The organism is Azospirillum humicireducens (assembly GCF_001639105.2).
GTDB lineage: Bacteria > Pseudomonadota > Alphaproteobacteria > Azospirillales > Azospirillaceae > Azospirillum > Azospirillum humicireducens.
The window spans coordinates 2,947,745-3,140,000 of the sequence record NZ_CP015285.1 but is presented as its reverse complement, the minus strand read 5'-3'; the positions used below and the strand labels follow the sequence as shown (position 1 = coordinate 3,140,000).

The 192,256-nt window shown below is 67.4% G+C and carries 146 protein-coding genes, 6 tRNA genes and 1 pseudogene (2 of these 153 cut by a window edge); 82 read left to right on the top strand and 71 right to left on the bottom strand.

Features of this window, described 5'->3' with window-relative positions; all coding sequences use genetic code 11:
• On the bottom strand, positions 1-871 hold the 5' portion of the coding sequence (locus A6A40_RS14545) for an LLM class flavin-dependent oxidoreductase (protein WP_063636009.1). The gene continues 128 nt to the left of window position 1, outside the view; only the first 871 of its 999 coding nucleotides appear in the window; the start codon lies at positions 869-871; the stop codon falls past the left edge of the window.
• A gap of 413 nt (positions 872-1,284) precedes the next feature.
• On the opposite strand from A6A40_RS14545, the gene A6A40_RS32280 reads away from it, so the two are divergent.
• The 3 genes from A6A40_RS32280 (at position 1,285) to A6A40_RS14530 (ending at position 8,677) form a co-directional block, all read left to right on the top strand.
• On the top strand, positions 1,285-4,029 hold the full coding sequence (locus tag A6A40_RS32280) for a GAF domain-containing hybrid sensor histidine kinase/response regulator (RefSeq protein ID WP_063636008.1): 2,745 nt from the start codon (positions 1,285-1,287) through the stop codon (positions 4,027-4,029).
• Positions 4,030-4,299: 270 nt separating this feature from the next.
• Positions 4,300-7,023 (top strand): HAD-IC family P-type ATPase, encoded by a 2,724-nt coding sequence (locus tag A6A40_RS14535; protein ID WP_063636007.1) that lies wholly within the window; start codon positions 4,300-4,302, stop codon positions 7,021-7,023.
• A 148-nt stretch (positions 7,024-7,171) separates the two neighbouring features.
• A complete protein-coding gene (locus A6A40_RS14530) occupies positions 7,172-8,677 on the top strand; it encodes an L-lactate permease (RefSeq protein WP_063636006.1) in 1,506 nt (501 codons plus the stop codon).
• Positions 8,678-8,702: 25 nt separating this feature from the next.
• On the opposite strand, the gene A6A40_RS14525 is transcribed toward A6A40_RS14530, so the two are convergent.
• Positions 8,703-9,281 (bottom strand): BLUF domain-containing protein, encoded by a 579-nt coding sequence (locus A6A40_RS14525; RefSeq protein ID WP_146191563.1) that lies wholly within the window; start codon positions 9,279-9,281, stop codon positions 8,703-8,705.
• Between the two features lie 184 nt (positions 9,282-9,465).
• Complete coding sequence (locus A6A40_RS14520) at positions 9,466-11,271, bottom strand: carbon starvation CstA family protein (RefSeq protein WP_063636004.1); 1,806 nt, start codon at positions 11,269-11,271, stop codon at positions 9,466-9,468.
• A 250-nt stretch (positions 11,272-11,521) separates the two neighbouring features.
• On the opposite strand from A6A40_RS14520, the gene A6A40_RS14515 reads away from it, so the two are divergent.
• Positions 11,522-11,722 carry a YbdD/YjiX family protein gene (locus tag A6A40_RS14515; RefSeq protein WP_063636003.1) on the top strand — a complete coding sequence of 67 codons (201 nt, stop codon included), beginning with the start codon at positions 11,522-11,524 and terminating at the stop codon, positions 11,720-11,722.
• Here the strand turns inward: A6A40_RS14515 and A6A40_RS14510 are convergent.
• The 6 genes from A6A40_RS14510 to A6A40_RS14485 form a co-directional block, all read right to left on the bottom strand.
• Positions 11,670-12,617, bottom strand: coding sequence for a YihY/virulence factor BrkB family protein (locus tag A6A40_RS14510; RefSeq protein ID WP_063636002.1), 948 nt, complete (start codon positions 12,615-12,617; stop codon positions 11,670-11,672). The genes A6A40_RS14515 and A6A40_RS14510 overlap by 53 nt on opposite strands.
• 252 nt (positions 12,618-12,869) lie before the next feature.
• Positions 12,870-14,720 (bottom strand): right-handed parallel beta-helix repeat-containing protein, encoded by a 1,851-nt coding sequence (locus A6A40_RS14505; RefSeq protein ID WP_063636001.1) that lies wholly within the window; start codon positions 14,718-14,720, stop codon positions 12,870-12,872.
• A gap of 425 nt (positions 14,721-15,145) precedes the next feature.
• A complete protein-coding gene (gene btsR / locus A6A40_RS14500; RefSeq protein ID WP_108546677.1) occupies positions 15,146-15,865 on the bottom strand; it encodes a two-component system response regulator BtsR in 720 nt (239 codons plus the stop codon).
• 25 nt (positions 15,866-15,890) lie between these two features.
• Entirely contained in the window at positions 15,891-17,594 is a 1,704-nt protein-coding gene (locus A6A40_RS14495; RefSeq protein ID WP_063636313.1) for a sensor histidine kinase, read from the bottom strand.
• A 116-nt stretch (positions 17,595-17,710) separates the two neighbouring features.
• Positions 17,711-18,523, bottom strand: coding sequence for a polysaccharide deacetylase family protein (locus tag A6A40_RS14490; protein ID WP_063636000.1), 813 nt, complete (start codon positions 18,521-18,523; stop codon positions 17,711-17,713).
• Positions 18,524-18,659: 136 nt separating this feature from the next.
• Positions 18,660-20,183 carry a malonate--CoA ligase gene (locus A6A40_RS14485; RefSeq protein WP_063635999.1) on the bottom strand — a complete coding sequence of 508 codons (1,524 nt, stop codon included), beginning with the start codon at positions 20,181-20,183 and terminating at the stop codon, positions 18,660-18,662.
• Between the two features lie 363 nt (positions 20,184-20,546).
• Here A6A40_RS14485 and A6A40_RS14480 point away from each other — a divergent pair, with 363 nt between their 5' ends.
• Both A6A40_RS14480 and A6A40_RS14475 read left to right on the top strand, forming a co-directional pair.
• Complete coding sequence (locus A6A40_RS14480; protein WP_063635998.1) at positions 20,547-23,546, top strand: LodA/GoxA family CTQ-dependent oxidase; 3,000 nt, start codon at positions 20,547-20,549, stop codon at positions 23,544-23,546.
• Positions 23,543-24,658: an NAD(P)/FAD-dependent oxidoreductase gene (locus A6A40_RS14475; protein ID WP_063635997.1), complete on the top strand. Its 1,116-nt coding sequence runs from the start codon at positions 23,543-23,545 to the stop codon at positions 24,656-24,658. Before A6A40_RS14480 ends, A6A40_RS14475 begins: the two co-directional genes overlap by 4 nt.
• A gap of 4 nt (positions 24,659-24,662) precedes the next feature.
• On the opposite strand, the gene A6A40_RS14470 is transcribed toward A6A40_RS14475, so the two are convergent.
• Entirely contained in the window at positions 24,663-25,601 is a 939-nt protein-coding gene (locus A6A40_RS14470; protein WP_063635996.1) for a ParB/RepB/Spo0J family partition protein, read from the bottom strand.
• Entirely contained in the window at positions 25,591-26,604 is a 1,014-nt protein-coding gene (locus A6A40_RS14465; RefSeq protein ID WP_236783686.1) for an AAA family ATPase, read from the bottom strand. Before A6A40_RS14465 ends, A6A40_RS14470 begins: the two co-directional genes overlap by 11 nt.
• Positions 26,605-27,777: 1,173 nt before the next feature.
• On the opposite strand from A6A40_RS14465, the gene A6A40_RS14455 reads away from it, so the two are divergent.
• A complete protein-coding gene (locus A6A40_RS14455) occupies positions 27,778-28,707 on the top strand; it encodes a replication protein RepA (RefSeq protein ID WP_063635994.1) in 930 nt (309 codons plus the stop codon).
• Between the two features lie 346 nt (positions 28,708-29,053).
• Here A6A40_RS14455 and A6A40_RS14450 read toward each other — a convergent pair whose 3' ends face one another.
• Complete coding sequence (locus tag A6A40_RS14450) at positions 29,054-30,244, bottom strand: HPP family protein (RefSeq protein ID WP_063635993.1); 1,191 nt, start codon at positions 30,242-30,244, stop codon at positions 29,054-29,056.
• A 150-nt stretch (positions 30,245-30,394) separates the two neighbouring features.
• Between A6A40_RS14450 and soxR the strand changes: the two genes are divergently transcribed.
• Positions 30,395-30,850 (top strand): redox-sensitive transcriptional activator SoxR, encoded by a 456-nt coding sequence (soxR, locus tag A6A40_RS14445; RefSeq protein WP_063635992.1) that lies wholly within the window; start codon positions 30,395-30,397, stop codon positions 30,848-30,850.
• 36 nt (positions 30,851-30,886) lie between these two features.
• Here the strand turns inward: soxR and A6A40_RS14440 are convergent, their stop codons facing one another.
• Both A6A40_RS14440 and A6A40_RS14435 read right to left on the bottom strand, forming a co-directional pair.
• Positions 30,887-31,624 carry a 2-keto-4-pentenoate hydratase gene (locus tag A6A40_RS14440; RefSeq protein WP_063635991.1) on the bottom strand — a complete coding sequence of 246 codons (738 nt, stop codon included), beginning with the start codon at positions 31,622-31,624 and terminating at the stop codon, positions 30,887-30,889.
• A 218-nt stretch (positions 31,625-31,842) separates the two neighbouring features.
• Positions 31,843-32,781: a 2-hydroxyacid dehydrogenase gene (locus A6A40_RS14435; RefSeq protein ID WP_063635990.1), complete on the bottom strand. Its 939-nt coding sequence runs from the start codon at positions 32,779-32,781 to the stop codon at positions 31,843-31,845.
• Positions 32,782-32,815: 34 nt separating this feature from the next.
• Between A6A40_RS14435 and A6A40_RS32300 the strand changes: the two genes are divergently transcribed.
• Complete coding sequence (locus A6A40_RS32300; protein ID WP_158279290.1) at positions 32,816-33,121, top strand: hypothetical protein; 306 nt, start codon at positions 32,816-32,818, stop codon at positions 33,119-33,121.
• Positions 33,122-33,134: 13 nt separating this feature from the next.
• Here A6A40_RS32300 and A6A40_RS14420 read toward each other — a convergent pair whose 3' ends face one another.
• The 3 genes from A6A40_RS14420 to A6A40_RS14410 form a co-directional block, all read right to left on the bottom strand.
• A complete protein-coding gene (locus A6A40_RS14420) occupies positions 33,135-33,821 on the bottom strand; it encodes a TetR/AcrR family transcriptional regulator (RefSeq protein ID WP_063635988.1) in 687 nt (228 codons plus the stop codon).
• A 151-nt stretch (positions 33,822-33,972) separates the two neighbouring features.
• Complete coding sequence (locus A6A40_RS14415; protein WP_063635987.1) at positions 33,973-34,806, bottom strand: universal stress protein; 834 nt, start codon at positions 34,804-34,806, stop codon at positions 33,973-33,975.
• 96 nt (positions 34,807-34,902) lie between these two features.
• On the bottom strand, positions 34,903-35,601 hold the full coding sequence (locus A6A40_RS14410) for a TetR/AcrR family transcriptional regulator (protein WP_063635986.1): 699 nt from the start codon (positions 35,599-35,601) through the stop codon (positions 34,903-34,905).
• Positions 35,602-35,761: 160 nt separating this feature from the next.
• Here A6A40_RS14410 and A6A40_RS14405 point away from each other — a divergent pair, with 160 nt between their 5' ends.
• A complete protein-coding gene (locus A6A40_RS14405; protein WP_063635985.1) occupies positions 35,762-36,958 on the top strand; it encodes an efflux RND transporter periplasmic adaptor subunit in 1,197 nt (398 codons plus the stop codon).
• Between the two features lie 30 nt (positions 36,959-36,988).
• Complete coding sequence (locus A6A40_RS14400; protein ID WP_063635984.1) at positions 36,989-40,132, top strand: efflux RND transporter permease subunit; 3,144 nt, start codon at positions 36,989-36,991, stop codon at positions 40,130-40,132.
• Positions 40,133-40,400: 268 nt separating this feature from the next.
• Here the strand turns inward: A6A40_RS14400 and A6A40_RS14395 are convergent, their stop codons facing one another.
• A complete protein-coding gene (locus tag A6A40_RS14395) occupies positions 40,401-42,068 on the bottom strand; it encodes a sensor domain-containing diguanylate cyclase (RefSeq protein WP_063635983.1) in 1,668 nt (555 codons plus the stop codon).
• Between the two features lie 379 nt (positions 42,069-42,447).
• Complete coding sequence (locus A6A40_RS14390; RefSeq protein ID WP_236783685.1) at positions 42,448-43,968, bottom strand: ribonuclease J; 1,521 nt, start codon at positions 43,966-43,968, stop codon at positions 42,448-42,450.
• A 484-nt stretch (positions 43,969-44,452) separates the two neighbouring features.
• Between A6A40_RS14390 and A6A40_RS14385 the strand changes: the two genes are divergently transcribed.
• Together A6A40_RS14385 and A6A40_RS14380 are read left to right on the top strand one after the other, a co-directional pair.
• Entirely contained in the window at positions 44,453-46,171 is a 1,719-nt protein-coding gene (locus tag A6A40_RS14385; RefSeq protein WP_082860839.1) for a GTPase domain-containing protein, read from the top strand.
• Positions 46,172-46,244: 73 nt separating this feature from the next.
• The gene (locus A6A40_RS14380) at positions 46,245-47,909 is read left to right on the top strand and encodes a LeoA/HP0731 family dynamin-like GTPase (protein WP_063635980.1); all 1,665 of its coding nucleotides are present in this window, start codon (positions 46,245-46,247) and stop codon (positions 47,907-47,909) included.
• Positions 47,910-48,038: 129 nt separating this feature from the next.
• On the opposite strand, the gene A6A40_RS14375 is transcribed toward A6A40_RS14380, so the two are convergent.
• From A6A40_RS14375 to A6A40_RS14350, 6 genes are all read right to left on the bottom strand, one after another.
• Positions 48,039-49,865: an IlvD/Edd family dehydratase gene (locus A6A40_RS14375; RefSeq protein ID WP_063635979.1), complete on the bottom strand. Its 1,827-nt coding sequence runs from the start codon at positions 49,863-49,865 to the stop codon at positions 48,039-48,041.
• 75 nt (positions 49,866-49,940) lie between these two features.
• Entirely contained in the window at positions 49,941-50,891 is a 951-nt protein-coding gene (locus A6A40_RS14370) for a Gfo/Idh/MocA family protein (protein WP_063635978.1), read from the bottom strand.
• Positions 50,892-50,939: 48 nt separating this feature from the next.
• Positions 50,940-52,139 carry a multiple monosaccharide ABC transporter permease gene (gene mmsB, locus A6A40_RS14365; protein ID WP_063635977.1) on the bottom strand — a complete coding sequence of 400 codons (1,200 nt, stop codon included), beginning with the start codon at positions 52,137-52,139 and terminating at the stop codon, positions 50,940-50,942.
• Complete coding sequence (gene mmsA, locus A6A40_RS14360; protein ID WP_063635976.1) at positions 52,136-53,710, bottom strand: multiple monosaccharide ABC transporter ATP-binding protein; 1,575 nt, start codon at positions 53,708-53,710, stop codon at positions 52,136-52,138. Before mmsA ends, mmsB begins: the two co-directional genes overlap by 4 nt.
• 84 nt (positions 53,711-53,794) lie before the next feature.
• The gene (gene chvE, locus A6A40_RS14355) at positions 53,795-54,898 is read right to left on the bottom strand and encodes a multiple monosaccharide ABC transporter substrate-binding protein (RefSeq protein WP_063635975.1); all 1,104 of its coding nucleotides are present in this window, start codon (positions 54,896-54,898) and stop codon (positions 53,795-53,797) included.
• A gap of 118 nt (positions 54,899-55,016) precedes the next feature.
• Entirely contained in the window at positions 55,017-56,030 is a 1,014-nt protein-coding gene (locus A6A40_RS14350; RefSeq protein ID WP_063635974.1) for a LysR family transcriptional regulator, read from the bottom strand.
• Between the two features lie 199 nt (positions 56,031-56,229).
• Between A6A40_RS14350 and A6A40_RS14345 the strand changes: the two genes are divergently transcribed.
• From A6A40_RS14345 to mcrC, 19 genes and pseudogenes are all read left to right on the top strand, one after another.
• Positions 56,230-57,111 carry an SMP-30/gluconolactonase/LRE family protein gene (locus A6A40_RS14345; protein ID WP_063635973.1) on the top strand — a complete coding sequence of 294 codons (882 nt, stop codon included), beginning with the start codon at positions 56,230-56,232 and terminating at the stop codon, positions 57,109-57,111.
• Positions 57,112-57,128: 17 nt separating this feature from the next.
• Positions 57,129-58,073 carry a dihydrodipicolinate synthase family protein gene (locus tag A6A40_RS14340; RefSeq protein ID WP_236783684.1) on the top strand — a complete coding sequence of 315 codons (945 nt, stop codon included), beginning with the start codon at positions 57,129-57,131 and terminating at the stop codon, positions 58,071-58,073.
• 157 nt (positions 58,074-58,230) lie between these two features.
• Positions 58,231-59,811: an aldehyde dehydrogenase (NADP(+)) gene (locus A6A40_RS14335; protein WP_063635971.1), complete on the top strand. Its 1,581-nt coding sequence runs from the start codon at positions 58,231-58,233 to the stop codon at positions 59,809-59,811.
• A gap of 185 nt (positions 59,812-59,996) precedes the next feature.
• On the top strand, positions 59,997-61,151 hold the full coding sequence (locus tag A6A40_RS14330) for a porin (RefSeq protein ID WP_063635970.1): 1,155 nt from the start codon (positions 59,997-59,999) through the stop codon (positions 61,149-61,151).
• A gap of 381 nt (positions 61,152-61,532) precedes the next feature.
• The gene (ytfQ, locus tag A6A40_RS14325) at positions 61,533-62,501 is read left to right on the top strand and encodes a galactofuranose ABC transporter, galactofuranose-binding protein YtfQ (RefSeq protein WP_063635969.1); all 969 of its coding nucleotides are present in this window, start codon (positions 61,533-61,535) and stop codon (positions 62,499-62,501) included.
• 79 nt (positions 62,502-62,580) lie between these two features.
• Positions 62,581-64,140, top strand: coding sequence for a galactofuranose ABC transporter, ATP-binding protein YtfR (ytfR, locus tag A6A40_RS14320; protein ID WP_063635968.1), 1,560 nt, complete (start codon positions 62,581-62,583; stop codon positions 64,138-64,140).
• Complete coding sequence (locus A6A40_RS14315; protein ID WP_063635967.1) at positions 64,137-65,180, top strand: ABC transporter permease; 1,044 nt, start codon at positions 64,137-64,139, stop codon at positions 65,178-65,180. The genes ytfR and A6A40_RS14315 overlap by 4 nt, the downstream gene beginning before the upstream one ends.
• Positions 65,177-66,163, top strand: coding sequence for a galactofuranose ABC transporter, permease protein YjfF (gene yjfF / locus A6A40_RS14310; RefSeq protein WP_063635966.1), 987 nt, complete (start codon positions 65,177-65,179; stop codon positions 66,161-66,163). Before A6A40_RS14315 ends, yjfF begins: the two co-directional genes overlap by 4 nt.
• Positions 66,163-67,194 carry an aldose epimerase family protein gene (locus tag A6A40_RS14305; protein WP_063635965.1) on the top strand — a complete coding sequence of 344 codons (1,032 nt, stop codon included), beginning with the start codon at positions 66,163-66,165 and terminating at the stop codon, positions 67,192-67,194. The genes yjfF and A6A40_RS14305 overlap by 1 nt, the downstream gene beginning before the upstream one ends.
• Before the next feature lie 108 nt (positions 67,195-67,302).
• Positions 67,303-68,961 (top strand): phospholipase D-like domain-containing protein, encoded by a 1,659-nt coding sequence (locus tag A6A40_RS14300; RefSeq protein ID WP_063636312.1) that lies wholly within the window; start codon positions 67,303-67,305, stop codon positions 68,959-68,961.
• Between the two features lie 74 nt (positions 68,962-69,035).
• Positions 69,036-69,122, top strand: a tRNA-Leu gene (locus tag A6A40_RS14295).
• 38 nt (positions 69,123-69,160) lie between these two features.
• Positions 69,161-69,236 (top strand) — tRNA-Ala (locus tag A6A40_RS14290).
• A gap of 73 nt (positions 69,237-69,309) precedes the next feature.
• Positions 69,310-69,386: transfer RNA gene (locus A6A40_RS14285), tRNA-Asp, on the top strand.
• Between the two features lie 4 nt (positions 69,387-69,390).
• A tRNA-Gly gene (locus A6A40_RS14280) sits at positions 69,391-69,465 on the top strand.
• A 30-nt stretch (positions 69,466-69,495) separates the two neighbouring features.
• Positions 69,496-69,570: transfer RNA gene (locus tag A6A40_RS14275), tRNA-Val, on the top strand.
• 134 nt (positions 69,571-69,704) lie between these two features.
• Positions 69,705-74,003, top strand: coding sequence for an Eco57I restriction-modification methylase domain-containing protein (locus A6A40_RS14270; protein ID WP_063635964.1), 4,299 nt, complete (start codon positions 69,705-69,707; stop codon positions 74,001-74,003).
• Between the two features lie 20 nt (positions 74,004-74,023).
• A pseudogene (locus A6A40_RS32405) lies at positions 74,024-74,269 on the top strand (hypothetical protein); the annotation flags it as partial.
• Between the two features lie 696 nt (positions 74,270-74,965).
• Positions 74,966-75,922, top strand: coding sequence for an McrB family protein (locus tag A6A40_RS31310; RefSeq protein ID WP_236783683.1), 957 nt, complete (start codon positions 74,966-74,968; stop codon positions 75,920-75,922).
• Entirely contained in the window at positions 75,919-77,067 is a 1,149-nt protein-coding gene (gene mcrC / locus A6A40_RS14260; RefSeq protein WP_082860836.1) for a 5-methylcytosine-specific restriction endonuclease system specificity protein McrC, read from the top strand. Before A6A40_RS31310 ends, mcrC begins: the two co-directional genes overlap by 4 nt.
• A gap of 18 nt (positions 77,068-77,085) precedes the next feature.
• Here the strand turns inward: mcrC and A6A40_RS14255 are convergent, their stop codons facing one another.
• The 4 genes from A6A40_RS14255 to A6A40_RS14240 form a co-directional block, all read right to left on the bottom strand.
• On the bottom strand, positions 77,086-77,922 hold the full coding sequence (locus A6A40_RS14255; protein ID WP_063636310.1) for an aldo/keto reductase: 837 nt from the start codon (positions 77,920-77,922) through the stop codon (positions 77,086-77,088).
• A 101-nt stretch (positions 77,923-78,023) separates the two neighbouring features.
• Positions 78,024-79,688: an ABC transporter ATP-binding protein gene (locus A6A40_RS14250; protein WP_063635962.1), complete on the bottom strand. Its 1,665-nt coding sequence runs from the start codon at positions 79,686-79,688 to the stop codon at positions 78,024-78,026.
• A 13-nt stretch (positions 79,689-79,701) separates the two neighbouring features.
• Positions 79,702-80,781: an ABC transporter permease gene (locus tag A6A40_RS14245; protein ID WP_063635961.1), complete on the bottom strand. Its 1,080-nt coding sequence runs from the start codon at positions 80,779-80,781 to the stop codon at positions 79,702-79,704.
• Positions 80,782-80,940: 159 nt separating this feature from the next.
• Positions 80,941-82,332 (bottom strand): CmpA/NrtA family ABC transporter substrate-binding protein, encoded by a 1,392-nt coding sequence (locus tag A6A40_RS14240; RefSeq protein WP_063635960.1) that lies wholly within the window; start codon positions 82,330-82,332, stop codon positions 80,941-80,943.
• A gap of 796 nt (positions 82,333-83,128) precedes the next feature.
• Between A6A40_RS14240 and nirB the strand changes: the two genes are divergently transcribed.
• The 4 genes from nirB to cobA all read left to right on the top strand — a co-directional run bounded on the left by nirB (position 83,129) and on the right by cobA (position 89,670).
• Complete coding sequence (nirB, locus tag A6A40_RS14235) at positions 83,129-85,636, top strand: nitrite reductase large subunit NirB (protein ID WP_063636309.1); 2,508 nt, start codon at positions 83,129-83,131, stop codon at positions 85,634-85,636.
• 6 nt (positions 85,637-85,642) lie between these two features.
• Complete coding sequence (nirD, locus tag A6A40_RS14230) at positions 85,643-86,035, top strand: nitrite reductase small subunit NirD (RefSeq protein ID WP_063635959.1); 393 nt, start codon at positions 85,643-85,645, stop codon at positions 86,033-86,035.
• A 34-nt stretch (positions 86,036-86,069) separates the two neighbouring features.
• The gene (locus A6A40_RS14225) at positions 86,070-88,709 is read left to right on the top strand and encodes a molybdopterin-dependent oxidoreductase (protein WP_418208603.1); all 2,640 of its coding nucleotides are present in this window, start codon (positions 86,070-86,072) and stop codon (positions 88,707-88,709) included.
• A 166-nt stretch (positions 88,710-88,875) separates the two neighbouring features.
• On the top strand, positions 88,876-89,670 hold the full coding sequence (cobA, locus tag A6A40_RS14215) for a uroporphyrinogen-III C-methyltransferase (protein ID WP_063635957.1): 795 nt from the start codon (positions 88,876-88,878) through the stop codon (positions 89,668-89,670).
• On the opposite strand, the gene A6A40_RS14210 is transcribed toward cobA, so the two are convergent.
• Positions 89,599-90,354, bottom strand: a complete 756-nt coding sequence (locus tag A6A40_RS14210) for a C40 family peptidase (protein WP_063635956.1) — start codon at positions 90,352-90,354, stop codon at positions 89,599-89,601. The genes cobA and A6A40_RS14210 overlap by 72 nt on opposite strands.
• 223 nt (positions 90,355-90,577) lie before the next feature.
• Between A6A40_RS14210 and A6A40_RS14205 the strand changes: the two genes are divergently transcribed.
• On the top strand, positions 90,578-91,657 hold the full coding sequence (locus A6A40_RS14205; RefSeq protein ID WP_082860835.1) for a saccharopine dehydrogenase family protein: 1,080 nt from the start codon (positions 90,578-90,580) through the stop codon (positions 91,655-91,657).
• A gap of 163 nt (positions 91,658-91,820) precedes the next feature.
• On the opposite strand, the gene A6A40_RS14200 is transcribed toward A6A40_RS14205, so the two are convergent.
• The 7 genes from A6A40_RS14200 to cyoA form a co-directional block, all read right to left on the bottom strand.
• Positions 91,821-92,387 carry a response regulator transcription factor gene (locus A6A40_RS14200; protein ID WP_063635955.1) on the bottom strand — a complete coding sequence of 189 codons (567 nt, stop codon included), beginning with the start codon at positions 92,385-92,387 and terminating at the stop codon, positions 91,821-91,823.
• Positions 92,374-93,651: an ATP-binding protein gene (locus A6A40_RS14195; RefSeq protein ID WP_236783682.1), complete on the bottom strand. Its 1,278-nt coding sequence runs from the start codon at positions 93,649-93,651 to the stop codon at positions 92,374-92,376. Before A6A40_RS14195 ends, A6A40_RS14200 begins: the two co-directional genes overlap by 14 nt.
• Positions 93,652-93,758: 107 nt before the next feature.
• Complete coding sequence (locus A6A40_RS14190; RefSeq protein WP_063635953.1) at positions 93,759-94,529, bottom strand: SURF1 family protein; 771 nt, start codon at positions 94,527-94,529, stop codon at positions 93,759-93,761.
• Entirely contained in the window at positions 94,526-94,939 is a 414-nt protein-coding gene (cyoD, locus tag A6A40_RS14185; protein WP_063635952.1) for a cytochrome o ubiquinol oxidase subunit IV, read from the bottom strand. Before cyoD ends, A6A40_RS14190 begins: the two co-directional genes overlap by 4 nt.
• Positions 94,936-95,595, bottom strand: coding sequence for a cytochrome o ubiquinol oxidase subunit III (cyoC, locus tag A6A40_RS14180; RefSeq protein WP_418208602.1), 660 nt, complete (start codon positions 95,593-95,595; stop codon positions 94,936-94,938). Before cyoC ends, cyoD begins: the two co-directional genes overlap by 4 nt.
• Positions 95,596-95,598: 3 nt before the next feature.
• Positions 95,599-97,596 (bottom strand): cytochrome o ubiquinol oxidase subunit I, encoded by a 1,998-nt coding sequence (gene cyoB / locus A6A40_RS14175; RefSeq protein WP_063635951.1) that lies wholly within the window; start codon positions 97,594-97,596, stop codon positions 95,599-95,601.
• 14 nt (positions 97,597-97,610) lie between these two features.
• The gene (gene cyoA / locus A6A40_RS14170; RefSeq protein WP_063635950.1) at positions 97,611-98,720 is read right to left on the bottom strand and encodes a ubiquinol oxidase subunit II; all 1,110 of its coding nucleotides are present in this window, start codon (positions 98,718-98,720) and stop codon (positions 97,611-97,613) included.
• Between the two features lie 181 nt (positions 98,721-98,901).
• Here cyoA and A6A40_RS14165 point away from each other — a divergent pair, with 181 nt between their 5' ends.
• A complete protein-coding gene (locus A6A40_RS14165) occupies positions 98,902-100,212 on the top strand; it encodes an MFS transporter (RefSeq protein ID WP_063635949.1) in 1,311 nt (436 codons plus the stop codon).
• A 99-nt stretch (positions 100,213-100,311) separates the two neighbouring features.
• Here A6A40_RS14165 and A6A40_RS14160 read toward each other — a convergent pair whose 3' ends face one another.
• Positions 100,312-100,986 (bottom strand): phage tail protein, encoded by a 675-nt coding sequence (locus tag A6A40_RS14160; RefSeq protein WP_158279288.1) that lies wholly within the window; start codon positions 100,984-100,986, stop codon positions 100,312-100,314.
• A gap of 139 nt (positions 100,987-101,125) precedes the next feature.
• Positions 101,126-102,592 carry a glycosyltransferase family 87 protein gene (locus A6A40_RS14155; RefSeq protein ID WP_063635948.1) on the bottom strand — a complete coding sequence of 489 codons (1,467 nt, stop codon included), beginning with the start codon at positions 102,590-102,592 and terminating at the stop codon, positions 101,126-101,128.
• A gap of 404 nt (positions 102,593-102,996) precedes the next feature.
• Between A6A40_RS14155 and A6A40_RS14150 the strand changes: the two genes are divergently transcribed.
• Positions 102,997-103,614: a metal-dependent hydrolase gene (locus A6A40_RS14150; RefSeq protein ID WP_063635947.1), complete on the top strand. Its 618-nt coding sequence runs from the start codon at positions 102,997-102,999 to the stop codon at positions 103,612-103,614.
• A 372-nt stretch (positions 103,615-103,986) separates the two neighbouring features.
• Complete coding sequence (gene putA / locus A6A40_RS14145; RefSeq protein ID WP_108546693.1) at positions 103,987-107,700, top strand: trifunctional transcriptional regulator/proline dehydrogenase/L-glutamate gamma-semialdehyde dehydrogenase; 3,714 nt, start codon at positions 103,987-103,989, stop codon at positions 107,698-107,700.
• A gap of 137 nt (positions 107,701-107,837) precedes the next feature.
• Here the strand turns inward: putA and A6A40_RS14140 are convergent, their stop codons facing one another.
• On the bottom strand, positions 107,838-109,808 hold the full coding sequence (locus tag A6A40_RS14140) for a PhoX family protein (RefSeq protein WP_063635945.1): 1,971 nt from the start codon (positions 109,806-109,808) through the stop codon (positions 107,838-107,840).
• Positions 109,809-110,194: 386 nt separating this feature from the next.
• On the opposite strand from A6A40_RS14140, the gene A6A40_RS14135 reads away from it, so the two are divergent.
• The gene (locus A6A40_RS14135) at positions 110,195-111,346 is read left to right on the top strand and encodes an MFS transporter (RefSeq protein ID WP_063635944.1); all 1,152 of its coding nucleotides are present in this window, start codon (positions 110,195-110,197) and stop codon (positions 111,344-111,346) included.
• Here A6A40_RS14135 and A6A40_RS14130 read toward each other — a convergent pair whose 3' ends face one another.
• Positions 111,347-112,630, bottom strand: a complete 1,284-nt coding sequence (locus A6A40_RS14130; protein ID WP_063635943.1) for a family 4 glycosyl hydrolase — start codon at positions 112,628-112,630, stop codon at positions 111,347-111,349.
• A gap of 209 nt (positions 112,631-112,839) precedes the next feature.
• Between A6A40_RS14130 and A6A40_RS14125 the strand changes: the two genes are divergently transcribed.
• From A6A40_RS14125 to A6A40_RS14115, 3 genes are all read left to right on the top strand, one after another.
• Entirely contained in the window at positions 112,840-114,204 is a 1,365-nt protein-coding gene (locus A6A40_RS14125; protein WP_063635942.1) for a GH1 family beta-glucosidase, read from the top strand.
• A gap of 92 nt (positions 114,205-114,296) precedes the next feature.
• On the top strand, positions 114,297-116,129 hold the full coding sequence (locus tag A6A40_RS14120) for an ABC transporter ATP-binding protein/permease (protein WP_063635941.1): 1,833 nt from the start codon (positions 114,297-114,299) through the stop codon (positions 116,127-116,129).
• A gap of 111 nt (positions 116,130-116,240) precedes the next feature.
• A complete protein-coding gene (locus tag A6A40_RS14115; protein ID WP_063635940.1) occupies positions 116,241-116,954 on the top strand; it encodes a Crp/Fnr family transcriptional regulator in 714 nt (237 codons plus the stop codon).
• Between the two features lie 31 nt (positions 116,955-116,985).
• Here the strand turns inward: A6A40_RS14115 and A6A40_RS14110 are convergent, their stop codons facing one another.
• On the bottom strand, positions 116,986-119,676 hold the full coding sequence (locus A6A40_RS14110; protein ID WP_236783681.1) for a methyl-accepting chemotaxis protein: 2,691 nt from the start codon (positions 119,674-119,676) through the stop codon (positions 116,986-116,988).
• 578 nt (positions 119,677-120,254) lie between these two features.
• On the opposite strand from A6A40_RS14110, the gene A6A40_RS14105 reads away from it, so the two are divergent.
• From A6A40_RS14105 to A6A40_RS14080, 6 genes are read left to right on the top strand one after another with little or no spacing between them, the layout of a single operon-like run.
• Positions 120,255-120,602, top strand: coding sequence for an acyl carrier protein (locus A6A40_RS14105; RefSeq protein WP_199275878.1), 348 nt, complete (start codon positions 120,255-120,257; stop codon positions 120,600-120,602).
• Positions 120,599-121,792, top strand: a complete 1,194-nt coding sequence (locus tag A6A40_RS14100; RefSeq protein WP_063635938.1) for an acyl-CoA dehydrogenase family protein — start codon at positions 120,599-120,601, stop codon at positions 121,790-121,792. Before A6A40_RS14105 ends, A6A40_RS14100 begins: the two co-directional genes overlap by 4 nt.
• Positions 121,789-122,715: an amino acid--[acyl-carrier-protein] ligase gene (locus A6A40_RS14095; protein ID WP_063635937.1), complete on the top strand. Its 927-nt coding sequence runs from the start codon at positions 121,789-121,791 to the stop codon at positions 122,713-122,715. The genes A6A40_RS14100 and A6A40_RS14095 overlap by 4 nt, the downstream gene beginning before the upstream one ends.
• Positions 122,715-123,671, top strand: a complete 957-nt coding sequence (locus A6A40_RS14090; RefSeq protein WP_236783680.1) for a DUF1839 family protein — start codon at positions 122,715-122,717, stop codon at positions 123,669-123,671. Before A6A40_RS14095 ends, A6A40_RS14090 begins: the two co-directional genes overlap by 1 nt.
• Positions 123,672-123,677: 6 nt before the next feature.
• Positions 123,678-126,143, top strand: a complete 2,466-nt coding sequence (locus tag A6A40_RS32400; RefSeq protein WP_063635936.1) for a glycoside hydrolase family 2 protein — start codon at positions 123,678-123,680, stop codon at positions 126,141-126,143.
• Positions 126,140-127,915: an alpha/beta fold hydrolase gene (locus A6A40_RS14080; protein WP_063635935.1), complete on the top strand. Its 1,776-nt coding sequence runs from the start codon at positions 126,140-126,142 to the stop codon at positions 127,913-127,915. The genes A6A40_RS32400 and A6A40_RS14080 overlap by 4 nt, the downstream gene beginning before the upstream one ends.
• 12 nt (positions 127,916-127,927) lie before the next feature.
• Here A6A40_RS14080 and A6A40_RS14075 read toward each other — a convergent pair whose 3' ends face one another.
• Together A6A40_RS14075 and A6A40_RS14070 are read right to left on the bottom strand one after the other, a co-directional pair.
• A complete protein-coding gene (locus A6A40_RS14075) occupies positions 127,928-129,166 on the bottom strand; it encodes an ArgE/DapE family deacylase (RefSeq protein WP_063635934.1) in 1,239 nt (412 codons plus the stop codon).
• Between the two features lie 13 nt (positions 129,167-129,179).
• Positions 129,180-130,442, bottom strand: coding sequence for an allantoate amidohydrolase (locus A6A40_RS14070; protein WP_063635933.1), 1,263 nt, complete (start codon positions 130,440-130,442; stop codon positions 129,180-129,182).
• A gap of 316 nt (positions 130,443-130,758) precedes the next feature.
• On the opposite strand from A6A40_RS14070, the gene A6A40_RS14065 reads away from it, so the two are divergent.
• Positions 130,759-131,058 (top strand): hypothetical protein, encoded by a 300-nt coding sequence (locus A6A40_RS14065; protein WP_063635932.1) that lies wholly within the window; start codon positions 130,759-130,761, stop codon positions 131,056-131,058.
• Between the two features lie 46 nt (positions 131,059-131,104).
• Here the strand turns inward: A6A40_RS14065 and A6A40_RS14060 are convergent, their stop codons facing one another.
• Entirely contained in the window at positions 131,105-131,314 is a 210-nt protein-coding gene (locus A6A40_RS14060; protein ID WP_063635931.1) for a hypothetical protein, read from the bottom strand.
• Positions 131,315-131,757: 443 nt separating this feature from the next.
• Here A6A40_RS14060 and A6A40_RS14055 point away from each other — a divergent pair, with 443 nt between their 5' ends.
• Positions 131,758-132,381, top strand: coding sequence for a glutathione S-transferase family protein (locus A6A40_RS14055; RefSeq protein WP_063635930.1), 624 nt, complete (start codon positions 131,758-131,760; stop codon positions 132,379-132,381).
• A gap of 95 nt (positions 132,382-132,476) precedes the next feature.
• On the opposite strand, the gene A6A40_RS14050 is transcribed toward A6A40_RS14055, so the two are convergent.
• From A6A40_RS14050 to A6A40_RS14030, 5 genes are all read right to left on the bottom strand, one after another.
• Positions 132,477-133,355: a 3-hydroxybutyryl-CoA dehydrogenase gene (locus A6A40_RS14050; RefSeq protein ID WP_063635929.1), complete on the bottom strand. Its 879-nt coding sequence runs from the start codon at positions 133,353-133,355 to the stop codon at positions 132,477-132,479.
• An 84-nt stretch (positions 133,356-133,439) separates the two neighbouring features.
• Positions 133,440-134,381 (bottom strand): FAD-binding protein, encoded by a 942-nt coding sequence (locus tag A6A40_RS14045; protein ID WP_063635928.1) that lies wholly within the window; start codon positions 134,379-134,381, stop codon positions 133,440-133,442.
• A gap of 16 nt (positions 134,382-134,397) precedes the next feature.
• Positions 134,398-135,147 (bottom strand): electron transfer flavoprotein subunit beta/FixA family protein, encoded by a 750-nt coding sequence (locus tag A6A40_RS14040; protein WP_063635927.1) that lies wholly within the window; start codon positions 135,145-135,147, stop codon positions 134,398-134,400.
• Between the two features lie 152 nt (positions 135,148-135,299).
• Complete coding sequence (locus tag A6A40_RS14035) at positions 135,300-135,869, bottom strand: cob(I)yrinic acid a,c-diamide adenosyltransferase (protein WP_063635926.1); 570 nt, start codon at positions 135,867-135,869, stop codon at positions 135,300-135,302.
• 8 nt (positions 135,870-135,877) lie between these two features.
• Positions 135,878-136,072: a twin transmembrane helix small protein gene (locus A6A40_RS14030; RefSeq protein ID WP_063635925.1), complete on the bottom strand. Its 195-nt coding sequence runs from the start codon at positions 136,070-136,072 to the stop codon at positions 135,878-135,880.
• Positions 136,073-136,266: 194 nt separating this feature from the next.
• Here A6A40_RS14030 and A6A40_RS14025 point away from each other — a divergent pair, with 194 nt between their 5' ends.
• Both A6A40_RS14025 and A6A40_RS14020 read left to right on the top strand, forming a co-directional pair.
• Positions 136,267-137,724 (top strand): GH1 family beta-glucosidase, encoded by a 1,458-nt coding sequence (locus A6A40_RS14025; protein WP_063635924.1) that lies wholly within the window; start codon positions 136,267-136,269, stop codon positions 137,722-137,724.
• 22 nt (positions 137,725-137,746) lie between these two features.
• A complete protein-coding gene (locus A6A40_RS14020) occupies positions 137,747-138,166 on the top strand; it encodes a hypothetical protein (RefSeq protein ID WP_063635923.1) in 420 nt (139 codons plus the stop codon).
• A gap of 19 nt (positions 138,167-138,185) precedes the next feature.
• Here A6A40_RS14020 and A6A40_RS14015 read toward each other — a convergent pair whose 3' ends face one another.
• Complete coding sequence (locus tag A6A40_RS14015) at positions 138,186-138,482, bottom strand: hypothetical protein (protein WP_063635922.1); 297 nt, start codon at positions 138,480-138,482, stop codon at positions 138,186-138,188.
• A gap of 247 nt (positions 138,483-138,729) precedes the next feature.
• Here A6A40_RS14015 and A6A40_RS14010 point away from each other — a divergent pair, with 247 nt between their 5' ends.
• Complete coding sequence (locus A6A40_RS14010; RefSeq protein ID WP_063635921.1) at positions 138,730-139,674, top strand: peptidoglycan-binding domain-containing protein; 945 nt, start codon at positions 138,730-138,732, stop codon at positions 139,672-139,674.
• A 13-nt stretch (positions 139,675-139,687) separates the two neighbouring features.
• On the opposite strand, the gene A6A40_RS14005 is transcribed toward A6A40_RS14010, so the two are convergent.
• From A6A40_RS14005 to A6A40_RS13980, 6 genes are all read right to left on the bottom strand, one after another.
• The gene (locus A6A40_RS14005) at positions 139,688-139,918 is read right to left on the bottom strand and encodes a DUF1178 family protein (RefSeq protein ID WP_063635920.1); all 231 of its coding nucleotides are present in this window, start codon (positions 139,916-139,918) and stop codon (positions 139,688-139,690) included.
• 92 nt (positions 139,919-140,010) lie between these two features.
• Complete coding sequence (locus A6A40_RS14000; RefSeq protein WP_063635919.1) at positions 140,011-140,784, bottom strand: ABC transporter ATP-binding protein; 774 nt, start codon at positions 140,782-140,784, stop codon at positions 140,011-140,013.
• Between the two features lie 10 nt (positions 140,785-140,794).
• Positions 140,795-141,571 carry an MlaE family ABC transporter permease gene (locus tag A6A40_RS13995; protein WP_063635918.1) on the bottom strand — a complete coding sequence of 259 codons (777 nt, stop codon included), beginning with the start codon at positions 141,569-141,571 and terminating at the stop codon, positions 140,795-140,797.
• Between the two features lie 330 nt (positions 141,572-141,901).
• Positions 141,902-143,023 (bottom strand): alanine racemase, encoded by a 1,122-nt coding sequence (gene alr / locus A6A40_RS13990; protein ID WP_082860833.1) that lies wholly within the window; start codon positions 143,021-143,023, stop codon positions 141,902-141,904.
• Between the two features lie 5 nt (positions 143,024-143,028).
• On the bottom strand, positions 143,029-144,534 hold the full coding sequence (locus A6A40_RS13985) for a replicative DNA helicase (RefSeq protein ID WP_063635916.1): 1,506 nt from the start codon (positions 144,532-144,534) through the stop codon (positions 143,029-143,031).
• A 132-nt stretch (positions 144,535-144,666) separates the two neighbouring features.
• A complete protein-coding gene (locus A6A40_RS13980) occupies positions 144,667-145,251 on the bottom strand; it encodes an LOG family protein (protein WP_063635915.1) in 585 nt (194 codons plus the stop codon).
• A 144-nt stretch (positions 145,252-145,395) separates the two neighbouring features.
• Between A6A40_RS13980 and A6A40_RS13975 the strand changes: the two genes are divergently transcribed.
• The 3 genes from A6A40_RS13975 (at position 145,396) to A6A40_RS13965 (ending at position 148,070) form a co-directional block, all read left to right on the top strand.
• The gene (locus tag A6A40_RS13975; RefSeq protein ID WP_063635914.1) at positions 145,396-145,881 is read left to right on the top strand and encodes a c-type cytochrome; all 486 of its coding nucleotides are present in this window, start codon (positions 145,396-145,398) and stop codon (positions 145,879-145,881) included.
• 3 nt (positions 145,882-145,884) lie between these two features.
• Complete coding sequence (locus A6A40_RS13970; protein ID WP_063635913.1) at positions 145,885-146,802, top strand: c-type cytochrome; 918 nt, start codon at positions 145,885-145,887, stop codon at positions 146,800-146,802.
• A 194-nt stretch (positions 146,803-146,996) separates the two neighbouring features.
• Complete coding sequence (locus A6A40_RS13965; RefSeq protein WP_063635912.1) at positions 146,997-148,070, top strand: LysM peptidoglycan-binding domain-containing protein; 1,074 nt, start codon at positions 146,997-146,999, stop codon at positions 148,068-148,070.
• Positions 148,071-148,102: 32 nt separating this feature from the next.
• Here A6A40_RS13965 and A6A40_RS13960 read toward each other — a convergent pair whose 3' ends face one another.
• Entirely contained in the window at positions 148,103-148,507 is a 405-nt protein-coding gene (locus A6A40_RS13960; protein WP_063635911.1) for a hypothetical protein, read from the bottom strand.
• A gap of 56 nt (positions 148,508-148,563) precedes the next feature.
• Positions 148,564-149,565, bottom strand: coding sequence for a magnesium/cobalt transporter CorA (gene corA, locus A6A40_RS13955; protein WP_063635910.1), 1,002 nt, complete (start codon positions 149,563-149,565; stop codon positions 148,564-148,566).
• 169 nt (positions 149,566-149,734) lie between these two features.
• Here corA and A6A40_RS13950 point away from each other — a divergent pair, with 169 nt between their 5' ends.
• From A6A40_RS13950 to A6A40_RS13930, 5 genes are all read left to right on the top strand, one after another.
• Positions 149,735-150,262 (top strand): hypothetical protein, encoded by a 528-nt coding sequence (locus tag A6A40_RS13950; protein ID WP_063635909.1) that lies wholly within the window; start codon positions 149,735-149,737, stop codon positions 150,260-150,262.
• A gap of 111 nt (positions 150,263-150,373) precedes the next feature.
• A complete protein-coding gene (gene prs, locus A6A40_RS13945) occupies positions 150,374-151,285 on the top strand; it encodes a ribose-phosphate diphosphokinase (protein WP_063635908.1) in 912 nt (303 codons plus the stop codon).
• A gap of 220 nt (positions 151,286-151,505) precedes the next feature.
• A complete protein-coding gene (locus A6A40_RS13940; RefSeq protein WP_236783679.1) occupies positions 151,506-153,251 on the top strand; it encodes a methyl-accepting chemotaxis protein in 1,746 nt (581 codons plus the stop codon).
• Positions 153,252-153,383: 132 nt separating this feature from the next.
• Positions 153,384-153,890: a hypothetical protein gene (locus tag A6A40_RS13935; protein WP_063635906.1), complete on the top strand. Its 507-nt coding sequence runs from the start codon at positions 153,384-153,386 to the stop codon at positions 153,888-153,890.
• A 161-nt stretch (positions 153,891-154,051) separates the two neighbouring features.
• On the top strand, positions 154,052-156,694 hold the full coding sequence (locus tag A6A40_RS13930) for a bifunctional diguanylate cyclase/phosphodiesterase (RefSeq protein ID WP_236783678.1): 2,643 nt from the start codon (positions 154,052-154,054) through the stop codon (positions 156,692-156,694).
• Between the two features lie 15 nt (positions 156,695-156,709).
• Here A6A40_RS13930 and A6A40_RS13925 read toward each other — a convergent pair whose 3' ends face one another.
• Positions 156,710-157,900 carry a pentapeptide repeat-containing protein gene (locus tag A6A40_RS13925; RefSeq protein ID WP_082860832.1) on the bottom strand — a complete coding sequence of 397 codons (1,191 nt, stop codon included), beginning with the start codon at positions 157,898-157,900 and terminating at the stop codon, positions 156,710-156,712.
• A 104-nt stretch (positions 157,901-158,004) separates the two neighbouring features.
• On the opposite strand from A6A40_RS13925, the gene A6A40_RS13920 reads away from it, so the two are divergent.
• A tRNA-OTHER gene (locus tag A6A40_RS13920) sits at positions 158,005-158,093 on the top strand.
• A 19-nt stretch (positions 158,094-158,112) separates the two neighbouring features.
• On the opposite strand, the gene A6A40_RS13915 is transcribed toward A6A40_RS13920, so the two are convergent.
• Positions 158,113-159,396: an acetylornithine deacetylase/succinyl-diaminopimelate desuccinylase family protein gene (locus A6A40_RS13915; protein WP_063635904.1), complete on the bottom strand. Its 1,284-nt coding sequence runs from the start codon at positions 159,394-159,396 to the stop codon at positions 158,113-158,115.
• Positions 159,397-159,546: 150 nt separating this feature from the next.
• On the opposite strand from A6A40_RS13915, the gene A6A40_RS13910 reads away from it, so the two are divergent.
• From A6A40_RS13910 to A6A40_RS13900, 3 genes are all read left to right on the top strand, one after another.
• Positions 159,547-160,386, top strand: coding sequence for a 2-keto-4-pentenoate hydratase (locus A6A40_RS13910; protein WP_063635903.1), 840 nt, complete (start codon positions 159,547-159,549; stop codon positions 160,384-160,386).
• A 145-nt stretch (positions 160,387-160,531) separates the two neighbouring features.
• On the top strand, positions 160,532-161,509 hold the full coding sequence (locus A6A40_RS13905; RefSeq protein ID WP_236783677.1) for a DMT family transporter: 978 nt from the start codon (positions 160,532-160,534) through the stop codon (positions 161,507-161,509).
• A gap of 449 nt (positions 161,510-161,958) precedes the next feature.
• A complete protein-coding gene (locus A6A40_RS13900) occupies positions 161,959-164,631 on the top strand; it encodes a Calx-beta domain-containing protein (protein WP_108546674.1) in 2,673 nt (890 codons plus the stop codon).
• Between the two features lie 186 nt (positions 164,632-164,817).
• Here the strand turns inward: A6A40_RS13900 and A6A40_RS13895 are convergent, their stop codons facing one another.
• Complete coding sequence (locus A6A40_RS13895; RefSeq protein WP_063635901.1) at positions 164,818-165,333, bottom strand: adenine phosphoribosyltransferase; 516 nt, start codon at positions 165,331-165,333, stop codon at positions 164,818-164,820.
• Positions 165,334-165,589: 256 nt separating this feature from the next.
• On the opposite strand from A6A40_RS13895, the gene A6A40_RS13890 reads away from it, so the two are divergent.
• From A6A40_RS13890 to A6A40_RS13845, 10 genes are all read left to right on the top strand, one after another.
• On the top strand, positions 165,590-166,744 hold the full coding sequence (locus A6A40_RS13890) for an ABC transporter permease (protein ID WP_236783676.1): 1,155 nt from the start codon (positions 165,590-165,592) through the stop codon (positions 166,742-166,744).
• Positions 166,744-167,541: an ABC transporter ATP-binding protein gene (locus A6A40_RS13885; RefSeq protein WP_063635899.1), complete on the top strand. Its 798-nt coding sequence runs from the start codon at positions 166,744-166,746 to the stop codon at positions 167,539-167,541. Before A6A40_RS13890 ends, A6A40_RS13885 begins: the two co-directional genes overlap by 1 nt.
• 9 nt (positions 167,542-167,550) lie before the next feature.
• A complete protein-coding gene (locus A6A40_RS13880; protein ID WP_063635898.1) occupies positions 167,551-168,510 on the top strand; it encodes an MlaD family protein in 960 nt (319 codons plus the stop codon).
• Between the two features lie 14 nt (positions 168,511-168,524).
• Complete coding sequence (locus A6A40_RS13875) at positions 168,525-169,175, top strand: ABC-type transport auxiliary lipoprotein family protein (RefSeq protein ID WP_236783675.1); 651 nt, start codon at positions 168,525-168,527, stop codon at positions 169,173-169,175.
• Between the two features lie 112 nt (positions 169,176-169,287).
• A complete protein-coding gene (locus A6A40_RS13870) occupies positions 169,288-170,052 on the top strand; it encodes a DUF6969 family protein (protein WP_063635896.1) in 765 nt (254 codons plus the stop codon).
• Between the two features lie 184 nt (positions 170,053-170,236).
• Positions 170,237-171,382, top strand: coding sequence for a SpbR family protein (spbR, locus tag A6A40_RS13865; RefSeq protein ID WP_108546673.1), 1,146 nt, complete (start codon positions 170,237-170,239; stop codon positions 171,380-171,382).
• On the top strand, positions 171,379-172,707 hold the full coding sequence (locus A6A40_RS13860) for a PAS domain-containing sensor histidine kinase (RefSeq protein ID WP_063635894.1): 1,329 nt from the start codon (positions 171,379-171,381) through the stop codon (positions 172,705-172,707). The genes spbR and A6A40_RS13860 overlap by 4 nt, the downstream gene beginning before the upstream one ends.
• A complete protein-coding gene (locus A6A40_RS13855; RefSeq protein WP_082860830.1) occupies positions 172,694-173,971 on the top strand; it encodes a GNAT family N-acetyltransferase in 1,278 nt (425 codons plus the stop codon). Before A6A40_RS13860 ends, A6A40_RS13855 begins: the two co-directional genes overlap by 14 nt.
• Positions 173,972-173,994: 23 nt before the next feature.
• Positions 173,995-175,704 (top strand): adenine deaminase, encoded by a 1,710-nt coding sequence (gene ade, locus A6A40_RS13850; protein WP_063635892.1) that lies wholly within the window; start codon positions 173,995-173,997, stop codon positions 175,702-175,704.
• Between the two features lie 235 nt (positions 175,705-175,939).
• Positions 175,940-177,598 carry a CocE/NonD family hydrolase gene (locus A6A40_RS13845; RefSeq protein WP_063635891.1) on the top strand — a complete coding sequence of 553 codons (1,659 nt, stop codon included), beginning with the start codon at positions 175,940-175,942 and terminating at the stop codon, positions 177,596-177,598.
• Between the two features lie 20 nt (positions 177,599-177,618).
• Here A6A40_RS13845 and A6A40_RS13840 read toward each other — a convergent pair whose 3' ends face one another.
• Positions 177,619-178,377, bottom strand: a complete 759-nt coding sequence (locus A6A40_RS13840; protein ID WP_063635890.1) for a Fic family protein — start codon at positions 178,375-178,377, stop codon at positions 177,619-177,621.
• A gap of 218 nt (positions 178,378-178,595) precedes the next feature.
• Between A6A40_RS13840 and A6A40_RS13835 the strand changes: the two genes are divergently transcribed.
• Entirely contained in the window at positions 178,596-179,012 is a 417-nt protein-coding gene (locus A6A40_RS13835) for a bacteriohemerythrin (protein WP_063635889.1), read from the top strand.
• 74 nt (positions 179,013-179,086) lie between these two features.
• Here the strand turns inward: A6A40_RS13835 and A6A40_RS13830 are convergent, their stop codons facing one another.
• The 4 genes from A6A40_RS13830 to A6A40_RS13815 form a co-directional block, all read right to left on the bottom strand.
• Positions 179,087-180,787, bottom strand: a complete 1,701-nt coding sequence (locus A6A40_RS13830; RefSeq protein ID WP_063635888.1) for a tetratricopeptide repeat protein — start codon at positions 180,785-180,787, stop codon at positions 179,087-179,089.
• Positions 180,788-180,879: 92 nt separating this feature from the next.
• Entirely contained in the window at positions 180,880-181,896 is a 1,017-nt protein-coding gene (locus A6A40_RS13825; RefSeq protein WP_063635887.1) for a phosphotransferase, read from the bottom strand.
• 11 nt (positions 181,897-181,907) lie between these two features.
• Complete coding sequence (gene moaB / locus A6A40_RS13820; RefSeq protein WP_044553526.1) at positions 181,908-182,444, bottom strand: molybdenum cofactor biosynthesis protein B; 537 nt, start codon at positions 182,442-182,444, stop codon at positions 181,908-181,910.
• Positions 182,445-182,498: 54 nt separating this feature from the next.
• A complete protein-coding gene (locus A6A40_RS13815; protein WP_236783674.1) occupies positions 182,499-184,547 on the bottom strand; it encodes a lytic transglycosylase domain-containing protein in 2,049 nt (682 codons plus the stop codon).
• A 27-nt stretch (positions 184,548-184,574) separates the two neighbouring features.
• Between A6A40_RS13815 and A6A40_RS30900 the strand changes: the two genes are divergently transcribed.
• Positions 184,575-184,973 carry a hypothetical protein gene (locus A6A40_RS30900; protein WP_162363814.1) on the top strand — a complete coding sequence of 133 codons (399 nt, stop codon included), beginning with the start codon at positions 184,575-184,577 and terminating at the stop codon, positions 184,971-184,973.
• Here the strand turns inward: A6A40_RS30900 and A6A40_RS13810 are convergent.
• On the bottom strand, positions 184,968-185,849 hold the full coding sequence (locus A6A40_RS13810; protein ID WP_063635885.1) for a uracil-DNA glycosylase: 882 nt from the start codon (positions 185,847-185,849) through the stop codon (positions 184,968-184,970). The genes A6A40_RS30900 and A6A40_RS13810 overlap by 6 nt on opposite strands.
• Before the next feature lie 151 nt (positions 185,850-186,000).
• On the opposite strand from A6A40_RS13810, the gene A6A40_RS13805 reads away from it, so the two are divergent.
• Positions 186,001-187,650, top strand: a complete 1,650-nt coding sequence (locus tag A6A40_RS13805) for an electron transfer flavoprotein-ubiquinone oxidoreductase (RefSeq protein WP_063635884.1) — start codon at positions 186,001-186,003, stop codon at positions 187,648-187,650.
• 213 nt (positions 187,651-187,863) lie between these two features.
• Positions 187,864-188,646, top strand: a complete 783-nt coding sequence (locus A6A40_RS13800; RefSeq protein WP_063635883.1) for an MJ0042-type zinc finger domain-containing protein — start codon at positions 187,864-187,866, stop codon at positions 188,644-188,646.
• A 9-nt stretch (positions 188,647-188,655) separates the two neighbouring features.
• Here A6A40_RS13800 and A6A40_RS13795 read toward each other — a convergent pair whose 3' ends face one another.
• Entirely contained in the window at positions 188,656-190,197 is a 1,542-nt protein-coding gene (locus A6A40_RS13795; RefSeq protein WP_063635882.1) for a sigma 54-interacting transcriptional regulator, read from the bottom strand.
• 260 nt (positions 190,198-190,457) lie between these two features.
• Between A6A40_RS13795 and A6A40_RS13790 the strand changes: the two genes are divergently transcribed.
• Positions 190,458-191,759, top strand: a complete 1,302-nt coding sequence (locus A6A40_RS13790) for a D-amino acid dehydrogenase (protein WP_063635881.1) — start codon at positions 190,458-190,460, stop codon at positions 191,757-191,759.
• Here the strand turns inward: A6A40_RS13790 and A6A40_RS13785 are convergent.
• Positions 191,702-191,959: a hypothetical protein gene (locus A6A40_RS13785; RefSeq protein ID WP_063635880.1), complete on the bottom strand. Its 258-nt coding sequence runs from the start codon at positions 191,957-191,959 to the stop codon at positions 191,702-191,704. The two genes, A6A40_RS13790 and A6A40_RS13785, sit on opposite strands and share 58 nt — an antisense overlap.
• Positions 191,956-192,256: the end of a LutC/YkgG family protein gene (locus A6A40_RS13780; RefSeq protein ID WP_063635879.1), read on the bottom strand. 365 nt of this gene lie beyond the right edge of the window; only the last 301 of its 666 coding nucleotides appear in the window; its start codon lies off the right edge, out of view — the gene reads right to left on this strand; the stop codon is at positions 191,956-191,958. Before A6A40_RS13780 ends, A6A40_RS13785 begins: the two co-directional genes overlap by 4 nt.

Sequence of the window (192,256 nt, the reverse complement as noted above, 5' to 3'; positions counted from 1 at the left end):
CCGCCACCTGATCGGGCGTGCCGACCGCCGCCATGGTGCCGAGCGCGCGTTCCACCATCATCTTCTCGGCCGGGCCGCTCCACCACGCCTCGATGTCGTCCACCGGCGGCGGCAGCTTGCCCGGCGTGCCGCGGCGCAGGCTGGCGAACTGCTGCTGGGCGGAGGAATAGATGCGCCGCGCCTCGGCCTCGGTATCCGCGGCGAACAGATTGACGGCGACCATGGCATAGGGCTTGTCCAGCATCGCCGACGGTTCGAAACGGGCGCGGTAGATCGCCAGCGCCTCCATCAGCATGTCGGGCGCGAAATGGGAGGCGAAGGCGAAGGGCAGGCCCAGCATCGCCGCCAGCTGCGCGCTGAACAGGCTGGAGCCCAGCAGCCACAGCGGCACCTTCAGCCCGGCCCCCGGAACGGCGCGGATGCGCTGGTTCGGCTCCGGCTCCTCGAAATACATCTGCAGTTCGACGACATCCTGCGGGAAACGGTCGCCGCTGTCGCTCATGTCGCGGCGCAGAGCCCGCGCCGTCATCATGTCGGTTCCCGGCGCCCGGCCGAGCCCGAGGTCGATACGGCCGGGATAGAGCGATTCCAGCGTGCCGAACTGCTCCGCGACCACCAGTGGCGCATGGTTGGGCAGCATCACCCCACCCGAGCCGACGCGGATGGTCGAGGTGCCGGCGGCGACATGGGCGATCACCACGGCGGTGGCGGCACTGGCGATGCCCGGCATGTTGTGGTGCTCGGCCAGCCAATAGCGCTTGTAGCCCCACTTCTCCGCATGGCGCGCGAGGTCCAGCGTGTTGCGGAAGCTGTCGGCGGCGGTCGCCCCCCACACGATCGGGCTGAGGTCGAGGACGGAAAAGGGGATCATGGCGCTATCCATAAACTGGAGCCGTAATGAGGGACCGCCTGGCGGCCAATGGTTAACAACCAAGGTATGGTGGTCTCGGGACGAGTTCCACGCCGCCGCCCGCGCGGCTGCCTTGCATCGGCCGCCACCTCGTGTTCCCACATGACCGGAACCGCACAAGAAACCGATGGCGGCTGTAATGGTCCTGACAACATCTGCAGGAGCTTGATGTCACGCCGGCATGACGAATCAAGAAACCTACTCCCAAATGGCTAGAGAAGCCGGATTGCCACTCCTCGGACGATTCAATATTCTCGCGCCATGATTCGGAGAAAATCCCATATTTTTTGTCGGAGCATTCGGCATCGGCGCCCGGAACCGGCGCAGGCCGATGTGAACGGCTTGTGGATGACCGCCTCCGGGGTATCCGGCACATGATGGCCGGCCGGGTCTGGGAGGATGCGGCCCGGCTTCGCCGCGCCGGCAAGCACGATAAGGACGGCACCGGCATCGGGACGCCGGACAGGCCGGGATGCATGCCGGACATCTTCACCGGCGGCGGCGAGATGGGCGCGCGGATGCGGGCAATGGACTGGTCCGCCACGTCCCTGGGCCCGGCGGAGGGCTGGCCGCAATCGCTGCGCACCATCGTCAACCTGATGCTGACCTCCAGCTTCCCGATGTTCGTCGTCTGGGGGCCGGAGTTGAGCTTTCTCCACAACGACAGCTACCGCCCGTTCCTGGGCGGCAAGCCGGAGGCGCTGGGCCGTCCCTTCGCCGAGGTGTGGGCCGACATCTGGGAGGATCTGGCCCCCCTGGTCGTGCGGGCGTTGGCCGGCGAGGCGACCTACCACGAGGACCGGCTGCTGGTGATGCAGCGGCACGGCTACCGGGAAGAGACCTATTTCACCTTCTCCTACAGCCCGGTCCGCGACGAGACCGACCGCGTCGCCGGCATGTTCTGCGCCTGCACCGAGAACACCGCGCGGGTGCTCGCCGAACGGCGTCTGACCTTCCAGCTCGATCTGGCGGAGCGGCTGCGCGGGCTGAACGATCCGGTCGGCGTCACCGCTGCTGCAGCGGAGGCGATCGGCCGCCATCTGGGGGTGGCGCGGGCCGGCTATGGCCGCATCGATCCCACCGGCGCGACGGTGTCGGTGGAACGGGACTGGAGCGACAGCGGCATGGCCAGCCTGTCGGGGGACCGGCCGCTCGACAGCTTCGGCTCCGCCGTGATGGCCGAACTGCGGGCCGGATACACGCTGCGCGTCGACGACGTGACGACCGACCTGCGCACCTCCGGCAGCGCCCACGCGGAGGCCTTCGCCGGCATCGGGGTGCGGTCGCTTCTGGTGGTGCCCCTGCTGAAGGCCGGACAGCTGACCGCCATCCTCTTCCTGCACGAAACCAAGCCGCGCCATTGGACCGAGGCCGATGCCGCTCTGGCCGAGGACGTGGCGGAACGAACCTGGGCGGCGGTGGAGCGCGCGTCGGCCGAAACGGCGCTGCGCGCCGCCAACCAGGCCCTGATGCGCGAACGCGCCGCGGTTGAAGCGGCAAACGCCCGGCTGGCGGCGGAAGGGGAGCGGCTGCGCACCCTGTTCCGGCAGGCGCCCGGCTTCATGTGCGTGCTGCGCGGGCCGACACATATCTTCGAATTGGCGAACGACACCTACCTTCAGCTCGTCGGCAAGCGCGATGTGCTGGACCGCCCGGCGCGCGAGGTTTTGCCGGAGGTGGAGGGGCAGGGCTTCTTCGAACTGCTCGACCGCGTCTACAGCTCCGGCGAGCCCTTCGTCGGCCGGAACATGCCGATCCGCTTCCTGCGCCGTCCGGACGGGCCGCTGGAGGAACGTTATCTCACCTTCGTCTACCAGCCGATCAAGGACGAGGCGGGACAGGTCACCGGCCTCTTCGTGGAGGGCAGCGACGTCACCGAGGCCAAGCGGGCGGAGGAGGAGCTGCAGCAGCTCAACGTCACGCTGGAAGCCCGCGTCGCCGAGGAGGTGGCCGAGCGCGAGCGCGTGCAGGTGGCGCTGCTGCAGACCCAGAAGACGGAGGCGCTCGGCCAGATGACCGGCGGCGTCGCCCACGACTTCAACAACCTGCTCCAGGCCCTGTCCGGCTGCCTGCACATGATCGAGAAGCGGGCCGAGGGAACGCGCATCCAGCCGCTGGTCGATGCCGGCCGGCAGGCGGTGGACCGTGGCGCCAAGCTGGTGCAGCAGCTGATGGCCTTCGCCCGCCGGCAGGCCCTGCGGCCGGAAACCGTCGATCTGCGCGACCGCGTGCTCGGCATGTCGGAACTGCTGAACCGGGCGCTGCGCGCCGACATCCGGCTGGAGATCGACTTCACCGCCGGGTTGTGGCCGGTGGAGGTCGATGCGACGCAGCTGGAACTGGCCCTGCTGAACCTCGTGGTCAATGCGCGCGATGCGATGCCGGAGGGCGGGGTGCTGGCCATCCGTGCGGACAATGCGACGCTGGAGCCGCGAGACCCGCAGGCGCCCGACGGGCTGTCCGGCGACTTCGTGCGGCTGACGGTCGGCGACACCGGGACCGGCATGCCGGCCGAGGTGCGGGCGCGCGCCTTCGACCCCTTCTTCACCACCAAGGAGATCGGCAAGGGCAGCGGGCTCGGCCTGTCGCAGGTCTACGGCTTCGCCCGCCATTCCGGCGGCACCGCCTGGATCGACAGCGAGGAGGGGCGCGGCACCACCATCGGCCTGCTGATCCGCCGTTCCGGCACCGCCCCCCAGGCGGAGGCCGGGCCGGCAGCCCGGCCGGCCGGCGCCCCCCGCACCGGCGGCCATGTGCTGGTGGTGGAGGATGACCCGATCGTCGCCCTGACCGTCGCCACGGCACTGGAGGATGCCGGCTTCACCATCACCCGCGCCGCCACCGCGGACGAAGCCCTGCCGCTGCTGGCGGCCGGCCAGTTCGACCTGCTGTTCAGCGACGTGGTGATGCCCGGCAGCATGAGCGGCGTCGATCTGGCACGCACCGCGCAGCGCCTCTACCCCAGCCTTCCAGTGGTGCTGGCGACCGGCTACAGCGAGGAGGTGGTCCGCGCCACCGGCGTGATGGTCCTGCCCAAGCCCTACCGCATCGAACATCTGGTCGGCGTGCTGGATTCGATGCTGGCCGAAGCGGTCCGCCCGCGCCCCGGCTTCGGTTAAGACACCGGACCGTTCGGTGATTGAGCCAGATTAAGGACGCCTCCCCGGTCCGATGCTCTACTGTCGGGGTCAACATGCAGGGCAATCGCAATCGACAACCATGACGCCATGCAGGTGAAACCCGTCATTCCCGCGAAGGCGGAAATCCAGCAATTCCAGCTGTTTCCACAAGAGTTTCCTGGTTCCCCGCCTTCGCGGGGATGACGAGAGCACCCTCATAGGCCTTGGTTTCCAGATGTGATCGCCTCGGGTCAACCAGGGAGGCAGTTCATGGCACCGCTGGCCGAATCGGGCTCCACTGCGCAAACGCCTGCCGACATTCCATGGCATGCGCTCGACACCGCCGCAGCCGCCGGCCGGCTCGACAGCCCGGACGAGGGGCTGAGCGGCACGGAGGCCGCGGCACGGCTGGAACGCTTCGGCCCCAACCGCCTGACCCCGCCGAAACGGCGGCCGCCCTGGATGCGCTTCCTGGCGCAGTTCCACAATCTGCTGATCTATGTCCTTCTGGCGTCGGGTGCCGTGGCGCTGCTGATGCGGCACTGGACGGACGCAGGCGTGATCTTCGGTGTCGTGCTGGTCAACGCGCTGATCGGCTACATCCAGGAGGGCAAGGCCGAACAGGCGCTGGAGGCGATCCGCAACATGCTGTCGCCCCAGGCGGTGGCGATGCGCGACGGCCATGCCGTGACCCTGGCGGCGGAGGAGCTGGTGCCGGGCGACCGGGTGTTCCTGGCCTCGGGCGACCGGGTGCCGGCCGATTTGCGGCTGGAGCGCACGAAGGGGCTGCTGGTGCAGGAGGCGGCGCTCACGGGCGAGTCCGTCCCCGCCGCCAAGGCTTCCCTCCCCGTTGCCGCCGATGCGGCTCTGGGCGACCGCCTGGGCATGGCCTATGCCGGCACGATGGTGGTCCAGGGCCAGGGCACCGGCATCGTGGTGGCCACCGGCGACGGCACGGAAATCGGACGGATAGGCCATCTGCTGGCGTCGGTCGCGTCGGTGGAAACCCCGCTGCTGCTTCAGATGGCGCGGTTCGGCCGCTGGCTGACCGGCGGAATCCTGCTGCTGGCGGCGATCACCTTCGCCTTCGGCCGGCTGGTGCATGGCGAGCCGTGGCAGGACATGGTGCTGGCGGCGGTCGGGCTGGCGGTGGCGGCGATCCCGGAAGGGCTGCCGGCGGTGATGACCATCACGCTGGCGGTGGGCGTGACCCGCATGGCCAGGCGCAACGCCATCATCCGCCATCTGCCGGCGGTGGAGACTCTCGGCTCCGTCGGCACCATCTGCACCGACAAGACCGGCACCCTGACCCGCAACGAATTGCTGGTGCAGTGGGTCGTGACTGCCGACGGCACCTATCGCGTCGGCGGCAGCGGCTATGCGCCGGAGGGGGAGTTCAGCCGCGACGGCCGCCTCGCCGACCCGGCGCGCGAGCCGGTGCTGCTGGATCTGGCCCGCGCCGCCCTGCTGTGCAACGACGCCGACCTGCACCGCGATCCCGGCGGTGGCCCCGGCGGAGACTGGCTGCTCGCCGGCGACCCGACCGACGGCGCGCTGCTGGCGCTGGCGATGAAGACGGGGCTGGAGCCGGCCGACGAGCTGGGCCGATGCCCCCGCCGCGACGCCATTCCCTTCGAATCCGAACGCCAGTTCATGGCGACCCTGCATCACGACCATGCCGGCCACGGCATCCTGGTGGTGAAGGGCGCGCCGGAACGCGTGCTGGCGCTGTGCGAACGCGAGCGGCGGGCCGGCGGCAGCGGGCCGCTGGACCGGGAGCGCTGGTCCGCCCTGACCGCCGATCTTGCCGGCCAGGGGCAGCGGGTTCTGGCGCTGGCGATGCGCCGCACCTCCATCGACCTGTCGGAACTGATCGTCGACGATCTGGCGGACGAGGGGCTGGAACTGCTGGGGCTGTGCGGCCTGATCGACCCGCCGCGGGCGGAGGCCCTGGCAGCCGTCGCCGCCTGCCGTCAGGCCGGAATCGCGGTGAAGATGATCACCGGCGACCATGCCGCCACCGCCGCCGCCATCGGCCGGACCTTCGGCCTGCCGGACGGAGTCACCAGCGGGCCGGAGCTGGACCGCATGGACGAGGCCGGCTTCGCCGCCGCCGCCCGCGCCAACAGCGTCTTCGCCCGTACCACGCCGGAGCACAAGCTGCGCCTGATCGCGGCGCTCCAGGCGGACGGCGGGACAATCGCCATGACCGGCGACGGCGTCAACGACGCCCCGGCGCTGAAGCGCGCCGATGTCGGCGTCGCCATGGGCCGCAACGGCACCGAGGCGGCGAAGGAAGCGGCGGCGATGGTGCTGGCCGACGACAACTTCGCCTCCATCGTCCACGCGGTGGAAGAGGGGCGCACCGTCTACGACAATCTGCGCAAGACCATCCTGTTCATGCTGCCGACCAACGGCGCCCAGGCGGTGGTGATCCTGGTGGCGGTCCTGTCCGGCACCATCCTGCCGATCACGCCGGTGCAGATCCTGTGGGTCAACATGGTGACGGCGGTGACGCTGGGGCTGGCGCTGGCCTTCGAAGCGCCGGAACCCGGCGTCATGGCCCGCCCTCCCCGCCCGCGCGACGAGCCGATCCTGTCCGGCCCGCTGATCCGCCGGATGCTGGTGGCGCTGGTCCTGCTGGTGGCCGCCAGCTTCGGTTTCTTCCATGTCCAGCGGATGCAGGGCGGCGGGATCGAGGTGGCGCGCACCATGGCCGTCAACGCCCTGGTGGTGGGAGAGATCTTCTTCCTGCTGAACGCCCGCGGCCTGCACAGCCACGCCGGCCTGCTGGCCGGCATCGCCGGCAGCCGGCCGGTCTGGCTGTCCATCGCGCTGATGACCGTCCTGCAGCTGGTCTTCACCTACGCCCCGCCGCTGCAATCCCTGTTCGGCACCGCCCCCATCGGCGCCGCCGCCTGGGCGGCCATGATCGCCGCCGGGGGACTGCTGTTCCTGCTGGTGGAGTTGGAGAAGCGCCTTTCGAAGGGCTAAGACGCTCCGGTTGCCCATAGCTCTGTGCATAGCTTCCCCCCTGCCGCCGAGGCCCGGCAAGGTTGCAGCCGGGGAGATATACTAGTATCCCAAGGAGACGGCCGCCGACAGTGCCGGCCCTCCCCTTCCGGACACCCCCTGCCCGATCATGACCCTGGCCTTCCACATGATGCCGCTCGTCGGCACGATCCTGCTCCTTGTCTCCCGCCGCGTCAGCCTGCTGACGGCCGGGCTGGCCGGCATGACGCTGGCGTTCGTGACGATGATCGCCGCGCAGGCTCCGCTCGCCGGGATGCCGGACATGGCCATGCTGAACATGGCGGTGCTGACCAAGGCAGCCGTGAAGGCGGGCGAAGGGGCGTGGCTGGCGTGGCATGCCATGTCGATCATCGCCGCCGGCCTGCTGTTCCACCGCGCCTATGAGGCGCGCGGCATCCAATCCGCCGCGGTCGCGCAGGAGAACCGCCGGCGCGCCGTCTTCGTCGCCTGTTTCCTGGTCGGCCCCTTCGCGGAGTCGGTGACCGGGTTCGGCGTCGGACTGGTCGTTGCCCTTGCCATGTTGCGCCATATGGGGCTGCCGCCGGTCCAGGCCGCTGCCCTCGGCCTGTTCAGCCAGGTGCTGGCGGCCTGGGGCGCGATGGGGGTCGGCACGCGGGTCGGGGCCGAGTTGATCGGCGTGACCTTCACCGAGCTCGGGACGGCCAGCGCCCTGCTGATGGCGGTGGTGCTGCCCTGCCTGCTGCCGGTGTTCTGGGGACTGATCCACGGCTGCGGCCTGCGCTCCACCCCGCGCGAGCGGGTGGGCGACGTCGGCCTCCTGCTGTGTCTGGCCGGGCTGATCTGGCTGACCAACCGCTTCGTCGCCCCGGAACTGGGCGGCGGGCTGGCGACGGGCGTGCTGCTGGTGCTGGTGGAGGGGCCGCGCCTGCTGCGTAGCGATGGTGGCGGGCCGCGAATGGCGATGGCGGGGCTGATGGAGCGGCTGTGGCCCTATGTGCTGCTGATCGCGGCGCTGATGGCGACGCGGCTGCTGCCGCCACTCTCGGACTGGACGGCGACCTTGCTGGTGCTCGACCCGTTCGGCGGGCTGGCCCCGCTGGCCCTGCTGCGCCATCCCGCCACTTGGCTGGTGGTGATCGCCGCCATCCTGCTGGCCGGGCTGCCGGCCGCCAAGGCGGGCGAGGTGATCCGCGGCGCCCTTCGTGCGGCGCTGGTGCCGATGGCGGCAACGCTGGTCTTCGTCGAATTCGCCGCCTTCATGGCTGCATCCGGCGGCGCGGCGATGTTCGGACAGGCATGGCGCGAGATCGCCGGACGCTTCGCCGTGCTGGCGACCCCGCTGTTCGGCGGTGCCGCCGGCATGCTGACCGGTTCCAACACCGCGTCCAACGCCCTGATGATGCATATCCAGCTGAGCCTCGCCGCCGAGAGCGGCCTGCCGCCGATGCTGACCGCGGCGATCCAGACCGTTTCGGGGAGCATCTGCACCATGCTGACCCCCGGCCGCATCGTGCTTGCCGCCGGCCTCGTCGGACTGCAGCAGGCGGAAGGCGCCATCTACCGCCGCGCCTTGCCGATCGGGCTGGCCACCATCCTGTCCCTGCTGGCTGTGGTCGTCCTGATGGCCGGGGCAAAAAGCTGGGGCCTGATATAGCGTCCGGCTGCGCAGTGCCGCCGCCCTACCGCCCGATCATGTCGTCGATCCGCGGGATGCGGCCCAGGCCGCCGCCGCCAGCCGCAGGTGCGATGGCGGTCATCGAACAGGCGTGCCGATAGGCCACCGCGAGCACACCCATGGCAAAGGCCGGGTCCATGGACGGGACCAGCATCTCGTCGCAGGCGTATTCCGACCCGAACACCGTCTTGCAGAGGCTGTCATCGTCCAGGAACATGACGTTCATCGCCCAGGCGCCGAACCGTCGCCGGGGGATGCCCTGTTCGGAATAGACGATCCTGATGTTGCCGTGGCGCGTGTCCCGATGGACGCGCTGGAGCGCTTTGGTGACATCGGACCGCTGTCCTTCGATCGACTGAAGGAACACGCCACCGCATTCCACCATGAAGCCTGTGACACCGGCCTTCCTGTTGCTCCGTGCCGCCTCAAGGCATGACTGCTGGATATCGAGATAGGAGAGCAGAATCGTCAACTGGCTTCGGAAGACAACCTGCAACATGCTCGCGTCTCCACCAGAGATGTCTAAACCATTCGGACACTGATGCGATCTCTCCAAAATTAAGGCAAACACCAGCAACGTCACCGCACAAAATGGCCCACTGACTTTCCGTGCATGGCCTGACAACGGAAGACGGAAACCTCCCTACCCTTTCGATCAACGGGTCGGCCAGGCGGAGCACAAACGAAACGGGCCATGTGGGATGTCCCACATGGCCCGTTTCGTTTGTCAGGCTCCGGTCCGGACGGACCGCGTCAGGAAGGTCTCCTCACTCTGCCGGGGTGGCGACCATCGGAACCTCCAGGGCGCGGGCCTGGAACAGCTCCTTCCACTTCTTCAGGGCAGCGATCAGGATCACGAAACCCAGCGTCAGCATGATGATGGAGATGCCGGCGTTGAAGGGGTTGTAGCCCTTGGCGGCCTTGTTCAAGTAGACGTTGGCGATCATCCAATAGCCGGCGACGTTCACGGTGACGAACAGATAGGCCAGCGGAACCAGGCAGGTCAGCATGTAGACCCGCTTCTGCGCCAGCCGCAGGATGATGGTGGCGCCGATGATCAGGCCGACCGAGGCCATCAGCTGGTTCGACACGCCGAACAGGGCCCAGACCGAGTTGATGTCGCCCGAGGTCAGCAGATAGCCCCAGGCCACACAGGCGATGACGCTGGCGATGATCGAACCGGGAACCCAGTCCAGCCGCTTCATCGGGGCATAGACGTCGCCCAGCAGGTCCTGGATCAGGTAACGGGCGACGCGGGTGCCGCTGTCCACGGCGGTCAGGATGAACACCGCCTCGAACATCACCACGAACTGGAAGAAGTAGGAGGCGAGGCTGTTGAACCACGGAACGCGGGTGAAGATCTCGGTCATGCCGACCGCCAGCGTCACCGCACCGCCGGTGCGGCCGTAGAGGTCGAGGCCGATTTCCTGGCTCAGCCGCGGCAGATCGACCACGCTCATGCCCAGGGCCTTGAAAGCCGCCGGCGAGGAGTTGATGGCGAAGTAATCGGCCGGATGCAGCGAGGTGGCGGCGATCAGCGCCATGACGCCGACCAGGCATTCCGCCAGCATGCCGCCGAAGGCCACCGGACGGATGTCGCTCCACTTGTCGATCAGCTTGGGCGTGGTGCCCGACCCGATGAAGGCATGGAAACCGGAGATGGCGCCGCAGGCGATGGTGATGGAGATGAAGGGCCAGACCGGGCCGTTCAGCACCGGGCCGCCGCCATGGATGAAGTCGGTCAGGGCGGGGAAGCGGATCTCCGGGTTGATGAAGACGACGCCGACGACCAGCGCGCCGAACACGCCGACCTTCATGAAGCTGGACAGGTAGCCGCGCGGGGTCAGCAGCAGCCACACCGGCAGGGCGGTGGCGAAGAAGGCGTAGATGGGCAGGATGATGGCGACGGTCTCGGCATGCAGCGTCAACCACTCGCCCAGCAGCGTGCCCTGGATGTAGGGGCCGGCGAAGACCGAGGCGGCGATGGCGGCGATGCCGACCTGGGTGGCGCCCTTGGACGAGCCGGTGACCTTCTCGTAGAGGCCGAGCGCGATGGCGATCGGGATCGTCATGAACACCGCGAAGGCGCCCCAGGCGTTGCGTTCCAGCGCATGGACGACGACCATCGACAGGCCGGCCATGGTGATGGTGATGATGAACAGCATCGCCAGACCGGTGCACCAGCCGGCCACCGGGCCGAGTTCGGCCTTGGCGACCTCGGACAGCGATTGTCCCTTGTGCTTCATCGAGGCGAACAGCACGACCGTGTCATGCACCGCACCGCCGATGACGCAGCCGATCAGCAGCCACAGGAAGCTCGGCAGATAGCCGAACTGGGCGGCCAGCACCGGGCCGACCAGCGGGCCGGCGGCGGCGATGGCGGCGAAATGCTGGCCGGCGTTCACCCACTTCTTGGTGGGCACATAGTTCTTACCGTCGGCCAGGATGTGGGACGGGGTGACTTCCGAATCGTCGGCACGAAGAACCTTGCGCACGAAGAACACGCCGTAGAAGCGGTAGCAGAGCGTAAGGATGCAGAGTGTCGCGATCACAAAGGTTAGGGCGTGATCCATGACGGCTCTCCTGAAAAGGACGTGCCATCGGTCTACGCCGCCAATCCAAGCCCGTGGGGTGGAATGCCGCGAGCGGCAGTCAGGACGTGCCGAGCGGCAGCGGACAGGGGCCGAGCGGCGCCGCTCAAATCGCCATAGCGCCGCTCGGTGCGACGATGCCGCCGTTCGCCGGGAATCGGCCCCTTGCGCCGGGCGACGGCGCTAGTGTGGGACATCCCACACTGCCGGACAGCATCCCGGAGGCCAATCCATGTCCAGCTCGACCGCCCCCTGCCCCACGCCGCTGCGCAAGGCGCTGACAAACCTGCGCCGGCTGTTCAACGACGACTCCTATGAGCGTTACCGCGAGGCCCAGGCCCGGTTCGCTCCCGACGAGCCGCCGCTCGACCGCCGGAGCTTCAAGGCACGGCAGATCCTGATGACGCTGGGGCGGGGCTGCTGCGGCCGATAGGAGGGCGGCCATCAGGAAGATCGTGCGACCGGCTGCCCTTGCGCTCCGAATAGGCGCGGGTCAGCTCCGCCCCGAACAGGAAGATGACGGCGGAATAATAGACCCACAGCAGGATCAGCACGAAGGACCCGGCAGCGCCATAGACCGTCACCACGCCGCTGGTGGCAATGTAGAAGCCGATCAGGAGCTTGCCCACCGCGAACAGGAAGGCATTGACCGCAGCCCCCAGCCACACGTCGGTCCAGCGGATGCGGGTGTCCGGCAGGATCCGGTAGATCAGCGCGAACAGCCCGGTCAGCACCGTCCAGGACACCGCCATGTCGAACAGCCACAGCAGCGACGGCATCGCCGGCAGATAGCCGGCGGCCCACCCGGCAGCCCACCCGGCAGCCCAAGTGCCGACCGCCGCCAGGGCGGCGCTGACCACCAGCGAGACGATCAGCAGGAAGCCGATCGCCCCGATCAGCGCCAGGGCCTTCAATCTCACCCGCACCAGCCATGTGATGGTCGATTCCTGTGGCGCCGCCACCTTCCAGATGCGGTTCAGCGCGGTCTGCAGTTCGACGAAGACGGTGGTGGCGCCGACGACGATGGTTCCGATGCCGATGATACTCGCCAGGATGCCGGTGTCCCGCGCGCCGGCCCGTGCGATCAGATCCTGCAGGGTCTGGCCGGCCTCCCGCCCGACCAGCGCCGACAACTGCTCGACCAGCGCGCCCCGTGCCGCCTCGTCGCCGAAGACCAGCCCGGCCAGCGCGATCACCAGGATCGCCAGCGGCGCCAGCGAGAAGATGGTGTAGAAGGCGATGGATGCAGCCATGCTCATCGCGTCGTCGTCGATCCAGCCATAGGCCGCGTCGAGAACGATCGCCCACCACCGCCGCAGATGCCCCATCGCCGCCCCCCGATTTCCGCGTCACCGGTCAGGTAACACCAGCGGCTCTTGATCCTGACCTGTCAGGATCAAGAGCTTCGGCGGCATGGGCCGCCGCCGCGCCAGTCGGCGCGGATACCAGCGGTCATCATCAATGACCGCTGGTATAACACCGGCGGCGGCATTTCGGTCACGCGCGGCCCGAACGGCAACGGGCCGCCCGTCGCCGGGCGGCCCGCTTTCACGTCCTTGGGTTGGAGCGGGCGGGACCGATCAGCCCAGCAGCCCGATGTCGCCGTAGGGGATATGGTCGAAGCCCATCCCATGAACCGGTGAGTTCGCCGACAGGCTGAAGTCGTCCGCCCCCGGATTGACGAAGCCGGGATTCAGCGTGACGGAGCCCTTGTCGTATCCCGCGGCCTTCCACTCCGCCAGATCGCCCTTGCCGCCGCCGGCCATCACCTGCGGCCAGACATCGAACAGATCCTTGGACGCATCCAGGTTGCTGTAGAAGTTGTCGTGGATGTTGCCGACCCCGGCTGGGCCATAGATGTGGACGGCCATGCCCTCGCTGACATCGACGACATTGCCGGAGATGTCGTTGCCGCTCATCGCCTTGCCCTTCCAGCCGCTCCAGGCGACATCCTGCTGCAGGCCGATCTGGGCGCCGCTGTTGCCGGCGATCACATTCTCGGTGACCGTGTTGTTCCAGCCGCCATGCAGGAACACGCCGCCGATGTTGTCATGGACGACGTTGCCCTTCACCGTGGCGCCGCTGGTCCAGTCGTCGAGATAGATGCCCCAGCTCGCCACGCTGCCAGACGGGTTGGTGGCCGTGGTGCCCGACACGTCGTTGTTGACGACGCTGTGGCCGGTCAAATCCTGCTGGCGGTTGATCAGGTAGATGCCGCCACCGTCGTTCGAATCCAGGTTGGCGTCGATCACCTTGTTGAAGGCGATGGTCGCGCGGTAGGTCGCGTCGCTGCCGTCCGTCTGGACCGAGCCAACGGCGATGGCCTTCTCCGGAGAATTTTCGATCTGGTTGTGGGTGATCTTGACGTCGGAGCTGCCGTTGACCCAGATGCCGGCGTCGCCGCGGTCGGCGGCGTTGGGGTGGCGGATCAGGTTGTCGGACACCAGCGTGGCGTTGGAGCCGGCCTTGACGAAGACGGCCTCGGCACCGGTGCGGTCGAACTGGTTGCCGATGACCTTGCTGTTGGCGCTGTTCTGCACCGTGATGCCATAGCCGCCGCCGGTGACGCTGTTGTTGGCGAAGGTCAGGCCGGCGGCATTGTCGGCGAAGACATAATGACCATTGGCGACGCCGCCGGTGAAGGTCAGCCCTTCGATGGTCACATCCTTGGCGCCGCCGAGGCCGAAGGACACGGACGCCTGCGCGCTGCCGTGGATCACCGCCTTCTCGTTGCCGTAGCCGGTGAAGGTGACGCCCGAATCCTGGCCGTCCAGCCAGATCGGATTGTTCGGGTAATAGTCGCCGCCGCGCACATAGGTGGTGTCGATGGTGGGATCGGCACGCATGGCGGATTGCGCCTTCTGCAGCGAGGCGAAGGGGCCGTCGGTGCCGTCGGCATTGGGGGCGGCGAGCTTGCCGGACCAGCTGTCGTTGCCGTTCTTGGCGACATAGAAGCCGGGGCCGCTCGGCTTCGGCACGCCCGGAGTGGGTTCGCTGGGCGTGGGCTCGACAGGGGTCGGTTCGGCGGGCGCCGCCACCTTGTCACCGGCGAAATAGCTCTTGCCGGCCTCCACCGCCAGCGTGCCGTTCCACCACATCTGCTTCTGGCCGGCCACCACATCACGGCCATCCAGCGCGCCCTTGTCGTAGGTGACGATGTCGTCGGTCGGCAGGACCGATTTGCCGTTGATCGAGATCTCGTTGACGATCAGGTTGCGGTCCTTGCCGTTCACATATCCGTCATTGTCATACCGAACCTGCACCGTGTGGGCCTGGTCCTGTGCGACGTCCGTCTTGAAGACGAAGTCCTTGGCCGTGCTGCCCGTGGTGCCCTCACCGATCTTCTTGCCGTCGACGAGCAGGGTGAAGTGCGCCCGTTCGGTGCCTTCGGCGGTCACGATGATGGTCGAGTTCCCGGAGGTCGTGGCCATTGATCCGTATCCTTAGCGGTTGCGATGCGGCGCCACGATGGTCGGACCGCTGGGGCAATGGTGAGCCATTTTCCCAGCATTGGACGAATAGGTGGTAATTTCTGTTACAATCGTGAGATCAATCTCCAATACGCACAAAAGTTCATTGAACGGAATAGGCGAGACGCCCGTCAAATCCCTTGGATTCATCCCTTGCGATGCTTCCGGCTTCCCAGTGGTGTTCTTCCGGATACCCGCCGGACAACTGGGCCAGCGCCTTGTCTCAACAGGTCAGCAAAAGCAAAAAGGCCCCTGCCGCTCGGGAAGGAGCCTTTTCCGTTCGCAGTATGGCGGACCGATGGCGCGTCAGGTCGGAGTGACCCCGCTGCGGATCTCCACCCGGTTGGCAAGGCGGCCGCCGGTCTTCCGAGACCGGACGATACGGCTCACCCCATTCCCAGCCGTTCCTTCAGCGGCCCCAGGAAGCGCCGGCTGACCGGCACGGTGTGGCCGCCGGTGGTCAGGATCTCCGCCAGACCGCCGTCGACGAAATGGATCTCGCGGATGCGTTCCGGGTTGACCAGGAACTGGCGGTGGCAGCGGAACAGCTGGCTCTTTTCTTGGATGGTATGGAGCGTCAGTTCGGTGAAGCGCTCCTGCCCGTCCTCCCCCACCACATAGACGCCGGCCGGACGGGAGACGACATACTCGACGTCGGCCAGTTTCATCAGGGTGATGCGGTTGACCCCGGTGCAGGGGATATGGCGCAGTTCGGCCGCTCCCGGCAGGACGCCGACCTCCTGCGGGGCATGCTGGCGGCGCAGCCGCTGCAGGGTCTTGGCCAGCCGCGCCGGGTCGGCCGGCTTCAGCAGATAGTCGAAGGCATGCTCCTCGAAGGCCTTGACCGCATACTCGTCATGAGCGGTCAGGAAGACGATGCGCGGCATGCGGTCAGGGTCGAGCATGCTCAGCATCTCCAGCCCGCTGACCCGCGGCATCTGGATGTCGAGGAACACGACGTCGGGCGACTGCCGGTTGATGGCACCGATCGCCTCGATGGCGTTGGCGCATTCGCCGACGACGCGGATGTCGGCGGCCTCCTCCAGCATCCGGCGCAGTTCCTCCCGCGCCAGCGGCTCGTCGTCGACGATCAGGATGTTCATCATGGGCGGGCCATCGGGCGGTGGGCCATCATGCGGGCACGGTCTCTTCGATGGGCAAGGGCAGGCGCAGGGTGACGCGGGTGAAGACATCGGGGTCGCAGGCGATGGAGACGCCATACGCCTCACCGTAGCGGTTGCGGATGCGGCGGTCGACGATGGTCATGCCCAACCCGTCGCCGCCCGGCTTGGCCTCGTAAAGCCCGGCATTGTCCTCCACCGACAGCAGCAGGTCGCCGCCCTCCCGCTTCGCCGCGATGCGGACATGGCCGTCGCCCAGCAGCTGCGCGGTGCCATGCTTGATCGCGTTCTCCACCAGGGGCTGGAGCGAGAAGGCCGGCATCGCCGCATGGCGCAGATCGTCCGGCACCTCGATCTCCACCGCCAGCCGCCCGGTGAAGCGCGCCAGCTCGATCTGCAGGTAGGCGCTGACATGCTCGATCTCGTCGGCCAGCGTCGCCGTCTCGCTGGGGCGCTTCAGGTTCTTGCGGAAGAAGGTGGACAGGTTCTGCACCAGCTGGCGCGCCCGCTCCGGGTCGTTGCGGATGACGGCGGAGATGGTGTTCAACGCGTTGAACAGGAAATGCGGGTTCACCTGCGCGTGCAGCAGCTTGATCTCCGACTGCGCCAGCAGGGCCTTCTGCTGCTCGTAGCGGCCGGCCAGGATCTGGTTGGACAGCAGCCGGGCGATGCCCTCGCCAAGCGTCCGGTTGATGGTGGAGAAGATCTTGGTCTTCGGCTCGTACAGCTTGATGGTGCCGATCACCCCGCCATCCTCGCCGACCAGCGGGATGACCAGCGCCGCCCCCAGCCGGCAGGTCGGACTGATCGAGCAGCGATAGGCGACCTCGTTGCCGTCGGCGTAGATGACCTGATTGTTGGCGATGGCCTGATGGGTCTGGCGCGAGCTGATCGGCGTGCCCGGCAGATGGTGGTCGTCGCCGATGCCGATGAAGGCCAGCAGCTTCTCGCGGTCGGTGATGGCGACGGCGCCGACGCCGGTCTCCTCATAGATGATGCGGGCGACGCGGGTGCTGTTCTCGCTGTTGAAGCCGCCGCGCAGCACGCCGTCGCAGCGCGCGGCGATCTTCAGCGCCTTGGCGGAAAAGGCGCTGGACTGCTTCTCGTCCAGGACGCGGCGCTCCAGCAGGATGCGCATGAACAGCGCCGCCCCCAGCGTGTTGGCGACGATCATCGGGGCTGCCACCACCTCGACCAGATGCACCGCCGCCTCGAACGGCCGCGCCACCGCCAGGATGATCAGCATCTGCACCACCTCCGCCACGAAGGTGACGGCACCGACGCGCAGCGGGTTGAACAGCGGCTCGATCCGGCCCTGGCGCACCATGTGGCGATGGACCAGCCCACCGATCAGCCCCTCCGCCATGGTGGAGATGGCGCAGGCCAGCGCCGACATGCCGCCCAGCGAATAGCGGTGCATGCCGCCGGTCAGCCCGACGGCCAGCCCCACCGACGGCCCGCCGAAGATGCCGCCCAGCACCGCGCCGATGGCGCGGGTGTTGGCGATGCTGTCGTCGATGTGCAGGCCGAAATAAGTGCCCATGATGCAGAAGATCGAGAAGATCACGTAGCAGGCCAGCTTGTGCGGCCAGCGCACCGTCACATGGGTCAGCGGCAGGAACAGCGGCGTCCGGCTCAGCAGATAAGCGATCACCAGATAGACGCACATCTGCTGAAGCAGGGAGAGGATCAGGGTGAAGGGTTCGACAGGCATGGCGGCATTCCCGGCAGCCGCCGCGGACATCGGGCGCTGCTCCGCCGCCATCCTACATCAGCATGCCGTCGCCGCCGATGGGACATCCTTGCATCCCCGGCGATGGGCGGCGGCGATCACCGCCGACGCGGAGCCGGATGCAGCAGCGCCAGCGACGGAGTGACCGCCTGCCGCATCGCCGCCTCCCATTCGGTCATGGTGACGAAGCGGTATCCCCGCCGCTCCCCCTCCTCCAGGATTGCCGGCAGCGCGGCAACGGAAGCGGCCTTGGTGCTGTGCATCAGCAGGATGGCGCCAGGAGTCAGCCGCTCGACGATGCGGCGCCGGATGATGTCGGGACCGGTGTCCTTCCAGTCCTGGCTGTCGGCGGTCCACAGCACCGTCGCCATGCCATGGCTGCGCGCCAATGCCGCCAGCGCGTCGTCGACATCGCCGTAGGGCGGCCGGAACCATGCGGCCTTCACGCCGACCGAGGCCAGCGCCGCTTCCGCCTGCGCAAGGTTCCATTCGCGCTGGGCCGGCTTCAGGTCGGTGGTCATCGGATGGGTCTGGGTATGGCTGCCGACCTCGTTGCCCGACGCCGCGACCAGCCGGGCGATGTCGCGATGGGCCGGGATCTTGGCGCCGATATAGAAGAAGGTCGCCCTGGCCCCATGCGCCCGCAGGATGTCGAGGATGCGCGGGTCGTTGTCGTCCGGCCCGTCATCGATGGTCAGCGCCACCAGCTTGGTCCCCGGCAGCGTCAGATCCACCTGGCCGAGATCGAGGTCGGACCCCGGAATCAGATGCTCCGTCACGAAGGGTGCCGCTCCATGGGTGGCGGCATAGCTGCGCGGCCCGGCCATGGCGGAGGCGGCCAAGGTGGAGACGGCCAAGGCCGACACCAGCCCAAGCAGCAGGACGGCGCGGCGGAGAAGGGGGATCATCATCGCAAGGCACGCAGGGGCAGGTCGGGGGCCCTCTACTCCTTCCTAAAGGGGCAGGGCGGGCAGATGCGCGAGCTTTGCTCCCGGCGGCGATGCTGGACAAGCGATTTGTTGGGGGCCGGTGCGGTCCCCCCCGCCCTCATCCTCCGAACAGCCCCCTGTACGTTTCGCGCAGCAGGTTTTTCTGCACCTTGCCCATGGCGTTGCGCGGCAGCTCCTCCACGAAGTCCACCGCCTTCGGCACCTTGAAGTTGGCGAGCTGCTCCTTGCAGGCACGGATCACCGCCGCCTCGTCGACAGCGTCCGAACCCGGCCGGCGCAGAACCACCGCCACCACCGCCTCGCCGAAGTCGGGATGGGGGACGCCGATCACCGCGGACTCCACCACGCCGTCGATGGCGTCGATCGCCGTCTCCACCTCCTTGGGGTAGACGTTGAAACCGCCGGAGATCACCAGATCCTTGGCGCGGCCGATGATGTGGACATAACCGCGCCCGTCGATCCGGCCGACATCGCCGGTGATGAACCAGCCGCCGGGGCGGAACTCCTGGGCCGTCTTCTCGGGCATGCGCCAGTAACCGGAAAAGACGTTCGGCCCCTTCACCTCCAGCACGCCGATGCCGCCATCCGCGACCGGTTCCCCCGTCTTCTCGTCCACCACCCGCACCGACACCTCGGGCAGGGGGAAGCCGACCGTGCCGGGGATGCGCTCGCCATCCAGCGGGTTGGAGGTGAGCATCCCGGTCTCGGTCATCCCATAGCGCTCCAGGATGGCGTGGCCGGTGCGCGCGCGGAACTCCCGGTGGGTGTCGGCCAGCAGCGGGGCGGAGCCGCTGATGAACAGCCGCATATGGGCCGCCGCCTCCGGCGTCAGGCGCGGGTCGGCCAGCAGGCGGGTGTAGAAGGTCGGCACCCCCATCATCACAGTGGCGCGCGGCAGCAGTCGGAAGACCGCATCGGCGTCGAATTTGGGCAGGAACAGCATGCCGGTGCCGTTCAGCAGCACGCAGTTGGTGGCGACGAACAGCCCGTGGGTATGAAAGATCGGCAGGGCATGCAGCAGCAGGTCGTCCGGCCGGAATCCCCAGATGCGGTGCAGGGTGGCGGCGTTGGAGGACAGGTTGCGGTGGCTCATCATCGCCCCCTTCGACCGCCCGGTGGTGCCGGAGGTGTAGAGGATCGCCGCCAGATCGTCCGCCGCGCACGGCACGGTCGCGAACTCCGCATCCAACCCCGCCGCCCGCTCCGGCAGGGTTCCATCCCCGTCGATGCCGAGCGTCAGCAGGGTCCCCACCCCGGCCGCCGCCGCGGTGTCGGCCAGTGCCGCCGCGCTGGCCGGCGTGCAAACGAAGATCCTCGGCTGCGCGTCGCCCAGGAAATAGCCGACCTCGGCCTTGGTATAGGCGGTGTTCAACGGCAGATAGGCCGCCCCGGCGCGCAGGCAGGCGAGATAGAGGAAGACCGCCTCCGCCGACTTATCGACCTGCACCGCGACACGGTCGCCCTTGGCGACACCCAGTCCCGCCAGCAGCCGGGCATAGCGTCCGCTGATCTCCTTCAGGTCGCGATAGCTGTAGCGCCGTCCCGACTCCAGCTCGATGAACGGGGCGTCGGCATCGGCGGGAAAACGTGCGGCAACGATGTCGAAGAAATTGTCGGTCATTCTCGGTCGGCCCCTGCGGAACGGTTCGCCCATCATACACCGGCGCGGGGCAGGCGGAATCCCCTCTCCTCCGAAGAGGGAGCCACGCGTCTGCGACGCATGACTGTGGGACGTCCCACATCGGCGTCTTCGGATCTGTCGGACGAATATCGGCAATCCCACTCAACCGCAACGGATGTCACTCCCAGCACCTCCTCCTTAACGCAAAAATGTTTGCATTGCAGATTATTTCCGGTGGAAACGCCTGGAGTGCTCGCGTAAGCACGACTCACATCACGCGAAATTCTATTCGTCAAAACCACTTTTCATCCAGGCATCCACCCTTCCCGGCACCCCCGCCGGACGATTCAGGAGACGGAGCGTATGACGGCCAAAGATCCCTCCCCGATTCCCCCCTGCTTCGACTGCGCGACCAACGCCACCCAGCGGCTGGACGAGATGTTCATCGCCATGGGCCAGATGAAGCGCATCGCGCTGGGCCAGACGCCGGCGGAACGCGCGGTGTTCCGCAAGCTGCACGGCGCCGCCCATGGCCGGCTGGTGATGGACCCGAACCGGCCGGACTCCCTGCGCGTCGGCGTCTTCGCCAGGGACGAGCTGCCGGCCTGGATGCGCTTTTCCAGCGACACCGGCCCGACCTCGCCGGATCTGGGATCGACGCTCGGCATCGGGCTGAAGGTCTGGGGCGTCGATGGCGTCAATGCGCTGGGTGAGACGGGCGACGTCGCCGACTTCATCATGCAGAACTTTCCCGTCTTCTTCGTCGATAACGCCGAGGAGATGTGCGAGTTCACCTATGCCGGCACGGTCCTGAAGGACTATCCCGGCTATCTCAAGAAGCACCCGAAGACCGACGGCATCCTGAACGCCATGTCGGCACAGGTGGACGGCAGCGTTCTGACCACCCAATATTGGGCGATCCTGCCCTTCGCCTTCGGCCCGGATCGCTACGCCAGATACTCGCTGGTGCCGGAAGCGCCGCCGCCGGGGCATCCGGCGGTCAACGTGCCGACCGACGACAAGAACTATCTCGCCACCGACCTCGCCAACCGGCTGCTGGAGAACGAATACCGCTTCACCTTCATGGTTCAGGTGGTTCCCAAGAGCGCCGGCTATCCGCTGGACAAGGCGACGGAGGAATGGCCGACCGACCAATACCCCTACCAGCCGGTGGCGACGCTGATCCTGCCGAAGCAGGATGTCTGCGCCCGCGGCCAGGGCGACTATGGGCAGGAGCTGGCCTTCAACATCTGGCGCACGCCGGTGGAGCTGGCGCCGCAGGGCAGCATCGCCGCGGTGCGCAAGGTCGTCTACAACCACGGCGCCGACGTCCGCCATCAGGCCAACGGCCAGCCGCTGCAACAGCCGACGGTGCCGCGCACCCAGGCGCCGCCGCTGCCGAAGGACGACTGCATCGTCAAGGCGGTGATCTACCCGCCCATCGGCATCGCCCGCATCGGCAACGCGCCGGAGGGCTATGTCGTCGGTCCCGAGGTGCCGAATCCGAAGCCGCTGATGGCCGGCGACGACCCGGCGCAGAACCCCTATCGTGACGCCAAGGGCCGGCTTCTGCCGCAGGCCGCGCGCTTCCGCATCTATGGCGTCAACGCCATGGGCCGGATCGTCCGCGAGCTGACCGCCGCCGACAGCGGCGCCGACATCACCTGGAAAGTCCATCTCGCCAACCAGAAATCGGCCTGGTACAGCTTCCAGCTGGCGCTCGACATTCCCGAAGCGGCCTCCGCCGATCCGACGACCCTGCGCAACCCGACCGTGACCGACCGCAAGGCGCTGGTTCTCGACGCCGGGGAGGAGACGATCCGCGCCGGCCACGGCAAGCAGAGCCGCAAGCTGGTCGCCGGCAAGTTCATGCACCAGGGCGAGCCGGTCTATCTCGGCCGCATGTGGTGCGAGGAGGGCGACCATCGCCTGCTGGTCACCGGCGGCCGCGGCTTCTCCTCGTCCTACAACGGCACCAAGGCGATCACCTTCGGCAACAACGAGGGCTGGCACGACGACACCTCGGACGGGCCGGTCGATGCGGTCGTCAAGCTGAACGGCATGGAGCTGCCGGTCACCCCCGCCTGGATCGTCGTGGCGCCGCCGAACTACGGGCCGCAGCGCAAGTCCGTCCGCACCATGTGGGACCTGATGCGCGACGTGGCGATCCAGGCCGGCACGCTGCCGAAGCCCACCCGCCCCTCCTTCACCCACGACATCTATCCGGTGTTCGAGCGGATGACCGGGCTGCAATGGGTCAATGCCGGGTTCGCCGCCGGGTTCGGCTGGAACTCCGCCAACGACTTCACCAAGCCGGACTGGATCGCGCGGCTGAACGACCGCAGCCTCGCCAACCAGGAAACCCGGCGGGTGCTGAAGAACTCCTTCCGCCATGACGATGTCGACAGCTGGTCGCCGATGCCCTGGCCCTGGGTCTATGGCGACGCGATGAACATTCCGCCGGCCCAGACGCCGCGCCAATACACCTCGCTGACCCAGACCCAGCTGGAGTTCCTCGACCAGTGGGTCGCCGGCGATTTCGACGACGACTGGGGCAAGGTCCCGGTCTACACCGAGTTCGATCAGGTGCCGCTGGACCAGCAGGGCGAGGTGCTGACCCGCGCCGCGCTGGACTTCTGCCTGGCCGACGCCTTCCATCCCGGCTGCGAGATGACCTGGCCGGTCCGCGCCTCCACCATGTATATGGAGCCCTTCCGCTTCGCCCATGCGCCCAAGGGCTGGGTGGAGCCGGGCATGGGCGCCATCCTGTCCAGCGACACCGTGACGATTCCCAACGGCCCGCTCTATGGCCAGCTTCCCGGCGGCATCACCCGCTGGATGGCGGTGCCGTGGCAGACCGACACCGGCAGCTGCCGCTCCGGCTACGATCCCGGCTACGACCCCAACGTCCCGACCTTCTGGCCGGCCCGCGTGCCGAACGAGGTGCTGACCCGCGAGAACTACGAGATCGTGATGGACGCGGCCCAGCCGGCCCAGGTGCGTCTGGCCGCCTTCGCCAACCGCGCCGCCTGGGTGGCGCCGCTGGGCACCACCAGCTACACCGACCAGATCAACAACATGATCCATCACTTCGACCATCTCGGCGTGGTGGAGGTCAATCCCGGCCCGACCGATCCCGAAGGCGCCAAGCTGTTCCCGCCGCTGATCGAGGTGGAGGACCAGCACATCCCCATCCCCGACGTGGACGACACGGTGGACACCAAGGCGGTCCGCACCGCCCACCGCACCCTGTCCAGCAAGGCGCCGGCCCCGTCGGGCGGCGGCGGCGGGCTGCGGACGACCCAGCCGGTCGACCTCAGCCGGATCGACAAGGTCCGCCGCTTCCCGCGCGGGCTGCGGTGATCCGGACAGGCGCGATCGAGGCGGATGCGGTTGTGGTGGGGGCAGGCCCCGCCGGGGCCGCCTTCGCCCTCAACCTCGCGCCGCTGCGCCGGGTGCTGGTGCTGGACCGGCGGGACGGCCTTGCCGTCCGCATCGGCGAATCGCTGGCCCCGGCCGCCCGCCGCCTGCTGACCGACATGGGGTTGTGGGAGGCTTTCCTGGCGGAAGGCCATTCCCCCTGCCATGGCGGCCGGTCGGTCTGGGGCGGTCCGCTGCCGGTCGAGGCCGACAATCTCCGCGACCTCGACGGGCCGGGCTGGCACCTCGACCGTGGCCGCTTCGACGGATGGCTGCGCCGGGTGGCGGTGTCGCGCGGTGCGGCGCTGCTGGTCCCGGCCCAGCCCTTGTCGGTGGACAGGGCAGGGGAGGGCTGGCTGCTGGAGGTGGAAACCGCCGGCCGCCGCCTTCCCGTGCGTGCCCGCCTGCTGGTCGATGCCGGCGGGCGCGGCTCGCCGCTGGCGAAGCGGCTCGGCGCCCGGCGGACGGTGTCGGACCGGCTGGTCTGCGGCTGGGTCCATGGGATGGACGCCCCCGGCCGCCAGTCCGGCCTGACCTGGATCGAGGCGGAACCGGACGGCTGGTGGTACAGCGCCCCGCTGCCCGCGGGCCGCCGGGTCGTCGCCTTCCACACCGACGCCGACCTGCCCGCCGCTGCCGATGCCCGCGACACCGCATCGCTGCTGCGCCGGCTGCCCGGCTGTCCCGTGCTTTCGAATTCGCTGCGCGCCTGCGGCTTCACGCCGGACGGGCAGGGGGAGGGGAGAGGCGGCTTCTGCGCCGCCCACAGCAGCACGCTGTCACCCGCCTCCGGCGAGGGCTGGCTGGCGGTCGGCGACGCCGCCCTGGGCTTCGACCCGCTGTCGTCGCAGGGCATCTTCAACGCGCTCTACACCGGCCTCGCCGCGGCGGAGGCCGCCGACCGACATCTGTCCGGCGACCCCAGCGCGCTGCCCGGTTACGCCGCCGGCCTCGCTCCGATCCGCGACGCCTACCGCGCCCATCTGCACGGCTGGTACGGGCTGGAGCGCCGCTGGCGGGACCGCCCGTTCTGGAGCCGCCGACTGGCGGCTTGAGCGGTCAGGCCCCGTCTTCCGTCCCTTGGAGGATCGCATCGATCTCCGCGCGCAGCCGCATCAGCCGGTCGCGGTTGTCCGGATCGAGGTAGCGGCGCTGCTCTCGCACCACGGCGACATCGCGCATGATCCGCTTCACGCTGGCCTGCAGCGAGCGCATCGCCTCCTTCGGTCCGGGCTCCGGCGCCGCGGCGGTCTCGGCAGCCTCTCCCGCAACAGCCCCCTGGGCATGCTCGCGCTTGGCCTGCCGCACCGCCTTGACGCTCGCCCCTTCCTTGGCGCGCTCCCACAGCTCGGCGCGGAGCTCCGCCGGAGCGGCGGCGATCTCGATCATGACGGAGCGCGAGACATGGGCGAACGCCGTCGCATACTCCTCCCGCATCTCCGCCGGCAGGCTCATGATCGCCAGCAGCTTGGTCACGTCGGTGCGGTCGCGCCCGACCACGGCGGCCAGCTCGTCATGGGTGTAGCCGTGCTTGTCGATGAGCCGGGCCAGCGCCGCCGCATACTCCACCGCATTCAAATCGACACGCTGGACATTGTCGATCAGCCCGATCTCGTCCGGATCGCCGGAGGTCAGGATGGCGAAGACCGTCTTGCGCCCAAGCATCTCGTGTGCGCGAACGCGGCGCTCGCCACCGATCAGCAGATAGTCGCCCTGGGGCAGCGGGCGGACCAGGATCGGGTTCTGCAGCCCGTGCCGCTCGATGGAGGATGCCAGGCTGCGCAGTTCCGCCTCGTCGAAATGGCGGCGCGGTTGGTCGGGGTTGCGGTGAACACGGTCAAGGTCCAGTTCCACCACATGCGGGAAGCCGGCCGAGGTGCCGAACAGCCGGTCGCTGCCCACCGTCAGCCCACCCGGCATGGCGCCCGCCGCGACGCCGCCCGGCTCGCCGGCACCGCCCAGAAGCTCGCGGGTCTTGCGTTCGAACTTACGCGACATGGCCGGTCTCCCGGTTCTGGGCATAGGCGCGGATCTGGCGCGCCACCTCGCGGAAGGTCTCGGCCCCCGGCGCCTTGGGATCGCCGGCCAGCGTGATCATGCCGGCCGCCGCCGCCTTGCCATAGACGGTGGCGCGCGGGATGGGTTCGAAGACCGGCACCTGATCGGCGTAGGATTCCATCAGCTCCTGCAGCGTGGCGCGGTCCTGGGTCAGCCGGTCGTTGTACATGGTCGGGATGATGCCGGCGATGCGCAGGGTCGGGTTCACCCGGCGGCGGATGCGGCCAATGGTGTCGACCAGCCGTTTGACGCCCAGCAGGGCGAGCGCCTCCGTCTGCACCGGCACCACCACCAGTTCCGCCGCCGACAGCGCGTTGGCAGTGACCAGCCCCAGGTTGGGCGCGCAGTCCATCACCACGAAATCATAGGCATGCCGCACCTCGTCCAGCTTTTCCCGCAGGATCAGCCCGCCGGTGGAATCCGCCGCCAGCTCCACGTCGGCGTCGGCCAGCGACAGTCCGGCGGGCGCCAGATCAAGCCCGCGCTCCGCCGTCGGCATGATGACGGAGGTCAGCGGCTCTTCCGACCTCAGCACGTAGTAGAGGGTCTTGCGCTGCTGCTCCAGCGCGACGATGGCGGCGTTGCCGATGCCGACATGGACGGTGGCGTTGCTCTGCGAATCGCAGTCGATCAGCAGGACCCGCGCGCCCCCTTCGGTCAGGGCATAGGCGAGGTTGACGGCGGTCGCGGTCTTGCCGACGCCGCCCTTCTGGTTGGCGACCGCCAGATATGTGGCGGCGCGGGGGCGCTCGTCCGCCTTGTGGCGGGTCAGGAAATCGACCAGCTGCTGCGGGATCCGTTCCGCCCCGCTTTCCCAGCGGCTGATCCGCGCCTTGGTATAGCTGCGGCCAAGCTGCGCATTCAGCCATTCGGCGAACTGCGTCTGGTTCTCGCCGCGACGCTCGCGCAGCTGGCGCATCTCGTCGCCCGCAATCGACAGCATTCCCGTCATTCCCCCTCAACTGCGGCCCCGATATGGACGGCCATCCGGGCGGCCGGAGTCTGAGCAAGTTGCCGGAACTTTGTCAATGGAGGGCGCAGCGAGTTGCCACAACAATTGCCCCGGCATGGCCGCCACCGCCGGTCATACGGTAAAGACGCGGCGGATTTCGGCAAAGCGTTCCCCCGCGCACAGGTCGATGCGTGCCAATGCCATCTCCATCTTGATGGACGCGGTCTCCACCCCCGATCCGCCCCTCGGAAGTGGTCATCGCATCCTGCGCCATGTTCCCCGCCAAGCCGGCCCGGTTGGCAATCGACTCCGCTGCCGCCGAACGGCTCTGCGGAACAGGCCCGCCTGAACCTTGGTGACGCCCAATGGCGTCAGGCCGGGCGGCAAGTGTCTGGACTTTGAACTTTGGTGACGCTGCCATCCGAGCCGACTCGGCATGACTCCTGAACTTTGGTGACGCCGCCGGCGTGCGGCTTTGAACTTTGGTGACGCTGAGGGTCCGGAATCGACTCGACCGGGCGTTTGAACTTTGGTGACGCATCGGCGGGAAAGGGGGCGAAGAACGGCCGCGAAACCCGGAAAGCCTATCCCCGCTCCTCTGTCCGTCATTCCCGCGAAGGCGGGAACCCAGCCGACTCGGTCGGTTTCCATACCGCGCTCCCTGGCTCCCCACCTCTGCGGGGATGACGGGTAAGCCATTGAATTCAAACATTGTATCAATGATGGGCGAACAGCCGACCATCCGATGGCCGCCAACCAGGGCCCCGCAAGGCCGCCTCCCTTACCCGCTGGATTCCTTGAACTTTGGTGACGCCTGCCGCGATCCTGCCCGACCGGTTCACCCCGACTCGCCTGTGCAGGCGTCACCAAGGTTCAAACACACACGCTCCCGCACACCACGATTCGTCCACAGGCACTCCGGTTTTCCCCATGAACTCTGGTGACGCTTTCCTTGAACTGTGGTGACGCGACTCGGACTTATCCCCTGAACCTTGGTGACGAATCTAATAGCTGGTTCCAAATAGCTTCCAATTAGCCTGCGTCACCAAGGTTCAAATTGCCTTCGGCACGATCCGGGGTGTTGTATCTGGCAGGTTCGGTCATCCGGCGGTCACAGGACGGTCATAGGGGCCAGGAGCGGGTGACCAGGAGCGGGAGAGCGGCATGGGCAGCATTCATCGTTTGATCGAGACACATGGGCGCGACGGCGCACTGGCCCTCGTTTCGGACGAGGAACGGCCGCTGATCGACATCGCCGCCGCAGTCCAGGCTGCGGAGAACGGGAAGCTCGGCATCACCTATGCCGGATTCTGCCAGACGGCGCTGCCCCACCGCCAGCTTCCCGACGATCAGCATTGGGAACGGCCGGGCCACAAGGTCAAACTGGTGATCCAGCCAGGCGTGATCGAGGACCGCAACGGTGTCACCCGCCGAATCGGCGTGCCCTATGGCAGCCGGGCACGGATGATCCTGCTCTATCTCCAGACCCGCGCGATCCAGACCGGCAATCCGGAGGTGGAGCTTGGCGGCTCGATGCATGATTGGCTGAAGCGGATGGACATTCCGATCTGCGGCAAGGCCTATCGCGACGTCGAGGATCAGGCGGCACGCCTGTCCGCCTGCCATCTCACCTTCTTCACCGACGCCGACGGCGGCCGGCGGCAGAGCAAGGAATCGATCGTCGCCGACGCCATCCAGTTGCGCCGGCCAGACGACCGCCAGGGAACCCTCTTCACCGAGACGGTGCGCCTCAGCGACAGCTTCTTCAAGGCGCTGCGCGAACATCCGGTTCCGGTGGCGGAAGAAGCGCTGAAGGCGATCAGCGGCAAGTCGATGGCGCTCGACGTCTATATCTGGCTGGCTTACCGCCTGCATTCGCTGGAAAAGCCGACGCCGATCACCTGGGCGGCGCTGCACGGCCAGTTCGGCGCCGGCTACGCCCTGGTCCGCCAGTTCAAGACCAAGTTCATCCCGAATCTGAAATACGCCATGGCCGCCTATCCCGACGCCCGCGTCGAGGAGTCGGGCGAAGGTCTGATCCTCTACCCCTCGCGCCCGCCGATCAACGAGCGGGTGATGGCGCGCATCGCCTGATTGCAGGGCTGAACTTTGGTGACGGTGTGCATCCTCGGTCTTGAACTCTGGTGACGCAATACTGACCGCGATGCCCGTCACCAGAGTTCAGAGCCCCAACAGTCAGGCATCCGCGGATTTAATACCCACGCTTAACCATTTCTCGGGTTTGTGATAGGAAAAATAGCCTGTCAGAGAATCCGGGAGACCGCGTGTGTCCAGCGATGTTCCATCGCCGTCCCCCCTGTCGCCGTACGATTCTCCTCGCGATGAGTTGAACCACGAAACAGGTCCGAATTCCTGTTTCACCCTGTTTCAAACGTTCCATGCCCTCTCCGTCTTGGAGGCGGCGAAGGGAGAACGGGTGCTACGCCCGGCCACCGGAGACATCCCGCACATGGCCGCGCGGCAACGCTCCGTTCAGCCCATCCACCCCGGTCTGAACAGCACGGGCAAGAGCGGTACGGGCCAACACCACCAGCAGGTCGGTCTGGGTGACCATTCCAAGGACGCAGCGGTTCTGGTCAACGATCACCACGTCATGGGTACGCCCGTCCGACAGGCGGCCAAGCAGGCGGAAGACCGGTGTATCCGGCAGTTCGACCGTTGCCGGAGCCATCACGCTGTCGACGCGGGCGCCGCTGCGGCCGGTATGGCCGTGCGACAGCTGCTCGTGTCCGACGATGCCGACGACGGCGTTCCGGACATCCACCACCGGCAGGGTGCGGAATCCATGCTCCAGCAGCCGGGCGCGTGCCACCTGCGTGTGGGTGTCCGGCGTGACCGAGACGACGTCGCGGGACATGATGTCCCGGCAACTGATGTCGGCATGCAGCCGTTCCAGCGCATGCAGCTCGGCATTGACCAGCAGGGCGCTCAGGTCCTCGCGGCTGACGTCCAGCGTCTCGGCCAGCCGGCGCAGCGCCACGTCCATGTCGCTCTGGGTCAGGCCGGGGCGCAGCTGCGGTGGCGGATCGCCGGTGCGGTGGGTGTTCACCGCCTTGTGGGGATAGCGGTGGCCGGACAGCCGGTGGAACATCAGCCCGGCGGTCAGCAGCAGGATGGAGTTCACCGCGACGGGGAAGAAGGCGAACTTGATGCCCATCTCCGTCACCGCCGGTCCGCCCAGCACCGCGGTCAGGGCGGCGGCTCCGCCCGGCGGGTGGAGGCAGCGGGTCAGCGACATGGTGGCGATGGCCAGCGCCACCGCGGCGGCCCCGGCCAGCATCGGGTCGGGAATGATGGCGGCGACCAGCACCCCGACGACGGCCGACAGCGTGTTGCCGCCGACGATCGACCAGGGCTGCGCCAGCGGGCTGGCCGGCACGGCGAACAGCAACACCGCCGACGCCCCCATCGGCGCCACCAGCACCGGCGCGCTGGACATGTAGGCCAGCATGTTGCGGCAGAGCAGCCCTGTCGCGGCGATGCCCAGCAGCGCGCCGCAGCAGGCGATCATGCGGTCGCGCAGCGTGGCGCCGGGCAGGATCGGCCGGAACACAAGCTCCCCCAATCCCGCCAGCCGCTTGCGCAGGGCAGCGAACTTTCCCCTTGTCATTCGGTCCCCATCCCCCTGATTACGCACTCGGCAATCTGCCTGTTTCATTGGCAAAGTGGGGGCAGGCTAAAACCTCAACAGAACTTGAGGTCAAGCGGAAAGCACGCCAGACTGGCGGGACAGAGGGTTGCGGAAACCGGGAGGGGCCGAATGTTGTCGCCGGAAGAGTATGACAAGGATCTGACGGTGGGCGAGGTCGCACGCCGGTCCGGCGTGGCGGTCTCGACCATCCATTTCTACGAGGCGCAGGGGCTGATACGCAGCTGGCGCAATGCCGGCAACCAGCGCCGCTTCTCCCGCGACGTGCTGCGTCGGGTGGCGGTGATCAAGGTGGCGCAACGGCTGGGCATCTCGCTTGCCTCCATCGCCGACGCGCTGAACGCGCTTCCGGACGACCGCACCCCCACCACCGCCGACTGGCAACGGATGTCGGAGCGCTGGCGGCAGGAGCTGGACGAGCGCATCGTCAAGCTGACCAAGCTGCGCGACAATCTGGATGGCTGTATCGGCTGCGGCTGCCTGTCGATCCGCGACTGTCCCCTGCGCAACCCGTGGGACGAGCTGGGGGATGGCGGCGCCGGGCCGCGCCTGCTGGATCCCGCATGAGGGGAACCGACAGGCGCGGCGGCACCTCCTGTGCCGTCAGTCGACCTTCAGCGTCAGCGTGCCCATGGTGCCGTAGCGGGCGACCGACCGGCTGCCCGGCTGGACGAAGACGGTGCCGGTGCAGGAGCCGGTGGTCACCACCTCGCCGGCATGCAGGCCGCCGAAGCTGCGGGTGCCGACATTGGCCATCCACACCAGCAGCCGCACCGGGTCGCCGGCGCTGTTGCCGCCGACCGTTTCCACCTTCGTCTCTCCGTCGACCTCCAGCGTCACCGACTCCTTCAGCGGGTCGAGGGCGCGCCAGTCGGCGATGGCCGGGCCGACGATCAGCGCACCATGGTTGAACTGGTCCGCCATGTGGCTGAGCCGGTCCTGGCTGCCGAAGCCGGTGAAGCGGGTGTCGACGATCTCCCAGGCCGGATGGACCGAATCAACGGCATCCAGAACCTCCTCCCGCGTATAGGGCTGCTCGCGCGCCGGCAGATCACGGGCGAAGCGGTAGGCGATCTCCGCCTCCACCCCGATGACCTGGAACAGGTTGGCCGGCAGATGGTCGGCGCCCTCGAAGACGGTGGCGGCGTTGATCGGCGCGCGGAAGGGCTCTGCTTCCGGGGTGGCGGCGCCGACCTTCCAGGCGGTGACGGGGCCCAGGCGGCGGGCGACGGCGTCCTGGATCGCATAGGCCTCCGCCTCGTCGGCGGGGCGGCGGTCCAGCCCGGTCAGCCATTTGCGGGTCTCGCGCGCCGCGATCAGGGCCTCGACGGTATCGGTCATGATGACAGGTCTCTATGGTGGAGGGGAAAGGGAATGGGCGCCGCAGGAATTGCGGACGACCAGCCGGCTCGGCAGGATGATCCGCTCGGGCCAGCGATGCGGCGCAGGCGGGCAGCCTCCAGCCCCAGCGCCACCTCATCGTTGTAGCACAGGGCCGCCGTCGGAGCTTGCGGCCGATTGGGCAGATCGTGCGGCGGCTTGGTCACGACGGCGGGATCTCATACCACGGCGGTCGGCAGCGGCCGGCCGGCGAAGAAGGCGTCCAGATTGTCCAACACCAGTTGGCCCATCGCCGTACGTGTCTCCACCGTGGCGCTGGCCTGATGCGGCTGCAGGACGACGGTGTCGAGGCCGTGGAATCCCTCCGGCACGTTGGGCTCATCGGCGAAGACGTCCAGTCCGGCCCCGCCCAGCCGGCCTTCGGTCAATGCGGCCAGCAGCTCCGGCTCGTCCACGACGCTGCCGCGGGCGACGTTGACCAGGATGCCGTCGGGGCCCAGCGCGTCCAGCACGGCGCGTCCGACCATGTTGCGGGCGTCCGGCCCGGCCGACGCCGCCACCACCAGCATGTCGCTCTCCCGTGCCAGATCGACAGGCGAGGCGACGAAGCGGTAGGGCACGCCGTCGCGCGGCTTGCGGTTGGTATAGGCGATGGTCATGCCGAAGGCTTCCGCGCGCTTTGCGATGGCCTCGCCGATGCGGCCCAGCCCCAGAATGCCCAGCCGCTTGCCGCTGACCTTGCGGGCGAGCGGCAGCTTGCCCGTCGGCCATCGTCCGGCGCGGACGAAGCGGTCTCCCACCGTCATGCGGCGCGAAGCGGCGATCAGCAGCCCGATGGCGAGATCCGCCACGTCGTCGGTCAGCACGTCGGGCGTGTTGGTGACGCGCACGCCGCGGCCGCGACAATGCTCCAGGTCGACCGCATCGGTGCCGACGCCGTTGATGGCGACGATCCCCAGCTTGGGCAGGGCATCGACCACCGTGTTCTTCACGCCGGTTCCGCCGCCGGTGACGACGGCACGCACCCGGTCGGCCAGTTCGGCGATCAGTCGGCCGCGGTCGGGTGCCGCCGACAGGCGGTGGACGGTATAGGCCGCGTCCAGCGCCTGTTCGATGGCGGGCATCATGGGTTCGACGAGGAGGATTTCTGGCTTCATCACGACTGTCCTTGGTGGAACGAGAGGTCCTGGAGTGAGCCAAAATCTGGCCGAGGAAGCTCCGTGTCCGCTCCGATTTCGGGGCGGTGAGGACCTCCTCCGGCGTGTTTTGCTCGACGATTTCGTCGAGGTCCATGAAGATCACGCGGTTGGCGACCGACTTGGCGAATTCGATCTCGGTCTGGGGCTATGGCTGGGGTCGGTGGTGATGATGTTCGGTTGCGTGGTGGCCCTGGTCTATGGCGTCGATGCCGATGGCAAGGGGCTTGAGGAGATCGCTGCACCACTGAACAAGGCCGACCGCAACCGCGCGGTAGGGGAGGCGGCGGAGACGATCTGACCGCAGCCGTGTCTCATCCGGGATTGGTGGTTCCCGATGCATGGGCGCCGCTCAGGAACAGCCGCACCGCCTGCCGGACATAGCGGTCGAGGTTGGGGATGGTCGGCGCGCTCTGTGGCAGGATCAGGCGGCGCATCAGCAGGTTGCCGGTGACCATGCCGAGGAAGGCCTGGGCGGCTACGGCCGGATCCTCGATCTTCAGGGTGCCGCTGTCCGACAGGCGTTGCAGATACTCGGCAAGGCGGCGGATGGCGTTTTCCGGGCCGATGCGGAAGAAGGCCTCGGCGATGTCCGGCACGCGGTCGCCTTCGGAGATCAGGATGCGGACGGTGCCGGTCGTCTCCTCGTTCAGCAGGGCCTTGACCAGATGCAGGGCGAAGGCGGTCAGCCCGGCCTCCGGCGTGACGCGGTCGTCCGCCTGGGCCGGGGCGAGGCCGGCGAGGATCATGGCGTTGTCCTCCTCCATGATCGCGCGGAACAAGCCTTCCTTGTCGCCGAAATGCTCGTACAGCGTGGCGCGGGAACCGCCGGCCACCGCGATGATGTCGCTGAGCGTCGTCTTCTCGAATCCTTTTTCGATGAACAGCCGCCGCGCGGCGGTCAGGATCGCCTGCCGGCGCGCCAGTCCGCGCGGTCCGCAGGTGGCAGGTCCGGCAATGGTTCCGGCGGCGGCATCGGCCTTGTGACTGCTGTTCGTCATGATGCGCTTCCCTCCGCCGCGGCGGTTCCCGCGTCCGGTTCGATTGTTCGTTCCACGCCGATGCGCGTGCGCCACTGTAGAATGTCTGCACCGGGAGGGGAGCCAGGCGCGACCTGCAGTAAAGACACAGGGCAAGCCCCCTCCGGCAATGTCATCGCGACAGCAGGATCGGCGTGTTCGCCTTGGCCAGAACGGTCCGGGTCGTCCCGCCGAAGACGAACTCGCTGATCCGCGGCCGGCCATAGGCGCCGATCACCAGCAGATCGGCATCGACCTCGCGCGCATGGTCCAGCAGCACGGTGCCGGCATCGGTGCCGGAACGCTGCTCAAGCACCACCTCGACCCCGTTGCGGGCCAGGTGGCGGGACATGTCGGCCCCCGGATCGCCGCCGAGCAAGCCGTTCGGCCGTGCTTCTGGCACCACGACCAGATGAACCACCTCCGCCGCGATCAGGAAGGGCATGGAGAGCGCGATGGCCGTCGCCGCCTCTCGGCTGCCGTTCCAGCCGACAACGATGCGCCGGCCGATACGGTGCGACGGCCAGCCAGCCGGCAGAAGCAGGGTGGGCCGGCCGGAGGCGAAGATCACATCCTCCGACAGGCTGAGCAGCCGTGCCGGCCGGGCCGGCCGCAGCGGCGGCCCGACGATGGCGAGGCTGGCATGGCGCGCATGGAGCATCAACGTCTCGCCATCCTCATGATTGGACAGGCGCCATTCGCCGCTGACGCCGGTGTCGGCGACGATGCGTTCGAACAGCGTCCGCGATTCCGTCGCCGCGTGGCGGGTGGCGGTCTGATGCCGGCGCAGCATCGCTTCCAGTCCACCGCCGCGGGCGAAGCTGCTGCCGGGCGTCAGTTCCAACCGGTTGGCGACGAAGGTGGCGATCAGGTGGGCCTGCCAGCTTCGCGCCAGGGCGGCGGCATAGGCGAGCCGTCCGGCCCGCTCCTCATCAGCCTCGATGAAAACGACGATGTCCTTTGGCATTCCCGAGGGTATTCTGGGGGACGTTCCGGGGGGCATTTCGCGAGCCTCTTGCTTGGCGGTTCGTTGGGAAGCGTGATCGATCGGGTTGCGGTTCCGTCAGGAGGCGTCCCGGGGCGGGGCGGTGCCGCGCAGGAACAGGCTGACGCTGGCTCGCACATAGGCCTCCACCGCCGGCATATCGACCGGCCGGTCGGGCAGGATCAACCGCTCCATCAGGAGGTTGCCGGTCACCATGCCGCAGAAGGACTGTGCCGCCACATCGGCGTCGGCAACGCGGATCCGTCCAGCCGCGGCCAGTTCGCGCAGACAGCCGGCCATCCGGTCGCGGATGCGTTCCGGACCGACGCGGACGAAGGTTTCGGCGAGGTCGGGAATGCGGGCGCCTTCGGAAATCAGGGTGCGCAGGATCGCCGTCGTCTGCTGTTCCGTCAGCGCATGCATGATATGCAGGGCAATGCGGACCAGCCGCTCCTCCGGATCGACACTCTGCTCCGAAACGCTGCCGGTGGGGCCATCGAAGGCGAGGGTGTCCGGTGCCATGCCGTCCAGCACCCGGGCGCAATATTCATCCATCATGGCGCGAAACAGGCCGTCCTTGTCGCCGAAATGGGCATAGAGAGTCGTGCGCGATCCGCCGGCGACCCGCAATATGTCGCTGAGCGACGTTCCGGCATAACCCTTCTCGACGAACAGCGCCGCCGCGGCATCCAGCAGCGCCCGGCAGCGCGCGTGTCCCCGCGCGCCCGTTCCGGCACCGTAGTCCACCCCCTTTTCATCCAGCCCCGTATCGGGCATTGCGGAACCCCCTTGCGCGCTGCAGCGTTCTGAATGTATCGTCTGGTACAGTGTACTGTATGAGACAGTACTAAGCAACGGGGATGTGCCGGTCCATCCGCAGCCCGGCCTTAGCAGGGAGACGGGACCGCAGACACGCGGCGCCGAGACGAGGAAAGAGATGTTCAGATCCAACTCATTCATGACGTTGGCCGCGGCTGCTGCGATGGTCGCGGTGCTCGCCGGTTGCAACCAGCAGAAGCAGGCGGCCGGCCAGCCCCAGGCCGGCGGTCCGCCGGAGGTGTCGGTCATCACCATCGGGCCGCAGCGCCTGACCGTGGCGACCGAGCTGCCAGGCCGCACTGCCGCCTATCGGGTGGCTGAAATCCGCCCGCAGGTCAGCGGCATCGTGCTGAAGCGCCTGTTCCGCGAGGGCAGCGACGTCAAGGCCGGCGACCAGCTCTACCAGATCGACCCCGCCACCTACGAAGCGTCGCTGGCGAGCGCCCAGGCCGACGTGCAGAAGGCCGAGGCGAACCTCCAGGCTGCACGCAACAAGGCGGCGCGCTATAGCGATCTGGTCAAGAACAGCGTGGTCAGCAAGCAGGACTTCGACGATGTCCAGGCATCGCTGAAGCAGAACGAGGCGCAGGTCGCCTCCGCCAAGGCCGCCTACAACCTTGCCAGCATCAATCTGAATTACACCAAGGTCTTCGCCCCGATCTCCGGCCGCATCGGCAAGTCGGCGGTGACGGAAGGCGCCCTGGTCACCTCCAACCAGGCGACGGCGCTGGCGACCATTCAGCAGTTCGATCCGATCTATGTCGACGTGACGCAGACCGCCTCGCAGCTGATGAAGCTGCGCGACGATATGGCGAGCGGTCGCATCCGCCCGGCGGAGCCCGGCAAGATTCCGGTGACGCTGTTCCTGAACAGCAACGGCGACGACACCCCCTATCCGGCGAAGGGTGAACTCCAGTTCTCCGATGTGACGGTGGATGCGGGCACCAGTTCCGTCCAGCTGCGCGCGGTCTTCCCCAACCAGAACAGGGAGCTGCTGCCCGGCCTTTTCGTCCGCGCCCGCGTCGAGCAGGGCGTCGCCGAGAACGCCATCACGGTCCCGCAGGCGGCTGTGACCCGCGGACCGGACGGCACCGCCCGCGTCTGGGTGGTGGGTGCCGACAACAAGGTGGCCCAGCGCACCATCAAGACCGAACGGGCGGTCGGCAATGTCTGGCTGGTGTCGGACGGTCTGGCGGCGGGCGACCGGGTGGTCGTCGAAGGCTTGCAGAAGGTCAAGCCGGGTGCCGAGGTGAAGCCGGTGCCGGCCCAGAACGCCCTCGCCGCGCTGCCTGAAAAGGCTGCTTCGGCCCGCTGATCCAGGACACCGTCCGCAGGAACCGCTCCCATGTCCAAATTCTTCATCGACCGGCCGGTCTTCGCCTGGGTCATCGCCATCGTCATCATGATGGCCGGCGCCCTGGCGATCCTGCAACTGCCCGTCGAACAATATCCGAAGATCGCACCGCCGACGGTGTCGATCACCGCCAGCTATCCCGGCGCTTCGGCCAAGACGCTGGAGGACACGGTCACCCAGGTCATCGAACAGAAGATGACCGGGCTCGACCATTTCCGCTACATGTCCTCCAACAGCGACTCCTCCGGCAACGTCACCATCACGCTGACCTTCGAGCCGGAGGCCAATCCCGACATCGCCCAGGTCCAGGTGCAGAATAAGCTGCAGCTGGCGACTCCCCTGCTGCCGCAGGAAGTCCAGCAGCGCGGCATTCAGGTGTCGAAGGCCGGCAACGACTTCCTGCTGGTGGTCGGTTTCGTGTCGAGTGACGGGCGCCTCAGCCAGGGCGACATCTCCGACTACGTCACCTCCAATCTGCAGGACACGCTGAGCCGCGTCGAAGGTGTCGGCGACATCACCGTCTTCGGTCCGCAGCATGCCATGCGCATCTGGCTCGATCCCGACGCGCTGAACAACTTCGCGCTGACGACCACCGACGTCTCCAACGCGGTCAAGACCCAGAACGCCCAGGTATCCGCCGGCCAGCTCGGCGGCGCGCCGGCGGTGCCGGGCCAGCAGATCAACGCCACCATCAGCGCCCAGTCGCGCCTGCAGACGCCCGAGCAGTTCGGCGCCATTCTTCTGCGCGTCAACCCCGACGGATCCCAGGTGCGGCTGCGCGACGTGGCGCGGATCGAGATCGGGTCCGAAACCTACGAGATCAACGCCGCCTATAACGGCAAGCCGGCGGCGGGCATCGGCATCAAGCTGGCGACCGGCGCCAACGCGCTCGACACTGCCGCCGCGGTCAAGGCGCGGGTGGCGGAACTGCAGCCCTTCTTCCCGGAGGGCATCGAGGTCATCTATCCTTTCGACACGACCCCCTTCGTTCAGCTGTCGATCGAAGAGGTGATCAAGACGCTGTTCGAGGCCATCGTCCTCGTCTTCGTCGTGATGTATCTGTTCCTGCAGAATTTCCGCGCGACGCTGATCCCGACCATCGCCGTGCCGGTGGTGCTGCTCGGTACTTTCGGCGTGCTGTCGCTCTTCGGCTTCTCGATCAACGTGCTGACGATGTTCGGCATGGTGCTGGCCATCGGCCTGCTGGTGGACGACGCCATCGTCGTCGTCGAGAACGTCGAGCGCGTGATGAGCGAGGAGGGGCTGCCCCCGCGCGAGGCGACGCGCAAGTCGATGGACCAGATCACCGGCGCACTGGTCGGCATCGCGCTGGTGCTGTCGGCGGTGTTCGTGCCGATGGCCTTCTTCGGCGGGTCGGCCGGCGCCATCTACCGCCAGTTCTCGCTGACCATCGTATCGGCGATGGCGCTGTCGGTGCTGGTCGCCCTGGTGCTGACGCCGGCGCTCTGCGCCACCATCCTGAAGCCCGTCGCAGTCGGTCATGGGCATGCGAAGAGGGGTTTCTTCGGCCTGTTCAACCGTGGCTTCGACGCCAGCAGCCGGGTCTATGTCCGCGGCGTGCGCGGTGCGGTGAACCGGCTGGGCCGCTATTTCGTCGCCTATCTGCTGATCCTCGGCGGGCTGGGCTACCTGTTCCTGCAGATGCCGTCCTCCTTCCTGCCGACGGAGGACCGCGGCCAGCTGTTCGTGCTGTGGTCGGCCCCGCCGAACGCCAGCGCGGAGCGCACGGCAGAGACAGCCAAGGCTGTCACCACCTATCTCCTGGAACAGGAGAAGGACAGCGTCGAGGGCCTGTTCTCCATCGTCGGCTTCAACTTCTCAGGCCGCGGCCAGAATGCGGGCATGGCCTTCGTCCGGCTGAAGGACTGGAGCGAGCGTCCCCTGCCGTCGCAGAAGCCGCAGGCCATCGCGGGCCGGGCGATGGGGGCGCTGTCGCGGCTGAAGGATGCGGTGGTCTTCGCCTTCCTGCCGCCGTCGGTCCCCGGCCTCGGCAACGCCACCGGTTTCGATCTGCAGCTGGTCGACCGCGGCGGATTGGGTCATGACCGGCTGATGCAGGCGCGCAACCAGCTGCTGGGCATGGCGGCGCAGAACCCGAAGCTGGTCGGCGTCCGCCCCAATGGCCTGGAGGACACGCCGCAGTTCAAGCTGGATGTCGACCGCGAGAAGGCGAGCGCGCTCGGCCTGTCGCTCAGCGACATCAACACGACGCTGTCGGCGGCCTGGGGCTCGTCCTACGTCAACGACTTCATCGACCAGGGCCGGGTGAAGAAGGTCTATCTGCAGGCCGACGCGCCCTACCGCATGCAGCCGAGCGACATCGACCGCTGGTACGTGCGCAATTCCAGCAACCAGATGGTCCCCTTCTCCGCCTTCACGACGGCGCAGTGGATCTACGGTTCGCCGAAGCTGGAGCGCTACAATGGCTCGGCGTCGATCAACATCCAGGGGGCTCCCGCGCCGGGCATCAGCTCGGGCGAGGCGATGGCCGAGATGGAGGCGATGATGCAGAAGCTGCCTCCGGGCATCGGCTACGAGTGGACCGGCCTGTCCTACGAGGAGCGGCTGAGCGGCTCGCAGGCGCCGGCGCTCTATGCCCTGTCGATGATCTTCGTCTTCCTCTGCCTGGCGGCACTCTATGAGAGCTGGTCGGTGCCGGTGTCGGTCATCCTGGTGGTGCCGCTGGGCGTCATCGGCGCGGTCGTCGCGGCAACGCTGCGCAGCCTGCCGAGCGACGTCTACTTCCAGGTCGGCCTGCTGACAACCATCGGACTGTCGGCGAAGAACGCCATCCTGATCGTGGAGTTCGCCAAGTCGCTCTACGACCAGGGCATGGAGCTGAAGGACGCGGCGGTCGAGGCCTGCCGTCAGCGTCTGCGGCCGATCATCATGACGTCGCTGGCCTTCATCCTCGGCGTTCTGCCGCTGGCGATCAGCACCGGCGCCGGGTCGGAAAGCCAGAACGCCATCGGTGTCGGCGTGATGGGCGGCATGATCTCCGCCACCGTGCTGGCGATCCTGTTCGTGCCGGTCTTCTTCGTCGCGGTCTACCGTCTGTTCGTCCGCCGCCGTCCCAACCAGGGGGCGGTGCCGCACCCGGCGGCAGGGGACTGAGCGGGCAGGCTCCCGCCCTAGAAACGCAAAAACGCCGGATCCCTGTGGGTCCGGCGTTTTTCATGCGGCAGGGTGGAACATCATGGAACAGGTCCGCCCCTTCCGTTCAATTTGCCCACCGCAATCGGATCGTGGGACGTCCCACGATGGAAAGGATCTGTTTGCGGGCGCTTATTGGAGAGTTAAATCGCAAAGGCCGTGATCGGTCATGTCGCCGCCGGGAGATGAACCAGGGCTGCCGCTTCGGCGTCCGGCGAATGTCAGCCTATCATGCCTGCTCGACGCGGTTCCGGCCGGCATCCTTGGCCCGGTACAGCGCGGCATCGACACGCTGGAGCAGGCCGTAGGTGTCTTCGCCAGCCAGGCACTGTCCGGCGCCGATGCTGACGGTGATGGAGCTTCCGCACTCCATCTGCTGCGACGCGACGGCGTGCCGGAGATTTTCGAGAACCTGCCGGGCGGTTGCCAGTTCGGTTTCCGGCAGCAGCAGGGCGAACTCCTCGCCGCCCCAGCGGGCGAGCGCATCGGAGCGGCGCAGCCGGGCGGAAAGGGTGCCGGCGACCAGACGGAGGGCATCGTCGCCCGCCTGATGCCCGTGCGTGTCGTTGAAACGCTTGAAGTGGTCGATGTCGATCAGCGCGAGGACATAGGGTCGGCCGTAGCGTTCCGCCCTGGCTTCGGCTTCGGCAAGCGCCTGCTGGAAGCGGCGGCGGTTCCAGGCCCCTGTCAGTGGATCGTGCATCGCCGCCCGCTGCAGTTCGGCCTCCAGGATCTTACGCTCGGTGATGTCCAGCAGAACGCCGTTGAAGACCATGGTGCCGTCGGCGCGACGCCGCGGCTGGGCGCGTCCCAGCAGCCAGCGCCGGGACTCGGCGGGACCGATCTCCAATTCTCCTTCCCAGACCTTGCCGTCCCGTCCTGCCCGCCGCAGGCTGCGGCGGATCCTGGCCCAGCCCTTCAGGCTCATCAGCGGGATCAGGATGCTTGGGGCGGTGAGTTCGGAGTCGGGAGCCAAGCCCAACAGCTCCGTGGCGGCGGAGCTGAAATAGCAGGCGCGCAGGGCGCCTCCCTGATGAAGCTCGGCCTGGAAGATCGCGCCCGGCAGGGCGTTGGCCAGATCGCTGGCTTGGGCCTCGCGCTCGCGTTCCACCGTCAGGTCGGAGAAGCTCATCACCACGCCGACGATGCCGCTGTGGTTGCGGATCGGGCTGGCGGTCAGGCGGACCGGGAATGCTGTGCCGTCGCCGCGGAGGAATGTGGCATCGATGTCCCGCGCCGGCTCCCCGGTTTCGGCCACCTGGAAGATGGGGTGGAGAACCGCCGCCGCTCCCTCCGTCCCGGCTGTGCGGCTGTCCGGGGGCAGGGCGGTGGAGGTCGGGTCGGTTGGGGCCGGACCGGTGTGGGACAGGAAACACCCGATATGCCCGCGGGTCATCTCGCTTTCATGGCGGAAGCCGAAGGCGCGGACGGCAACCGGATTGACGAAGGTGAAGTTTCCGGCGCGGTCGATGCCACAGACACCGACCTGCACATTTTCCAGCAGCAGGCGGTTGAATTGCTCGGCCTCGATCACGGCGGTCAGGTCGTGGACGATGCACAGCAGCAGCTTCCGTCCGGCCAGCACAATGGGGCCGGCATAGACCTGTACGTCGCGCACGGATCCGTCGGCGAGCCGATGGTGAAAGCGCTGCGGGTAATGGCCACCCTCCCAGGATGCGATCTCCCGCATCGCCGGCAGGATCGACCGCCCGAGCGCATTGATGTCCCAGACATGGAGGCTGCGCAGCGTCTCGCGGCTGTGGCCGTAGAAGGCCGCAGCCTTGGGGTTGGCATCGACGATGGCCCCATCCCTGTCGGGGTCGATCAGCAGGATGGGGGCTGCATTGTTCGCGAACAGTGTGTCGAGAATACCGCTGTCCACCAAGTCCGGTGCCATGGTCCGGACAGGATCGCCGGGCTTTTGGCCGTGAGCATCGCGATCACCATGCGGCGCCATCCCAGGCCCTTTCGCTGTCGTGTGGCCGGAGTCTATCCAGATACCGACCGCAACATTCTCAGGTACTCAGATTTGTAGAAAGAGAAATCTAAAGAATGTGTTGTCACCGGCTGCCGGCCCGAAGAATCAGGCCTCTGCCGCATTGCGGATGAGCCGGCGCTTCGTTCGAGAAGGGCTGGTCCGGGAATCGCCCGCCTTGACCGCACCATCCCTTTCCCTTCCCCTTCCTTGAAGGATCAGGAGGAAGGCCGGCAGGACAGCGAAAGAGGACGCAGGCATCGGTCCGCGCCTCTTTCACGTCCTTTCCTGAAATCGATCCTCAGGCCGCGACGCGCTCTTCCTTGGCGTCCACCGTTACTGGCGGCACCCAGGGAATGAGATCCCGGCCGGTATTGGCGAGCCGCCTGGGCTCGATGCGGCCGATCACGCGGGTGCCTTCCTTGGCGATGCGCAGGATGTCGCCATCCTCCGGAACCAGGGCACGCTCGACGCCGCAGGCGCGGGCGAGGCGGGCGTGGGCTTCCATATGTTCGATGGTGCCGTGGACCGGAACCGCAAAGCGCGGGCGGACCAGCCCGTACATGCGGGCGAGGTCGTCGCGCTTGGGGTGGCCGGAGACATGGACCGGCGCATCGGCCGGGGTGACGATCTCGACGCCCATGCCGCGCAGATGCTCGTGGATTTCGGCCAGAGCCTCCTCGTTGCCGGGGATGGTGCGGGCGGAGAAGATGACGGTGTCGCCCTCTTCCAGCCACAGGTCGCGGTGCTCGTTGCGGGCCAGACGGCTGAGTGCGGCCCGCTCCTCGCCCTGGCTGCCGGTGCACAGGAACACGAGGTTGTCGCGCGGGGTCCAGGACGCCTCGCGGACATCCATGAAGTCCGGCACATGGTCGAGATAGCCGCAGGCCTGCGCCGCCTTTTCCATGCGCAGCATGGAGCGGCCGACCAGCACCACCTTGCGCCCGACCGCCGCCGCCGCTTCCGCCACCGCGGTCATGCGGGCGACGTTGGAGGCGAAGCCAGTCACCGCGATGGCGCCCGAGCGGTTGGCGAACGCGCCGATCAGGCCGGCGCGGGCGTCGGCCTCCGACCCGGTCGAGCCGGGCACGTCGGCGTTGGTGCTGTCGCACATCATGGCGAGCAGCCCCTCGTCGCCCAAGCGCTTCAGCGCGGCGACATCGGTGGTCCGGCCGATCAGCGGATCGGGATCGAACTTCCAGTCGCCGGTGTGCAGCACCGTGCCGGCCGCCGTGCGGATCGCCAGCGACATCGGTTCGGGGATCGAATGGGTGACGGCGATGGTCTCGATCCGGAAGGGACCGATGGTCAGCGTGTCGCCGATCTCGAAGGTCTGCACCTTGGCGGCGCGGTGGGCGCCCTTTTCCTTCAGCCGGTCGCGGATGATGTGCGAGGCGAAGGGGCTGGCATAGATCGGGCAGCGCAGGCGCGGCCACAGATGGTGGATCGCGCCGATATGGTCCTCGTGCGCGTGGGTCACCACCAGGCCGACGACGTCCTGCATCCTCTCTTCGATGAAGGCCGGATCGGCCATCAGGCTGTCGATCCCCGGCATCTCGTCGCCGACGAAGGCGACGCCGGCATCGACGATCAGCCATTTGCCGGCATGACCATAGAGCGCCATGTTCATGCCGATGCGGGAACAGCCGCCCAGCGGAAGGAACAGGATCTCGTCCTTGCCCGGAACTGGGCCGGTGGGGCCGCCGCCATGGACCGGAATGGTCGCCGGGCGGGAGCCGTCGAAGTCATCTCGCGGACGCGGGTTGCGGTTGCGTGCGCGGTTGTTCGGCGCCATCCGGCGCCGCTTTGAATCAAACGTCATGCCTCTGTCGTACGTCTCACTTAGGCCGGCATTCGACGCTGCCGGACAGGCGTGCATCGCTCGTCGATGCGGATCTCGGGGGCGGGAGGAAACCCTGCCGGAGGCGCCTGTACGGCGGCCGTCGGACGGCTGGGATCGAATGTTTGGTATGCGCTTATGTGGGCAAAGGGAGACGCACGTCAAGGGCGCGCGTAAAAAGTCACACGAAATGGTGGGGCATTGCTGGGATGCGTGGAGGCATTGAGGAAACAACCTCCTGTTTATCATTTCCGCGGCTTTGGCGGGACATCGGCGAACAGGGTTGCTTTGAAAGGCAATTTCAAGGCGCCATGGAGGCTTTGGCATCAGTCGCCTGGGCGGCCAAGCAATCCCGAATTAAATGTAGGGAATAGGGAAACGCCATCTTCAATCGCAAAGACCCTTGAAGGCGGATTAAAAAAAATATAATCTTTCCAAAAATTCATTTTTACCGAGTGGTGAATAGGTGTTTTGGCTCAATATTAAAAATAATAAGCGCGATAATCAACTATTGGAGGATCCTTCATATTCAGCCGCTGTAATCATCGGAGAGGCCAAAGGTCCGCTCAAGCGTGAAATTGCGGAGATATGGAGGCATCTGGACTGGAGCCATCCCAGCGTTGCATTTTATGGCGAAACCAACGCTGGCAAATCGACTTTGATTGAAGCGCTGCGGCTCTTGTTTCGCTCTCATGGAGATAGGCCAGGCGAATCCATCGGGGACGGTCGGCCTGACTATACGCGCGATACCGCCAGTCACCCATGTTCCTGTGACGATGCCCGCTTCAACCTGCTTGATGTGCCGGGGATCGAGGGCAACGAGGCAAAAGTTGCGGCTGAAATCGAAAGCGCTCTTCACCGGGCCCATATCGTTTTCTACGTGACGGCGGATGCCCGGCCGCCACAGAGCAGCGGTGGCGACAAAGGGCGAACGGGAACATTGGAAAAAATCAAGCGGCATCTTAAGCCGCAGGCCAAGGTCTGGGCAGTTTATAACAAGAAAATTACCAATCCCCGTCAGATTAGCAATCCGATTGTGAGCGAGGATGAGACGCAAAGCCTTGCGATTGGGGAAAATTCGCTCGACGGGAAAATGCGTGAGGTTTTGGGTAACCACTACCAAGGTCATGTTGTTTTGAGTGCTTTGCCCGGTTTTCTCGCGCTTGCCGATGAACTGCCATACGACAGCCGCTTCGCGCCTCAGCGGGAGAAGTTTCTCAACAGGGTGAACGCAGAGGAGATGTTGGCATTCAGCGGGATTGCGGAATTCGGAGCATTGCTGAAGCGGGAAGTCCCAACCCAGGATCAGATTGCGCAGGCCAATATCAGGAAACTCCATCCTCCAATTGCGAAGGCTATTAATCATCTTGAGCAAGAGGCAGAGACGCAATTCGGCAGACCTGCCGACGAGCTGAGAAAGCAGCTCAAGAAATTGGGCCCTGAGCTTGGATTGATCGCCGACGATGCGTCGAAAGCCGTGAGCCGCCTGATCGATGAAGTGACGAACATTTGCATCAAGAATATGCGCAAGAAGATGTTGGAGGAAATTGACAAAGGTTTGAGCGATGATAGTGCGCTGAAGAAAAAAATTGAAGAGATATTAGCAGAAGAACAAGTCGGTTTAGCCAAGACAATCAACAGCAAAGTGCGTGCCGCCGCAGAAAATGCATATAAGTCGTGCAAGGAAGCGCTTCGGCTTGTTGAGAAATATCTCAAAGATGTTAACGCATTTAACAGTAAGATTTTTTCCCTGTCTTTCTCGCATGCCGTAGAGGTCAATACCAGCAGCGGCATAGACTGGATCGGGCTGACAACAGCGGCGGCGGCGGCAACCCTGCTGACCGGCGGAGTGGCTGCCATCATTGCGGGATTTGGTATATTGCTGGGTGCGATCCGCAGCATCTGGAATTTTTTCGACAGTGATTATCATAAGAGCCAACAGAAACAGGAATTGAACAAGAACCTCGATGAGATAAAACCGAAACTGCGTGAGAATGTGAAACAGGCTTTGCAGAAGGTCGAAACCGATCTCCGGACGCACATTCTTGGCGTAATCGACCCTTTGCAGTCTGTGGAAAGGAATTTCGAGGCAGCAGCCAATTCCGTAAGAGCCGCTGCCGGCGATTTGAAGTCTCTTGCCCAAAATCCCTCTAGGATTTGCCAATATGCCGAATCCGCTTCCTGATTAGGCTAAAAAATCACAAGTTCCTGCGGTCTTCAATTAGCCCAACCCATATCATATGTCAGGGTTCCCGAGAATGGCTTCCAACCATATGCCCGATGTGAAGGATATTCTTACTTTTCTCGATGCCGGCGAGAAGCTCGGCGTCGCGCTTCCACCGCATCTGAGAGAGAAGCTCGACGCGCTCAGCGGCGCGGGTGCTGGAAAGCTGAAGGTTGCGCTGGTTGGCGGTTTCTCGGAAGGCAAGACGTCGCTTGCCGCCGCTTGGCTGGGCATGGTGCCCGGCGACATGAAGATCAGCCAGAGCGAATCGTCGAATGCCGTTACGGTCTATGATGCGAACGACGAGGTGGAACTGATCGACACGCCGGGCCTGTTCGGCTTCAAGGAAAAAAATATCGGCGATGGCGTGGCGGAAAAATACAAGGAGTTGAGCAGGAAATATGTGAGCGAGGCCAATCTCGTTCTGTACGTCCTTAACCCGTCCAATCCTCTGAAGGAAAGCCATCGCGACGAGTTGAACTGGCTTTTCCGTGAACTCGGACTGCTTTCGCGAACCGTTTTCGTTATTGGCCGCTTCGATATGGTTGCCGATGTCGAGGACGATGCCGACTATGTACGCAATCTGGAAATCAAGAAATTGAACATCAAATCCCGCTTGCGGGATCTGATTGAATTGACCCCTGAAGAGGAGGGCAGCCTGTCTATCGTCGGCGTCGCGGCCAACCCATTCGATGAAGGCGTGGAAAGCTGGCTCAACCGTCCCGACGAATATGCGCGGCTCTCGCATATCGAGGATCTGCGCCTTGCCACGGCGGAGAAGGTCGACGCCATAGGTGGAGCGGAGGAGGCGAAACGCCAGACCTGCGCCGCGATCCTGCGGGACGTGACCGATCGAATGCTGCTTCCGGCGCGGCGGGCGGCGGAAGAGGCCGAGCAGGAGGCCGCCATCGCCGACGGAAGGGCGAAGGAGGAGGAACCGCGACTTGCCCGTTATCGGCGGGAGGCCGGTGAGGCGCAGATGGCACTCCGTCGAGAGGTGGTCGACCTGTTCGGCGATCTCATCGTCGAGGCGAACAACACCGGGATGGACGAATTTGCGGATTTCTTCAACCGCAAGATAGGGCCGGATGGCGTCGTGGTGACCGCGGAAATCAAAAACGCTTTTACGCGGGAGTTGGGACCGATCAGTCAGCAGATCGTCAGCATGAGCGCAAACTTCGTCTCCAGCGACCAGGGCGAAGCGGCATTGATGAACACGCTCGGCAAGGTGGCCGACAAGGTCAAGGGCAACGTCAAGATCGACAACACGATGATCCTGAAGGCCCGTGATTGGGTAATGCCCTCGCTCAAATTCAAACCCTATGGTGCGATCAAGGCGGCGCGTTTCGCTAACAATGCCTTGGCGGGAATTGGCGTCGCGTTGGAAATCTGGTCGATGTTGCGGGACTGGCAGAAGAAAGCGAAGTTCGAAGAGGATCGCCAAGCTATCGTAAAGGATTTGCAGGATCAGCGTACCGCCATTCTCGAGCATATCGACGCGCCCGATTTCATGGTCACCTATTTTCCTCAACTTCAGGCGATGGAAGCCCTGTTCAAGCAATTGCGCGAGGCATTCGACGGGGCAGTTGCGCGTAATAGAGCCATGCATGAGTGGGCGGAGAAGGCTGAGACTCTGCGACTCCGATTTGGCGGTGGACCATCGCGTCAGGCAGATGCGGGGGTCGTCATCGATCTGTAATCGCCTTCTCGACCCTCTGCCGCGGACATGAGGAACGGCGTCGGTTCCGGCTTTGGCTCTGTGTTTGAAAAGGGGTGCCGCCCTCCGGCACTGCAGTAGGGCGGCACTTCGCCCGAAAGCTCCCAGCCGTCAGTGATTGTCGCGCGGGATCCCCATCGTCTGGGCGACGCGCTGGTACTTGACCGCCGGCTTCAGCACCATGCCCTCATCCAGCTGGTCGACGATGCCGCGCTGGATCTCCTGCCAGGGGGTCTGCGACGGCGGGGCGGGGTAGCCGCCGGCCGCCTCCAGCGCGGCCTTGCGGTCGGCAAGCTCCGCTTCGGAGAGCAGGATGTCGGCGCTGCCGCGGCGCAGGTCGATGCGCACGCGGTCGCCGCTGCGCAGAAGGCCGAGGTTGCCGCCGGCCGCCGCCTCCGGCGAGGCGTTGAGGATGGAGGGGGAGCCCGAGGTGCCGGACTGCCGCCCGTCGCCGATGCAGGGCAGGGAATGGATGCCTCGGCGGATCAGGTCGGCGGGGGGACGCATGTTCACCACCTCCGCAGCACCCGGATAGCCGATGGGGCCGGCGCCGCGGATGACCAGGATGGTGTAGGCGTCGATGCCCAGCGACGGGTCGTCGATGCGGTGGTGGTAGTCCTCCGGCCCATCGAAGACGACGACCTTGCCCTCGAACGCCTCCGGATCGTTGGGGTTGGACAGGTAGCGTTCGCGGAACTCGTCGGAAATCACGCTGGTCTTCATGATGGCGGCGTTGAACAGGGTGCCGCGCAGCACGACGAAGCCGGCGTTGATCTTCAGCGGGTCGTCGATGGGATGGATGACGCGGGTATCGAGGATCTCGGTGTCGCGGCAGTTCTCGCCGATGGTGCGGCCGTTGACGTTGGGCGCGTCCTCGCGGATCAGGCCCTGGCGCATCAGCTGCGACACCACGGCCGGCACGCCGCCGGCGCGGTGGAAATCCTCGCCCAGATACTCGCCGGCCGGCTGCAGGTTGACCAGAAGCGGGACGCCCAGGCCGTGGGTCTGCCAGTCGTCGACGGTCAGCGGCACGCCGATGTGCTTGGCGATGGCGTTGATGTGGATCGGCGCGTTGGTCGAACCGCCGATGGCGGAGTTGACGACGATGGCATTCAGGAAGGCGTCGCGGGTCAGGATGTCGGACGGCTTGATGTCCTGGCGCACCATCTCGACGATGCGCTTGCCGGTCTCGTAGGCAGCCTGCTGGCGCTCGCGGTAGGGGGCCGGGATCGCGGCGGAACCGGGCAGCTGCATGCCCAGCACCTCCGCCAGCGAATTCATGGTCGATGCGGTGCCCATGGTGTTGCAGTATCCGGTCGAGGGCGCCGAGGAGGCCACCAGCTCGATGAAGCCCTGATAGTCGATCTCGCCGGCCGCCATCATCTGGCGGGCCTTCCACACGATGGTGCCCGAGCCGGTGCGCTCGCCGCGGAACCAGCCGTTCAGCATCGGGCCGACCGAGAGCGCGATGGCCGGGATGTTGACGGTCGCCGCCGCCATGAGGCAGGCCGGCGTGGTCTTGTCGCAGCCGATGGTCAGCACCACGCCGTCGAGCGGATAGCCGTGCAGAACCTCGACGAGGCCGAGATAGGCGAGATTGCGGTCGATGGAGGCGGTCGGCCGCTTGCCGGTCTCCTGGATCGGGTGGACGGGGAACTCGATGGCGATGCCGCCGGCGGTGCGGATGCCCTCGCGCAGCCGTTCGGCCAGCACCAGATGATGGCGGTTGCAGGGGCTTAGGTCGGATCCGGTCTGGGCAATGCCGATGATGGGCGCGCCGGACTGCAGCTCCTCCCGCGTCAGGCCGAAATTCAGGTAGCGCTCCAGATACAGCGCGGTCATGTCGGGGTTTGCAGGATTGTCGAACCACGCGCGCGAGCGCAGCCGCCGCTCTGAACCGTCGGCGCTGGGGGGGAAGGGGGGCTTCGTCTCGGTCATATCGACACCGGTTTCAGGTTGGGGCGCGGGCCGGATCGGCGGCGCCGGAGTTGGGGGTGTGTCGCTGCGGCGGCGTTACCAGTCGAAGGAGTCGGTGCGGTGCCAGCGGCCGACCATGCAGGCGTCGGCGACCAGCGACAGCGGGCGGCCATCCACGTCGCTCGCCCCGTCCGTCACCAGCCGGTGGAAGTGGCGGTAGATGCGCTGGTACTCGGTGTCGGGCTCGGCCAGCACCGGCACGCCGTCCACCAGCAGGCGGGTGCCGCCATGGGTGAGGTCGAGGCGCCCGGCCGCCGTCTCGATGACGATGGACCAGGTCTGCTCGCCCTGCTGGAGGAAATCGAAGTCGGCGGTGATGCGGCCGATGCGGGAGCCGGGGGCGGCCCCCATCTCCAGCGTCGCGGCGATGGGGGTGTCGCGGTTGGCCGGCACATGCAGGTCGGCGGCGCGGACGAAGACCGGGGCCGGCAGGATGTCGGTCAGGATCGACAGGGCGTTGATGCCGGGATCGAAGACGCCGAAGCCTCCCGCCGCGAAGATCCAGTCCTGGCCCGGATGCCAGCGCCGCACATCCTCCTTCCAGGTGATGGCGACGCTGCGGATGGTCGCGTCGGCCAAGCGGCGCCTGGTCTCCTCCACCGCCGGGTTGAACTGCGAATGCCAGGCGGTGAACAGCGTGCAGCGGGCGGACTCCGCCTCCGCCGCCAGATCGTGAAGCTCCGACAGGGTGGCGGCGGGCGGCTTCTCGATCAGCACATGGCAGCCGGCGCGCAACGCCTCCACCGTCAGGCCGTGGCGGACGGCGGGCGGGGTGCAGAGCGCCACGGCATCCAGGCCGGGCAGGGCCGCCAGCATCTCCGCCTGGGAGCGGAAGCTCGGCACGCCGCCCATTATACCATCTGCAGTGGCGCAGTCCGGGCTGACCACGGCGGCCAGTTCGAACAGGCCGGTGGCGGCGATTGCCGGGATGTGCTGGTCGCGGGCGATCTTTCCCAGACCGACGAGGCCGAGGGTGGGGAGCGTCATGGCTGTATGTCCGGTCGGGGACAGGGCGGCGGCGGTGCTGGACCGCCGTCAGGCCTTGCCCTTGTTGTAGACGTCGAAGCAGACGGCGGCGAGCAGCACCAGACCCTTGATCACCTGCTGCCAGTCGATGCCGATGCCGAGGATCGACATGCCGTTGTTCATCACGCCCATGATGAAGGCGCCGATCACCGCACCCGTCACCCGCCCGACGCCGCCGGAGGCGGAGGCGCCGCCGATGAAGCAGGCCGCGATCACGTCCAGTTCGAACGAGACGCCGGCCTTCGGCGTCGCGGTGTTGAGGCGGGCGGCGAAGATCAGGCCGGCCAGCGCCGCCAGCACGCCCATGTTGACGAAGGTGTAGAAGGACAGGCGGCGGGTGTCGATGCCCGACAGCTTGGCGGCCTTCTCGTTGCCGCCCAGCGCATAGATGCGCCGGCCGATGGTGGTGTCGCGGGTGACGAAGGCGTAGAGGCCGATCAGCAGCGCCATGATGATCAGGACGTTCGGCAGCCCTTTGTAGGAGGCGAGCAGCATGCCGATATAGGCGACCACCGCGAACAGACCGGCGCTCTTCAGCAGGAACAGCGGCAGCGGCTCCTGTTCGATGGCGAAGCGGTGGCGGCGGATGCGGGCGGCGACGCTGAGGCCGATGATGACCGCCGGCGTCACCAGGCACAGCAGGAAGGTGGTGGTGTGGAAGCCGGCCGTGCCGAAGACGTCCGGGATGAAGCCGGAGCTGAGGCGCTGAAACTCCACCGGGAAGGGGCCGACCGACTGGCCGGCCAGCAGCGCGAGGCTGAGGCCGCGGAACACCAGCATGCCCGCCAGCGTCACGATGAAGGACGGGATGCGGAAATAGGCGACCCAGTACCCCTGCGCCGCGCCGATGGCCGCACCGGCCAGCAGGCAGAGGATGGCGGTCGGGATGAAATGCAGGTGGAACTGCACCATCAGGATGGCCGCGAGCGCGCCGATGAAGCCGACGATGGAGCCCACCGACAGATCGATGTGCCCGGCGACGATCACCAGCAGCATGCCCAGCGCCATGATGACGATGTAGCTGTTCTGCAGGACGAGGTTGGTCAGGTTCAACGGCTGCAGCAGCGTGCCGTTGGTCATGTATTGGAAGAAGGCCACGATCGCCAGCAGCGAGATCAGCATGCCGTAATCGCGCATGTGGCTCTTCAGGAACTTGGCCATGGAGGCCTGGCGCGGCGCGGCGGCGGGCAGATTCAATTCGGCGCTCATTGCAGGGACTCCCGGGCAACCATGGTCTGAGTGACCGCCGGAGGCTTCGCGGTCGACGACATGATGGCGTGCATGATCTTTTCCTGGCTGGCCTCGGCCGCCGGCATCTCGGCGACCAGAGCGCCCTCGTTCATCACGTAGATGCGGTCGGCGACGCCCAGCAGCTCCGGCAGTTCCGAGGAGATCAGGATGACGCCGCGGCCTTCGGCCACCAGCTGGTTGACGATGGTGTAGATTTCATATTTGGCGCCGACATCGATGCCGCGGGTCGGCTCGTCCAGGATCAGCACCTGCGGGTCGGCGAACAGCCATTTGCTCAGCACGACCTTCTGCTGGTTGCCGCCGGAGAGATTGACCGTCTGCTGGAACACGTCGGAACAGCGGATGCGCAGGCGGCGGCGGAAGTCGTTGGCGACCTCGATCTCGCGCTCGTGGTGGATGACGCCGCGCTTGGCGACCCCGTCCAGGTTGGCCAGCGTCACGTTGTGGCGGATGTCGTTGTCCAGCACGAGGCCGTAATGCTTGCGGTCCTCCGTTGCATAGGCGAGGCCGGCGTCCATCGCCTTTCGGATGGTGGACAGATCGACCTCGCGCCCGCCGAGGAACGCCCGGCCGCGGATGTTGCGGCCATAGGACCGGCCGAACAGGCTCATGGCGAATTCGGTGCGGCCGGCGCCCATCAGGCCGGCGATGCCCACCACCTCGCCGCGGCGGACATGCAGGTCGACGTCCTTGACGACGCGGCGGCCGGCATGGATCGGGTGGTCGGCGCTCCAGCCCTTCACCTGGAAGAGGATGTCGCCGGGGTTGCTGGCGCGGCGCGGATAGCGGTCGGCAAGGTCGCGGCCGACCATGCCCTTGATGATGCGGTCCTGGCTGATCGGGCCGTCATGGCAATCCAGCGTCTCCACCGTGGTGCCGTCGCGCAGGATGGTGACGCGGTCGGCGACCTTGGCGATCTCGTTCAGCTTGTGCGAGATCAGGATGGAGGAGATGCCCTGGTCCTTGAAGCGCAGCAGCAGCTCCAGCAGCGCGTCGCTGTCGCTTTCGTTCAGGCTGGCGGTCGGTTCGTCCAGGATCAGCAGCTTGACCTGCTTGGACAGGGCCTTGGCGATCTCCACCAGCTGCTGCTTGCCGACGCCGATGTCGGTGATCAGGGTTTCCGGCGAATCCGTCAGCCCGACCATGCGCAGCAGGTCGCGCGCCCGCGCGGTGGCGGCGACCCAATCGATCCGGCCCCGTTTCGCCTGCTCGTTGCCGAGAAACAGGTTCTCGGTGATCGACAGCAGCGGAACCAGCGCCAGTTCCTGGTGGATGATGATGATGCCCAGCTTCTCGCTGTCGACGATGCCGCGGAAGGCGGCGGGTTGGCCGCAGAAGCGGATCTCGCCGTCATAGGTCCCATGCGGATAGACGCCGCTCAGCACCTTCATCAGCGTCGATTTGCCGGCGCCGTTCTCGCCGATCAGCGCGTGGATTTCCCCCTCGCGGACCGAGAGGTTGACGTTGTCGAGCGCCTTGACGCCCGGAAACGTCTTGGTGATGCCGCGCATCTCAAGAATGCTGTCCATGGATGACCCCCGATCGCCCGCCTGCATGGTCCGGCGGTGCGCTGGAGCGGAGTGCCGGAGGGCATCCGCGCCAGCGCCGCTCACTCACTTGATCTGCGATTCCTTGTAGTAGCCGCCGTCGACCAGGACCTGTTTCCAGTTCGTGGAGTCGACGCTGACCGGCTTCAGCAGATAGGAGGGGACGATCTTCTTGCCGTTGTCGTAGGTCTTGGTGTCGTTGACCTGCGGGGTGCGGCCGGCCAGCAGGTCGTCGACCATGCCCACCGTGACCTTCGCCAGTTCGCGGGTGTCCTTGAAGACGGTCGAGCGCTGCTCGCCCGCCAGGATCGACTTGACCGACTGCACCTCGGCGTCCTGGCCGGTGACGACCGGCATCGGCTGCGCCGCCGAGCCGTAGCCGACGCCCTTCAGCGACGAGATGATGCCGATGCTGAGACCGTCATAGGGCGACAGCACCGCGTCCACCCGCTTGTTGCCGTAGTAGGCGCTCAGCAGATTGTCCATGCGGGCCTGGGCGACGGCGCCGTCCCAGCGCAGGGTCGACACCTTGTCCATGCCGACCTGGCCGCTGCCGACCTTCAGCTTGCCGCTGTCGATGTAGGGCTGCAGCACCGACATGGCGCCATTGTAGAAGAAATAGGCGTTGTTGTCGTCGGGGGAGCCGCCGAACAGCTCGATGTTGAAGGGACCCTTGCCCTCCTTCAGGCCGAGAGCCTTCTCGATGTAGGCGGCCTGGAGCACGCCGACCTGGAAGTTGTCGAAGGTGGCGTAGTAATCGACGTTGGCGGATCCGCGGATCAGCCGGTCGTAGGCGATGACCTTCACGCCACGCTCCGTGGCCTTCTGCAGCACGTCGGTCAGCGTCGTCCCGTCGATGGCGGCGATCACCAGAACCTTGTCGTTCTTGGTGACCATGTTCTCGATCTGGGCCAGCTGGTTGGGGATGTCGTCCTCTGCATATTGCAGGTCGGTCTTGTATCCCTTTTCCTGGAAATACTTGACCATGTTATTGCCGTCGTCGATCCAGCGCGCCGACGACTTGGTCGGCATGGCGATGCCGATGGTCGGCTTGTCCTGCGCCATCGCCGGGGCGGCTGCGGAGCCGGCGGCGATCAGCAGGCCGACGGTGAGGCCGGCGAGTTTGCCGGCGAGGGTTGAACCGAAGGAAGAGCGCTTGGAAGACGACATGGACCGGAATCCTCCCCGTTTCTACGGCACGCGTTTCGCTGCCCCCGCGTTCGGTGTCGCGGACGGCATGGGACGCGATGGTTTGTGTCCCTAGCAATCCTCCGTTTTGCCATAACTGTCAAATATGATTATTCGGCAAACCGATATTCATTTCGATATCAGCAGCCGGTCCCGCGGCCTGACGCATCTTGCGTTCGGACGCCGCACGCACGGCCGACAGAACGGTGCGGGCTCCCGGCGACAGCGGGCGGTCCTTCAGCCAGAAGATGCCGTAGGGCTCCACGCTGAAGCGCTTGTGGAAGGGCATGATCGTGTAGCAGCCGCCGGGCGTGAACACCTGGGCGAGCGCGCGGGCGAAGACGGTGATCGACTCGGTTTCAGCCACCATCGCCATCGAGATCACCGGCGACGCGCTTTCGATCACCTTGTGCGGCAACCGGGCGCCCTCGGCGCGGAACAGCGCCTCAACCCGGTCGCGCAGCAGCGTGCCCACCGGTTGCAGGATCCAGGTGGCGTCCGACAGGTCGGCGGCGGCCAACGGGCGGCCGAGCTGCAGCAAAGGGTTGCCCGCACGGCAGATGAAGCACAGCTCCTCGCTGCTGATCTCCTGGTACTCGAAGGCGGTGGGGTCGAAATGGCCGGGCAGGCGGCCGATGGCGAAATCCATCACCCCCTGGTGCACCCGTTCGGCCAGCACGTCGCTGGTTTCCACCGCAACGGCGATCTTCAGGCCGGGATGCTCGCGGGTTAGGCTGTTGATGACCGGCACCACCAGTTCCACCGCCGGGGCCATCACCGTGCCGACGGACACGCGGCCGCTATGCCCGGCGAGCAGCGCATTCAGCTCCTCTCCCGTTTCCTGCAACTCGCTGAGGATCATCCGGGCGTGGCGGATCATGAGGCTGCCGTACCAGTTCGGCTCGATCCCGCGGCCATGGCGGTCGAACAGCTCGATCCCCAGCGTTTCCTCCAGGTCGCCCAGCAGCTTGGAGGCCGCCGGCTGCGACATGTTCAGGCTGGCGGCGGCGCGGTGCAGGTTGCGGTGTTCGTCGAGCGCCGCGAACAGCTGGAGATGGCGCAGTTTCAGCCGGGCCTTCTGGAACCAGTTGGGGGGGAAGCGTTGCGGGGTCACGGGTGGTTGCCTCCGGTCGGGCGCCGTCACCGGGCTATGGGATGCCGGGATACGACATTTGGTATCGCAAACGCCCATCTTCGTATTGGACGATTATCAAAAGGCCTCTTATCGTTCGGGTCGTCAACAAATTTTGAAATGGCTGCCGGCGCAAATCCTGAGATGGGCGCTCTTGTGTACGAGGGGGGAGTGAAGCGGCATGGCGCAGGAAGCGCGTTGCGTCTGGCAGGCCGGGGCGCTGCTGGGGGAGGGGCCGTTGTGGTCCCCGCGGCAGGATGCCGTCTTCTTCGTCGACATTCGTGGTTCCCGCATCCTGCGCCATGGTTTGTCCGATGGGGCACGGGCGGAGTGGGAGCTTGACGACGCCGCCTGCTGGCTGGTGGAAAGCGCCGACGGCAACGGCCTCATAGCCGGCCTGCGCTCCCGCCGCGTGGTCCGCCTGCTGCTGGAGCCGGGCCGGGCGGTGATCGACGGGGAGCTGGCGCGGATCGAGCCCGACCGACCGGGCAACCGGCTGAACGACGGCAAGGCCGACGCCTACGGCCGGCTGTGGGTCGGCAGCATGGACGATGCGGAGGAGGCGCCGGCCGGCAGCTTCTACCGCATCGACCCCGACGGCATCGTCACGATGGTTGACGGGGGCTACACGGTCGCCAACGGGCCGGCGCTGTCGCCGGACGGGCGGACGATCTATCACACCGACAGCGCGGCGCGGACCGTCCATGCCTTCGACATCGGCGCCGACGGCAGCTTGTCCGGCAAGCGCGTCCACATCCGCTTCAGCGAGGCCGACGGCTATCCCGACGGCATGACCTGCGATGTCGAGGGGGGCCTGTGGGTCGCCCATTGGGATGGCGGCCGCGTCAGCCGTTTCCGCCCCGACGGCAGGCTGGACCATGCCATCGCTCTGCCGGTCTCCCGCGTCACCTCCTGCGTCTTCGCCGGTCTGGCCCTCGACCGGCTGTTCGTCACCACCGCGGCGCACGGCCGGCCCGAGGAGCCGCTGGCCGGGGCGCTGTTCGAGTGCGACCCCGGCGTCCGCGGCCTGCCGCCAGGACAGTTCGGCCGGCTGCCGCGCTGAGCCCCGATCCGATTTCGATGAAGGACCCCATTGCCATGCCGACCAGCGCCCGCCCGTATCGCGGAGTCTTCCCCGTCGTCCCCACCATCTTCACCGAAACGGGGGAGCTGGACCTCGACGGCCAGAAGCGCTGCGTCGACTTCATGATCGACGCCGGCTCCACCGGCCTGTGCATTCTCGCCAACTTCTCCGAGCAGTTCGTGCTGACCGACGACGAGCGCTCGGTGCTGATGGAGACGATGCTGGCCCATGTCGCCGGCCGGGTGCCGGTGATCGTCACCACCACGCATTTCAGCACCCGCGCCTGCGCCGACCGCAGCCGCCGCGCCCAGGAACTGGGGGCCGCGATGGTGATGGTGATGCCGCCCTACCACGGCGCCACCATCCGAGTGCCGGAGGCGGGCATCGTCGAATTCTTCCAGCGGGTGTCGGACGCCATCGATATCCCGATCATGATCCAGGACGCACCCGTGAGCGGCACCCCGCTGCCGGCCCCGTTGCTGGCGCGGATGGCGCGGGAGATCGCGCAGGTGTCCTACTTCAAGATCGAGGTGCCGCAGGCGGCGGCGAAGCTGCGCACGCTGATCGACCTGGGCGGCGACGCCATCGAAGGACCGTGGGACGGCGAGGAGGCGATCACGCTGCTGGCCGACCTCGACGCCGGGGCGACGGGGGCGATGACCGGCGGCGCCTATCCCGACGGCATCCGGCAGATCGTCGATCCCTATCTGGCCGGCGACCGCGAGGCGGCGGTGGCGGCCTATGGGCGCTGGCTGCCGCTGATCAACCATGAGAACCGCCAGTGCGGCATCGCCACCGCGAAGATCCTGATGAAGGAGGGCGGAATCATCGCGTCCGACGCGATGCGTCATCCGACGGCCAACCCGCATCCGATGAGCCGCGACGGGTTGCTGGACGCGGCACGGCGGCTCGATCCGCTGGTGCTGCGCTGGGGGCGGTGAGTTCTTGCAGCGGATGCCCCCTCCCCATCCCTCCCCCTCTTCGAGGGAGAGGGGGCAGGATGCTTGCGGGGGGGGGGAGCAAAGGACGGCGGCAGTCCCCTCTCCCGCGAAGCGGGGCTAGGGAGGGGGCAAAAACGCCCCCACAAAGGAGACCCACATGACCATCACCGGCGAGATGCTGATCGGCGCCAGCGCCCACCGCGGCGGCCAGGGCGGGTTCCGCGCCGTCGACCCCGCCACCGGCGAGGCGCTGGACCCCGTCTTCAGCGGCGGCGGCGCGGCGGAAGTCGAGCGCGCCTGCGCCCTGGCCTGGGCCGCCTTCGACGCCTTCCGCGAGACCGGCCTGGAGCAGCGCGCCGCCTTCCTGGAAACCGTTGCCCAGAACATCCTCGACATCGGCGACGGGCTGATCGTCCGCGCCATGGCCGAGACCGGCCTGCCGCGCGCCCGGCTGGAGGGTGAGCGCGGCCGCACCGTCGGCCAGCTCCGCCTGTTCGCCCAGGTCGTGCGCGAGGGCAGCTGGCTTGAGGCCCGCATCGACCCGGCCATGCCGGCGCGCACGCCGCTGCCGCGCGCCGACATCCGCCAGCGCCACATCCCGCTGGGGCCGGTCGCGGTGTTCGGCGCCTCGAACTTCCCGCTGGCCTTCTCGGTCGCCGGCGGCGACACCGCGTCCGCCTTCGCCGCCGGCTGTCCGGTGGTGGTGAAGGGCCATGGCGCCCATCCCGGCACCTCGGAGCTGGTCGGCCGCGCCATCCGGGCGGCGGTCGCGTCCTGCGGCCTGCCGGAGGGGGTCTTCTCCCTGCTGTTCGGCACCGGCAACGAGATCGGCACGGCGCTGGTCGCCGATCCGCGCATCAAGGCGGTGGGCTTCACCGGCTCCCGCCGCGGCGGGCTGGCGCTGATGGAGGTGGCGTCCAGGCGGCCGGAGCCGATCCCGGTCTATGCCGAGATGAGCAGCATCAACCCGGTCTTCCTGATGCCGACGGCGCTGGCCTCGCGCGCCGAGGCATTGGGCAAGGGTTTCGTCGCCTCGCTGACCATGGGGGCGGGACAGTTTTGCACCAATCCCGGTATCCTGCTGGGCATCGAGGGGCCGGACCTCGACCGCTTCGTCGCGGCGGCGGTCGAGGCTCTCGGCGCCAGCTCGGCGTCCACTATGCTGACGCCGGGCATCCATGCCGCCTTCGATGCCGGCGTCGCCAGGCTGGCCGGCAGCGGCGCGGTGACCACGCTGGCGCGCGGCATGGCCTGCAGCGGGCCGAACCAGGCGCAGGCGGCCTTCTTCACCACCACGGCGGACGCCTTCCTCGCCGACACCGAACTTCAGGAGGAGGTGTTCGGCGCCGCCTCCCTGCTGATCCGTTGCGGCGATGTCGCGGCGATGAAGGCGGTGGCCGAGACGCTGGAAGGACAGCTGACTGCGACGGTGCAGATGGATGCGGAGGACAAGGCCGCGGTGGCGGCGCTGATCCCGACGCTGGAGCGCAAGGCCGGCCGCATCCTGGCGAACGGCTGGCCGACGGGGGTGGAGGTGTGCCACGCGATGGTGCATGGCGGCCCCTTCCCGGCGACCTCGGACGCCCGCAGCACCTCGGTCGGAACGCTGGCGATCCGCCGTTTCCTGCGCCCGGTCTGCTATCAGGACATTCCCGCCGAGCTGCTGCCGGAGGCGGTGCGCGACGGCAATCCGCTGGGGCTGTGGCGGCGCATCGACGGGACTCTCGGACAGGATTGACCTGACCGCCACCACCAACCCGCAAAGGCTGCGTCGGAGGGAGCGCTGACGCAGGACAAGCTGTCGGGTCCGGCCGCGCGCCGGATTCGGCGGCCGGGCACGGCGTGCGCCCGCGCATTGCCGAAAAAACCGCTCCCGACACTGGCTATCGAAGCAAAAACAAACCGGAACAAGAGGAAACGCTGATGGTGAGATCCGCACTGCTGCTTGGCGCAGCCACCCTTTCGCTCGTCTCCGTCCTGGGGGTAACCCCGGCCTTCGCCCAGTCCAAGTTCGACGTGATCCTTGGCGGCGATGCCTATTTCGAGGCCGGCTATGTCGACCAGGACCGCGACGCCGGCCTGCGCTCGACCGAGTTCCGCAACCGCCTGCGTCTGCTGGTGACGCCGAAGGCCAAGGCCGACAACGGTCTGGAATATGGCGCCCGCCTGCGCCTGCTGGCCGAGAACGGCACCGGCAATGCCCGAACCACCAGCTATGACCGTGCCTTCCTGTTCGTCAACGGCAGCTTCGGCACCGTCCATATGGGTGTCGAGAACGGCCCCTCCGACGACAGCGGCATCATCGCCCCGTCCGACTGGGGAACCGGCGGCGTCGACGGCTCCTTCCCCTCCTGGCTCGGCAACAGTGCCGCCAATGCGCCGGTCACCATCGGCAACATCCGCGCCCTGATCTCCGGCAACAGCGCCACCCGCGCCACCTACTGGACGCCGGAGATCGCCGGCTTCAAGCTCGGCGCCTCCTACCAGCCGTCGTCGGACAGCAGCGGCACCGACGTCAACCGCTCCAAGGTGGCGCTCGCCTCGGCCAACCGCACCGGCGCCTATCGCGACGTCTACGAGGTCGGCGGCACCTACACCAACAGCTTCGGCGGTGTCGCCGTCAATGCCAGCCTGTTCTACCTGGGCGGCAAGGCCAAGGAGTCCAGCGCGACGGCGGTGCGCTTCGACGATTTGTCCTCCACCCATGCCGGCCTGACGGTGGCCTATGGCGGGCTGAAGGTCGGCGGCAGCTATGCCTGGTCGGGCGACAGCGGCTATGCCAGGTCCGGCACCGCCGGCATCGTCAGCCGCGAGAAGCAGGACGTGTGGACGGCCGGCGCGCAATACACCTTCGGACCCACCACGCTCGGCGTCGGTTATCTGAACGCCAAGGACGCCGGCGACCTGACGGTGCGCGGCCGCAGCAAGTTCGAGCTGATCACCGTCGGCGCCAAATATGTCGTCGCTCCCGGCTTCAGCATCGCTCCGGAATACAACCACTTCAAGCTCAGCTCCGACGTCGCTGCCAACAGCGACAAGGGCAACATCTTCATCGTCCGGACCGATCTGGCCTTCTAAGAGCCCTGCGCTCCGAAAAGAGGCCATCCGACGTCCTGGCCTTTCTGTCGGCTTCGCGCCGCCGCGGTGCTTTTCTCCATCCCATTGCGGCGGTTGCGTCCCGGCGCGCTCTCCCTCGGGTGCGTCGGCCCCGGTGATCTATGGACCGGGGCATCCTGCGGCCGGGCGGCCTTCCGCTGCCCGGCCTTTCTTTCGACTGGACATATCCTTTTCAGCATCGCATCGGCCGAGAATCATATTGGACAGTTATGGTTTTGGGTACTTAAAGTGGGCATAGCGAACAAATTTGACCGGGTTGCGATCACGATCTTTCAGCACCCCGTTCCGTCGCCTGCCCCCCATCCGAAAAGCACGGCAATAAACCCTCAGGGAGTGAAACAGATGTCCAGGAAATGGGTGATCTCCGCCGCCACCGCCGCCGCGGCGCTGTTCATCGGGCTCGGTGCGGTGCAGGCCGCCGACAAGAAGCTGGTGGTCGGCTTCTCGCAGATCGGCTCGGAGTCTGGCTGGCGCGCGGCGGAGACCAAGACCGCCAAGGCGGAGGCCGAGAAGCGCGGCATCGAGCTGAAGATCTCCGATGCCCAGCAGAAGCAGGAGAACCAGATCAAGGCCGTGCGCTCCTTCGTCGCCCAGGGGGTGGATGCGATCTTCATCGCGCCCGTGGTGGCGACCGGCTGGGATTCGGTGCTGAAGGAAGCCAAGGAGGCGAAGATCCCGGTCGTGCTGCTGGACCGCCAGATCGAGACCAAGGACCCCAGCCTCTACATGACCGCCGTCACCTCCGACACCGTGCATGAGGGCCGGGTGGCCGGCGAATGGCTGGCCAAGCAGACCGGCGGCAAATGCGCGGTGGTGGAATTGCAGGGCACGGTCGGTTCGTCGCCGGCCATCAACCGCAAGAAGGGCTTCGACGAGATCGTCGCCAAGAATCCGGGAATGAAGATCGTCCGCACCCAGTCCGGCGACTTCACCCGCGCCAAGGGCAAGGAGGTGATGGAGAGCTTCATCAAGGCGGAGAATGGCGGCAAGGGCATCTGCGCCGTCTATGCCCACAACGACGACATGGCGGTCGGTGCCATCCAGGCGATCAAGGAAGCCGGGCTGAAGCCGGGCAAGGACATCCTGGTCGTCTCCATCGACGGCGTGCCCGACATCTTCAAGGCGATGGCGGAAGGCGAGGCGAACGCCACGGTCGAGCTGACGCCGAACATGGCCGGCCCCGCCTATGACGCGCTGATCGCCTTCAAGAAGGACGGCAAGGCGCCGCCGAAGTGGATCCAGACGGAATCGGCGCTGTTCACGCCCGAGACAGCCAAGGCCGAGTATGAGCGCCGCAAGGACGCTTATTGATCTGGTTTGAGGTCGAGGGCCGCGGGAGCACCCCTTCCGCGGCCCCACACATTTTGTTGCGCATCCGGCGAGGTCCGCCATGACGGCATCCACCGCACCACCCTCCGCTCCGCTGCTGGCGATCCGCGGGCTGTCCAAGGCGTTCCTCGGCGTGCAGGCGCTGGACGGCGTCGACTTCACCCTGCGCCATGGCGAAATCCATGCCTTGCTGGGCGAGAACGGCGCCGGCAAATCGACGCTTATCAAGACCTTGACCGGCGTCTATCAGCGCGACGGCGGCACCGTGGCGCTGGAGGGGCGGGAGATCGCGCCGCGCGGGGTGGAAGAGGCGCAGCGCCTGCACATCGGCACCGTCTATCAGGAGGTCAACCTGCTGCCGAACCTGTCGGTGGCGGAGAACCTGTTCCTGGGGCGCCAGCCGATGCGCTGGGGGCTGGTCGACCGTGGCGCCATGCGGCGGCGGGCGCGGGCCGTGCTGCACCCCTATGGCCTGTCGATCGACGTGACGGCGCCGCTCGGGCGCTTCTCGGTCGCCACGCAGCAGATCATCGCCATCGCCCGCGCCGTCGACATGTCGGCCAAGGTGCTGATCCTCGACGAGCCGACCGCCAGCCTGGATGCGCAGGAGGTGGCGGTGTTGTTCAAGGTGATGCGCACCCTGCGGTCGCGCGGCATCGGCATCGTCTTCGTCACCCATTTCCTCGATCAGGTCTATGAGGTCTGCGACAGCATCACCGTGCTGCGCAACGGCCGGCTGGTGGGCGAACGGCGGACGGCGGACCTGCCGCGCCTCGACCTCGTCGCCATGATGCTGGGGCGGGAGCTGGAGGCGGCGGCCCACCGCATCGACCTCGGCCCGGCGGAGGTGGACAGCCGTCCGCCGCTGGCCCGTTTCAAGGGGTTCGGCAAGTCGCGCAGCGTCGAGCCCTTCGACCTCGACATCCGGCCTGGCGAAGTTGTTGCGCTGGCCGGACTGCTGGGCTCCGGCCGCACGGAGACGGTGCGGCTGGTCTTCGGCATGGACCGCGCCGACCAGGGCGAGGCGACGGTGGACGGGCATGCGGTGCGGCTGAAGGGGCCGCGCGACGCCGTGCGGCTCGGCTTCGGCTTCTGCCCGGAGGACCGTAAGAAGGAGGGCATCGTCGGCGAGCTGTCGGTGCGCGAGAACATCATCCTGGCGCTCCAGGCGCGGCAGGGCTGGCTGAAGCCGATCCCGCGCCGCCGCCAGGAGGAGATCGCCGACCGCTTCATCCGCCTGCTCGACATCCGCACGCCGGACGCCGAACGGCCGATCCAGCTGCTGTCCGGCGGCAACCAGCAGAAGGCGCTGCTGGCGCGCTGGCTGGCGACCGAGCCGCGGCTGCTGATCCTCGACGAACCGACGCGCGGCATCGATGTCGGGGCGCATGCCGAGATCATCCGCCTGATCGAGCGGCTGTGCGCCGACGGCATGGCGCTGCTGGTCGTCTCGTCGGAGTTGGAGGAGATCGTCGCCTACAGCCGCCGCGTCGTCGTGCTGCGCGACCGCCGCCATGTGGCGGAACTGAGGGGAGGGGAGGTCAGCGTGGAGCGCATCGTCGCCGCCATCGCGTCGGAGACGCCCAATGTAGCCGGATCGGGCGCGGAGGTGCGGCAATGACGCTGTCCGCCCCCGGCCCGTCGCGCAACCTGCCGCAATATGGCGCGCTGATCGCCGTTCTGCTGGCCAACTGGCTGCTGTTCCCCGATTTCTTCGCCATCCGTCTTCAGGACGGCCGGCTGTTCGGCAGCCTGATCGACGTGCTGAACCGCGGCGCCCCGGTGGCGCTGCTCGCCGTCGGCATGACCATGGTCATCGCCACCCGTGGCGTCGATCTGTCGGTCGGCGCCGTCATGGCGATTTCCGGCGCCATCGCCGCCACCATGACCGGGGCGGGCTGGAGCCTGCCGGCGGTGCTGGCGGCGTCGCTGGCCGCCGGCCTGCTGTGCGGGCTGTGGAACGGCGTGCTGGTGGCGGTCCTGCGCATCCAGCCGATCATCGCCACCCTGATCCTGATGGTCGCCGGCCGTGGCATCGCCCAGCTGGTGACGGAGGGACAGATCGTCACCTTCACCAGCCCGGCGCTCGCCTTCATCGGCAGCGGCTCCTTCCTGACCGTGCCGATGCCGGTGGTGCTGACCATCGCCGTGCTGGCGGTGACGGCGCTGCTGGTGCGGGCGACGGCGCTGGGGCTGATGATCGAGGCGGTCGGCGTCAATCGGCTGTCGAGCGCCGGGGCCGGCGTCAACACGCCGGTGGTGCTGGTCGCCGTCTATGTCTGGTGCGGGCTGTGCGCGGCGGTGGCCGGGCTGATCGTCACCGCCGACATCCGTGGCGCCGACGCCAACAATGCCGGGCTGTGGCTGGAGCTGGACGCCATCCTGGCGGTGGTCGTCGGCGGCACCTCGCTGCTCGGCGGGCGCTTCGGGCTGGTGCTGTCGGTGGTGGGCGCGCTGATCATCCAGGCGATGAACACCGGCATCCTGCTGAGCGGCTTCAAGCCGGAATTCAACCTGATCGTCAAGGCGGGCGTCCTGCTGGTCGTCCTGCTGCTGCAATCGCCGGCGCTGACCCTGTTGCTGCCGCGGCCCAAGGGCGCGCGGCCGATCGGGACGGTCAAGCCGCCGGTGGCGCCGACCAGCGGAGGGGCGAAACCATGACCGGAGCACTCCAGCGCTTTCTGCCGCTGATCGTCACCACCGCCGTGCTGGTGGTGGGATTCCTGATCTGTGCTGCGCAGTTCCCCAACTTCGCCTCCTGGCGGGTGGTGGCCAACCTTCTGACCGACAACGCCTTTCTCGGCATCACCGCGGTCGGCATGACCTTCGTCATCCTGTCCGGCGGCATCGACCTGTCGGTGGGTGCCGTGATCGGCTTCACCACCGTGCTGCTGGCCGTGCTGATCGAGCAGGGCGGTTGGCATCCGGTTGCCGCCTTCGCGGTGGCGCTGATCGCCGCCGGCGGCTTTGGTGCTGCGATGGGCGGGGTGATCCATGTCTTCCAGATGCCGCCCTTCATCGTCACGCTGGCCGGCATGTTCATCGCCCGTGGCCTGGGCTTCGTCCTGACCACCGACTCCGTGCCGATCAACCATCCGCTCTATGGCGAGCTGAACGACATGGCGCTGCGCTTCGATTTCGGGCTGAAGCTGAGCCTGCCGGCGCTGCTGATGCTGGGGGTGGTGGCCGCGGCGGTCGTGCTGGCGCACTGGACGCGCTTCGGCGCCAACCTCTATGCGCTGGGCGGCAACCGCCAGTCGGCGGAGCTGATGGGCGTGCCGGTGGCGCGGACGACGGTGGCGGTCTATGGGCTGTCGGGGCTGCTGGCCGGGCTGGCCGGGATCGTCTTCTCGCTCTACACCGGCGCCGGCTATTCGCTGGCGGCGACGGGGGTGGAGCTGGACACCATCACCGCGGTGGTGATCGGCGGCACGCAGCTGACCGGCGGCTACGGCTATGTCGTCGGCACCTTCGTGGGCGTGCTGATCCAGGGGCTGATCCAGACCTACATCACCTTCGACGGCACGCTCAGCAGCTGGTGGACCAAGATCGCCATCGGCGTGCTGCTGTTCGTCTTCATCCTGTTGCAGAAGGGTCTGCTGACGGTCTGGGCCGGCCGCGGCGGCGAACCGGCGGAGGCGTGATGCCCATCGAGAGTTTCCTGTTCGACACGGTGGATGGCCGCCCGGTGGAGGGCTTCACCCTCTCCGCCGGCGGGCTGGAGGCGACGGTGATCGCCCATGGCGCCCGGCTGGTGCGGATGCTGGTGCCCGGCCGCGACGGGGCGAAGGCGGACGTGGTTCTGGGCTTCGACCGTGTGGCCGACTATCTGGCGAGTGATGCCTATTTCGGCGCCATCTGCGGCCGCTACGGCAACCGCATCGGCGGGGCGGCCTTCACGCTGGACGGGGTTCGCCATGCGCTGGCCGTCAACGAGCCGCCGAACCAGCTCCATGGCGGGCCGGAGGGGTTCGACCGGCGGATTTGGGATGCGACCGTGGAGGAGGCGGAGAATGCCGTCACCTTCACGCTCGTCTCGCCGGACGGCGACCAGGGCTATCCCGGAACGATGACGGCGACGACGCGCTACCGGCTGAGCGACGACGGGGTGCTGGACATCCTCATGACGGCGACGACCGACCGGGCGACCATCGTCAACATCGTCCATCACAGCTACTGGAATCTTGCCGGCCACGCGTCGGGCGACCTGCGCGACCACCGGCTGACGGTGCAGGGCGGCTTCACCACGCCGGTCGGCGCCGACCTGATCCCGACCGGGGAGGTGCGCCCGGTGGACGGCACCCCCTTCGACCTGCGCGGTGGTGTCGCATTGGGCGAGGCGCTGGACGCCGTCGGCGGCTTCGGCTTCGACCACAACTGGTGCCTGGAGGGGCCGGCCAGCGAGCTGCGGCCGGTGGCGCTGCTGGAGCATCCGGCCAGCGGCCGGCGGATGGAGCTGGCGACCGACCAGCCGGGCTTGCAGGTCTACAGCGGCGGCTATCTCAGCGAGACAATCATCGGCAAGGGCGGGCAGCCCTATTGCCGCTTCGCCGGGCTGGCGCTGGAAAGCCAGCGCTTCCCCGGCAGCCCGAACATCGGCCATTTCCCGTCGGCGCGGCTCGATCCCGGCGAGACCTACCGCCACCGCATGCAGCTGCGATTCCGGGCGGGCTGAGCGCGGCGCGGGAACCGTCCCGAGGCTTCGCGGGTTCATCCAAGGCACGGCAGCGGCTCCGCTGCCGCCCTTGCGATGACGCCCACGACGCCGGAAGGAATGGTCGACATGGCCGCGATGCCTGACGCCGCCCGCCCAACTCCCGATCTCCAGGGTTCCGCCAGTCAGTTGGGCCAGCCCTGCGCCGGCCCGATCCTGGTGCCCGGCCGGACCTGCTGGCGGCTGGAGAAGGCCGACCGGATGGCGGTCATCATCGACGCCGCCGCCTATTTCGCCCGGATCAAGGCGGCGATCCGCAATGCCCGCCACACGGTGATGCTGATCGGCTGGGATTTCGACACCCGGATCAAGCTGGAGCCCGACGATCCGATGCCGGGCGTGCCGAACGAGCTGGGCGATTTCCTGAGCTGGATCGTCCGGGTGCGGCCGGAGCTGACGATCAACGTGCTGAAATGGGATCTCGCGGTCCTGAAGATGCCGCTCCGTGGCCGGACGCCGCTGGTCCTGCTGGACTGGATGAGCAGCCGGCGCCTGCGCTTCCGCCTGGACTCCGCCCATCCGCCCGGCGCCTGCCACCACCAGAAGATCGCCATCATCGACGATGCGCTGGCCTTCTGCGGCGGCATCGACATGACCACCGACCGCTGGGATACCCCCGACCATCGCGACGGCGACCCCCGCCGGATGCGGCCGAGCGGCGAGCCCTATGGCCCCTTCCATGACGTGACCACCGCTGTGGACGGCGAGGCGGCGCGGGCCCTGGGCGAGTTGGCGCGGGAGCGCTGGCGCCGGGCGACCGGGGAGGAGCTGATCCCGCCGCCGCCGACCGAGGCCCATTGGCCGGACGATCTGGAGCCGGACTTCCGCGACATCCCCGTCGCCATCGCCCGCACCGACCCGATGGCCGGGGACGGGAGCCGGGACAAGGCCGGAAAGCGTGGCGTGCGCGAGATCGAGGCGCTGTATCTGGCCGCCATCGCCGCGGCCCGGCGGTTCATCTATCTGGAAAGCCAGTATTTCGCCTCGCAGCGCATCGTCGGCGCCATCGCCGCCCGCCTGTCGGAACCGGACGGGCCGGAGGTCGTGGTCGTCAACCCGGAACGAACCCCCGGCTGGGTCGAGGAGGAGGCGATGGGCAGCGCCCGTTCGCTGCTGGTCCAGCGCCTGCGCGCGGCCGACCCCCACGGTCGCTTCCGCATCCTGGCCCCGGTGACGGAAGGCGGGCAGGGCATCTATGTCCATGCCAAGGTCCTGGTGGTGGACGACCGCTTCCTGCGGGTGGGATCGTCCAACATCAACAACCGCTCCCAGGGGCTGGATACCGAATGCGACCTCGCCATCGAATGCCCGCCCGGCGGGCGGCAAGAAGAGTCGGAGACCTGCCGCGCCATCCGCTCCGTCCGCACGCGGCTGATGGCCGAGCATCTGGGCGTGGCGGTTGAGGAGGTGGAGCGGATGGAGGAGGGCACCGGCTCGCTGACCGCCACCGTCGACCGGCTGATGCGCGCGTCCGGCCGCTCGCTCTGTCCGCTGGAGCCGGAACCGCTGAGCGAGGCGGAGGTGGCTCTGGTGGACGAACGCCTGCTCGACCCCGACCGGCCGGAGCCGATGGCGGAGACCATCCTGCGCGGTGTGACGCTGTTCGGTGACGTGAACCGGACGGTGTGGCGGATCGGTGCCGGGATCGCCGCGGGTACTGCGGTGGGGGTCGGACTGGCCCTTCTGGCCCGCCGGAACGGGCATTGGAAAAAAATGCGCGGAGAGTGAATTCTCTGCTTGCGGGGCGCGGTCCATCCCGCTACATAAGCGCTCCCCGCGGCGCCCAACGCGGTGCGGGGAAAGCGCTTGTGGCGGAATTGGTAGACGCGCTAGGTTCAGGTCCTAGTGGCTGAAAAGCCGTGGGGGTTCGAGTCCCTCCAAGCGCACCAACACTCCAAGTGTTGGTGAAGGGTAGCAGAAGTATAGTGGGGCCATAGCTCAGCTGGGAGAGCGCTACAATGGCATTGTAGAGGTCAGGAGTTCGATCCTCCTTGGCTCCACCACTTCTGAAGAGTTTGGGTAGGTTTAGGTCTTGTCTGTCGGGGTGAAGCCTTGTAAAAGGCGCCGCTCCTCAGCGCGGGTGTAGCTCAGTTGGTTAGAGCGCCGGCCTGTCACGCCGGAGGCCGCGGGTTCAAGTCCCGTCACTCGCGCCACTTTGCGGGCGTAGCTCAGGGGTAGAGCACAACCTTGCCAAGGTTGGGGTCGAGGGTTCGAATCCCTTCGCCCGCTCCATTACTGGAGCGACAGTTCTAGGGTTCCCGTGGTCTCGTAGCTCAGCGGGAGAGCACTACGTTGACATCGTAGGGGTCACTGGTTCAATCCCAGTCGGGACCACCATTCCGAAGGCCTCAAGGTAATCCCTTGGGGCCTTCGCCATTTCCGCCCCCGCACTTCTTTGCATTCCATTCCGCCGGCTGTTCCCGTATTCGTAGTGCCCGAAGGCGCATACGGGGTAAGGGGCGAGGCGACGCATGATCCGCGGCGGGTTGATCACCAAGGACTTCCTGGTCGAAGGCATTGCAGAGACCGAGGCATGGAAGACCCTGTCGGACGAGGCCGTCGCCGGCATCCGCAGCGTCCTGGACGGGCATCTCGCCAGCCTGCTGAAGGTGCGGAACCCGACCGAGTCCGATACCGAGGAACGCTTCATCTATCCGGTGCTCGCCGCGCTTGGCTGGACGGAGGTGCTGAAGCAGCAGAACCTGACGGTCAAGGGCCGCCGCGACGTGCCCGATGCGCTGCTGTTCGCCGACCGCGCCGCCTATGACCGGGCGGCACCGCTCGACCCCTACAAGCGGTTCCAGCATGGATTGTGCGTGGTCGAGGCCAAGCGGTGGCAGCGCCCGCTCGACCGAGAGACGAAAGGGCACAGGCAGGACCGCGGCACCGACGGCGGCGTTCCGTCCACCCAGATGCTGCGCTATCTGCGCCGGGTGGAGGATCTGGTGCAGGGCGGCCTGCGCTGGGGCATCCTGACCAACGGCACGGTCTGGCGGCTCTATTGGCAGGGCGCGGTGTCGGTGGCCGAGGATTTCTTCGAGATCGATCTGGCCAAGGTGCTGGGCCACGACGATCTCGACCTGATCGACCGCCAGACCACCGATTCGGCCGATCCGGCAACGGCGCGGGCGCATGCGTTGCGGCTGTTCATCCTGTTCTTCGGCCGCAACGGCTTCCTGCCCAACCATGCCGGCCGCAGTTTCCACGATCTGGCGCTGGAAGAGGGCAAGTTCTGGGAACAGCGGGTTGCCAGCAACCTGTCCGACATGGTGTTCGACGAGGTGTTCCCCCGGCTCGCCAACGCCATCGTCCAGGCCGACCCGCAACGGGACAAGGCGCTCGGCCCCGATTATCTGGAGACGGTGCGGCAGGGCACGCTGGTGCTGCTGTACCGCCTGCTGTTCGTGCTCTATGCCGAGGACCGCAACCTCCTGCCCGACGAAACCGGCCCTTACGCCGACTACGCCCTGACCAGACAGCGCATCGCGATTGCCGCGAAGCTGACGGCGGGCGGCAAATATCCCGCCTCCTACCGCGAGATCTGGTCGCGGCTGACCGGCATCTTCCAGGCCATCGCCAAGGGTGACGACGATCTCGGCATTCCACCCTACAATGGCGGCCTGTTTTCCGGCGAGACGGCGCCGATCCTGGAACGGGTGGCCCTGCCCGATCCGGTGATGGCGGAGGTCATCTTCCGCCTGTCGCATCAGGCCGACCCGAAATCCGGCCGGCCGCCCAAATACATCAACTACCGCGACCTGTCGGTGCAGCAGCTGGGATCCGTCTATGAACGGATTCTGGAGCACGACATTCGCGCGCGGGAGGACGGCACGGTCGAGGTCGTCGTCGATGCCACCGCCCGCAAGGGGTTCGGGTCCTACTACACGCCGGAGGAGCTGGTGACGCTGGTCATCCAGCGCACCGTCGGGCCGCTGGTGAACCAGCGCCGCAACGCCTTCGCCGCGCTGGCTTCGACCGAAGGCGGCAGCCCGGCCGAGAAGGCGGAGCGGCTGGACCGGCTGCGCCGGCTGGATCCCGCCTGCAGCATGCTGGACCTGCGCATCTGCGACCCCGCCATGGGATCCGGCCATTTCCTGGTGACGCTGGTCGACTGGCTGGCCGACGAGGTGCTGTCGGCGATGGCCGAGGCCACCATGCTGGTGGATTGGGCCGACTATGATTCGCCGCTGGCCGCGCGGATCGAGGCGATCCGGGCCGAGATCGCCGGGAACGCCAAGCGCCATGGCTGGCCGCTGCGCGACGACCAGCTGGACGACCGCCACATCGTCCGCCGCATGATCCTGAAGCGCGTCGTCCATGGCGTGGACAAGAACCGCATGGCGGTGGAGCTGGCGAAGGTGTCGCTGTGGCTGCACAGCTTCACCGTCGGCGCGCCGCTGTCCTTCCTGGATCACCATCTGCGCTGCGGCGACAGCGTGGTCGGCGCCTGGACCCTGCCGGTGATCCGCGAGTTGCAGGACCGCGGCGCGCTGATGCGCCCCGGCCTGATGCAGCAGGTCGAACGCGCCGCCGAAGGCATGCGGCGGGTGGAGGAGAGCAACGACAGCGACCTGTCGGAGGTGGCGCGCTCCGAACAGGCCTTCGCCGAGGTGGAGGAGGACACCGGCGCCGTCGCCGGCTTCTTCTCGCTGCTGACGGCGGAGCGGATGATGGGCGTGTTCGACGCCGCGCCCAAGAAACAGCCGCCGCCGGTCGATGCCCTGGTCAAGGCGGGAAAGCCGGAAAAGCAGATCGCCAAGGCGCGCGAGGACGCCCGCGCCTTCGACCGCGCCGCCGCCTTCCAGATGGTGCTGGACGGAACCTTCGGCGATCCGGTCGCCATCGCCGCCGGCAATTCCCGCATCGCTTCGCCGGACCTGCGCGCCCAATACAGCCTGCTCGATCCCGATCCGCCGGCGCAGGCCAGCCTGTTCGCCCCACCCAGCGGCGACGACCGCCGCCGCGTGCTGGCCGACGCCCTGGTGGAGGAGGCGCGTGCCCTGGCCGCCCGCCACCGCTTCCTGCATTGGCAGATCGCCTTCCCCAACATCTGGAGCGAGCTGGCCTCCGCCCGGCCGGCCGGCGGCTTCGATGCGGTGATCGGCAATCCGCCCTATGTCCGGCAGGAGTTGCTGGGCGCGGTCAAGCCGGCGCTGAAGCCGCGCGCCGGCGACCCCGGCCTGACCCCGCCGCCGGAAGGGTCGGCGGAGGAACAGGTCACGCAATGGCGGCGCGGCCTGCTGGACGCCCGCCCCGGCTTCCTGGCCTTCGACGGCATGGCCGACCTCTATGTCTATTTCTATGAGCAGGGCCTGCGGCTGCTGCGTCCGGGCGGGCGCATGGGCTATGTCGTGACCAACAAATGGCTGAAGGCCGGCTATGCCGAGCCGCTGCGCGGCCTGTTCGGCGAAGCGGCCTGGGTCGAGTTCATCGCCGATTTCGGCCATGCCAAGCATTTCTTCCCCGACGCCGACGTCTTCCCGTCGGTGCTGGTGGTGCGCCGCCCCGACGACGCCCCCGATGGCGCCAAGGCCCCGGAAAAGCTGGAGGTCTGTGCCATCCCGCGCGACGCCGTGCCGGAAAAGGGCGTGGGTGCGGTGGTGGAGGCGGCCTCCTACCCGATGCCGCGCGCCGTCTTCACCCGCCAGAGCTGGACCCTGGAGCCGCCGGCGGTGATGGCTCTCCTGGAGAAGATCCGCCGCAATGGCGTGCCGCTGGCCGAGTATGCCGGGGTGAAGCCCCTGAACGGCATCAAGACCGGCTTCAACGAGGCCTTCCTGATCGACACGCCGACCCGCGACCGGCTGGTCGGCGACGACCCCGGCTGTGCCGAGATCATCAAGCCTTATCTGCGCGGGCAGGATGTGGAGCGGTGGCATTCGCCGCTCAGCGACATGTTCATGATCGTCATGAAGTCCAGCGGCGACTACCCTTGGCCCTGGGCCGGCGCGAACAGCGAGCAGTCGGCGGAAACGACCTTCCGGGCGACCTACCCGTCGCTTCACCGGCATTTCAAGGTTTACGAGGAGCGGCTGCGTGCCCGCCAGGACAAGGGCCGCTTCTGGTGGGAACTGCGTTCTTGCGGGTATTATGATGTTTTCCAGAAGTCAAAAATATTCTATCAGGAAATACAATATCATCCATCATACAGCTTGATTGAATCAGAGGTTTACGCAAACAACAAAGTATTTTTAATTGGTAAGAGAGATTTTGGTCTGGTTTCTATTCTGAACTCTCCGTTAATATGGTGGTTTAATTGGAGGTATTTGCCGCACATGAAGGATGAGGCTCTCTCTTCTACAGGGGCGAAAATGGAAATTTTCCCGGTAGCCGATATTCGGAATCAAGATGTTGTTGAAGAGTTTGTTGAAAGCCTGATTGTCTCGAAGAAGAGCATGGCAGAGGCAAATGCGCAGATCGCAGCGTGGCTGCTCCATGAATTCGGAGTCCAGAAGCAAGGAATCGCCTTATCCACTCCGCACAAGCTCGACGCCGACGGATTCGTCGAGGCGGTCAAGGCTGTCTTGCCCAAGCGTCGCCGGCTGTCGGCGGCCGACATCGGCGAGTTGAAGCGCGAGCATGCCGCCACCATCGCCCCCGCCCGGACGGCGGCGGCGGAGGTTTTGCGGTTGGAACGCCGGCTGTCCGATCTGGTCAACCAGGCTTATGGCCTGACGCCCGAGGAAATCCGCCTGATGTGGAAAAGCCATACGCCCCGCATGCCGCTGAACCCCGCCGACGAACTGGAAAGGCTGGCGCGCGGCGGGTGATCTTTATTTAAGCTTTCTTTATGGTGCTCATGGCCTTTCCAAGAGGTATCCTAAAAGTGAAATTTGCAGAGTGTGCTGCAGAGTACTTGCCGCTTATACTGGACGCCTTGCGGGATGCAACGGGAAAGCCTCTTTCTGTTTCCCAAGTTGCATCCGCTGTTCGGGGAAAGACGAGTATTCCAAGCGATAGTTTTAAAAAGTCTTCGACCAATGGCCGCTCAATTTTTGAGAATCATATCCGTTGGTGTGGGTTCTATCTGAATAAGGCGTCTGCCATAGTCCAGAACAGGAACGGACTTTGGGAGTTGAAGTCATATGGGCAGAGGCTTCATCTTTCACCCCAAGGTGCAGCGAAGCTCCTTGAAGAGCATAAATTATCGTTTCCGGGCGGATTTGATGAAGATACTCGGTCTCCGTTTGAATTTCAGAATAGAGAGCCGATCTGTTGGTTGGTTGGCGCAAAATGGAGCGATGGAAGCGATCAGTTTGATCGCTTTATGCATGAGGGCGTTTGGATTGCGGATCCGAGCAACCCGCCAAAGGATGCCGTGCGGCGGATGCAAGCTGGCGATAGCGTTGTCATTAAGGCAGCTTTTGTTCGGAAAAAGAATTTGCCATTTGAATATGGCGGCAAACATGTTTCCGTAATGAGGATAAAGGCTACTGGGATAATATTAGAAAATTTCGGTGACGGTAATCACGTAAAGGTGAAGTGGGATAGGGTGTATGAGCCAAGAGATTGGTATTTTTACACTGTCAGAACTGCGATCACACCGATTTACAGCGATAATAAAAAAAGTGAAAATCTTTTAAGATTCATATTCAGGAATGAGCCTCAGGATTATAGTTTATGGTTGGGTAGACCAAGAAGGGGAAGGCGTAGGTCTGAGAAGCCCTCGGAAAACGAATATCCACCGGCATCGTCTGAAGAACGTTCGGTCGAGGAAAAGGCCGTTCCGCAAGTGTATATCTCCGACGCTGAAACCGTTGTAAGAGAGGTCGCTTCCGAGCTGGTCGGTGGGTATCCGTATACGGTGGAGCAGGTCATCGCCGATGGCTGCTTCCTGCCCGAAACAGCCCTGTCCGCCATGCTGGCGCAATGGCGGGTCAAGAAGAACCTGATCCTGCAAGGGCCGCCTGGAACCGGCAAGACGTGGCTCGCCAAGCGTCTGGGCTTGGCGCTGATCGGGGCCGACGACCGGGAGACGCTGCGGACGCGGCTGCGCGTCGTCCAGTTCCACCCCTCGCTGTCCTATGAGGATTTCGTGCGGGGCTACCGTCCGAGTGGCGATGGCCGGCTGATGCTGCAGGATGGCGTGATGATGGAAGCCATCGAGGCCGCTGCGGACGAGCCGGACATTCCCTTCGTCCTGGTGATCGAGGAGATCAACCGCGGCAACCCCGCCCAGATCCTGGGCGAGATGCTGACCCTGCTGGAAAGCACCAAGCGCAAGCCGTCGGAGGCGATGGAGCTGACCTATCGCAAAACCCCCGGCGAGCGGGTGCATGTGCCCGAGAATCTCCATGTCATCGGCACGATGAACGTCGCCGACCGCTCGCTGGCTCTGGTCGATCTGGCGCTGCGCCGCCGCTTCGCCTTCGTCGATCTGGAACCGGCCTTCGGTCCGACCTGGCGCGGCTGGTGCAGCGAGCGCGGCATCGGCGCCGACCTGTTGGACATCATCGAGGCCCGCATCGGGGCGCTGAACCAGACCATCGCCGCCGCCCCGTCGCTCGGGCCGCAATTCCGCATCGGCCATTCCTTCCTGACCCCGGACGAGACGGTCGCCGACCCGGCCGGCTGGTATCGCGCCATGGTGGAGACGGAGATCGGGCCGCTGCTGGACGAACATTGGTATGACGCCCCCGACGTCGCGCGGGCGGAGCGGAAGAAGCTGCTGGCCGGCATCGCCGGATGACGGAGGCCGCGGGGATGGAGGGGGCGCCGGCGGGCGATGCCGGCAGCGGGCGCATCGGCCGCATTCCGGTGCGGAACCTGTGGCTGCTGATGCTCTATGCCAGCGACCTCGCGCGCTGGAACGGCCCGTTCCAGGGGGCGACCGAGCAGGATCTGGACGACATCCCCGACCTCGTCGCCCGGCTGCTGGCCGACGCGGTGGAGCGGCGGCTGCGGCGTTCCCTGAGCGGCGGCTATGTCCAGCGCGACCGCAGGCTCAGCCGGGTGCGCGGCCGCATCGACCTGCTGCGGACGGAGGCCCAGCAGCTGTTGACCCGCGGGCAGGTCCATTGCCGGTTCGAGGAGCCGACGCTCGACACGCCGCGCAACCGGCTGGTCCGCGCCGCGCTCGACCGGCTGGCGCGGCTGGTCTCCGGGCCGGATCTCGCCCGCCGTTGCCGCCTGCTGGCCGTCGGGCTGGGACGGGCCGGAGTCGGCGGGCTGCGCCCGTCGCGGGCCGAACTCGCTGCCGACCAGATCGGCCGCAACGACGACGGCGACCGCCTGATGGTGGCGCTCGCCCGGCTGGCCTTCGACCTCGCCCTGCTGACGGAGGAGGCCGGAACCACCGCGATGGTGTCCCCCGACCGCGACGAACGCCGGGTCCGCAGCCTGTTCGAGAAGGCGGTATTGGGCTTCGCCCGCCTGGAGCTGACGCCGCAGGGGTGGAGCGTGCGCGGCGGCACGCCATTGTCTTGGCCGGTGGCCGACATGTCCGAGGGCATGGGCGCGATCCTGCCGGGGATGCGGCTCGACATCCTGCTCGACGCCCCCGGCGGCCGGCGGCTGGTGATCGACACCAAATTCGCCGCCATCCTGCGTTCCGGCCGGTTCGGGCAGGACCGGCTGTCCAACGGCCATCTCTACCAGATCTACGCCTATCTGCGGTCGCAGGAGGAGCGCAGCCCGGCCTGGAAGACCGCCGCCGGCCTGCTGCTGCATCCGGCGGTGGGGGCGACGCCGCATGAATGGGCGGCGATCCAGGGCCACGCCATCCATGCCGCCGCCATCGACCTGACCCTGTCCACCGCCGATGTGCGGCGGGCGCTGCGCCGGACGATCCTGACCGCCATCGGCGATGGTGATGGCGCCGGGCAGGACGGCTGACGGCAGCCCGCCCTCTGCTCAGATCATCGCCAACGGCTGCTTGCGCTTCGGCGGCGGGAAGGCCTTGTCGATCTCCGCGATGTCCTCCCCGGTCAGGGTCAGCGTGGCGGCTTTGGCATTCTCGATGGCGTGCGCCGTGGTTCCGGCCTTGGGAATCGCGATCACGCCTTGCTGCCGCAACGCCCAGGCCAGCGCCACCTGGGCCGGGGTCGCGCCGTGCCGCTTCGCCACCGCCAGCAATGCGGGGGAGCGCAGCAGCCGGCCGCCCTGGCCGATGGGGGAATAGGCCATCACCGGCATGCGCGCGGTGTGCTGGAAGGGCAGCAGATCATAGTCGATGCCCCGGTGTTCGGGATTGTAGAGCACCTGATTGACGGCGCAGCCGTGCAGGTCGCTGACCTCCGCCAACTCCTCCAGATCGTCGACATCGAAGTTCGACACGCCCCAGCGGGCGATCTTGCCGGCCTGGATCAGCGTTTCGAACGCCTCGACCGTCTCCTCCAGCGGCACGCCGCCGCGCCAGTGCAGCAGATAGAGGTCGATGCGGTCGATCCCCAGCCGCTTGAGGCTGCGCTCGCAGGCCTTGACCGTGCCGATGCGGGACGCGTTGCTGGGCAGGACCTTGGTGACGATGAACAGCCCGTCGCGGCAGCCGGCGATGGCCTCGCCCACCAGCTCCTCCGAGGCGCCGTCGCCATACATCTCGGCCGTGTCGATCAGGGTCATGCCGTGGTCGATGCCGGCCCTGATGGCGGCGATCTCCGCGGCACGGTCGCCGCGCCCTTCCGCCATCATCCAGGTGCCCTGGCCGAGAGCCGGAACGTCGGTGCCGTCCGGCAGGGTCACGCGCTTCATCTCCAGTTCCTCGTCCGTCATCCCGAAAAACAACAAGCTGGCCTCGCGGGGCCAGCTTGTCCAATGCCTATTCGGTGGGTTTTCCGGAAGATGGAAGCGGTTCAGGCCGCCTTCTTCGGCGCCCCGGCATGGCCGCCTTCCAGGAAGTTCAGCAACTCCTCGCGGTAGTCGTAATAGCGCGGATGCTCCAGCAGGGCCTGCCGGGTGCGCGGATGGGGGATGTCGACGGTCAGGACATGGCCGATCCTGGCATTCGGGCCGTTGGTCATCATCACCACCCGGTCGGCCAGCAGAAGCGCCTCGTCGACATCGTGGGTGACGCAGACCGCCGTCACCTTGGTGCGCGCCCACACCTCCATCAGCACTTCCTGCAGCTCCCAGCGGGTCAGGCTGTCGAGCATGCCGAACGGCTCGTCCAGCAGCAGCAGCTTGGGCGACAGGGCGAAGGCGCGGGCGATGCCGACGCGCTGCTTCATGCCGTTGGACAGCTCCGCCGCCTTCTTGTCCATGGCATCGCCCAGACCGACGCGGGCGAGGTAGTAGCGGGCGATGTCGGCGCGCTCGCCCTTGTTCGCATGGGGATAGACGCGGTCGACGCCGAGCATGACGTTCTCGTAAGCCGTCAGCCAGGGGAACAGGCTGGGGGCCTGGAACACCACGGCGCGGTCGGGGCCGGCGCCGTCCACCTCCTTGCCGTCCAGCACGATGCCGCCGCTGGTCACGTCGGCCAGCCCCGCGACCATCGACAGCACCGTGGACTTGCCGCAGCCGGAATGGCCGATCAGCGAAACGAACTCGCCCTTGCGCATCTTCAGGTCGAAGCCGTCCACCACGGTCAGCGGCCCCTTCGGCGTGGCGAAGGTTTTGGTCAGGCGGGTGAATTCCAGATAGCGGTCCTCCATCCCGCGCCCGCCCATCGCCTCGATATAGGCCTTGGGCGGGGGCGAGGCGGTGATCGGCTTCACGTCCGGCAGGACCAAGCCGTCATCGCCGCCGGTGCCGCGGGCGACGCCGACCTCCATCAGATAGGCGGTGACCTCGGCGCGCAGGCGCTTGAAATCCTCGTCATGGTTGACGGCGGTGCGGTCGCGCGGGCGCGGCAGATCGACGGTGAAGGCGGGGCCGAGCGTGGCGTTCGGGCCGGGCGTCAGCGGAATGATGCGGTCGGCCAGCAGGATCGCCTCGTCCACATCGTTGGTGATCAGGATGACGGTCTTGCGGTCCTTGCGCCAGATCGCCTCGATCTCGTCCTGCAGCTTGGCGCGGGTCAGGGCGTCGAGCGCCGACAGCGGCTCGTCCAGCAGCAGCATCTCCGGGCTCATGGCCAGCGCGCGGGCGAAGCCGACGCGCTGGCGCATGCCGCCCGACAGCTCATTCGGCCGGCGGTCGGTGGCGTGGCCGAGGCCGACCGTCTCCACCGCGCGGCGGGTCAGCACGCCGCGCTCGGATGAGGGCTTGGCCTTGTGGACGGCGTCCACCGCCAGCGCGACATTCTCCTTCACGCTGAGCCAGGGCATCAGCGAATAGGATTGGAAGACCAGACCGCGCTCCGGGCCGGGGCCGGTGACCGGCTTGCCGCGGTAGAGCACCTCGCCGGTATCGGGCATCGCCAGACCGGCGATCAGGTTGATCAGCGTCGACTTGCCGGAGCCGGAGAAGCCGACGATGGCGACGAACTCGCCCTCTTCGATCGACAGCTCAATGTCGCGCAGCACCTGCGTGCTACCGTAGGACTTCGATACACCCTTCAGGTCCAGGATCGCCATGGCCGGTGTCTCCTTAGCGGGCGGGGCTGTGGCTGACGGCGGATTGCAGCGCCAGCATCACGCGGTCGAGCAGGAAGCCGATCAGGCCGATGGTGAAGACCGCCACCATGATCTTGGCGAGCGAGTTGGAGGAGCCGTTCTGGAATTCGTCCCAGACGAATTTGCCGAGGCCGGGGTTCTGGGCCAGCATCTCCGCGGCGATCAGCACCATCCAGCCCACGCCCAGCGACAGCCGCAGGCCGGTGAAGATGTAGGGCAGGGCCGACGGCAGCACGAGGCGGCGGACCATGGTGGGGCCGGAGAGCTGAAGCACCTTGCCGACATTCATCAGGTCGCGGTCGATGGAGGAGACGCCGACCGCGGTGTTGATCAGGGTCGGCCACAGCGAGCACAGCGTGACGGTGATGGCGGAGGTCAGGAAGGACTTCTCGAACAGCGGGTCGCTGCCCGACACGGTGGCGCTGACCACCATGGTGACCAGCGGCAGCCAGGCCAGCGGCGACACCGGCTTGAAGATCTGGATCAGCGGGTTGATCGCGGCATTGACGGTCGGCGACAGGCCGCTCGCCACCCCCAGCGGCACCGCCACCAGCGCGCCGAGCAGGAAGCCGGTGAAGACCGTCTTCAGGCTGGTGACGATCTGGTCGAGGTAGGTCGGCTTGCCGGCATAGGGGCGGGTCTTGACCTCCGCCTTCGGATCCTTCGCCAGGATCTCGGCGTTGCGCTTGGCCTGCCGGTCGTAGAAGGCGGCCTCCTTGGCGCGCTCGGCCTTGTGGTCGGCATAGAGGTTGGTCGCCTGCTCCCACACCTGGGCCGGGCCGGGAATGGCGCCAAGGCTGGTCTGCACCTGCGGGGCCGCCCAGCCCCAGGCGGCGAGGAACAGCAGGATGGCGGTCAGCGGGATGCCCATCTGGCGCCACAGCTCGATCCCCTGCTGGCGCGGGTTCTCTCCGGATGCCAGCCGCAGCAGCGGCGCCAGCCAGCCGAGGCCGAGGGTGTTCAGGGCGGAAGCGATGCGGTTGAGCGTATGGGTGCGGCGGGCCTTGCGCTGGGCGCGGGCGAGGTCGGCGGAGGTGTCGGTCAAGCTGGTCATGGCGGGGTGTCCTGAGCTGTCGGCGGGGGCGTCTCGGCTACGATTGCCCCCTCCCCGACCCTCCCCCGCCTTTGGCGGGAGAGGGTGCCTTACGGGAGGGCGGCGGCAGTCCCCTCCACCGCCGAAGGCGGGGGAGGGTTAGGGAGGGGGCAATGCTGCTTACCCCCCCACCACCTGACCGCCCTCGACCTTCTGGTCGCCCTTCAGGCCGATGGGCTGCTTGGCGAGGTAGTCGTTCGGCTTGCGGCCGTCATAGGGGATGCCGTCGATGAAGCCGTTATCCACCGGCTTGTAGCCGTCGCTCGTCCACGGGAAGTCGGCTTCTTTCGACTTGCCTTCCTCGACCAGCAGCTTGGCGGCCTGGAGATAGACGTCGGGCTTGTAGACCTTGCGGGCGGTCTCGTCGTACCAGGCGTCCGGCTTGGCCTCGGCGATCTGGCCCCAGCGGCGCATCTGGGTCAGGTACCAGACGGCGTCGGAATAGAAGGGATATGTGGCGTTGTAGCGAAAGAAGACGTTGAAGTCGGGAACGTCGCGCTTGTCGCCCTTCTCATACTCGAAGGTGCCGGTCATCGAGTTGGCGATCACCTTGGCGTCGGCGCCGACATATTCGGGCTTGGCCAGGATCTTCACGGCTTCGGCACGGTTGGCGTTGTTGTTCTCGTCCAGCCACTGGGCGGCGCGAATCAGCGCCTTGACGACGGCCAGATGGGTCTTGGGGTTCTTTTTCGCCCACTCGTCGGTGACGCCGAAAACCTTCTCGGGGTTGTTCTTCCAGATCTCGGTGTCGGTGATGACCGGCACGCCGATGCCCTTCATCACCGCCTGCTGGTTCCACGGCTCGCCGACGCTGTAGCCGTAGATGGTGCCGGCCTCCAGCGTCGCCGGCATCTGCGGCGGCGGAGTGACGGACAGCAGCGCGTCGGCGCCGATCTGGCCCGACACGTCGGTCGGGCTGTAGAAGCCGGGGTTGATCCCGCCCGACGCCAGCCAATAGCGCAGCTCGTAATTGTGGGTCGAGACCGGGAAGACCATGCCCATGTTGAAGGGCTTGCCCTCGGCCTTGTACTGGGCGATCACCGGCTTCAGCGCGTCGGCCTTGATCGGGTGGAGCGGCTTGCCGTCCGCGCCCTTCGGCACGTTGGCCTTCATCTTCTGCCAGACATCGTTCGACAGCGTGATGCCGTTGCCGTTCAGGTCCATCGAGAAGGCGGTGACGATGTGCGCCTTGGTGCCGAAGCCGATGGTGGCGCCCAGCGGCTGGCCGGCCAGCATGTGGGCGCCGTCCAGCTCGCCGGAAATCACGCGGTCGAGCAGGACCTTCCAGTTCGCCTGCGGCTCCAGCGTTACTGAGAGGCCTTCATCCTCGAAGAAGCCCTTTTCGGCGGCGATGGCGAGCGGCGCCATGTCGGTCAGCTTGATGAAGCCGAGCTTCAGCTGGTCCTTCTCCACGTCGAGCGGCGCGGCGATGGCAGAGACGCCCGCCGTCAGGGCGATGACGGCAGCGGCGGATGCGAGAAGGCGGCGAAGGGTGTGGGAGGTCTGGGCCACGTCGGTTGCTCCATCTCTGAAATCCGGACCAGCGGTCGGGTGGGGCGACACCGGTGTCGATTTTCTGGGCAAGTCCCGGACTGGCCGTTTTTCAGGCAGTAAGGCCATCGAAAGCGTCCAGCGGGATCGACCGGAAAAGCCTTGTTGCAAGGCCCGTCGATACCGGGGTCGGCAACACTGCCGGGGCTGGCCCATCATTGGACGCTTGGGATGCACGCACCGTCGTTGGCGCGTCTCTGGCCTCCTTCTACGCAAGCCTCATGCCAAAGGATGGGTTTTGCCGGAAAATGGGCCGGAGTGCTTGATTCATCTGGCTATGACCCGGCGGAAGGTATGAAGCACCCGGCGGGGTGACCGCACCGTCTGCCGATTTTTGCGGCGCACGCAAACCCGCTTGGTCATCCTTTGTGCAAGACCTAAGGATGATCCAAAAACAGGCACCTAGGTATCGGGTGCGGAATGGCGCGGGAAGCCGCGGAATCGCTGGGCTTTTCCCGATATCGTCCGCTTGCGAAGGGCTTGGCACGCGGATTGCGAAGGGATTGGCGAGACAACAGCGGGCGCCAGCAACGTCGCCAGTGCCCGCGACATCGGCCGATCCCACGCGACGACGCGCGGATTTGGCCCTGGTTCGACGACGAACCGCCCGGACAACGGCGTCCGAACAGGTGCGTGCCCGCCTTCGCGATCCACTCGCGGGGCAGGGGCGCTGCCCGTTCGGACGCCTTTCTTTTTGGCCCCGTGCCTGACCTCAAGGCAGGCCGGACACGATAGACGAGGCAGACGCGCCATGGACATGCATCTCTCATCGAACAACGGGCCCGTCGTTGAAACTAGCGAGGCCGAACTGCGCAACGCCGGCCCGGTCAGGGAACGGCTGGTGGTCGTCGGCAACGGCATGGCCGGCATGAAGACGGTGGAGGAGCTGCTGGCCAAGGCGCCCGGCCGCTTCGACATCACCGTCTTCGGGGCCGAGCCGCATCCGAACTACAACCGCATCATGCTGTCGCCGGTGCTGGCGGGCGAGAAGACCTTCGACCAGATCGTGTTGAACAGCCGCGAGTGGTACGACGCCAACGGCATCACGCTGCTGACCGGCGAGGCGGTGGAGAGCATCGACCGCGTGGGCAAGACGGTCGTCTCGCAGTCGGGCCGCGTCGTTCCCTACGACAAGCTGCTGATCGCCACCGGCTCCATGCCCTTCATCATCCCGGTGCCGGGTTCGACCCTGCCGGGCGTCATCGGCTTCCGCGATCTGGCCGATGTGGACGCCATGCTGGCGGCGGCGGCGAAGGGCGGCCGCGCCGTGGTGATCGGCGGCGGCCTTCTTGGGCTGGAGGCCGCCAACGGCCTGCGGGTCAAGGGGATGGAGGTCACCGTCGTCCACCTGATGCCGACGCTGATGGAACGCCAGCTCGACCCGTCGGCCGGCATGCTGCTGCAACGCGAGTTGGAGCGCCGCGGCATCGAGGTGCTGACCGGCGCCGATACGGCGGAGATTGTCGGCGACGACCGGGTCGGCGCCGTGCGGCTGAAGGATGGGCGAGAGCTGCCGGCCGACATCGTCGTCATGGCGGTGGGCATCCGCCCCAACATGGCACTGGGCAAGGCGGCCGGGCTGGACTGCGGGCGCGGCATCCGCGTCGATGACCGGATGCGCACCAGCGATCCGTCGATCTACGCGGTCGGCGAATGCGTCGAGCATCGCGGCGTCACCTGGGGCCTCGTCGCCCCGCTGTTCGAGATGGCGAAGGTGCTGGCCCATGATCTGGCGGGCGGGGAGGGTGCCGCCTACACCGGTTCCGTCACCTCGACCAAGCTGAAGGTGACCGGCGTCGATGTGTTCTCCGCCGGCGATTTCTCCGGTGGGGAGGGGACCGAGGACATCGTGTTCCGCGACGCCGCCCGTGGCGTCTACAAACGTCTGGTGCTGAAGGATGGCAAGCTGTTGGGCGCCGTGCTGTATGGCGACACCAAGGACGGCGCCTGGTACTTCTCGCTGCTGAAGGACGGCGCCGACGTGTCGGCCGAACGCGACACCATGATCTTCGGCCAGGGCTTCGGCGGTGCCGATGCCGGTGACCCGAACGCCGCCATCGCGGCACTGCCGGACAGCGCCGAGATCTGCGGCTGCAACGGCGTCTGCAAGGGCACCATCGTCAAGGCGATCACCGAAAAGGGCCTGACCAGCCTGGACGAGGTGAAGGCGCACACCAAGGCGTCGGCCTCCTGCGGCGGCTGCGCCGGCACGGTGGAGCGGCTGCTGGCGGTGACGCTGGGCGACGGCTTCACCGCCGCGCCCAAGGTCAAGCCGATGTGCAAATGCACCCACCACAGCCATGATCAGGTGCGCGCCGCCATCGTCGAGCGCGGGCTGAAGACCATGGCCGAGGTGTTCCAGGCGATGGATTGGACGACGCCCGACGGCTGCGCCTCCTGCCGGCCGGCGCTGAATTATTACCTGCTGTGCGCCTGGCCGGGTCAGTACAAGGACGACTACCAGTCGCGCTACATCAACGAGCGCGCCCACGCCAACATCCAGAAGGACGGCACCTATTCGGTGGTGCCGCGCATGTGGGGCGGGCTGACCAATGCGGCGGAGCTGCGCGCCATCGCCGACGTGGTGGACAAGTTCGCCATCCCCACGGTGAAGGTCACCGGCGGCCAGCGCATCGACCTGTTCGGCGTGAAGAAGGAGGATCTGCCGGCGGTCTGGGCCGACCTCAACGCCGCCGGCATGGTGTCCGGCCATGCCTATGCCAAGGGGCTGCGCACGGTGAAGACCTGCGTCGGCTCGGAATGGTGCCGCTTCGGCACGCAGGACTCGACCGGGCTGGGCGTGAAGCTGGAACGGATGACCTGGGGCACCTGGACCCCGCACAAGGTCAAGCTGGCGGTCTCCGGCTGCCCGCGCAACTGCGCCGAGGCGACCATCAAGGATCTGGGCGTGGTGTGCATCGACAGCGGCTATGAGTTGCATGTCGGTGGCAACGGCGGCCTGCATGTCCGCGCCTGCGACCTGCTGGTCCGCGTGGGCACGGAGGAGGAGGTGTTGGAATACACCGGCGCCTTCATGCAGCTGTACCGCGAGGAGGCCCGCTATCTGGAGCGCACCGCGCCGTGGGTGGAGCGGGTCGGGTTGGGCCACATCAAGGCGGCGCTGGTCGACGATCCGGAGCGGCGCCGGGCGTTGCACGCGCGCTTCCTGTTCTCGCAGACCTTCTCGCAGGACGACCCGTGGGCGGAGCGCGCCGCCAAGGGCGTCGACCGTCACGAATTCAATCTGCTCGCCGAAGTGGGGTAACGGATCATGGACAGCATCGTCATGGAAAGCGCCACTCCGGAAACCGTCTGGACCCAGGTCGGCAGCATCGACGACATCCCGGTGCTGGGCTCGCGCGTCGTCCGCACGCCCGATGGCGACATCGCCCTGTTCCGTACGGCGGCCGACGAGGTCTTCGCGCTGGAGGATGCCTGCCCGCACAAGCAGGGGCCGCTGTCCCAGGGCATCGTCCATGGCCGCCGCGTCACCTGCCCGCTGCACAATTGGGTGATCGAGCTGGCGACCGGCGAGGCCGTCGCCCCCGACGAGGGCCGCACCGGCCATGTCCCGGTGCGGGTGGAGGGTCGCGGCGTCTCCCTCGCGCTCGGCGAGGCCAAGCTGTCGCGCGGCGGCTGCCGCAAGGCGTGCGGCCATGTTTGACGGGGCGGAGTCGTCCTCCGGACCGAAACGGGAGGTGAAGACCACCTGTCCCTATTGCGGGGTCGGGTGTGGGGTGGTCGCGCGCGTTTCGGCCGATGGCGCCGTCAGCGTGCGTGGCGATGCCGACCACCCGGCGAACCGGGGGCGGCTCTGCTCCAAGGGGTCGGCGTTGGCCGACACGCTGGTGCCGGACGGGCGGCTGCTCCATCCCGAAATCGGGGATCAGCGCGTGTCCTGGGACGAGGCGTTGGACGAGGTGGCCCGCCGCTTTTCCGACACCATCGCCGAGCATGGGCCGGAGTCGGTGGCCTTCTACGTCTCCGGCCAGCTGCTGACCGAGGATTACTACGTCGCCAACAAGCTGATGAAGGGCTTCATCGGGTCGGCGAACATCGACACCAACTCCCGCCTTTGCATGGCCTCGTCGGTGGTCGGGCACAAGCGGGGGCTGGGCGCCGACGCGGTGCCGGGCACCTATGAGGATTTCGACTGCGCCGATCTGGTGGTGCTGGTGGGGTCGAACCTCGCCTGGTGCCATCCGGTTTTGCACCAGCGGCTGCTGGCGGCGCGGGCGGAGAGGGGCACGCGCATCGTCGTGGTCGATCCGCGCCGCACCGATTGCGTCGATGCCGCCGACCGCCATCTGGCGCTGAAGGCCGGCACCGATGCGCTGCTGTTCAATGGGCTGCTGGCCTATCTGGACAGCCGCGGCCATCGCGATGTCGGCTTCACCGCCGCCCATGCCGAGGGGGTGGAGGAAGCGCTGGCCGCCGCCCGCGCCGACGCGCCGGACATCGCGACGGTGGCCCGCTGCTGCGGGCTGGCCGAGGCGGAGGTTGCCGCCTTCTATGCCGAGTTCGCCGCGACCGGGCGGGTGGTGACGGTCTATTCGCAAGGCGTGAACCAGTCGTCCCAGGGCAGCGACACCGTCAACGCCATCCTGAACGCGCATTTCTTGACCGGGCGCATCGGCCGGCCGGGCTGCGGCCCCTTCTCCGTCACCGGACAGCCGAACGCCATGGGCGGGCGCGAGGTCGGCGGGCTGGCGAACCAGCTGGCCGCCCATATGGGCTTCACGGCGGCGGAGGTGGACCGCGTCGGCCGCTTCTGGACCGCGCCGCGCATGGCCGACAAGCCGGGGCTGAAGGCGGTGGAACTGTTCCGCGCCATCGAGGCCGGGACGGTCAGGGCGGTGTGGATCATGGCGACCAATCCCGCCGTCAGCATGCCCGACGCCGGACGGGTGCGCCGGGCGCTGGCGAAATGCGAGACGGTGGTGGTCTCCGACTGCATCCGCGACACCGACACCGGCCGCTTCGCCCACATCCGCCTGCCGGCCAAGGGCTGGAGCGAGAAGGACGGCACCGTCACCAACTCCGACCGCACCATTTCGCGCCAGCGCGCCTTCAAGGATGGGGAAGGGGAGGCGCGGGCGGACTGGTGGATCGTGACGCAGGTCGCGCGGCGGATGGGCTTCGCCGGGGCGTTCCCGTATGAGAGCGCCGCCGCGGTGTTCCGCGAGCATGCGGCGCTGTCGGATTTCGAGAATGGCGGGACGCGGGCCTTCGACATCGGGGCCTTGAGCGGGCTGGACGATGCCGGTTACGACGCACTGGCGCCGTTCCCCTGGCCTTGGCGTGCGGGAGGCGAGCCGCAGGCGCGGCTGTTCGGCGATGGCCGCTTCTTCACCACGGATGGGCGCGCCCGGATGCTGCCGATCACGGCGAAGCCGCTGCCGCGCAACGTGCCGGATGGGGCGCTGCTGCTGAACACCGGCCGGCTGCGCGACCAGTGGCACACGATGACCCGCACCGGCCTGTCGGCGCGGCTGTCGGCCCATGCGCCGGAGCCTCGGCTGGACATCCACCCGGCGGATTCGGCGGCTCGGGGGCTTGCCGATGGCGGGCTGGCCCGCATCGCCACCGCTGCGGGGGAGGCGCTGGCGCGGGTGCGCGTCACCGATGCCCAAGGCGAAGGCACCATCTTCCTGCCGATGCATTGGACCGACCGCTTCACCGGCGCCTGCGTCGTCGGCCGGCTGATCGACGACGAGGCGGTGGACCCCTTCTCCGGCCAGCCCGACCTGAAGCGGATGCCGGCGACGGTGGAGCCCTGGCGGCCGCACTGGACCGCCTTCCTGCTGACCCGTCAGCCGGTGGAGCCTGTCCATGGCGGCTATTGGGCCCGCCGTGCGGTGGCGGGCGGCCATCTGGTGGAGATGGCGGGGACGGGGGCGATCCCCGATCTCGCCGCCTGGCTGCCCGGTCTCGACCCGGCCGAAGCGGCGGTGGAGTTCCGCGACGAGGCACGCGGCGGCCTGCGCATGGCCTGGATGGCGGGCGACCGGCTGGAGGCCTGCCTGTTCGTCGCCGCCGACGGGCGCCTGCCGCCGCGGGGCTGGCTCGCCGGTCTGCTGGAGGCGGATGGGCTGGACGACGGCGCGCGGGCCGGGCTGCTTGCCGGCCGGGCACCGGGAGCTGCCGAGGATGAGGGGCGGATCGTCTGCGCCTGCTTCAGCGTCGGCATCAACCGGCTGGCCGGCGCCATCCGCGACCGGCGGCTGTCCAGCGTGGCGGAGATCGGTGCGGCGTTGAAGGCCGGCACGAATTGTGGTTCCTGCGTGCCTGAACTCAAGGAGGTGCTTCGTCATGCTCATCGGCGCGAAGTGGCGTGAGGGTCTCGCGGCGTTGGTGCGCTTCGCATTCCCGCGTGTCGCGGGCGCCGACGGCGGTGCCCCCACCTATCCTCCCCCGCTGGGCGGGGGAGGGACTGCCGCCACTCTCCCGTTCAGGCGCGTGTCCCCTCCCCCGCCCAGCGGGGGAGGGTCAGGGTGTGGGCAAGTGACGCTCGTCGGCGCCGGCCCCGGCGACCCCGACCTGCTCACCGTCGCCGCCGTCAAGGCGCTGGCGGCCGCCGAGGTGGTGCTCTACGACGCGCTGGTCGGCGACGGCATCCTCGACCTCGCCCATCCGAAGGCCGAGCGCATCTGCGTCGGCAAGCGCTCCGGCCGGCATTCGCTGCCGCAGGGGGAGATCAACGCGCTGATCGCCTTCCATGCCCGGCGCGGCAAGCGGGTGGTGCGGCTGAAGGGCGGCGACCCGATGGTGTTCGGCCGGGCCGGCGAGGAGATCGAGCATCTCGACAGCCTCGGCATTCCGGTGCGCGTCATCCCCGGCATCACCGCGGCGCTCGGCTGCGCCGCCTCCACCGGGCTGTCTCTGACCAAGCGCGGCGTGTCGCGCGCCGTGACCTTCGTCACCGCCCATGGCCGCGACGGCGAGCGGTTCGAACCAGACTGGGCGCGGCTGGCCGATCCGCAGGGCACGCTGGCGATCTATATGGGGCGCGAGCAGGCCCGCGCGGTCGGCCAGGGGCTGACCGGGGCCGGGCTGCCGGCCATGACGCCGGTGCTGGCGGTGGAGAATGGTTGCCGCCCCGACGAGCGGCGCTACTGGACAACGCTCGGCGAGATGGCGGAGCAGGGAGTGGCCGCCGGCAAGGGGCCGACCCTGCTGCTGGTCGGGGAGGCGCTACGTCCGCGTCAAATCGGGACGGCGGACGCCCTAGCCGGGACGGCGGACCCCATTGATCTCCGCGCGTTTGGCGACCTCGGCCAGCGGCTCGATCACGACTGACATGGTAAAGACGGTGGCGTGCAGCAGGTTCGTCCCGTCCACCATCAGCCCGACATGGCCGGGGAAGAAAACGATGTCGCCGCGCCGGTAGTCGACGCCGCGGCCATCGTCGGAGAGCCATTTCCCCAGCCGGTCGTCCTTGCGCTGCATGCCGCTGCTGTGGTGGGAAACGATGCCCGCCGCCGCCATGGCGGTCAGCACCAGCCCTGAACAATCGATGCCGAAACTGCTGCGCCCGCCCCAGACATAGGGCGTTTCCAGAAAGCGCAGGGCGGTGGCGATGTGGTCGGCCGCCGGGGCGGCGTCCACCGGCTCCAGCCATCCCGCGAACAGCCACAGCCCCTCGTCGGTGCCGACCCAGCCATTTTCGGCCCGGCCATCCAGCGTCACCAGCGACCCGAAGCTGAGCGTCGCCACCGGCGGCGTCTTGTGCGTCGGTCCGGGGTGCAGGTCGGCACGCAATGCCCGCACCCGGTGGGTGGGGGCGACCGGCTCCGCATGCCGGGTGCCCGGCGGCAGCCAGCCGACATGGCCGTCGAAGGCGTTCTCCGCCCGCAGCCAGCCGTCACGCTCCTCCAGAATGCGGAAGCGCTCGCCGCGGATCATCTCGCTGGTCTGGGGGACGCCGTTTTGCGGCCCCTCCAGCAGGACGGCGTGCGGGGCGGTCAGTTGGCGGATCGTCATGGGTACGGGCCGGATATGGGAAAACCGGCTGCGACCTTAGCGCCGCTGCCGAGATGGCGCGAGGGATAAAGCGCGTCCGTCATTTCAACGGATATCCCGTCATTTCAACGGAAATCTCCGGCGCGCCCGGCGCATTGCCCGGTTCTGCCCGGCCGCATCCGGCGACACCTTTTGTGTGCGAGCCAATCGCCAACACACAAGGCGGAACAGAGGAGCGGGAGAGATGGCAACGATGAAGGTTCTGGTTCTGGGTGCCGGCAAGATCGGGTCGATGATCGGCACGCTGCTGTCCGAGACCGACGATTTCGCCGTCACCATCGGCGACCGGGACGAGGCGCTGCTGCACCGCGCCGAGCGTGCCGGGCTGCGGGTGACGCGCGTCGATGTGGAGGATCCGCAGTCCCTGCGTGTCGCCATGGCCGGCCAGCATGCGGTGCTGAGCGCCTGTCCCTTCACCCTGACCCCGGCCATCGCCACCGCCGCCGTCGCGGCCGGTGCCCATTACCTAGACCTGACCGAGGATGTCGCCGCCACCCGCAAGGTGAAGATGCTGGCGGAGACCGCCGACACCGCGCTGATCCCGCAATGCGGTCTGGCGCCCGGCTTCATCTCCATCGTCGGTCATGACCTCGCCCGCCGCTTCGACGAGCTGCACAACCTGCATCTCCGGGTCGGCGCGCTGCCGCAATACCCGACCAATGCCTTGAAATACAATCTGACCTGGAGCACCGACGGGCTGATCAACGAATACTGCAACCCGTGCGAGGCCATCGTCGACGGCCGCCCGCACGAGGTGATGCCGCTGGAGGGCGACGAGCGCTTTGCGCTGGACGGCGTCGATTACGAGGCCTTCAACACCTCGGGCGGGCTGGGGTCGCTGTGCGAGACGCTGGCCGGCAAGGTGCGGAATCTCGATTACAAGACGGTGCGCTATCCCGGCCACCGCGACATCGTCCGCCTGCTGATCCGCGACCTGCGGCTGGGCGAGCGGCGCCACCTGTTGAAGGACGTGCTGGAGACCGCGGTGCCGCTGACCCTGCAGGACGTGGTTCTGGTGCTGGCGACCGCCACCGGCATGCAGGAGGGCGAATTGCGGCAGGAAACCTTCGCCACCAAGATCTACAGCAAGCAGATCGCCGGCCGCCGCTGGAGCGCCATCCAGGTCACCACCGCCGCCGGGATCTGCGCCGTGCTGGACCTGCTGCGCGAGGGCTCCATCCCGCAGGCGGGATTCATCCGCCAGGAACAGGTGCCGCTGGACGCCTTCCTGAACAACCGCTTCGGCCGGCATTACAAGGGGTGAATTGGACCTGCCTCCCTCTCTCTCCCGGAGAGAGGGGATCTTTTCCCCCGCCACCCGCGTCGAGGCGGCTCGCCGGCGGATCCTGGCGGAGCACATGGCGGCCCATCGGGCGGAGACGCTGGAGATCGAGCTGGTCGCGGCGATGGAGCGGGGGCTTGCCCCCTCACGGCACCCGCTTCTTCTCCAGCTTGCGGGCCAGCGTGCGGCGATGCATGCCGAGCCGCCTTGCCGTCTCCGAGATGTTGAAGTTGGTTTCCACCAGCGTCTCGTGGATGCGTTCCCACTCCAGGTTCTTGATCGAGGTGGTGCGGGCGGCGGGGGCGATGGAGGTGTCGCCTTCGGTGCGGTCGAACGCCGCCTCGATGTCGTCGGTGTTGGAGGGCTTGGCCAGATAATGGCAGGCCCCGAGCTTGATCGCCTCCACCGCGGTGGCGATGCTGGCGAAGCCGGTCAGCACGACGATTCGCGTGTCCTCGTCCGCCTCGTGCAGTTCCTTCACGCATTCCAGGCCGGAACCGGTGGCGAGCTTCAGGTCGACCACGGCGAAATCCGGCTGCATCGTCCGCAGGATTTCACGCATCTCCTCCAGCCCGGCGCAGGCATGCACCTCGTAGCCGCGGCGTTCGAACGACCGGCGCAGCGCCCGGGCGAAGGCGGCGTCGTCCTCGACGATCAGCAGGGTGCGGGGGCCGCCGTCCAGGTCGGTCGTCTCCGGCTCAGTCGTCTCCATCGGAGCCTCCCGGCGACAGGGCGGCAAGAGGCAGGGTCAGCGTGACGGTGGCGCCGCCGCCGGCCCGGTTCTTGGCCGAGACGGTGCCGCCCAGCTTGCGCAGCACATTGACCACCAGGAACAGGCCGAGTCCGCTGCCCGGCCGCTTCTTGGTGGAGCGGTAGGGTTTGCCCAGCTCCTCCAGGATCGCGGGGTCGAAGCCGGGGCCGCTGTCGTTGACCGCCACCACCAGATTGTCGCCCTGCCGCAGGGCGGCGACGCCGATCCAGCCCGGCGACGCCTCCAGCGCATTGTCCAGCACGTTGAACAGCACCTGCTTCAGGGCGAGGTCGGCGATCATCCGCTCCTGCGGGCCGACGGTGTTGTCGTACTCGAAGCGTCCGGGGGACCGGCTGGACAGCCAGTCCTGCATCAGATCATCGAGGAAGACCTTCACCGTGGTGCGCACCGTGCCCTCGCCGCGTGCCTCGCCGGAGGACAGCAGGATGCCCGACACGATGGCCTTGCAGCGGCCGATCTGGTTCTGCATCTCCGCCACCTCCTCCGAGAGGTCGGGGTCTGACATCAGCGCCGGCATGCGGCGCCAGTCGTTGAGGATCACCGACAGGGTGGCGAGCGGCGTGCCCAGCTCGTGCGCCGCCCCCGACGCCAGCAGGCCCATGCGGACGATGTGCGCTTCCTCCATCGAGCGCTGGCGCAGTTCCGCCAGATAGGCGTCGCGGGCGCGCAGGTTCCGGTTGATTTGGGTCAGGAAGGGGACCAGCAGGCTCGCCGCCAGCACGAAGCAGATGAACATCCCCTGGATGTGCAGGCTGAACAGCTCGCCTTCATGGGCATGGGGCAGGGGAAGCGGCTGGTGGGTGCCGATCAGCCAGGTGAAGCCGGCGGTCGCCACCAGCACCAGCGCCCAGGCCGACCATGCCTCCAGCAGAACGGCACCCAGCGCCACCTGCAGAAGATAGAGCGAGATGAAGGGGTTGGACGCGCCGCCGCTGAGATAGAGCTGCAGGGTCAGCGCCCAGACGTCGATCAGCAGTTCCAGGAACAGCTGGGTGTTGGAAACGCTGGCGCTGCGGCGGATGTGGATCAGGCTGGCGATGTTCAGCGCGATCAGGACGAAGATCACCGCCGCCATCGGCAGCAGCGGCAGCCGGATTCCCATCTGCAGATGCACGATCAGGATCGTCACGATCTGCCCGACGACGGCGAGCCAACGCAGCTGGACGAGCAGGAACAGGTTTTTGCGGTCGGTGGTGTCGCGCACGAAAGACGTCCTGTTCCTCACCCGGTTCATCAGCCCACCGACTTATATAGAGAGTTACCGGCGGGAGGGGAGTTTTAGCAGGCCCGTTTTCAGTTGCGGCCCTTGTTCTAGGTCCGTCTGCGCCGCATCTCGCTGCGGATCACGAACAGGACGGCGGCGATCAGCATCAGGTCGAGCGCGAACCAGGTCAGCGCATAGCCGAGATGGCTGTTGGGGAAGCTGACCACGGTCAGGCCGCCGACCGGCCAGCCGCCGGGATTGCGGGTGCCGTCGGCATCGATGAAATAGGGGGCGGTTCGCTCAAGCCCCTTGGCGGCGGCGATGGCGGCGACGTCGCGGGAATACCAGCGGTCGGCGGCCGGATCGTTGCTGCGCAGGAAGCCGCCCTTCGGCTCGGCGATGCGCAGAAGTCCGGCGACGGTCACGGTGCCCTGCGGCTGTCCGTCGGCACGGGCCGCGGGATCGCGCTTTTCAGGCGGCACGAAGCCGCGGTTGACCAGGACGGTGAAGCCGCGGTCGGTGGCCAGCGGCGTCAGCACCCAGAAGCCGCCGCCGAGGTCGGAGACGGCCTGCACCAGCGTTTCGCGGTCGTGCAGGAAACGGCCGGTCACGGCGACCCGCCGGTATTCGGCCGATGCCGCGGAAACGGCCGGCCAGGACTCCGGCCCTGGTGCGGGCACCGGGGAGGCGTGGATTCGCGCCTCCACCCGCTCGATCAGGTCGAGCTTCCAGGCCCGCCTTTCGAGCTGCCAGACGCCCAGCGCCGTCAGGCCGGCGATGCCGGCCAGCGCCAGAAGGCCGAAGAGGGCCAGCGCCCAGACCGGGCGGGCCCCCTTGGCGGTGCCGCCCGCGTGGGGCGCGGACGGCTGTCCGGTCACGGCAGCTTGCTCACATCCGGGGTCATGCCCGGCATCATGTTGTGGTTCATGTGGTACATCACCCACAGCGAACCGGCGAACATGATGACCACGACGATGATCGTGAAGATCATCGCCAGCATCGACCAGCCGCCTTCGACGCGGCCGTTCATGTGCAGGAAATACACCATGTGAACGACGATCTGGACCACGGCGAGCGCCAGGATGACGGCCGTGGTGGTCTCCTTGTCCAGGGTGCCGTTCATGACCAGCCAGAACGGAATGACCGTCAGGATCACCGACAGGACGAAACCGATCATGTAGCTGCCGAAGGTGCCGTGGGCGCCTTCCGGGTGACCATGGCCATGATCGTCGTGGCCGTGACCGTGGCCCTGATGGGCGTGGTGGTCGCCGTGCGCGTGGGTGCTCATCGCAGCACTCCCATCAGATAGACGTAGGTGAAGACACCGATCCAGATCACGTCCAGGAAGTGCCAGAACATGCTGAGGCACATCAGGCGGCGGCGGTTGGCCGGGATCAGGCCGCGGCGGGCGACCTGGACCATCAGCGTCACCAGCCAGATGCAGCCGAAGGTGACGTGCAGGCCGTGGGTGCCGACCAGCGTGAAGAAGGCCGACAGGAAGGCGCTGCGGCCGGGGCCGGCCCCCTCGTGGATCAGGTGCGCGAACTCGTACAGCTCGATGCCCAGGAAGGCGAGGCCGAACAGCAGCGTCACGACCAGCCAGCCCTGGGTCTGGGCGGTGCGGCCCTTCTCCATCGCCAGCATGGCGAAGCCGTAGGTGATGGAGGAGAACAGCAGCATCGCCGTGTTCAGCGCCACCAGATTGAGGTCGAACAGCTCCTTGGGCGTCGGGCCGGCGGCGTAGCTGGTGCCCAGCACGCCATAGGTCGCGAACAGCACCGCGAAGATGAGGCAGTCGCTCATCAGGTAGATCCAGAAGCCCAGTGCGGTGCTGGCGGCTTCGTGGGCGTGCTCGTCCCTCACATGGAAGACGGGCGGGGTGGCGTCGCGCGGGGCATCGTGCCCCGCGTGGCCGCCATGCATGGCTTCAACGGTCGTCGTCATGCTTTACACCTGTCCCGCGAGCAGACGGGTCCGCTCGTTCTCGGTCGCCACGACCTCCTCCACCGGGATGTGGAAGTCGCGGTTGTAGTTGAAGGTATGGCTGATGGCGACCACCAGCAGGCCGATGAAGCTCAGCGCCGCCAGCCACCAGATGTGCCAGACCAGGGCGAAGCCCAGCACCGTGCTGATGCCGGCCAGGATCACGCCGGTGCCGGTGTTGGCGGGCATGTGGATCGGACGGAAGCCTTCCAGCGGACGGGCATAGCCGCGCTTCTTCATGTCCCACCACGCGTCATTGTCGTGGATCATCGGCGTGAAGGCGAAGTTGTAGTCCGGCGGCGGCGAGGAGGTCGCCCATTCCAGGGTGCGGCCGTCCCACGGATCGCCGGTGACGTCGACCAGCTGGCGGCGCTTCAGGACGCTGACGGCGATCTGGACCAGGAAGGCACCGATGCCCATGGCGATCAGGACGGCGCCGACCGCGGCGATCTGGAACCAGATCTGCAGCGACGGGTCCTCGAACACGCGCAGGCGGCGGGTCACGCCCATCAGGCCCAGGACATAGAGCGGCATGAAGGCGGCGTAGAAGCCGATCACCCAGCACCAGAAGGACACCTTGCCCCAGAACGGATCCAGGCGGAAGCCGAAGGCCTTGGGCCACCAGTAGTAGATGCCGGCGAACAGGCCGAACAGCACGCCGCCGATGATGACGTTGTGGAAGTGGGCGATCAGGAACAGGCTGTTGTGCAGCACGAAGTCGGCCGGCGGAACCGCCAGCAGCACGCCGGTCATGCCGCCGATCACGAAGGTCAGCATGAAGGCGACCGTCCACATCATCGGCAGCTCGAACCGGATGCGGCCGCGGTACATGGTGAACAGCCAGTTGAAGATCTTCGCACCCGTCGGGATCGAGATGATCATCGTCGTGATGCCGAAGAACGAGTTCACGCTGGCGCCCGACCCCATGGTGAAGAAGTGGTGCAGCCACACCAGGTAGGACAGGATGGTGATGACGACGGTCGCGTAGACCATCGAGGTGTAGCCGAACAGCTTCTTGCCGCAGAAGGTGGAGGTCACTTCCGAGAAGATGCCGAAGCAGGGCAGGATCAGGATGTAGACTTCCGGGTGGCCCCAGATCCAGATCAGGTTCACGTACATCATGGGGTTGCCGCCCATGTCGCTCGTGAAGAAGTGGGTGCCGACATAGCGGTCCAGCGACAGCAGGACCAGCACCGCGGTCAGGACCGGGAAGGAGGCGACAATCAGGACGTTGGTGCAGAGCGAGGTCCAGGTGAAGACCGGCATCTTCATCATGGTCATGCCGGGGGCGCGCATCTTCACGATCGTGCAGATCAGGTTGATGCCCGACAGCGTCGTTCCGACGCCCGCCACCTGCAAGGCCCAGATGTAATAGTCGACGCCGACGTCGGGACTGGCCTCGATCCCCGACAGCGGCGGATAGGCCAGCCAGCCGGTGCGCGCGAACTCGCCCACGAACAGCGAGATCATGATCAGCACGGCGCCGCCGACGGTCATCCAGAAGCTGAAATTGTTCAGGAACGGGAAGGACACGTCGCGCGCGCCGATCTGCAGCGGCACGACATAGTTCATCAGCCCCGTCACCAGCGGCATGGCGACGAAGAAGATCATGATCACACCGTGGGCGGTGAAGACCTGATCGTAGTGGTGGGCGTTGAGGTAGCCCTCGCTGCCGTTGAAGGCGATGGCCTGCTGGGCGCGCATCATGATGGCGTCGGCGAAGCCGCGCAGCAGCATGATCAGGCCCAGGATCATGTACATGATGCCGATGCGCTTGTGGTCGACGGTGGTGAACCACTCCCGCCACAGATAGCCCCACAGCTTGAAGTAGCTGAGGGCCGCGACCAGCGCGATGCCGCCGAGCATGACCGCGAAGAAGGTCGCGACCACGATCGGCTCGTGATAGGGGAAGGAGTTCAGGCTGAGGCGCCCGAACAGGAAGGTCGTCAGTGTCTCAAGCATGCCGGTGTGCCCAATCAGGGATTGGCCAGCCGCTGCGGTCCGGCCGTGACGGCGGACGCGCTGATCGGCGTGACGGTGGGGCGCTGCACGGCGCCCGAGTTTGCGGCGGCTTCAACCGCCTCGGCGACGGTGCACAGGCCGGTCGGCTGCGTGTCCGGGAAGCCGGTCAGCGTGTTGGCCCGCAGGATCCCGTTGGCCGCGGCCATGCCGCCGGCGTTCAGCCCGCCCGCACGGTCGATGGCGGCCATGTCGCTCATGCACATGGTGCCGGGACGCACGCACAGGTTCACGACGGCGTTGAACAGCTTCGGATCGACGGTGCCGAAATGCTGGACCGGAACGGCCTCGCTCGGCTTCTCGAGCGCGAGATAGGCGGTGCGGTCGAGCGGGTTGGCCGCCGACTTCACCTTGGCCACCCAGCCGTCGAAATCCTGGTTCGACAGGCCGTGGAAGGCGAAGCGCATGTGCGAGAAGCCCGCGCCGCTGTAGTTGGACGAGAAGCCCTTGTAGGTCCCCGGCTCGTTGATCACGGCGTGGAGCTTCGTCTCCATGCCCGGCATGGCGTAGATCATGCCCGCCAGCGCCGGAACATAGAAGGAGTTCATCACCGTCGAGGCGGTGAGGCTGAAGCGGATGGGCCGGTCCACCGGCGCCGCCATCTCGTTCACGGACGCGATGCCGTATTCGGGATAGACGAACAGCCATTTCCAGTCGAGCGCCACCACCTGCACCTCCAGCGGCTTCACGCCGGCAGGAACGGGCTTGCCGGCCGCGATGCGGTCGAGCGGACGGTAGGGGTCGAGCTTGTGGGTGGTGACCCAGGTGATGGCCCCCAGGCAGATGATGATCAGCAGCGGGGCTGCCCAGATCACCAGTTCGAGCTGCGTCGAATGGTCCCAGTCCGGTTCGTAGCGGGCTGTGTTATTCGACTGACGGTAACGCCAGGCGAACAGCACGGTAAGCGCCATGACCGGGACAATGATCAGCAGCATCAGCAGGGTGGAGATGACCACGAGGTCTCCCTGCTGGCTGGCAACGTCGCCGGCCGGGTTCAGCACGACCAGGTTGCAGCCACTCAACGCCGCCATCACTGGCAGCAGGGCGATTGCGCGATAACGGCTCAAGGCAGGACCTGTATCGAAGGTTTGCTTTGGGGAGACAGCTAACGTCCATGCCCCAGCGGCGACATTGGACAATTTGTCCAATGCCCCGACTCCTGCGCGCTTGACAGATCATCGACTGTTGCGGTGACATATTGTATGATCTACGGATCATCGCAAGCGAAATAACGCAGCCGGGGCCGACATGACGACTTCATCGATTGCGGCGGTCGAACGGGATGCGAAGCTGGTGAACGCACGGCATCACGGGGTGAATCCCGGAGAAATTGCCATCGGCGTGATCATCGGCCGAACCTCCGAATTCTTCGACTTCTTCGTTTACGCCATTGCTTCCGTGATCGTCTTTCCGAAGCTGGTGTTCCCCTATGTCGATCCGCTGACGGGCACCCTTTGGTCTTTCGCCATCTTCGCGCTGGCCTTCGTTGCGCGGCCGATCGGCACCTTCATCTTCATGGCCATCGATGACAGTTACGGGCGCAGCGCCAAGCTGACCATCGCCCTGTTCCTGCTGGGCGGGTCGACGGTGGCGCTGGCCTTCCTGCCGGGATACGAGGCGATCGGCGTCGCATCCGCCTGGCTGCTGGCGGCGTCCCGCGTCGGGCAGGGCGTGGCGCTGGGCGGCACCTGGGATGGGCTGGCCTCGCTGCTGGCGATGAACGCGCCGGCGAACAAGCGCGGCTGGTATGCGATGATCCCGCAGCTGGGCGCGCCCATCGGCCTGATCGTGGCGAGCGGCCTGTTCGCCTACATGGTCAACAGCCTGTCGGCGGAGGATTTCTTCGCCTGGGGCTGGCGCTATCCCTTCTTCGTCGCCTTCGCAATCAATGTGGTGGCCCTGTTCGCCCGGCTGCGTCTGGTCCAGACGCCGGAGTTCGAGCGGCTGTTCACGAACCGCGAACTGCAGCCCGCCCCGGTGATCGAGACGCTGCAGATGGAGGGCAAGCGCGTGGTGATCGGCGCCTTCGCGCCGCTGGCCAGCTTCGCCCTGTTCCACATGGTCACCGTCTTCCCGCTGTCCTGGATCTTCCTGAACGCGCAGCACGAGACCGGGGCCTTCCTGGTGATCGAGGTGATCGCCGCCGCCTTCGGCATCGCCGCCATCGTCGCGTCCGGCTACATCGCCGACCGGGTCGGGCGGCGGACCCTGCTGGGCAGCTGCGCCGCCGCCATCGCGGTGTTCAGCGGCTTCGCCCCGCTGCTGCTCGATGCCGGGCAGACGGGCGAGGCGGTGTTCATGGTGGTTGGCTTCGTCATCCTCGGCCTGTCCTTCGGCCAGTCGTCGGGCTCGGTGGCGTCGGGCTTCAGCCAGCAATACCGCTATACCGGCTCGGCCATGACCTCCGATCTGGCCTGGCTGTTCGGGGCGGGCTTCGCGCCCTTCGTCGCGCTGTACCTGTCCAGCCAGTTCGGGCTGGTCGCGTCCGGCCTCTACCTGCTGTCCGGTGCGGTCTGCACTCTGGTGGCGCTGCGGATCAACAAGACGCTGTCCTCTTGAGCCGAAGTCCTGGTCCATGGGCTGTGTGCGATGTAGCCCGCGCGCATGGGCAATTCAGAATGGCTCCCGGCGGTTGCCGGGAGCCGTCAAACATCGAGATCAATTCGGAGGGGAGTAATATCCCTTCGCAGAGATACAAGCCGTCAGACCAAAAACTTGCGGCTGGATAGTGATTGGACGTTGCTGCGTGGTGTTGATATTGGTCTCTTCAGGAAGATCCGCTTTGTTCAGCGATATTCCCTGTCCTTCGGACCCTGCAAACATTTTTATGGGATTGCCGGAGCTATCCACAGGATTTGCCGAGATATAACTGCTTGTGGTCGCGGTGGTTGCCGTCGGCGGCAGGCTGCTTAGGATGATCGGTGTGGAACCCCCGCCTGAGTCGAGCAGATGAGTATGCGCCGGTAATTCCATGCCATCCAGCCTGATTCTTGCTGATCCTACTGCTTCACCGAGAGTATAGGAAGAGTGCATCTCGTCACTGGGGCTTACAGGGCCGGTCCCTACAGGGGAGCGGCCATTTAGATTTGGTAAATTAAACGTACCGCTGGTTTCAGATCCGCCGTAAATCATGCCAATTGTTGCATAAAGAGCCGGATAATCACGTATTTTTTGAGTTGAGCCATTTGCTGAAAGATGTCCTTCTGGGCAATACTTTCCTGCGGTGAAGCATATTGATCCGGCGTATGAATCTACAGAGCAGCTTGCCATTGATGAATTGGCGGTCGCCATAAGATATATAATAGAAAAAGCAATCATACCGATTTTTTTCATTATGCAGTACTCCATTTCAGGAAATAAATTTGAACAGGCAACAATCTTTATTATTTTTATCTCACACTTAATCAATCAACAAATTTCATCGAAATGACAGATACAATTAGGGGATTTAAAGTTATAATATAGAGCAATTCTAATCATATGTGCGCGAGATGACGCCTTGTCCGCGCTGTGCATGCGACGGCGCCGTCCGTCCATCCGTGGCGACCAGAAGCAGGAGAACCACCAGGCCCGTGAAGAACTGATAGGACTGCAGGATGTTCAATGGGCCGTCCGCCAGACTGCTCAGCGGATGGAAGAAGTCGTTGCTCATGATCGCGAAGGCGACGCCCAGAACCAGCAGGTCCCGCAGGCCGTGGGGAATGCCCCGCCGCGCGCGGTCGATCAGGACGAACAGCAGGAAGGCGAAGGCCGGCAGCATCACCCCGTAATGCGGCACCCAGGAAATCGGGGATCCCATGGTGAAGCACAGCCCCGCCACCAGGAAGGATGCAAGCCGGTCGCCCGCCCGCGCGCTGCCGCCGAACTGCCACAGCAGGCCGAACAGAAAGAACAGGAGGCCCGACAGCAGCGTCACCGCATGCACCAGCGGGTGGTAGGGGGCGAAAGCGCTGCCCCGCCATTCGGCGTCGCCGTTGGTCGTCGACAGCAGATTGGGGCCGTTCTGCAGCAGGCGGTGCAGCAGCCCGTTCACGGTCTGATTCGGAAAATAGCTCTCGCCATGCTGGCCGAGGAAGGAAAGGACATCCAGGTAGTGCAGCGACGGTCCGAAGCCGTAGAGCGCGCAGGCCGCGGCGAAGCCCGGCCCCACCACCGCCGCCCAGCCGGCCGCGAAGCGCCATTCCCGGCGGATCAGCGCCCAGACCAGGAACAGCGACATCTGCGGCTTGATCAGGGTCGATGCGCCGAGAAGGGCGCCGGCGAGCGCCCGCCGGTCGCGCAGGAAGAACAGGGCGGCGAAGATGAAGGCGGTGTTCAGCCAAACCTGGATCTGGCCGACGGCGAACGCCTTCACGATCGGGTAGAAGCAGAGGGTTCCGACGATGCCCAGAGCCGCCAGGGTGAGCCGTCCGATGCCGTCGCGTACCGTCCGGGCATATCCCATGCTGAGTGCCAGGTCTCGCATCAGCAGGGCCATGCCGACAGCCGCGGCGGCGACCATCAGCAGATTGGCAAGGGCGTAGACGCGCAGGTGCAGCAGGCCCACCGCCGACATCGCCTCCATCACCAGCAGCGAGGTCAGCGGGTACTGGAACTTCACGCGCTGGGTGAAGAAGACCGCGTCGTAGACATTGCCGTTCCCGTGGTCGCGCAGCCATGTGAAGGCGGTCATCATCGGCTCCCAGGAATCGAGCGGGAGCCGTTCCGGCGAACCGGCGAAGATCAGGATCAGGACGTCCCAGACCGTCGTATCCCCGGTTCCGCCGTCCAGATAGGGCCGGAACACGACACCGAGCAGGGTATCGGCGCACAGCACGAACAAGAAAGCGACAACCAGAACCCAGGCTGCAAACCTGTGGGCGCGGTTCGGGTCTTCCGCCAATCCGATGCAGCCCTGCGGGGTGCCGTCCGCGGCACGCGAGACTCCCTCCGATGCCATCGATGTCCACTCCCTGGCGTTTCTTGCGGCTTTGTTCGCCGTGAGGCCGCAAAAATACGCCGGGAGGCAGGGGTTCGGGAATGTGCCCTACCCGTGCCGGACCGGAGTAATGCCATTGACCGCCGGCACTCCGCGGCGGTAGCCGAGTACCAAGGTCACTCGCCGGACGGCCCGTTCGGGCAGTGGCGGGTGCGGGCAACGTCCGTCGGGGCGCGCGCAGCGGCCACCGGCAACCCACCGTTGCCGGACGCATGGAGGTTATGCGTTTAAGGAATCCCTCGGTCCTGCTTGCAGTATTGTTCTGGAGGCGAAGAATATCATAAGGTCAAGCTACCCCCATTTCGGGCTTGGCGCAGACCAGGTTCCGACAGAGACCAGATCAAGGCCCCCGGTGACCGACGGTGATGGCGTCCTCTCACATAATCGTCGGTGGCGCCACCTGGTTCTACCTGTCGAGCCGGTATGGGATGACCTTCGACCCGGTCGCCTTCGGCGCGGCGATTCTGGGGGCGCTGGCGCCGGACATCGACCATCCGAAATCGACTCTCGGACAGATGGTGAAGCCGCTGTCCACCGCGGTCTCCAACATCTTCGGACATCGCGGCGTCACCCATTCGGCGCTCGCCATCGCCGGATGCCTGTGGGTCCTGCATGAGCATGCAGCCTACCAGCATCTGCTGATCCCCTTCATCGTCGGCTACCTCACCCATCTGGCCGGCGACCTGCTGACGCCGGCCGGGCTGCCGCTGCTGTGGCCGATCAAGCGGCGGCGCAACTTCGCCCTGCCTGTGCTGAAGACCGGCGGCTTTTCCGAACAACTGGCGGTGACGCTGATGGCGGGCTGGATGATCTCCGGCCTGTTCGCCGGCGGCTGGCCGCAGTTCCCGTTGGAACGCCCCTGGCGCTCGGTCGTCGCCGCGGCGCAGACCTATCTTGGAGAGGGCGGCGGCGAGAAGGTCGCGCCTCCCATGCCCGTGCGCAAGCCGCCCGAAAGCAGCCGTACGAAACCTCTGAAGGGTTGATCGCGGCCCATTTGGGTGTCTTTCCTCCATAGCCGATGATTGCCCGAACACCGCCCGTCAATTCCGACGGATTTGCGGCCGTGCAGCGACATTTCCAAATTTTGTTCTGCCATATCGAAGGGGCGCTCGGCCCGAAATCAAAAACAGGAAGTATGTTCTGAGATTCCGCCGGAATACCAAAATTCTATTCGGTGTTTGCCAGAATTATCAGAATTAAACTCTGTTTAATCGGCGAAATACCAGATGGAAAGGAATCGGGAAAATCGGTTAGCCTGACAGGCATGGGACCGGCCTTGCGCAGTGCCGGCCATGAGCTTTCCAAAGCCTCCGCCCCTGCCTCCCCCGCCCAGAGCCAGCCACGCGATGAACCAGATGACCGACCAGAGCGTTGCCCCCGCCTCCGAGTCCGCTCTCTCCAGTGGAGCCGGTCCCTTCACCGCCTTCGCCCCCGTCGTCCGTCCGGCCGGTCCGCTGCGACAGGCGATCACCGCCGCCTACCGCCGGCCGGAGCCGGACTGCGTGGCGTGGCTGGTCGGGCAGGCGACTCTGCCGGCCGAAGTGACCGCGGCGGCGGCCCAGACCGCCCGCTCGCTGATCGCGGCGCTGCGCGCCAAGCCGCAAGGGCGCGGGGTGGAGGGGCTGATCCACGAATACAGCCTGTCGAGCCAGGAAGGCGTGGCGCTGATGTGCCTGGCGGAGGCGCTGCTGCGCATCCCCGACCGCGCCACCCGCGACGCGCTGATCCGCGACAAGATCTCCGGCGGCGACTGGCGCGCCCATCTCGGCAACAGCCCGTCGCTGTTCGTCAATGCCGCGACCTGGGGGTTGCTGGTCACGGGCAAGGTGACGGGCGTGCTGGGTGGCGAGCAGGCGTTGTCATCGGCGCTGACCAAGCTGATCCTGCGCGGCGGCGAGCCGCTGATCCGCCGCGGCGTCGATTTCGCCATGCGGATGATGGGCGAGCAGTTCGTCACCGGCCAGACCATCGACGAGGCGCTTTCCAACAGCCGCAAGATGGAGGCGGAGGGCTTCCGCTATTCCTATGACATGCTGGGCGAGGCGGCGACGACCGCCGCCGACGCCGACCGTTACTACGCCGACTATGAGACGGCGATCCACGCCATCGGCAAGGCGTCGGCCGGGCGCGGCATCTATGACGGTCCCGGCATCTCGATCAAGCTGTCGGCCCTGCATCCGCGCTATTCCCGTGCCCAGGCCGACCGGGTGATGGCGGAGCTGCTGCCGCGCGTGACCGAGCTGGCCCGGCTGGCCCGCCGCTACGACATCGGCCTGAACATCGATGCCGAGGAGGCCGACCGGCTGGAGCTGTCGCTCGATCTGCTGGAATCGCTGTGCTTCGACCCGGATCTGAAGGGCTGGAACGGCATCGGCTTCGTCGTGCAGGCCTATGGCAAGCGCTGCCCCTACGTCATCGACTTCATCGTCGATCTCGCCCGGCGCAGCGGCCACCGGCTGATGGTCCGGCTGGTGAAGGGGGCCTATTGGGACAGCGAGATCAAGCGCGCCCAGGTCGACGGGCTGGAGGATTTCCCGGTCTACACCCGCAAGCTGCACACCGACGTGTCCTATGTCGCCTGCGCCCGCCGGCTGCTGGCGGCGCCGGATGCGGTGTTCCCGCAATTCGCCACCCACAACGCCCAGACCCTGGCGACCATCTACCGGATGGCCGAGCAGATGAACCCCGCCGGCTTCCAGGTCGGCCAATACGAGTTCCAGTGCCTGCACGGCATGGGCGAGCCGCTCTACAAGGAAGTCGTCGGCCCCCTGAAGCGGCCCTGCCGCGTCTATGCGCCGGTCGGCACGCACGAGACCCTGCTGGCCTATCTGGTCCGCCGCCTGCTGGAGAACGGCGCCAACAGCTCCTTCGTCAACCGCATCGCCGACAAGAGCGTATCCATCGACGATCTGGTCGCCGACCCGGTGGCGCAGGCCCGTGCCTCCCTGCCGGTGGGTCAGAAGAATCCGCTGATCGCCCTGCCGAAGGATCTCTTTGGACTGGAGCGGGCGAATTCCGCCGGCCTCGACCTGTCGAACGAGACCACGCTGGCCGAACTGTCCGCCGCGCTGCGCGACAGCGCCGCCGTCGCCTGGACCGCCGCCCCGCTGCTGGCGGACGGCGAGCGCACCGGAACCGCCCAGCCGGTGCTGAACCCGGCCGACCATCGCGACGTCGTGGGGCACTGCGTCGACGCCACGCCGGCCGACATCGCCGACGCCTTTCTGTTCGCCGAGGCTGCCGCTCCGGTCTGGGCGGCCACCACGCCGGCCGAGCGCGCCGCCTGCCTGTTCCGTGCCGCCGACGCGATGCAGGCGCGCATGCCGACCCTGCTCGGCCTGATCATCCGCGAGGCCGGCAAGTCCACAGCCAACGCAATCGCCGAGGTGCGCGAGGCCATCGACTTCCTGCGCTACTATGGCGCCCGCGTCCGCGACGGCTTCGCCAACGACACCCATCTGCCGCTGGGGCCGGTGGTCTGCATCAGCCCGTGGAACTTCCCGCTCGCCATCTTCTCCGGTCAGGTTGCGGCGGCGCTGGCTGCCGGCAACCCGGTGCTGGCCAAGCCGGCAGAGGAAACCCCGCTGGTCGCGGCGGAAGCGGTTCGCATCCTACGCGCTGCCGGCGTGCCGGCCGGTGCGGTGCAGCTTCTGCCCGGTGCCGGTCAGGTCGGCGCCGCCCTGGTCGGCCATGCCGGCACCCGCGCCGTGATGTTCACCGGCTCCACCGAGGTGGCCCGCCTGATCCAGCGCCAGCTTGCCGAACGCCTGTCGCCGCGGGGCGCGCCGATCCCGCTGATCGCCGAAACCGGCGGCCAGAACGCCATGATCGTCGACAGCTCCGCCCTGGCGGAGCAGGTGGTGGGCGATGTCATCGCCTCGGCCTTCGACAGCGCCGGGCAGCGCTGCTCGGCCCTTCGCATTCTCTGCCTGCAGGAGGATGTGGCCGACCGCACGCTGACCATGCTGAAGGGCGCGATGCGGGAGCTGCGCATCGGCAGTCCCGACCGGCTGGCCATCGACGTCGGCCCGGTCATCACCGCCGAGGCGCGCGACGGCATCATCCGCCACATCGAGGCGATGCGGGCCAAGGGGCGCCGGGTGGAGTCGCTGCCGCTGACGGATCAGACCGCCAACGGCACCTTCGTGGCGCCGACCATCATCGAGATCGACGGCATCGCCGACCTGGAGCGCGAAGTGTTCGGCCCGGTCCTGCATGTCCTGCGCTTCCGCCGCGACGATCTGGACCGGCTGGTCGATGCCATCAACGGCACCGGCTATGGCCTGACCTTCGGCCTGCACACCCGCATCGACGCCACCATCGACCGGGTGACCGGCCGGATCGAGGCCGGCAACCTGTACGTCAACCGCAACACCATCGGCGCGGTGGTGGGCGTACAGCCCTTCGGCGGCCATGGCCTGTCCGGCACCGGCCCGAAGGCCGGCGGTCCGCTGTACCTGTCCCGCCTGCTGTCCGTACGTCCGCCTCTCGACTTGGGCATGCGCGGCAGCGACGCCGTACGTGCGCCGGCCCACGCCTTCGCCGGCTGGCTGGCCGACCAGGGCAAGGCGACAATTGCCACCGACGTACGGTCGCTGGCGAAGCATTCCCCCGTCGGCGGCAGCGTCGAGCTGGCCGGCCCGGTGGGCGAGAGCAACATCTACAGCCTGATCCCGCGCGGCCGCATCCTGCTGCTGCCGCAGACGGAAGACGGGCTGTACCGGCTGCTGGGGGCGGCACTCGCCACCGGCAACGAGGTGGTGGTCGATGGCGACAGCGCCGTGACCGCCGGCTTGAAGAGCCTGCCGGCGGAGCTTTCGTCCCGTGTCCGGGTCAGCGCGAACTGGCTGTCCTTCGGCGCGCTGGCCGGTGCGCTGGTGGAGGGCGACGCCTCCCGCCTGCTGGCCGCCAACCGCCGCATCGCCGAACTGCCCGGCCCCATCGTCCTGACCCAGGGCGTGCCGGCCGGCGGCGAGGGGGTGGAAATCGCCTGGCTGATGAGCGAGCGCTCGCTCAGCACCAACACCACGGCGGCCGGCGGCAACGCCAGCCTTGTGGCGATGAGCTGAGGACGGGCGGGTGATGCCAGCGGTCGTCATCGACGAGCGCTGGCATGAGCTTCCCGATCTTAAGGGGCAGCCCATCGAAATCCCTCTCCCCAGAGGGAGAGGGAAAGCGACGGCGGCCGGTTGAGCAACCGAACGCCTTACGTCCCGATCACGCCGGCGTCTTGCTTGGTGATGGCGACGACGGACGGCCGCGGCGGCATGTTGGGCTTGAAGTCGGGCCAACGGGTCGCCGGATCTTCAAAGGTCGATTTGCGACCGAACGGCTTGTAAAGCTCGACACCGTCGGTGGCCGGGTGCTGCACCGCGACGAACAGGGTCTTGTCGTCGGGCGCGAACTCCGGCCCGCACATTTCCGCCCCCACCGGCACGCGGAAGAACATCATCGATTTGCCGCGCAATGCGCCTTCGGTCTCCACCGCGTAAACGCCATCGGCCTTGCCCGACGCCTTGAACCAGCCTTCACCCTGGTCGGTGGTGATCCACAGCCGGCCCTGGTGATCGACGGCGCAGTTGTCGGGGCAGGAGAACCAGCCATTGTCGGAGGTGGCGGGGTTGAACATCGCCCCCACCGCGCCGTCCTTGGGGTCGCCGCCCTTGAGCAGAATGCTCCAGGTGAACTTGGTGGCGGCGTGGTCGCCGTCCGGCGGCAGCATTTCCACCACCTGACCCCACAGGTTGCCGGCGCGGTCGTTGGCGGCGTCCACCTGTTCGGCCTTGCGGCGGGAGTTGTTGGTCAGCATGACGTAGATGGCGCCGGTCTTCGGGTTGACCTCGACGTCTTCCGGGCGGTCCATCTTGGTGGCGCCCAGCTTGTCGGCGGCAAGACGCGCCTTGATCAGCACTTCGCCCTGGTCCTTGAAGCCGGCGTCGGCGGTCAGGCCATTCTGGCCATGCACCAGCGGCAGCCATTCCAGCGAGCCGTCGGCGTTGTAACGGGCGACGTGCAGCACGCCGTCGTCCAGCAGCGTCATGTTGTGGGCGCGGTCGCCTTCGACGTACTTCTTGGCCGAGACGAATTTGTAGACGTAATCGAAGCGCTCGTCGTCGCCCATGTAGGCGACCACCCGCCCGTCCTTGTTGACGGCGACGGAGCAGGCCTCATGCTTGAAGCGGCCGAGCGCGGTGCGCTTGATCGGGGTGAAGGTCGGGTCGTAGGGGTCGATTTCGACGATCCAGCCGAAGCGGTTGGCTTCGTTGGGTTCCTTGGCGACGTTGAAGCGGTCGTGATAGACGCCCCAGTTGTACCACTTGCCGGGCACGCCGTAACGGTCGGCCTTGGGCTTTTCCTCATCCGACCAGAAATAGCCGTTGAAGTTTTCTTCCGTCGTCAGCCAGGTGCCCCACGGCGACATGCCGCCGGCGCAGTTGTTCAGCATGCCGCGGACCTTGGTCCCGGTCGGGTCGTAGGAGGTCTTCATCAGATCATGGCCGGCGGCGGGGCCGGAGATGGCACACACGGTCTCGCCGGTGATGCGGCGGTTGTACTTGGAGGCGGGATCATAGGTCCACTTGCCGCCGACCTTCTTCACCTCGACCACGCTGCCGCCGTGAGCGGCGATTTCGATATCGACCAGTTCCTTGGTCATCTTGGCGAATTTGGCTTCCTGCTGTTCGCCGCCCAGACCGGGGAACATCACTTCTTCGTCGGTGTACTCGTGATTGACGCACAGCAAGCCGTGATCGGGGGTCTTGGTCCCCCGCGGCAGCGGCGCGAAGCCGAGATAATCGTTGTTGTAGCCGAACTGCAGCGCCTGGGACGCCGCCGACTGCTTCAGCGGATCGAAGGCCGGGGCGCCGGGGACCACCGGGTCGCCCCAGCGAATCAGCACGTCGGCGCTGTAGCCGGGGGCGACGTGGTGGGTTTCATCGACGCCGAAGGCGACTTCCGAAAAGGTGAAGGACGGTTTGGCGGCTTCGGCAGCCGCTTCCTTCGACAGCGCCGCCAAAGCGGCGGGACCGGCGACGGCGGAAATGGCGGAAACCGCCAGCACGCCGCGCAGCATGTCGCGGCGGCCGAAGCGCGCGGCGATGATGTCGCCCATGGTCGGGTTTTCGGTCGGATTGCTGCCGATGTCTTCGGCGGCCTGATAGCCCTTGACGTCGCTCATGTCGCTAGTCCCCCAGGGTGGAAATTTGAGCGCACCATAGGCGGGGGACATGACAGCGATGTTACGGTAATGTTGGCGTTGAATGAAGGCGAGGAGTATGGGGCGCGCGACCTCCCGGTTGCCCCGATCGCGCGAGGGCAGTCGTACGCCGTCGTCGGTCCGAAGCAAGACCATGGATGTTTTTTCCTTTCCTGCCGGTCCGCCGGACGGTTTCGACGAATCCGGGCTCGCGCGACGGAGGGGGCCGAATCGATTGCTTGGCCGGTGATGGCGGTCGCGACCCTCTCCTCCGCCCGCGCATGCCTGCCATCACCCTTGCACTGCGGTACGCCCGCGGCCGATGCGGTTAAGGTCCTGAACCTTCATCGTCGCCGTTCGAGCCATCCATGCGTCTGATCTTCCTGCTCGGCCTCGCCGGGTTCGCCAGTGCCTTTTCCCTGCGCACCACCGATCCGATGCTGACGCTGATCGCCGACGACCTCGGCGTGACGGTGCGGCAGGCGGCGCTGCTGGCGTCGGCCTACACGCTGCCCTATGCGCTGATGCAGATCGTGCTTGGACCGGTCGGCGACGCAATCGGCAAGTCGCGGCTGGTGCGGCTGGCGCTGGCCGTGCTGACGGTCGGGCTGGCGCTGTCCACCATCGCGCCGACCTATGGCACGGTGATGGCCGGGCGCATCCTGGCCGGGGCCTTTGCCGGCGGCATCATCCCGGCCTCCATGGCGCTGATCGGCGACCGCGTGCCCTATGAGGAGCGCCAGATCGCGATCAGCCGCTTCCTGCTGGCGGTGATCCTGGGGCAGATGTCGGGCTCCGCCGTGTCGGGCGCGCTGGCCGAGGCGTTCGGCTGGCGCATGGTGTTCGGCCTGTCATCCGGTCTGACCGCGCTGATCTGCGTCGCCGCCCTGATCGGTCTGGCGCGGGAGGTGGAGACGCGATCGCCCCTGTCGGTGGCGGATGCGCAGCAGCGCTATGCCACGGTGCTGACCAATCCGGCTTCCCTGTTCGTCTTTGCCACGGTGGCGGCGGAAGGGTTGCTGATCTTCGGCGTCTTCCCCTTCGTGGCGCCGGTGCTGATCGAACATGGCGCGGCCGGCGCCTTTCAGGCCGGGCTGACCATCGCCGCCTTCGCCATCGGCGGCGTCGTCTACAGTGCCGTGGTGCGGCGGCTGATCGCCTCGCTCGGCCAGTGGGGCATGATGAAGGCCGGCGGGCTGGCGGCGGGGCTCTCCTATCTGGTCATCGCCTTTCCGGTGCCCTGGCCGGTGGTGAGCCTTGCCTTCCTGGTCGCCGGCTTCGGTTTCTACATGCTGCACAACACCATGCAGACCCAGGCGACGGAGCTGGCGCCGACCGCCCGCGGCTCGGCGCTGGCCCTGTTCGCGTCGAGCTTCTTCATCGGCCAGGGGATCGGCCCGGTGCTGTACGGCTATATCTCCACCCACACCGGCTTCGCGCCGCTGTTCCTGGGCGTCGGCGCGCTGACCGCCGGGCTGGGCTTCGCCTCGACCCGGCTGATCCGGCGGGGGCGGGCATAGTCAGAGACAGGGGCGGATGTAGGGCCGGTTCGCCTCCCACAGCTCGTCCAGGATGGCGACGGCGGCGGTGCTGGAATTGATGACGGGGTCGATCAGCAGGGCCTGCAGCGCAAGCTCCTTCGATCCGTGCAGCGCCGCCTCCACAGACAATTGCTGCACGTTGGCCTGGACCGACAGCAGCTTGACGATGCCGTCGGGCAGGCGGCCGAGCGAGACCGGATGGATGCCGGCGGCGTCTGCCATCAGCGGCACCTCCACCGCCAGCTCGTCGGGCAGGCCGGGGATGACGCCGCGGTTGATGACGATGCCGCTCTCGATGAAGCGCTTCTGGTTGTGCAGCTGGCCGGCGATCACCGCCACCGCCCGCTCGCCCCAGGACGGTTTGGTCCAGTCGTCGGGGATCGGCTTGCTGCCGTCGATCACCCCGTCCATCAGGTCGCGCAGGATGATGCGGCCGTCTTCGTCGTGGCGGAAGTCGAAGCCGTGCTCCCCGGCTTCCCAGCCATAGGGCAGGAATTCGCCGGTGTGGTCGTCGCTGGGCGTCACCCACAGGCCGAAGGCGTGGAACAGGCGCCGGGCCAGGGGCGTGAAGGACGGGTCGTGCGTCGCCTCCTTCTCGCGCAGCAGGGGGTAGAGGTCGCGCCCCGTCGCCTTCTCGCGGATCGCGGTCAGCCATTGGAAGTGGTTCAGCCCGGCGCCCCAGACATCGACCTCCTTCTCGGCCATGCCCAGGATCTGGCAGATGAACCAGCGCGCCAGGAAAATGCCGTGGCAGAGCCCCAGCGTCCGCACGGAGGTGCAGCGCGACAGGCCGAGCACGATGCGGCTTTCCGGGTTGGACAGGTTGATGAACAGCGCGTCGGGGCAGATCGCCTCGACGTCGCGGACGATGTCGACGATCAGCGGCAGGGTGCGCAGCGTGAAGAACAGCCCGCCGGGACCGCCGTTCTCGCCCAGAGTGTGGCGGATGCCGTGCTTCTTCGGCACCTCGAAATCCAGCCTCCACAGCCGGTTGCGGTCGATGGCGATGGCGCACAGTACGAAGCCGGCGCCCTGCAGGGCGGCCTTGCGGTCGGTGGTCTTCTCGATGGTGATGCCGGCACCACCGCGGCGGTTCAGCACGTCCGCCAGCGCCGCCATGCGGTCGAGCGCCTCCGGATTGGTGTCGACCAGCGTCAGGGTGCTGCCGGCCAACTCGGTGGTGGAGAACAGGTCCTGGAACAGGCTGAGCCCGAAGGCGGCGCTGCCCGCGCCGATGAAGACGATCCTGGTGGTGTTGGGCATGATGCGATTCCTCCGTTTTCGGAGCGGCTGGGCGCCGTCTTGTCGGAACAGGCTACGCCTTTCGGGCATGTCCGCACAGGGCTTGCATGCAACCACCTGCGGCTGCGCCACCGCGTCGCGCCCGGCCCCTTCGCGTGCTTGTCCCATGGCGAAGGGCCGCAGGGTGGGGCATGCTGGGGAAAACGAACCAACCCCGTGGGAGGAAATGAATGGACAGCTTCAGCCAGCCCGTGTCCCAGGCCGCCGATGCCAAGCCGCTGAGTTTCCCGCCGGATTTCCGCTGGGGGGCGTCGACCGCCTCCTACCAGATCGAAGGGGCGGTCGATGCCGACGGGCGCGGGCCTTGCGTGTGGGATACCTTTACCGCGCAAGGCCGCATCATGGATGGCAGCAGCGCCGCCGTCGCCTGCGATCATTACCACCGCTACCCGGAAGACATCGCGTTGATGAAGGCGGCGGGCTTCGACAGCTATCGCTTCTCGATTGCCTGGCCGCGCATCCTGCCGACGGGGACGGGGGCGGTGGAGACGCGCGGACTCGATTTCTACGACCGGCTGGTCGATGCGCTGCTGGAGGCGGGGATCACGCCGATGGCCTGCCTCTACCACTGGGATCTGCCGCAGCCGCTGGAGGATGCCGGCGGCTGGCAGGGGCGGGAGATCGTCGGCCCCTTCGCCGATTATGCCCGCATCGTCACCGCCCGGCTGGCCGATCGGGTCAAGACCTGGATGATGCTGAACGAGCCGAACGTGGTCGCCATCTTCGGCTATGGCGTGGGCGAGCATGCTCCCGGTCACAAGCTGGGCGAACAGGGCATCCTGCGGGCCCTGCACCACCAGAATCTGGCGCAGGGTGCCGCGCTCCGCGCCATCGCGGCGGAGCATTCCGGGCTGACGCTCGGCACCGTGCTCAACCTGCAGCCGGCAGTTCCCGACAGCGACCGGCCGGAGGATGTGGCCGCGACCGCCCGCTGGGACGCGGTGTGGAACCGGGTCGCGCTGGACGGGCTGATGCGCGGGCAAATCCCGGCGCTGCTGGCCGAAAAGATGGCTGAGTTCGTTCTGCCCGGCGATGAGGAGGCGATCCGCTACCCCATCGACCTTCTGGGCATCAACTACTACTCCCGCATGACGATGAAGCATGAGGATGGCCGGCCCTTCGATGTCGGCTGGGGCGAGGCGCAATGCCGGCGCTGGACGGGCATGGCCTGGCCGGTCCAGCCGGAGGGGCTTTACGACCTGCTGACCGAATTCCGCACCGATTACGGCAATCCCGCCGTCTTCATCGCGGAGAACGGCTGCGCCTATGACGACGTGGTGACGCCGGACGGCCAGATCCATGACGCGGAGCGTGTGCTGTACTATCGAGAGCATCTGGAATCGGTGGCGCAGGCGCTGGCCGACGGCTGCAACGTCAAGGGCTATCTGTGCTGGAGTCTGCTGGACAATTTCGAATGGGCCTTCGGCCTGTCGAAGCGGTTCGGCATCGTGCGCGTCGATTACGACACGCTGGACCGCATGCCGAAGGACAGCTACCGCTTCCTCGCCGAGGTTGTGAGAACGGGAAGGCTTTAAGCCTTTCTTCGCCCCTACCCCTGTACTTTTGTCAAGGCACGTCCTATTCGTTAGTAATACGGACGGTGAGGGAATGAGGGCGGAGGCCCGGAATGGCCGACATGACCGACGAGAGAGGTGCCAAACCCGGCGGTGCCAAATCCGGGGAGCCCGCGACCGGCGAGGGGGCGCCCGGCTTCGCCCGCCGCTTCCTCCGGCTGGCGGGCGGTTACTGGCGGGGTCGGTCGCGGGTGACCGTCTGGGCCCTGACCGTGGCGCTGTTCGTGCTCACCGTCGGGCAGGTGTCGATCCCCGTCCTGATCAACCTGTGGAGCGAGCGGCTGTTCGACGCGCTCGAACAGCGCTCCATGGACCGCTTCCTGACGATGATCGGGCTGGTCGGGCTGATCATCGTCTACAACATCGTCATCGTCGTGCTGCATCTGCGGGTGAAGCGCCGGCTGCAGATGGGCTGGCGCGACTGGCTGACCCGCAAGCTGCTGGAGGACTGGCTGCGCCGCGGCCGGCACCACCAGATCGCCTATATGCCGGGCGAACACGACAACCCCGATGGCCGCATCGCCGAGGACATCCGCATCACCGCGGAGATGGCCATCGACCTCGGCCATTCGCTGACCTATTGCGCGCTTCTGCTCATCAGCTTCACCAACATCCTGTGGATGCTGTCGGGCACGCTGTCGGTCACCCTGTTCGGGACCGAGCTGTCGGTGCCGGGCCATCTGCTGTTCGTGGCGCTGCTCTACGCCGCCATGGGCACGACCATCGCCATGCTGATCGGACAGCCGCTGGTCAATGCCGTGAACCGGCGCCAGGGTTACGAGGCTGATTTCCGCTTCGCGCTGGCCCGCATCCGCGAGAATGGCCAGACCATCGCGCTGCTGCACGGGGAGTCGGCGGAGCGCGGCCACCTCGCCACCCTGTTCGGCGGGGTGGTGCGCGGCTGGACCGGCCAGACCCGCGCTCTCAGCCATATGATGGTGTTCAGCGCCAGCTATTCGGTGCTGTCGGCCGCCTTCCCGATCCTGGTCGCCGCCCCCCGCTACATTGCCGGGACCATCTCGCTGGGCGTGCTGATGCAGACGGCGCAGGCCTTCCAGCAGACGGTCGGCGCGCTGTCCTGGCCCATCGACAATCTGCCGCGCGTCGCCGAGTGGCGGGCGTCGGTGGAGCGCGTGCTGAACCTGCACGACGCGCTGGTCCGGCTGGACCGCGAGGTCTGCGAGGTGCCGGACGGCCATATCCAGGTCGTGCGCTCCGACGACCACCAGACGCTGACCTTCAGCGGCGTATCCATCGACGAGCCGAACGGCACGGCCGTCGTCCATGCCTTCGATCTGGAGGTCCGTCCGGGCGACCGGGTGCTGATCGGCGGCGATGCGACGGCGACCATCCGCCTGTTCCGCGCCGTGGCCGGCGTCTGGCCGTGGGGCAGCGGGCGCATCACCCTGCCGGCCCACACCCGCGTCTTCTTCATGCCGGAACGCCCCTACCTGCCGCATGACAGCCTGCGCGCGGTGCTGGCCTATCCCGGCCCGGCCTCTTCGGTGGCGGACGAGAGGGCGGCGGAGGCGCTGGTCAGCGTCGGCTTGCCCGATCTGGTCGACCGGCTGGACGGCACCGACCGTTGGGACGAGGTGCTGTCGGTGCCCGACCGGCAGCGGTTGGGTTTCGCCCGGCTGCTGATCCGCCGCCCCGATTGGATCTTCCTGGAGGACGCCACCGACAGCCTCGATCCTCCGGCCGAGGAGGAGTTGCTGACCCTGATGGAGCGGGAGCTGCCCAACGCGACCCTGCTGACCATCGGCCACCATGCCGGGCTCGACGCCCATCACAGCCGCAAACTGATCCTGGAACGCACCAACGGCGCCGTCACCCTGCGCGAGGAGGTCCGCCAAGCCCAGCCGGTGGCGGAGAGCGCGGCGTGAGGTTTCCCCATTGCGGACGGTGATCGCCGCATCCTTGGAACGCATCCAAAAAGCTGCCACACTGCACGGCGACCACCGTTCGTACCCACAGCATCGTCGCCCCGCAAAACCATGGACATGAGCGTGAAGAAGACCAGCATCAACGCGGCGTGGCGGGGGCTGGCGAACTGCAGGGGGTGTGGCATCCGGGAATCGGCACTGTTCGCCGATCTGACCGAATCCGATTTCAACCTGATCCATCTGCCCATCGACGAAATGACGGTGGCGCCGGGTGCGGCGCTCTACCATGTCGGCGACGAGCCGACGGCCCTCTACACCGTGCGCGGCGGGTTGGTGAAGCTGGTGCAGTATCTGCCCAACGGCGGCCAGCGTATCGTCCGGCTTCTGCGCACCGGCGACACCGCCGGGCTCGAAGCGGCGCTGGGCGAACCCTATCGCCACACCGCCATCGCCATCCATCCGGTGCTGACCTGCCGCATTCCCCGTGCCGTGATCCAGCGCCTGTCGGAGGAAACGCAGCACCTGCACCAGCAGTTGATGCGGCGCTGGCATCAGGCGGTGGAGCGCGCCGACGCCTTCCTGGTCGAACTCGGCACCGGCAGCGCGCGGGCGCGGGTCGCCCGGCTGTTCCTGACCCTGGTGGACGACCATGGCGAATGCGACTTCTTCGGGCGGGAGGATGTCGGCGCCGTGCTGGGCATCACCACCGAGACCGCCAGCCGCGTCGTCGCCGAACTGAAGCGGCAGGGCCTGCTGAACGAGCTGCGGCCCAACCGCTTCCACTGCGACGTGGACGCCCTGCGGAACCTGGCGGACGGGCCGTAGCCCGCCCTCGCGCCGGGCATCGGAACCGGCGTCAGGCCGCCCGCATCTCTCCCACCAGCGCATCGACCTGACCGGACAGGGTCCGCAGCTGGTCCTGCACCGTGGAGGAGGCCGACAGAACGCGGTTGGCGGACTCCCCCGATTCCCGCGCCGCATCGGCGACGGAGTCGATGTTGCCGCGGACATGCTGGGTGCTGTCCGCCGCTTCGCCGACATTGCGGGCGATCTCGCGGGTGGCGGCACTCTGCTGCTCCACCGCGGCGGCGATGGTGGCGGCGATCTCGTTCACCTCGCGGATGGTGCCGGCGATGGAGCGGATGGCGTCCACCGCCTCCTGCGTCACCGCCTGCATCGCGGCGATCTGGGCGGAGATGTCCTCCGTCGCCTTCGCGGTCTGGGTGGCGAGCCCCTTCACCTCGCTGGCCACGACGGCGAAGCCCTTGCCGGCCTCCCCGGCGCGCGCCGCCTCGATGGTGGCGTTGAGGGCCAGCAGGTTGGTCTGGCCGGCGATGGACTGGATCAGCCCGATCACCTCGCCGATGCGCCCGGCGGTCTGGGCCAGCCCCTCCACCGTGCGGTCGGTGCGTTCGGCCTCGTCCGCCGCCTTGCGGGCGATCTGGCTGGAGGCGTGGACTTGGCTGCCGATCTCCTGGATGGAGGCCGACAGCTCCTCCGTGGCGGCGGCGACCGCCTTGACGTTGCCTTCGGCCTGCTGCGAGCTGCCGGCGGCGGTCGTCGCCTCGCCGGCGGTGAGATCGGCGCTGCGGGTCATGCGTTCGGCCATGTCCTGCATCTCGCCGGCGGCCTGGGCCACGCGGTCCAGCACGCCGCGGACACTGGTCTCGAAATTCTCCGCCATCTCGACCATGGCGCGGCGGCGTTCCCCGGCCGCACGGCCACGCTCGGCCTCGGCGCGGGCGTTGGCCTCGCGCGCGGCGTTGGCGGTGTCGCGGAAGACGGCCAGAGCGCGGGTCATGTCGCCGATCTCGTCGGAGCCGGCGGCGGGGATGGACGCGTTCAGGTCGCCGGCCGCGATGGCGCGCATGGCGTCGGACAGGGCGCTCAGCCGGGCGACGATGTGGCGCCCCACCACCAGCCAGGCCAGCGCCACCGCGCCCACCAGACTGCCGACCGCGAACAGGATCAGCATCCGGCGGCCGGCGGCGATGGTGCCGTCGATGCCGGCGACGGCGGCCTTGGCCTCCTCCCGCATGGCGGCGATCTGGCGGTCGACGGTGGCGGCGAAGCTCTGCGACAGCAGGCGGTTCTCGGCCAGAACCCGCTCGGTGTCGGCAATGGCCGCCAGTTCGGCGCGGCGCAGGGCGACAATGCCCTCCTCCCCGCGGCCGAAGGCGGCCAGCGCCTTGGCCAGGGCAGCGATGACTTCGTTGCCGGCGGCATTCTCGCCGCCTTCGGCCTTGCCGGCGTTGCCGGTTTCAGCGTCGGCCAGCTTGACGATGCGCTGGTCGAGCGCAATGGCCTCGGTGATGAAGCGTTTCTCCAGAAGCGCCAGCCGGCCGGCGTCGGCGGCCTGCGCCGCCTCGTTCAATGCGCCGGCCAAGGCGGTGCCGTGGGTCGACAGCTCCAGATGGGTGCGGAAGCGGTCCAGGCCTGGGCCCAGCAGGTCCTGTGTCGCCTCCTGGATGCGGGAGCGGACGTCGAAACTGGTGCGCTTGATGTCGCTCTGCACCTGGCGCAGCGGCGCCTTCAGCCCGTCGAGCAGGCCGGCAGCCTGGGCCCGCGCCGCTGCCAGCCGCTCCGCCAGCCGCCGGTCGACCGCCCCGCCGCTGTTCCCGCCGCTGTTTCCAGGGCCCTCCAGCGCCGCCCGGCGCAGCTCGAAGACATTGTCCTTGCCGTAGCCGAAGAGGAACAGCGTGTCGATCTTCCCAGCCATGTCGGCCGGCAGCCGGTCGCCGAGCGTGCCGAGCGTGCCCGTCACCTGGGAGGACGCCTCCAGATAGGCCTGCTGCAGTTCGCCGATGGTCCTGGCGTCCGGCGCGGTGCCGGAGCGGTTCATGGCATCGAGCGCCGCGGCGATGCCGCCGCGCAGGTCGTAGAGCGCGATCATCGACCGCACGGCGTCGGACAGCGCCCCCATGTCGCGGTCGGTCCCGCCGTCCAGCGCCATGCCCTTGTCCTGCAGGGACTGCCCGGCCCCTTCGACCAGCGGCGAGAGCGTCTTGATGAAGCCGTCATAGGCCTGCGCCAGCCGCGCCGACGCCTCTTCCCGCCGGTCATGCAGGGACAGGCGGGAGGCGACCCCGTCATTGACGCGATCCAGCGTGGCGATCAATGCGTTGCCGGTGTCCCGCACCTCCGACAACAACGGATCCTGCGGGCGGCGGGCGGCCAACTCGTCGACCAGCGACAGGAAGGCGCGGGAGCGCTCGTGCGTATCGGCCTGGATGCGTTCGCGCTCCTCCTGGCTGTTGGCACCGTCCAGGGACGGGGCGGCGGCGGCGATCCGGCTGCTCTCGCCGGCCAGCCGGGTCGCCAGTTCCATCTCCGGCAGGCTGGTTTCGGCGATATGCGCCATCGGCCGTTCGACGGCGGAAAAGGACATCAGCCCGACGGCGCTGGCCGCCACCGTCATCGCCGCCATGCCGGCAAAGGCCAGCAGCAGCTTCGCCCGAACGCCGAGACGGCGCCGGTTGCCCGCGACCGGACTGCTGCCGGACGGGGCGGATAGTTGCTGTGGGAGGGCGGGTGTGGCGGTGGCCATGGCGTCGGGTCCCCTCGGGGCGGGTGTGATCGCTGTCACCCGGAGGCGGCGGCTGCGCTCCACCCGGGCGCCGGCGGCTCCCATCGGCCGCAAGTCTGCAGTGAATGCAATCTTGGTTCTGCAAGCGCCCGGAGGATCTTGCGGCGATCGGTCACACCGGCTCTTGCATGGTTTTCGACCCGGCGATTATCCGTCAATCATTTTTCCATTGAGAGAAAAGGATATTACAAATCATTCCGACATATGGAATTCTAGAGATTCCAGGGTGGGAAAATTTCGCAGGCAAGAAAGTGTGTTGTCCGCGGGCCCTATATCCCTTCGGATGCGGCGGCTGGTAGCGGGGTGATGCCGACGGCACAAATCCGTGCCCGGCCAAGCCCAGGCCTAGGCCGGTGGATCATGGCCCGAACTGGCAACACCAAAGGCGTCCGGACCTTCGACCAACGTTATCCCTGTGCTTACCCCCACCGGCGAAAAAGCGATCACTTGGATAGCCCGGCGGCCATACCGATGCCGAGTGGAAGCGCCGGAGTGGCGTGGCTAGCTTGGGATCAGCAAGTTTCCGAGGGATTTCGAGAATGCCGCAGGACGCCAGCCCGCCTTTCCCCACCCCGACCCATCAAGCGGCCGGGAGTGCCGGGCTACCCCCCGCCGCCGGTGGCGGAGTCGATGACGGGACGATCGCCGGCATCCGTTCGGTCCTGGCCGAATGCGGCGGACTGGCGGTCGATGCCGGCAGGCTCGCCGTCGATGACGATCTCTACGCTGCCGGACTCACCTCTCATGGTTGTGTCGGCCTGATGCTGGGGCTGGAGGAGCAGTTCGACGTCGAGTTTCCGGAAAAGCTGCTGAACCGCCGAACCTTCGAGAGCATCGCGGCGATCCGCGACGCTGTACGCGGCCTGATCGACGGGAGCGAAGCGTGAACGCCGCCCCGGCCGGCGCGGCTCCGAACCTTTCGGCCCGCGCGCGCGCCATCGGGGCGGACATCGCCGCCGCCCACGCCGACGCGGTGGACCGGGACAGCCGCTTCCCCGCCGAGGCCTTCGACGCCCTGCGCCGGGACCGGATGCTGGGAGTCATGGTCCCGGCGGATCTCGGCGGCGGTGGCGCGTCGCTGTTCGAGGTGGCGGCGGCCTGCCATGCGCTTGCCCGCGGCTGCGGCGCCACCGGCATGATCTATGCCATGCACCAGATTCAGGTCGCCTGTCTGGTCAATCATGGCAGCAATGGCTGGCACCGCGAGCTGATGGCGCGCATGGCGGCCGACCAGCTGCTTCTCGGTTCCGCCACGACGGAGGCCGAGACCGGCGGCGACATCCGCAACAGCGTCTGCGCCGTGAAGGCGGATCGGGAGGCCGGGGAGGGCCGCTTCACCCTGGCGAAGAATGCCTCGGTCATCTCCTACGGCGACCAGTCGGACGTGATCCTGGTCACCGCCCGCCGCAATCCCGACGCGCCGTCGTCGGATCAGGTGCTGGCGGTGCTGACCAGCGACGATTACCGGCTGGAGAAGACGACGCCGTGGGACGCGATGGGGATGCGCGGCACCTGTTCCGACGGCTACCGGCTGGAGGCGGCGGGCGTCACCGACCAGATCCTGCCGCTGCCCTACGCCGATTTGTCGGCCCGGACCATGCTGCCAGTGACCCATATCCTGTGGAGCAGCACCTGGCTCGGCATCGCTGCCGACGCGGTCAGCCGCGCCCGCGCCTTCGTCCGGTCGGAGGCGAGGCGCAAGCCCGGCACCACCCCGCCCTGTGCGGTGCGGCTGGCGGAGGCGACGGCGAAGCTGCAGCAGATGAAGACCGTCATCCTGACCGCCATCCGCCAGTACGAACTGGCCTGCGGCTCGCCGGAACTGCTCACCACACTGTCCTTCGCCACGGCGATGGCCACGCTGAAGGTCACCACGTCGGAGCTGGTGCGCGAGGTGGTGGAGGCGGCGATCCGCACCTGCGGGCTGGCCGGCTACCGCAACGACACGCCCTACAGTCTCGGCCGGCACCTGCGCGATGCCCATTCCGCCGCCCTCATGATCGGCAACGACCGGATCATGTCGCACATCGCCACCCAGCTTCTCGTCCAGCGGGACGGATCGGGGCCCTTCGAATGAACATGGTCGACATCGGGGCGGCCCAGGCGGCCTATCGCGACGAGCTGGTGGCTGCCGGCCTGCTGATCCCCACCGGCGTGGACGGCCTCTATGGCCGCAGCGGCGTCTTCGAGGAGGTGGTGGAGCGCTTCGACGCGCTGGTCACCCGCTGGGGCGGTGCCGACGGGGCGGAGGCGATGCGCTTTCCCCCGGCCCTGAACCGCCGGTATTTCGAGGAAAGCGACTATCTGAAGAGCTTCCCCCATCTGGCCGGCACCATCCACAGCTTCGGCGGCGACGAGAAGGCGCACCGCACTCTGCTGCGCCGACTGGAGGAGGGGCAGGACTGGACCGAGGATCAGGTCGCGACCGACGTGGTGATGACGCCCGCCGCCTGCTATCCGGTCTATCCGACCATCGCCCGGCGTGGTGCGCTGCCCGACGGCGGCACGGTGATCGACGTCTTCTCCTACTGTTTCCGGCACGAACCCTCGATCGACCCGGCCCGCATGCAGATGTTCCGCATGCGCGAATACATCCGCATCGGCACGCCGGAGCAGGTCGTGGAGTTCCGCGAGACGTGGCTGGAGCGCGGGCGCGAGATGATGGCTTCGCTGGAGGTGCCGCTGGAGATCGATGTCGCCAACGATCCCTTCTTCGGCCGTGTCGGCGCCATGCTGTCGAGCAGCCAGCGCGAGCAGAAGCTGAAGTTCGAGCTGCTGATCCCCGTCACCAGCACGCAGAAGCCGACCGCCTGCCTCAGCTTCAACTATCACCAGGACCATTTCGGCCATATCTGGGACATCCGCACCGCCGACGGCGGCGTCGCCCATACCGCATGTGTCGGCTTCGGGATGGAGCGGGTGGCGCTGGCGCTGTTCCGCCATCACGGCTTCGACCCGGCCGGCTGGCCGGCGGCGGTCCGCAAGGTGCTGTGGGGCTGATGGACGCCATGTGGACCCGGCACCAGCCCGACGGCCACGACCGCCATCCCCTGCACCGGGGCGAGCGCATCTGGCTGGAGACCAACTGCTACGTCGATCTGTGGATCGAGGCGCTGCACGCCCGTGGGCTCGACCCGCTGGCGATGCTCGGCTTCACCGTCACCCAGGATTTCGAGGGCGACCAGTTCACCTTCTTCAAGGTGCCGCTGGAGGATCTGGAAACGCTGTACGGCCTGCGCGTGCAGGAACTGGCGATCTACGACAGCGTCGAAACCCATGTGGCGGAGCAGCTGAACCGCAGTCCGGATGGCGGGCTGGTGCTGGTGGAGGTCGACGGCTTCCATCTGCCGGACACCCGCGGCACCTCCTATGGCACCACCCATGTCAAGACCACGGTCGGCATCGTCCGCATCGACCCGGCGGCCCGGACCATGGATTACTTCCACAATGCCGGCTTCCACCGGCTGGAGGGCGCCGATTACGAGGGGGTCGCGGCGGCGGCGGCGGGGCCGCTGTTCCCCTATGTGGAGTTCGTGAAGCCGGCGCAGCCGGCGCTGGAAGGCCGGGCGCTGAGGGATGCGTCGCTGGCGCTTCTGCGCCGCCACCTCGCCCGCCGGCCGGCGGAGAACCCCATCGCGGCCTACCGCGCCGCTTTCCCGGAGCATCTGGATCGGCTGCTGTCGCGGCAGCTGGAGTATTTCCACCTCTATGCCTTCAACCTGCTGCGTCAGTTCGGCGCCAATTTCGAGCTGCTGGGCGCCCATACCCGCTGGCTCGACGGGCCGGTGGAGGCGGAGGAGGCCTGCCGGATCATCGCCGAGGGCGCCAAGGCGATGCAGTTCCAGCTGGCCCGGACGGTTGCCCGGCGCAAGGCGCCCGACCTGAGCGGCGGCTTCGAGCGGATGGAACGCGCCTACGACACCGCCCTGGGCACGTTGGCCCGGCATTGCGGGTGACCGGCGATGGCGCTCATCCGATCGGTCACGGGACGGCGGATCACCGCGCTGACGGAGGGATGGAACCTGACCCTGCTGCCGCCCGGCGCGGTGGGGGAGTTGGGGGACGCCGTGCCGGCTCCGGTGCCCGGAACGGCGGCGCAGGCCCTGCAAGCGGCCGGGCTGTGGTTTCTGGACGATCCGCTTCCGCTGGATGACAAGGATATCGTCTACCGCACCCGGCTGACCGGCCATGGTCCGCGCATCCTGCGCTTCCACGGTCTCGCCACCATCGCGGACGTGTGGCTGGATGGGGAGCGCATCCTGACCTCCGACAGCATGTTCCTCGCCCATGAGGTGCCGGTGATGCTGAACGGGGAGGCGGAGCTGTCCATCCGTTTCCACGCCCTGCATCCGGTGCTGGCGGCGAAGAAAGGCCGCGCCCGCTGGCGAACGAAGCTGGCCGAGCCGGCAGGGCTGCGCTTCGTCCGTACGACCCTGCTGGGCCATATGCCGGGCTGGTGCCCGCCGGTCCACGCGGTCGGCCCCTACCGCCCGGTGGAACTGGTGGAGGAGACCGGTCCCGTCCGTGTGCTGGGCGCCGACCTGCGCAGCAGCTTTGACGGTCGCGACGGGCGGCTGTCGCTGCGCCTGACCGTGGACGGCACGTCGTCCGACATGACCGGCTCTGTCGAGGTGGCCGGGCAGGTCGCGCCGCTCCGCTTCGACGGCATCGACGCCTTCCACGCCGACATGACCTTGTCGGGGGTGGAGCCCTGGTGGCCGCACACCCATGGCGAGCCGGTGCTGCATGGCGTGGTCGCGCGGATCGCCATGCCGGGGGGCAACGTGGAGGTCGATCTGGGGCGCGTCGGTTTCCGCTCGCTGGCGGTGGACCGGGGAACCGACGGCAACGGCTTCGCCCTGCTGGTGAATGGCGAGCGGGTGTTCTGCCGTGGCGGCTGCTGGGTGCCGGTCGATCCGGTCGGCCTGTCGGCGGAGCGCGCCGTCTACGAACCCGAACTGCGGCGGATGCGGGAGGCCGGGGCCAACATGGTCCGCGTCGGCGGCACCATGCTGTATGAGGGCGACGCCTTCTTCGAGCTGTGTGACGAGCTGGGCATCCTGGTCTGGCAGGACGCCATGTTCGCCAACTTCGACTACCCCGGCGATCCGGCCTTTCTCGACAGCGTGCGGGCGGAAATCGCCCAATTGCTCGACCGCACCCAGGCCTCGCCCTGCTTGGCGGTGCTGTGCGGCGGCAGCGAGATGGAGCAGCAGGCGGCCATGCTCGGCCTGCCCCGCGCCGTCTGGACGCAAGAAGCACTGACGGCAGCGATTGCGGAGGAGGCGACGGCGCGGCGGCCCGATCTGATCCAGCTGCCCAACTCCCCCAGCGGCGGGCCGCTGCCCTTCGTCGCCAATGCCGGGGTGACCCATTACTACGGCGTCGGCGCCTATATGAGGCCGCTGGACGATGCCCGGCGGGCCGACGTGCGCTTCGCCGCCGAATGCCTCGCCTTCTCCAACCTGCCGGAGGATGACCCGCTCGGCGTCCCGGCGCTCCACCATCCCCGCTGGAAGGAGCGGGTTCCGCGCGATCCCGGCGCCTCCTGGGATTTCGAGGATGTGCGGGAGCATTATCTGGAGGCGCTCTACGGCGTCGATCCGCGGCGCCTGCGCCATGAGGAGCCAGACCGCTACCGCCGCCTGTCCCTTGCGGTGACGGGGGAGGTGATGCAGGCGGTGTTCGACGAATGGCGGCGTGCCGGGTCCGGCTGTGCCGGCGGGCTGGTCTGGCAATGGCGCGACCCCTGGCCGGGGGCCGGCTGGGGCGTGGTCGCCGCCGACGGCACGCCGAAGCCGGCCTGGCATGCGCTGAAACGGGCTTTCCGTCCGCTGCGCGTCATCCTGACCGACGAGGGGGTGAACGGGTTGGCCGTCCATCTGGTCAACGACACCGCCCGGCCGGTGGAGGCGCTGCTGCGGTTGACGGCCTGGCGCGACGGGACGGTTCCGGTGTTGAAGGCGGAGCGGCCGGTGACGTTGCCGGGGCGGGCGGCGGTCATGCTCCCCGCCGCAGCGATGACCGACCGCTTTTTTGACACGACTTACACTTACAGGTTTGGGCCGATCCCACAGGATGTGGTGTCGGCGCAATTGCTGCTGACCGGAAGGGACGCGGAACCGATCGATGAATTTCATTATTTCCCGAAGGGCCGCTCGCTGCCGCGCGCCGATCTCGGCCTGACGGCGGCGGTGGAGCGGCAGGGCGACGGCTGGGCGTTGCGGCTTGCCACCCGGAGGCTCGCCTGTTCGGTGCATGTCGAGGATGGGCGGTTCCGGGCGGAGGATGCCTGGTTCCACCTGTCCCCCGGTGTCGAGCGGGTCGTCCGCCTGCGGCCGCGGGCCGGGACCGGCCGTGGCGTGCCGGATGGGGAGCTCCATGCGCTGAACGCGCTGGCGCCCGTCCGTTACAGGGGGGACGCATGAAGCCGACACCGATGGTGTTCGAGGGGTGTTTCGGATGGCTGCACCCGGCGCCGGGGCTGCGCGGGGTGGTGCTGTGCGGGCCCTACGGACATGAGGAGCTCTGCGTACACCGCGCCTGGAAGAGTTTCGCGGAGAATTTGGCCGCCGCGGGCCTGCCGACCTTGCGGTTCGACTATCCGGGTTCCGGCGATTCCGCCGGTGACGACAGCGAGCCGGACCGGGTGCGCGCGTGGCTGGACGGCGTCAAGGCGGCGGTGCGCCGCCTGCGCGAGGACACCGGCGTCACCGAACTGGTCCTTGTCGGCTTCCGCCTGGGCTCGCTGCTCGCCACCGCGGCGGCGCTGGAACTGACCGAGGACGGGCAGGGGGTGGATGCGCTGGCGCTGCTGGCGCCGATCACCTCCGGCCGCAAGGCGGTGCGGGAGCTGCAGACGCTGGCCACCATGGTGCTGCGCCCGGTCTGCAACCCGGAGCCGCCGGAACGCGCCTCCTGGCTGAACGTGATCGGCATGCCGCTGACGCCGGAGACCGCACTGGCGCTGAGCGGCCTTGCCCCCTGCGACCAGCCGGTGCCGCCGGCTCCGCGCATCCTGATCGCCGACCGGCCTGACGCGAAGACGCCGGTGAAGCTGGCGGCCCGCTGGCGTGCGATGGGCGCGGCGGCGGAGCCGATGGGCATCAGCGGCATGATGGAGATGGTCCAGCAGCCGCAGCGTGCGCAGGCCGCTGCGGTGTTCGACCCGGTCCTGCGCTGGATCGCCGCCGGGCCGGTCGCCACGGGCGCCACCCCGCCGCCGCACCGCCCGGCCGGGCTGATGACCACGACCGCGGTCGAGCGTCCGGTCTTCTTCGGCAAGGGTCCGGAGCTGTTCGGCATCTATTGCACCCCCGTCCTGGCCGACCCGGCCGGCAGCCGGCCGGCCATCCTGTTCCTGAACAGCGGCGCCACCCACCATGTCGGGTCCGGACGCGCCACCGTGGTGCAGGCCCGCCGTCTGGCGGCGCGCGGCTATTGCTCGCTCAGGATCGACGCCGCCGGGATCGGCGACAGTCCCGACCGGCCGGGGCTTGCCGACAACCTGCTCTACCACAGGGAGGTGATCGGCGACTTGCGGGCGGCCCTGGATTGGCTCGAAGCGCAGGGGCATGCGCGCGTCGTCGTCATCGGCCTGTGTGCCGGCGGCACGCCCGCCCTGCATGCAGGGCTGGGCGACGACCGGGTGGTCGGGCAGGTCGCGCTGAATCCCGGACGGTTCGAGCTGGGCGACGGCACGGCCGTGGCGGAGCTGATGCGGACGGTCGCCTTCCGCTCCACCACCGACTATCTGCTGGAGGCGCTGAAACCGGCCCGGCTGCGCGCCAGCTTCCGCAAGCGCGCCCGCGTGACGGGGTTGGCCAAGCGGCTGGCCGGCCGCTTCGTCCGCAAGCTGCTGATCCGCACCGGCCTGACCCGCCACGCGCTGCGCATGTTCCGCCGCCTCTCCGCGGAAGGCAGGCGGGTTCTGCTGGTCTACAGCAGCGGCGACATGACCTTGGCCGAGTTCCATCTGCATCTGGGCGACGGCGGCCGCGCCCTGGACGGCCTGTCCGGCATCGAGCTGGTCTATCTCGACCGCGCCGACCACAGCCTGACGGTGTGGGAGGCGCGCGATCGGCTGAACCTGCTGATCGACCGCCATCTGGCCGCGTTGGACACCGCCGCCACCGACCCGGCCGCCTCAGGCTTGGCCGGTTGGGACCTCGGGCTGCCGTCGGGGGAGCGGGTGGGGTAGATTCGCCAGGCTTTACCCCAGCAGGTCCGCCAGCGACCGCGCCACCACCTGGGTCGCCTTGCGCAGATCCTCCAGCACCAGCTTTTCGTCGGCGCGGTGGCCGTTGGCTTCCAGCAGGTCGCGCGGGCCGGCGCCATAGAGGATGGTGGGGATGCCTGCCTCCGAATAATGGCGGGCGTCGGTGTAGAGCGGGATGCCGTTCTGGCCGACCGGCACGCCCAGCACCTCCTGCGCATGGGCCGCGAACAGTGCGGCCAGCCGCGGTGCGTCGCCGACCGAGCGGAAGGGCCGGGCCAGCAGGATGCGGCGGACGGTGACGCGGATGCCCTCGCGGCCTGCGGCGGCCTGCTCGATCAGGGTGCGCAGTTCGGCCTCGACCTCAGCCGGAGTCTCCTCCGGAATCATGCGGCGGTCGAGGCGGAAGGTCACGCGGTCCGGCACCACATTGGTGTTGATGCCGCCCTGGATCAGCCCGACCGTCAGCGACGGATGAGAGATGCCGGTCACGCCGGATCGGCGCGCCGCCAGGTCCGGCCGGTGGGCATAGAGGGCGGCCAGGATGCCGGTCGCCGCCTCCAGCGCGTCATGGCCGGTGTCGGGGCGGGCGGCATGGGCGGACTTGCCGTCGACCTGCACCTCCAGATGCAGGCAACCGTTGTGCCCGGTCACCACCGAATAGGCGAAGCTGGCCGACACCGCATAGTCCGGTTTGGAAATGCCCCGGTCGAGCAGCCATTTCGGCCCGATCTCGCCGCCGGCCTCCTCGTCATAGGTCAGGTGCAGCTCGACCGTCCCCTTCAGCGGGGCCTTCGAGGCCATCAGCGCCCGCAGCGCGAAGGTGTAGGTGGCGAAATCCGACTTCGACACCGCCACGCCGCGGCCATACATGACGCCGTCGCGGATTTCCGCGCCATAGGGATCGCTCGACCAGCCCTCGCCGGGCGGAACCACGTCGCCATGGGCGTTCAGGGCCACGGTCGGGCCTTCGCCGAAGCGGTGGCGGATCACCAGGTTGGTGGCGCTGATCATGCCGTTGGCCCGCACCAGATCGGCCGGCACCGGATGACGCTCCACCGTGAAGCCCATCGCTTCCAGCAGCTCGGCGGCGCGGACGGCGTGGGGGGCGCAGTCGCCGGGGGGATTGTCGGACGGCACCTTCACCAGTTCCGCCAGGAAGCGGACCTCCTCGTCGAAGCGGGCATTCACCGCCTCGTCGAGCGTGGCGGCGAGGGAAGGGGACAGGTCGGTCATGGCAGGCGGTCCGTCACGGAAGGGAGGTTGCGGGCTGGAAGTTCTCGACGAAGCGGGCGAGCACGCGGGCGCCGGCCTCGGCATCGGCGGCGGTGATCCGTTCGGCCGGGTTGTGCGAGATGCCGCGTTCGCAGCGGACGAACAGCATGGCGATGTCGGTCAGCGCCGCCACCGCCATGGCGTCGTGGCCGGCGCCGCTCGGCAGCTCCGGCGCGTCCAGCCCTTCCGCGGCCGCCGCGGCGGCGAACTGCGCCATCAGCGCCGGGTGGCAGGCGACGGCGGGGCTCTCATGCAGCGTTTCGAAGCCGATGGCGACGCCGCGGGCGTCGGCGATGGCCTCCAGCCGGGCGCGGACGGCGCCGACCCGCTCCAGCCGCAGGGGGTCGCGGTCGGCGCGCAGGTCGATGGTGAAGCGGACCTTGCCGGGAATGACGTTGGTGGCGCCGGGCGCCGCCTCGATTCGGCCGACGGTGCCGACCAGCCGTTCCTGTCCGGAGCAGAGCTGTTCCACCGCCAGGATCATCTCGGCGGCTGCCGCCAGTGCGTCGCGGCGCAGGGTCATCGGCACGGTGCCGGCATGGCCGGCCATGCCCTCCACCGTCACCGCCAGCCGGGTGGCGCCGGCGATGGCGGTGACCACGCCGACCGGCCGGCCCAGCGCCTCCAGCACCGGCCCCTGTTCGATGTGCAATTCCACATAGGCCAGCACGGCATGCGGCTCGTAGGCGGCGGTGGCCCAGGCGGCGGGATCGAGTCCGAAGGCCGTCATCGCGTCGGCCAGCCGCGTGCCGGCGGCGTCGCGCGTCTCCAGCACCGCCGGGTCGAAGGTGCCGGCGATGGCGCGGCTGCCGATCAGGGTGGACTGGAAGCGGGTCCCCTCCTCGTCGCCGAAGCCGATCACCTCGATGGCGAAGGGCAGGCGGCGGCCGTGGGCGTTCAGGTCCGCCACCACGGCGATGCCGCTCAGAACGCCCAGCATGCCGTCATAGCGCCCGGCATCCCGCACGGTGTCGAGGTGGGAGCCGATCAGCAATGCCGGCAGGCCCGGCCTGTCGCCCTCGTAGCGGCCGACGATGTTGCCGACGGCATCCTCCCGCACGGCCATCCCGGCGGCGCGCATCCACTGCGCGACGAGGTCGTTGGCGCGGCGGTGTTCCGGCGTCAGGTAGAGGCGCGACAGGCGCCCCTCCTCCGCGCTGATCGCCGCCAGCGCGTCGATGCGCTCGAGAAGGGCCGGCCCGGACAGCGGCGACTGGGAGGAGGGGGAAGCGGACATCGGGATTCCGGACTGCAGAAGGTTCGGGACTGGGATTCAGGATGATGGCACCGGTTATACGCCGAAGCCGCCGCCCCGCCCTAGCCCCCGGCCCGCGAAGACAGTTTCAAAGAATCCCGGAAAGGCGACCCGTCACTGCCGTCCGGTCATGCCGCAGCGCAAAAAGACAGGGGAAAGAGCGTTGGTGGTGCCGAATACTGCCTACCTCCCTCTGGAAGTGATAGGCTGAATTCATAAATATAGGGAAACAAAATCCGCTGCAAAGCGGTAGATCTTGCTGCGACTGCGAAAGAAACCGCTGAGGGGAGGTGCGTCCATGACGTCGTTCGATCCCGATATGCCTTTCGAAAACGCAACGCCGATTGCCCGTCCGGGCGGTGGCCTCTGGTTCAACGATCGGGCCGGGCTGGCCCAGGCCCGCACCCTGGCGGGCTGGATCACGCTGCTGGCGGAGGACCGCGGGCTGGACGACCGGCAGTTGGCCGCCGTCACCGGACTCGATCCGGAGGATGTGCGCGCGGTCCGCGACGGCGCGGTGGCGATGCTGCCGCCCCGCCTGCTGAACCGGGCGCTGGCCCGCCTGGAGGGCCGGAACGACGAAGGGCGGCTGCAATAGCTTGCCGAGCCGCCCTTCCGGTGGAACTGAACTGCGCGGCGCCGCTTCAGGCGACGGCCAGCACGTCCACATACATGTTGGCCGGCGCCGACAGGTGGATGCGGTAAAGCATGCCGGACTGGTCGACGATGATGTCGGCGACCGGGTTCTTGCTCGACAGATCGGTCACCGCGGCGCGGACGTTGCGCGGCAGTTGGTCGAGGGCGACGTCGCGATAACCGCCCTTGTCGGAAAGCTTGATGGTCTTGTTGCCCATGATGGCAGATGCTCTGTTTCAGGAAGGCTTGAGAGGGGATACTCGATGTGCCGTGGGACAATGATCCCCGTCGGTTAACCGCCGGTTAAGCACCCTCTCAGGTCTTCTGGAAGCCGGCGCAGGGCAGCAGCGCATCCGGTGCAGGGGGGCGGAAGCGCCCTCCCTGATCCGATCATGCTTCAGCGGCGGTCCCGTCCGGCGGTGCCGGCCATGGCGGCCTTCGTCTTCGGATATGGACTTGTCGATCCCGTGGGATCGCTGACCGTGCAACAGACGTTCTCCAGCGTCCGTTCCCTGAGACGGGAAGCGGCCAATCCTTCCGGCGGACTTTACGGGCTGGGATGGGAACGGGCACCCTTGCGGGCCGATGGCGGTCGGCCGGTGTCCGCCGTCCGGCAAGGCCGACATTGCCCACGCTTCTTCCATTCCCGAGAAGGCAACTCATGACCATCGTCGTCCATCATCTCAACAACAGCCGGTCGCAGCGGATCCTCTGGCTCCTCGAGGAGTTGGAGCTGCCTTACGAGATCCGGTTCTATCAGCGCGACAAGGTGACCAATCTTGCCCCGCCGGAACTGAAGGCGGTTCATCCGCTGGGGAAATCCCCATTGCTCGAGATCGACGGGCGGATCGTCATGGAGTCCGGCGCCATCGTGCAGCATCTGTGCGAGACCTTCGGTGGTGGCCGCTTCCTGCCGCCGGCCGGCTCGGACGACGCGTTGCGTCATCTGCAGCTGATTCATTTCGCCGAAGGCTCGGTGATGACGCCGATCCTGCTCGATCTTTATGTCGGACGACTTGGAGAGGCCGGCGCGCCGCTGCATCCCCGCATCCAGGAGCAGCTGGCCAGCCATTTCGACTATCTCGAAGCCCAACTGCGTCCGTCCGGACATTTCGTCGGAGACGCGTTGACCGGTGCCGACATCATGCTCAGCTTCCCGATCGAAGTGGCGATGCTGAAGGGCAACCGCAGCCGCTGGCCGAGGCTTGCCGCTTTCGTCGACGCCATGCACGCTCGCCCGGCCTGGCAGCGTGCCCGCGCCAAGGGCGGCAGCTATTTCCAGTGACAGCCTGCCGAGGTGGCGGCCTCCGGTTCCGGTAATCAAGAAAAAGCCCGCCCCGGTTTCCCGGAGCGGGCCTTTTCAAACAGGCGTGGCGGCTGTCAGCGCGTCGGCACCGGCGGCGTCTGCGAGTAGTCGTAGAAGCCGCGGCCGTACTTCTTGCCGATCCAGCCGGCCTCGACATACTTCACCAGCAGCGGGCAGGGGCGGTACTTGCTGTCGGCAAGGCCTTCGTACAGCACCTGCATCACCGCCAGACAGGTGTCCAGGCCGATGAAGTCGGCCAGTTCCAGCGGACCCATCGGGTGGTTGGCGCCCAGCTTCAGCGCCGTGTCGATGGCCTCGACGCCGCCGACGCCCTCATAGAGGGTGTAGACAGCCTCGTTGATCATCGGCAGCAGGATGCGGTTGACGATGAAGGCCGGGAAATCCTCGGCCACCGCGGCGGTCTTGCCGATGGCGGCGGTCAGTTCCTTGATGGCGTTGAAGGTCGGCTCGTCGGTCGCGATGCCGCGGATCAGCTCGACCAGCTGCATCACCGGCACCGGGTTCATGAAGTGCATGCCCATGAACTTGGCCGGACGGTCGGTCGCCGCGGCCAGACGGGTGATCGAGATCGACGAGGTGTTCGTCGCGATCAGCGCCTCCGGCTTCAGGTGCGGGACCAGCTTCTTCAGCAGGTCGCGCTTCAGCGCTTCGTTCTCGGTCGCGGCCTCGATCACCAGATCGGACTCGCCGAACACCGACAGGTCGGTTCCGGTGACGATGCGGCCGAGAGCGGCGGTCTTCTCCGCCTCCTCCAGCTTGCCCTTCTGGATCTGGCGGTCGTAATTCCGGCCGATGTTGGCGAGCGCCTTTTCCAGGACCGCGTCGCTGATGTCGGACAGGACGACATCATAGCCGGCCTGGGCGCAGACCTGGGCGATACCGCTGCCCATCTGGCCGGCGCCGATGATGCCAATCTTCTTGATCGTGGTCATGGGGGCTGTCCCGCTTGGGATGTGGGTAGAAGGACCGCGGTCAAGGAGAGTTACCCCCTCGACCGCGATCCGGATCAGCGCGCCTTATCCGAGTTTGTCCGTCAGCTCCGGCACGGCCTTGAACAGGTCCGCGACGAGGCCGTAATCGGCGACCTGGAAGATGGGCGCTTCCTCATCCTTGTTGATCGCGACGATGACCTTGCTGTCCTTCATGCCGGCGAGGTGCTGGATCGCACCGGAGATGCCGACGGCGATGTACAGCTCGGGCGCCACGATCTTGCCGGTTTGCCCGACCTGATAATCGTTCGGCACGAAGCCCGCGTCCACGGCGGCGCGGCTGGCGCCGACCGCGGCGCCCAGCTTGTCGGCCAGAGCCTCCAGCATCGGGAAATTCTCGCCCGACTGCATGCCGCGCCCGCCCGACACCACCACGCGGGCTGCGGTCAGTTCCGGACGCTCCGACTTGGTCAGCTCGGCCGAGACGAAGCTCGACAGCCCGGCGGCACCGGCGCCCGACACGGCCTCGACCGTGGCCGAGCCGCCTTCGGATGCTGCGGTTTCGAAGGCGGTGGTGCGGACGGTGATGACCTTCACCGCATCGGCCGACTGCACGGTGGCGATGGCGTTGCCGGCATAGATCGGCCGCTCGAAGGTATCGGCGGAGACCACGGCGGTGATGTCGGAGATGGCGGCGACGTCCAGCAGCGCCGCGACGCGCGGCAGGAGGTTCTTGCCGACCGAAGTGGCGCCGGCCAGCACATGGCTGTAGCCGCCGGCCTTGACGGTGGACACCACCAGCGGGGCGACGTCTTCCGGCAGTTGATGCTCGTAAGCGGCATCGTCGGCCAGCAGCCCCTTGGCGACGCCTGCCACCTTGGCGGCGGCATCGGCGGCGGCCTGGGCGCCCTTGCCGGCGACCAGGATATGGATGTCGCCGCCGATCTTGGAAGCGGCGGTGACGGCGTTCAGGGTGGCGGGCTTCAGCGAGGCGCCGTCGTGGTCGGCGATGACGAGAATGTTGGCCATGGTCAGTTCATCCCCCTCAGATCACGCGCGCTTCGGTCTTGAGCTTGTCGACCAGCGTGGCGACGTCCGGCACCTTGATGCCGGCCTGACGCTTGGCCGGCTCGGCCACCTTCACCGTCTTCAGACGCGGCGTGACGTCGACGCCCAGGCTGTCCGGGTTGATCGTCTCCAGCGGCTTCTTCTTCGCCTTCATGATGTTGGGCAGCGAGGCATAGCGCGGCTCGTTCAGGCGCAGGTCGGCGGTGACCACCGCCGGCAGCTTCAACTCGACCGTCTCCAGGCCGCCGTCGATCTCGCGGGTGACCGCGACCGTGCCGTCGCCGGCGACGACCTTCGAGGCGAAGGTGCCCTGGCCCCAGCCGAGCAGCGCCGCCAGCATCTGGCCGGTCTGGTTGCAGTCGTCGTCGATCGCCTGCTTGCCGAGGATGACGAGACCGGGGGCCTCCTTCCCGACCAGGGCCTTCAGCACCTTGGCGACGGCCAGCGGTTCGGTGGTCACGTCGGTCTGCACCAGGATGGCGCGGTCGGCACCCATGGCGAGCGCGGTGCGGAGCGTCTCCTGCGCCTGGGCCGGGCCGACGGAGACGACGACGATCTCGGTCGCCTTGCCGGCCTCCTTCAAGCGCACCGCCTCTTCGACGGCGATCTCGTCGAAGGGGTTCATGCTCATCTTCACGTTGGCGGTCTCGACGCCGCTGCCGTCCGCCTTGACGCGGATCTTCACGTTGTAGTCGACCACTCGCTTAACGGGGACGAGGACTTTCATAACTCACCCTGGCTGCTGAGCGCGCGCCTTGTTACGGCGAACACCGCGAAAATTGCTGTGGTTGCGAACGGACCATAGGATCTGGCATTACCACTGTCAATGACGCGCCCGACGCGCAAGCGGCGGCTTCCGACGGATTGCGCGGCCCTTCCTCAGCGGTTCGCGCCGGGAACCCACAGAACGTCGTCCGCCCCGTTGCGGTTCACCACCCGGCTCAGCACGAACAGATGGTCCGACAGCCGGTTGACGTATTTCAGCGCCGCACCCGTCACCGGTTCGTGGCGCGCCAGATCGGTCATCAGCCGCTCCGCCCGGCGCACCACGGTGCGCGCCAGATGCAGATGGGCTGCGGCAGGCGAGCCGCCGGGCAGGATGAAGGAGGTCAGCGGCGCCAGACCGGCGTTCATCGCGTCGATCTCCGCCTCCAGCCGGTCGACCTGGGACTGGACGATGCGCAGCGGCGGGTATTTCGGCATCTCCTCCTCCGGCGTGCAGAGGTCCGCACCCAGGTCGAACAGGTCGTTCTGGATGCGGCCGAGCATCGCGTCGGCCTCCGGCCAGTCATGGGTGTGAAGGCGCGCCATGCCGATCACGGCGTTCGCCTCGTCCACCGTACCGTAGGCGGCGACGCGGCGGTCGTGCTTCGGCACCCGGCTGCCGTCGCCGAGCGAGGTTTCGCCGGCGTCGCCGCCGCGCGTGTAGATCTTGGTCAGCTTTACCATGGAAAGCGTCAGCCTTTGGTCAGGATGGCGAGAACGAACAGCAGCAGCGCCGCGCCCTGCAGGATGACGCGCAGGCGCATCGCCTTGTTGGAGCGGCGCGGGTCGCCCCTGCCGCCGCGGGCCATGAAGAAGAGGCCGACGAAGAGCGAGCCGACCACGGCCAGCATCGCCAGGACCATCAGGATGGGGAAGAGATCGTGCATGGTGCCAATATAGACCGCGATTCTTCCCGCGCCTATGGCTGCCCTTGGATGCGATGTCGATGTTGTGGGTGCGGTGCCCCGGAAGAATTGCCGATCCGGGTAATCACCCGGTTGCCAAAGCCGTTGGACTGCATACAGTGCGCGGCGACGGACAGCCACAGCCCCGGTTGGGCGGCGGAGCGGAGAGGCGGGCGATGCGGCGGCGGAGTTTCCTGAAGACGGCCCTGAAGATGACGGCGGCCGCGGCGGCCGGCGGCGGCGCGATGGCCGCATTGACCCGCGAGGGGGTGCGGGCCGCTCCCGACTCGGCACCGCGTATGGTCGCCTTCCCCGAGGGTTTCCTGTGGGGCGTCTCCACCTCCAGCTACCAGATCGAAGGGGCGGTGGCCGAGGATGGGCGCGGCCCCAGCGTCTGGGACACCTACAGCCATTCCTTCGGGCGGATCGCCAACGGTGACACCGGCGACGTCGCCTGCGACCACTATCACCGCTATGCCGAGGATGTGGAGTTGATGGCGCGGGCCGGCATGAAGGCCTACCGCTTCTCCATTGCATGGCCGCGGGTGATGCCGCAGGGCACCGGTGCGGTGAATGCCAAAGGGCTCGACTTCTACGACCGGCTGACCGATGCGCTGCTGGCGAAGGGCATCCAGCCCTGGCCCTGCCTGTTCCACTGGGATTTGCCCCAGGCCTTGCAGGACCGGGGCGGCTGGACCAACCGCGACATCGCCGGGTGGTTCACCGACTATGCGCTGGCCGTCACCGCGCGGCTGGGCGACCGCGCCAAGCACTGGGTGATGCTGAACGAGCCGTCGGTGGTCGCCATCTTCGGCCATGGCACCGGTGGGCATGCGCCGGGGATGACCGGCCGCGACACCTGCCTCAAGGCGATCCACCACCAGAATCTCGCCCAGGGCACCGCGCTGGCCGCGCTGCGGCAGGTGGGCGGAAGGAACTGGCAGCTCGGCACCGTGCTGTCGCTGCAGCCGTCCTGGCCGGTGGGGGGACTCGATTCGAACTATCCGGCCTCGCTGATGTGGGACGCGGTGTGGAACCGCTCCTGCCTGGATCCTCTGTTCAAGGGCCGCTTCCCGGCGCTGCTGGAGGCTGATTTCACCCGCATCGCCAAGCCCGGCGATCTGGAGCGCATCAAGCAGCCGGTCGATTTCCTCGGCATCAACTATTACAGCCGCATGCACCAGCAGCCCGATCCGCAGGGGCTGTTCGGCACCGGCTACGGCTCGGCCCCCGAAGGCACACGCAAGACCGGCATGGAATGGCCGGTGGAGCCGGACGGGCTGACCGAAATTTTGGCCGAACTGCAGGAGATGTACGGCAATCCTCCCGTCTATGTGACGGAGAACGGCGCCGATTATCCCGATACGGTCGGCCCCGACGGCCGGGTGAACGACCGCGACCGCATCGGCTACCTGCGCGACCATCTGCTGGCCGCCGCCAAGGCGATCGACGAGGGTTGCAACCTCAAGGGCTATATGGCCTGGACGCTGCTGGACAATTTCGAATGGTCGGAGGGCTACCGCCGCAAGTTCGGACTGGTCCAGGTCGACCGCAAGACGATGGAGCGCAAGCCGAAGGCCAGCTACGACTGGTACGCCTCGGTCATCCGCAACAACGCGGTTCCGCTGCGCTGAGTGTGTGGATAGACTGCCGCCCATGCCGACTCCGCGCCCGCCCCAGCCGACCCGTTTCGCCATCCAGAAGGCGCGCGGCAAGGGGTGGAAGACGCTGGAGGTGGGGGAGGAGCTTGCACATGCCAAGGCACGCTTCGACCGGATGGTTGGCATCAACCCGCGGGCCTATTTCCGGCTGATCCAGCTCGATTACAACGCCGACTCCGGCTATGAGGGCATGGAGTTCAACTGGACGCTGATCGAGCTGTACGATCCCAAAAAGGGACCGGCGACGGGGGGACGCGTTCGCCCGGCTGCGAAGGCGACGCCGGCTGCGAAACCGGATCGCAAGCGCAAGGCGGCGGAACCGGTGGCTTTGCCGTTGCGGGTCTATCTGGCCGTGGTCCTGATCGGCACCCTGGCCGGTGCCCTGGCCTACCTGCATTTCGCCGCCGGGAAATAACGCGGCGGACGGTGGAGGGTCACTCCGTCGCATAGCCCTTGCGGCGCATGCACAGCGCGAAGATTTCCTTGCGGTAGCCGTATTGCGGCGTTTCCGGCAGCGGGCGCAGGGGGTAGCCGCGCAGGCGCATGGTGTGGTCCACCTGCTCGGTGCATTCGTCGTAGGCGATGGTCGGCACGTCGGTGCTGGCGGTCCACTCGCGGTAGGACGGCGGACTGCTGCAGCCCGACAGCAGGAGCATGGCGGCCAGGGCGGTGGCCGCCGCCGGCCCGACCCCCAGTCTGGTCCACGGAGATGCGTTCTCGAACCCGGTCATGGCGCCCCTGCGTTCCTTGTGATGCCCCCGAATTGACGCTACCACGTCCGGCCTTTTCCGATCCATTTTCGCACACCATTTCCCGGAACGCGCCTTTTCGGCAACGCTGCGCGGCGGACAACGCAGACGCACAAAAATCGCCGCCGGAAAAGCGGCACAATCTGGTAACACGATCCATGTCCCCGATTCGCGGGGGAGTGTCGTGGCTCTAAAATCGGTCTGGCGTCACGGACGGAGGGATAAGGCGATGTCTGGGATTTCGCGGCGGGTGCGTGGTGGCGCCGCGGTGGCGGCTGTTGCAGTGGTGATGTCGGGTCTTGCGCTTGGGACGCCGGGCTCCGCTTGGGCGGAGGCATCGACGGCAGATATCCAGTGGGCGCAGACCTTCCTGAAGGACAAGGGCTACAACATCGGCGGCCGCGCCAAGGGCCAGATGACGCCGGAGACCCGCTCGTCGCTCAGCGCCTATCAGAAATCGGTCGGACTGCCGGCCACCGGCACTCTGGACCAGGCCACCATCAACAAGATGATGGGCGAGCGCGAGAAGAAGGCCGCCCCCACCATGGGCAGCCTGTCCAAGAGCCAGGTCGGCCAGACCCGCCATGAGAAAGAGGTGACGCCGCGCGCCGCCCCCACCGGCCGGGTCGAATCCGGTAGCGAGAGCATCGGTGGCATGGCCCAGTTCGGCGGCGCGCCGGTGTCGGCGCCGTCCTCTCCATCGTCTTCCTCGTCCGCCGGCCACAGCGTCCCGGCCGCGGCACCGCGCCCTTCGGCGCCCGCGGCGGCTCACACTGCAGTTTCCACCAGTGCTGCACCCCAGAGCGCAGCACGGACTCCAGCCGGCGCGTCCGAGGGGCCGGTTCCGCAGGCTGCTCCCCGTGGAGCCGTTTCCGCGACGACGCCCGACGGCAAGCCGGCGCCGGTGGAGGAACCGGTTGCGGTCGGCGGCGGCACGTCGGTGTGGCAGTCGAACGCGGCGCGCGCCGGCGTCGCCGGGCTGCTTGCGGTGACACTGGGCGGCGTCGGCTTTGCGTGGTGGCGCAGCGGACGGGGCGTCGATCCGCTCAGCCGGGCACCGGCCGGCGACGACCGGCCGCGCGAGTCGCGAGTCGAGCCGAGCTTCGGCTCCCCGCGCCGCCGGGAGGAGCTGACCATTGAACCGCGCCTGACGGCGGAAGCGCGGCGGCGCTAGGAACCCGTCCCCCTCACATCATCATTGGACAGCCGCCCCCGCCGCAGCCGCCGGGTGCGCAGGCGGGGGCCGGTGCCGGCTGCGACTTGCCGACGCGCGGAGCCATGATGGCTTTGGCGACCTCGGTGCCGCCGCAGGACGGGCAGGGAATGCCGGCCGCCTTCTTGGCATCGTAATCGGCCATATTGTCGAACCACTGGTCGAAATCATGGCCGCAGGCGCAGTGCAGAGCGTAGACGATCATGGTGGAGCCTCGGAAAAGCGAATCCCGGCCGCCGTTCTAGCCAAGCGTCCGCGGCCCTGCCAGGATCTGCATCAATCGCCGGGCCCCCAGGGTCAGAGCGCCTTGATCTGCATCTTGATCGGCCCGTCCGCCCGGCCATGGACGAACTGGTCGACATAGGCATTGCCCGAATTGTCGATGTCGCGGGCGTGGCCGGTCCAGATGATCCGGCCCTGATAGATCATCGCGATACGGTCGGCGATCTTGCGGGCCGACGCCATGTCGTGGGTGATGGTGACGGCGGTGGCGCCCAGATCCTTCACGCACTGCACGATCAGTTCGTTGATGACGTCGGCCATGATCGGGTCGAGGCCGGTCGTCGGCTCGTCGAAGAAGATGATCTCCGGTTCGTCGGCGATGGCGCGGGCAAGGCCGACGCGCTTCTGCATGCCGCCCGACAGCTCTGCCGGCGACAGCTCCGCCACGTCGGGAGTGAGGCCGACGGCGCCCAGCTTGGCGACCGCGATCTCCTTGGCCTGGGCACGCGGCATATGCTCGCCCTGGATCAGGCCGAAGGCGACATTCTCCCAGACCGTCAGGCTGTCGAACAGGGCAGCGCCCTGGAACAGCATGCCGAACTTGTGCAGCATCTTCTCGCGCTCGCGCGAGCGCAGCCGGGTCGTCTCGACGCCATCGACCTGGATCGATCCGGAATCCGGCGTCAGCAGGCCAAGGATGCTTTTCAGCATCACCGACTTGCCGGTGCCCGACCCGCCGATGACGACCAGCGACTCGCCCTTCGCCACCTCCAGATCGATGCCGTTCAGCACCTTCTTCGGGCCGAAATGCTTATAGACGTTCTTGAGCGCGATCTTGGGAACGGTCATTTGATGGCGCTCACTTGGTCGAGAAGAAGAGGCCGGTGATGAGGTAGTTCCACACCAGGATCATGATCGAGGCCGACACAACCGCATTGGTGGTCGCAGCACCCACGCCCTGGGCGCCGCCCTTGGAGTGGTAGCCGTGGTAGCAGCCCATCAGCGCGATCAGGAAGCCGAAGATCGCCGCCTTCACCAGACCGGAGATGACGTCGACCGGTTGCAGGAATTCCCAGGTGCGGTTGATGTAGCTGGCCGCGTTGAAGTCGAGCCGGTAGACGCCGACCAGGAAGCCGCCGAACACGCCGATGATATCGGCGACGACCACCAGCAGCGGCACCATGGTCAGGCCGGCGATCAGCCGCGGCGCCACCAGATACTTGTACGGATTGGTGGACAGCGTGGAGAGGGCGTCGATCTGCTCGGTCACCCGCATGGTGCCGATCTCGGCGGCCATGGCGGCGCCGATGCGGCCCGCGACCATCAGGCCGGCCAGCACCGGCCCCAGCTCGCGGGTGATCGACAGCACGACGACGGTGGCGATGGCGCCTTCCGCCTGGAAGCGGGAGAAGCCGCTGTAGCTTTGCAGGGCCAGCACCATGCCGGTGAACAGCGCCGTCAGCCCGACCACCGGCAGCGAGTAATAGCCGATGTCGATCATCTGCCGCAGGATCTGCCGTGGATAGAACGGCGGCCGCACGCAGTGCGACAGGGCGGATCCGGTGAACAGGGCAAGGCGTCCGGTCGCTTCCAGGAAGATCAGGAAGGCCCGGCCGGTGGCGGCGAGGAAACCCATCAGTCGGCCCGCATCCTTGGTTAGAGACTCATTTGGGCGATGCGGTCATAGCACCGATGAGCGCCAAGGTCATCCTTGGACTTTGCAATGGTGGGCGGAGTTGGTCGTCGCGGTCGCGGGAGCGTTCGGTTGTATCTGGCAACGACGACACGGATGTCACGGATTAAAACACGGATGTCACGGATATCGCTTCGGCCAGTCACACCCTTCCAGGCAAAGCAGCCAACTGATCAAGTAAAATAAAAATCCGTGTAATCCGTGTCTAAATCCGTGACATCCGTGTAAATCTTGCCAGACGAGGCTGCGCGCCGGCAAGGCGCCACAGCTTATTTACTCTCCGCTCACATAAACCCGGTGATAGCGCTGGCCGAGCGAGGTCAGCACTTCGTAGCCGATGGTCCCGGCCTCCGCCGCCACCGTGTCGACCGGGCGGCTGGGGCCGATCAGCTCGACCATGCGGCCGGCCTGCGCCACGTTCTCCGGCAGGCCGGTCACGTCGATGGTGATGAGGTCCATCGAGATCCGCCCGACGATGGGGGCGGCGACGCCATCGACGAAGACATGCCCCTTGCCGCTCAGCGAGCGCAGATAGCCGTCGGCATAGCCGACGCCGATGGTGGCGATCCGCGCCGGCCCGGTGACCTTATGGGCGGCGCCATAGCCGACCGTCATCGGTGCCGAGCAGTTGCGCACCTGCAGGAGCCGCGCATCCAGCCGCACCGTGCCGCGCATCGGGTTGGGCAGATGCGGCGTCGGGTTCACGCCATAGAGCGCGCAGCCCGGCCGGGCGAGGTCGAAGTGATGGTCCGCGCCGTGGAAGATGCCCGACGAATTGGCGAAGCTGGCCTTCGCCTTCGGCAGCCGGGCGAGCGCGCTGCGGAACCGCTCCAGCTGCTCCCCGGTCATCGGGTTGTCGAACTCGTCGGCGCAGGCGAGGTGCGTCATCCAATAGCGGACGTTGATGCCCTCCAGCCAGTCCGGATGGCCGGCCAGCTCGTCCAGCTCGTCGGGGCCGAGCCCCAGCCGGTTCATGCCGGTGTCGATGTGGATCACCGCCGGCAACACCTCGCCGCGCGAGGCCGTGAAGGCCCGCCACGCCGCGATCTCGCCCAGATGGTTCAGCACCGGCAGGATGCGCCCGGCGATGAACTCGCCCTCATAACCCGGCGGCAGCCCGCCCAGCGAGAAGACCTGCGCCTCGGGCGCCACGGGCTCCAGCGCGCGGCGGACGGCCAGCGCCTCCTCCAGCTGGGCGACGACGAAGGTCCGGCAGCCGGCGGCGGCCAGGGCCGGCACCACCCGCGCCGCCCCCAGCCCATAGGCGTCGGCCTTGACCACGGCGGAACACTCCGCCGGGGCCACCCGGTCGCGCAGCTGCGTCCAGTTGGCGACGACGGCGCCGACATCCACGGTGAGGATCGCGCCGGCGCGCGGGGTCTGGTCGCTGGTCACTCTGGTCACTCGTCGGTCTGGTGGTGCTGGTCGAGATCGCCGAACTTGGTGAACTGGCCGTCGAAGTAGAGACGGACGGTGCCGATCGGACCGTGACGCTGCTTGGCGATGATCACCTCGGCGGTGTTGTGCACCTCGCCGAGACGCTGCTGCCAGCGCTGGTAACGGTCGTTGAACTTGTCGTCGCTCTCGTCGGGCCGGCGCGAGGGCTCGGCGCGCTCAAGATAATACTGTTCGCGGAAAACGAACATCACGACGTCGGCGTCCTGCTCGATCGAGCCCGATTCGCGAAGGTCGGCCAGCTGCGGGCGCTTGTCCTCGCGCAGTTCCACGGCACGGCTCAGCTGCGACAGCGCCACCACCGGCACGTCCAGCTCCTTGGCGATGGCCTTCAGGCCGCGGGTGATCTCCGAGATTTCCTGCACCCGGTTCTCCGACCCGCGCGAGGACGAGCCGCGCAGCAGCTGGAGATAGTCGACCACCACCATGCTAAGGCCCGAGGTCCGCTTCAGCCGGCGGCAGCGCGTGCGCACCGCGGCGACCGACAGGGCCGGCGTGTCGTCGACATAGAAGGGGCAGCGCGCCAGATCCTGGCTGGCCTGGACGAATTTCGGGAAATCGGTGTCGCGGATCTCGCCGCGGCGGATCTTGTCGCCGGGCACCTGCACCTCGTCGGCGAGGATACGGGTGGCCAGCTGTTCCGCCGACATTTCGAGAGAGAAGAAGCCGACCACGCCGCCTTCCTGGCCGGACGAGCGCATATGCGCCTTGGCGGCGTTGAAGGCGATGTTGGTGGCCAGTGCCGTCTTGCCCATCGAGGGACGCCCGGCGAGGATGATCAGGTCCGACGGATGCAGGCCGCCCAGCTTGCGGTCGATGTCGATCAGTCCGGTGGTGACGCCGGTGACGTGGCTGGAGCGGCGGAAGGCCACCTCCGCCGTGGCGATGGCATGCTTGACCGACTCGCCGAACGCCACGAAGCCGCCCTGCACGTCGCCGGTGGAGGCGAGGTCGAACAGCTGTTTCTCCGCCTCGCCGATCTGGTCGAGTGCCGTGATGTCGAGGTCGTGGCGGTACGCCTCGTTCACCATGTCGGTGCCGACCTCGATCAGCTGCCGGCGGATGAACAGGTCGTGGATGGTCTTGCCGTAATCGCCGGCGTTGACCACGGTGACGACGTTGGCAGCCAGCTCCGCCAGATAGGCGCTGCCGCCTTCGACCGCCAGTTCGGGATCGTTGTCGAACAACGATTTCAGCGTGACCGGATTCGCGATCTGGCCGCGGTCGATCATCTTGGTGATGGCGGCGAAGATGCGCTGGTGGGCCGGGTCGTAGAAATGCTCCGGCCGCAGGAACTCGCCGACCTTCTCATAGGCCTTGTTGTTGACCAGGATCGCGCCCAGCAGCGCCTGCTCCGCCTCTTCGTTGTTGGGAGGCGTGCGGTACTCGGCCGTTGGCTTGACCGCGGCGGAGGGGCGGGGATCGAACAGCGATGAGGTCTGGTTGCTCATGAAGGACACAATATCAGAAACAGAACGGGAACGCCCTGCGAAGGGTGGGAAACCCTCCACAAAAGCTGTGCACAGAAGTTATCCACAGGCTGGGAAGTCCGGGGATAACCGCGGGAAGGGCCGAGCTGCCCTTCAGAACTTCTTGGGCTGGGACGGGTGGGCGGCATCCGGCATCGCCTCCAGCGCTTCGAACACGCCGTCGACATGGTCGGCGACGCGGTAGAGGGCGGAACGGTCGATGCGGGCGAAGCCCTGGGCGACCATATGGTCGATCAACCCCAGCAGCGGGCGCCAATAGCCGTCGACGTCGGCGATGACGATCGGCTTGTCGTGCAACTGCAGCTGTTTCCAGGTCAGGATCTCGAAGGCCTCGTCCAGCGTGCCGAGACCGCCCGGCAGGATGACGAAGGCGTCGGCGCGCTCGACCATCATGCGCTTGCGGGTGTGCATACTGTCGACGACATGCAGTTCGGTCAGGCCGGTATGCTCGATTTCCGCCGACTGGATGTGTTCGGGAATGATGCCGACCACCTCGCCGCCGGCGGCGATGGCCGCATCGGCGGCGATGCCCATCAGCCCGACCCGGCCGCCGCCATAGACCATGCGGATGCCGCGGCGGGCCAGTCCGTCGCCCAGCGCATGGGCGGCTTCCTTGTAGACATCGGCGACGCGGCTGGATGCACCGCAATAGACGCAGACGGACGACAGGCTCTTCATCGCGGGTCAACCTTTCTCGCCACCGCCGCCCACCATGGGGCGGGGCGCAAACAATCCGGTGAAAGCCATGGAATATCGGGAGAGGGCGGCGCGTCAACAGCGGCACAGGCACCGTTAAACCAGGGCATCATCGGGAGGGACCACATGAGCAACCGCGTCGTCAATGTCCTTGCGGCGGCGTCCGTCGCCGGTCTGATGTTCGCACTGTTCGGCATGTCGGCCGGCACAGCCGGCGCCGCCGATCCGGCCTGGCAGGTGAAGGACCGGCAGCAGACGATGAAGAAGCTCGGCGGCGGAGTGGGCGCCGTCGCCAAATATGTGAAGAACGAGGGCGCCACCCTCGAAGACGCGGCCAAGGGGGCGGAGGCCGTGCTGGCGGTCTCCAGGATGGATCCGAAGGCGATCTTCCCCGAAGGCACCGCGGTGGGGGTGACCGACAGCGCCGCCAAGCCGGAGCTGTGGAAGAACTGGGCCGAGGCGCAGCGCTACTGGAGCGCCGTCCAGCCGGCGGCCGAGAAGCTGGACGCCGCGGTGAAGAGCGGCGACCGCACGCAGATCGCCCAGGCGCTGGGCGCGACAACCAAGACCTGCGGTAGCTGTCACGAGGACTTCCGCGTCAAGAAGAACTGACCGATGCGGCACGCCCTGACCGCTGCCGCCGCCGCATGGCTGCTGCCGTTCGCCGTTGCCTTCGCCGTATCGGGTGGGGGCGGCGGCGCGTTGGCCGCGGACACGGCACCGGCGGGCGGGGCGCCCGCCGGCGATCCGGTGACCCGCGGTGCCTATGTATTCCATGCCGCCGGCTGCCTCGGCTGCCACAGCAACGAGAAGGAGGGCGGGGCGCCGCTGGCCGGCGGGCGGGCGCTGGCGACGCCCTTCGGCACCTTCCACACCCCCAACATCACGCCGGATCCGGAAACCGGCATCGGCCGCTGGAGCGACGCCGACTTCATCCGCGCCTTCCGCGAGGGCGTGCGGCCCGACGGCGCCGCGCTGTTCCCCGCCTTTCCATATGCCAGCTATACGCGGATGACCGACCGCGACCTGCTGGACCTGAAGGCCTATCTGTTCAGCCGGCCGGCGGTTGCGGCGCCGAACAGGCCGCACGACCTGACGCCGCCCTTCTCCTGGCGCTTCCTGCTGCCGGTCTGGCAGTGGATGTATCTCAGCCCCGGCCCGGTGCCCGACGATCCGGCGAAGCCGCCGGCCTGGAACCGCGGGCGCTATCTGGTCGACGCGCTCGGCCATTGCGGCGAATGCCACAGCCCGCGCACCCTGATGGGCGGCATGGAGTCCGACCGCTATCTGGCCGGCAATCCGGACGGCCCGGACGGCGACACGGTGCCGGGGATCACCAGCGCCCGGAGCAAGGGCATCGGCGGCTGGTCCGACGGCGACCTGACCCTGCTGCTGGAGACCGGGCTGACCCCGGAAGGCGACGTTGTCGGCGGCGCCATGGGCGAGGTGGTGCGCAACAGCACCTCCAAGCTGACGGCCGAGGACCGTGCCGCCATCGCCGCCTATCTGAAGACCGTGCCGGCGAAGGAGTGAAAACCGCCGGCTCTTGCCGAAACCTGATCTTGCGGGGCAATCGAAGCCGTTCGGACGATGGAAATGGGCAAACGGCAGCATTCTTTTGGCACCTGTCCTTCTGCTATGGTTGCCCATCCTGCCGTGGTGGCGGGCCGCCGGATGGGTGCGCAGTGAAACGAAACGCGTTGTTCGCAGCTTTGGGCGTGGCTCTGATGTGTGGGGCGGCGGCGATTGCGCTGTGGCCGGCCGGGGGACCTGTGCAGACACCGACACCGGCTCCGGTTCCGGCGGCATCTGCTCCCGCCTCTCCCGTCTCTCCTCCCGCCGCGGTCCCGCCCGCAGCACCCGCGAAAGCGGCGGCGGCCCCTGCTCCCGCTCCCGCGGCGCCCAGCTTCGACGTGGTTCGGGTGGCGCCGGACGGGGCGACGGTGATGGCCGGCCGCGCGGCGCCGGGATCGCAGGTGACGGTTACCGACGGGGGAACGCCGGTCGCCACCGCCAAGGCCGACCAGCGTGGCGAATGGGTGATGCTGCCGGACAAGCCGCTGGCTCCCGGCACACGCGAACTGAACCTGACGGAGGCCCGCCCCGGGTCCGATGCGCCGGTTCCCGCCGACAAGGTGGTGGTGGTGATGGTGCCCGATCAGGCCGGCATCGCCCAGCCCGACACTGTCCGGTCCGGCACGGCCCAGGCTGCCGCGGCCGATTCGGCCGCGCAGGGCACCGCGGTGGCCGTGGCGGTTCCGCGCGACGGGCTGGCCGGCGCACCGGCATCCATGGGCGGCAGCTCGGTGCTGCAGGCCCCCCCGGTTCCCGCCAACGGCGCGCCGCCGCCGCCGGGCGGCGTGTCGGTGGAGACGATGGACTATGATCCCGCCGGCCGTGTGGCGCTGGGCGGGCGGGCGGCACCCAACAGTGCGGTGCAGCTTTATCTCGACAACATCCTGGTCGGCCGCGCCCACACCGATCCCAAGGGCGGCTGGCGCCTGATTCCCGAAAAACTGATCGATCCCGGCCTCTACACCCTGCGCGCCGATCAGGTCACCCAGTCCGGCAAGGTGGTGGCGCGGGCCGAGCTGCCGGTCCAGGTCTCCGCCATGCCGGCCGGGGCCACCGACGGGCGCAGCATCGTCGTCCAGCCCGGCAACAGCCTGTGGCGATTGGCGCGCCGCACCTATGGCGACGGCATGCTCTACACAACCATCTACACCGCCAACCGCGAGCAGATCCGCGATCCCGACCTGATCTATCCCGGCCAGATCTTCTCGCTGCCCCAGGTGAACTGATCCGCGAACTGATCTGTGAGCCGGTCCCCGGCTCAGTCCGGCGGCATACGGCCGATGGCGGCCCAGCCCAGCGGGGTCAGGCGCAGAACCTCCGGTCCCTCGCCGGCCGGATTGGTCTCCAGCGCCACCAGTTCCCGGTTCTCGAACCAGGCCCAGCGCGCCACCTCGGCGGTGGTGCCGGGCCAGCCGTCGGCAAGGCGCTTCAGCACCTCCAGGTCGGCCGACGCGATGGGGAATCGCGGCTTGGGCGTCAGCGGCTTCGCCGCCGAAGTCGGAGCGGCCGCCGGCAGGGGCGGGGCGTCGGCTCCGGCATGGGCACGGATCCAGTCGGTCTGGTAGCTGCGGAGCGCCTGTTCCAGCTCGCTCCGCGCCGCGTCAACCGGGCAGCGCAGATAGGCGTCCAGCAGGGCGTGCAGCGTGTTCTTTGCGTCGCTCATGGTCCGATTTTCCTAAAGGGCAGCTTGGCCGGAACGTCACCCCGCCGCGGCAGGGGTCACAGCCAGCCCGTCCGCCGGAAGCGGATATACAGGCCGGCGCAGACGGCGGCGATCACGGCAAGCACCGCCGGGTAGCCGTATCGCCAGTGAAGCTCCGGCATATGCTCGAAGTTCATGCCGTAGAGGCCGGCGATGGCCGTCGGCACGGCGAGGATGGCGGCCCAGGCGGCCAGCTTGCGCGTCACGTCGTTCTGCCTTGCGGCGGCCAGGATCATACTGGTTTCGAAGGCGAAGGACAGCACCTCGCGCAGCGATCCGATCTGTTCGTTGACGCGGATCACATGGTCCTGCACGTCGCGGTAATAGGGGCGGATCGCCGGGTCGATCATCGGCAGGTCGAAACGCTCCAGCCGCGAACAGACCTCCAGCAGGGGCGAGGCATTGCGGCGCAGCCGCTCCAGGTCACGGCGCAGCTGGTGGATGCGCTCGATCTCCGCCGTTCCGGGCGGGCGGGCGATCAGCTGGGCGTCCAACTCCTCCACCATCGCCGCCATCTGGTCGAGGACGGGAACATAGCAGTCCACCACATAGTCCATCACGGTGTAGACGACGAAATCCTCGCCATGCTTCAGCAGAGCGGGCGCGCTCTCGGCCCGCGCCCGCACCGGCGAATAGCTGCTCGACGCGCCATGCCGAACGGTGACGACATAGCCGCGCCCGGCGAAGACATGGGTTTCGCCCAGTTCCAGCTCCCCTTGCTCCAGCCGGGCGGTGCGCAGGACCATGAACAGGCTGTCGCCGTAGACCTCCACCTTCGGGCGCTGGTGGGCGTGCAGCGCGTCCTCCACCGCCAGTTCGTGCAGGCCGAACTGGCGCTTCACCTCCATCAGCAGCGCCTCGTCCGGTTCCCACAGTCCGATCCAGACAAAGTGGCTGTCCTTGGCCGCCCACGCTCCCGCCTCCGCGACCGGCACGTCGGCGATGCGCCGGCCGTCGCAATAGGCGGCGCTGGCGACGACCGCGTTGTGGGTTGGAAGGGGAGAAGGCGGCAGGGTCATGATTCGGAAAACCGGGCTTGGTGCGGCGCAGTGGCGCCACTCTAAAGAGGTTCCCCGGCAGCGTCGACGAATCCGGTGGCGTCGGCCGGGCGGACTGCGCATCCCGCGCGTTGACACTGCCAAGGACCGGTTTGCCAAGACCAAGTTCGGATCGGGAAGGGGAAGGACGATGTTCCAATCGGCGGCGCGCGGGATGTATCTGCTGGCGGCGGCGACGCTCAGCCTGTTCGCCCTGCTGTTCATCGGCCTGTCCGCCCTGACCGTCGTGGAAGGGATGGTGGCGTTGGACAGCCACGCGCTGACCTCGGCCATGCTGGAAGGGGTCGGGATGATCGTGCTGGCCATCGCCGTCTTCGAGATCGCCAAATACCTCTACGAGGAGGAGATCGTCCGCGAACGCGAGCTGCGCCGCGCCGACGAGGCCCGCCGCACCCTGACCAAATTCCTGACCACGATCATCATCGCCGCCAGCCTGGAAGGGCTGGTCCTGGTGTTCGAGGCGCGCACCAGCGAGATTTCCGCCATCGTCTATCCGGTGATGCTGCTGGGGGTGGTCACGCTGCTGGTCGTCGGGCTGGGCGCCTTCCAATGGCTGGCGCGCAAGGCCGAGAGCATCCATGTCGATCCCGCCGCCTCGGAAGCGGACGAGGCGGAGGAAAGCAAGCGCGGGGAAGACGGCGGAAATGCCGAGGCATAGGCCGACGAGACGGGACAAGCAGCCGCAGCGTCCGCCTTTTGCCATCATTGACCCGCCCATGCCGCCTGCGCCAATCTTGCCTGTATCCAAGGTGGTACAGGGAGATGGGACATGGCCCGCAATACGGGCAACTACAGGGCCGTCTACGGGTTCCCGGAGTCGGCGGACGCGGCACGGCGGCTGGCCCAGGCGCTGGACATTCCCTGCCATATTGCCGATCTGCACCGCTTTCCCGACGGCGAGAGCCTGGTCCGCCTGCCCGAACCGGTGGAACGCGCCATCGTCTACCGCTCGCTCGACCGCCCGAACGACAAGCTGGTAGAGCTGACGCTCGCCTCCTCCGTGCTGCGGCGCCAGGGGGCGACCGATCTCTGCCTGGTGGCGCCCTACATGGCCTATATGCGCCAGGACGCCATCTTCAAGCCGGGCGAACCGGTCAGCCAGACGGTGGTGGGGGAGTGGCTCGGCCGCTGCTTCGACCGGTTCGTCTGCGTCGAGCCGCACCTGCACCGCACCCACACGCTGGACGAGGTGTTCGTCGGCCGCCCCGCCATCGCGCTGAGCGGTGCGGCACCGATCGCCGACCATCTGCGCGCCGCCGGGGTCAAGCCCGGCACGGTGATCGTCGGTCCCGACGAGGAGTCCGCCCCGCTGGTGGAGGCGGTGGCCGGTCCGCTCGGCCTGACCGGCGTGGTCGGGCGCAAGGAACGGCGCGGCGACCGCGACGTGACGGTGGCGCTGCCGCCCGATGCGCCGATCCATGACCGCCCGGTGGTGATCGTCGACGACGTCATCAGCTCCGGCGAGACGATCTTCTCCTGCGCGCGGGCTGCGCGGGTGCTGGGGGCCGACACGGTGCGGGTCTATGGCGTCCATGCCCTGTTCAACGACACCGTCGCCGGGCGTTTCGCGGCGGAAGGTCTCGGCCGTCCGCTGTCCTGCGATGGCGTGCCGCACCCGTCCAACGCCCTGCCCCTCGATGGCCTGATCGCCGAAGCCATCCAGTCATTCGCAGGCGAATGAAATTCGCCCGGAATAATATCCCTGTATTCAGTTCGGTGTTGCAATGATCCCTGATTTGCGGGCAGGCGCGACCATTATGTGCAGCCTGCAGCCGTTCCTTCAATCGTTAAGGGGCTGTCCTGGGTTGCGCTTTGCGACAATTGTCATATAACTGCCGCCAAGAATAAGGCGGTCCGGCGCTTACTGCGCGTATGCCGCATCATTGGCGTGGGTGGTCGAGATGGCGGCTGACGGGCGGAATCCAGGTGCGGAGGCGGAATTCTTCGGGCTGGAGGCGGAGGAACGCGGCCTGTTGGCCAGCATGGGCCGGCTGATCGACCGCAGCCTGCCGGACCTGTCGGAGCGCTTCTACGCCCATCTGTCGCACTGGCCGGAAACCCGCAAGCTGTTGGACGCCCATGGCGACCTGCCCCGGTTGAAGCGGCGGCAGGCCGAACACTGGCGCCTGATGTTCCAGGACGCCGGTTCGCCCGCGCACGAGGCCCGATGCCGGGCGGCCGGGGAGGCGCATCGGCGCATCGGGCTGGAGCCGTCCTGGTACATCGGCGCCTATGGTGTCGTGCTGAGCGACCTGCTGGCCCTGGTGCAGGGCGCGCTGCGCTGGCGTTCGGCCACGGCACGGCGGGCTGCGGCCGCGGTGGCGCGCGCCGTGGCCTTCGACATGGACCGGACCCTGGCGGGCTACGGCCTGTCGGCGGGCGGGACCGCCGATGGCACAGGAAGCGGGCGGTCGCTGGGCGGCTTCGCCGCAGCGCTGATGGACCGGACCATCGACGCGGCGATCGCCATCAACGATGCGGCGGTCGCCAATGCCGAGATGGTCGGGCAACTGCGCGCGGTCGATCAGGAATCCCAGGGCATCGCCGCCGCGACCGAGGAGACGGTGACCGGCATCCAGGAGATCTGGGCGCGCAGCCGCGATGTCACGGCGCTGGCCGGGGAGGCGCGGTCGGTGACCGCCGACGGCGGCCAAACCGTGGAGCAGGCGGTCGCCCGGATGGAACAGATCGCCACTGCGGTCGAAGGGGCGGCGACGCGGGTCGGCGAGTTGTCGGTCGCCTCCGAACGCATCGCGGAGATCGTCTCCACCATCGAGGCGATCGCCAAGCAGACCAACCTACTGGCCCTGAACGCCACCATCGAGGCGGCGCGGGCCGGCGAGGCCGGCAAGGGCTTCGCCGTGGTGGCGAGCGAAGTCAAGAACCTGTCCAACCAGACCGCCCGCGCGACCGAGGACATCCGCCTGCGCATCGACGCCCTGAAATCGGAAATGGGCGCCATCGTCGCGTCGATGGAGGACGGCACCCGCGCCGTCGCGGCCGGTCAGCAGGCGATCCGCGACGTCAGCGAGCGCATGGCCGACATCGGCGACCATATCGCCCGCACCGAACAGCGCATGTCCGACATCACCAGCATCCTGACCCAGCAGTCCGCCGCGGCCAACCAGGTTGCCGCCGGCACCGCGCGCATCGCCGAAAGCAGCGCGGCCAACAGCGCCGCCATCCTGCGCAGCGTCCAGGCGACGCGCGGCGTGGAGGCCCTGCTGGGCAGCCAGCTGGGCCAGCTGATGGAACAGGACATCCCCGGCAAGATCGTGAAGATCGCCAAGGTCGACCACGTCATCTGGAAGAAGCGGCTGGCCGACATGCTGGTCGGGCTGGAGACCCTGCGCCCCGACGAACTGGCGAGCCATGAGGCCTGCCGGCTGGGCAAATGGTATTACGGCCCGTCCTCGATGGGCTACCGCTCCCATTCCGCCTTCGTCGGGCTGGAGACGCCGCACCGGAAGGTGCACGACCACGGCAAGGCGGCCGCCCGAGCCTTCGCGGCCGGCGACATGGACCGGGCACTGGCCGAGGTGGCGGAGGTCGAGCGTGCGTCCAAGGACGTCATCGAGCTGCTCGACGCGCTCGACAAGGCCGGGTTGGAGAACGGTCCGACACCGGTTGCCGCCGTCGGGTTTTGAAGGCGGGTTCTGACGGGTTGGTAACACTAACGATCGGGGCGGACTCTGGTGTAGGCTGACCGACATAGGCGGGGCGGGCAGGATCGGCCCGGCTGGGATGTGCGAGGACGAGCCTTTGAGCGGAGGGGTGTGATGTCGAAGGTGACGGACGTCGTGCTTCGGATGTCCCGGAAACTGACGGAAGACATCGCCGCCCTGGGTCGGCTGCGCGCTGCCGGAAAGCCGAAGACCTTTCCGCGCTTCCGCGAGATCCGGGCGGCCTATCTGGACATCCAGGGCCTGATCTTCTCGATCCAGGAACGGCTGGAGGCTGCCGGGAAGGAGCTGCCGCCGAATTTTCCGCAATGGGTTCTCCGGCAGAAGCTGAGCGCAATCGCCATCTTCACCGATATCAGCCATTCCTTCGTCAGCGATCCGCCGCTGGCGCTGACGTCTTCGCTGGGCGCTTTCGATGTGCTGGTGGCGGAGCAGAAGGCCTTCAACGAAACCCTGCACACCTTCGACACGATGCTGATGGAAGCGGGCATCGATGACAAGACCGCCGACGAGCTCGACGCGACCCGCAACAAGATCGAGCAGATCCTGGGCATGATCGAAACGCTGCTGCTGACCAGCCCCAAGATTCTCGAGGAGTTCTGATGGCGGAACCGGCGGCAGATCCCGCAGCCGACCGACTTTTGGACCGCCCGCCGGCCATTCCTCCGGATACCTCCTTCCGTCGCTTCCTACGCAACCTGCCATTGCCGATCGCCATACCCTTTCTGGCTTTGATTGCCGGATGCGGCCTGTCCGCGCTGGCGATGCAGCAATCCGATCGGCTGCTGACCCGCGAGGAGGAGCATCGCTTCGCGACGCGGGTCGAGGAGATTCACGGCCAGCTGACCGACCGGCTGCAGATCCACACGCAGGTGGCCCGCAGCGCGGCGTCCCTGGTGATGACCTTCCCTGACCTGCATTGGACCCAGTGGAACCGGTTCGTCGAAGCGCTCGACACGCCACGGCGATTTCCCGGCATCATCTCCGTTGCCTATGCCCGCGCCGTGCCGGCCGGCCGCTCCGGCGATCTGGTGGAATCGATGCGGGCGGCCGGCCTGACGAATTTCCGCATCTGGCCCGAGGCGGTCGGCACGGACCGGGTCGTCACCATCTTCGCCGCCCCGGTCGACGCTGCGAACGTGCGGGCAATCGGTTTCGACATGATGTCCGATGCCGCGCGGCGATCCACCATCGAGCGGGCGCGCGACAGCGGCGACCCGGCCGCCACCCGTGCGATCACGCTGAAGATCGACGAGGCGGCAGGGGCGAAACCTGCCTTCATCCTCTACCAGGCGACCTATCGCGGCGATCCGCAGCCGCCGTCTCTGGAGGCGCGGCAGGCCTCATTCACCGGCGTCGTGGTGGTCCCGGTCCGCATCGGTCCTCTGGTGGACGGGCTGGTCGACGAAAAGCAGCCGGATGCCGGAATCGAGATCTATGACCTGCCGCCGGCCGAGGCGAAGTTCCCGCTCTACCGCAGCCCGCGTTCGCTGGAATCCGTAGCGTCGATCAGCCTGATTCGGGAACTGCCGGTCGGCGGCCGGGTCTGGACGGTGCGCTACGACTACCTGCCCGCCGGGGTGCTGAGCGCGCATGACTGGGTGCCGGGGGCGCTGCTGGCCGGCGGGATCGCGCTCAGCATCGCTCTGTCGCTGATCCTGCGCATGATGCTGGCGACCCATTCCCGTGCGGTCGATCTGGCCGGGGAGAGGACGGCCTCGTTGCGCCTGCAGGAGGCTGAACGGCAGCAGCTGTTCACCCAGGCACCGCTGGGGATCGCGCTGATCGGCACCGATGGACTCCTGAAGGACTGCAACCCGGCCTTTGCCGCCGCCGCGGGGCTGTCGCGGGAGGAGATGCCCGGTGCCGACTTGCGGCTTCGCTTCGGCGATCAGGCGTCCGTCTTCGCGCTGGAAGCGGCGCTGCATGGGGAAAGCGGCAAACTCGAATCCGACCAGCCGCTGCTGCTGGGCGGGCGGCGCAGCCATTTCAGCCTGCATTTCCAGCCCGTCACCCTGGCGGGAGAGCTGAAATTCGTTCTGGCCTTCGCCGAGGACATCGGCGAGAAGCGGCGGGCGGAGCAGCATATCCAGTATCTGGCGCATTTCGATGCGCTGACCGGCCTGCCCAACCGTGTCCTGCTGTTCGACCGCATCGCCCAGGCGCTGCGCGAGGCGCGGCGCGAGGGCAGCAAGGTGGCGGTGCTGTTCATCGACCTCGACCGTTTCAAGGTGATCAACGACAGCCTGGGGCACAGCTTCGGCGACGAGGTGCTGCGGTCGGTGGCGCGGCGGCTGCAGGCGGGATTGCGGGAATCGGACACGGTCGGGCGGCTGGGCGGCGACGAGTTCCTGATCGTGCTGCGCCGCGTGACCGAACCGGAGGATGCGGCGCGCGTGGCGGAGAAGGTGGTGGCGCATCTGGCCAGCCCCTTCACCGTCGGCGGCCAGAATTTCGTGGTGACGCCCAGCATCGGCATCAGCCTGTACCCCGACGATGCCGACGACCCGGAAGGGCTGATCCGCTGCGCCGACATCGCCATGTACCATGCCAAGGAGCAGGGACGGAACGGCTTCCGCTTCGTCACCAGGGAGATGGGCGCCAGATCGCGCGAGCGGATGGATTTGGAGGGCAGCCTGCGCAAGGCCATCCGCGAGGGCCAGCTGTTCCTGGTCTATCAGCCGCAGGTCGACACCCTGACCGGCCGCATCGTCGGGCTGGAGGCGCTGATCCGCTGGCGCCACCCGGAGGAGGGGCTGATCATGCCCGGCCGTTTCCTGCCGGTGGCTGAGGAGACCGGGCTGGTGCTGGCGATGGGCGACTGGGTGCTGTTCGAGGCCTGTTCCCAGATCCGCCGCTGGCGCTCGCGCTTCGACCTGTCGATCCCGGTGGCGGTCAACGTATCCGGGGCCCAGTTCCGCGACGGGCAGCTGCCGGCCAAGGTCGCCCGCGCGCTGGACGCCAATGGCCTGAGCGGGCCGGAGCTGGAGGTCGAAGTGACCGAAAGCACCCTGATCGACGACGTCGAATCGGCGGCGGCGACGCTGGGGGCGCTGAAGCAGCGCGGCGTGCTGATCGCGCTGGACGATTTCGGCACCGGCTATTCCAGCCTCAGCTACCTGCACCGGCTGCCGATCGACAAGCTGAAGATCGACCGCTCCTTCATCCACGACCTGTCGACCGGCGCCAGCGACGTCTCCGTCCCGCGCGCCATCGTCGGGCTGGGCCGAAGCCTGGGCCTGTCGGTCATCGCCGAGGGGGTGGAGACGCAGGAACAGTTGCAGTTGCTGCGCGATCTCTCCTGCGAGAGCTATCAGGGATTCCTGTTCAGCCGTCCCGTCCCGGCCGAGGAGGTGGAGCGGCTGCTGGACCGGCAGGGCGCCGTCCATGCGGTGGCGGCGGGATGAGGTGTGATCGGTCCCTTATTTGACTTTATACTTATTCACATGATGCTCACTGTCACTTTTATCAAAGATGGTATTATCCTTGTTTGCCGCAGTAAGATTGGCTTGATGCATTTTGCATTCCTTGAATGTGGCGTCGGATAGGTTTGAATTGCTCATCTTCGCTTTGTTTAGATTGACGGCCATGAATTTTGCGCGTCGGGCTTGCATTCTATGAAGTTTGGCGCCTTCCCAATTTCCTTTGATGATGAAGGCATCAGACAGATCGATATCGTGAAGCTTTGCTTCTTGTGCGTTGCACTCCTTGAGGGAAGCATGGTTCATGGAAACCATTTCAAGTATATTCGATGCGAAGTCGAATCCGCTTATCTCAGAATATGAAAACTTCGTTCCTCGGAATTTGTTACCCCTCAATTCGTCGGCGAGCAGAGTACACCCAGTCAGATCGGTATTCAGGAAATTACAGTCTATGATCCGCGCTTTTATGAATCTGCAACGGGCCATGAGGCCGTGGCTGAAGTCCACTTCCTGAAGATCAGCGTTATGAAAATTAGCCTGATACAGGTCAGCTCCGATGAAGGAGACATTATGGAGTTTTGCTTTGATGAAATTTACGTACTGCACCTTGCATTCATGAAAGGTGGTGCCGCTGAGATCGGATCCAAAAAAATTGACGAACGAGTAATCTCCGCGGGAAAGGCGAAGCTTCTTTAGGTCGCAATTGGAGAGATCTATAAGAATATTTTTATCGTTCTTGCGATTCCGGCGGCCTATGACCTTAAGTATGAGTGAGACATCCCTTCGGCCCGAATCGTCCTTGGCCGGCGACCGGTCTTCGTCAATGAAGGTGGCACCGGGTTTGTGCTTTATCTTGGAATGTTCCCGCACAAAATCCGCCAAATGTTCGAAGACTGTCCCATGGTCGCGCGGACTGTCCAGGGCGACGCGTTCCAGCGCGTAGATGGCGCCCAGCCGGACTTGTAGTTTTTCGCTTCCAAGTTGTTCGACTGCTTTTGCAAGCCGGTCGGTTATCTTCCCGTCATTTGCAATACGCGCCTGCTCTAACGCCGCGTCTGACGAACGCTTCGCAGCATTCGATGATCGCCATGAAAACAATATTCCGACCAGTCCCAGAATGCTCAATGCTACGGTGAATGCGTCTTTGTTCTTTGAAACATAAGCAACGGCATTGGTTAGGTCTTCGATCATTCGTTCGGCTTTTCTGTTTTTAGGTGCGAGGAAAATTTATTCGGGAAAAGCTTGACAATCCAGACAGGCGTTCTTTATTAACAAAGTTGCAGCGCCACCCGCAAGCCTCTCGTAGCTCAGCGGTTAGAGCGCACGACACGTCGTTTTACGACGGCGGGTCGTGAGGCGCGGGTTCAAGTCCCGCCGGGGGGCGCTGCCTATCCCTTCAAACCTTATTTTATCAACCCCAGCGTCGCCAGCGCCATCACCTGGGCCGATTGCACCATGTCGTCGATGCCTACCCATTCGTCGGGCTGGTGGGCGAGGTCGAGGATGCCGGGGCCGTAGGCGATACAGTCCTTCAGCTGCCCCACCCGCACCACATGCTTCTGGTCGTAGGTGCCGGGGGAGACGACATGCTGCGCCGGGCGGCCCAGCACCGTCTCGATGGCGGCGGCCACCGCCCGCACCACGGGGGCGTCGGCGTCGGTCATCGTCGGCAGGAAGGCCAGCACCTCGCGCAGCTCGTATTCGAAGCCGGGGCGGCTGCGGCGCAGATCCTCCAGGATGGCGACGATCTCGCCGCGGACCGTCTCGGGGTCCTCCTCGATCAGGTAGCGGCGGTCGATCACCATGCGGCAGCGGTCGGGCACCATCGGGCTGGGCAGGCCGTCATGGTCCTCGCGCTGACCGCCATGGATGGCGTTGATGTTGATGGTGGACTGGCGTGCCCCTTCCGGCACCACCGGCATGTCGGTGCGCTTGGCGGCGAGGCGGGGGATCAGCTCGGTCTCGATCCGGTGCAGCACGGCGCCCATGTGGCGCACCGCGCAGTTGCCGAGGAAAGGCATGGAGCCGTGGGCGACGCGGCCCTTGGTCTCGATCTCCGCCCACCAGACGCCGCGGTGGCCGATGCAGACGCGGTCGACATTCAGCGGCTCCGGAATGATGACGTGGTCGACCCTGGGCCGGGAGAAATAGCCGAGCTTGGCCAGATGGCCGACACCGCCGTAACCGCCGGATTCCTCGTCGACCGTACCGGAGATCTCCAGGGCGCCGGCGGTCAGCAGCCCTTCCTCCAGCAGCGATTCGACGGCGATGATCGAGGCGGCGATGCCGCCCTTCATGTCGCAGGCGCCGCGGCCATAGACCCGGCCGTTCGTCACCACCCCGCCGAAAGGATCGACGGTCCAGCCCTGACCGGCCGGCACCACGTCGATATGGCCGTTGAAATGGACGCAAGGGCCGGGCCGCGGCGCCTCGATGCGGGCGATGACGTTGGTGCGCGGATAGCGGTCGCTGTCGCCGGCCGCCCCCTCCGCGCGCACATACTCCACGGTGAAGCCGCGCGCCTTCAGCCGGCGGCCGATCAGCTCGGCGCAGTCGGTGTAGACGTCGCCGGGCGGGTTGACGGTGGGAATGCGGATCAATGCCTGGGTCAGCGCGACCAGATCGTCGCGCTTCGCTTCGATACGGCCGAACAGCTGGCTGGTGGCGGCGTCGGTGTCGGAGTGCATGGCCTCTCCCGCGGCAAGGACGTCATCAGTGTCACCCCAAGCGGATGGTCCGTCCACCCCGCCTTTCGGGACGCGGTCTTGTGCGGTGCACTTTCCCGGACCGGCCGGGACCGCTACAGTCGCCGCACCCCTCAGTGGAGAGTCCTTGTCATGTCCGTCACGCATCCCGTCGGGCTGAGCGCCCCGACCCTGGCCGATCCGGTGATCGCCGAAATCGCGGCACGCTTCGTCGCCGCCCGCCGCGGCGCCACCGGCCTCGCCGACTTCCCCGGCCCGCTGCCCGCCGATCTCGCCACCGCCTACGCCATCCAGGCGACGGCGACCGCAGCCTGGCCCGACGAGGTCGTTGGCTGGAAGGTGGCGCGGGTTCCCCCGGCCCTGGAGGAGACGCTCGGTGCCATGCGCTACATCGGCCCGATCTTTGCCGGCACGGTGGTGACCGCCGATGGCGGACCGTTGAGCTTCCCGGTCATTCCCGGCGGCTTCGGCGCGGTTGAGGCGGAGTTCGCGGTGCGCATCGCCGCCGACGCTCCGGCCGACAAGCTGGACTACAGCCCGGCTGAGGCGGCGGCCTTCATCGCCGCCATCCATGCCGTGATCGAGGTGGCCGGCGGTCCGCTGGCCCCGGTCAATGAGCTGGGGCCGACCGCCTCGACCGCTGTTTTCGGCAACAACACAGGCCTGATCGTCGGCGAGGAGATCGTCGGCGCCGTCGAGGGAGCCGACGCTCTGCGGGCCGAGGTGCTGATCGACGGCCAGAGCGTGGGCGTCGGCAGCAGCGCCAAGCTGCCGGGCGGCATCCCGGCGGCGCTGGCGGTGGCGCTGGGCATGGCGGCGCGGCTCGGCCGGCCGCTGAAGGCGGGGCAGTTGGTGTCCACCGGCGCCCTGACCGGCGTGCATTCCATCGCCATCGGCCAGCAGGCGCGGATCGCCTTTACCGGCCTTGCTCCGATGGGCGGCTCCGCCGTCGCGGCGACGCCCACCGCCTGACCGTCCGGAGGCTTCATCGTCAGCATCGCGGATCGTGCAATCCTGGGTGCGGCGGAGGGCATGACCGTCCGCCGCCTTGGCGCGAGCCAAACGGGAGAGGGAGTGCTTGAATGGCGTTCCCTCTCCCGTCACCGGATCCAACGCCTTGTCCCAGACCAGCGCATCCCAGGCCAGCCTGCCGTCCGCCAGCCTGCCGTCCGATGGCGCCGCCGCGGTGTCCGTCCTGCCGCCGGTCCAGCTTCTGGCCGGGCTCGGGCTTGCCGTGGCGGGGGTGGTGGCCTTTTCCCTGCGGCCGGTCATCATCAAGCTGGCCTACCGCTACAATGTCGATCCGGTGACGTTGATCATGCTGCGCATGGTCTTCGCGCTGCCCTTCTTCCTCGGCATGGCACTGTGGTCGGGCTCCCGAAAAGGAGAGCGTGCGTCGATTGCCGGCCGTGACCTTGCCCTGACCATCGGGCTTGGCGTCACCGGCTATTACGCCGCCAGCTTCTGCGATTTCCTGGGGCTGCGTTATGTCTCGGCCGGGATGGGGCGGCTGCTGCTGTTCCTCTACCCGACCATCGTGGTGGTGCTGTCGGCCATGTTCCTGGGCAAGCGGATCGGCCTGCGCGAGGTGGCGGCGCTGGTCGTCTCCTATGCCGGCGTCGCGCTGGTGGTGTGGTCGGAGATCGGGACCGGCCATCCCAATTTCATGGCCGGGGCCGCGCTGGTCTTCATGGGGGCCTTCCTCTATTCGGTCTATCTGGTCGGCAGCAGCCGGGTGGTGCAGCGGATCGGGTCCATGCGCTTCACCGCCTATGCGATGACGGCGGCCTGCCTGTGCTGCATCCTGCAATTCGCCGTACTGCGGCCCTTGTCGGCGCTGGACCTGCCGCTGCCGGTCTATGGCCTGTCGGCCGTGATGGCGGTGGTCTGCACGGTGCTGCCCGTGCTGATGACGGCGGAGGCGTTGCGGCGGGTCGGCCCCAATCTGGTGGCGCTGAGCGGCGCCATCGGCCCGGTGGCCGCCGCCGTCTTCGGCTATCTGGTGCTGGCCGAGCCGATGGGCTGGCTGCAACTGGCTGGTGCCGCCCTGACGGTGGCCGGTGTCATGATCATCACGCTGTGGAAGACCGCCTGAGGCCCGCCTTTCGGGCATCGGCGGCGCCTGTCAACCGGTCGAGGCTGACCGCCCTGCCGGTCCCAGCCGGCGGCGGCATGCTCTTTCCTTCGAGGCGGGGGGACGACAGTCAGGCCTCCTCCCTCCGGCGGGCCAATGATCCCGGAGCGACCGATTCCGCATGCTTCAGGGTGTAGAGTCTCCATCATCCCTCCCCATGCGACAGGTGGCAGGGGGGATTTCCTTCAATCCGGGACTGGTTTCGATCTGCAGGCTTGCAATTCCTATCATGACGCGGTCCCGAGAAAACCAGCGGTATCTTGCTGCTCGAGCCGGAGTTGGAAAATTAGTTTTCTAACTAAGATAGAGATAAATTGGATTTTAGCTCCGATTTATATAAGGAAAAATTGTCCGCACACGCAATTTATGGTAATCCTACGCGTCGATGAATTTCCTATAAGAGGTTTGAAATGACGGATATTCTTGTGAATGGCACAACGCAATTCTCGCAGTACGAGCCGCAATCGGCGATCGCGGCGGATGGAAGCTATGTTGTCGTTTGGACGCAATTGGGAGAGAACAACACATATACAATATTTGCCAGGAGATTCAGTGCTGCCGGATCGCCAATTGGAAACGAATTTCAAGTAAATGACGTTTCATATGCACAGCAGATCTCGCCCGCTGTCTCCATGAATGATAGCGGGGAATTTGTTGTCAGCTGGACCGCCCAGGCGACGGTAAACGGGACCAATGAAATATTTGCAAGAAGATTCAATGCGTCCGGTGTTCCGGTTGGTACCGATTTCCGGGTGAACACCTATGTGCAAGACATGCAAATGCAACCTCATGTCTCGATGAACAACCTTGGCCAGTTTGTCGTTGTCTGGTCCTCCATGGAACAGGATGGAGACGGCTTCGGAGTTTATGGGCAGAGATACAACAGTGACGGAACACCATCGGGTGTAGAGTTCAGAGTCAATGTCAGAACCGGCGTAGAAGATTCTGTCATCAAGGGAGATCATCAGAATTTTTCGCGGGTTGCCATAAGGGAGGATGGATCATTTGTCGTCACATGGTCCTCGACGGAAAATACCACTATCAATAACAATGCAGCAGATATATATGTAAGGGTTTACAATGCAAACGGAACTCCTGCCACCGGCGATATTCTTGTAAACACCTACACTTCAAATTCCCAAATGGTGAGCGATGTTGCCACTGACGCGAATGGCAATTTCGTGATCACCTGGACGTCTGGTAATCTCAATAAAAACGGTGTGTGGATTCCCGCTCAAGACGGATCGCAGTCAAGCATCTATGCGCAGCGTTTTCTCGCCAATGGGACAAAGATCGGCTCGGAGTTCAAGGTCAATACCTATTCGACCGATTCGCAGGCTGCTGCCAAGGTGGCCATGGCTCCGACTGGAGAGTTCATTGTCACATGGGCGTCGCGATACCAGGATGGCAGTGGCTTTGGTGTCTACGCGCAGCGATTCGATGCCAATGGAAACAAATTTGGCAGTGAATTCCGTCTGAACGATTATACGAACAATGATCAGACATCGCCCAGTATTGCAATGAATTCATTGAACGACTTTGTCGTGACATGGCAATCGAACGGGCAGGACGGAGACAAGAATGGGGTATACGCAAAGAAATACTTCACAGGTATCGACATCGAACCGCTGTCCGCGGTGAAGGAGGAAGGGAACAGCGGAGTCACATCGTTTTCGTTCGTCATCAAGCGCTATGGCGAACTGAATGGGGCTGCGACCGTTTCCTATGGCGTTGTGGGTGGAGGCGTCGATGCAACCGATTTCGGCGGCGCCTTGCCTGCGGGGCAGGTGTCTTTTGCAGCAGGGGAGGTTTCCAAGACGATCACCATCGACGTGGCGGGAGATACGTCTCTGGAATCCGACGAGACATTCGTCGTCAAACTTCTCAACGCCTCGGGTGCATCGCTGATCAAGGATCAGGCCGTGGGAGTTATCGTCAACGATGATTTCAACGTAATATATGGTACGCCCGGTAACGATCGAATCAATGGAACATCCTGGAACGACTCGATCATTGGGTTGGGCGGCGATGACTTGATGCGCGGCTTGTCGGGCAACGATATGTTCGATGGTGGCGATGGTTCGGATACGGTCGACTTTTCCCTGGCGGATGGGCCGGTCACAGTCGATTTGCGCAACGGAACGGCCTTCGGCGAAGGCAATGACCTGCTGGTCAGGGTTGAAAACATCATTGGAACTCCGTTCGACGACGTGTTTTCCGGCGACGCCGCCGCCAATCGTCTGACCGGTGGCGGCGGTGTGGACACCGTCAGCTATTCGGCGTCGCTGCAGGGCGTCGCCGTCAATCTGGTCACCGGCGTCAATATGGGGGGTGACGCCGAGGGCGATGTTCTGATCGAGATCCGCAACCTCATCGGATCCGGCTTCGCGGATACCCTAGTTGGCGATTTCGAAGCCAATCTGTTGAGTGGCGGCGGCGGAGTGGACAGCATTTACGGTGGATTCGGCGACGATACGCTGATCGGCGGCAGTGGTGCCGATCTTCTGGATGGGGGTGATGGAATAGATTTCGCCATATACAGCGCTTCCAGTAGCGGTGTCCGAATCAATCTCTATACCGGGGCAACGGTTGGCGGAGATGCCGATGGCGATGTTCTGACTGGCATCGAGAACCTGGTCGGCTCGTCGTTCGCGGATACGCTTTTTGGGGACGGCGGCGCGAATCTGCTGAATGGCGACGGCGGGAACGATGTTCTGAATGGCAATGCGGGCGCAGATACGCTCATCGGTGGATTGGGAGCCGATACCATGACAGGGGGTGCCGGAAACGACAGTTTCCGTTTCCTTTCCGCCGGAGCGGGTCAGGACGTGATCGCCGACTTCCTTCCGGGCACGGACATCGTCGAACTGGATTCTGCCGGTTTCGGATACCTGCCTTTGGGACAGCTGGATGCCAGCCGTTTTGCTGTAAATGCCGCAACGAACGCCAATCAGTCTCTCGTGTTCAACTCGTCCAATCGAACTCTGTACTTCGACGCGGACGGTTCCGGTTCCGGTTCCGCCATCGCAATAGCGAGCTTCGCAAATTCCAGCGTCACGGCCTCGAGCATCTTCGTAATCTGAGGGAGTTGAGTTTCTGCCGAGAAGGCACTTGAGGACCGCAAATTCCCGGCGATGCCGAGGCTATTGCCGGTTCCTTTAAAAGCTGCCCAGAAAACACCTTGCTTGGATCCGGTCATCCGCCGCAATGAAACGGCGGATGACCGATCTTCGAAGAGCGATCGAGCTCAGCGATACAGTCGCCAAAATCTATTCGTCATACGCCATCAGCGAGACGCTTGGCACGTCGATGCGGTCGCGGCCGTTCAGGAAGGTCAGTTCCACCAGGAAGGCGGCGGCGCGGACGTCGGCGCCGACCTGTCGCAACAGGTTGATGGCCGCCGCCATGGTGCCGCCGGTCGCCAGCAGGTCGTCCAGCACCACGACGCGCTGGCCGGGCTTCACCGCGTCCGCCTGAACCTCGATGGTGTCGGTGCCGTATTCCAGATCGTAGGAATGGGCGATCTTGTCGCCCGGCAGCTTGCCGTGCTTGCGCACCATGATGAAGCCGATGCCCAGCGTCAGCGCCAGCGGAGCGGCGACCAGGAAGCCGCGCGACTCGATCCCGACCAGAAGGTCCGGCTTGTGCGGGCGAACGGCGTCGGCCAGTTCGTCGATGGCGGCCTTCCAGGCGGCGCCGTTCGCCAGCAGCGGCGATACGTCGTAGAACAGGATGCCGGGCTTCGGGAAATCCGTGATGCCGCGGATGTGGTCTTTCAGGTTCATAGAGGATCGTGTCCGTAGAGGGTCCGGTGCCGGCTTGAAAAGCCGGGGCCGCAGCCCGGCACTTTAGCGGCTGCCCGCCTGCGCGAAAAGGCGCGATCGGACGCGATGGTGTGCGCCGGACATGGCCGCCGTGTCGCGCGGAGATGCCGCATGGGGTTGACCATCCGGCGGTGCTCGGCCACGTTCCACAAGAACCGGTCGGCCAGACGCACCGGGCGAAGTGCGGATGCGTGCGGCGGAACCTGTGGCTGAAACCTTGGCAAAGGACGGAACGGCGGCGGAGACGGCCCGGATCGATGCCGGGCCGCAGGACGGCGGGTGGCGGATCGGTGCCGCCGGACGCTGGACGCTTCATGCGGCCGGGGCGGCGTCGGACGCGCTGGACCGGGTGCGGAAGCCGCAGGCCGGTGCCGCCGTGCGGCTCGATCTCTCGCGGGTGGAGGCTCTCGACACCGTCGGCGCCTATCTGCTGAACCGCCTGGCCGACCGTCTCTCGGCGGAAGGGCATGCGGTGGAGATCGTCGGCCTGAAGCCGGAGCATGCCGCCCTGTTCGGCGCGGTGCGCGGTGCCGGCAAGGCGCCGCCCCATTCCATCGAGCGCGACCATCACCCCATCATGGACATGGTCATCCGCACCGGGCAGACGACGGTCAACGCCGGCAAGGAGCTGCGGGACCTCGTCGGCTTCCTCGGCCTCGTCACCGTCACCTTCGGCCGGCTGATCCTGCGCCCGTCGCGCCTGCGCCTGACCTCCGTCCTGTTCCACATCGAGCAGACCGGGTTGAATGCCCTGCCGATCCTGGGATTGCTGTCCTTCCTGATCGGCGTGGTGCTGGCCTTCCAGGGGGCGGACCAGCTGAAGCGCTTCGGGGCGGAGCTGTATGTCGTCAACCTGCTGGGCATCTCCGTCCTGCGCGAGATCGGCATCCTGATGACGGCGATCATCGTCGCCGGCCGCTCCGGCTCCGCCTTCACCGCCCAGATCGGCACCATGAAGGTCAACCAGGAGGTCGACGCCATCGGCACCATGGGCCTCGACCCGGTGGAACTGCTGGTGGTGCCGCGGGCGCTGGCCCTGATGATCTCGCTGCCGCTGCTGGCCTTCTATGCCGACGTCATGGGGCTGTTCGGCGGAGCGGTGATGGCCTACGCCACGCTGGACATCACCTTCGGGCAGTTCATCCGCCAGCTTCACAGCGCTGTCGGCATCAACACGGTGCTCGCCGGGCTGATCAAGGCGCCGGTCTTCGCGCTGGTGATCGCCATGGTCGGCTGCTACGAGGGGCTGAAGGTTTCCGGCAGCGCCGAGAGCGTCGGCATCATGACCACCAAGGCGGTGGTGGAGGGCATCTTCCTGGTGATCGTCATCGACGCGGTGTTCTCCGTCGTCTTCTCCATGCTGGGGGTGTGATGGACGCGCCTGCCGTGATCCGGGTGCGGGGGCTGGTCACCCGCTTCGGCCCGCAGACCGTCCATGACGGGCTCGACCTCGACGTGGAGCGGGGGGAGGTGCTGGGCGTCGTCGGCGGCTCCGGCACCGGCAAGTCTGTGCTGCTGAAGGAAATTCTTGGCCTGATCGCACCGTCCGCCGGGCGGATCGAGCTGCTGGGCCACGACACCGCCGAACTCGACCGGGCGGAGCGCACCGCGCTGCAGGCCCGCACCGGCGTCCTGTTCCAGAATGGTGCGCTGTTCAGCTCCATGACGGTGGCGGAGAATGTGATGCTGCCGCTGAAGGAGCACACCGATCTGCCGCCGGCGCTGATCGCCGAGGTGGCGCGGGTGAAGATCGCCATGGCCGGCCTGCCGCCCGATGCCGGAACCAAGCATCCGGCCCAGCTGTCGGGTGGGATGATCAAGCGCGCCGGTCTGGCCCGCGCGCTGGCGCTCGACCCCGACATCCTGTTCCTCGACGAACCGACCGCCGGCCTCGACCCCATCGGCGCCGCCGCCTTCGACACGCTGATCCAGGGGCTGCAGCGCAGCCTGGGACTGACCGTCTTCATGGTCACCCACGATCTGGACAGCCTGACCTCCATCTGCGACCGCATCGCGGTGCTGGTGGACCGCAGGATCCGGGTGGGAACCCTGGCCCAGCATCTGGCCGATCCGCATCCCTGGATCCGCGATTACTTCCACGGGCCGCGCGGCCGCGCGGCGCTGGACGCCAAAGAACGCAACCAAGCTCGACAGCTTGCGAAAGGGTAGGGGCAAGCCATGGAAACCCGCGCCAGCTACATCCTTGTCGGCAGCTTCGTGCTGGCGCTGGTCGCCGGCCTGCTGGTCTTCACCGCCTGGATCGCCAAGGTCCAGCTCGACGAGACGCGCGAGACCTACCGGATCTACTTCACCGGCTCCGTCACCGGGCTGCAGCAGGGAAGCCCGGTACGCTACCGCGGCGTGCCGGTGGGCACGGTGTCGGACATCCGGCTCGACCCCGACAACGTCACGCGGGTGCGGGTGACCGTCCTGGTGCAGAACGGCACGCCGGTGATGGCCGATTCCATCGCCTCGCTGGAGGTGCAGGGCATCACCGGCGGCGCCTATGTCCAGATCTCCGGCGGGACGGTGGGGGGCAAGCATCTGACCGCAACCGATGCCGACGGTGTGCTGACCATCCCGTCGAGGCCGAGCTCGCTGACCGCGGTGGTGGACAGCGCGCCGCAACTGGTCAACCGCTCGCTGGAGGTCATCACCAGGCTGGGCGAACTGCTGAACGGCGAGAACCAGAAGGCCATCGGCGAGATCCTGGACAACGCCCGCATCCTCAGCGGCGAACTCGCCCGCGCCGGCGCCGGTCTGGAGGAGACGATGACCCAGGCGCGCCGTACGCTGAACGGCTTCGAGACGGTCGGGCCGCAGCTGGACCGCACGCTGGCGCAGGCGCGGGAAACGCTGGCGACGGTGGACGGCAGCGCCAGACAGCTGACGGGGGAAACGCGCGAGCTGATGCGGTCGCTGAAGCGCACCTCCGACACGCTGAACGGTCTGATGGCCGACAATCGCGAGCCGGTGCGGGACTTTACCGCCACCGGACTGTATGATCTGACTCTGCTGATCTCCCAGCTGCGCGACCTGTCCGGGCAGCTGTCGCGGGTGATCACGCGGATCGAGAACGACCCGTCGAACTTCCTCTTCGGCGGGACGCGGCAGGGTGTGGAGGTGCGTGGGAAATGACGGGGACGGCCATCTTGCGGAAGAGGACGGGCGAAGGGGGGGTGTCGTCGATGCTGTGCGCGGTGGCGGGGGCCATCCTGCTGCTGGGGCTTGCCGCCTGTTCCACGCTGAATCCGACGGCGCCGCAACTCTACACCCTGACCCCGCGCGCCAGCATCGCCGCCGGTCCCAAGGCCGACTGGCAGCTGCTGGTGGAGACGCCGGCCGCCGCCGCCGGGATCGACACGCCGCGCATCGCGCTGGCCCGCACGCCGACCTCGCTCGACTATTTCGCCGATGTGTCCTGGGCCGACCGCGCCCCCAACATGGTGCAGGGGCTGATCGTCCAGACCTTCGAGGACAGCGGGCGGATCGTCTCGGTCGGGCGCGACACGGTGGGCCTGCGGTCCGACTATGTGCTGAAGTCGGAGCTGCGCGACTTCCAGGCGGAATACACGACGCCGGGGGCCGCCATGCCGGACCGGGTGCATGTGCGCCTGTCGGCGAAACTGGTCGCCATGCCGCGCCGGACCATCGAGGCGGGAGAATCCTTCGAGGCGTCGGCCCCCGTGCGCGGCCGGTCCTTCACCGACATCGTCGCCGCCTTCGACGAGGCGCTGGGCCGAGTCACCGGCGATCTGGTGAGCTGGTCCCTGGCGCAGCGTTTCCTTCCGTCCGGCGGCTGACCGGCCAAGCGCAGGCCCGACGGCGACCGCAGGTGCGAAGTCCGAAAAGACCTTGCCACGCCCGCATATCCGCGTACGTAATAGGGGTGTTCGCGCAGCGCAGGATCGGGCGATGACGGATTGGTCGGAGGTGTCCCGGGAAGAGTTGGAGGCGATGGCCGAGGCGGGGCGCGAGGTACGCCTGTGCCAGCGCGTGCTGGCCAAGACCGGGGACACGGTGGTGGGCGAGCTTCTACGCGGCCACGGCACGCTCTTCGAGTGGAAGCACTATCCGCCGGGCGACGTCTACGATGCCGAGTTCCACGCGCAGTATTATTACCACTGCCACCCCGAAGGCGAGCGGCCGAATGGGGAGCATGGGCATTTCCACACCTTCCTGCGGCCCCACGGCATGCCGTCCGGCCTGCGGCCGGCGCCGTTGCCCGATTTCCAGCCGCCGGAGAACGACAACGACGCGCTGTCGCACCTGATCGGCATCGCCATGGACGTCGCCGGCCAGCCGGTGCGCCTGTTCACCACCAACCGCTGGGTGACGGGGGAAACCTGGTACGGGGCCGACGACGTGATCGCCATGCTCGACGCCTTCGAGATCGACCATGCCCGCCCGTCCTGGCCGGCCAACCGCTGGATCACCGCGATGATGCGGCTGTTCCGCCCGACCATCGTCGGACTGCTGCGCGAACGCGATGCCGCCATCCGGCGCTGGGCCGACGCGCATCCCGACGCCTACGTCTATGAGGACCGCGGGCTGGAGGTCGCCTCCCAGCGCCCTATCTCGGTGGAGGAACAGATCGCCGAGGTCGCCATCCAGCTGCGCGGTGCGCGGCGCCGCCGCGCTGTCCTGCCGGAACCGCCCAGTTTCGTCGAACTGCTCTGATCCCCCGCCCGTGGCCCGCAAGCCGCCCTCCGTCCGACGATCTATGACCCGCCGGCGTTAAGGAAGGTTCAACCGTTTCGGAAGATCCTTGATCGTGTGGACAAGTCTCCGCCCACATCCGCGCGGGTATCGCCTCTTCGCGACCGATTTGGAGACGGACCAGGGCAGGAAGGGTCACGGACCCATGAGTGACGGTATGAATTCGGGTCATCTGACCCAGGGGGACGTGGTGCGGCTGCTGGCCGACCCGTCACCCACCAGCCGGACCGATCTGGCCGCCAAGCTGGCCCAGCAGTTCGACAGCCCCGAGCTGTCGCAGGCGGAGCACAAGCTGGCGGAGGACATCATCCGCCTGATGGTCAACGACACGGTCCTGCGCGTCCGCCAGACCCTGGCCGAGAATCTGAAATCCAGCCCGTCCCTGCCGCGCGACGTGGCGCTGACCCTTGCCCGCGACGTGGAGGCGGTGGCGATCCCGGTCCTCAGCGTCTCCACCGTGCTGACGCCGGCCGATCTGGTCGAGATCGTGCGATCCGGGGGATCCGGGGCCGAGGCCAAGAGCACCGCCATCGCCCAACGTCCGACCGTGCCGGCGGCGGTCGCCGACGCGCTGATCGAAAGTGGGTCCGAACGCGCCGTCGCTGCCCTGGTCGCCAACGAAGGGGCGGAGTTGGGCGAGCAGAGTCTGGGCCGCGTCATCGACCGCTTCGGGGCCAGCGAGGCGGTGCAGGATCCGCTGGTCCACCGCTCCAGGCTTCCGATCACCATCGCCGAACGGCTGGTCGCCGTGGTGTCGGAACGGCTGCGCCAGCATCTCGTCGCCCACCATGAACTGCCGGCCAAGATCGCGTCGGAGTTGATCCTGCAGAGCCGCGAGCGGGCGACCGTTGCCCTGTTCACCGGGGAGAGCGACGAGGGCGCCTTGGACCGGCTGGTGAGCCAGCTTGCCCGGACCGGCCGCCTGACGCCCTCGCTGCTGGTCCGTTCGCTGTGCACCGGCGACATCGCCTTCTTCGAGATGGCGATGTCGCGCATGGCCAACGTGCCGCTGACCAACGCCCGCCTGCTGATCCACGATGCCGGCCGGCTGGGGCTGAAGTCGCTGTACGACAAGGCGAAGCTGCCGCCGGCCCTGCTGCCGGCCTGCCGAATCGCCATCGACGTGCTGAAGGAGACGCCCTATGACGGCGAACCCGGCGACCGCGAGCGTCATCGCCGCCGCGTGATCGAGCGCATCCTGACCCAGTACGAGGATCTGGCGCCGGAGGATCTGGAGTTCCTGCTGGTGAAGCTGGGCGACATCATGCAGCCGGAAAACGCCGCGGCGTGACCGACCGGGCCGCATTCATGGATGCAGCCTCTCCCGGAGCGGCTTCAACCGTCAGCCGTCTCGAAGCCCGCGTGGCCGAACTGGAGGCCGCCCTGCGGCAGAGCGAGGCACGGGCGGGAGAAGCGCGTTTCCGGTCCCTGGTGCAGACCGCGGCCAGCATCATCCTGGTTCTGGGCGAGGACGGTCGCGTGCAGGAGGCCAACCGGGAGGCCGAACGCGCCTTCGGCATCGGCGACGGCGGCGCCATCGGCCGCCATTGGACGGAGGTGATGGGGGGGCGACCGACCGGCGCCTTCGCCGCCCAACTCGCCATCGCCGGCGAGGGCACCGAAATCCGCAACTTCGAGCAGGCCTTGCGCGAGCAGGACGGCATGAGCGAGCGGGTGTTCCTGTGGAACCTGAACCGCCTGCCGGAGGCGGACGGCGTGCCGCCGGGAATCCTGTGTGTCGGCCAGGACATCACCCGGCGCAAGCGGGCGGAGCTGGACCTGCGGCAGGCCCGTGACGAGCTGGAGATGCGCGTCGCCGAGCGTACCCGCGCGCTGATGCAGGAAATCCAGGAACGCCGCCGGGCCGAGCAGGCGCTGATCCAGGCCAAGGAGCAGGCCGAACTGGCGAACCGGGCCAAGAGCGAGTTCCTGGCCAACATGAGCCATGAGTTGCGCACTCCGCTGAACGCCATCATCGGTTTTTCCTCGATGATGGAAAGCGAGATCGTCGGTCCGCTCGGCCACCCGAAATACCTCGACTATGCCAAGGTGATCGGCAAGTCGGGGCAGCATCTGCTGGCCGTCATCAGCGACATCCTGGACGTCGCCAAGATCGAGGCGGGCAAGCTGGAGATGCACCCGCAGCCGATGGACGTGCGCGACGCGGTGGAAAGCTCGCTGCTGCTGATCGCCGAACGGGCGGAGGAAAGCGGCCTTGTGCTGACGCAGGACATCGCCCCCGATACCCCGCATCTGCTGGGCGATCCGGTGCGGGTGAAGCAAATCCTGCTGAATCTGCTGTCCAACGCCGTCAAGTTCACCCCTGCCGGCGGTCGCATCGCGCTGCGCGTCCGCCCGGACGCCGGGCGCATCCTGATCGAGATCGCCGACACCGGCATCGGCATGAATGCCGAGGGCATCGCCGTGGCGCTTCAGCCCTTCGGACAGGTCGACAGCCAGCTGTCCCGCCGGTCCGGCGGGACGGGATTGGGCCTGCCGCTGGTCCGCTCCTTCGTCGATCTGCTGAACGGCACGCTCGACATCCGCAGCCGCGAAGGCGAGGGCACGACGGTCAGCGTGCGCCTGCCGGTGGCGCCGCGCTATGACGGCGAATAACGCGGGGAGCGGAAACCGGTTCACGGACGGCGACGTGCCGGCGGTCGGGTTGCCGACTTCCGCTCCGCCGGCGGTCGCGGTGGTCCAGGGGATTTCCGGCATCGACCGGCTGGACTGGGATGCCTGCGCTGCAGGCCATGGGCCGTTTCTGAGCCATGCCTGTTTGAAAGCGACGGAGGACAGCGGGCTGGCCGGGCCGGCGGCGGGCTGGTATCCCGTTCATCTGATGGTGCGGGAGGCGTCCGGACGGGTGGTCGGTACGGCTCCGCTCTATCTGCGCGACCGTTCCACGGACGAGCATTGGCCGGATCAGGTCTGGGTCGACGGCTATCAGGCTGCCGGCGGCCGCTATTTCCCGAAGCTGGTGTCGGCGGTTCCCTATGCGCCGGTCGCCGGCCCCCGGCTGCTGCTGCGGCAGGGGGCGCCGCCGGGCACTGCGGATGCGTTGATCGGTGCGATGCGGACGCTTGCCCATCGTGACGGCTTGTCCTCCATTCATGTGAGTTTTCCGGATGAGACCGATCGTTGCCGTTTCGAGGCGGCTGGCTGGCTGACCCGGCATGCGGTGGACTATGAATGGAGGAACGCCGGATACCGGAATTTCGGCGACTTTGCCGCCAGCCTGACGAAGCACCGACGCGACACCCTGTTGTGGGAGCGCCGGAAGGTGCTGGCGAGCGGGGTTCGTTTCCGCGACGTGCCGGGGAGCAGGGTGGGCGAGAGCGATGTCGTGCTTTTCCTTGGGCTTTTCGACGATCTGCATGCCCGCCGGGGGACGAGCCAGCCCTTGACCGCCGACTTCGTCCATCGGCTCTGCGCCGCGTTGGGAGATGCCGTGACGCTGACCTTTGCCGAAGCCGGGGGTGTCGCGGTCGGTACGCTGCTGACTGTCGAGGGGGATGGCCGTCTTTATGTTCGCAATTGGGGGGCGCGGAAGGAGGCGAGGCTGGTCCATTTCGAGACCTGCTATTGCCGGACCGTCGAGCGGGCGATCGCCCTCGGCCTGGATGCGGTGGATGGCGGCCGGGGTGGACCGCACAAGCTGGCACGCGGCTTCCGGCCGAAGCTGACCCATGCCTGCCATTGGTTCCGGCACACCAACATGCATCGCACGGTGGCGGAAGGGTTGGCCCTGCACAATGCGAGAATCCTCGCCGCCCTGGCGCTGGAACAGGCCCGTTCTCCCTTTCGGCAGCCGGCAGGCGGGATCGGGGACGATGCCCGCTTGCACCGCAAGGCGGTGCAAGCCACTTTGCCTGCTTGAATGGACGACAGTCGGGGTGGGTTATGGCAATCAGCCGGGACGATCTGAAGACGCGCATCGGGCAGGCGCTGGGCGAGGCGAAGGCCGATCTGGTCATCAAGAACACGCGCTTTCTCAATGTCGTGACCGGCGAGATCGCCGAAGGCGACATCGCCGTCTGCGGCGAGGTCATCGTCGGCACCTACGAGTCCTACGATGGGGTCGAGGAGATCGACGGGCGCGGGCTGACCGTGGTTCCCGGCTTCATCGACACCCACCTCCATTGTGAATCCACCTGCGTCACCCCGCAGGAATTCGACCGGTGCGTCCTGCCGCGCGGCACCACCACCGCCATCTGCGATCCGCACGAGATCTGCAACGTGCTGGGCGAGCAAGGCTTGCGCTATTTCCTGGACAGTGCCGGCGGGACGGTGCTCGACCTGTTCGTGCAGTTGTCCTCCTGCGTGCCGGCGACGGAGCTGGAGACATCCGGGGCGCGGCTGGAGGCGCCGGACCTGATCCGCCACATGGACCATCCCCGCGTGCTGGGGCTGGCGGAGTTCATGAACTTCCCCGGCGTCTTCCACAAGGTGGACGGGGTGCTGGACAAGCTGGCCGCCTTCGACGGCCGCCACATCGACGGCCACGCCCCGCTGGTGTCGGGGAAGGAACTGAACGCCTATCTGTCCTGCGGCATCCGCAACTGCCATGAGACCACCAGCGCTGCGGAAGCGATGGAGAAGCTGCGCAAGGGCATGCAGGTGCTGATCCGCGACGGGTCGGTGTCGAAGGACGTCCATGCCCTGGCCGAAGTCATCGGTCCCGAGACCTCGCCCTTCCTGGGCTTCTGCACCGACGACCGCAACCCGCTGGACATCGCGGAGGAGGGGCACATGGATCACCTGATCCGCAGCGCCATCCGCCTGGGTGCCCCGGTCGCCCATGTCTACCGCGCCGCCACCTGGTCGGCCGCCCGCGGCTTCCGCCTGTATGACCGCGGGCTGGTGGCGCCGGGTCATCGCGCCGACCTCGTCCTGCTCGACGATCTGGAGGAGTGTGCGGTCAACCGGGTCATCCGCAATGGTCGCCTCGTCGGTCCGCACAGCTTCGGCGGCCGGCCGGCGGTGACGCCGGTCGGGCTGGACTCGGTGAAGCTTGAGCCGGTGGCGGAGGAGGATTTCGCCGTGCCGGCCGGCGGGTCTGTCCAGTCGGTGATCGGGCTGGAGCCGGGGAAGATCCTGACCGAACATCGCCGGATCGAGGTGCCGGCGGTGGGCGGCCGGATGGTGGCCGATCCGTCGCGAGACCTCCTGAAGATCTGTGTCCTCGCCCGCCATGGCAGCAACCGCAACATCGGCCGCGGCTTCGTCCAGGGTTTCGGCTTCCCGGAGGGCGCGCTGGCCTCGTCGGTCGGCCATGACAGCCACAACATCTGCGTGGTCGGGGCCAGCGACGCCGACATGCGGATCGCGGTCAACCGGCTGATCGAACTGCAGGGCGGCTTCGTCGCCGTGCGCGAGGGCAAGGTGGTGGGCGAACTGGCCCTGCCGCTGGCCGGGCTGATGAGCCTGGAGCCGTTCGAGACGGTGGAGGCGAAGCTGCGGTCCCTGCGCGCCGCCGTCCGCGCCATGGGCTGCCCGCTGGCCGAACCCTTCCTGCAACTGGCCTTCCTGCCGCTGCCGGTGATCCCGCATCTGAAGATCACCGACCGCGGCATGGTCGACGTCGACCGCTTCGAGCTGATTGCCGCCTGATCGGGCAGATTGCCCGGAAAATAGGCAGAGGCGTGGAGCATGGGCGAAACCTGATCGCTCCGGGGAAGGCAACGGTCATGCAGGCGATTCCCCCTCTCCTGCAAGGGAAGAGGGGAATCCGGAGCGGGCGGATCTTCGACTGAAAATCGGCGGGAGGTGCCCCGGACCCTCTGGCACAGGCTTTGCCACGACGACACATTATTCGTTGTCCGTCATCGAGCGAGCCCGAGCAGCCATGACCCATCTGGCCCCGGTGATCCTTCAGTCACATGACCTGCTGCCGGTCCGGCCGCCGGAGACCGTGTCGATGCGGACACGGGACGGCGTGCGGCTGGATGCGGATCTCTACCGGCCGGACGCGGCCGGCACATGGCCGGTTCTGCTGCTGCGCGTCGCCTGCGGCCGGCGCACCGCGCTGACCAGCCATTACGCCCATCCGCGCTGGTACGCGGCGCGCGGCTATGTGGTGGTGGTGCAGGACGCGCGCGGCTGCGGCACGTCGGACGGCCGCTTCCGCCCCTTCGAGGCGGAGCGGGAGGATGGGGCCGACGCCGTCGCCTGGGCGGCCTCGCTGCCGGGGTCTTCCGGCGTGGTGGCGATGTATGGTTGCGGCTATGCCGGGATGGCGCAGTGGCTGGCGCTGGCGGAGCGGCCGTCGGCCCTGCGCGCGGTGGCGCCGGCCTTCGCCGGCTGGGACGTCTTTTCCGACTGGGCCTATGAGGGCGGCGCCTTCCGGCTGGCCGACGCCATGGGCTGGGCTCTGCGGGCCGCGGCCGAGGCGGCGCGCCGGGTGGAGGACGGAACCGGCCACCGCATCCTGTCCGATGCGGCGCGCAGCCTGCCCATCGACGACGAGATCCCGTCGCGGCCGCAGGCCCTGCGCGACTATGCCCGCTATTCCCATTACGATGACTGGCTGACCAACCCGCTGCCCGGCCCGGCCTGGAACGCCCTGTCGCCGAAATCGATGCTGGCGGACATGCCGGCCGATGTCGCCGTGCTGCAACTCGGCGGTTGGTACGATCCAAGGTTGTCCGGGACGCTGGATGCCCACGACCTGATTGCGGCCGACCGGCTTGTCGCTCGGGGCAGGGCGCCGGTGCGGCTGGTGGTCGGCCCCTGGGGTGCCGATGGTCCCGCCGCGGCACCGGGAGAGGCGCCGACGCTCGACACGCTGCAGCTTGCCTGGTTCGACCGTGTGCTGAAGGGGCATGGGGCCGACCGCAGCGGGCCGGTACGCCTGCATGACATGGAGACCGGGCGTTGGCACGACCTGCCCGCCCTGCCCGCCGCCGAGGCTGTGCTGCATCTGGCCAGCGACGGCCTCGCCAACCGGCAGGGGGGCCGGCTTGGGCTGGAAATGCCCGATTTCGAGGCGCTCGATGTGGTGGTGCACGATCCGCGCACGCCGGTGCCGACGGTTGGCGGCCATGCGGTGCCGTCCGCCGCCGGGCGCGTCGACCGGGCCGCCGTCGACCGCCGGCCGGATGTGGCGACCTACACCAGCCCGCCGCTGGAGGAGCCGTCGACGCTGGCTGGGCGGGTGGCGCTCGATCTGTGGGTGGAGGCGGATGCCCCGTCCTTCGACGTCAGCGCCGTGCTGTCGGTGGTGCGTCCCGACGGGCAGGTGCTGCCGCTGACCCAGGGCCATGCGCGGGTGGAGCCGGGCGACCCGACCCGGCCGCTGACCATCGCCATGCGGGCGGTCTGCGCCACGCTGGCGCCGGGATCGGCGCTGCGCCTCAGCCTCGCCGGCTCCTGTTTCCCGGCCTATCCGGTCAATCCCGGCACCGGGGCGGAGCCGGGCGAGACCCGCCGGGTCGACGCGCTGCCGATCACGCTGCTGATCCATAGCGGCCCGGACCGGCCTTCGCGCCTGCGCCTGCCGGCCTGAAAAGCTCAGGGCCGCAAATGTCAGGGCAGGCTGACGGGCTCGTCCGGCTCGCCCTTTCCGGCTGCCTGCAGGCAGAAATCCAGGCTCTGCGACAGGAAGCGCATCATCAGGTCGCGGAAGGGCGTCTTGTCGCCGACCGCCCAGGCCCGTTCGACGAGGTCGAGATAGAGTCCGCGGTCCTCCGCCAGGACCACCACCGGCGGGTAGCCGGCGCGGTTCAGGATCAGGTTGCACAGCAGCAGCGCCGTGGCCCGGTTGCCGGTGTGGAAGGGGCGGATGGCGCTCAGCTTGTGATGCGCTTCGAAGGCGGTGTCGGGACCGGCGTCCGACTTGCGCATCCAGGTCGACAGCGCCGACATCGACACGCGCAGCTTGGCCGGATCGGGTGCCGTCTCCGCCGGATCGTCCTTCGGCGGGCCGTTGCGGTACTTGCCGGCCTCGTCCTCGATCCCGCGATGCAGCACGCTGTGGAAGGCAGCGACCGTGCGTTCGGTCACGGCGCCTGCCGGATCGAAGGACAGCCGCGCCATCAGCTCCAATGCCGCGCGATGGTTCAGTACGAAGCGCTGCTCCTCCACTGCGCGATGGCGCAGGATGCTGCCGCGCTCCAGGATCGCCTTGACGTCGGCGGGCTTGACCGGCACCTCCTCCAGCCCTGCGGCGGCGACGGTTAGGTCCAGCTCGAACCGGTCGGCGATCCCATGCACGACCTCCTGCGGCAGGGGGCGGGCCGCGTCCAGCGCCCGTTTCTTCTCCGCGATCTCGTCGAGCAGGGCCATCGGTCACTCTGGTCTGGTGGGGCGGGATTCGGTCGGTTTGAGAAGCGCTTGGCGCATCATGCCGCGCCCCCTGCGGGGATTTGCCGCTTGGACGGGCACGGTTGCCGGTTTTAGGATCCCTGTCAAGATGTCCACAACCCAGCCATGGCCGGCCGCAACCGCTTGAATGAGGGCGGATGGCGCTTGAATTCGCGGGATGCGAGGGGGAGGTCGCTGCGATGACCTATGTCGCCTGGGACGAATCCATGAGCGTCGGTGTGGCCGTGCTCGACGACGAGCATCGGCGGCTCCTCGACCTGTTCAACGGTCTGCTGGAAAGCGGCATCACCCCGGCCAACCGGGAGGAACTGTCCAGCCTGCTCGCCAGTCTCCGGGATTATGTCGCCGTCCATTTCGCGCGGGAAGAGGCGATGATGGAGCGCTGCGGCTATCCCGAGCTGGACGGCCATCTCGCCGCCCACCGCTATTTCGCCGACGAGGTGGAGAAGCTGGCCCGCGATTTCGAGGGCGACAACCCCACCATGCTGCGAGTCGACCTGATCCTTCTGCTGAAGGACTGGTTCGTGGAGCACATCCAGCAGACGGACAGCCTGTACAAGCCCTATGTCGGGGAGTCTCCCTCTCCCCGCTCTTAGCGGAGCTTCGATCCGCCTGAGGCCGTCAGCACAAACAAAGTTTGTGCAAGAGGCGGGAGAGGGCGATCAACCTGTTACTTCGCCGCTGCCTTCTGGTCGGCCAGCCCCTCGTCCAGCTTGGCCTGGATGGCGGCCTTGTCGGTGTCCTCGTCGGCGTTGCGCAGCGCGCGCATCCATTGGAACCGGGCTTCGTTGCGGCGCCCGGCCCGCCAATAGGCGTCGCCGAGATGATCGTTGATGGTGGGATCGCCGGGCTTCAACTCCACGGCACGCTCCAGCTTCGTGACCGCCCCCTCGAAATCGCCCAGCTTGTAGAGCGCCCAGCCCAGACTGTCGACGATGTAGCCGTCGCGCGGGCGCAACTCCACCGCCCGCTCCACCATCGCCCTGGCCTTGTCCAGATGCTCGCCCCGGTCGATCCAACTGTAGCCGAGGAAGTTCAGCAGGGAGGGTTCGTCCGGCCGCAGCTTCAGCGCGGCCTGCAGGTCGGCCTCCGCCTTCGGCCACTGCCTGGTCTTCTCATAGCTCATGGCGCGGGCGTACAGCAGCGGCCAGTGCCGTTCCTGCGGCGTGCCGATCCGCTCCAGAGCGGTGGTGTAGGCGGGGATCGCCTCCTCGTACCGTTTGGCGTAGCGGTAGATGTCGCCCAGCCGGGTCACCGCGTCGGTGCGTTCCGGCCGTTCGGCCGACAGCGCGGCGAGGATCGCGATGGCGTCGTCGTTGCGGTTCATGCGGGCGAGGCTGTCGGCTTCGCGCATGCGGGCGGTCCAGCCCAGCAGCGGGTCCTTGACCAGCAGCCGGTAGGCGGCCAGCGCCTCCTCGTGATGGTCGCGGGAGGCTGCGATGTCGCCGATCAGCAGATGGGCGAGCGCCAGATCGTCGCGCAGATGCAGTGCGATGCGGCCGAACAGCAGCGCCGGCTCGTCTGCATTCTCGTGATGCAGCGCGCTGCCCAGGTCGAACAGCGCCTCGGCAAGGCCGGAACGGGCGTCGGGCACCGGGCGGGTGTCGGACGGCGCCTTCGCCATGGCGTCCAGCGCCGGCTCCACCAGCAGACCGTCCGGGTTGTTGACCTGGAAGGTTTCGTAGAGCTTGCGCGCCTCGTCCTTGCGGCCGGTGCGCATCATGAAGTTGCCGACGATCTGCACCACCCGCAGGGGCGCCTCGGTGTCCGTCACCTTGACGTAGCGGGCCGCCGCATCCTCGCTGCGGCCGGCGAGGTCGAGGATCAGGGCGGCGTGCAGATTGTAGAGCGCGCCGAAGCCCTGGACGGCGGCCAGCGGCTCCAGCGCGGCCAGCGCCTCGTCGGTCCTGCCGCGGGATGCGGCCAGCCAGGCGCGGGTCAGCGGGGTGATGAAACGGCCCAGCCCGTCGTTCGGCAGGCGCGCGGCATAGCCGTCCGCTTCATCCAGCCTGCCCTTGGCGAGCGCATCGGCGGCCAGCAGGGTCAGCGCCATCTGCGGCTCGCCCTGTTCGCCCAGCAGGCGGGTGGCATAGCCGATGGCGGTGTCGATCTGCCCTTCGCCCAGCCGCAGCAGGAAGCTGCGGCGCAACAGGGCCTGATCGTCCGGATCGGCGGCCAGCGCCTGGGCGGTGAAGCGGGCCGCCGCCGTCCAGTCGTCCTGGTGCTGGGCGTAGCGCCCGGCCAGATAGCTGCCGGTGGCGGAGCCTGCGCTCTCGCCGGCCGGACCGGCGGCGAAGGCCGGCGCCGGCATTGCTCCGGCCAGCAGGGCGGCCAGAGAGATCGGCAGCAACCGGTGTCGGACCCTCGTCATGCTCTCGTCACCTCGTTTTCCGAGCGGGTATCCCATCACTTCCGGCCGGGCGCGGGCAAGAGACTTTCGCGTCCCTTCCCTTTTCGCACCCGTCAATGCCAATCCCGCCGCACCTGTTCGATCCGGTCGGCACGCAGGATGTCGGTGGCGTGGGTGTCCATATGGGTGCGCAACCGCTCCGGCATGCCCGGCGACAGCGTGGCGCCCTCCACGGTCCAGCGCGCCATCCAGGACAGGGTGCGCAGCCAGGTCAGCCGGCGCAACGGCTTCAGCCAGGGCCGCACCTCGTCGGCAAGGTCGCCGGGAACCGCCATCGCCCAGGCCGCGACGAAGGCGTCGACGTCGGCCGGTGTCAGTTCCGCATTCACCGCCGGGTCCCATTTGGTCGAGCTGTAGAGGCTGGCATGGGCAAGGTCGCTGGCGGGGTGGCCGTACTGCAGCTTCTCCAGGTCGGTGAACCAGGCCTTGCCGTGGCCGTCGATCAGGAAATTGCCGGGATGGACATCCACCCCCACCGCCGTCAGCGGCATCGGGGTTTCCGGCGGCGGGGCGAGGTCGCCGGTTCGGGCGGCGGCAAGCTCCTCCGCGACCAGGGCGCGGGCGCGGGCGTCCAGCGCGGCGCGGTCGAACCACTCCGCCTGACGCTCCACCTGGGCCAGCAGTGCCGCGACCGGATCGGGCGGGGCGGGCAGCGGCTCGTAGAGGTCGGGCGGTGCCATGCGGTGGATCGCCGCCAGCGCGCGGGCGATGGCCGGCATGTCGCCGGGCAGGACGGGGGTTCGTCCCTCCACCTCGCCGACCACCAGCGCGCCCAGCGGCAGCCCCTCGCCCGGCGGCAGCAGGCCGGCGAAGCGCGGGGTGTGGCCCGACGGTTCCGCCCGCCGGAAGGCGGCGGCCTGCCGGTCCAGCGCCGTCCAGGCATCGAGGCCGAGCTGGCTCCAGCGCGGGATGCGGGCGATCAGCCGGCGGCCTTGCAGACGGACATGGTCGTGGGCGACGCCCTTCAGCGGCATCGGCTCCAGCGCGTCCGCGGGAAGGTCGGCAAGGCGCGGCAGCCGGATCAGGGCGGCGTGGAGAGCCTCCGTCGAGAAGCCCGCCGCTCCACTCATGCCAGCTCGGCTCACGCCATATGCTCGCGCAGGCGGGGCATCAGCTCCACCAGGTTGCAGGGGCGATGGCGGTTGTCGAGCTGCCAGACCAGGATGTCGTCCCAGGCGTCGCGGCAGGCGCTGGGCGAACCCGGCAGGGCGAAGATGTAGGTGCCGTTGGCGACACCGCCGGTTGCCCGGCTCTGGATGGTGGACGTGCCCACCTTGGCGTAGCTGAGGTAACGGAACAGTTCGCCGAAGCCGGGTATCGCCTTCTCATAGAGCGCCTCGACCGCTTCCGGCGTCACATCCCGGCCGGTGACCCCGGTGCCGCCGGTGGTCAGCACCACGTCGATCTGCGGATCGGCGATGTGAGCCTGAACCTGGGCGCGGATCGCCGCGATGTCGTCGCGGACGATGGTCCGGGCGGCGAGCCGGTGGCCGGCCCCGGCGATCCGCTCCGCCAGCGCGTCGCCGGAGCGGTCGTCGGCGGCGCTGCGGGTGTCGGACACCGTGATCACCGCGATGTTCACGGGAAGGAAGGGGCGGCTCTCGTCGATCTTAGGCATGGCGGCAGGCATGTCCTCGTGTCGGGCCGGAGCCCGGCAAGGGCGCACCGGCGGTCAGGGTATCGGGCTGGCCTCCCCCCGCTCCGCCACCGTCTCCACCCGGACCGGACCGGCAGGGGCGTCCGCCTCGGGCTTCTCGGCGGGGGCTGCGGCAGTCACTGCGGCCGGAACCGCGGGCTTCACCGCCGGCTGGGAGTCCGGCTGGGCCGCGACCTGGGTCGCGATATGGGCCGTGCGGACCTCCACCGGACTGTAGGCCGGCCATTTCCCATCGGCGACGGCATCGAGCGAGGCGGTCTCCTGGCCCAGCCGAAGCTGGTAGATCCAGAAATTCGCCATCACCTTCTCCACATAGTCGCGCGTCTCGCCGAAGGGAAGGCTTTCGATGAACAGCAGGGGATCGGTGATGTCGCTCAATTCCCGCCGCCAGCGCGCCAGCGTGCCCGGTCCGGCATTGTAGGCGGCGGCGGCCAGGAACAGGTTGCCGTCGATCTCCGGCATGCCCAGCAGCTCGGTCAGGTAGCGCTGGCCCAGCTCCATGTTGCGGGACGGATCGAACAGGGCGTCGCGGTTGGCGTCCTCGCTGCCGATGTCGGCGTGGCGCTCTCGCACATGCTGGGCGGTGCTGGGCAGGATCTGCATCAGCCCGGTCGCCCCGGCGGAGCTGACCAGCCGCGGGTCGAAGCGCGATTCCTGCCGCATCACCGCGAAGACCAGCGCCCGGTCCACGGCGAAGCCGTCGCGCGGCGTCCAGTGGGGCAGGGGGTAGAGTGCGGCGGCATAGGGCGCACCGTCCGGTCCGGCCACCGCATTGCCCAGCCGCAACGACAGGGTCGCCACTCCTGCACGGTCTGCCAGCGCCACCATCGCCTGTTCGACCAGCGGGTCGCCCTGGGGATGGATGCGCTGAAGCTCCAGTCCCGCCAACTCGCGCTGCCCAACCTGCAGCAGGGCGATGGCGCGGGACCCTGCCGGCTTGGCCGCCATCGCCGCCAGGGTCCGCCCGCTCAGCTCCGGCGCCTGCCAGCGCACATCGTGGAGAGTGCCCAGGGTGCGGAGCGCGATCAGGCCATAGAAGGTGTGGGGATAGCGTGCCGCGGCGGTCAGATGCTCCGCCGCCGCCTTCTCCCTGCCGGGCTTGCGGGCCAGCGCGCGGGCCGCCCAATAATCGGCGGCAGCCGCTTTCCAGGGGGAGCGCGGACCGGCGGCGGCCATGCCCTGGAAATGGCGGGCGGCGCGGTCGAATTGCTTCAGCCGCCAGGCGGAAAGCCCGGCGATCCAGTGGGCTTCCGGCAGCATCTCGCCCGATCGGGCGGCGCTGGCCGCGGCGAGCGTCAGCGCCTGCGTCGTCTCGCCCGAGAAGTAGAGGGATGCCGCGATACGGGCGCGGGCGGCGTCATACTGCACGGTGTCCAGCTTGCCGCCGAACTCGTCCTGGTTCAGCAGGCCCAGCGCATGGCCGGCGCGGCCGGACCGCAGCAACTCCTCCACCCGCGCCACGGCGGCGCGGTCGCTGCGGGCGCGCGACACGGTGCGGCTGCGCGGGGCGACGGTGACGCTGTCGTCCTCGTCCTCCTCGGTCGCGGCGACCGTGCGCAGTCCGCCCAGCCGTTCCAGCGAGCCGACGAGGCGCACGCGCTCCTCCCCCCGCGGGGGCTTCGGCGCGCGCTGGCCGGCGGGCTGGCGCTTCTGCGCCAGGCTGTGGACCCGCTCCGCCCCGGCGAGGTCGCCGTAATCCTGCATCCAGCGGGCGAGTTCCTCGTAGCCGGCACGGCGGTCGGGATGGAGATAGCGCTGGCGCAGGACATAGCCGATCAGCCGGCGGTCCTTCAGCTTCGCCATCTCGGCATCGGCGGCGTCCCAGTCCGCCCGCTCCTGCAGTGCGAAGATTCGGCGGTAGCGGCCGGCATCCTCCTCGTCCAACTGGACGGCGCGGGCTTCGTCATCGCGGGCGAGCAGCAGCGCGGAACCGGTCGCGCCGGTGGGCGCATCGGCGGCCGCAGCAGCGGAAACCGGGTCGCCGGGACTGGCCGGGTCGGGGGGGCCGATGGCCGGGGAGCCAATGACCGGCTCGCCGAAATCGGGGGTATCGGGGTCAGGCACGGAATCCGGGCCGGGCGGGACGACGGCGTGACCGTCCGGCGCGTGGATGATGAGGGCGGCGCAAGCGGGCCGGAACCCGACCGCACCGTCGGGTCCCAGGGTGTAAGCCACCGCGAGACCCAGCACCCCCAGAAGGTTCCGCCGCAGCGGGACCGCGTTCGCGGCCCGGTATGCTGCACTGCAAAATATCCGGAGCATTTTTCCGAAATAGCGCAGTTGTTCGAGAACCGCAAGCAGCGGATTCGCGCGGAATGTGTCGGTTCCGGTATTCGCCAGTCTCTACAACGGCTTAAGGCATGGGGAAAAAAGGCCTTAGTCCGTTGGGAAGGTGCCTGTTGGTATGGGTGGATTACATTTGTGTCATGCAACCTGGCCGGTCACACGAACGATTTCGGCTGGATTGCGGCGGTGATTTTTATCTTATGAATACTTTATGTCTTCTTCGTCGATCTTTTGCCGCAGCGCAAGCATGTCCCGCCACGCTTCCCGCTTCGCGACAGGGTTGCGCAAGAGGTAGGCCGGATGGAGCATCGGCATCAGCGGCACGGGCGTACCGGTTCCCTCATAGGACCGCCATTGCCCGCGCAGGCGGGTGATTCCCTCCGGCCGGTTGAGCAGTGTCTTGGCCGACACGCCGCCCAGCGCCACCAGCAGCTTCGGCCGCACCAGTTCGACATGCCGTTCCAGGAAGGGCAGGCAGGCGGCGATTTCGGCCTGGGTCGGGCTGCGGTTGCCGGGCGGACGCCAGGGCAGGATGTTGGTGATGTAGACCTTGCCGCGGTCCAGGCCGATCTGCGCCAGCATGCGGTCCAGCAGCTTGCCGCTGACCCCGACGAACGGCTTGCCCTGCCGGTCCTCGTCCTCGCCCGGCGCCTCGCCGATCAGCATGACCGGCGCTTGCGGGTTGCCGTCGGCGAAGACGGTGTTCATCGCGGTGGCCTTCAGCGGGCAGCCGTCGAAGCTGCGCAACGCCGTCTCCAGCGCTTCCAGGGTCTGCGCCTCATGCGCACGGGCGCGTGCCTGGATGCCGGCTTCGCTGGCGCCCAACGGCTGGTCGGGGGAGGGGAAGAGTGCGGCAGGCCGCGGCGGCGCGGGGGTGGGGGGCCGAGTCGGCGCCGGGCCGCGCATCGCCGCGGCACCCATTCCGACACCGGTCGGCGCATTGGCGCCCGCAGGCATGGCGCGCGCCGCCGGCCGGGCGGCCAGTGTGGCCCAGTCGGTCGGCTCGTCGCCGATGGCCTCGTCACAGCCGATATCGGCATGCCAGCGCAGCGCGTCGAGGATGTCGCATACGTCAATCATCGTTTGACCTTACCACAGATCGTGTGGTCTTACATGTCCAGATACCCAATTTGGGTGCGGTGCAAAGCGTGCTACAAGCACGCGCCCGCAAAACACCATAGGGCGTCCCGAGGGAAACAGTACCAAAACAAGACGGTGGGGGAGTTTGGTGATGGAACGCGAACCGCGCGAGGTCATGGAATACGATGTTCTGATCGTCGGCGCCGGCCCGTCGGGCCTGAGCGCGGCGATCCGTCTGCGGCAGCGCGCGGTCGAGACCGGGCAGGAACTCAGCGTCTGTGTGATCGAGAAGGGGTCGGAGGTCGGCGCCCACCTGCTGTCCGGCGCCGTCTTCGAACCGCATGCGCTGCAGGAGCTGATCCCCGACTGGAAGGAAAAGGGCGCCCCCCTCACCACCCCGGCGCGCGAGGACCATTTCCTGTTCCTGACGGAAACGAAGGCCTACAAGTCGCCCTTCGCCCCGCCGCAGATGAACAACCACGGCAACTACATCATCAGCCTCGGCAATCTGGCCCGCTGGATGGCGACCCAGGCCGAGGAACTCGGCGTGGAGATCTACCCCGGCTTCGCTGCGGCGGAGGTGCTGTATGACGACAACGGTGCCGTGAAGGGCGTCGCCACCGGCGACATGGGCATCGGCAAGGACGGCGAGAAGACCGGCAACTACACGCCCGGCATGGAACTGCACGCCAAGCAGACCATCTTCGCCGAAGGCTGCCGCGGCTCGCTGACCAAGACTCTGTTCGACAAGTTCGACCTGCGCCGCGACTGCCAGCCGCAGACCTACGGCATCGGCATCAAGGAGCTGTGGGAGGTCGATCCGTCGCAGTCGAAGCCGGGCCTGATCGTCCACACCATCGGCTGGCCGATGGACCCCAAGACCTATGGCGGGTCGTGGCTGTATCACATGGAAGGGAATCTGGTGTCGGTCGGCTTCGTCGTCGGCCTCGACTACTGGAATCCGCACATGAGCCCGTTCGAGGAGTTCCAGCGCTACAAGACCCATCCGGCGATCCGCCCGACCTTCGAGGGCGGCCGGCGTCTGGCCTATGGCGCGCGGGCATTGTCGGAGGGCGGCTTCCAGTCGATCCCCAAGCTGACCTTCCCCGGCGGCCTCCTCATCGGCGACGGCGCCGGCTTCCTGAACGTGCCGAAGATCAAGGGCAACCACACCGCCATGAAGTCGGGCATGGTCGCGGCCGAGGCGGTGTTCGACCATCTGGCCGGCGGCAACGACAACGGCCCCGAGGTCATCGCCTATCCGGAGCGGCTGAAGCAGTCCTGGGTCTGGTCGGAGCTGCATGCCGTCCGCAACATCCGCCCCGGCTTCCAGAAGGGCCTGTGGGCCGGTCTGGCGAATGCCGCCTACGAGACGGCGCTCAAGGGCAAGTCGCCCTGGACGCTGAAGCACCATGCCGACCACACCACCCTGGTGAAGGCCAGCGAGGCGCCGAAGATCGCCTACCCCAAGCCGGACGGCAAGGTCAGCTTCGACCGCCTGTCCTCGGTCTACCTGTCCAACACCAACCATGAGGAAGACCAGCCGGCGCATCTGACGCTGAAGGACAAGTCGGTGCCGATCAGCGTCAATCTGGCGCTCTACGACGCGCCGGAGCAGCGCTATTGCCCGGCCGGCGTGTACGAGATCGTCCGCAACGACGACGGCAGCGACCCGCGGCTGCAGATCAACGCCCAGAACTGCGTCCACTGCAAGACCTGCGACATCAAGGACCCCACCCAGAACATCAACTGGGTCGTGCCGGAAGGCGGCGGGGGGCCGAACTATCCGGGTGGGATGTAAGGGGGCCGGGGCATTTGCCCCCTCCCTAACCCTCCCCCTCTTCGAGGGAGAGGGAACTGCCGCTTTCTTCCCCTCCACCGCCGCAGGCGGGGGAGGGAGGGGCCCACGCGCAAGCGTGGGAGGGAGGGGGCAGGCTGCCGTCCGTCGGGTGTCGGTTGCGCCGCCGGCCACTCCTATCTATAACGCAAGCGGTAACCTTTCTGCGACGGCGCGATGATCGTTTCCTGCCCGACCTGTTCAACGCGCTACACCCTGTCCGACGAGTCGCTCGGCACCGACGGCCGGAAGGTCCGTTGTGCCCGCTGCGGCCACACATGGTGGCAGATGCCGGAACGGGCGGACCCCGATCCGGTGGTTCCCGACGCGCCGACGGAAATCCGGCCGGCGAGGCCGGCAAACTCCACCGAGAAGGCGGCCGGAAAGAGCAAGTCGAAGCCGCCCAAGGCACCGCGCGCCAAGCCGGCGCGCAGCACGGTGATCGGTTTCGCGGTGCTCGGAGTGCTCGTCGCCGGGACTGTGGCCGGCGGCTATTTCGGCCGCGAGGCCATCGTCCGCGGCTGGCCGCCCGCGGCCCTCTTCTACGAGACGATCGGAATGCCGGCCGAGCCGCCGGGCTTTGGGTTGGAACTGCGCAACATCCGCTCCGAACAGAAGCTGGAGGGTGGGAAGACCGTCCTGCTGCTGGATGGTGAGATCGCCAACACCACCGACATCGAGCGCGCGCTGCCGCCGCTTCGCGCCATCACCTTCGGTACCGAGCACAAGCCGCTGCAGAGCTGGACCATCGAACCGTCTGCGCCCGTGCTGGCACCGGGCGAGGTGGTGAGCTTCCACCACAGCCAGCCGGATCCCGGTCCGGTGACCGAAGTGACCATCACCTTCGGCGGTCCGCCGCCGGGGCTGGATGCGGCCGCCACCGAGAAGCCGGCCGAGAAAACCCCGGAGAAGCCGGCGGCCGCAAAGCCCGCCGCTCCGGCGAAGCCATCCGGTCACTGACCGCGCACGTCACCGCTCCGGAATGCCGTATTTCCGCAGCTTGTTGGCGATCATGGTGTGCGAGGTGTTCAGCCGCGCCGCCAGCTTGCGGCTGGACGGGAAACGCGGATAGAGCCGGCGCAGCAGCGACCGTTCGAAGCCGTCCACCGCCTCCTCCCAGTTTTCGGCGTCCTCTGCCTGCAACTCGGCGGACTGCATGCCGGCCCCGGCCAGTTCCAGGTCGGCAGCGTCCAACGCGCCGCCGTCGCTCATGGTCACGGCGCGGAAGATGACGTTCTCCAACTGGCGGACATTGCCGGGCCAGCGGTTGGCGAGCAGTGCCGCCGCCGCCGCCGGGGTCAGCCGGCCGGGCGGACGGCGGGCCTGCGCCGCGGCGCGGGCGATGAAATGGCGGGCCAGCAGCAGGATGTCCTGCCCACGCTCCCGCAATGGCGGGACATCCAGCGTCAGCACGTTCAGGCGGTAGAACAGGTCCTCGCGGAAGCTGTGGTCGGCGACCATCGCCTCGAGCGAGCGGTGGGTGGCGCTGATGACGCGGACATCCACCTTCTGCTCGCGCTCGCCGCCCACCCGGCGGAAGCTGCCGTCATTGAGGAAGCGCAGCAGCTTTGCCTGGAGATAGGCCGACATCTCGCCGATCTCGTCGAGGAAGACGGTGCCGCCATGGGCGAGTTCCAGCAGGCCGGGCTTGCCGCCGCGCTGCGCCCCGGTGAAGGAGCCGGGGGCGTAGCCGAACAGTTCGCTCTCCGCCAGATTCTCCGGCACCGCGGCGCAGTTCAGCGCCAGGAAGGGCTTGTCGCGGCGCGGGCTGGCGCGGTGGCAGGCATGGGCGATCAGCTCCTTGCCGGTCCCCGTCTCGCCCAGGATCAGCAGCGGCGCCTCCATGGCGGCGACGCGCGCGGCGCGCGCCTTCAGGGCCCGCACCGGTGGCGATTCGCCGAGGATGCGGTCGAAGCCGCCGCCCAGACCCAAATCGTCGAAATTCTGGATGGCGTCGAGCCGCTCGCCCAGGCGCGACGGCGTGAACAGGGAGATCACGGCGCCCGCCGCTTCGACATCGACGATGGGTGTCACCTCCAGCAGGAAGGGCTGGCCGTTCAGCGTCACCTCGCGGCCTGACATGCGGAATCCGCCGTCGGCCAACTCGCGCGTCAGGCCGGGTTCGTCCAACAGCTCGCCGAGGTCGCGGCCGGCCAGCCGCGATTCCGGCAGTCCGGCGACTTGGGCGGCGGCGGCGCTCGCCACCACGATCCGGCCCCCGCGGTCGACTGCCAGCACCGGGTCGGGCAGGGCGGCGAGCAGCGCGTCGAGATGCAGCCGCCGCCGCGTGCCCGGCAACATGTCGATGGCGGCCACCGCCCGAACGCCGGCGATGCGTTGCAGCGCGTCCGACAGGGCGGGCAGCGCCGCCGGATCGAGGCCGGGGGCGTCGATGTGGATCAGCGGCGGATCGACCTCGACGCCGACGACGTTGAGCCGGCGCAGCGCCAGCACGGCGAGGATCTCATGGGCGATGCCGACACGGTCGGTGAAGGTGACTTCGATGCGCATGGGGGGCAATGCTGGGGGAGAGGCACTTGGCAACCACTGTATAGAAATCGTTACGCCGTATCAAAATCTTTACATGCACTCAAGTCTTTGTTTTTCAACAAAAATGGCCTTCATCCTCTTTTTCCTGTAAACCCACGCATACACATCGCTCCCCGCCAATTCCCCCAGATCCCAGCAAATCCGCCATTTTCCCCTCTGGCACGCCCCTTGCGAACCACCCACTCCAAGCGAAGTCATCCATCCCCTTGGGAGCCAGTCTCATGCGCGTGATCGTTCTGGGCAGCGGCGTCATCGGTGTCACCACCGCCTATTATCTGGCGCGTGCCGGGCATGAGGTGACCGTGCTGGACCGTCAGGCCGGCCCGGCGCTGGAGACCAGCTATGCCAACGCGGGCGAGGTATCGCCGGGCTATTCCGCTCCCTGGGCGGCGCCGGGGCTGATGCTGAAGGCCGCCAAGTGGATGCTGATGAAGCATTCGCCGCTGGTGGTCCGGCCGAAGCTGGATCCGGCGATGTGGTCCTGGTGCCTGAAGCTGCTGGCCAACGCCAACGAGGCGAGCTACCAGCTCAACAAGGGCCGGATGGTCCGCGTCGCCGAATACAGCCGCGACTGCCTGAAGGCTCTGCGCGCCGAAACCGGCATCACCTATGACGAGCGCACCCAGGGCACGCTGCAGGTCTTCCGCACCCAGAAGCAGATGGACGCCGCCGGCTACGACATGGCGGTGCTGGAGCGTTATGGCGTTCCCTACAGCCTGTTCGACCGCGACGGCCTGACCTCGGTCGAGCCGGCCTTGGCCCATGTGAAGGACAAGCTGGTCGGCGCTCTGCATCTGCCGGGCGACGAGACCGGTGACTGCTTCCAGTTCACAGCCAAGCTGGCAGCCTATGCCGCCAAGCGCGGTGTGGAGTTCCGCTACGGCGTCTCCATCCGCGGGCTTGAGAGCGACGGGCGCAAGATCACCGGCGTCCTGACCGACGAAGGCACGCTGACCGCCGACAGCTACATCGTCGCCATGGGCAGCTATTCGCCGAAGCTGGTGAAGCCGCTCGGCATCGACCTGCCGGTCTATCCAGTGAAGGGCTATTCGCTGACCCTGCCGATCACCGATGCCGCCCACGCCCCGGAATCGACGGTGATGGACGAGACGCACAAGATCGCCGTCACCCGGCTGGGCGACCGCATCCGCGTCGGCGGCACGGCGGAGCTGACCGGTTTCGACCTGACCCTGCGCGAGAAGCGCCGCGGGCCGCTGGACCATGTGGTCAGCGACCTGTTCCCGAAGGGCGGCGACCTGTCGAAGGCGGAATTCTGGACCGGCCTGCGTCCCAACACGCCGGACGGCACGCCGATCCTGGGGCCGACCCATGTCCGCAACCTCTATCTCAACACCGGCCACGGAACTCTGGGCTGGACGATGTCCGCCGGCTCCGCCCGCGTTCTGGCCGACCTGGTCAGCGGCCGCCAGACCGACATCGACATGGAAGGCCTCAGCGTCGAGCGCTACGGCCGCAAGCCGGCGGTGACGGTGTCGCGCCCGGCGGCGGTGCGTCCGGCCTGACCCGGAAGTGCGGCCCGCGCCGCCCGGCGGACGCGGGTCATCGCCAGCTCCAGAAGGGCGGCGTCGGCGATTTCGGCCCCATCCAGCCGATGTCGCCCGCGCCGCCCTTCGCATTTCTCCACCCGGTGGCCGAGGCGCCTGAGATGCAGGATCGCCTCGTAGAGCCGGGTCGCCGGCTCGTTGGTTGGGCGGGTGGTCATGGATGGACCACCAGGACGACCAGCCGCTTCGGACCGTGGACGCCGTAGGCCAGCGTCTGCTCGATGTCGGCGGTCTTGCTGGGGCCGGACACCAGCAGCACGTTGGTCGGCATCGCCTGTGCCCATCCCTGCTCGCGCATCGCCTGCAGGAAGGTGTCATAGAGGGCGTCGGTGCGCAGCAGCGCGATGTGGATGTGCGGGACCAGCGAGAGCGTGCGCGGCTCCTCGGCGGTGGGCCACAGGATCAGGCTGCCGGTCTCGGCGATGGCGCCGCGGGTGGTGGTGAAGCCGGCCTCG

Coding starts and splice junctions, on each gene's coding strand:
- A6A40_RS13910 (WP_063635903.1), top strand. CDS start 159,547: ATGTCCGTCACGCATCCCGTCGGGCTGAGCGCCCCGACCCTGGCCGAT.
- A6A40_RS13785 (WP_063635880.1), bottom strand. CDS start 191,959: ATGACCACCCGCCCAACCAACGAGCCGGCGACCCGGCTCTACGAGGCG.
- A6A40_RS14505 (WP_063636001.1), bottom strand. CDS start 14,720: ATGGCCACGACCTCCGGGAACTCGACCATCATCGTGACCGCCGAAGGC.
- A6A40_RS13985 (WP_063635916.1), bottom strand. CDS start 144,534: ATGAGCAACCAGACCTCATCGCTGTTCGATCCCCGCCCCTCCGCCGCG.
- A6A40_RS13895 (WP_063635901.1), bottom strand. CDS start 165,333: ATGAACCTGAAAGACCACATCCGCGGCATCACGGATTTCCCGAAGCCC.
- mcrC (WP_082860836.1), top strand. CDS start 75,919: ATGACGGAGGCCGCGGGGATGGAGGGGGCGCCGGCGGGCGATGCCGGC.
- A6A40_RS14000 (WP_063635919.1), bottom strand. CDS start 140,784: ATGACCGTTCCCAAGATCGCGCTCAAGAACGTCTATAAGCATTTCGGC.
- A6A40_RS14130 (WP_063635943.1), bottom strand. CDS start 112,630: ATGCCCAACACCACCAGGATCGTCTTCATCGGCGCGGGCAGCGCCGCC.
- A6A40_RS14050 (WP_063635929.1), bottom strand. CDS start 133,355: ATGACCACGATCAAGAAGATTGGCATCATCGGCGCCGGCCAGATGGGC.
- A6A40_RS14060 (WP_063635931.1), bottom strand. CDS start 131,314: ATGGGCAACAAGACCATCAAGCTTTCCGACAAGGGCGGTTATCGCGAC.
- A6A40_RS14510 (WP_063636002.1), bottom strand. CDS start 12,617: ATGGGGCATCTGCGGCGGTGGTGGGCGATCGTTCTCGACGCGGCCTAT.
- A6A40_RS14520 (WP_063636004.1), bottom strand. CDS start 11,271: ATGGATCACGCCCTAACCTTTGTGATCGCGACACTCTGCATCCTTACG.
- A6A40_RS14045 (WP_063635928.1), bottom strand. CDS start 134,381: ATGGCCAACATTCTCGTCATCGCCGACCACGACGGCGCCTCGCTGAAG.
- A6A40_RS14200 (WP_063635955.1), bottom strand. CDS start 92,387: ATGGAGACGACTGAGCCGGAGACGACCGACCTGGACGGCGGCCCCCGC.
- A6A40_RS14135 (WP_063635944.1), top strand. CDS start 110,195: ATGCGTCTGATCTTCCTGCTCGGCCTCGCCGGGTTCGCCAGTGCCTTT.
- A6A40_RS14530 (WP_063636006.1), top strand. CDS start 7,172: ATGACCCTGGCCTTCCACATGATGCCGCTCGTCGGCACGATCCTGCTC.
- A6A40_RS13825 (WP_063635887.1), bottom strand. CDS start 181,896: ATGAGTGGAGCGGCGGGCTTCTCGACGGAGGCTCTCCACGCCGCCCTG.
- A6A40_RS14005 (WP_063635920.1), bottom strand. CDS start 139,918: ATGATCGTCTACGCTCTGCACTGCGCCTGCGGCCATGATTTCGACCAG.
- prs (WP_063635908.1), top strand. CDS start 150,374: ATGGCCCGCAATACGGGCAACTACAGGGCCGTCTACGGGTTCCCGGAG.
- A6A40_RS13940 (WP_236783679.1), top strand. CDS start 151,506: ATGGCGGCTGACGGGCGGAATCCAGGTGCGGAGGCGGAATTCTTCGGG.
- mmsB (WP_063635977.1), bottom strand. CDS start 52,139: ATGAGCGCCGAATTGAATCTGCCCGCCGCCGCGCCGCGCCAGGCCTCC.
- A6A40_RS14040 (WP_063635927.1), bottom strand. CDS start 135,147: ATGAAAGTCCTCGTCCCCGTTAAGCGAGTGGTCGACTACAACGTGAAG.
- A6A40_RS14480 (WP_063635998.1), top strand. CDS start 20,547: ATGACGGCCAAAGATCCCTCCCCGATTCCCCCCTGCTTCGACTGCGCG.
- A6A40_RS14390 (WP_236783685.1), bottom strand. CDS start 43,968: ATGACGTTTGATTCAAAGCGGCGCCGGATGGCGCCGAACAACCGCGCA.
- A6A40_RS14515 (WP_063636003.1), top strand. CDS start 11,522: ATGTCCAGCTCGACCGCCCCCTGCCCCACGCCGCTGCGCAAGGCGCTG.
- A6A40_RS13915 (WP_063635904.1), bottom strand. CDS start 159,396: ATGCACTCCGACACCGACGCCGCCACCAGCCAGCTGTTCGGCCGTATC.
- A6A40_RS13800 (WP_063635883.1), top strand. CDS start 187,864: ATGATCGTTTCCTGCCCGACCTGTTCAACGCGCTACACCCTGTCCGAC.
- A6A40_RS14375 (WP_063635979.1), bottom strand. CDS start 49,865: ATGACCGAGACGAAGCCCCCCTTCCCCCCCAGCGCCGACGGTTCAGAG.
- A6A40_RS14435 (WP_063635990.1), bottom strand. CDS start 32,781: ATGAAGCCAGAAATCCTCCTCGTCGAACCCATGATGCCCGCCATCGAA.
- A6A40_RS14150 (WP_063635947.1), top strand. CDS start 102,997: ATGGCGTCCTCTCACATAATCGTCGGTGGCGCCACCTGGTTCTACCTG.
- moaB (WP_044553526.1), bottom strand. CDS start 182,444: ATGCCTAAGATCGACGAGAGCCGCCCCTTCCTTCCCGTGAACATCGCG.
- A6A40_RS32400 (WP_063635936.1), top strand. CDS start 123,678: ATGGCGCTCATCCGATCGGTCACGGGACGGCGGATCACCGCGCTGACG.
- ade (WP_063635892.1), top strand. CDS start 173,995: ATGGCAATCAGCCGGGACGATCTGAAGACGCGCATCGGGCAGGCGCTG.
- A6A40_RS14165 (WP_063635949.1), top strand. CDS start 98,902: ATGACGACTTCATCGATTGCGGCGGTCGAACGGGATGCGAAGCTGGTG.
- A6A40_RS13885 (WP_063635899.1), top strand. CDS start 166,744: ATGGACGCGCCTGCCGTGATCCGGGTGCGGGGGCTGGTCACCCGCTTC.
- A6A40_RS14535 (WP_063636007.1), top strand. CDS start 4,300: ATGGCACCGCTGGCCGAATCGGGCTCCACTGCGCAAACGCCTGCCGAC.
- A6A40_RS14330 (WP_063635970.1), top strand. CDS start 59,997: ATGGTGAGATCCGCACTGCTGCTTGGCGCAGCCACCCTTTCGCTCGTC.
- A6A40_RS14340 (WP_236783684.1), top strand. CDS start 57,129: ATGAAGGACCCCATTGCCATGCCGACCAGCGCCCGCCCGTATCGCGGA.
- A6A40_RS13790 (WP_063635881.1), top strand. CDS start 190,458: ATGCGCGTGATCGTTCTGGGCAGCGGCGTCATCGGTGTCACCACCGCC.
- A6A40_RS14095 (WP_063635937.1), top strand. CDS start 121,789: ATGAACATGGTCGACATCGGGGCGGCCCAGGCGGCCTATCGCGACGAG.
- A6A40_RS14020 (WP_063635923.1), top strand. CDS start 137,747: ATGCCGACTCCGCGCCCGCCCCAGCCGACCCGTTTCGCCATCCAGAAG.
- cyoB (WP_063635951.1), bottom strand. CDS start 97,596: ATGCTTGAGACACTGACGACCTTCCTGTTCGGGCGCCTCAGCCTGAAC.
- A6A40_RS14300 (WP_063636312.1), top strand. CDS start 67,303: ATGGCCGCGATGCCTGACGCCGCCCGCCCAACTCCCGATCTCCAGGGT.
- A6A40_RS14125 (WP_063635942.1), top strand. CDS start 112,840: ATGGACAGCTTCAGCCAGCCCGTGTCCCAGGCCGCCGATGCCAAGCCG.
- A6A40_RS13930 (WP_236783678.1), top strand. CDS start 154,052: ATGCAGCAATCCGATCGGCTGCTGACCCGCGAGGAGGAGCATCGCTTC.
- A6A40_RS14205 (WP_082860835.1), top strand. CDS start 90,578: ATGGCAACGATGAAGGTTCTGGTTCTGGGTGCCGGCAAGATCGGGTCG.
- A6A40_RS13830 (WP_063635888.1), bottom strand. CDS start 180,787: ATGACGAGGGTCCGACACCGGTTGCTGCCGATCTCTCTGGCCGCCCTG.
- A6A40_RS14370 (WP_063635978.1), bottom strand. CDS start 50,891: ATGACGCTCCCCACCCTCGGCCTCGTCGGTCTGGGAAAGATCGCCCGC.
- A6A40_RS14440 (WP_063635991.1), bottom strand. CDS start 31,624: ATGACCGATACCGTCGAGGCCCTGATCGCGGCGCGCGAGACCCGCAAA.
- A6A40_RS14490 (WP_063636000.1), bottom strand. CDS start 18,523: ATGATGATCCCCCTTCTCCGCCGCGCCGTCCTGCTGCTTGGGCTGGTG.
- A6A40_RS32280 (WP_063636008.1), top strand. CDS start 1,285: ATGATGGCCGGCCGGGTCTGGGAGGATGCGGCCCGGCTTCGCCGCGCC.
- A6A40_RS14455 (WP_063635994.1), top strand. CDS start 27,778: ATGGGCAGCATTCATCGTTTGATCGAGACACATGGGCGCGACGGCGCA.
- A6A40_RS13880 (WP_063635898.1), top strand. CDS start 167,551: ATGGAAACCCGCGCCAGCTACATCCTTGTCGGCAGCTTCGTGCTGGCG.
- cyoD (WP_063635952.1), bottom strand. CDS start 94,939: ATGAGCACCCACGCGCACGGCGACCACCACGCCCATCAGGGCCACGGT.
- spbR (WP_108546673.1), top strand. CDS start 170,237: ATGAGTGACGGTATGAATTCGGGTCATCTGACCCAGGGGGACGTGGTG.
- A6A40_RS14075 (WP_063635934.1), bottom strand. CDS start 129,166: ATGACCGACCTGTCCCCTTCCCTCGCCGCCACGCTCGACGAGGCGGTG.
- A6A40_RS13870 (WP_063635896.1), top strand. CDS start 169,288: ATGACGGATTGGTCGGAGGTGTCCCGGGAAGAGTTGGAGGCGATGGCC.
- A6A40_RS13835 (WP_063635889.1), top strand. CDS start 178,596: ATGACCTATGTCGCCTGGGACGAATCCATGAGCGTCGGTGTGGCCGTG.
- ytfQ (WP_063635969.1), top strand. CDS start 61,533: ATGTCCAGGAAATGGGTGATCTCCGCCGCCACCGCCGCCGCGGCGCTG.
- A6A40_RS14035 (WP_063635926.1), bottom strand. CDS start 135,869: ATGGTAAAGCTGACCAAGATCTACACGCGCGGCGGCGACGCCGGCGAA.
- A6A40_RS14120 (WP_063635941.1), top strand. CDS start 114,297: ATGGCCGACATGACCGACGAGAGAGGTGCCAAACCCGGCGGTGCCAAA.
- chvE (WP_063635975.1), bottom strand. CDS start 54,898: ATGTCGTCTTCCAAGCGCTCTTCCTTCGGTTCAACCCTCGCCGGCAAA.
- A6A40_RS14495 (WP_063636313.1), bottom strand. CDS start 17,594: ATGCCTGTCGAACCCTTCACCCTGATCCTCTCCCTGCTTCAGCAGATG.
- putA (WP_108546693.1), top strand. CDS start 103,987: ATGACCGACCAGAGCGTTGCCCCCGCCTCCGAGTCCGCTCTCTCCAGT.
- A6A40_RS13795 (WP_063635882.1), bottom strand. CDS start 190,197: ATGCGCATCGAAGTCACCTTCACCGACCGTGTCGGCATCGCCCATGAG.
- A6A40_RS14010 (WP_063635921.1), top strand. CDS start 138,730: ATGTCTGGGATTTCGCGGCGGGTGCGTGGTGGCGCCGCGGTGGCGGCT.
- A6A40_RS14485 (WP_063635999.1), bottom strand. CDS start 20,183: ATGACCGACAATTTCTTCGACATCGTTGCCGCACGTTTTCCCGCCGAT.
- A6A40_RS14420 (WP_063635988.1), bottom strand. CDS start 33,821: ATGACGAACAGCAGTCACAAGGCCGATGCCGCCGCCGGAACCATTGCC.
- A6A40_RS14090 (WP_236783680.1), top strand. CDS start 122,715: ATGGACGCCATGTGGACCCGGCACCAGCCCGACGGCCACGACCGCCAT.
- A6A40_RS13960 (WP_063635911.1), bottom strand. CDS start 148,507: ATGAGCGACGCAAAGAACACGCTGCACGCCCTGCTGGACGCCTATCTG.
- A6A40_RS13805 (WP_063635884.1), top strand. CDS start 186,001: ATGGAACGCGAACCGCGCGAGGTCATGGAATACGATGTTCTGATCGTC.
- A6A40_RS14305 (WP_063635965.1), top strand. CDS start 66,163: ATGCCCATCGAGAGTTTCCTGTTCGACACGGTGGATGGCCGCCCGGTG.
- A6A40_RS14025 (WP_063635924.1), top strand. CDS start 136,267: ATGCGGCGGCGGAGTTTCCTGAAGACGGCCCTGAAGATGACGGCGGCC.
- yjfF (WP_063635966.1), top strand. CDS start 65,177: ATGACCGGAGCACTCCAGCGCTTTCTGCCGCTGATCGTCACCACCGCC.
- A6A40_RS13925 (WP_082860832.1), bottom strand. CDS start 157,900: ATGATCGAAGACCTAACCAATGCCGTTGCTTATGTTTCAAAGAACAAA.
- A6A40_RS14245 (WP_063635961.1), bottom strand. CDS start 80,781: ATGACCAGCTTGACCGACACCTCCGCCGACCTCGCCCGCGCCCAGCGC.
- A6A40_RS13840 (WP_063635890.1), bottom strand. CDS start 178,377: ATGGCCCTGCTCGACGAGATCGCGGAGAAGAAACGGGCGCTGGACGCG.
- A6A40_RS14110 (WP_236783681.1), bottom strand. CDS start 119,676: ATGGCCACCGCCACACCCGCCCTCCCACAGCAACTATCCGCCCCGTCC.
- A6A40_RS14395 (WP_063635983.1), bottom strand. CDS start 42,068: ATGGCACCGGACTTGGTGGACAGCGGTATTCTCGACACACTGTTCGCG.
- A6A40_RS13975 (WP_063635914.1), top strand. CDS start 145,396: ATGAGCAACCGCGTCGTCAATGTCCTTGCGGCGGCGTCCGTCGCCGGT.
- A6A40_RS14380 (WP_063635980.1), top strand. CDS start 46,245: ATGGCTTCCAACCATATGCCCGATGTGAAGGATATTCTTACTTTTCTC.
- A6A40_RS14105 (WP_199275878.1), top strand. CDS start 120,255: ATGCCGCAGGACGCCAGCCCGCCTTTCCCCACCCCGACCCATCAAGCG.
- A6A40_RS14335 (WP_063635971.1), top strand. CDS start 58,231: ATGACCATCACCGGCGAGATGCTGATCGGCGCCAGCGCCCACCGCGGC.
- A6A40_RS14080 (WP_063635935.1), top strand. CDS start 126,140: ATGAAGCCGACACCGATGGTGTTCGAGGGGTGTTTCGGATGGCTGCAC.
- A6A40_RS14415 (WP_063635987.1), bottom strand. CDS start 34,806: ATGCCAAAGGACATCGTCGTTTTCATCGAGGCTGATGAGGAGCGGGCC.
- A6A40_RS13855 (WP_082860830.1), top strand. CDS start 172,694: ATGACGGCGAATAACGCGGGGAGCGGAAACCGGTTCACGGACGGCGAC.
- A6A40_RS14065 (WP_063635932.1), top strand. CDS start 130,759: ATGACGTCGTTCGATCCCGATATGCCTTTCGAAAACGCAACGCCGATT.
- A6A40_RS13970 (WP_063635913.1), top strand. CDS start 145,885: ATGCGGCACGCCCTGACCGCTGCCGCCGCCGCATGGCTGCTGCCGTTC.
- A6A40_RS14250 (WP_063635962.1), bottom strand. CDS start 79,688: ATGGCGATCCTGGACCTGAAGGGTGTATCGAAGTCCTACGGTAGCACG.
- A6A40_RS14155 (WP_063635948.1), bottom strand. CDS start 102,592: ATGGCATCGGAGGGAGTCTCGCGTGCCGCGGACGGCACCCCGCAGGGC.
- cyoC (WP_418208602.1), bottom strand. CDS start 95,595: ATGACGACGACCGTTGAAGCCATGCATGGCGGCCACGCGGGGCACGAT.
- A6A40_RS14465 (WP_236783686.1), bottom strand. CDS start 26,604: ATGCTGTCGATTGCGGGCGACGAGATGCGCCAGCTGCGCGAGCGTCGC.
- A6A40_RS14210 (WP_063635956.1), bottom strand. CDS start 90,354: ATGACGATCCGCCAACTGACCGCCCCGCACGCCGTCCTGCTGGAGGGG.
- mmsA (WP_063635976.1), bottom strand. CDS start 53,710: ATGGACAGCATTCTTGAGATGCGCGGCATCACCAAGACGTTTCCGGGC.
- A6A40_RS14270 (WP_063635964.1), top strand. CDS start 69,705: ATGATCCGCGGCGGGTTGATCACCAAGGACTTCCTGGTCGAAGGCATT.
- A6A40_RS14070 (WP_063635933.1), bottom strand. CDS start 130,442: ATGTCCGCTTCCCCCTCCTCCCAGTCGCCGCTGTCCGGGCCGGCCCTT.
- A6A40_RS14255 (WP_063636310.1), bottom strand. CDS start 77,922: ATGAAGCGCGTGACCCTGCCGGACGGCACCGACGTTCCGGCTCTCGGC.
- A6A40_RS14410 (WP_063635986.1), bottom strand. CDS start 35,601: ATGCCCGATACGGGGCTGGATGAAAAGGGGGTGGACTACGGTGCCGGA.
- corA (WP_063635910.1), bottom strand. CDS start 149,565: ATGACCCTGCCGCCTTCTCCCCTTCCAACCCACAACGCGGTCGTCGCC.
- A6A40_RS13900 (WP_108546674.1), top strand. CDS start 161,959: ATGACGGATATTCTTGTGAATGGCACAACGCAATTCTCGCAGTACGAG.
- nirD (WP_063635959.1), top strand. CDS start 85,643: ATGGACAGCATCGTCATGGAAAGCGCCACTCCGGAAACCGTCTGGACC.
- A6A40_RS14315 (WP_063635967.1), top strand. CDS start 64,137: ATGACGCTGTCCGCCCCCGGCCCGTCGCGCAACCTGCCGCAATATGGC.
- A6A40_RS14140 (WP_063635945.1), bottom strand. CDS start 109,808: ATGAGCGACGTCAAGGGCTATCAGGCCGCCGAAGACATCGGCAGCAAT.
- A6A40_RS14160 (WP_158279288.1), bottom strand. CDS start 100,986: ATGAAAAAAATCGGTATGATTGCTTTTTCTATTATATATCTTATGGCG.
- A6A40_RS14405 (WP_063635985.1), top strand. CDS start 35,762: ATGTTCAGATCCAACTCATTCATGACGTTGGCCGCGGCTGCTGCGATG.
- A6A40_RS14470 (WP_063635996.1), bottom strand. CDS start 25,601: ATGTCGCGTAAGTTCGAACGCAAGACCCGCGAGCTTCTGGGCGGTGCC.
- A6A40_RS13995 (WP_063635918.1), bottom strand. CDS start 141,571: ATGGGTTTCCTCGCCGCCACCGGCCGGGCCTTCCTGATCTTCCTGGAA.
- A6A40_RS13950 (WP_063635909.1), top strand. CDS start 149,735: ATGTTCCAATCGGCGGCGCGCGGGATGTATCTGCTGGCGGCGGCGACG.
- A6A40_RS13810 (WP_063635885.1), bottom strand. CDS start 185,849: ATGATTGACGTATGCGACATCCTCGACGCGCTGCGCTGGCATGCCGAT.
- ytfR (WP_063635968.1), top strand. CDS start 62,581: ATGACGGCATCCACCGCACCACCCTCCGCTCCGCTGCTGGCGATCCGC.
- btsR (WP_108546677.1), bottom strand. CDS start 15,865: ATGATGAACATCCTGATCGTCGACGACGAGCCGCTGGCGCGGGAGGAA.
- A6A40_RS14345 (WP_063635973.1), top strand. CDS start 56,230: ATGGCGCAGGAAGCGCGTTGCGTCTGGCAGGCCGGGGCGCTGCTGGGG.
- soxR (WP_063635992.1), top strand. CDS start 30,395: ATGTTGTCGCCGGAAGAGTATGACAAGGATCTGACGGTGGGCGAGGTC.
- A6A40_RS14400 (WP_063635984.1), top strand. CDS start 36,989: ATGTCCAAATTCTTCATCGACCGGCCGGTCTTCGCCTGGGTCATCGCC.
- A6A40_RS14450 (WP_063635993.1), bottom strand. CDS start 30,244: ATGACAAGGGGAAAGTTCGCTGCCCTGCGCAAGCGGCTGGCGGGATTG.
- A6A40_RS14030 (WP_063635925.1), bottom strand. CDS start 136,072: ATGCACGATCTCTTCCCCATCCTGATGGTCCTGGCGATGCTGGCCGTG.
- A6A40_RS13965 (WP_063635912.1), top strand. CDS start 146,997: ATGTGTGGGGCGGCGGCGATTGCGCTGTGGCCGGCCGGGGGACCTGTG.
- nirB (WP_063636309.1), top strand. CDS start 83,129: ATGCATCTCTCATCGAACAACGGGCCCGTCGTTGAAACTAGCGAGGCC.
- A6A40_RS14115 (WP_063635940.1), top strand. CDS start 116,241: ATGGACATGAGCGTGAAGAAGACCAGCATCAACGCGGCGTGGCGGGGG.
- A6A40_RS13845 (WP_063635891.1), top strand. CDS start 175,940: ATGACCCATCTGGCCCCGGTGATCCTTCAGTCACATGACCTGCTGCCG.
- A6A40_RS14055 (WP_063635930.1), top strand. CDS start 131,758: ATGACCATCGTCGTCCATCATCTCAACAACAGCCGGTCGCAGCGGATC.
- A6A40_RS13980 (WP_063635915.1), bottom strand. CDS start 145,251: ATGAAGAGCCTGTCGTCCGTCTGCGTCTATTGCGGTGCATCCAGCCGC.
- A6A40_RS14015 (WP_063635922.1), bottom strand. CDS start 138,482: ATGACCGGGTTCGAGAACGCATCTCCGTGGACCAGACTGGGGGTCGGG.
- A6A40_RS13935 (WP_063635906.1), top strand. CDS start 153,384: ATGTCGAAGGTGACGGACGTCGTGCTTCGGATGTCCCGGAAACTGACG.